Here is a 227,689-nt window from a genome sequence, read left to right on the forward strand (position 1 = left end):
CGAAGGGCGCCTCCATGTTGCGGCCGACGGTGTTGATGCCGACGCCGCCCGCCCGCAGGCGGCGGGCGACGCGGAAGGCGCGGGCCACGTCGGCGGACCAGACGTAGTCGATGAGGCCGTAGTCGCTGTCGTTGGCCAGGGCCACCCCCTCGTCCTCGTCGTCGAAGGGGATGACGACGACCACCGGGCCGAAGATCTCCTCCCGGGCCACGCGCATGTCGTTCGTGCAGTCGGCGAGGAGCGTCGGGGACACATAGAAGCCGCGGTCCATGGGCGGTCGTGCGCCACCGGTGACGACCGTCGCGCCTTCCTTGCGGCCGAGTTCGACGTACGACTCCACACGGTCCCGGTGTGCGGCGGAGATCAGCGGGCCGACGACCGTGTCCCGTTCACGCGGGTCTCCGACCTTCAACCGGCCCGCACAGTCCGCCAGGTGCTCCACCAGCCGGTCGTACACGCCCCGCTGCGCCAGCACCCGCGTCGGTGCCGTGCAGATCTGGCCGCTGTAGAAGGAGAACGTCGTGCCGATGCCGGCGACCGCCGAGCCGAGGTCGGCGTCGTCGAGGACGAGGGCCGCCCCCTTGCCGCCCAGCTCCATCAACTGGCGTTTCATGGCACGCCCGCACACCTCGGCGATGCGCTGCCCGACGGCCGTGGAGCCGGTGAAGCTGACCATGTCCACGTCGGGTGAGGCGACGGCGGCCTCTCCGGTCTCCGCCGATCGACCCGAGACCACGTTCACCACGCCCGGCGGAACTCCCGCCTCCTCCAGCGCCTCCGCCATCCGGTACACGGACAGCGGGTCCTGCGGGGCCGGTTTGACCACCACCGTGTTGCCCATCGCCAGGGCCGGGGCGACCTTGCCGACCGTGTTCGCCCAGGGGTTGTTGTACGAGGTGATGCAGGTGACGACCCCGACCGGCTGGCGCACGGCCAGTGCCCCCATCACGCCCGCCTTCCCGATCGGACCGGCCTCGTTGATCTGCGGCGCGATCGGCCACTCGGCGGGCTCGACGCGGGCGTACCGGCGAAAGCGCGCCGCCGCGACGCCGACCTGCATCCCGCGTGCCGTGCCGGTCGTCGCGCCCGTCTCGGCCCGGGCCAGTTCGGCGTACGGCACGAGGCGGGCCCGGATGATCTCCGCGGCCCGCCCCAGCACCGCCGCCCGCTCCTCCGCGGGCGTCGCCGACCACGCCCCGAAGGCCGCGCGCGCCGCCGCGCACGCCGCGTGCACCTGGTCCCGCGAGGCCTCCGGCGCCCACCCGACGGTCTGCTCGGTCGCCGGGTCGGTCACCTCGTAGTGGCCGCCGTCCGGCTCGACCCACTCGCCGCCGATGAACAGCCGCCGGTTCACCGGGTGCTCACCGTCCGCGTGTCCCGTCCCGACCGCAGCACCCGCCCGGGCACCGCGCCCGTCACCACGTCGTCCCGGATCGCCTCGACGCCGTTGACCCAGACCGCCCGCACGCCGATGGCCCGGGAGTCGAGCCGGGGGCTGTCTCCCGGCAGGTCGTGCACCAGGGTGGCCGTACCGGCGTCGATGCGTTCCGGATCGAAGAGGACGAGGTCCGCGTGGTAGCCCTCCCGGACCCGGCCCCGCTCCCGGAGCCCGAAGAGCCGGGCCGGATCGTCGGTGAGCATCTGCACCGCCTGCTCCAGCCCCACCAGCTTCCGGCCGCGCAGACAGTCCCCCAGGAAGCGGGTGGTGTACGGCGCCCCGCACATGCGGTCCAGGTGCGCGCCCGCGTCCGAGCCGCCGAGCAGGACGTCCTCGTGCTGCCAGGTCTCGGCGCGCAGCGCCCAGGACGCGGGGTCGTTGTCGGTGGGCATGGGCCACAGGACCGTCCGCAGATCGTCGTTCGCGCAGATGCCGACCAGACAGGCGAAGGGGTCCTGGCCGCGCTCCGCCGCTATCTCCCGTACGACCCTCCCCGTCAGCCCCGCGTTCTGCGCGCTGTACGTGTCGCCGATGACGTACCGCCCGAAGTCCGCCAGCCGCCGGAAGACGCCCGCCTCCTTGGACGCGGCCCGCCTGAGCATCTCGGCCCGTAGGTCCGCGTCGCGGAGCTTCCGGATCCGCTCCGGCACGGGCAGGCCCAGGATCTCGCCCCAGCCCGGGATGAGGTTGAGCGCGCAGAAGGTGCCCAGCGACATGTTCATCGGCGTGAGGATCGGCATGGTGAGCGCCACCACCCGGCCGCCCGCCTTCCGGGCCCGCTCACTGGCCAGCAGCTGCCTCGGCACGCGCTGCGGGACCGCCGCGTCGATGGTCAGGACGTTCCAGTTCAGCGGGCGCCCGGCCGCCGCGCTCATCTCCACCAGCAGCTCGATCTCGGCGTCGCTGAACTGATCCAGGCACCCCGCGACGATCGCCTCGATCTGCGTCCCCTCGTGCTCACCGACCGCCCGCGAGAGCGCCAGCAGCTCGGCGGGCTCGGCGTGCCGCGAGGCGACCGGCTGCCCGTCGCCGTCGGAGTGGGTGGACGACTGGGTGGTGGACAGCCCCCAGGCACCGGCGTCCATGGCGTCGTGCAGCAACCGCACCATGGCGGCGAGCTGCTCCTCCGTCGGCCGCCCGCCCACCGCGTCCGGCCCCATCGCATACCGCCGCAGCGCACAGTGCCCCACCATGAAACCGGCGTTGACCGCGATCCGCCCCTCCAGGGCGTCCAGGTACTCCCCGAAGCCGTGCCAGCTCCAGGGCGCCCCCTCCTCCAACGCGACCAGCGACATGCCCTCGACCTTGGACATCATCCGGCGGGTGTAGTCGGCGTCCTCCGGGCGGTCCGGGTTCAAGGGGGCCAGCGTGAAGCCGCAGTTGCCCGCCGCGACGGTCGTCACCCCGTGGTTGAGGGAAGGGGTCGCGTACGGGTCCCAGAAGAGCTGGGCGTCGTAGTGGGTGTGGGGGTCGACGAAGCCGGGGGCGAGGACCAGGCCGGAGGCGTCCTCGCTGGTGCGGGCCTTTTCAGTGACCGTACCGATGACGGCGATACGCCCGTCCCGGATCCCGACGTCGGCAGTGAAAGCAGCCGCACCGGTCCCATCGACGACGGCCGCACCTTTGATGACGTGATCGAGCATGGGGCTCACCTCCTGGAGCCGCGGTGATCGGTCCTACCTAGGGGCGCGGGGAACTGCGCGACCAGCCCCCACAAACCCGCAGCCGCCAACGACGCTCAAGCCCCCCGCCGGAACCGCGAGGTCCGATGCACAGGATCCGTATCGATCTTCGGAATCACGTGCTCCCCGATCAGCCGAATCGTCTGCAACGTCTCCTCCTTCGGCACCCCCACCGGCAGCCCGAAGCTCAACTGATCGGCCCCCGCCTGCTCCCACCGCTTGCACTGCCGCAGCACCTCGTCCGGATCGCCGCAGATCAGCAGCTCCTCCTCAATGAGCACCTCGACGAACTCCGCCGTGTACTCCGGCAACGTCTCCGGCCACACCGGAAACCCCTCGGGCCGCGGAAACGTGTCGTGGTACCGGAACACCAGCGACGGCAGGTAGTGCAGCCCGCCCCCCACAGCGATCCGTATCGCCTCCTCATGCGTCGGCGCACAGATCGCGGTCGTCGTCACCATCACGTTGTCGTTGACGAAGTCCCCCACCGGCTCCGCATCCACGACCGCCGTCTTGTACTGCTCCAGCACCCACTCCATGTCGGACACCTTCTGCACGCTGAAGCCCAGCACCCCGAGCCCCTTCTTCGCCGCCATGGCGTACGACGACGGCGACCCGGCCGCGTACCACATCGCGGGATGCGACGCCCCGTACGGCTTGGGCAGCACCTTCCTCGGCGGCAGCGACCAGTGCTTGCCCTGGAAGCCCGCGTACTCGTCCTGCAGCCACATCCTGGGGAACTCGGCGATCGTCTCCTCCCAGATCTCCTTCGTGTGGTTCATGTCGGTGATGCCGGGCAGGAACCCGAGGATCTCGTGCGAGCCCGCACCGCGCCCGCTGCCGAACTCGAAGCGGCCCTCAGTGAGGTGGTCCAGCATGGCGACCTTCTCGGCGACCTTCACCGGGTGGTTGACCGGGGCGAGCGGGTTGAAGATGCCGGAGCCGAGGTGGATGCGCTCGGTGGCGTGCGCGAGGTAGCCGAGGAACACGTCGTTGGCGGAGAGGTGCGAGTACTCCTCCAGGAAGTGGTGCTCGGACGCCCAGGCGTACTTGAAGCCGGACCGGTCCGCCTCGATGACGTACTCGGTCTCCTCCATCAGCGCCTTGTGCTCGGCGAGCGGGTCGGTCTCGGCGCGCTTGCCCACGTATCCCTGTACAAAGAGCCCGAATTCCACGGAGTTCACCGTCCCTCTGCGGTATCTGACGGATCGTCAGTTCGCTGACTGTGGCACCGGACGTGCGTACCGTCAATAGCTGACGGACAGTCAGATCAGGGCCACCCCGGCCAGCCAGCCACCGTCGATCACGAACGGCTGCCCGGTGATGTAGGAGGAGTCGTCGCAGGTCAGGAAGAGCGTGAGCCGGGCCACCTCCTCCGGGCGTCCGACCCGGCCGAGCGGCACCAGCCTGCGGTACAGCTCGTCGAGGGCCCCCCGCGTCTGCTCGGGGTCCGCGTCCGGAGCCAGGCGGGCCGGGTTGGACATCGCCGTGTCGACGGCGCCGGGGCAGACGGCGTTGACGCGGATCCCGCGGTGGGCCAGCTCCAGGGCGGCGACGCGGGTGAGGCCGAGGACGGCGTGCTTGGTCGCCGCGTAGGTGCCGACGGCGGCCATTCCGGTCATCCCCGTGTACGAGGCGGTGTTGACGATCGTGCCGCCGTCCGTCATCTCCGGGGCGACCGTCCGGATGCCGAGGAAGCAGCCGACCTGATTGACCCGCACCACCTCCATGAACTCGTCCAGGGGCGTGTCCACCAGCGCGTTGAAGCGCAGGATGCCCGCGTTGTTGACGAGCCCGTCGATCCGGCCGTACGCCTCCTTGGTGGCGGTGACGGCGGCGGACCACTGCTCCTCGCGGCTCACGTCGAGATGGACGTACCGCGCGCCGATCTCCTTGGCGAGGGCCTCGCCCTGGTCGTCGAGGACGTCGGTGACGACGACCTCGGCGCCCTCCTCCCGGAACAGCCGGGCCTCCTGCTCCCCCTGCCCGCGCGCCGCGCCGGTGATGATCACGACACGTCCGTCCAGCTTGCCCATGTCTCAGTCCTCCGAAAGCAGCGGGCCGATGTCGCTCCCGAACGCCTCGATCTGGTCGGTGAGTTCGGCGCGGTCGCGGCTGCGGAACCGCACCTGGATCTGGTGCACGCCCATCGCCCGGTAGACCCGCAGCGACTCGGCGAGGGCCTCGGGCGGGCCGCTGATCGTCCGCCGCCCGACGTCCCAGGAGGGCGTGCCGACGTACAGCGGCTCGGCGATCGCGCCGACGGTGAACGCCGCCCCACCGCATCCATGCGCGGCTGCGCCGCGGGCCGCCTCCGCGCGCAGCCGCCGCAACGTGGCGATCTGCCGCGGCAGCCGGTCCCGGGGGTCGCCCTGGGGCAGCCAGCCGTCCCCCTTGAGCGCGGCCCGGCGCACGGCCGCCGGGGACGATCCGCCGACCCAGAGGGGGATGCGCGACTGGGCGGGCCGGGGCCGCTGTCCGAGCCCCTCGAAGTCGTACCGCTTCCCGTGGTGCGCGGGGAACTCCTCCGGCCCGAGCGCGGCCCGCAGCGCGTCGATCGTCTCGTCGAGCACGGCCCCGCGCTGCCGGAAGTCCACGCCGAGCGCCTCGAACTCCTCCGGTACGTGCCCGGCCCCGACGCCGAGGATCAGGCGACCGCGCGACAGATGATCGAGGGTGGCGTACTGCTTGGCGGTGAGGAGCGGATGGCGCAGGCCGACAACGGCGACGTGGGAGAGCAGCCGGACGCGTTCGGTGACGGCCGCCAGGTGGGCGAGGGTGGCGACCGGGTCGTACCAGACCGTGCTCATCGCGGCGGCGAGACGGCGCGGGACGGCGACGTGGTCGCAGCAGGCGATGTAGTCGAAACCCGCCCGGTCGGCGGCGCGGGCGACCGCGACGAGGTCTTCCGGACCCGCGGCGGCCTCCCAGGGCTCGGCGTAGATGGTGCTCTGGGACTGGACGGGGAGCTGGATGCCGTAGCGAAGCACGCTCATGGTGCCCACAGGCCGTCCTGCGTCAGCCCCAGCAGCTCGATGGCGTTGCGGCGGACGATCCGTTCGACCGTGTCCGGGTCCAGGTGCCCCATCTGCGCCTCGCCGACCTCCCGCGACGTGGGCCAGGTGGAGTCGGAGTGCGGGTAGTCGGTCTCGTACAGGACGTTGCCGACGCCTATCGAGTCGAGGTTGCGCAGGCCGAAGGCGTCGTCGAAGAAGCAGCCGTGGACGTGCTCGGCGAACAGCTCGGACGGGGGCCGGTGGACCTTGTCGGCGACGCCGCCCCAGCCGCGGTTCTCCTCCCAGACGACGTCGGCGCGCTCCAGGATGTACGGGATCCAGCCGATCTGCCCTTCCGCGTACATGACCTTGAGATTCGGGAAGCGCTCGAACTTGCCGCTCATCAGCCAGTCGACCATCGAGAAGCAGCAGTTGGCGAAGGTGATGGTGGAGCCGACGGCGGGCGGGGCGTCGGCGGAGGTGGAGGGCATCCGGCTGCTGGAGCCGATGTGCATCGCGACGACCGTGCCGGTCTCGTCGCAGGCGGCGAGGAAGGGGTCCCAGTCGTCGGTGTGGACGGAGGGGAGGCCGAGGTGCGGGGGGATCTCCGAGAAGGCGACGGCGCGGACGCCGCGCGCGGCGTTGCGGCGGACCTCCGCCGCGGCCAGCTCGGCGTCCCAGAGGGGGACGATGATGAGCGGGATCAGCCGCCCCCGCGCCTGCGGGCCGCACCACTCCTCCACCATCCAGTCGTTGTAGGCGCGGATGCAGAGCAGGCCGAGTTCGTGGTCCTTGGCCTCGGTGAAGGTCTGGCCGCAGAAGCGGGGGAAGGTGGGGAAGCAGAGGGCGGACTGGACGTGGTTGACGTCCATGTCGGCGAGTCGGGCGGGGACGTCGTACGAGCCCTGGCGCATCTGCTCGTACGTGATGACCTCCAGTTTGATCTCGTCCCTGCTGTATCCCACGGCGGTGTCGAGGCGGGTGAGGGGCCGGTGCAGGTCCTCGTAGATCCACCAGTCGCCGATCGGCCCGTCGTCGCCGGGCCGGCCCATGACGGGCTTGAAGCGGCCACCGAGGAAGCTCATCTCCTTCAGCGGGGCGCGGACGATGCGGGGGCCGGTGTCGGCGTACTTCCTGGGGAGGCGGTCCTGCCAGACGTTCGGGGGTTCGACGGTGTGGTCGTCGACGGAGATGATCTCGGGGAATCCGGTGTCCATGGGGGCACGGTAGCGCTGATCTGACGAGCCGTCAGCTATCTGTTCCGGGGCCTGGTTGTATCTCGGACGGCCCCGCGTGCTCAGGTCAGTGCGGAAGTGTGCGAAGACGGTGTGTGGAGCTGGTGGGATCCCGTGCACCCGGCTGTGACTGCGGTCTCGGCGGCTGACGCATCTGCCATGAGCAAGGCAAACTGACAGGGTTGCTCAACTGACAGGGTTGCTCAGAGGGCCCTAGGGGGACGGCTATGGACGGGGTGCCGGCACAAAGGCGTCCGGGCGGTGCGGAGGAGCCCGGCGCGCTGCGCTTCGGTGTGCTCGGACCGGTGCGTGCCTGGCGTGGCGGCGAGCCGCTCGCCACGGGTTCCCCGCAGCAACGCGCCCTGCTGGCCGCGCTGCTGCTGCGCGAGGGCCGTACGGCGACCGCGGCCCAGCTGATCGACGCGCTGTGGGGCGAGGAGCCGCCGCCGCAGGCGCTGGCGGCGGTACGGACGTATGCCTCGCGGCTGCGGAAGGCACTGGACCCCGATGTGCTGGTGAGCGAGTCCGGCGGCTACGCGATCCGGTCGATCGGGGAGGGCGCCCTGGACCTGGCGGTGGCGCAGGACCTGGCGGCGGACGCGGAGAAGGCGCGGGGCGCCGGGGATCCGGGCCGGGCGCGGGAGCTGCTGGGGCGGGCACTGGACCTGTGGGACGGGGAAGCGCTGGCGGGCGTGCCGGGGCCGTACGCGGAGGCGCAGCGCGTACGGCTGGAGGAGTGGCGGCTGCGACTCCTCGAAACCCGCCTGGACCTGGACCTGGAGCAGGGCTGCCACGCGGAAGCGGTCTCCGAACTGACCGCCCTGACGGCGGCGCACCCCCTCCGGGAGCGGCTGCGGGAGCAGCTGATGCTGGCGCTGTACCGGTCGGGCCGGCAGGCGGAGGCGCTCGCCGTGTACGCCGACACACGGCGCCTGCTGGCGGACGAACTGGGCGTGGACCCACGGCCGGGGCTACGGGAGTTGCAGCAGCGCATCCTGAACGCGGACCCCGGGCTGGCGGAACCGTCCGCGCCGGTCCCCGAGCCGTCCGTGGCCCCGGTCCGTCCCGCGCAACTCCCCGCGACCGTCCCCGACTTCACCGGCCGTACGTCCTTCGTCACCGAGCTGAGCGAGGTGCTGGCGTCGGCGGAGGGCCGCGTGATGGCCGTCTCGGCGGTGGCCGGGATCGGCGGGGTCGGCAAGACGACCCTCGCGGTCCATGTGGCGCACCAGGCGCGGTCGGCGTTCCCGGACGGGCAGTTGTACGTCGATCTGCAGGGCGCCGGGCCACGGGCGGCCGAGCCGGAGACGGTGCTGGGCTCCTTCCTGCGGGCCTTCGGCACGCCCGACTCGGCGATCCCGGACTCGCTGCAGGAGCGCGCGGCGCTGTACCGCTCGGTCCTGGACGGCCGCCGGGTGCTGGTGCTGCTGGACAACGCCCGCGACGCCGCGCAGGTACGGCCCCTGCTGCCCGGCACGGAGGGGTGCGCGGCGCTGGTGACGTCCCGGGTGCGGATGGTGGACCTCGCCGGGGCGCATCTGGTCGACCTGGACGTGATGTCCCCCGACGAGGCGCTGTCCCTCTTCACGAAGATCGTGGGCGAGGAGAGGGTCGCCGCCGAGCGGGAGGCGGCGCTGGACGTGGTCGCGGCGTGCGGGTTCCTCCCGCTGGCGATCCGTATCGCCGCGTCCCGCCTGGCGGCCCGCCGCACCTGGACGGTCTCGGTCCTGGCGGCGAAGCTCGCGGACGAACGCCGCCGCCTGGACGAACTCCAGGCCGGCGACCTGGCGGTGAAGGCGACCTTCGAACTCGGCTACGGCCAACTGGAGCCCGCCCAGGCCCGCGCGTTCCGCCTCCTGGGCCTGGCCGACGGGCCGGACATCTCGCTGGCCGGGGCGGCGGCGGTGCTGGATCTGGCGGCGGAGGAGACGGAGGACCTGCTGGAGTCCCTCGTCGACACCTCGCTGCTGGAATCGGCAGCCCCCGGCCGCTACCGCTTCCATGATCTCGTACGGCTCTACGCGCGTGCCTGCGCGGAGCGCGACGAGCACCCACCGAGCGAGCGGGAGGTGGCGATGTCCCGGTTGCTGGACTTCTACCTGGACACAGCGGCAGGCGTGTACGCCATCGAGCGGCCCGGAGACCGGCTGGTGGACCACCTCGCGGCCACGGACCGCGCCGGCCTCACCTTCCCGGATCGCGCGTCCGCCCGGGACTGGCTCTACACCGAGGCCGACTGCCTGCTGGCGTTCGCCCGGCAGTGCGCCGGCCGGCCGGACAGCCTCCGCCGGGCCATCGACCTGCTGTGGGCCGCGCACGACCTCTCGGAGTCCGGGGCCAACTCCCGGGAATACGAGGCCACGGCGAAGGCCCTGCTGGACTTCGCCCACCAGGTCGGTGTGGCGCAGGAGGAGGCGCGGGCCCTCATGACGCTGGCCCACGCTCATCTGGACGGCGGGCGGTTCGACATGGCCGACCGGGAGGCCGAGCAGGTCATCCGCCGGGCCGGCGAGGCGGCGGACCTGCTGCCCGTGTGCTGGGCCCACAACGCCCGCGGCGTCATCGCGCTGTACCAGAACCGCAACTCGGAGGGCGAGGAACACCTCTCCCAGGCCATCGATTACTTCCGCACCCTCGGAGACCGGCCGGGCGAGGCCAGCGCACTGTGCAACCTCTCCCGGATCCACCTCGCTACCGGGCGTACGCAAAGCGCCGTCTCCCTGGCACAGGAGGGCATGGAGATCTACGACACCATGGGGAACTCCATGCGCGGCGCCAACGGCCGCTACGCCCTGGGCATGGCGCTCACGCAGAGCGGGCAGCTCGACGCGGCGGCCAACCGGCTGCTGGAGGCGCTGGAGGTCTTCCGCGACAGCCGTCAGCGGCTGTGGGAGGGCATGACGCTCTTCCGCCTGGCCGAGGTCGACATCGCCGGGCGTCGCTTCCCGCAGGCCGCCGCGAACGCGGAGATGGCGTTGACCGTACTGCGGGGCATCGGCGGAGAGTGGCGCAGGGCCAACGTCCTCACCGTCCTCGGCCGCGCGCTGTCCGGCATCGGTCACACGGGACGGGCGCAGGTCTGCTGGCACGAAGCCGTATGCATCTACGAGGAGTTGGGCTCGCCGGAGGCCGCTGAGGTCCGGGCCCTGCTGACGCCCCTGCGAGCGGCCTGACCACCGCCGGGCGGGGTGTTCATCATTCGTTTATCGCCCCGAGCCATCGTTCATGTGCGGGGCCGATCCGTCGCATCGGGGGGGGCAGACGGGTCGCCGCACCGGGTCGCCGGGCGACGAACTATGGTGAGCGGCCCAAACGCCCGTCTCGGTCACCCTCGGGGGAGTGACCGGGCGGGCCCCCAAGCCACGGCCCAATACTCCAAGTGGGGAGCGAACGATCATGAGCGACGAGACCGTCGTCAAACCGCAGGACATCCACGCCACCTCCGAGCCCGCAGCAGCCGACGCGGCGTCGGAGAACGAGGGCGCTGCGACGACCCAGGGCGACATCCACGCCACTGACGAACCCCTGGTGACGCAGGACATCCACGCGACGTCGGAGCCCCTCAAGCCGACGAAGTAAGCCGTCCTGCAGGGATTCGGCCGCGGCGGCGCGGAGGGGAGCCGCCGCGGTCGAGGTGTGTCAGGGGGCTTTGTAGCCAGCCAGACGGTCGTCGTCCTCATCGCAGTCGTCGGCTACGGCGCCCTGCTCATCACCTTCTCCCGCGCCGGGTACGTCGCCGGAGCCACCGGCCTCCTCGTCCTCGGCGGCGCCTACTGGCTCGCACCCCGCCTCGCCGACCGCGCCCAGCGCCGCATCACGGCCACCCTCGGACTCCTCGCCCTCGGGGGCGCGGCCGCCGCGATCTGGGCCGTGTCGCAGGCCGGGAACTCGCTCGGCGTGCGCGGGCAGGCCTGGAACGCGGCGCTCGACATCGCCGTGAACAACCCGCTCGGCGTCGGCCTCGGCCGCTCCGGCGCCGTCATATCCGCCAACGCGCCCGGCGAACGCGTCTTCGTGCACGCCCACAACATGTGGCTGAACTGGCTCGTCGAGACCGGCCCCCTCGGTCTCGTCGCCATCCTCTCCATCACCGTGATCACCTGGTCCACTGCCGCCCGCGGCAAGTCGGCCCTCGGCACGGTGGGGCTGGCCTCGCTGACCGGCTTCCTCCTGATCGGGATGATGGACCACCCGGCCAACCTGGACCGGATCGACATGCTCTGGTGGCTGATCCTGGCAGTGGTGATGGCCGAGGCCCCGGCCGGGTGGCGAAGCAAGGGCGATCTGTCGTCCGTGGCGAAGGCCCAGCCCCGCCACCCGAGGCACGGCCCGCAGCCGCACCGGGCCACCATCCCGGCCCAGCCCCAGGGCCCGGCCCCGTCACCGGCGCCGCCCTCCGCCCCCGTCGGATAGGGCCACCCCCCTAACCACCCACCCGCAACCTCCCCTTCACCACCTTCCCACTCGCGTTCCGCGGCAACTCCCCCACGAACTCCACCACCCGCGGCACCTTGTAGTTCGCCATCTCCCGCCGCGCCCACGCGATCAGGTCGTCCCCGGTCAGCACGGCCCCCGCCCGCCGCACCACGTACGCCTTCCCGACCTCCCCCAGCCGGGCGTCCGGTACGCCGATCACCGCCACGTCCGCCACGTCCGGGTGCAGGCCCAGGAGCTGCTCGATCTCCGCCGGGTACGCGTTGAAGCCGCCGACGACGAACATGTCCTTGATGCGGTCCGTGATGCGGAGATTGCCCGCGGCGTCCATGACTCCGACGTCCCCCGTGCGGAGCCAGCCGTCGGCCGTCAGGACGTCGTCCGTGGCCTCCCGGTCCTCGTAGTAGCCCCGCATGACGTTGAAGCCGCGGACCAGTACCTCACCGGGGGTGCCGGGCGGTGCGTCCACGCGTACCTCCGTGCCGGGTATCGCGCGGCCGGACGTCGAGGTGATCACCGACGGGTCGTCGCCCCGGCGGCACATCGTCACGATGCCGCTCGCCTCGGAGAGGCCGTACGCCGTCAGGACCGTCTCCACGCCCAGTTCCCCGCGCAGCCGTTCCACCAGCCGCAACGGCACGACCGCCGCCCCCGTCACCACCAGCCGCAGCGCGGAGAGGTCGTGCGCGTCCCGGGAGGGGTGGTCGAGGAGGGACTGGAGGAGGGTCGGCGGGCCCGGGAGGACCGAGACCCGTTCCGCCGCGATGTTCGCCAGCGCCGTACCGACGTCGAACACCGGCTGCGGGATCATCGTCGCGCCCCGCATCAGACAGGCCAGGACGCCCGCCTTGTAGCCGAAGGTGTGGAAGAAGGGGTTGACGATCAGGTAGCGGTCGCCCTGGCGCAGGCCCGCCAGGTCGCCCCAGATGTCGTACGCCCGCAGCGACTGCGCGTGCGTGATCACCGCACCCTTGGGGCGGCCCGTCGTCCCCGAGGTGAAGATGATGTCCGAGGGTGCCGAGCCGGAGATCGCCGATGCCCGCTCCCGGACCTCCGCCGGCCCCACCCCCTCCCCCTCCGCCAGGAAGTCCTTCCAGGTGCGGAAGTCCGGGGGCGCGTCCTCCGCCAGGACGACCACCCGCTCGGGGAGCTCCCCCGGCCCCGCCGCCCGCCGCAGCGACGCCACGTACGACGTCCCGAGGAACGTTCCCGTCACGAACAGCAGCCGCGTCCCGCTCCTGCGCAGCACGTCCAGTGCCTCCGCGCCCTTGAAGCGGGTGTTCAGCGGCACCAGGACGCCGCCCGCCGACACCGCGCCCAGCGCCGAGACGATCCAGTCGAGGGAGTTGGGGGCCCAGATGCCCACCCGGTCGCCGGGGCGCAGGCCGTGGGCGAGGCAGGCGGCCGCCGCCCGTTCGACCCGGGCGCCCAGTTCGGCGTACGAGATCCGGGTACGGCCCTCCACCACGGCCTCGACGTCCGCGTAGCGCTCGGCGGCCCACCGGACCAGGCCCGGAATGCTCCCCCACTCCCCGCCCCGCTCCACGTCTGCGCGCACAACAGCCTCCCGACAACGAGCTGACTGTCCGTCAGATTAGCGGTAGTCTGACGGCCTGTCAGCAGACCTGTGGACGCGTGGAGGTGCGCAGCACATGGCAGGCCTCAAGGACGCCACCGCGATCGTCGGCATCGGCCGGACCGCCTTCGCCAAGCACCTCCCGGAGGACGAACGGACCCTCGCCTGCCGAGCCGTCCTCGCCGCCCTCGACGACGCCGGGATCGCGCCGGGCGAGGTGGACGCGCTGGCCTCGTACACCATGGAGGAGACCGACGAGGTCGAGCTGGCGAAGGCCGTCGGGTTCGGCGACCTCACCTTCTTCGGCAAGGTGGGGTACGGGGGCGGCGGTTCGTGCGCGACCGTGGCGCATCTCGCCGCCGCGATAGCCGCCGGGCAGGCGACCGTGGGCGTGGCCTGGCGGTCACGGAAGCGGGGCAGTGGGCCCCGGCCGTGGACCAACACGGCAGTTCAGCTGCCCACTCCGGGGCAGTGGACGCGGCCCTTCGGGCTGCTGCGGCCCGTGGACGAGATCGCCATGCTCACACGGCGCTACCTGCACGAGTACGGGGCCACGCGCGATCACTTGTTCCATGTGGCCCTCGCCTGCCGGAACCGGGCCAATCAGAATCCCGCCGCGATCATGTACGACCGGCCCCTCACCCGCGAGATGTACATGACCTCCCGCTGGATCAGCGAGCCGCTCTGCCTCTTCGACAACTGCCTGGAGACCGACGGGGCGCTGGCCTGTGTCGTCGTCTCGCGGGAGCGGGCGCGGGACTGCCGTCAGCGGCCCGTGTACGTGCACTCCGCCGCGCAGGGGCTGCCCGCCCAGCACCACGGCATGGTCAACTACTGGAACGACGACCCGCTCACCGGGCCCGCCTGGACCGCCGCCCGGCATCTATGGAAGCACGCCGACCTCACTCCACAGGATGTGGATGTGGCACAGATCTACGACGCGTTCACACCGCTCGTCCTGCTGTCCCTGGAGGGTTACGGGTTCTGCGGGCGGGGGGAGGCCGGGGCGTTCACCGAGGGGGGCGCGCTGGAGATCGGCGGGCCGCTGCCGATCAACACCGCCGGTGGGGGGCTGAGCGAGGCCTACGTCCATGGGTTCAACCTCATCACCGAGGGCGTGCGGCAACTGCGCGGGACCAGTACCGCCCAGGTGCCGGGCGCCGCGACCTGCCTGGTCACCGCCGGTGAAGGGGTCCCCACGTCGGCGCTGCTGCTGAGGAGTTGAGGAGCGAGCATGCTGAGTCCCGTCATCGACCCCGAGGGCGCCCCCTTCTGGCGGTACGCCGCCCAGGGCGAGCTGCGTGTCCAGGCCTGCGCCGACTGCGGCGAACTGCGCTTCCCGCCCCGCCCGTGCTGCCCGCACTGCCAGTCCTTCGCGGCCGAGTGGCGCCGGATGTCCGGGCTCGGGCGGATCTGGTCGTACGTCGTCCCGCATCCGCCGCTGCTGCCCGACTACGCCGAGCAGGCGCCGTACAACGTGATCGTGGTGGAGCTGGCGGAGGCGCCGAGGATACGGCTGGTCGGCAACCTCGTCGCCCGTCCCGGCGCGCGCCTGGACTCCATTGCGCCGGAGCGCGTCCGGATCGGCGCGAAGGTGCGGGTCGTCTTCACCGGCGACGGGCTTCCGCAGTGGGTGTGCGCGTGAGCGGCCTCCGGGTCAGCGCGGACCAGGGCACCGGCGTCGCCGTCGTCACCCTCGACCGGCCCGCGCGGCTCAACGCCATCGACCTCGCGACGGCCGACGAACTCGCCGCGGCCTGGCGGGAGTTCCGGTACGACGACTCCGTGCGGGCCGTCGTCCTCACCGGGGCCGGGGAGCGTGCCTTCTGCACCGGCATCGACCGGGACGTCTCGGTGCCGCAGCCGGGATCGCCGTACATGCAGGACGATCCGCTGCTGAGGGCCGGGCCGAAGGCGAACGACCTGTGGAAGCCGGTCGTCGCGGCCGTGGGCGGGATGGCCTGCGGCGGGGCCTTCTATCTGCTGGGGGAGGCCGAGTTCGTGATCGCGGACGAGACGGCCACCTTCTTCGACCCGCACACCACGTACGGGATGGTCAGCGCGTACGAGTCGATGCTGATGGCGCGGCGGATGCCGTACGGGGAGGCCGCCCGGATGGCGCTCATGGGGACCGCGGAGCGGATCTCGGCGCGGCGGGCGTACGAGGTGGGGCTGGTCTCCGAAGTCACCCCGGCCGGTGCGGCGTTGGCGGCGGCGACCGCCTGTGCCACGGTGCTCGCCGGGTACCCTCCCGAGGCCGTCCAGGGGACCGTGCGGGCCCTGTGGGCGGGCCGGGAGGCGGCACTTGCGGCGGCGTTCGCGCAGGCGCCGGCGCTCATCGCGCTGGGCAACGCGCCGACGCAGCTGCAGACGGAGCTGTTCGGCGGGCGGCGCCGGGAGCACCGCACGCGGTGAGAGCTGCTCCGGCTGCTCGCGTGGCGGCTCTCGCTCACGCGGCGTAGCGTCATGGGTGAGCACGGTGAAGGCCGGGCTCGCCCGAGCGACGGCCGCCGTTCTGGAAATCCCTTCCGTGCGCCCGGTACGACGGCCGTCCCGTGGCGTCGGGAGAGCCTGTGTCACATCCCCGGCCGGATCAGCGCACGTCGTCTGGTGCGTGCGATCGCAAGGCGCCGAGACGCCCTCGTGGCGGAGCCACATGGGCGTTTCGGCAACGCGGCGAGCGTGCGTGCCAGGCGGCGGGCGCCCGGCCGGGGATGTGACACAGGCTCTCAGGCGGTGCGGGCCGTGCCCGTGCCCTTCTCCGCGTCGAGGGCGTACACACAGCGGTCCTTGCTGCACGCGTACACGATCCCGTCCTTGACGACCGGGGAGCCGGTGATCTCGCCGCCGGTGGCGAGTTTCCAGCGCAGCCGGCCGTCGTCGGCCTTGAGCGTGTACAGGAGGTGATCGGTGGCGCCGAAGTGGATGCGGCCCTCGGCGACCGAGGGGGCGCCCACGATGTCGCCGCCCGCCTGGAAGCGCCACTTGGGCGTGCCGGTGACCGCGTCCAGGGTGTAGAGGCCGGTGCCGCTGCCGACGTGGACGTGACCGGCGGCGACCAGGACCGGCTCGACGGACGACCGGGCCTCGGTGGCGATGCGCCAGCGGTCGCGGCCGTCGGTGGCGTCGAGGGCGTACACCGTGCCGAGGTAGTCGGCGAGGTAGATGCCGCCGCCGGTGACCGCGGGGCCGGGCGCGAAGGCGGGCGGGGAGAGGAAGACGGCCGGTGCCTCGAAGTGCCAGCGGACGTGACCGCCGCCCGCGTCGACGGCGAGGACGCGGGTGCCCGCGGTGACGTAGACACAGCCGTCGGGGGCGGGCGCGACGCGGACCGGGACGCCGCCGCAGGAGGCCGCGTCGCCGATCGGGTACGACCAGCGCTCGTCGCCGGTGCGGGCATCCAGGGCGCGCAGGCGGGCGTCCTGCCAGACGTAGACGGTGCCGTCGTGGAGGGCGGGGCCGGCCTCGGGGGACTCGAAGTCGCTCTGGCAGCCGGTGATCTCCCACAGCTTGCGGCCGCTCGCGGCCTCCCAGGCCTGGACGCCGCCGCCGCGGGTGCCGGTGACGACGGTGCCGCGCTCGGCCTTCAGGGAGTACACCCAGGCGTCCGTGGACAGCCGCCACAGGTCGGCGCCCGCGCGGGCGTCCAGGGCGAACAGGGTGGGGCCGTCGGAGGCGTGGATCCGGCCGTCCGCGACCGCCATCGACCAGGCCACGTCCCGGGTCTTGAAGCGGCGCCGCCCGGTGGCCACGTCGAGGGCGTGCACCTCGAAGGAGGTGACGTAGACGAGGTCGCCGTCGACGGCCGGAGTGCCCCAGACGTCGTTGGACATCCGGAACCGCCAGGGCCGCCAGCCCGCCGGGCTCTCCGCGGGCACCGGGGGCGGTGGTGCCGGTACGGCGGGTTCGGCGCCGTTGACGCCGGGGCGCGGCTTGGACCAGGAGGCGGCCAGGCCCGCCTCGGGCGGGGGTGCCTTGACGGCGGCGGCACGGGCGTCGGCGACGCGCGGGCCGGGGCCGATGGGCACGGCGGCGCCGGCCAGCCGGACCGGGCCGCCGTCGGGGGCGCCGACCGGCGCGGGCACCGGCGGGGCGGAGACGGGCGGCGACGGGACGACGGGGTCGTGCGAGGGCGGGGGCGGCACGGCGGGCGGGCGGGCGGAGCCGCGGCTCGCGCCGGACGCGGGCTTGGCGGCGGGGCGGCCGCCGCGGCGGGCCTCGATGAGGGCGACCGCCTTCTCGGGCAGCCACGCCGACGCCGTACCGCTGTCGTCGGAGCCGGAGCCGAACAGGTGCGGGGCGAGCTGGGCCTGCAGGTCGGCCGGGGTGGGGCGGGCCGAGGGGTCCATCTGCATGCAGGACTCGATCAGCGGGCGCAGCTCGTCGGGCAGGCCGTCGAGGTCGGGGCCCTCACGGAGCAGCATGAAGACCGTCTCGACCGGGTTGGCGCCGTGGAAGGGCGGGTGGCCGGTGGCGGCGAACACCAGGGTCGACCCCAGCGAGAAGACGTCACTGGCGCCGGTGACGGAGCGCGAGTCCTTCGCCTGCTCGGGCGACATGTAGGCGGGGGTGCCCACGGCCACGTTGGTCATGGTCAGACGGGTGTTCGAGACGCCGGAGGCGATACCGAAGTCGATCACCCGGGGGCCGTCCTCGACGACGAGGACGTTGGAGGGCTTGAGGTCACGGTGGACCAGCCCGGCGCCGTGGATCGACTGGAGCGCCTCCGCGACGCCCGCGGCCAGCCAGCGCACCGCCTGGGCCGGGAGCGGCCCGCAGTCGTTCACTATCTCTTCGAGGGAGGGCGCGGGGACGTACGCGGTCGCCAGCCACGGCACGGCGGCGCGCGGGTCGGCGTCGACCACGGCCGCCGTGTAGAAGCCGGAGACCGCGCGGGCCGCCTCGACCTCGCGGGTGAAGCGGACGCGGAACAGCTGGTCCTCGGCGAGCTCCGTCCGTACGGTCTTGATCGCCACGCGCCGGCCGGACGCCGAGCGCGCCAGATAGACCAGCCCCATGCCGCCGGCCCCCAGCCGTCCCAGCACCTCGAACGGCCCGATCCGCCGCGGATCGTGCTGCGTCAGCTGATCCACCACTTGCCTGCCACCTCCCCGTACGAGCCGCGTCACCCACATATGTACGCGACCCCGTGCAGCGTCTCACCACCGCACCGCCGTGGCGGCACGCACCCCGATTCTTCCTGTCCCGGCCACAGGTTGCGAACCCGGTGACATATCGGGTGTTTCACCCCATACCCGGGCAAGCGGTGACGCAGAACCCGTCAGGTCGGCCGTGGATCAGCGGCGGGTCAGCGCTGGAGCACCGCGAACGACGCCCCCTGGTCGTCGGTGACCACCCCCACCGTGCCGTACGAGGTGTCGAGAGGTCCCGCCTGGATCCGGCCGCCGAGCCGGTTCACCTCGGCGAGCGCGGCCTCGCAGTCCGCCACCCCGAAGTGGACGAGGAAGTGCGGCGGCATCTCGGCCGGGAAGACGTCGGTGAGCGGGGCGCGGCCGAAGTCGGGCTCGGCGTCCGGCCCGAACAGGGCGTCGTGGAAGAGATCGCCGTAGAAGGTGTTGGCGGCGGCGGTGTCGCGGGCGTACAGCTCGGCCCAGGCGAACGCGCCGGGCGCGTGCCGCAGGCCGAAGCCCGGGTGCGTCCCCGGCTGCCACAGGCCGAACACCGCGCCCTCGGGATCGGTGACCAGCGCGGCGACGCCCAGCTCGCCGACCGGCATCGGCGCGGTGACCACCTGACCGCCGGCCGCCCGGATCCGCGCGGTGAGCGCCTCGGCGTCCGGCGTCGCGAAGTACACCGTCCAGACGGTGGGCAGCCGGCCGTCCACCTTCTGCGCGAGCGCGGCGACGGGCTCGCCCTCGTGGTAGGCCCACACGGTTCCGCCGTACGACGGCTCGAAGGACCACCCGAAGAGCTCACTGTAGAACCGCTTGCCCGCCTCAAGATCGGCGAGCTGCGCGTCCACCCAGCACGGGACGCCCTCGGTGTACGCCGCTTCGCGAGGAGATGTGCTGTTTTCGGCCATGCCGCCAAAGTAACGGCGCCGTCCGCACCCCGCTCACCGGCCACACCGCGCCCCGATCCCCCGTGCACCCCATTTGCAGTCGGCCGAATCGCGCTCCCATCACCCCTCGGTAAGCTGACGACATGACAGGACAAGTGCGTACCGTCGACGGCCGCGTGGCCGGTCGGCGTGGGCAGGCGACGCGGCAGAAGCTGCTCGACTGCCTCAGTGAGATGCTCAGCTCCTCTCCGTACCGGGACGTCAAGGTCATCGATGTCGCCCGGAGGGCGGGCACTTCGCCCGCCACCTTCTACCAGTACTTCCCGGACGTCGAGGGCGCCGTCCTGGAGATCGCCGAGCAAATGGCCGCCGAGGGCGCCGGATTGACGGAACTGCTGGAGGGCCGCTCCTGGACGGGCAAGGCCGGCTGGCAGACCGCCCAGGAACTGGTCGAGGGTTTCCTGGAGTTCTGGCGCAAGAACGACGCCATCCTGCGCGTCGTCGATCTCGGTGCCGCCGAGGGGGACAAGCGGTTTTACAAGATCCGCATGAAGATCCTGAACTCCGTGAACAACTCCCTGGTGGACGCCGTCACCGAACTCCAGTCCAAGGGCCGCGTCGACAAGGACGTGAACCCGGCGGCGATCGCCGGTTCCCTGGTCGCGATGCTGGCGGCGGTGGCCTCGCACCAGAAGGGCTTCCAGAGCTGGGGCGTCAAGCAGGCCGAACTCAAGCCGAACCTGGCCCTGTTGGTGTATCTGGGCATCACCGGAAAGAAGCCGACCAGGTAGCCGCGACCACCCCTTTCTCCTTTCTCCCTTTGCCAAGTCCTGTCAGGCAGGCCGTGGTCCACCGGGGTGGGTCACCGCCTGTCCCACATCACGCCGGCAGCGGCCGGTCCTTGACCACGTGCTTCATCACCAGCGTGGAGGTGAGCCGCTGCACCCCCGGCAGCGTCGCCAGCCGCTCGTCGTACAGCCGCTGGAAGGCGGCGAGGTCCCGGGTGGCCACCCGCAGCAGATAGTCCGGCTCCCCGAACAGCCGCTGCGCGTCCAGGACGTGCTCCACCTCGCTGACCGCCCTCTCGAACTCGGCGACCGTGTCCCGGTCCTCCTGCCGCATGGACACGAAGACCAGCGCCTCGAAGGTCAGCCCGACGGACCCAGGATCGACCACGGCCCGATACCCGCTGATCGCTCCCGACCGCTCCAGCTCCCGCAGCCGCCGATGACACGGCGAGACACTCAGCCGCACCCGCGCGGCCAGCTCGGTCACGGTCAGCCGCCCGTCCTGCTGCAGCTCCGCAAGAATCTTCCGGTCCATGTCATCCATGGGGAAGATTCTCCCCCAGAAACCGCGATCATGGGGGAACTTCAGAAACACTTTCGGGCGCTTTCGACCTAATCTCGCCACCATGGACTCCGCGACCCTGATCTCCTTCCTCGCCCTCGACCTGCTGCTGGTGTGCGTACCGGGCGCGGACTGGGCGTATGTGATCTCGGCCGGTCTGCGCGACCGCTCGCCGGTCACGGCGGTGGCGGGCCTGGTCAGCGGCTATGCGCTGCACACGCTGCTCGCGGCGGCGGGCCTGGCGGTCCTGGTGGCGGGATCGCCCGCCCTGCTCACGGCACTGACGGTGGTGGGGGCGGCGTATCTGGTGTGGCTGGGGTGGGGGGTGCTGCGCCGCCCGGGCACGCCGGCGGCCGGGGACGACGCCCCGGTGGCCGGGCGCCGGGTCTTCCTGCGCGGCGCGATGATCAGCGGGCTCAACCCCAAGGGGCTGCTGCTCTACCTCTCGGTGCTCCCGCAGTTCCTCGTCCTGGGACACGGGCACCTGCCGGTCCCGGCCCAGACCGCCGTCCTCGGGCTGGCGCACATGGCGTGCTGTGCCGTGGTCTACCTCGGCGTCGGGCTCGCGGCGCGCGCGGTGCTGGGGGCGCGGCCGACGGCGGCCAGGGCGGTGGCGCGGACGTCGGGGGCGGCGATGCTGGGGATCGGGGCGTTTCTGCTGGTGCAGCGGCTGGCGACGCTGTAGGGAGCTACAGCGGGTCGTCTTCGTACGAGCGCGATCACTTTCGTACGAGCCGGAAGAGCCGGATCTCGCGCGTCACCCGCGCCTGATACGTCGCGTACGGCGGCCAGAACGCCACCACCGCCCGCCAGGCCGCCGCCCGCTCCTGTCCCGCCAGCAGCCGGGCGGTGACGGGGATGTCCCGGCCCTTGAAGTCGATCTCGGCGTCGGGGTGGGCGAGGAGGTTGTGGGTCCAGGCGGGGTGACCGGTCCGGCCGAAGTTGGAACCGACCAGGATCCAGCTCCGCCCGCCCTCCTCCGGCATACAGGCGAGCGGCGTACGGCGCCGCCGCCCGCTCCGCGCGCCGGTCGAGGTCAGGATCACGCCCGGCAGCAGCGTCGCGCTGAGCAGCACCTTTCCTCGGGTGAGGCGGTGGACGGCCCGGTCCAGGGCGGGCATGACGTAGGGGGCGGCCTTCGCGAAGCCCCTGGTCGAGGACACCTTCTGGACGATCCCGGCGACACCCATCAGACGGCCACCTCCGCCCGCTCGAACAGCCGCGCCGCCTCGGCGGCATGCGCGCGCAGCCGGTGCACCGGCCCGAACAGCAGCTCGTCGCCGGCCGCCCGCTTGAAGTACAGGTGGGCGTCGTGCTCCCAGGTGAAACCGAGACCGCCGTGCAGCTGAATCCCCTCGGCGGCCGCCGTCCGCAGCGCCTCCAGCGCCTGGGCGAGCGCCAGCCCGCCGACGCGCTCACCATGGATGGTGGCCCACGCCGCGTAGTACGCCGCCGAGCGCGCCGCCTGCACCTGCACGTACACGTCGGCCAGCCGGTGCTTGACCGCCTGGAAGGAGCCGATGGGCCGCCCGAACTGCTCGCGCTGCCCGACGTGTTCGACGGTCCGCTCCAGGATGCGGTCTGCGGCGCCGACGGCTTCGGCGGCGAGGACGGCGGCGGCGGTGTCGCCGAGCGCGGCCAGGGCGTGGAGGGTTCGGGTCGGGTCGTCGTCCAGCAACTCGGCGGAGACGTCCCGTAGTTGGACTCTCGCCCGCGGCCGGGTCGCGTCGAGGGCGGTCTGCCGTACCCGGGTCAGCCCGGCGGCATCCCCCGGCACGAGGAACAGCAGCGTCCGCGACCGGGCGAACCCCCCGGTGTGCGCGGCGACGACGAGCAGCGCCGCGCTGTGGCCGTCCAGCACCTGGTCGACCTCCCCGTACAGCCGCCAGCCACCGTCCGACCTGCGGGCCTGTACGCCCCCCGCCCGGCCGCCGCCCGCCCAGTCGCCCGTGTTGTCGCCGGTCAGGGCGAGGGCGGTGGCGAGGCGGGGGCCCGGGACGGCGAGGGCGGCGGTGAGGTGGCCGGAGGCGAGGCGCGGGAGCAGCTCGGCGCGCCGGGTTTCGGTACCGAGGGCGAGGAGGAGGGGGGCGGTGAGAACGGCGGTGGGGATCAACGGCGAGGGGGCCAGCGCCCGGCCGGTCTCCTCGGCGGCGAGGGCGAGTTCGGTCGCCGAGCAGCCGACGCCGCCGTACGTCTCGGGGAGGGCGAGCCCGGGCAGGCCGAGCTGCTCGGCGAGGGCGGACCAGAGGGCGGGGTCGTGTCCGGCCGGGGTGTCGAGGGCGGCGCGGAGCTGCTCGGGGGTGCAGCGGCGGCGGAGCAGTTCACGGAGGGTGCGGCGGATCCCGTCCTGCTCGGGGGTGAAGCTGGCGTCCATGAACGGCCTCCTCGATCTGACGGGCTGTCATATTAGGCCGACAGCAGGCAACCGCCCATACCCGGTTCTGATGTACCGTCAGAAACATGGCTGCTGCTACCCGGAAAGTCGCCGTGGTGGGCGTGTCCCTGTCCGACTGCGGCCGTGTCGATGAGGCGACCCCGTACACCCTGCACGCCCAGGCGGCCCGCCGGGCCCTCGCGGACGCCGGGCTGGACCGGACGGCCGTCGACGGCTTCGCGTCGGCCGGCACAGGCGTGCTGGCGCCGGTGGAGGTGGCCGAGTACCTGGGCCTGCGACCCACCTGGGTCGACTCCACGTCGGTCGGCGGCGCGACGTGGGAGGTCATGACGGCGCACGCGGCGGACGCCATCGCGGCGGGGCACGCGCGGGCGGTGCTGCTGGTGTACGGCTCGACGGCCCGCGCGGAGGTGAAGGCCGGGCGGCGCACCGGCAACCTCTCCTTCGGCGCGCGCGGGCCGCTGCAGTTCGAGGTGCCGTACGGCCACACCCTGATCGCCAAGTACGCGATGGCGGCCCGCCGTCACATGATCGAGCACGGGACGACGATCGAGCAGCTGGCGCAGGTGGCGGTGCAGGCGCGGGCGAACGCGGCGCTCAACCCGCAGGCCATGTTCCGCACCCCCATCACGGTCGACGACGTCCTGACCGGCCCGATGATCGCGGACCCCTTCACCAAGCTGCACTGCTGCATCCGCTCGGACGGCGGCGCGGCGGTCCTGCTGGCCGCGGAGGACGTCGTACGGGACTGCCGTACCGCTCCGGTGTGGATCCTCGGCACCGGGGAGCATGTCTCGCACGCCACGATGTCCGAGTGGCCGGACTTCACCCGGTCCCCGGCGGCGGTGAGCGGACGGCTGGCGTTCGAGCGGGCGGGCGTACGGCCGGACGAGATCGATTTCGCCGAGATCTACGACGCCTTCACGTACATGACCCTCGTGACCTTGGAAGACCTCGGCTTCTGCGGGAAGGGCGAGGGCGGGGCGTTCGTGGAGAAGGGGCGGCTCAGGGTCGAGGGCGGGGAGCTGCCGGTGAACACCGACGGGGGCGGTCTGTCCGCCCAGCACCCCGGGATGCGGGGGCTGTTCCTGCTGGTGGAGGCGGTACGGCAGATGCGCGGGGAGGCGGGCGCGCGGCAGGTGCGCAGGGCGGACGGGGGGCCGCCGCGGCTGGGGGTGGCGTCGGGGACGGGGGGCTGGTTCTGCTCCTCGGGGACGGTGGTGCTGGGTCGCTGACGGAACACCGGCCTCTCACATGGTGTTGTGGTGGGTCACAGGCTGTTCGACGACGACACCACTGGAGACCCGTATGCCCCTGACCCGTGAAGAACGCGAGCAGTTCCTGGCCGAGCCGCACATCGCCGCGCTGGCCGTGGCCGCGGAGGAGGGCCGGGCCCCGCTCAGTGTGCCGATCTGGTACCAGTACGAGCCCGGCGGTGACGTGTGGATCCTGACGGGACGGGACTCCCGCAAGCACCGGCTGATCAGCGCGGCCGGGCGCTTCACGCTGATGGTCGACCGGCTGGAGCCCACCGTCCGCTACGTCTCCGTCGAGGGGCCGGTCGTCGACACCGTCCCCTTCACCGTCGAGAACCTGCGCGAGATCTCGGCGCGGTACCTGCCGGCCGAGAAGGTCGAGGAGTACGTCGACTTCTCGCTGAAGAACCACGGGGAGATGGTGGTCATCCGGATGCGGCCGGAGCGGTGGGTGTCCTCGGACCTTGGGTCGGTGTAGACCCCGGTGCGTTTCTCAGTGTGGGTCGCGCTTGACCTGCGAAAACGGCGGTCAGCGGCCTGCTCAAGGCGCGGATTTCCGTTACGGATCCGTGACCTGCGCCGAAGGCCGCACCGAGGTGTGCCCCTTACCGGCGCGGACCGTCACGTGCGGGGCGTCCTCCCCAGTTTCCGGTCCGAGCGTCCATTCAGCCTCTCTGATGGTCGAACGCGTCACAGTTCCCCCCTGCTGCGCCGGTTTGCTTCGGCCACTTTGGCGCGCAGCCTTTCGGCGCTGCCGACGCAGTGCGGGCACGAACACGGCGGGTACTTCTGGCCTACTTCCGGCGCGTCCACAGGCTTGACCGTGTGCTTCCGGATCACCTCAGTACGGACGCCCGTGTTCGGGTTGATCCGGTAGACCTCAATCGTCATCGCCACGGGGCAGCCTCCCGGTGCGCTTCCTGGGCGCCTGCGCGGGCGTCCGCGGGCGCTGCGCCCAGCGCTGCCACGTACGGCCGGACAAGGGCGCCCGTGGGCTCCCAGGCTTCCTCTGCCTCCCAGTCACGGGGCGGGAACCACTCGGCGCGCCCCTGCGGCTGGGGCCCCCGCGGGGGCGCTGCGTGCCGCTCTTTGCGGTGCCTGCGCGCGGTGACGAGCCTTGGCCCCACACGTCCGGCGACAGCCGGTGAAAGGGCGCCTGGGGTGCTGCGTGGGGCGGTGCGGAGCGGATGTGCTTACCGGGGGTGCGCGGTCCGAACAGGACCGCTCTCATCCATTCGAGCGCACGTGATAGGCATTGCATTGTCGACGCTCCCTCTCGGGTTGAGCGTTGGCCATGCCCCGGGGCCGTTCGCGCGGTCGCCGGGGTCTCTTGTGCCCGCCACGCTGCCGCTCTGCCGATTCGCTGCCCAGCGGCCCCATGTAGGCCCGTTGTAGGCCAGACTTGAGGCATGCGCGGGGAGACAGCGGCCCACATGATCCGACGTCTACGACGGAACAAGGGGTGGAGTCAGGCACGGCTGGCGGCGGAGGCATGCCGCGCGGCTGGCTTACCGTCCGACTCTCTGACCCAGCAGGACATTTACCGGTATGAGAAGGGGAAGCGCACACCCCGGGAATGGCTGCCGTTCATTGCTGCCGCTCTCGGTGTGCCCCTGGTCGAATTGCAGCAAGCCGCCGGCGCTGGTGCCCAAGAAGGCGTTCCGGTAACGGTCGCCGACTTCCTTCCAGATAGTGATCCGTTGGCTCCGGTGAAGGCTGGACACGGACGCCGGATTGGCGCGGGTGACGTTACCGACCTGGCCGGACGCGTCCACGGATTGCGTCTCGCCGACGACGTCCTAGCGGGGGGTACCTAATCGGCCCTGCGCTGCGTGAGCTGAAATCAGCGGTGAAGCTGTACCGCGAGGGAAGCCACAGTGAGGAAGTCGGGCGCGCCTTGCTCTCTCAGATTGGCGAACTGGCCCAGATTGCTGGATGGATTGCCTCTGATGCTGGGCGTCATGAGGAAGCCGAACGCATTTATAAGCTGGGCATGAGTGCGGCCCAGCAGGCGGAGGACAGAACGCTGGTCGGCAATCTTGCCGGATCACTCGCCTACCAATACAGCAACACGGGGCAGGAACAGGAAGGGGTCGCGCTTGCTCGGGCGGCGCTCGATCAGACGGGCGAGGATGCGCCCGCGAAGGCGCGGGCGCTTTACCTCGATCGTGTGGCCTGGGCTCATACCAAAGCTAATGAGGCGCAGCCTGCAATGCGTGCCCTGGGCGAGGCGTCCGAGGCGTTGGCCGAAGATGGCGAGGGACGTGAATCACCCCAGTACCTCTATTGGGTTGATGCAGGCGAGTTGCAAGTCATGGAATCGCGCGTCTATACGGAACTGAAACGCCCGCTGCGCGCGGTGCCGTTGCTGCGGGAAGTCCTCGCCCGGTACGACGCCACGCACACGAGAGAGCTTGCTCTCTACCTGTCTTGGCTTGCCGTTGCATTGGCGGACGCCAACGAACCGGAGGAGGCGGCAGCGACGGCCCAACGGGTCATCACGCTTTCCGCGGACGTTGCGAGCGAGCGAACGGCAGAGCGCGCAAAGGTAGTCCTGCAGAGGCTGGAGGAACACCGCGACGTGCCGGAAGTGCGGGAAGTCTTGGACGAGGCAGCGTGAGAGGACGAGGGGAAGAGACTTAGCACGGGAAATGCTCCGGACCAGGCGCCCAGTGGGGGCATGCCGGACGTGCCTCAATTTCGCCCAGCCTCACAGTATCCGGCCAGCGATTCAGGCGCCTGTTTTTTGTGATCTGCAACGGACCACTTGCGCCCGGACTTGTCCTGTGACACACGCAGGCACTCACGGCCCGTGAGGATGTCCACGGTGACGGCTGCGGCGGTCATAGCTGCGGTGTTTGCGCTGTTGAAAGGCATGTCGGCAGGATTCCCGCTTACCGACAACTAGAAAAGTGGACGGCCCCGGCCCCGGGGCGCCCGCGATACTCGACGGCATGGAACCGGATCTTCACGAGTTGCTGAGGTCGCTGCGGGTGTGGGCCCCCGGGGTCACGACCCTGCCCGCCTTCGACCCGGCCGCCGCGCCCGCGGACCCGCTGCCGCTGTTCGCCTCCTGGTTCGCGGAGGCGGTGGCGGCGGGCCAGCCGGAGCCGCACACCATGTCGCTGGCCACGTCGGACGAGGAGGGCCTGCCCGACGTACGGACGGTGATGCTGCACGGCGCGGACACCGACGCCTGGACCTTCGCGACCCACGCGACCAGCCGGAAGGGCCGACAGCTCGCCGCGCGGCCGTATGCCGCCCTGGGCTTCTACTGGCACGTCCAGGGCCGCCAGATCCGCGTCCGCGGCCCGGTCACCACGGCCCCGCCCGCCGAGAGCCTGGCCGACCTGCACGCCCGCTCGACCGGCGCGCTGGCCGCCGCGCTGACCGGACGGCAGAGCGAGCCGCTGGAGTCCCTGGAGGCTCTCGCCCAGGCGTCGGAGACGGCGTGGGCCCGGGCGCAGGAGGATCCCGAGGCGCCGTCGCCGACCTGGACGCTGTACCGGCTGCGCGCGGACGAGGTCGAGTTCTTCCAGGGGGACGAGCGACGGCGGCATGTGCGGCTTCGGTACGTCAGGAGTGGTGGGGGGTGGGGCAAGGAGCTGCTCTGGCCGTGACGGCCTCGGCCTTCACGGGTGTTCCACCGGCGGGTCCGTCGCCAGGCGGGCGTGCAGGTGGACGTCCCGGAAGGCGTCCCGGCGGTCCGCCTCCCACATCGCGCCGCGCAGGGTCCCCTCGTACGGGAAGCCGCAGCGGTCGGCTATCCGGCAGGAGGCGTCGTGGCCCACGGCGTGCCCGAGTTCCAGCCGGTGCAGGCCCAGGTCGGTGAGGGCCCAGTGGGCGGCGAGGGTGAGGGCGTGGGTGGCGGCGCGGTGGCCGCGGGCCTCGGGGAGGACCCAGTAACCGACGCGGGCGACGCGGAAGACGTGGTCGATCTCGTTGACGCCGATGTGGCCGAGGGTCGTACCCGTCTCCGCGTCGGTGATGCGGAAGGACGCGCTCGTGCCGTTCGCCGCGTTGTCGGCCTTGGCGCGGAGGGAGGCGCGGGCGGCGGCGAGGTCGGTGACCGGGGCCAGGGGTGTGTTCCAGCGCCGGAACTCCGGGTCGGACAGGCCACGCAGCCAGGTCGCGACGTCCGCGTCGGAGGCCGGGTCCCAGCGGCGCAGGCGCAGGCCGTGGCCGTACAGCTCGGGGTGGGGGTGGGTGAGGGACCGCGCGTTCATGAGGGCCATCGCCCCATTCAATCCCGTCGGCCGCCGCGTTTCACCCGGAATCCCGGCCGCCGGGTTTCACCCCGGATTCGGCTGGATCCGGAAGACCGGGACGCCCTCCCGGAAGGCGACCTCCAGTTCCATCCCGGCCCGCAGCTCGCCGCCCCCCACCACCTCCGTCATCATCCGCGGCCCTTCGGCGAGGTCGACGACGGCCGCGATGTACGGGGTGCGCTCGCCGAAGGGCGGGAGGTCGTTGCGGTGGACCACGGACCAGGTGTAGAGGGTGGCGCGGCCGCTCGCCTCCTCCCAGGTCACGTCCTCGCTCCAGCAGTGCGGGCAGAACTCGCGGGGGTAGTGATGCGCCCGCCCGCACGCCCCGCACCGCCGCACCAGCAGCCGCCCGCGCGCGGCCGCGTCCCAGTACGTCCGCGTGAAGGCGTCCGTCTCCGGTACGTCGTACCGCGCACTCACTGGAACCACCCCAGCGCGCCGTCCAGGGACCACGTCTGCCAGGACATCCCGAACAGCGCGACCGCCGAGATCAGCGCCATCATCAGGTTCTGCCCCTGCTCGGCCCAGTCGTGGATCATGAGCACGAAGTAGACGGCGTTCAGCAGCAGCCCGCCGACCAGGGCGATCGGGGTCAGGAAACCGGTGATCAGGCCGAGCCCGAGGGCGAGTTCGGCGTAGGCGACGACGTACGCCATCACGCGCGGCCGGGGCGCGACCACGGTCTGGAAGCCCGAACGCACCGCCTTCCAGCGGTGCTTGGCGGCCACGTCGGCGGCCCAAGCGATGCCGGAGCCGCGTTCGAACCACGCCTTCTTGTCCTTGTGCCGCCAGCTCTCCAGCCACCACAGCCCGAGCCCGATCCGCAGCACGGCCAGCCATTCGGCACCGGTGAGCCAGATCGTGTCCATGGACCTGACGGTACGTCAGATGGTGTGGGTGAGGAAGACCCGTGCGCCACGTGAAGCACCGGACAGTGAAGCGCAGGACCGTCACCATGAGGGGCGGACGTAACACCTCAGAGGGAACTCCTTCTCGAACGCGGCTTCCGTCTCTCCGTCACGGCCGGAGGCCGCACCACCCGCTCCCACCTCCCCGTATCGCACACAACCGATCCCCCTGTGCCACAAGCCCCACCCACTCCTCCCCCACCCGTGATCAATCCGCAACCAATTCCGGTCTTGACCGAGACCCATCAAACCGGCATGTGGTTACGCTCCGGACCATGCCCGACTCCACAGCGCCCACCAACGATGAGGAACCGAAGGTCGCGAGCCCCCAGGCCGTCACAGTCCCGCGGCAGAAGGGCAGCCGTACCGATCGGCAGGCGCCCGCCGATCGGCCCGTCTACGTCATCGGCGCCGGTCCCGGTGGACTCGCCGCCGCCCATGCCCTGCGGTCCCGGGGGATTCGGGCGATCGTGCTGGAGAAGTCGGACCGCGTCGGCGCCTCCTGGCGGCGGCACTACGACCGGCTGCGCCTGCACACCACCCGGCGCCTGTCCGCCCTGCCCGGACTGCCGATGCCACGCCGGTTCGGCCGGTGGGTGTCGCGGGACGATGTCGTGCGGTACCTGGAGAAGTACGCCGAGCACCACGAACTGGAGATCGTCACCGGCGTCGAGGTGTCCCGCGTCGAGCGGGCACCCGACGGCTCCGGCTGGCTGCTGCACGCCACCGGCGGCCGCAGGCTGACCGGCGGCGCGGTCGTCGTCGCCACCGGCTACAACCACACCCCCCGCATCCCGGACTGGCCCGGCCGGGACACCTACACCGGGGAGTTCCTGCACGCCTGCGCGTACCGCAACCCCGCGCCCTACGCCGGCCGGGACGTCCTCGTCGTCGGCGTCGGCAACACCGGCGCCGAGATCGCCGTCGACCTCGTCGAGGGCGGGGCGTCGCGCGTACGGCTCTCGGTGCGCACCGCGCCGCACATCGTCCGCCGCTCCACCGCCGGCTGGGCCGCCCAGTACAGCGGCATCCTCGTCCGCCGCCTCCCGGTCGGCCTGGTGGACCGGCTCGCCCGGCCGCTGGCCAGGCTCAGCGTGCCCGACCTGACCGAGTACGGCCTGCCCCGCCCCGACACCGGCCTGTACAGCAGGGTCACCGAGGGCGCGGTCCCGGTCCAGGACGTCGGCCTCATCGACGCGGTCCGCCAGGGCAAGGTCGAGATCGTGGCCGCGGTGGACGGCTTCGACGGCGACCGGGTCGTCCTCGCCGACGGCGACCGCATCGGCCCGGACGCGGTGATCGCGGCCACCGGTTACGTCCGCGCGCTGGAACCGCTGGTCGGCCACCTCGACGTCCTCGACGACCGGGGCAGGCCGGTCGTGCACGGCGCCCGCGCCCCGAAGAACGCCCCCGACCTGTACTTCACCGGCTTCACCAACCCCATCAGCGGCATGCTCCGCGAACTCGCCATCGACGCGGAGAAGATCGCCGGAGTCATCGCCCGGAGAAGCGCCGACCGGGTGTCCCGCGTCCCCGGCTGACCGACGACCCCAAGGGGCCCGGCACACCCCGGGATTCCGCCCGCACGACCGGTTCCTGACTCAGTGTCGGTTCAGTAATCTGACACTGCGTCAGTTACCCACGCCGTCACACAGAAGCGGGCGGACCGATGCTTGGATCAACCCACGGCACCCTCACCACCGACGCCCGCCGGGCCCGGGTCATCGCCTGCGGCGACGGGCGGCCCGGCCCCGCCGTCCACGGCCGTGCGGCCGACGTGGACGACCTCGACGTCAGCGGCCGCGCGCTGTACGCCGACGTCCCCGACCTGGACCGCCTCTTCCGCCCCGAGTCCGTCGCGGTGATCGGCGCCTCGGACGCCGAGGGACGCCCGAACACCGGCATCACGCGACAGCTGATCAGCTGGGCCGAGCGGGTCGGCGCGCGGCTGCACCCGGTGCACCCCACCCGTCAGTCCGTCTTCGGCATACCCTGCGCGCCCTCCGTCGCCGACCTGCCCGAACAGGTCGACCTCGCCGTCCTGCTGGTCGCCGACCCGCTCCCCGTCGTCGATGAACTCGCGGAGGCCAAGGTCAGGTTCGCGGTGGCGTTCGCCTCCGGCTTCGCGGAGACCGGCGAGGAGGGCGCCGTCGCGCAGGCCCGGCTCGCCACCGCCGTCCGCCGCTGCGGAATGCGTCTCCTCGGCCCGAACACCAACCTCAACGCCTTCGAGGACTTCCGGCAGGACCTGGACGGACCGGCGATCGCGCTCATCACCCAGTCCGGCCACCAGGGCCGCCCGGTCTTCGCCCTCCAGGAACTCGGCATCCGCCTCTCCCACTGGGCCCCCACCGGCAACGAGGCCGACCTGGAGACCGCCGACTTCATCTCCTACTTCGCCGAGCGCCCCGAGGTCGGCGCCATCGCCGCCTACGTCGAGGGACTGAAGGACGGCCGCTCCTTCCTGCTCGCCGCCGACCGGGCCGCCCGGCGCAAGGTGCCGGTGGTCGCGGTCAAGGTGGGCCGCACGGAGACCGGCGCCCGCACGGCCGCCTCCCACACCGGCAAGCTGACCGGCGCGGACGCGGTGGTGGACGCGGCGATGCGGCAGTACGGCGTGATCCGGGTCGACGGCCTCGACGAACTCCAGGACACCGCGGCCCTGCTGGCCCGCGCCCGCCCGCCGCGCGCCGAGGGTGTGGCCGTCTACTCGATCTCGGGCGGCACGGGCGCGCACGTCGCCGACCTGGCGACCGCGGCGGGACTGCGCCTGCCGGTGCTGTCCGAGGCCCGGCAGGCCGAGCTGCACCAGTGGATCCCGCCGTATCTGAGCGTGGCCAACCCCATCGACAACGGCGGTCACCCGGTGGGCGACTGGCGCGGCCGGAAGATCATCGACGCGATCCTCGCCGACCCGGAGGTCGGGGTGCTGATCTGCCCGATCACCGGTCCCTTCCCGCCGCTCAGCGACCGGCTCGTGCGGGACCTGGTGGACGCGGCGGAGCAGACGGACAAGCTGGTGTGCGTGGTGTGGGGTTCGCCGGTCGGCACCGAACCGGCGTACCGGGAGGTGCTGCTCGGCTCCTCGCACGTGGCCACCTTCCGTACGGTCGGCAACTGCCTCACCGCCGTCCGCGCCCATCTCGCCCACCACCGCTTCGTCCGCGACTACCGCTCCCCCTTCGACGACGCCCCGCGCACCCCCTCGCCCTCCTTCCGCAAGGCGCGCGAGCTGATGCGGCCGGGACAGCAGCTGAGCGAGCACGCGGCAAAGCAGCTGCTGCGCGCGTACGGCATCCGGGTGCCGCGCGAGCAGCTGGTGACCAGCGCGGCGGCGGCCGTGCGGGCGGCGGGGCTGGTCGGCTACCCGGTGGTGATGAAGGCGTCCGGCGCCCAGCTCGCCCACAAGACCGAGCTGGGCCTGGTGAAGATCGGCCTGACCTCGGCCGCCCAGGTCCGCGACGCCTACCGCGAGCTGACCGACATCGCCCGCTACGAGGGGGTCGCGCTGGACGGCGTCCTGGTCTGCCAGATGGTCGAGCAGGGCGTCGAGATGGTCGTCGGCATCACCCACGACGACCTCTTCGGGCCGACGGTGACCGCAGGCCTCGGCGGCGTCCTCGTCGAGGTCCTGCGCGACGCGGCGGTACGCGTCCCACCCTTCGGCGAGCACGATGCCCACGACATGCTCACCGAACTCCGCGGCCACGCCCTCCTCAACGGCGTCCGCGGCCGCCCCCCGTCCGACGTGGACGCCCTCGTCGAGGTCATCCTGCGGGTGCAGCGCATGGCCATGGAACTGGGGGACCAGCTCGCGGAACTGGACATCAACCCACTGATGGTCTTGCCGCGCGGGCAGGGAGCCGTGGCGTTGGACGCGTTGGCGGTGTGCCGGTGAAGCCGTCGATACACCACCGGACCGAACAGCACGTCACCCACCTCACGCTCGATCGCCCCGAGGCCCTCAACGCCCTCACCCCGGACATGCGCGACCACCTGATCGCCCTGCTCACCGACGCCTCCGCCGCCCCGGACGTACGGGCCGTCGTCCTCACCGGCACCGGACGCGGGTTCTGCGCGGGCGCCGACCTGCGGGGCGGTGCGGTGGCCGGGGAACGGATCCCCGGCGATGTGTCCCGGACGCTCCGTCTCGGCGCCCAGCGGCTGATCGCCGCCGTCCTCGACTGCGAGAAGCCCGTCATCGCGGCCGTGAACGGCACGGCGGCGGGCCTCGGCGCTCATCTGGCGTTCGCCTGCGACCTCGTACTCGCCGCGGAATCGGCCAGGTTCATCGAGGTGTTCGTACGCCGGGCCCTCGTGCCGGACGGCGGCGGCGCGTACCTGCTCCCCCGCCTGATCGGACCGCAGCGCGCAAAGGAGCTGCTGTTCTTCGGCGACGCGCTCCCCGCCGCCGACGCCGAGCGCCTCGGTCTGGTCAACCGGGTCGTGAGGGACGGGGAGTTGGACAAGACGGCCGGGGAGTGGGCCACGCGCCTCGCCGCCGCCCCCACCCGCGCCCTCGCCCTCACCAAGCAGCTCGTCAACGCCTCCCTCGACACCGACCGCACCACCGCCTTCGCCGCGGAGGCCGCCGCGCAGGAGATCAACATGACGACGGAGGACGCCCGGGAGGGACTGGCGAGCTTCGTGGAGCGCCGGTGTCCTGAGTTCCGGGGGCGGTGAGTACGAGACTCAGTCCCGCTGGAGGATCCACAGGTCCGGTGCGTCCATGTCACCGAACGGCACGAACAGCTCCGGCTCGTCCTCCGTGCCGCCGATCACCCAGTACGTCTGCTGCCCACACCCGTCGTCGAGCCGTACGACCACACCGTCACGTCCCTCCCGGTCGAGGAGCCAGGTGCCGGGGCCATCGCACACAGCGAAGGGCGGCTCTGACCGTCCACGCCCCGCCAGACCCCGGCCAGCTGCCCGGCGGACAGCTTCGGCGGCTCGTACTCCTCGACGAGTCCGATGGCCGTGGCCAGGGCCGCGCCCCCGAAGGCCAGCACGAACAGCCCGAAGCAGCCGAAGCAGCCGCTCCCTCACACGCCCACCGCCCCCACTTGCGGCCGGTGACCCGGGCGCGCCGGCGGGCGAACGCGACCCCGAGCACGGGGAGCGCGCCCAGCGCCGCGAACGCCAGGGCCGTCGCCATGAACGGCCAGTCCCACAGCACCGCGGGCAACGCCGCCCAGCCGGCGCCGAACAGCGCGGCGTACAGCAGGTGCCACGCCCAGTCCGGCCCCCGGAACCGTACGGCCGAAGGATGCGCCAGCAGGGCCGCCGGGACGATCTGCACGACCACGTGCACCAGACCCAGCACCAGCAGCACGGACGGCGCGGCGACGAACAGGAACAGCAGGCCGAGGGACGAATAGCGGCGACCGTCCGATCGGCGTCCGTCCAGCTCAGCCGGGCACGGCGGACCGCCCGGCCGATGTTTCCCCACCCCATGAGGCGGAGCGTACGCCGGGGTCTCGCGGGGGTTCGCCGACACTCTTCCTATCTGACGATCCGTCAGCTTCAATGGTCGGTGTGATGGGACAAGCAGGGACGGCCGAAGCCGCCGTCCGCTACCTCAGGGCGACCGGGGTCCACCCCGCCGAACCCCTGCCTCGCCCGCGCCTGCGCTGCGTCGGCGACGACGAGCGCGCGCCCGTGGACCGGCAGGAGTTCCGCCGCGTCCTCGGACACTTCGCGACCGGCGTCACGGTCATCACCGCGCCCGCCGCCGACGGTCCCGCCGGTTTCGCCTGCCAGTCCTTCTCCTCCCTCTCCCTCGACCCACTCCTCGTCGCCTTCATGGTCGGCCGTACGTCGACGACCTGGCCGCGCATCGCCCGCGCCGGGGTGTTCTGCGTGAACGTCCTGAGCGCCGGACAGGGCGAGCTGTGCCGGGGCTTCGCGGTGAGCGGCGGAGACAAGTTCGCGGGGGTCGCCTACGACACCGCGCCCGTCTCCGGCTCACCCCGCCTCGCGGGCACCCTCGCGTGGGTCGACTGCACGATCCACGCGGTGCACACGGGCGGGGATCACCTCATCGTGGTGGGGCGGGTGGCGACGCTGGGCACGGGCGACAACGAGGACGGGGCGCCTCTGCTGTTCCACAAGGGGCGCTTCCTCTGAGGCCGCTCCGCCAGAACTAGGGGATGGCCAGCTCGGCCCAGATGGTCTTCCCGGACGAGGTGTAGCGCGTGCCCCAGCGCTGGGACACCTGGGCGACCAGGAACAGGCCGCGGCCTCCCTCGTCGTCCCGGCGCGCTCGCCGCAGGTGAGGTGCGGTGTGGGCATGGTCGGAGACCTCGCACAGCAGGGAGCGGTCCCTGATCAGCCTCAGCATGACCGGCCCGGTGGCGTACCGGATGCTGTTGGTGACCAGCTCGCTCACCACGAGGGCGGCGCTGAAGGACAGTTCGGGCAGGCCCCAGCTCTCCAACTGACGCTCGGTGACCGCGCGGGCGTGAGCCACCATGGCCGCGTCGGACGGCAGCTCCAGGTCCGCCACATGGTCGGCGTCGAGCCGCCGGGTGCGGACGAGCAGCAGCGTGGCGTCGTCCGCCTGTGGTCCGGGCGGCAGGGTCGACAGCGCCCGGTCGCACAGCTCCTCCAGGGGGCTTCGTTGCCAGGTGAGCACATGGGCAAGGCGATCGATGCCGGTGTCGATGTCGGTGTGCCGGTCCTCCACGACGCCATCGGTGAAGAACGCCACGATGCTGCCGTTGGACAAGCTCAGCTCCACGTTCTCGTAGGGCAGGGTGGCCAGCCCCAGGGGCGGTCCCGGCGCCAGCGCGGACAAGGCCACCGAGCCGCTCGCGTCGGCGACGAGCGGCGGGGGATGGCCCGCGCTCGCCCAGACGCAGCGGCCGCTGACCGGGTTGTAGATCGCGTACAGGCAGGTCACCCCGAGCCCCTCGTCGCTCAGCCCGTCATCGGCGTAGGGTTCCGCGTCCTGCGCGACCAGGCCGTCCAGCCGGGTGAGCAGCTCGGCCGGGTCCAGGTCCAGCAGGGCCAGGGTCCGTACGGTGGCGCGCAGTCGGCCCATGGTCGCGGCCGCGTGCACGCCGTGGCCCACCACGTCGCCGACCGTCAGGCCCACTCTGGCACCGGACAGCGGGATCAGGTCGAACCAGTCGCCGCCCACGCCCATGCGGCTGTCGGCAGGCAGGTAGCGGTAGGCCACGTCGACCGCGCTCTGCTCGGGCAGGTGCTGTGGCAGCAGGCTTCGCTGCAGTACCAGGGCTGCCGCATGCTGGCTGGTGTAACGGCGGGCGTTGTCGATGCCGACAGCGGCTCGCTCGGCCAGTTCCACGGCGAGCGTCTGCTCCTCGGGCCCGAAGGGGTCGGGGTTGCTGCTGCGCCGGAAGGTGGCGAGGCCCAGGACCGCGTCGCGGGTGAGCAGCGGGACGAAGAGGCAGGAGTGCGAGGCGGCCGGTCCCGTCTCACCCGGTGCCTCGGGCGGGGCGGCGTCGACGACGAGGTGGCTGGTGGCCAGACTCAGAGCCTGCGGTGACGACGGTGGGTAGGAGACGGGAGTGGTGCGGAAGTCTTCCGGGGTCCGGCCGTGCATCCGCAGGAGATTGTGCCCCGGCGCCGAGCCCGTCGGCGGCTGCCGTCCCTCGATGACCGCCGGCGGCAGGTCCACCAGCACCTCGTCGGCCAGCTGCGGTACCGCCACGTCGGCAAGCTCCGCGGCTGTGCGCCGCACGTCCAGCGAGGCGCCGATGCGCTTTCCCGCCCGCACCAGCAGCGACAGTCGTTCCTGGGCGCGGTAGCGGTCGGTGATGTCCAGGGACTCCTCGAACAGCCCCAGCGGTTCGCCCCGCGCGTCCACCAGCCGGTGGTAGGAGCAGGACCAGACGTGCTCGCGCACCGGGTCGGCGGGGGCACGCCCGCGATAGTGCATGCCCATGATCGGTTCCCCGGTCGCCATCACGTGCTCCATCACCTGGTCCTCGTCCGGGGGATGGTGGCGGGAGATGAACTGGCCTTCGGGAAAGAGATCCGCGGCCGGTCGGCCGATGTACTGGGCGATCCCGGCGAGCTCCTTGTCGGTGGAGACGTTCCCCCAGACGACGCGCTTGTCGGTGTCGAAGATCGTCAGGCCCACGGGCGACTCGGTCGCCAGTCCCTGCAGCATCGCCAGCTGCGCCTCCCAGCCGCGCAGCGCCTCCAGGTCGGCCGCGACCACGACGGTCGCAGCGGCGCCCTGGTCCACGAGCGGGCTGACGGTGACGGCCACGCGCAGTACGCGTCCGTCCCGACAGCAGAGGTCCAGGACGGTGCTGCGGGGCTTGTGCGCCTTGCAGAGGGCGGACAGTCGCTGCCCGGGGGTCGCCAGCAGCCGGGCGGCCGACCGGCCGAGCACGTCCTCGGGCGGGTGTCCGAGGAGGCGCTGGGCCGAGGATCCCCACCCGGAGATGCGACCGTCGGCGTCCAGTACGGCGGCGGCGGCCCTGCACAGGTCCAGAGGGCTGTGGAAATCGACGTTGGCCGCATTCGGAAAACGATCCATGGCACCGCTTCCCTTCGTGCACCCTCAGCATCCCGTGCCGCACGACGGACGACAACCGCACGGGCGATCACCACCTGCACGTGCATACACCTAGCTCACGGCGGTCGCTGTCGCCTTCGGCGTGCCGGTGCCCCGCCGGATCACCAGCGCCATCAGCGCCGCCGCCGCACACAACGCCCCCGCTGCGTACCACACCACGTCGTACGCCCCGAACACATCCCGCGCGACCCCGCCGAGGAAGGCCACCGCGGCCGCCCCGACCTGGTGCGACGCCAGCACCCAGCCGAACACGATCGCGCTGTCCTCCCCGAAGTGCTCCCGGCACAGCGCCATCGTGGGCGGCACCGTGGCGACCCAGTCGAGGCCGTAGAAGACGATGAAGAAGATCATCGGGGGGTGCACGCTGGGCGCCAGCAGCATCGGCAGGAACAGCAGCGAGATGCCCCGCAGCGCGTAGTACACCGCCAGCAGCCGCCGCGCGTCGTAACGGTCGGTGAACCAGCCGGAGGCCACCGTGCCGACGACGTCGAACACCCCGATGACCGCGAGCAGCGAGGCCGCCGTGGTGATCGGCATGTGGTGGTCGTGGGCGGCGGGCACGAAGTGGGTCTGGATCAGGCCGTTCGTGGAGGCGCCGCAGATCGCGAACGTCCCGGCCAGCAGCCAGAAGGGCCCCGTCCGGACGGCGGAGAGGAGCACGGTCACCGCCCGCCGCGCCGCGCCCGGCACGGGAGGCGGCTTCGGTACGAACTCCTGCGCGCCGTACGGCTTCAGGCCCACGTCCGCCGGATGGTCCCGCAGCAGCAGCCACACGAACGGCACCACCGCGAGGGCGGCGAGCGCCACCGTGACGGCGGCCGGACGCCAGTTGTGGTTCTCCACGATCCAGGACAGCACCGGCAGGAAGATCAGCTGCCCGGAGGCCGAGGCCGCGGTGAGGATGCCGGTGACCAGGCCGCGCCGCTCCGTGAACCAGCGGTTGGTGACGGTCGCCGCGAACGCCAGCGCCATCGAGCCGGTGCCGAGGCCGACCAGCAGGCCCCAGCACAGCAGCAGCTGCCAGGGCTCGGTCATCCACACCGTCACGCCCGAGCCGATCGCGATCACGGTCAGCGCGACCGCGACCACCCGCCGGATGCCGAAGCGGTCCATCAGCGCGGCGGCGAAGGGCGCGGTCAGGCCGTACAGGGCGAGGTTGACGGAGACCGCCGCGCCGATCGTGCCGCGCGACCAGCCGAAATCCTCGTTCAGCGGGTCGATCAGCAGCCCCGGCAGGGAACGGAAGGCGGCCGCGCCGATGATGGTCACGAAGGTGACGGCGGCGACGAACCACGCGCGGTGGATGCGCGGACGACGAGGCTCCGGTTTCTGGAGGGCTGCGGCGGCTTCTGTTGTCTGAGTCACGTCATAGACCTTCCGGCCCGTGATCGCCCGCATCCAGTGGCCCGAGGGACAGCGTTCGTTAGGATCGGGCCATGGATCGAGTCATGGATCGAGCCCGGGACACGGCCACCCGGCCCTTCCGCCCCCACCGTGTCGTCGTCCTCGCACTCGACGGACTGCTCCCCTTCGAGCTGGGCATCCCGCACCGGATCTTCGGCCGTCCCAAGGACGCCCTGGGGCGGCACCTGTACGAGGTCGTCACCTGCTCGGTCCGGCCGCCGGGCCCGGTCGAGACCGACGCCGACTTCTCCCTGCACGTCGGCAACGGCCCCGAGACCCTCGCCACCGCCGACACGGTGATCATCCCGGCGTCGTACGAACTCGGCCCGGTCCACGAGGAGGGCGTGCTGACCGACGAACTGGCCGCCGCCCTCGCCCACCTCCGCCCCGGCACCCGCCTGGCCTCCATCTGCACCGGCGTGTACGTCCTCGCCGCCGCCGGCTACCTGGACGGCCGCCCGGCGACCACGCACTGGGCCGACGCCGAGCGCCTCCAGCGGCTCTTCCCGCGCGTCAGGGTCGACCCGGACGTGCTGTTCATCGACGACGGCGACATCCTGACCTCGGCGGGCGTCGCGGCCGGCATCGACCTGTGCCTGCACATCGTGCGCCGCGACCACGGCACGGCGGTCGCCAACGACGTGGCCCGGCGTACCGTCGTACCCCCGCACCGCGACGGCGGGCAGGCGCAGTACATCCAGCGGCCCGTGCCCGATCCGCAGCAGGCCTCCACGACCACCGCGCGCGCGTGGGCGCTCGGCCGGCTGCACGAGCCGATCCAGTTGCGGGACATGGCCGCGCAGGTGGCCATGTCGGTACGCACCTTCACGCGCCGGTTCCGCGAGGAGGTCGGCGTCAGCCCCGGCCAGTGGCTCACCCAGCAGCGCGTCGAGCGCGCCCGCCACCTGCTGGAGTCCACCGACCTGTCCGTCGACCAGGTGGCCCACGACGCGGGCTTCGGCACGGCGCAGTCGATGCGGCAGCACCTCCAGGCGGCGCTCGGGGTGACGCCGACGGCGTACCGGCGCACGTTCCGGGCCGGGCACGGACGGGGTGACGCCCGTCAGAACGTGAGCACCGCCCGCGCCACCCGCCCCGCCTCCGCGTCCGCCCGCGCCTTGTCGAAGTCCTCCACCGGGTAGGTCCTGCTCACCAGTTCGTCGAGCAGCAGGCGGCCCTGCCGGTACAGCTCGGCGTACAGGGCGATGTCCCGCTGGGGGCGTGAGGAGCCGTAGCGGCAGCCGAGGACGGACTTGTCCAGGTACATCGACGACACCCGGAAGGACGCCTCGGCCGTGGCGGGCGGGACACCGAGGAGGACCGCCTGGCCGTGCCGGTCCAGCGCGTCGATGGCCTGCCGGATCAGCTCCACCCGCCCCACGCACTCGAAGGCGTGGTCCACGCCGGTCGGCAGCAGCTCCGGTACGCCGTCCATCGACGTGAGGAAGTCGGTCGCGCCGAACTGCCGGGCCGCCGTCTCCTTCGCCGGGTTGGTGTCCACGGCCACGATCCGCAGGGCGCCCGCGAGCCGCGCGCCCTGCAGGACGTTCAGCCCGATGCCGCCCGTGCCGATCACGAGGACGCTGTCACCGCGGTCCACCCGGGCCCGGTTCAGCACGGCACCCACCCCGGTCAGCACCCCGCACCCGATGAGCGCCGCCGACGGGAGCGGAATGTCGTTCGGAATCCGGACCGCCTGCACCGCCTGCACCACGGTCCGCTCGGCGAACGCCGAGTTGGCGGCGAACTGGTGCACCGGCAGGCCGTCCCGCGTGAAGGGCCGCCCCGGCCGCCCGATCGCCCGCCGGCACATCGTGGGCCGCCCCCGGTCGCAGTCGGAGCAGGTCCCGCAGTTGGCGAGCGTGGACAGCGCCACATGGTCGCCGGGCACCACATGCGTGACACCCTCCCCCACCGCCTCCACCACACCCGCGCCCTCATGCCCCAGCACCACAGGAACCGGGAAAGGTATGGTCCCGTCCACCACGGACAGATCGCTGTGACACAGCCCGGCCGCCGCGACCGCCACCCGCACCTCACCGGCCCGGGGACCCCGTACCTCCAGGTCGTCCACGACCCGGACCTGCTTCCCGTCGAAGACCACGCCCCTCATCACGACGCTCCCTCGGGTTCCCTCGGCAGACCGAGCACCCGCTCGGCGATGATCGTGCGCTGGATCTGGTCGGAGCCGCCGTAGATCGTGTCGGCCCGGGAGAACAGGAACACCTGCTGCATCGCGTCGAGTTCGTACGGCGCCGAAGGCGACCAGTCCACCGGCCCCACCCCCGCCACCGCGCCCCGCACCTGCATCGCCAGTTCCCCGAGCCGCTGATGCCAGCCACCCCACAGCAGCTTCGCCACACTCGGCGCCCCCGCCTGCGCCGCCGAACCGCCCAGTGTCCGCAGCGCGTTCCACCGCATCACCCGCAACTCGGCCCACTGCCGCACCAGCCGCTCCCGTACGAGGGGATCGCGCACCGCTCCCGAGTCGACCGCCGCCCGCACCACCCGCCCCAACTCGGCGGCGAAACCGATCTGCTGGGCCAGTGTCGACACCCCCCGCTCGAACCCGAGCAGACTCATGGCGACCCGCCAGCCGGACCCCTCTCCCCCCACCACGTGCTCCACGCGCGCGCGTGCCCCGTCGAAGAACACCTCGTTGAAGTCGCTGGCGCCGGTGAGCTGCCGGATGGGCCGCACCTCGATCCGCCCGGGCTGGTCCATGGGCACGAGGAGAAAGCTCAGCCCGTGGTGCCGCCGCGACCCCGCCTCGGTCCGGGCCAGCACGAAACACCAGTCCGCCTCGTGCGCCAGCGAGGTCCAGATCTTCTGCCCGGTGACCCGGTAGCAGGCCCCGCCCGGATCACGTACCGCCGAGGTGCGCACCCCCGCCAGGTCCGAGCCCGCGCCCGGCTCGCTGTACCCCTGGCACCACAGCTCGTCCCCCGCGGCGATCGGCGGCAGAAAACGGGCCTTCTGCTCCTCGGTGCCGTGCGCGATGAGGGTCGGCGCGAGCAGATTCTCACCGATGTGCCCGGACCGCGGCGGCGCGCCCGACCGGGCGTACTCCTCGGCCCAGACGACCTGCTGAGTCAACGACGCCGTCCGGTTGCCCCAGCCGCCCGAGGCCCACCCGAGCCCGATCCACCCGGCCTTGCCGAGGGTTCTTTCCCAGCTACGCCGGTCCGCCGCATCACCGGCGTGCGCGCCCAGCCACGCCCGGCACTCCGCACGGAACGCCTCGTCCTCCGCCGTGAACCCGAACTCCATCAGGGCCCTCCCAACAATTACCGGTGAAGACCAGCGCCGCTTAGGGGTCGCGGGGCTGTGTCGATATGCGGCTCCGCCGCGTGGGCGCGACCAGCCACGACGAAACCCGCACCCACCACGCCGGAGAAACCACCCGAACTCTCAGGCGTTGGGTCGAGCACCGTCCCTGGCCGCCCGCTCCATCCCCGCCACCCGTTCCAACAGCGGCATCGGATCCACCCCCACCGACCCCGGCAGAAACTCGGCAATCCGCCCCGGCGTCCAACCCCCCTCGGCATAAGCGGCCCGCACCTCCCTCGGCTGTGCCCACACCGCGATCTTCGGGCCCGCGATCGTGTACACCTGCCCGGTGATCCCTGCCTCCCGCGCCCGCTCGGACAGCAGATAGACCACCAGCGCGGCCACGTCCTCCGGCTCCCCGATCTCCGTCAGCTCCGTCGGCACGTTCGCCGACATCCGCGTACGAGCAACCGGCGCCACCGCGTTCGCGGTCACCCCGTACTTGTGCAGGCCCAGCGCGGCGCTCCGCACCAGCGAGATGACCCCGCCCTTCGCCGCGCTGTAGTTGGCCTGCGACACGGACCCCTGGTGATTGCCGCTGGTGAACCCGATCAGCGTCCCGCCCCGCTGCTGACGCATCACCGCCGACGCCGCCCGGAACACCGTGAACGTGCCCTTGAGGTGAGTGGCGACCACCGGGTCCCACTCCTCCTCGGTCATGTTGAACAGCATCCGCTCCCGCAGGATCCCCGCGACGCACACCACCCCGTCGAGCCGCCCGTACGACGACAGCGCCACGTCGACGACCCGCTGCCCGCCCGCCATCGTGGAGATGTCGTCGGCCACCGCGACCGCCTCGCCTCCCGCCGCCTCGATCTCCTTGGCCACGGCCTCGGCGACCTCACTGGTCGGTGCGGCACCGTCGACGGCCACCCCGTAGTCGTTGACGACGACCCGCGCCCCCTCGGCGGCCGCCGCGAGTGCCACCGCCCGGCCGATGCCCCGCCCCGCGCCCGTCACGACGACGACCTTGCCGGTCAAGAAGTTCCCCACGCCCGGCCCCTTCCCGCAGTTTCTGACGGTCCATTAGATTCTATGTCCCGTCGGATGCCCCGACACAAGCCCCGGGGAGGGCCCATGTCACTGCCGGCCGAGTTCCACGAGATCGCGGGGCGCGTGAACAACTGGGGGCGTTGGGGCGCGGACGACGAGATCGGGACTCTCAACCTGATCACCGACGAGGTGGTCCGCGGGGCCGCCGCCGAGGTCCGCACCGGACAGCGGATACCGCTCGCGCTGCCGCTGCGGCAGGACGGCGTACAGACCGGGATGATCCCCGGGCGGGTCAATCCGCTGCACGTGATGGTGCAGATCAACCAGGAGCTGTTCGGGCCGGGCACGGTCGCCTGCAGCGACGACGCGGTGACCATGGGACTGCAGGCGGCCACCCATTGGGACGCGCTGCCCCATGTCTCGCACTCGGGCCGGCTCTACAACGGCCGTCCGGCGGACACCGTCACCGCGCACGGCGGCGCCGAGTTCAGCGGGATCGACACCGCGCGGCACATCGTCTCGCGCGGGGTGCTGCTGGACGTGGCCCGCGCGCGGGGGACGGACCGGCTGGACGGCGGGCACGCGGTCACCCCCGAGGACCTGGACGCGGCCGAGGAACTCGCGGGCACGCGCGTGCGTGCCGGTGACATCGTGCTCGTACGGACGGGGCAGATCCAGGCGTATCTCGCCGGGGACCGGCACGGGTACGCGTTCCCCTCGCCGGGGCTGTCGATCCGTACGCCGGAGTGGTTCCACGCGCGCGATGTCGCGGCCGTCGCGAACGACACCCTCACATTTGAGATGTTTCCGCCGGAGACAGAGGGTTTGTGGCTGCCCGTGCATGCCCTGCATCTGGTGGAGATGGGAATGCCGCAGGGCCAGAACTGGAATCTCGAAGAGTTGTCCACAGCCTGTGGAGAAACGGGCCACTCCGCGTTTCTGCTGTCCGCGACGCCCGAGCCATTCGTCGGCGCGACGGGGTCACCGGTGGCGCCGGTCGCCATCCTGTGAGAACCCCGGTGAACCCCGCCCTTTGGTGAATCCGGATGGCGGCGCGTGCGCGTTCGCCCCGAGCGCGGCGCCACACGCCACCATCCGGCTCCGGCGCACCCGCCCCGGTTCCCCTGCCTTGATGGCCGGAACCAACGCCGAATCGCGACACGCACTCGACGAGGGCTCCCGTCACCGAAACCCTCGCCGTCCCCTCGCGGCGAATCGCTCCCCTTAGCGTGATCAGCCGCACACGACCCGTCAACAGTGGTTCGGAGATTCCCCGCTCAGGTCCTGCTCGGCATGGGCGCGCACGGAAGCACACACGGGCGCACATCCCCTCGTCGAACCTGGTGAGCGCGGCACCCCTGCAACCGTGCCCCGGTCACGACACCGGGCGCCTCAGACGGCCTCGTACGCCAGCCCCTCGTAGCCCTCGTATCCGTCGAGCCCTTCCAGGCCCTCACAGGCGGCCACCGCGCCGCCCCCGTACGCCACGGCCGCGGCGCGCGATTCGGCGCAGCGGTCGAGTTCGCACCAGATGCGCTTGCCGGCGCCCTCGGGGCTCCAGCCCCAGCGGTCGGCGAGGCCGTCGACGAGTGCCAGGCCGCGGCCGCCGGTCTCCTCGCAGTCCACCCACCGGGGCACCGGGGCGCGGGTGCTGCCGTCGGCCACCTCCACGCGGACGGTGGCCGGCTGGGGTACGGAGATACGCAGCACGGCGGGGCAGCCGGTGTGCACGACGGCGTTGGTGACGAGTTCGGAGACGAGCAGGATCAGCGCCTCGGCGAGCGGTTCGTCGGCCGCTATCCCGCACCCGGCGAGCCGCGATCGGGCCCACCGCCGGGCGCGCCCCACTTCCGCGGGGTCGGGCCGGATCTCCAGCTGCACTTGAAGCACCTGCACCGCTCACACCATCCGAACCGGTGGACACAGAGGCTCACGCCTCATGAGGGCCACGATCGTAGCCATTTTCTGCATGACCAGAACAACGGCCAGAGCAGGGATCACGGAACGTGAATCCCTTGCGCAACAGCATGGTTGACGTACAGTCACCCCAACAAGCGCTTCGGGCATATTCCAGCGCGAAGGAGTACCCGTGCGGCATACTGTGCGACGCTCGTCGCAGAGAGTCGAACAGGCGGCGGAACAAGGCCCGTCACCGGCACGGCTCGTGCTCGGAACCTCTCGCATCTCACACAAGGTACCGGAGTGAACCTTCGACTCCAGGACGCGACGAGTCACACCTAGGACACAAGCCGGCATCAACGCTCCGTGATTCCGGTATGCCACATTCCGCGACATCTTTTTGCCAGGGTTCGCCGACGCCGCAGGCCGGCGCCCCGTCAGGCCGTTCCGGCCACCAGATCGCACGCGAGCACTTCCTCACTCTCCGTGTCACCGCCCGCACGCTGGGTCCGCACCCAGGCCCGCTTCAGATGCAGATGCACCTCTGCCTCCCAGGTGAAGCCCATGCCGCCGTGCACCTGGAGGCAGTCGCGGGCGCCGCGCACGGCCGCCTCGTCGGCGAGCAGCCGGGCCGCGGCGATGTCCACGGGGTCCGCCGTGACGGCCGCCGCGTACACGGCGGCACGGGCCACCTCCACCCGTACGAGCGTCCGCGCGCAGAGCTGCTGTACGGCCTGGAAGGCGCCGATGGGCCGACCGAACTGCTCACGGGTCCGGGCGTGTTGCGCCGCCAGCTCGCACACACGCGCGGCCGTGCCGAGCTGCTCCGCCGCCGTGAGCAGCACGGCCACCGGATCGGCCGCTCCCCGGTCCCCCGGCACCCGGTGCAGCGGCGTCAGCGGGTCCACCGACCGCAGCGGTACTGCCCCGGAGGCGTCCCCGCGTACGACGTCGGCCTCCGCCAGCCACTCCACCACCCCGCCCCCGTCGACGGCCGCCACGGCGACCGACCCGTCGGCCGCGCCGGGCTCCTCGCCGGCCGCGAGATGCGTGGCCAGCAACGGACCCGGCAGCAGCGCCCGTCCGGCCTCCTCGAACGCCAACACGGCCTCCGGCAGGCCGAGTCCGACGCCGCCCTGCGCCTCCGGCAGGCGCAGGGCGAAGAACCCCGCCGCGCCCAGCTCCCGCCACAGGGCGCGGTCGAGCGCGGGCGCGTCCACAGCCGCCCGGAGCGCCTCAGGACCGAAGCGCCGGTCGAGCAGCTGCCGTATCGCCGCCCGCAACGCGCGCTGCTCGTCGGTGAGTCGAAAGCGCACGGCTACCGCCCCTTCGGGAGGCCGAGGACGCGTTCGGCCACGATGGTGTGCTGGATCTGTGAGGTGCCGGCCGCGATGGTGTACGACAGCGAGGACAGCCGGTCGAGGACCCACGGCCGGTCCAGGTCCAGCGACTCGGCGCCCAGGACGTCGGCGGCGGTGTCGTAGAGGTCCTGACGCGCGTGCGAGTACCTCAGTTTGAAAACCGAACCCCCCACTCCGGGGACCCCGCCCGAGGCCTCCGCCTCGCTGACGTTCCACTGGGTGAGCCGCCACAGCGCCCGGAACTCGGCGTTCAGCCGCCCCAGCCGCCGGCGCAGGACGGGATCGTCCCAGCGGCCGTTCCTGCGCGCCTCACGGGCCAGTTCGCCCAGCACCCGGCGGCAGGCCACCACCTCGCCCACGAACGCCGTACCGCGCTCGAACGACAGCGTCACCATGGTCACCCGCCAGCCGTCGTTCTCCTCCCCGACCCGGTTGGCGACCGGCACCCGCACCTCGTCGAGGAACACCTCGGCGAACTCGGCCGACCCGGCGAGGGTGCGCAGCGGCCGTACGGTGATGCCCGGCGCGTCCATGGGCACGGCCAGCCAGCTGATCCCCCGGTGCCGGGGCGCGGCGGGGTCCGTGCGCACCAACAGCTCGCACCAGTCGGCGACTTCGGCATGGGAGGTCCAGATCTTGGACCCACTCACCACATAGTCGTCGCCGTCCCGCCACGCGCGCGTGCGCAGGGCCGCGAGGTCGCTTCCGGCGTCCGGTTCACTGAATCCCTGGCACCAGACCTGCTCGCCGCGCAGGATGGGCGGCAGCCAGCGGGCGCGCTGTTCTTCAGTCCCCTCGGCGGCGATCGTGGGCCCCGCGTGCAGCAGCCCGACGAAGTTGGCGCCCACATAGGGGGCCCCCGCCTTTTCGGTCTCCTCCAGGAAGATCAGGCGAACGCTCGGTGATCCGCCCCAGTGAACGTCCCCGTACCCCGCGTCGTACAGCATCCGCTGCCACCCGAGGTCGTACGCGCGCCGCCCGGGCCAGTCGTCCGGGGGCGGCTTGGGCGGCAGGGACGGCAGCACGCCCCCCAGCCACTGACGCAGCCGGGCCCGGAAGTCCTCCTCCTCGGGCGTGTACGTCAGGTCCACTACCGGTCCAGGTCGAGGTCCAGCATGCGGATCGCGTTGCCCCGCATCAGCTTGTGGACGGTCTCGTCGTCGAGGCCCTTGACGTGGTCGAGGGCGACCTCCTTGGTGTGCGGGAAGGTGGAGTCGACGTGCGGGTAGTCGGTCTCGAAGGTGGCGTTGTCGCGCCCGACGACGTCCAGCGACGCCACCCCGTGCTTGTCGCGGAAGAAGCAGCAGAAGATCTGCCGGTAGTAGTACGTCGACGGCGGCTCCGGAACGAGGTCCCGGACGCCGCCCCACGCGCGGTGCTCCTCCCAGACGTCGTCGGCGCGCTCCAGGGCGTACGGGATCCAGCCCATCTGGCCCTCGGAGTAGGCGAGTTTGAGCCGGGGAAAGCGCACCAGGACCCCGCTGAAGAGGAAGTCCGTCATCGAGGCCATCGCGTTGTTGAACGACAGCGAGGCCTGCACGGCGGGGGGCGCGTCCGGGGAGGCGGCCGGCATCTGGGACGACGAGCCGATGTGCATGTTGATCACCGTCCCGGTCTCCTGGCAGATCGCGAAGAACGGGTCCCAGTAGCCGGAGTGGATGGACGGCAGCCCCAGGTGGGTGGGGATCTCGGAGAAGGTCACGGCCTTCACCCCGCGCGCGGCGTTGCGCCGGATCTCCGCCACGGCGAGGTCGATGTCCCACAGCGGGATGAGGCACAGCGGGATGAGCCGCCCGCCGCTGTCGCCGCACCACTCCTCGACCATCCAGTCGTTGTAGGCGCGCACGCAGGCCAGGGCGACCTCCTTGTCGTGCGCCTCGGCGAAGGTCTGCCCGCAAAAACGCGGGAAGGTCGGGAAGCACAGGGACGCCTCGACGTGGTTGAGGTCCATGTCCTCGAGCCGCGCCTTGGGGTCCCAGCAGCCGCGCCGCATCTCCTCGCGGGTGATGCCCTCCAGGGTCATCTCGTCGCGGTCGAAGCCGACGGCGGCGATGTTGCGCTTGTACGGGAACTTGAGGTCCTCGTAGATCCACCAGTCGGTGGGCTGGCCGCCCGGGTCCATGGTGATCTGGTACTTGCCGCCGACGTAGGCGAGTTCGCCGATGCCCGCGGTGAGCGGTTTGGGCCCGCGGTCGCGGTACTTGCTCGGCAGCCAGGTCTCGAAGAGGTGCGCGGGCTCGATCACATGGTCGTCGACGCTGATGATGCGGGGCAGTTCGGTCATGGGTCCCCCTCGCCGAACAGTATTTATCTGATGGTGCGTCAGATAGCATCTTACCTGACGACCCGTCAGCCAAGCAGGGGGCACACGTGAAAGAGACCCCGCACTCCCTGAGCTCCTCCCGCACGCTGTGGGAACTGCTCCACCGCCGCGCCGACCGCACCCCCGACCGCCCCGTCCTCCTCCAGGACGACCGCACCCTCACCTTCGGCGCCCTGCGCGAGCGCGCCGAACGGACCGCCTCCGGCCTCTACGGCATGGGCGTGCGCCCCGGCACGGTCGTCGCCTGGCAGCTGCCCACCCGTATCGAGACGGCGGTGCTGTCCTTCGCGCTGGCCCGCCTGGGCGCCGTACAGACCCCGCTCATCCCGTTCCTGCGGGACCGCGAGGTCGGCTTCGCGCTGCGCGAGTCGGGCGCCGAGTACTTCGCCGTACCGGGCACCTGGCGGGGCTTCGACCACACCGGCATGGCCCGCCGACTCGGCGCGAAGGGGGTCTTCGAGGCGTACGACGGCCTGCCCGACGGCGACCCCTCGGTGCTGCCCGCGCCGCCCGCGCGGGGCACCGACGTGCGCTGGATCTACTGGACCTCCGGCACGACCTCCGAGCCCAAGGGCGTCCTGCACACCGACCGTTCCCTGATCGCGGGCGGCTCCTGCCTGGCGCACGCCCTGCGCCCCACGGCCGACGACGTGGGGTCGATCGCCTTCCCGTACGCCCACATAGGCGGCCCCGACTACACGGTGATGCTGCTGCTGTACGGCTTCCCGGCGCTGCTGGTCGAGCAGTTCGCGCTGCCGGACGCGCTGGCGGCGTACCGAGCGCGGAGGGTGACGATCGCCGGCGGTTCGACGGCGTTCTACTCGATGTTCCTGGCCGAGCAGCGCAAACAGCCGGGAGTCCCCGTCGTACCGACCCTGCGGCTGCTCGCGGGCGGCGGGGCGGCCAAGCCGCCGGAGGTCTACCACGCCGTCGTCCGCGAGATGGGCGTCCAGCTCACCCACGGGTACGGCATGACCGAGGTGCCGATGATCACCATGGGGACGCCGGACGACACGCCCGAGAACCTGGCGACGACCGAGGGACGGCCGCCTGAGGGCATGGAGATACGGATCGTCGACGGAGAGGTGCGGCTGCGCGGGGAGGCCGTCTGCCGGGGTTATCTGGACCCGGCGCAGACGGCGGAGGCCTTCGACGAGAACGGCTTCCTGCGCACCGGCGACCTCGGGCAGCTCACCGAGAGCGGGCACCTGGTCCTCACCGGCCGCCTCAAGGACGTGATCATCCGCAAGGGGGAGAACATCTCCGCCAAGGAGATCGAGGACCTGCTGCACCGGCATCCGGCGGTCGCGGACGTCGCGGTGATCGGCCTGCCGGACGCCGATCGCGGGGAACGGGTCTGCGCGGTCGTCGAACAGCCCTCGGAGGCCGCCCCCCTGACACTGGAGGCGGTGACGGCGTACCTGCGCGCGGAAGGACTCTCGGTCCACAAGCTGCCGGAGCAGCTGGAGGTGGTCGACGCCCTTCCGCGCAACGACACCCTGCGCAAGGTGCTCAAGTACAAGCTCAGGGAGCGTTTCTCGGCTACTCGGGGACGGTGAAGTAGCGGGCGAACGCGGGGATGATCTCCGCCTCGCTCACCTTGCCGTCGCCGTCGGCGTCGAGCGTGGCGGCCGCGGCCCGCGCGATGTCCTCGGACACGCCGAGCACCTGCAGCACGCGCGCGAGGTCCTCGACCGTGGCCGCGCCGTCGCCGTCCGGGTCGGCGACGGCGAGGGCGGCGTGCAGGAAGGGGCGGGCGATCTCGGCGAACCGGTCGGGGTTGTCGCGCAGCCGCTTGACCGCGCCGGTGACGAACTCCTCCCGGGTGATGCGCTGGTCACCGTCCCGGTCCGCTATCCCGGCCATGCCCTGCCAGAAGGCCTCCGCGCCGCCGTACAGCGCCTGCCCCTTGTCGGAGCGGGACGCCGTGCCGAACTCCGCGAGCAGCGCCTTGGCCGCGCCGCTGAAGTCCTCGCGGTCGATGTAGCCGTTGCCGTCCTGGTCGAAGGTGGCGAACCGGGCCGCGATCCTGCGCTCGTACTCGCTGCTGACCATGTCTTTTCAGGCCGCCTCACGTCACGTCGGGGTGTATCTCGCCAGGGAGCGTACGACGCGGGGGGCGGTTCACGAGCGGGAAAACGACGGTTGTGCCAAGACCGGGGGAATTTTGGAACAACGGTGTGGCAGACCCCTTCACGCCGACAGGGGACTGGCGTCGTCGGAGGTCGCGGACGGCAGATCGGCGTGCACGTCGAACAACCGCCGTACGCCGAGCGCGCCGAGCACGCGGTTGACGTGCGAGCCGTCGGCCGCGCCCTGCGCCGGGAGTATCAGCCGCAGCCGCCCCTGACAGGAGCGCAGCAGCCGACGGGCCGCGATCAGCACACCCACACCGCTGGAGTCGCAGAACCAGACCTCGGAGAGGTCGAGGACGAGACTGTGGCGGCCCTCGGCCACCGCGTCGTGCACCCGCTGACGCAGCACCGGCGACGTCACCAGATCCAGCTCGCCCGACACCTGGAGCACGGCCCATGCGCCCTGCTCACCGCCGGTCACTTTGAACGCCACCACCATGCCCTTCGTCGCCGGAACGCGCGGGAAACAGCCGGAACCGCCCGGAAACGGAATCAGTTCCTACGCTTCCTTGCGGCGCGGCTGCCCAGCGGCCGTTCCCTGAAACACCCTGCCAGAAACGGAGCCCGAACAAAAAAGGCTTGATTCAGTCGCATTCGATCCGATTCGATCAGGCCTGGTCTTGCGCACGCTGGGTAGGCGCAGCCGGAAGGCCTTACCACCTGCGCTTCGTCGAGGGGCGCGCATTGCCACAAAGGGGCGTGCGTTGTCAGACGTGCCGACTACATTCGAGGCGGCGATGGACGCAGGCTGGACGCCGGGAGGGGGCAGCATGGCGAAGAAGGACGCACCGCCCCGCTGGGACCGCAAGATGCAGCAGCGACTCGCACGCGGTGAGGCGGCCGCCCTGGGCGAGCTCTACGACCGTTTCGCCTCCCTCGTCCACGGCCTGGCCCACCGCGTCCTCGGCGACGAGCGGGCCGCCGACGGCATCACCCACGAGGTCTTCGTCCACATCTGGGAACACCCCGACGCCTACGACCCCAAACAGGGCCCCCTCCGCTCCTGGGTCGCCGCCCTCACCCACCGCCTGGCCGTGCAACGCCTGCGCGCCACCGAGACCGCCGCCCTCACCGAATCCGGCCACGGCTCCTCCGAGGAACTGGAACGCAAGGTCCGCCACGCCTCGGTCGCCGCCCGCGCCGACTACATCGTCCAGTCCATGCCGGCCCCGTTGCGCGCCGCCCTGGAGCGGGCCTACTTCCAGCGCCGCGACTACCGCCAGACCGCCACCGACCTCGGCATCACCGAGGACGAGGCACGCCGCCGCCTCCGCCTGGGCCTGCAACTCCTCACCACGGCCCACGACGCCGGCACACCGCCCGGATACGGAGGTGCGGTGTGACCGACCCGGACCACCCCGACCCGCACGACGACCACGAGGAGCAGGAGCACACCCAGCCCCGCATCCCCACACCAAGGACCTCGGTCGAGGACACGGGCCTCCCCCTGCCCACCCTCCACCCGGCTCCCCCACCCCTCGAACACCGCGTGCTGAAGTCCCTGCTGGGCGCCTGGGCGCTGGCCGCCTGCTCCCCCGAGGAGACGACGGCGGTCGAGGACCACCTGGGCACGTGCGGAAGCTGCGCCGACGAGGCCCGCCGGCTCCGCGAGGCGGTCGGCCTGCTGCAGCGCCCCGACAGCCTCGACCTCGACCCCGGCCTGCGCACCCGCGTCCTGGAGTCCTGCCTCGACCGGCGCCCACCCCGCATCCCGGTCCCCGAGTGGGCCATGCCCTACGACGCCGAGAGCGCCCGCCTCGACGCCCTCCTGCAGGACTTCGGCGACGCCGAGTGGCACGCGCCCGTACGGCTGCGCTGGTTCGACGGCACCAAGCCGACCAGCCGCCGCACGACCGTCGCCGGCGTCATCGCCCACCTCCTCGCCGTCGACGGCCTGATCGCCCTCGCCCTCGGCCTGGACGACCCCCTCGGCGACACCGACGCCGACCCGCCGACGCCCACGGGCCGCACGGAGGCGTACTGGCAGGCCTCCCACTTCCCACCGACCCGCACCGTCCGGGCCCCCTGGCGCGAGCAGAGCCACGGCATCGTCCGCACGGTGTCCTTCACCGGCGGCAGCGCGGGCAAGCGGGGCGTACCGTACGGCGACTGCGAGCTGCCCCTGCACGACGCGATGATCGACCGGGCCTTCGAGTGCTGGGTGCACGCGGAGGACATCGCGGAAGCGGTGGACTACCCCTACGACCCCCCGTCGGCGCGCCACCTCAACCGCATGATCGACCTGGCGGCCCGCCTGCTCCCCACTACCCTCGCGGAACGCCGCCGCGCGGGCCTGGCGTCCCCCGCGCACACCCTCCGCCACCTGGTCCCCGCCGGCAAGCCCGGCCGCACCCTCCGCCTGGAAATCGAGGGCTCGGGCGGCGGCGAGTGGCTGATCCCCCTGGACTCCCCCGCGGCCATCGGCTCCGCCGACCACGAGGTGGCCCACGTGGCCCTGGACGGCGTCGAGTTCTGCCGCCTGGCCGCGGGCCACGTCTCCCCCGACGAAGCGGCCACAGGCCAACTGGGCGACCGAGAGGCCATCAGAGACGTCCTGTTCGCAACGGCGTCCCTGAGCCGCATGTAACCGTCCCCCGGCATCGCAACCGAGCCCGGGACGTGGCGCAGCCCGGCGCGACGGGCTGCCGCCCGCGCCCACCCGTGCCACCCCAGGCGACACGACGGCCCGCAGCCAGGTGCATCCGCACTCGCGCACGCACGGAAGGGGACGTGTCGGGGGGTGTCCGCCCGCAGCGGTTGGCGCGTCAACACGGGCGAGTCGGTCAGAGACCGATTCCGCGCCGTTCCGAGGACGGACACCCCGGCGCGGCCCCGACCCACCACCCGGCACCAGGCGCTACCGCAACCACGCACCCACAGCCACAGGCCACCGCAGGCATGACGCCCCACTTACGCGAAGACGACCGTCCGCCGCCCGTTCAACAGAATCCGCCGCTCAGCGTGCCACTTCACGGCCCGAGCCAACGCCTGGCACTCCACATCCCGCCCGATCCCGACCAGCTGATCCGGGGTGACACCGTGCCCCACCCGCTCGACCTCCTGCTCGATGATCGGCCCCTCATCCAGATCCGCCGTGACATAGTGCGCCGTCGCCCCGATCAGCTTCACACCCCGCGCATGCGCCTGGTGATACGGCTTCGCCCCCTTGAAGCTCGGCAGGAACGAGTGGTGGATATTGATGATCCGCCCGCTCAGCTGCTTGCACAGATCATCCGACAGCACCTGCATGTACCGAGCCAGCACCACCAGCTCCACCCCCTCCTCCCGCACGATCTCCAGCAGCCGAGCCTCAGCCTCCGGCTTGGTGTCCTTCGTCACAGGAATGTGGTGGAACGGGATCCCGTAAGACCCCACCAGCTCAGCGAAGTCGGTGTGGTTGGACACCACACCGACGATCTCCACCGGCAGCGCCCCGATCCGCGCCCGGAACAGCAGATCGTTCAGACAGTGCCCGAACTTGCTGACCATCAGCAGAATGCGCATCTTCTCGTCGGCCCGGTTGATCTGCCACTCCATCTGGAACGAGTCGCCGATCGCCGCAAAGCTGGCCCGCAGCTTCTCCACCGTCACCGGCGCCTCCGCCGAGAAGTGGACCCGCATGAAGAACAGTCCCGTGTCATGGTCACCGAACTGCTGACTGTCCTCGATGTTGCACCCGGTCATGAACAGATAGCTCGACACGGCATGCACGATGCCCTGCTTGTCCGGGCACGACAGAGTGAGAACGTACTGATCGGCCGGCACGGCCGCGGCTCGGCTGGTGGACTGCTCGTTCATGCAGCACAGGGTCCCACACGGACCTGAGCACCCAAAACGTCAGCCGACCACGCAGAACTAGGCCGACCGCGTCAATATCCGCAGCACCTCAAGCGTCCGGGGCGCCCCGTCCGGATCGTCCCCGTCGCTCACAGCCATCCGCACATGCGCGTCCCGAGCCGCCCGCACCGCCTCCGGCCACGCCGGATGCTCCACGTAGGAGGACACCGGCGCGTCCGGCCCCACCTGGTGCATGATCCGCAGCACCCGCAGCACCGCGGTGTCCACCAGTGCCGCCTCCTGCGAGTCCCGGAATATCGTCCCGACGTACTTCTCGGCGGACCAGTGATCCAGCCAGGTGTCCTCGACCAACCGGTACACGGCGTCGGTGACGTCCCCGTACCCCTCGACGCCCGCCAGCCAGACGTCCCGCTGGAACACCGGATCGGAGAGCATGTGCAGCGCGGAGCGCACATTGCTGCGCCAGCGCCACCACGGCATGTCGTTCAGTGGCATGGCACCCATCGTGGATGAGCGATGCCCGCGACGGGAAGAGTTCGCCGAACCTTGTACACCTTGCACACCTTGCACGGTCATCGATCGTACGTTCCTCGCCACGCGCCGTTCACCGGACCCCGCAATTCACCCGGACGTCACCGGCCGTTGACCAAGGATCACTCAAGGGTTAGCGATGTGACGGAATCGTGCGGGTCCATGACCGGCAGGCGACGCACCCGCAGCGCATTCCTCCCCGCCCTCACCAGGCCCGTCAGAGCCCTGCGCAAGGCAGGCGCCCTGGCGGCGTGCGCGTCGCTCACCGTCGGATGCGGGGTCGTCCCCGGCTTCACGGGGGGCGCCGGGGATGACCCGATCACCGTCATGACCTGGGCCCCGCAGGACACCAACGCCACGAACAAGCCCGGCATGCCGGCCCTGGCCCTCGCCTACGCCCGCCACGTCAACGCGGACGGTGGCATCAACGGCCGCCGGCTCAAGGTCATCATCTGCAACGACCGCAACGACGGCGTGAACGCCGCGAAGTGTGCCCGCCGCGCGGTCAAGGAGAAGGTCACCGCGGTCGTCGGCTCCTACAGTCAGTTCGCCGACACGTTCTTCCCGATCCTGGAGGGCGCGGGCATCCCGTACATAGGTGGCTACGGCATCACGAACGCCGAGTTCACCAGCCCGCTGTCCTACCCGGTCAATGGCGGCCAGCCCGCGCTGCTGGCCGGCCTCGGCAGGCAGCTCGCGCCCAACTGCGGCCCGGTCGCGCTGATCCGGCCGGACACCATCGCGGGTGACGAACTTCCCAACCTGCTCAATGCGGGCCTTGAGACGGGCGGTCACCGGGACGTGACCGATCTGCGCGCGGCGGAGGACGCCACCGAGTACTCCGCGCAGTCCGAGCAGGCCCTGAACCGGGCCACCGCCGATCCGGCGCAGACGGGCTGTGTGGTGCCGGCGCTCGGCGACCGCACCAACACCTTCATGGACTCCTTCCGGCGCGCCCGCGGGGACTACCCCGAGGTGCGCCTGGGCACCGTGCTCGGCAGCGTCGACCAGACGGTCATCGACTTCACCGGCGGCGCGTCCAGCCCGTACGAAGGGGCGTACATCACCGGCTGGTACCCGGTGGAGACCGACCAGCGCTGGGACCCTATGAAGAAGGTCATCCGCGAGCAGGCCTTCACCGACACCCGCATCGACCCGGCGGACGCGGGCGTGCAGACCACCTGGATCGCCTACACCGTCCTGGAGGCCGTGGTGAAGTCGCTCGGCGACGGCGAGGTGTCCTCCGACACGGTACGGCGCACCCTGGACGACGGTTTCAAGGTCACCACCGGCGGGCTCACCCCGACCCTGCGCTGGCAGTTCCAGGACGTGCTGGCCTCCGTCGGCTTCCCGCGCCTGGTCAACACCGACGTGACCCTGCAGGTGGTGAAGGACGGCCAGCTGGTGGCGGCACGCCAGGGCGCCATCGATGTGACGAAGACCCTGCAGGGCGCCGACCACGAAGAGTGATCGGCCCGGGCCTCACAGCTGGGTCGGCCGGCGCTCGGTCAGGCCGTACGTCCGGGCGATCGCGTTCCACAGCTTGGCGGCCTCGGCCTTCTGCGCGGTGGCGATGCCGCTCTCCCGGTTCCCGGCGGCGGTCTGGCCGGTGGCGCGGGCCTGTCCCTTCTTGCAGAGCTTGCCCTTCTGCCCGGCGACCTGGTCGGCCCAGGCGGCGTAGTGGTTGTCGGCGGCCGCGGAGGCCTTCCAGGCCTTGTTGAGCGCGGCGGTCAGCGCGGCGTGGTCGGGCAGCTTGTCGACGGTGAGCCCGGACAGCTGGGTGACCAGGTTTTTGCGCTGCTCGGCCGCGCCGCGCAGATCCTTGGCGGCCTGGGCGAGGTTGCCGCAGGACTTCACGTCTTCGACGGCGCTGATCACCGTGGCCCGGCTGTCGCCGCTGTCGGCGAGCAGCTTGTCCAGGGCGATGGCCTGCTGCTCGGCCGGGTCGGCGGACGGCGAGGCGGACGTCTCGGTGGTCGCGGGGGCCGTGGCGGAGACGGTCTTGGCGTTGTCGTCCTGCTCACCGCCGCCCTCACCGGCGAGCAGCGCGCCGGCGCCTATGCCGACGACGGCGATACCGATCCCGCAGGCCGCGATGAGCGGCACCTTCGAGCGGGTACGGCCCCCGCCGTCCCGGGAGGCCCGCCGCCCCTGAGCCGGGCCGGGCCCGTCGTACGAGGGCTGCGCGGCGGCGTGCCCGGCGCCCTGCGGCTCCTGGTAGCGGGGCATGTGCTGGGTGGCCCCGGCCTCGCCGCCCGCGCCGCCGGACCCGCCGCGGAAGAGGTTGTCGAACTCGGCGGGCGGCTGCCGGTCTCCGTACGCGCCCTGCCCCGACACGGGCGGGATGTACTGCGTGGCCTCGGCGTCGGCCCCGGAGGCAGCGGGCGACGGCCCGGCCGCCGCGCCGCCCTCCCGGGTCTGCCCGAGGTAGGTCGTCGTCTCGGCGGGCCGGTCCGCAGGCCCCCCGTACGGCATCTCGGGCGGCAGGGCCCCGGGCCCGACCGGCGGGATGTACTGAGTGGCCCCCTCGTCGGGGGAGGGGGAGGCGGCCACAGGCGGCAGGTACTGAGTGGCACCCTCGTCGCCGGGCCCACCCGCGACGGGCGGGATGTACTGGGTCGCGCCCTCGCTCCCGGACGCGCCCGGGCTGTGGTACGGAGCGCCCCCGACCGGCGGAAGGTACTGCGTGACCCCCTCGTCGCCGGACGCGGCCGCGACCGGCGGAATGTACTGGGTGGCCCCGTCGTCGGCCGACGGCAACGGCATACTCGCCGAACCGTGCCCGGCAGGCGGCAGCGACCCGCCCGACACCCCATGCCCGGCAGACGGCAGCGACGCACCCGGCCCCCCGTGCCCAGCAGACGGCAGCGGCGCCGAGGTCCCCGGCGCGGGCAGGGGCGCGCCCTGACCCGGCGTGCCGTACGCCCCGTACGACCCGTGTGCGCCACCCCCGTACGACTGCCCGGGCGCCCCCTCCGGCGGGAGCGGCCCCGGCTGGTCCTGCGCGCCCCAAGGAGCCGACTGCTGCTGCGAGCCCCACTGCTCGGCGTGCGGCGTCTGCCAGTCCTGATCCGGCGGCGGGGCCGGAGCCTGGTGCTGGTCGGGGCCCCACGGCCGGTCCCAGGCCTGGCCGCCGGGCGGGGCCGAGGCCGGGGCGGGGCCGCCGGGCCGGTCACCGTGGCCGACGGGAGGGTGGGCGGGTCCGCCCGTCATGCCCGGCAGCAGCGGTTCGCCACCGTCGGAGGGCAGCACGATGCCTTCGCGCGCGGGCCGCGCCGAGGGCTCCTCGCCCTGTCCACTCTGCGTCACCGGGACTCCTACGAATGGGGGACCATCGGAATCGTCGGCTCACGCTACCGGGTCCCCCGAGCCCGTTGCCACGCAGCACGGAAACCTGACCTTCTGCCCTGTGACCGCCGTAACAAAACCGGCCCGCGGCACGCTGTTTATGTCACCTCCTGCTCCCCCAGCCCTCGTTTCCCGCACGTTCACGCACGCGCGGGCCATATTTCACGCGGCCGCCTGGAGGTCCAGCCGTGCCCCGAACTCCCTTACCACGGACTCCCCCTGGAACGGCTCCAGCCGCTGCTGGAAGTCCTCCAGGTACTCGGCGCCCCGGTTGGAGCGGAGGGTCTCCAGGAGTTCCACCGCCTTCAGCCCCGTGTGACAGGCCTGTTCGATCTCGCGCTGCTGCACCTGTGCCGTGGCGAGCAGCACATAGCCGATGGCGCGCCTGCGCGCACGGGACTCGGGGTGGCCGTCGAGGGACTCCTGCGCGCAGCGCGCCGCCGCCTCCGCCTGGCCGAGGTCGCGGTGGCAGTGGGCCAGTTCATCGGCGAGGTAGGCCTCGTCGAAGTGGGCGATCCACGCCGGGTCGTCGCCGGAGGCGTCGTCCGCGTGCTCCATGGCGGTCACCGCGCGCCCGGCCGCCGCCTGGGCGGCGCGCGCGTCGCCCATCAGGGCGTGCCCGCGTGCCTCGGCCGCGTGGAACATGGCCTCCGCGCGCGGGGTCACACGCCCCTTCGCCCCTTCCTGCGCCGCCCGCGCCAACTGGGCGATCTCCCGGGGGTTTCCGAGCTGCGCGGCCAGGTGGCTCATGGACGCGGCGAGCACATAGCCGCCGTAGCCGCGGTCACCGGCGGCCTGTGCGAGGCGCAGCGCCTGGATGTAGTAGCGCTGGGCGAGGCCCGGCTGCCCGGTGTCGATGGCCATGTACCCGGCGAGCTCGGTCAACCGCGCCACGGACGCGAACAGTTCCCGCCCGACGGCCTCCCGGTACGACCCGGCCAGCAGCCCCGAGACGACGCTGTTGAGGTAGTGCACGACGACCGGGCGCACATGCCCGCTGCCGTACTGGTGGTCCAGGTCGACCAGCGCCTGGGTCATCGCCCGCACGGCCGCCACGTCCGACTGGCCCACGCGCGGGCCCGCCGAGCGCGCCACCTGCGCGTCGGGCGCGGAGATCAGCCAGTCGCGGCTCGGCTCGACCAGCGCGGAGGCCGCGACGGACGAACCGGACAGGAAGTCCCGGCGCCCCACGTCACTGCGCCACAGCTCGCAGACCTGCTCGATGGCTCCCAGTACCGTCGGCGAGAACTGGAGGCCGACCCCCGAGGCGAGGTTCTTGCCGTTGGCCATGCCGATCTCGTCGATCGTGACCGTACGGCCGAGTTTGCGGCCGAGCGCCTCGGCGATGATCGCCGGCGCGCGTCCGCGCGGCTGCTGTCCGCGCAGCCAGCGGGCCACGGACGTCTTGTCGTAACGCAGGTCGAGACCGTGCTCGGCGCCGCACATGTTGACCCGGCGGGCCAGCCCGGCGTTCGAACAACCCGCTTCCTGGATGAGCGCCTGCAGCCGTTCGTTCGGCTGCCGCGCGACGAGAGGCCTTGCGGCCATGGCGTACCCCCTGCTTTCTGGCGGTTCGCCTACGGGCGCTTGGTGCCGGTGTCGAGAGGACGATCGTGCTCAGCCCTTCGGGCTTGCGCGCGTTCGCCCTCTCGACACCGGCGCGCCCTTCGGCTCACCTACCTGAGGCTGCGGTGCCTGCCCACGCACCGAGTTGTTGTGTCTTCCACGACCGGGAGCCCCCGGCCCCCTGCGGGAGCGAGGAATTCCGGCCGTGAAGATCAATGCCCCGCGGACATACCGAAAATGCGAGGCTTGCGAGGCTTGCCGGGGTAAGGGCGGTTGCCCGACCCCACACCTGGCTACCCAGCTCCCGCCGCGGATCCTCCTGCGCGCCCCCACACATGCACCCATGCGCCCCGGGTGCCGAATCGATGCTCCTCCCCCGCGCGCGGTCCGGCCGTAACCCCCGGTTGGGCTGGGAGTTGAGTGGAACGTGGAAGAGACGATCCCGGCCACCCAAGCCGCACAGATTCCGAAGCAGCGCGGGGAATCGCTGCTGGATACCGCCGTTCGCTACGCCGAGGAACGCCACTGGGACGTGTTCCCCGGGACCTGGCTGGAAGCCGTCGACGGGGTGCAGCGCTGCTCCTGCGGCGACGCCGCGTGCGGTGCGCCGGGGGCGCATCCCGCGCGGCCGGACTGGGCGACGCAGGCGACCGGCAGCGCGACGGTCGCGCGGCGGATGTGGCAGAAGCAGCCGAACGCGTCGATCCTGCTGCCGACGGGGCGGACGTTCGACGCGATCTCCGTGCCGGAGACCGCCGGGTTTCTGGCGCTGGCCCGGATGGAGCGGATGGAGCTGACGCTGGGGCCGGTGACGTTGACCCCGGACCGGCGGATGCAGTTCTTCGTGCTGCCGGGCGCCTCGGTGAAGGTCCCCGACCTGGTGCGCAAGCTGGGCTGGTCGCTCGGATCGCTCGACCTGGTCGCGCTCGGTGAGGGCAGTTACGTCGCCGCGCCCCCCACCCGCTACGGCTCCCGCGGCGCCGTCCAGTGGGCCTGCCGCCCCACCCCCGCCAACCGCTGGCTGCCGGACGCCGAGGAGCTGATCTCACCCCTCGCGTACGCCTGCGGACGGGACCGCTGACCAGTCCACCGTGACCCGGCTCCCCTTAGGGTGCTCCCATGAACGAGGGAGCACGGGTGGGGACAGCAGCCGTACGCATACAGGGGCTCTGGAAACGGTTCGGGGAACACGTCGCCGTCGCCGGGATCGATCTGGAGCTGCCCGCAGGCCGGTTCATCGGGCTGGTCGGGCCCAACGGGGCCGGGAAGACCACCACGCTGTCGATGGTGACCGGGCTGCTGCGGCCCGATCAGGGGACCGTGGAGATCGTCGGGCACGACGTGTGGCGGGACCCCGTGGAGGTCAAGGCCCGGATCGGGGTGCTGCCGGAGGGCCTCAGGCTGTTCGAGCGGCTGTCGGGGCGGGAGTTGCTGGCGTACACGGGCCGACTGCGCGGCCTGCCCGGCGCCGAGGTCGACAAGCGGGCCACCCAGCTGCTGGACGTCCTCGATCTGGCCGGTGCGCAGCACAAGCTGGTCGTCGACTACTCGACCGGCATGCGCAAGAAGATCGGGCTCGCCGCCGCGCTGCTGCACAACCCCGAGGTGCTGTTCCTCGACGAGCCGTTCGAGGGAGTCGACCCGGTGTCCGCGCAGACCATCCGGCGCGTGCTGGAGCGGTACACCGCGTCCGGCGCCACCGTCGTCTTCTCCTCCCATGTGATGGAGCTGGTCGAGTCCCTGTGCGACTGGGTAGCCGTGATGGCCGCCGGCCGGATCCGCGCCCACGGCCCGCTCGCCGAGGTCCGCGGCGCCTCCCCCACGCTGCAGCGGGCCTTCCTCGAACTCGTCGGCGCACACGACCGTGACACCGGCTCCGACCTGGACTGGCTCGGCGGCGGCACCCGATGACGAGCGCGACCACAACCCTCGTACAGCTGAAGCTGTCGCTGTTGCGCAACGGCCTGCGGCAGTCCGCCGGGCGGCGCGCCGCCTACATCGCCTCCGCGGTCATCACCCTGCTCTTCGCCGCGCTGCAGCTGCTCGGCCTGATCCTGCTGCGCGGCAACGCGCACGCCGACGCCGTGATCGTGGTGCTGGTGGCCGTACTGGCGCTGGGCTGGGCGGTGATGCCGCTGTTCTTCCCCGGCGGCGACGAGACGCTCGACCCGACCCGCCTGGTGATGCTTCCCCTGCGGCCCCAACCACTCGTGCGGGCGCTGCTCGCGGCCTCGCTGGTGGGGACAGGGCCGCTGTTCACGGTGTGCATGCTGACCGGTTCGGTGATCGCGGTGGCACGCGGGGCGGCGGCGTACGTCGTCGGAGTCGTCGCCGTCGTCCTGGCGCTGCTGGTCTGCGTGGCCCTCGCGCGCGCCGTCGCCACCGCCAACATCCGGCTGCTGACCAGCCGCAAGGGGCGCGATCTGGCGGTGCTGAGCGGGCTCGTCATCGCGGTCGGCGCGCAGGTGGTCCACTTCGGGGCGCAGCGGCTCGGTTCGGCCGGGCTGGGGCAGCTGGAACCGGCGGCGGACGTGCTGCGCTGGGTGCCGCCCGCCTCGGCGCTCGGGGCGGTGGACGCGGCGAGCGAGGGGTCGTACGGCATCGCCGTCGCCCAACTCGCGCTCACCGCGCTGGCCCTGGCGGCACTGGTCGTGGTGTGGGCGCGGCATCTGAACCGGCTGATGACCTCGCCGGACGAGTCGACGCTCCCCACCATGTCCGAAACGGCCGTACGCGACCGGTCGTCGACCGGGATGGCCCGGCTGCTGCCCGGCGGGCGGACGGGGACGGCGATGGAGCGCAGCCTGCGGTATGTGTGGCGCGATCCGAAGACCAAGGCGGCCTGGGTGACCTCGCTGGCCATCGGGCTGATCGTGCCGGTGTTCAACGCGTTGCAGGGCACCGGATCGATCTACTTCGCCTGCTTCGCCGCGGGCATGCTCGGCATCCTGATGTACAACCAGTTCGGGCAGGACACGTCCGCGTTCTGGATGGTCGCGATGACCATCTCGTCCACCCGGGACGCGTACGTCGAACTCCGCGCGCGTGCGTTCGCCCTGCTGGTGATCACCCTGCCGTACGCCACGCTCGTCACCGTCCTGACCACGGCGATGCTCGGCGACTGGCCCAGGCTGCCGGAGGCGCTGGGGCTGTCGTTCGCGCTGCTGGGCGCGATGCTGGCGACCGGGGCCTGGACCTCGGCACGCTTCCCGTACTCCATCCCCCAGGAGGGCTACAAGAACGTGGCCCCCGGCCAGGTCGGGCTGGCCTGGATCGCGATCTTCGGCGGGATGGTGGCCGCGGCCCTGCTGTGCGCGCCCGTCATCGTCCTGACCATCCTCCTCAACACCAGCGCGGACGGGGACACGTGGAGCCGGCTGCTGCTGCCGGTGGGGGCGGCGTACGGCGCGGCCCTCACCTACCTGGGCCTACGACTGGCAGCACCACGCACCGCTCAACGACTGCCCGAGATCCTGACGGCGGTCAGCAAGGGCTGAGCGGGCACAGGCGCCCAACTCCTGTTGTCCGCCGGGTCTTTGCGCTTACGATCCGGAGACGGCAGTCGGCGTTGGGGGCGCGAGTGGCCAGATGGTTCGGCAGGTCCAGGGGAGAGCGGCCCGGTGACGACGATCCGCTGGGCACCGCCGACGAACTGCGGCTGGCCTACGGGCAGACCGGCGACCCGGGCCTGCTGCGCCGCGCGATCCAGGCGGCGGAACAGGCCAAGGACCGCTGTCCGCCCGACGATCCGCACCACGCCGCCGCTCTCTCCGCGCTGTGCATGCTGTACCGGCTGCGCTGGGAGCGGGAGCGGGACGCACGGCTGCTGGAGAGGTCGGTGGCGTACGGGCGCGAGGCCGTCGACGCCTCGCCGCCCGGCGACCCCGAGCTGGGGCGGCACATGTCCTCGCTGGCCACCTCACTGCAGGAGGCCTTCGCACGGGGCGGGCGGCCGCAGGACATCGACGAGGCCATCGCCCTCTACCGCGGCTGCCTCGACCTCCTCCCGCCCGACCACCCCGAGCACGCCGGACAGGAGTCCAACCTCGCCAACGCGCTGCTCCGCCGGGCGCAGAAGTTCCCCGACCCGGCCACGCTGGACGAGGCCGTACGCCATGCCCGTGCCGCGCTCGACCACACCCCGGCCCACGATCCGATGCACCCGGTGCGGCTGGTCAACCTCGGCGGGGCACTGCTCGGGCTCGTGCAGAGCGGGCAGGTCCGGCACGCCGCCGAGGCGCAGGCGATGTACGAGCGGGCCCTGCGCGCGTTGCCCCGCACACACCCCGCGTACGGCTCCGTCCAGGGGGCGGTGGAGCGGATCCGCCACCTGCGCAGGACGCTCGGCATCTGAGCGGCGAGGGGGCCTGAGGTGGCGGAACTGCGCCTTGAGGTGAGGGACTTCGCGGGCCTCGACCGGTGGCGCTGGGAGCTGATCGAGCCGGACGGCGGGCGCGTACTGGCCCGGCACGAGGTGCGCCTCGACCGCGGCTGCGCGCCGTACGAGGCCTTCCTCGACATCCCCGGGCATGTGCGGCGGCATGCCGCGCCCGACCAGCGGGTGGAACGGGAGCGGGAGATCGTGCGGGAGGTGGGGGCGTGGATCGGCGCGGAGATCCTCGGTCCCCTCGCCGATGTGCTGCGGGCGGCCGCCCCGGTGGTCGTACGGGTCGTGGTCCCGCCGGATGTGCCCGAGGCACGGCGACTGCTGTACGTACCGCTGGAACTCGCCCACGTCGACGGGCGGCCCCTCGCTCTGCGGGGCGTGTCCCTGGTGATGCAGGTGGGGGACGCGTACGACGCACCTGAACCGGTGGCCGTGGGGCGGCCGGTGCGGGTGCTGGCGCTGTTCAGCCAGCCGGAGGGGAGCCGGGCGCTGAACCTGCGCCGGGAGCGGCTGGCGCTGACCCGGCTGTTCGCCGGTGCCGGGCGGGATGTCGAGGTGCGGACGCTGCAGTACGGGGTGACGCGGGAGCGGCTGCGGGAGGTGCTGGCCGAAGGGTGGGACGTCCTCCACGTGTCCGGGCACGGGGCGCCCGGTGAGCTGCTGCTGGAGACCGGGGCCGGTGGGATGGACCGGATCCGGGCGGAGGAGCTGGGGGCGCTCCTGGCGGTGGCGCGCGGGGTGTCGCTGGTGACGGTGTCGGCGTGCTGGTCGGGGGCGCTGACGGTACGGGAGCAGCGGCGGGCGCTGGGGCTGCCGACGACCGGGGTTCCGGTGGACGAGGGGGCTCCCCCGGACGTGGTGGGCGCGCTGGCCGGTGAGCTGGTCGCGCGGCTGGGGTGTGCGGTGCTGGCGATGCGGTACCCCGTGGCGGACCGGTTCGCGATCGCGCTGGCGGAGGGACTGTACCGGCGGCTGATCATCGAGGGCCTGCCGCTGCCGCAGGCGCTCGGTGGGGTGCTGTCGGAGGGGGAGTCGGCGCTGGAGGCGGGGACACCGGCGTTGTTCGGGGCACGGGCGGCCGGGCTGAGGCAAGCGGCGCCGCCCCGGCGCGCACCGCACGTCGACGCCCCCCAACTCCCGCCCCTCCCCGACCACTTCGTGGGCCGTGTCCCTCTCATGGCGCGAGCGGGCGCCGCCCTCGGCCCGCGCAGTGGCCTGTGCGGCGTACTGCTGCAAGGCATGCCCGGCGTCGGCAAGACGGCCTGTGCGCGGGAGTTGGTGGCGACACATGCGCATGCCTTCGACGAGGTCGTCTGGTTCAAGGTGCCGGAGCGGGTGGAGACGGACGCGGGGGCGGTGCTCGCGGAGTTGGCGGTGGCGTCGGGGCTGGAGGTGGCGGACGGGCGGTTCGAGGAGTTCACGGCCGCCGTCACCCGGTGTCTGCAACGTCGCCGGCTGCTGCTCGTCGTGGATCACCTCGACGGCCTCCTCACCCCGTCCGGCACGTGGCGCGACGAGCGATGGGGGGCCCTGCTCGCCGCGCTGTCCGGGCATTCCGGGCCCGGGCGGCTGATCCTGACCGGCCGGGTGCGCCCGCCCGGCCCGGGCCCCCGGGTGCCGACGGAACCGGTCGACCTGCTGAACCCGGACGAGGCCCTGCTGCTTGTCCGCGAGCTTCCCCACCTCGCCCGCCTCGCCGACGGCCGCGCCCCCGGCATGACCCCGGGCGCCGCCCGCCGCCATCTCACCGGCCTGCTGGACGTCACCCAGGGCCACCCCAAGCTGCTCGAACTCGCCGACGGCCAGGCAGCCGACCCGGCGCGGCTCACCGCGCTGCTGGGGTCCGCCGGGCGCGCCTGGGCGGAGGCCGGCGGGGTGCCCGAGGGCTTCTTCACGGCCGACCGCACCACCGCGCGAGACGGTGACTACGCGCGCGTGCTGCGTGCCTGGGCGGACGGTATCGCCGACGCCCTGGCGCCCGCCCCGCGCGACCTCTTCCACGTCCTGTGCTGCCTGGAGGAGCCCGACCGCACCCGCCCGGCCCTCGACCACAACTGGCCCGGACTGCGCGCCGGTCTCGGCCACCCCGACGAGCCCCTCGACCCGCTCCTCGACACCCTCGTGACGTGCGGGCTGCTCACCCGGCGGTCCGCGTCGATGCCGAACGGGCCGCGGGAGTCGTACGACATTCAGGCCGCCGTCGCCGCCGAGGGGCGGGCGCGCGCCGGAGAGACGTTCCGGCAGCTGGTGGACACGCGGATGTCCGGGTACTGGGTGCGGGTCTTCGAGATGGCCTGGACACGGGAGGGCACCGACGCGGAGGGCGCCCATCTCGCCGGGCCGGTCCTCGCGCGCGCGGGGCTGTCGGCGGCGCCGTATCTGATCCGGCTGCGGATGTGGCAGGGGGCCGAGGCGCTGTTGCAGGCCGTGCTGCGCCGGGACGGCAGCCGGGCGACCCGGGCCCGGGTGCTGCCCGTGCTGCGGCGGCTCGCCGCCCTCGCCGCCTCCGGCACCGGCGCCCCACCGCCGCGCGGCGCGCTGGCCGAGGTGCTGTGGGCGACCGACCCGGCGGCGGCCGAACGGCAGGCGCGGACGGCCCTGGCCGAGGCGCTGGAGCGCGGTGACCACACGGCGGCCGCCCTGGCGGCCGGTTCGCTGGCGGGGCTGTGTCTGCGCACCGGGCGACTGGACGACGCGCTCGCGTTCGCCGACGCCGAGATCGCGCACGCGCGCGAGTCCGGGCTCGGGGTGTGGACGCGGCTGCTGGGCGAGGTGCACCGGCTGCATGTGCTGGTCGAACGGGGCGAGTCCGGCCGGGTGGTGGCCGAGGCCGCCGTCCTGCTGCGGCGGATGAGGGAGGTGCCCCGGGAGCGGGTCGGCGCGGAGGGCGTGCTGTGGTGGGAGGTCTGGGAGGAGCTGTGCGACACCGCGCAGCGGGCCGCGGTGGACGCCGAGGAATGGCGGCGGGCGCTGGAGTACCACGCCGAGCTGTGCGCGTCCTTGGCGGGCCGTGGCGCACCGGCCGCCGAACTCGCCCAGGCCCGCTTCCCGGCGTACATGCCCCTGCTGCGGCTCGGCCGTACCCAGGAGGCGTCGGCGCTGCTGGAGGAGTGCCGGGAGGTCTTCGAGGCGGCCGCCGACGACCTGCACCTGGGCGAGGTGTTCGGGGCGCTCGCCACCGTGGCGGACGCGCGCGGGCGCGGCGAAATGGCGCTCGCCCGGGGGCGGGACTGTCTGCGGTACGCCTATCGCGCGGGCGTCCCCGCGACGATCGCCATCAGTCACGCCAACTTCGGCACCTACCTGCACTCCCACGCGCGCGACGGCTCCGGCGCGGTCGCCCACCACCTGGCCGGGGCGCTGCTGGGCGTCCTCACCGGCGGCGGCCGGACCGCCCACGCCCTGGGCGCGGTCGCGGGCGATCTGCGGGAGTTCGGGGCGGATGCTCGGCTGCCCGATGATCCGGACGCGCTGTACGCGCGCGTGGGGCAGGTTCCCGGGGTGGACCTGGGGCGGCTGCTCGACCGGCTGGTGCCCGACAGCGGCCGGGTGCGGGAGGCGCTGGCGGAGCTGGTGCGCAAGGCGCGCGGGGAGGCGGAAGGCGGGGCACTGGCGGGGGCGGTGTGGGGCATGGCGTGGGAGCCCGCGATCGCCGCCCTCGTCTCCGGCGAGCGCGGCAACACGGCCGCGCGGGTGAAGCTGCGTCAGCACCTGGCCCGATACGGGGGCATGGCGCCGCGGTTCGCCGCGCTGACGGACGTACTGCGGCGGGTCCTCGACGGGGAGCGTGACCCGGGTGTGACGGCCGGACTGGGGCCGCTGGACGCCGCCGTGGCCCGCCGTGCTCTTGGGGCGCTGCGCGGCGAGGAGGACGTGGCGGCCGAGCTGTGGCCCGCGATGCATCTCGGGCTCGCCCTGGGCAACTTCGTCGCCACGGCCGCCGGTCACCGGGGAACCGACGACGCCAACCGCGCCGACCTCGACGGTTTCCACACCGACCCCGTCCTGCGGGCGCTGGCCCCGGTGCTGGAGGAGATCCTCGCCGGGATCCGGGGCTCGCGGGGCGGTTGCGGGAGCCGACGCAGCGGGCGGTGGTGGGGGCCGTGCTGCGGTGCCTCGACGGGATTGAGGGAAGGCTGGGTTGAGAGAAGCGTGGAGGGAGGGCCTGGAGTGGAGGAACCGCGACTCAACGACGTACGGCTCGGGCCGGACGGCTCGCTGGAGTTCTTCGACGGGGTGGATTGGGTGGCCTATCCGGACGTACCGGACGATGAGGGGGCGCCTCCGAACGCGGTGAGCAGGGGGGACGCCCCGGGCGGAGACGGCGGTACGTCGTGAGCGTGCCGCCGCCTCCCGACAGTGGCCCGGCGACCCCGTTCGACGCGCTGCCCTCACCTCTCGACGCCGTGCCCGAGCTGCGGGCGGCGGCGCGGTGGATGATCGCCGCGTTCGGGGCGGTCGGAGCGGCGTTGATCGGGGTGGGTCCGCTGGTCGCCGTCGGCAGGGTGCACGGGCTCGGGGACGCGCTGGTCGCCGGCGCCGCCCTGCTGCTCGCGCTGGCCGGGGTCTGCCTCGCCATCTGGCAGGTCAGCCGGGTGCTGGAGCCGCCGGTGACCACGACGGCCACGCTCGCCGACCCGGCCGTACGCGGCCTGCGCGAGCTGATCGACGCCGCGCCCGCCGACTTCTTCGGCTCCGCCGCGACCGGCGTGGACGACCTGCTGCGGCACCGCGCCGTCGCCGCGAACATCCAGCGGGCGATCGCCGCCGAGCCCGACCCGCGGCGAAGAGAACTGCTTCGGCATCACCTCGCCCGGGCCCGCGCCAACGTCGGCCGCACCGACCCGTATGTGCGCTGGCTGCTCGCCATGACCCACGTCTGGCAGGTCCGTGCGGCCCTGCGCACGGCCCGGCGCTGGTGTCTGCTCGCGGTGCTGCTGGTCACGGCCGGGGCGGTGGCGTTCCTGACGGCGACGGGGAAGTGAGACGCGAGTCGTCACTCGCCGAACGCCGCCTCCAGAAACGGCTCGATCGCCGCGCGCCACGCCTCCGGCTGGTCGTAGTGGACGAGATGACCGGCGTCGGCGACCTCCGCGTACTCACCGCGGGGCAGCACGCGGACCATCTCCTGGGCCTCGGCCCGGCCGAGTTCGCCGTCGAGGCCGCGGACGACCAGGGCGGGGCACCGGACCTGGGCCAGCTCGTCCCAGTGGGCGTCGTACACCCAGGTCTCGCGGGACTTCAGCATCTGCTCGATGTCGAAGACGGGCCGCCAGCCGTCGGGCGACTCGTGCATCACCTCGGCGTAGAACGTGCCACGGGCCGGATTCGGCCGCTCCACCCGGGGGTCGTCCTCGCCGAACCACTTGCGTACGTCGGCCAGGGTGGCGAAAGGGACGGGCCAGGAGTTGAACCAGTCGGCCCACTCGCGCTGCGAGGCGGCGCCGAGGGCGGAGGCCCGCATGTCACAGATGACCAGGCCGCGGACCAGGTCGGGGCGTTTGGCGGCGAGCTGCCAGGCGGTCAGCGCGCCCATGGCGTGGCCGATCAGCACGGCGGGGGCGAGGCCGAGCTGTTCCAGGGCGGCCTCGGCGTCGTCGACGTAGGCCTCACGGGTGTACGCGGCCTGCGGGGGCTTCTCGCTCTGGCCGTGGCCGCGCTGGTCGAGCGCCACGGCGCGGTGGCGCTCGGAGAGCCAGCGGGCGGTGGAGGCCCAGTGGGAGGCGCGGCCCATCAGGCCGTGCAGTAACAGCACGCCGGGTGACGGGTCGGGGGCGGGGTCGCGATCGGGGTCTGCCGTCGCCGGGTCGGGGTCGGCGTGGGCGGGGTCGGTCTGGTCGGGGTCGGTCTTGGGCGGGTCGCCGAACTCCCAGGCCGCGAGTCGTACGCCGCCCGCCCCGGTCACGTCGATGCGTCGCGCCATTCGTGCCGGCACCCCCCAAGCTTCGCTCGGACCCGCTCGTACCTGTGCTAGCCGTGCTCTCGCCCTACGGTCCTGCTTCCGGAACCGGTTCCGCCCTCGCAGACTATCGAATGGGCATTCGAGAATGGGCTTTCTGCGGGCAACACCCCTCGTTTGAGTGACGCCGCTCCAGGAATGATCCCGGTCCCCCAGGGGAGATCTTCAGCGGGAGGCGGACCGCTCGGGGAAAACGGTCCGAGGGGGATGACCCTGAGAGCTCGGGGCTCCGGGTCAGCACAGGGGAGGACAGGCCCCGGCGCCGCACGGCGCCGGGGCTCTCCACTCGACTACGGCACATCCCCACCCCGCCCCCTCAGGCCCGCTGCCTCGGGCCCGCTGCTCAGGCCCTCTGCCTCGCGCGACAGCCTGGCACGTCAGACGTCCGGGCGCTGCGATTCGGCCCACCGAGTCCAGGATTCGACGCGATCGACGAACGAGCCGCAGGCTCAGCGCTTGGCGACGAACACATGGGAGGCGACGTCCGCCTCCAACTCGGCCGCCTCGCCGCCGCTGCCCACCAGCACACCGCCGGCCGACTCCGTCACGCTCACCACCGAACCGGGCTGCACACCCGCCCGGCGCAGCGTGTACATCAGCTGCGCGTCCGTCTGGATCGGCTCGCCGATCCGGCGCACGACGACCGTCTTGCCCTCCACGCCCGGGTCGAGGTCGGCCAGCGAGACCATGCCCTCGTCCAGGAACGGGTCGGCGCCGTCCTTCTCGCCCAGCTCCTCCAGGCCCGGGATCGGGTTGCCGTACGGCGACTCGGTGGGGTGGCGCAGCAGCTCCAGGACCCGGCGCTCCACGGCCTCGCTCATCACGTGCTCCCAGCGGCAGGCCTCGGCGTGCACCTGCTCCCACTCCAGGCCGATCACGTCGACGAGCAGACACTCGGCGAGGCGGTGCTTGCGCATCACGCGGGTCGCCAGGCGGCGGCCCTCGTCGGTGAGCTCCAGGTGCCGGTCGCTGGCCACGGACACCAGGCCGTCGCGCTCCATCCGCGCCACCGTCTGGCTCACCGTCGGCCCGCTCTGGTCGAGCCGCTCGGCGATGCGGGCACGCATGGGGACCACACCTTCCTCTTCCAGTTCGAGGATGGTGCGGAGATACATCTCCGTGGTGTCGATCAGTCCGGACATACGTGCCCCTTGATTAGCTCTGCCGGAGGCTCGACCGCTCTCCGGCGCGTGCGCTGGCCCTGGCTTCAATTCTGCCGGATACCACCGACAACCGTGCCTCGCCGCCGAAACCGGGGCGGGGCCGCCTGCTGGACGTCCGTATTGACATCCCACTGGTCCAGACCGCACGGTGATCCGCGACACAGTGCGTCAAGCGGAGCGAAGGAGCTCAGATGGGCGACAGCACGCCGGCCGACCAGTACCTCGATGCCGCGATCGGTCTGCTGCAGCGCGTCCGTGAGGAGGAGGCCGAGGCCATCGCGGCCGCCGGTGCGCTCCTCGCCGACACCGTCGCCTGCGGGGGCCGGCTGTTCGCCTTCGGCGCCGGGCACTCCTCGCTCGCCGCGCAGGACGTCGTCTACCGCGCCGGCGGGCTCGCGCTGATGAACCTCCTCGCCGTGCCCGGGGTCGTCGGCGTCGATGTGATGCCCGCGACACTCGGCTCCGCCCTGGAGCGGGTCGACGGCCTCGCCGCCGCCGTCCTCGACTCCTCGCCGCTGCGCGCGGGCGACGCCCTGGTGATCATCTCCCTGTCCGGCCGCAACGCCCTCCCCGTGGAGATGGCGATCAGCGCCCGCGCCCTCGGCGTGCGGGTGATCGGCGTGACCTCGGTGGCGTACGCCACGGAGACGACGTCACGGCATGTCTCCGGGACGTATCTGAAGGACCACTGCGACATCGTCCTCGACTCGAAGATCGCGGTCGGCGACGCGGAACTCACCCACGACTCCGTCCCCGCCCCCTTCGCCCCCGCCTCCACGGTCGTGACTGCCGCCGCCCTCCAGGCGGTCATGGCCACGGCGGCCGTCACCCTGGCCGACCGCGGCATCGAGCCCCCGCTGCTGCGCTCGGGGAACGTGGACGGCGGGCACGACTGGAACCGGCGGGTGCTGGAGCAGTACGGGGACCGGATCTTTTACCGGCACTGAGGGCGGTGGCAGGGGCGGGAGCCGTCGGGCGGGGCGCGGGGGCCGTCGGGCTGGGCGGGGGCGGGAACCTGCCCTCACGGATCGGGATCTGCCGTCGCGGGAACGGGATCCGTCCGGCTGGCGCGGGCGCCGCCCCGGCAGGGCGGGCACAGGACCAGCCGAAACACACATCAACCCGACGAACGCGAGCGCCACCCCCACCGGACGGACACAAGACCAGCCGAAGCGACGCAGACCGGCCGAAGCACGCATCAGCCCGGCCGGGGCGGGAACCAGGTCGGCCGAGGCACACATCACCTCAGCCGACACGAGCACCAGACCGACCGCAGCACACATCACCCCAGCCGACACGAGCACCAGACCGACCGCAGCACACATCACCCCAGCCGACACGAGCACCAGACCGACCGCAGCAAGCCCATACCGCCAGGGCGGCGTCAGTCCGGGCGCCCCTCCAGCTGCCCCACCAGATCCAGCGCCGCCGCGATGCGTACGGCCACATCCTCGGCGTACACCGTGTCCGACCGTTCGAACGCGCCGCGCCCGCTCCCCCGCAGGAACGTCACGACACCGAGCGTCCGCCCCCGGCTGCGCAGCACCGCGCACAGCGCGTGCACCGCGTCGGGCGGCCACTGCCGGGCCAGCGCCCACGCGCGCGCCTGCTCCGGCGGGACACTGCCGACGCTCGCCCGGACGGTGCCGATCCGCTCCACGCACTGCAACGCCGGATGCCCCTCGCCGTACCGCACCGGCAGCCCGGCCTGCCCCGCGAGGAGGCTCGGCCCCGGCGCTCCCGAGGGCGTACCGGCCACGCGTACCAACCGGACCGGCCCCGCGGACTCGGCGTCGGACAGCGCGCCGCCCGCCACCCGGTCGATCAGCGCATGGTCGGCGAAACCGGCCAGCGCGAAGTCCAGATGGACGGTCGCCGCCTCCGCCGGGTCCTCGCACTCGGCGGCCGCGCGGGCGGCCCGGTGCAGCTGGTTGCCGCGGAACCGCAGCAGTGCCGCTTCCTGCTCCCCCTGCTTGGCCTCGGTCACGTCCTGGAACAGCCAGCCCACCCCGAGCGGAACCGGTTCCTCCGCCAGCGGCGAGGCCAGCCGCAGGAACCCGCTGCGCCAGCAGCGCCGCTTCTCCCCCTCGGGCGTACGCACGCTCACCCAGATCTCGGCGGGCGCGGGCGGCGCACCCTCCGCCAGCACATGCGTCAGCGCGCTCTCCAGCTCCTCCACACCCTGCGCCAGCAACTCCCCGAGCGGCCGCCCCAGCACCGACGTACGCCCGACGCCCAGCGCGCGGGCCGCGTGCGCGTTCACCACGGCGGGCCGCAGATCGACGTCCACGAGGACGACACCCCAGCTCGCGTCCTCGAACAGCGCCTCGCTCAGCGCGATCGACCGCTCCAGATCGATCTGCGCGTGCACCTCACTGAACGCGCAGTACACCCCCGCGGGCTTGCCGTCCGGCCCGCGCACGGCCGCCGACTGGGTCCGTACGAGCACCCGCCCGCCGTCCTTGGTCAGCAGCGCGAACTCGTGCACCTGGCGGCCCGGCGCACGCATGGCGGACATCAGCCGCCCCTCGACCTCCTCGGCATCCGCGCTGCGCACCGCCCACCCGGCGAAGCCGTGCCGCCCCACCGCCTCCTCCGCCGTCCAGCCGAGGATCCGCTCGGCCTCGCGGTTCCAGTGCGTCACGACCCCGTCGGCGTCGAAGGCGCACAACGCCGCGTCCATGCCGTCCAGCAGGGCGGCAAGCAGATCCGAACCACCCGAGCCCTCCGGGCCGTCCGGCCCGGGCTCGTCCGGTCCCAGTTCGTCCGTGGTCCCACTACGCCGGGAAGCACTCACCTGGACCCCCTGCAGGCTGCGTCAGCACGAACGGCGCGTCGGTTCGCTCACTTGCACTCATTCAACTCGAACGTGACGCAGCCCACATATGGTTCCCGCAAGATTGCAGGAATCGTTGTACGGAGGAGACAGCACGACAACCGCACGACAACCGCCCGCTAACTCTCGATGACCGAAAGCCGCAGGTCAACCCACTCGTCCCGGTTCCCGGGCAGCACATACCGGTCAACCTCGACGAACCCACGCGACTCGGCGAACCGCAACCCGTCCCCATTGGCCGCCAGCACGCACGTCTCCACCACGTCGGCCCCCAGCACGCGCGCGTGCGCGAGCCCGTTCTCGTACAGCACGCGCCCGATCCCCCGGCCCCGCCACTCGGGCAGCACCCGCGCGATCACGGTCACCGCGCCCCCGTCCCGCTCGGCGGGCCGCACGGTCGAGCACCCCACGAGCACCTCACCGACGTAGGCGTTCTTCAGCCGGTACCGCCCGCTCCGCTCCCGCACCTCCTCCAGGGAGAGCGCCCCGGGCGGCACGACGGTGTTGTGCACATGCCGCCACTGCTCCAGCATCGGCTCACCGTCGACGACCTCGATCCGCACGCCCTCCACCGGCCCGCGCCGCGCGTACGCCTCGACCTCGATCTTCATCCGCGCGTCCGCCAGCCCGCACACCATCATCGTCGCGGCCGGCCGCACCTCCCCGAACACCCGGCGCAACACCGGCCAGCACGGCTCGAAGTCCTCCCGCTCGGGCAGCAGATACCGCACCCGCACGACGTCCGCGAACGTGCACCCGGCCTCCGCGAGCGCCGCGCCCATGTTCCGCAGACACTGCTCGGCCTGCGCCACGACATCGTCCGAGATGGTCATGCTCGCGTAGTCGAACCCGGTCGTCCCCGACACATGCACCCAGTCCCCGTCGACAACGGCCCGCGCGTACCCGATCCGCTCCTCGAACACCGACCCACTGAGAACAGCCCGCCGCTTTGTCATGCCCGCAACTTAGACCGTCCGTACCGGCCATGTCACAGACGAATGTGCCGCGCGAACTCCTCGCCCCGACGGGGCGCCGGGTGTTCAGCGGGTCAGCTGGTGCGGCCGGACACCGGCGATGTCATGGCGTGGGACGAGTTCCCGGGCGCGCGCGGCGTCCGTGCCCCGCTTCGGGCGAGCAGCAGTGCGAACACCGCGATCAGGGAGCAGCCCGCCATGCCGGCGAAGAGCGGCACAGCGGTGTCGTCGCCGCCCAGTCCCACGAGCGGCGAAGCCACGCCGCACAGCACGCTCTGCAGAGCGCCGAGCACGGCGGAGCCGGTGCCCGCCGCGTGCGGGACCCGCTCGATGGCAAGCGCCGTGGCGGTGCCGAAGACCTGCCCGATGCCGAGAAAAGCGATCCCGGTGAGTCCCAGGGCGAGGGCGCGGTCGAGTCGGCCGGCGAGGGTGACCAGCAGCGCTGCCGTGGTGGCGACCAACATCGCGGCCAGGCCGATGGCCAGCAGCAGTCGCGGGTCGTAGCGGCCGACCAGCCTGGTGTTCGCCGCGCTCGACAGCGTCGCGGTCAGGGCACCGAGCGAGAAGGCGAGAGATGCCTGGGCCACGGTGAAGTCGAGGACGTTCTGGAGCAGGAAGGCCGACCCGGCGATGTAGCAGAACAGCGCGCCGCAGGCGAAGGAGAAGGTGAGGGTGTAGCCCACGTAGGCCCGGTCGGTGAGCACGACGCGGACGGCCTCAAGGGTGGCCGCCGCACCGCCCGGCCGACGCCGTTCCTCCGGGAGGATTTCGGGGACGAGGAACAGTGCTGCCAGGAACATCAGGAACGAGATGCCCGCCAGCAGCCAGAAGACGCCGCGCCAGCCGCCCGCGTCGCTGGCGACGGCACCACCGGCCAGGGGGCCACGATCGGGGCGATGCCGCCGAGGGCCATCAGGACGCCGAAGAGCTTGGCGGCGACAGGGCCGGTGGCGACGTCGGAGACGACGGCCCGCCCGACCACCAGGCCGGCCGCTCCGCTGAAACCCGTCACGAAACGCAGCACGATCAGCACCCCGAGGTCGGGAGCCACCGCACACAGGGCTGTCGCCGCGGCGCACACCGCGGCGCCCAGCAGGAGCTGCTCCGCCGGGAGCCGGACCCGCACGACCGCCGCGCGGTCCAGCTCTTCCCGACCATGGGAGCAGTGCAGGGCATGGCCATGATCGAACAGGCGTGGGCGGAGATCTTCGCGGACTCCCTGGCGATGCTCTCCCCGGACGAACGAGCCGCACTGACCGCCGCCGCACCGGCGCTGCGCTCCCTTGCCCACGCCCTCAGATCCCAGCGCGCCGCCGCCCGGGACCGAGGTGTCCCGCCACCCTGCCCTGCGAAGGCTTCAGCAGCAGCCATAGCAGCAAGGTCGGCCACGCGTTCGGGGAATGTGAGGGATCCGCACGAACAGGCGATTCCGTACGCATCCGGTCCCCCTTGTTTGCGCTGGTCAAAAGGTCGCCGAGTGACCAGCCCCAGTCATCGCGAGCCGAAAGATCAGGGAGGTGCCCCCGATGACTACGTTCCCTGCAGGCGAGCAGACCCACCAGGCTGTGCTTCCTCAGCAGCCTGCACTGGAATCGGTGGGAGCAGACAACGCTGCGGCGGCGCAGGCGGCAGAGAACGGGAGCGGTGACGCTCCCCCGCACAACAGCCAGCCGTACTCTACGGCTGCTACAGCGCGGCGACGGTTACGCGTACAACGTGCGGCCCGAAACAGGGCCGTCAAGTTCCCGGAAAATCGGTTGATCGGTGCCCGAACGGTTTCTAAGGTTGCGGGCATTCAGGGAAGGAGGTGGTTCGGCAGATGTATGCATACCGGACGGAAGAGGTGGCTGCGGGCTAGCGGCCCGCCACCACACGAAGTGCGGTGCCGGACCAGCGTGTGTGAGAAACACGCAGCCGGCCAATCCAACGCAGTCACCCGACCCGCGAGTCGCCGGTACGTCCGGCCGGCTCCTCCTTGGAGGAACCAGACTCGCGGGTCGTCTGCGTTCAGGGGACTCACGGGGTTACTGGGCGATGTCGGCGTAGCCCTCGATGGCGCGCGGGTCGCGGGGGCCCGGGCCGATGTAGCGGGCGGAGGGGCGGACCAGGCGGCCGGTGCGCTTCTGTTCGAGGATGTGGGCGGACCAGCCCGCCGTGCGGGCGCAGGTGAACATCGACGTGAACATGTGGGCCGGGACCTCGGCGAAGTCCAGCATGATCGCTGCCCAGAACTCCACGTTGGTGGCGAGGACCCGGTCCGGGCGGCGGTTGTGGAGTTCCTCCAGGGCTGCCTTTTCCAAGGCTTCCGCGACCTCGTAGCGCGGCGCGCCCAGTTCGCGGGCCGTGCGGCGCAGGACTCGGGCTCGGGGGTCCTCGGCGCGGTAGACGCGGTGGCCGAAGCCCATGAGGCGTTCGCCCTTGTCCAGTGTCTTCTTGACGTAGCCCTCGGCGTCGCCCGTGCGTTCGATCTCCTCGATCATGTGCAGGACGCGGGAGGGGGCGCCGCCGTGCAGGGGGCCGCTCATGGCTCCTACGGCGCCGGAGAGCGCCGCCGCCACGTCCGCGCCGGTCGACGCGATGACCCTGGCCGTGAAGGTGGAGGCGTTCATGCCGTGTTCGGCGGCGCTCGTCCAGTAGGCGTCGACGGCCGCCACGTGCTTCGGGTCGGGCTCGCCGCGCCAGCGGATCATGAAGCGTTCGACGACGGACTGGGCCTTGTCGATCTCGCGCTGCGGGACCATGGGGCGGCCCTGGCCGCGGGCGGACTGGGCGACGTAGGACAGGGCCATGACGGCGGCGCGGGCGAGGTCCTCGCGGGCCTGCTCGGCGTCGATGTCGAGGAGGGGTTTCAGGCCCCACACCGGCGCGAGCATGGCGAGGGCCGACTGGACGTCCACGCGGATGTCGCCGGAGTGCACGGGGATGGGGAAGGGTTCGGCGGGCGGCAGGCCGGGGTTGAAGGCGCCGTCGACGAGCAGCCCCCAGACGTTGCCGAACGAGACGTGACCGACCAGGTCCTCGATGTCGACGCCCCGGTACCTGAGGGCGCCGCCCTCCTTGTCCGGTTCGGCGATCTCCGTCTCGAACGCGACGACTCCCTCAAGTCCGGGTACGAAGTCGGACATCAGGCGGCTCCTCGGATGTGTACGAATGTGTACGGCTGTGTACGAGGGTGTGGCGACCGTGTTTCGGGTGTGGAAACGGGTGATCACCCGGCGGATCCACGGTCGGTGCGGACTCGCGGTCCCGGGCGGTCACTGGGGTGATGCCCCGAGGTGCGCGCGGTCACCCAACCGGAACGGCATCTGCACGATATCCCCGAGTGCCACCCTTGGGGAGGGGTGTCGGCACTCAGTGCCAGCCCGTGACGAACGCCACGTGCCGAGCGCCCGCCGCGTATACGGCAAGATGACCGCGTGACCGACGAAGACGCCGTCCCCGCAGCGCCCGATCCCGCCGCGATGCGCAAGCACTACCGGGCGGAGGGCCTCTCCGAGACCGAGCTGGCCGCGACCCCGGTCGAGCAGTTCGCGCGCTGGTTCAAGCAGGCCGCGACGGAGGGCCGGCTGTTCGAGCCGAACGCCATGGTCGTCTCCACGGCCGACGCGGAGGGGCGGCCCAGTTCCCGTACGGTGCTGCTGAAGCACTTCGACGACACCGGCTTCGTCTTCTACACCAACTACGACTCCCGCAAGGCCCGCGATCTCGCCGAGAACCCGTACGTCTCGTTGCTCTTCCCGTGGTACGGGATGGCCCGCCAGGTGATCGTCACGGGCGTCGCGCGGCGCACCGGCCGGGACGAGACCGCCGCGTACTTCCGCACCCGCCCGCACGGGTCCCAGCTCGGTGCCTGGGCGAGCGCCCAGTCCTCGGTGATCGCCACCCGCGCCGACCTGGACGCCGCCTACGCGGAGCTGGCGGCCCGCTATCCCGAGGGCGAGCAGGTGCCGGTGCCGCCGAACTGGGGCGGCTTCCGGGTGGCCCCGCAGGCGGTGGAGTTCTGGCAGGGGCGGGAGAACCGGCTGCACGACCGCCTGCGGTACGTGTCCCAGCCGGACGGCAGCTGGCGGGTGGAGCGGCTCAGTCCCTGAGGCGGCACTCAGTCCCTGCGGCGCACTCAGCCCCTGCGGCGCACTCAGCCCCTGCGGCGCACCGAGGCTGCCGGGCTCAGCCCAGTGCCTCGTCCAGCAGCGCCGCCCACTGCGCCACCACCCGCTCGCGTCGCTGGGCGTCGTCGGTGAGGAGGTTGGCGAGGCCCAGGCCGCGGGCCATGTCCAGCAGGCCCTGGACCGTTTCCCGTACGCCGGGTCGGGACTCGTCCGCGCCCAGGAGGTCGACGGCGATGCGGTGGGTCTCGCGGCCGACGCGGGCCTCCAGTTCGGTGACGCGGGGGCGGAGCTGGTCCTCGTTGGAGGCGGCGACCCAGAGGTGCAGGGCGGCGCGGAACAGCGGGCCCGTGTAGAGGTCGACCAGGGCGGCGACGACGGCTCTGCGGTCGCCTGTCGCGCCGTGCGGGAAGAGGGCCCGCAGGGCGGTCGAGCGTTCCTCCGCGACGTACTCCACCGCCGCCGTGAAGAGGTCCTCGCGGGTGGGGAAGTGGTGCTGGGCGGCGCCTCTGGAGACGCCTGCGCGTTCGGCGACGACGGTGACCGTGGAGCCCGCCCAGCCGTGTTCGGCGAGGCAGGCCACGGCGGCTTCGAGGAGCCGCTGCCGGGTGGCCCGGCTGCGGTCCTGCTTGGGCACGCGGTCGACCCGGTCCACGGCAGTCACCGTCGTGACCGTGTCGACCGTGTTGACCGAGTTCACAGCACCCATGGAGGATCCCGTCGTTCGAGGAAGGCCGTCATGCCCTCGCGGGCGTCTGCGGAGGCGAACATCCGGGCCGAGAGGGCGGTCAGCTCCGCCGCGTCCCGGTCGAATGTCTGCAGCACCTTAGCCGTGAGCAGTCGTTTCGTCTCGGCCAGGGCCTGTGGGGAGGAGCGCCGCAGGCCGTCCAGGATCGGTTCGAGTACGGCGTCGGCGTCGTCGCCGGTCGCGGTGAGCAGCCCGATGCGGGCCGCCTCGGCGGCGTCGAGGCGCTCGCCGGTGAGGTAGTAGCGGGCGAGGGCGCGCGGGTCGGTGCGGGGCAGCAGCGGGAGGGAGATGACCGCGGGGGCGACGCCGATCCGTACCTCCGTGAACGCGAAGGTCGCCGCGCTGGACGCCACCGCGATGTCGCAGGCGGCCAGCAGGCCGAGGCCGCCTGCCCGTACGTGTCCGGTGACGCGGGCGACCACCGGCCTGGGCAGCTCCACGAGCTGCCGGAGCAGGCCGACCAGGGCGTCCGGGTCGGGCGGGTCGCGCAGGTCGGCGCCGGCGCTGAAGGTGGTGCCGGTGTGGGTGAGGACGATCGCGCGGACGGCGCCGTCCTTGCCGCAGTCGGCGAGCGCGTCGGCGAGTTCGCCGACCAGCGCGGCCGACAGGGCGTTGCGGTTGGCCGGGGAGTCGAGCGTGAGCGTTTCGACTCCCCGCGCGCGTGTGCGGCCGATCAGGGTCACGCGCTCTCCCGGAGTCGGCGGCGCAGTATCTTGCCGGAGGCGGCGCGGGGCACGCCGTCGACGAAGGTGACCTGGCGGACGCGTTTGTAGGGGGCGACGCGTTCGGCGACGTACATCATGACCCCGTTCTCGGTGAGGTCGGGCGCGGCGGGGTGGCGGACGACGTACGCGCGCGGGACCTCGTTTCCGTCCTCGTTGCGGACGCCGATGACGGCGGCGTCGGCGATTCCCGGGTGGGCGGGGAGCAGGGCCTCCAGTTCCGCGGGGGCCACTTGGAAGCCCTTGTACTTGATCAGTTCCTTGACGCGGTCCACGACGAACAGCCAGCCGTCGGTGTCGATCAGCGCGGCGGTGTCGTCGGGGCGGCCCAGGTAGCCCTTCATGACCTGGGGGCCAGGGATGAGGATCTCGCCGGCCTCGCCGACGTCGAGGCCCTTGCCGGGGTCGATAACGTACTTCAGGGACGACAGGTCGTACTGGGCGACCGCCGGGTGTTTGGCGAGGGCGAGGACGATCGGCGGGGCGACGTACAGGCCGGTGATGCGGTGGTTGTGGAGGGCGGCGAGGAACTGCTGCAGGTCGAAGCGGGGCAGGACGATGACGGAAGTGCCGCGCCGAGGCGGGGCGTTCACTCGGGCGGTGAGGCCGTGGATTTGGCATCCTCCCCCTCCGCGGAGGGGGATTCCGACCCGCCTGGGTTGAGGTTCACGGACGTTCGAGCGGCTGGTGACCGCTGTCGTCCCCCCGGCACCGGCTGACCGCCGGGGGCGGGGGATACCCGCCCTACCCTGCCGCGACGTCGCAGTGCGACACTCCGAGACCCTGGTGCCACGTTCGCGGCGCACGCCACGCTTCCCGAAGCGTCCGCCCGAACGGGTGACTGTCCAGCCGCCGGCGATCCGCCGGTGGAACCGGTCCACCTGCTCGTACGACAGGGTGGTGCCGTCGGTGCCGTCGATGAGCGCGGGCGCATCACCGAACTCGGCGGCGCTGCCCAGTACGGCCTCGTGGATGGGGAGTTCGACGGGTGGGACGTCTGCGTACCGGCTGCGGAACATGCGGTTCCTCCTCGCACGCCGATCGGGTGTCGGCGGGTGTCGGCGGGTGTCAGTACGACTTGGGCAGGCCCAGGGTCTGGTGGGACACGTAGTTGAGAATCATCTCCCGGCTCACCGGAGCAATACGAGCCACGCGCGCGGCCGTAATCAACGAGGCAAGGCCGAACTCGCGCGTGAGGCCGTTGCCGCCGAGGGTGTGCACGGCCTGGTCGACGGCCTTCACACAGGCCTCGCCCGCCGCGTACTTGGCCATGTTGGCGGCTTCTCCCGCGCCGACGTCGTCCCCCGCGTCGTACAGGTGCGCCGCCTTCTGTGTCATCAGGCGGGCGAGTTCGAGGTCGATGTGCGCCTGGGCGAGGGGGTGGGCGATGGCCTGGTGGGCGCCGATGGGGGTGTTCCAGACGGTGCGGTCGCGGGCGTATTCGACAGCTCGGGAGAGCGCGTAGCGGCCCATGCCGATCGCGAAGGCGGCGGTCATGATCCGTTCGGGGTTGAGGCCCGCGAAGAGTTGCAGCAGGCCTGCGTCCTCGTCGCCGACGAGTGCGTCGGCGGGCAGGCGTACGTCGTCCAGGACCAGCTCGAACTGCTTCTCCGCGGCGTTGAGTTCCATGTCGATGGGGCGGCGGGTGAAGCCGGGGGTGTCGCGCGGGACGATGAACAGGCAGGGCTTGAGGCGGCCGGTGCGGGCGTCCTCGGTGCGGCCGACGACGAGGGTCGCGTCCGCGATGTCTACGCCGGAGATGAAGACTTTGCGGCCGGTGAGGAGCCAGTCGGGGCCGTCTTTGCGGGCCGTGGTGGTGATGCGGTGGCTGTTGGAGCCGGCGTCGGGTTCGGTGATGCCGAAGGCCATGGTGCGGGTGCCTTCGGCGATGCCGGGGAGCCATTGTCGTTTCTGTTTGTCGGTGCCGAAGCGGGCGATGACCGTGCCGCAGATCGCCGGGGAGACGACCAGCATGAGGAGGGGGCAGCCTGCGGCGCCGAGTTCTTCGAGGACGATGGAGAGTTCTGTGATGCCGCCGCCTCCGCCTCCGTATTCCTCGGGGAGGTTGACGCCCAGGTAGCCGAGTTTGCCTGCCTCGGACCAGAGGTCTTCCCGGTTGTAGTTGCGGCCGTGGCGCTGGCCCAGGGCGGCTACTGCGGATCGTAGGGCCTTGTGTTCTTCGGGTTCGGTCGTGGGGGTCATGTGCGTCCTCCGGGTGCGGGTTGTGGGTGGCTGGTCGCGCAGTTCCCCGCGCCCCTAAGTCGGCTGCACCACCGCCAGTAGCGTGCCGACCGTGACCTGTTGTCCAGGTGCGGCGTGGAGGGCTGTGAGTGTGCCTGTGGCCGGGGCCGAAATCTGGTGTTGCATCTTCATCGCTTCCAGCCATACGAGGGGCTCTCCGGCCCTGACAGGCGCTCCTACGGCCAGTCCCTCGGCCACTCGGACCACCGTTCCGGGCATGGGGGCGAAGAGCGAGCCCGGGGCGTGCTCGGGCGTCGGGTCGGGGAAGCGGGAGAGGGCGGTGAGACGGCTGCCGTTGACGTAGAAGTCGTCGCCGTATCTCGCCACCTCGAACTTCCTTGTCACCCCGTCCACTTCGAGTACGACCAGACCGGCGTCCGCGTGCACGACCCGGGCGCCCTCTGCTGTGAGGCCCTCCCGCGTCTGCCAGTAGTGGGCCTCGTGTTCCTCGCCCGCCATCGTGTAGCGCTTGGTCTGGGGCTGGGAGGGCACGTTGCGCCAGCCGCCGAAGCGGGAGCGGCCGTGTGCGTCGGCGAGGGCGGCGGCGAGCGGGACGTACGGGTCGGGGGCGGGCCCGGTCAGCTCACCCAGGTGCCGGTCGTAGAAGCCCGTGTCCATGCGGGCCGTCGTGAACTCCTTGTGGCGCAGGGAGCGGATCAGCAGGTCACGGTTGGTGGTGGGGCCGTGGAGAGTCGTGCGTTCCAGGGCTCCGGCCAGTTTGCGGACGGCCTCCGCGCGCGTGGGGGCGTGGGCGATGACCTTGGCGAGCAGGGGGTCGTAGTGGACGCCGATCTCGTCGCCGTCGGTGTAGCCCGTGTCCAGGCGGATGCCTTCGGGGGCGTCGAGGCGGTGAAGGGTGCCGGTCTGGGGGGCCCAGCCCTGGGACGGGTCCTCGGCGTAGAGGCGGGCCTCTATGGCGTGGCCACGCGCGCGTGGGGGGTCGGTTTCCAGGGGGTGGCCCTCGGCGATGCGGAGTTGGTGGGCCACCAGGTCGATGCCGAAGACGGCCTCCGTGACGGGGTGTTCCACCTGGAGGCGGGTGTTCATCTCCAGGAAGTGGGCCTTGTCGTCGGCGACCAGGAACTCGACCGTGCCCGCTCCGGTGTAGCCGACGGCGCGGGCGGCTCGTACGGCCGTCTCGTGGAGGGACTCGGTCAGTTCGAGTTTCAAACCCGGTGCAGGGGCCTCCTCGATGACCTTCTGGTGGCGGCGCTGGAGGGAGCAGTCCCGGGTGCCGAGCGCCCACACCGTGCCGTGGGGGTCGGCGAGGATCTGCACCTCGACGTGCCGGCCGTCCTCGATGTACGGCTCGACGAACACCTCGTCGTCGCCGAAGGCGGCGAGCGCCTCCGCGCGGGCGGCCGCGAACTCGGCGTCCAGGTCTGCCAGGCGCCGTACGATCCGCATGCCGCGGCCGCCGCCGCCCGCGGCCGCCTTCACCAGGACCGGGAGGTCGGCCTCGGTGACGTCCTGGAGGGGCGTGAGCCCCAGCAGCTCCTTGGCCCGCGTCTTGGACGCCATCGCCTCGATGGCCTCCGGGGGCGGGCCGATCCACAGCAGCCCCGCGTCGAGGACCGCGCGCGCGAAGTCGGCGTTCTCGGAGAGGAAGCCGTAGCCGGGGTGCACCGCGTCGGCGCCGGAGGCGAGCGCGGCCCTGACGATCAGGTCGCCGCGCAGATACGTCTCGGCGGGCGCCGCCCCCGGCAGCCGTACCGCGGCGTCGGCCACGCGCGCGTGGAGGGCGTTCGCGTCGGCGTCCGAGTGCACGGCGACCGTTCGGATTCCCAACTCACGGCAGGTGCGGAAGATCCGGCAGGCGATCTCGCCCCGGCCCGCGACAAGAACGGAAGTAATCACTGGGCCTCACATCCGGAAGACGCCGAAGCCGCCGCGCACGCCCTCGTAGGGGGCGGTGTGGAGGGCGGACAGGCACAGGCCGAGGACGGTTCGGGTGTCGCGCGGGTCGATGACGCCGTCGTCGTACAGGCGTCCGGACAGGAACATCGGCAGCGACTCGGACTCGATCTGCTGCTCGACCATCGCGCGCAGGGCGGCGTCCGCCTCCTCGTCGTACGGCTGTCCCTTCGCGGCGGCGGACTGGCGGGCGACGATGGACAGCACGCCCGCGAGCTGCTGCGGGCCCATCACGGCGGACTTGGCGCTGGGCCAGGCGAACAGGAAGCGGGGCTCGTAGGCGCGGCCGCACATGCCGTAGTGACCGGCGCCGTAGGAGGCGCCCATGAGGACGGAGAGATGCGGGACGCGCGAATTGGAGACCGCGTTGATCATCATCGAGCCGTGCTTGATGATGCCGCCCTGCTCGTACTCCCTGCCGACCATGTAGCCGGTGGTGTTGTGCAGGAACACCAGCGGGATGTCGCGCTGGTTGGCGAGCTGGATGAACTGGGCCGCCTTCTGCGACTCCGCGCTGAACAGCACTCCTTGGGCGTTGGCCAGGATGCCGACCGGGTAGCCGTGCAGGGACGCCCAGCCGGTCGTCAGGCTGGTCCCGTACAGCGGCTTGAACTCGTCGAAGTCGGAGGCGTCGACGATCCGGGCGATGACCTCGCGCGGGTCGAAGGGCACCTTCAGATCGCCGGGGACGATGCCCAGCAGCTCGTCCTGGTCGTACGTGGGGGGCTCGGCGGGTCCAGGGTCCGGATACGCCTTGCGGTGGTTGAGGCGGGCCACGACGCGCCGCGCCTGGCGCAGCGCGTCCCGCTCGTCGGCGGCGAAGTGGTCCGCGAGGCCCGACACGCGCGCGTGCATGTCGGCGCCGCCCAGGGACTCGTCGTCGCTCTCCTCGCCGGTGGCCATCTTCACCAGGGGCGGGCCGCCGAGGAACACCTTCGCGCGCTCCTTGACCATGATCACGTGGTCGGACATGCCGGGGATGTAGGCGCCGCCTGCCGTGGAGTTCCCGAAGACGACGGCGACGGTCGGGATACCGGCCGCCGACAACCGGGTCAGATCCCGGAAGACCGCTCCGCCGGGGATGAAGATCTCCTTCTGGGAGGGCAGGTCGGCGCCGCCGGACTCGACCAGGCTGACGCAGGGCAGTCGGTTGGCGAGGGCGATGTCGTTGGCGCGCAGGGCCTTCTTCAGGCTCCACGGGTTGCTCGCGCCGCCCCGGACGGTCGGGTCGTTGGCGGTGATCAGGCACTCGACGCCCTCGACGACGCCGATGCCGGTGACGAGGGAGGCGCCGACGGTGTGGGCGCTGCCCCAGGCGGCCAGCGGGGACAGCTCCAGGAAGGGCGTGTCGGGGTCGAGGAGCAGCTCGATGCGCTCGCGGGCGAGGAGCTTGCCGCGCCCGCGGTGCCGCTCGACGTACTTCTCGCCGCCGCCCGCGAGGGCCTTGGCGTGCTCGGCGTCCAGTGCGGCCAGCTTGGCGAGCATCGCGTCGCGGTTGGCCCGGTGGTCGGGGCTCGTGGGGTCCAGGGCGGAGGTCAGGACGGTCACAGGAGGGTCTCCGGGATGTCCAGGTGGCGGGAGCGCAGCCATTCGCCGAGGGCCTTGGCCTGGGGGTCGAAGCGGTGCTGGGCGGCGACGCCCTGGCCGAGGATGCCGTCGACGACGAAGTTGAGGGCGCGGAGGTTGGGCAGGACGTGGCGGGTGACCTTCGATTCGCGGCACTCGGGCAGGAGTTGCCGGAACCTGTCGGCCGTCAGCTCGTGCGCGAGCCACCGCCAGGCCTCGTCCGTACGGGCCCACACCCCGACGTTGGCGTTCCCGCCCTTGTCGCCGCTGCGGGCACCGGCGATGAAACCGAGCGGGGCGCGCCTTCCGGGTCCGTCCGGCAGCGGCTCGGGCAGGACAGGCTCCGGCACGTCGTCGAGTACGGCGGTGTCGTGGGCCGGGGCCACAGGGACACGACGGCCGTCGTGGAGGACCGCTATATGGGGGACGGCACCATGGGGGACGTACACATCCTCGAAGACTCCATACGGCGTGCCCTTTCCGGGTGGCGCGAGCACATGGAAGCCGGGGTAGCTGGCGAGCGCCAGTTCGACGGCGGCCGCGCTGAGGGTGCGGCCGACGGTCTCCTGGTCGGGGTCGCGTACGACGAGCCGGAGCAGGGCGCTGGCGGTCTCCTCGGTGTCGGCGTCGGGACGGTCGGTGCGGACGAGGTCCCAGCGGATGTCGGCGGGCGGTGACGTGGCGAGGGCGTCCGCCATCTGCCGCCGTACCAGCGCGGCCTTTGCCTCGATGTCGAGGCCGGTGAGGACGAAGGTGACCTCGCCCCGGAAGCCGCCGAGGCGGTTGAGGCCGACCTTGAGGGCCGGGGGCGGGGCCTCTCCTCGTACGCCCTCGATCCGGACGCGGTCGGGGGCCTCCTGGGTGAGGCGGACGGTGTCGAGGCGGGCGGTGACGTCGGGGCCCGGGTAGCGGGCGCCGGCGGTCTCGTAGAGGAGTTGGGCGGTGACCGTGCCGACGTCGACGAAACCGCCGGTGCCGGGGTGCTTGGTGATGACGCAGGTGCCGTCGGGGTGGATCTCGGCGAGGGGGAAGCCGGGGCGGCGGCAGTCGGCCTGCCGTTCGCGGAAGAAGGCGTAGTTGCCGCCGGTGGCCTGGGCGCCGCACTCCAGGACGTGACCGGCGACGACGGCGCCCGCGAGCCGGTCGTACTCCCCCGGCCACCAGCCGAAGTGCGCGGCGGCGGGACCGGTGACCAGGGCCGCGTCCGTCACCCGCCCGGTGACGACGATGTCGGCGCCCTCCCGCAGGCAGGCGGTGATGCCGAAGCCGCCGAGGTAGGCGTGGGCGGCGAGGCTGCCGGGGTGTGCGGCGGTGAGGTCGTCGCCCTCGACGTGCGCGACACGGACGGGGATGCCGAGGCGGTCGGCCAACTGCCGTACGGCGTCGGCGAGTCCGGCCGGGTTGAGGCCGCCGGCGTTGGTGACGAGCCGGACGCCTCGGTCGTGGGCGAGGCCGAGGCACTCCTCCAGCTGGCGCAGGAAGGTGCGGGCGTAACCGGCGGTGGGGTCCTTCAGGCGGTCGCGGGCCAGGATGAGCATGGTCAGCTCGGCGAGGTAGTCGCCGGTGAGGACGTCGAGTTCGCCGCCGGTGAGCATGTCGCGCAGGGCGTCGAAGCGGTCGCCGTAGAAGCCGGAGGCGTTGCCGATGCGCAGCGTCACCGGGCGTCCTCCTTCGGCGGGCGGCCGCTGCCGGGCGGTCCCGCGAAGGCCTGGGCGATGTCCAGCCAGCGGTCGGCGTCGGGGCCCTCGGCGCGTACGGCGAGGTCGGCGCGGTGGGCGCGTTGGGTGACCAGGAGGGCGAAGTCGACGGCGGGGCCGGTGACGCGCTGGGCGGCGCCTTCCGGACCGTAGGTCCACACCTCACCGGACGGGCTGGCCAGTTCGACCCGGAACTCCTCGTCCGGCACCGGCAGACCGTGCACACCGAAGGCGAAGTCGCGGGCGCGGACCCCGATGCGGACCACATGCTTCAGCCGGTCGGTGGGTGGGCGGACCACACCCAGGGCGTCGGCGATGTCCTGGCCGTGGGCCCAGGTCTCCATGATCCGGCCGGTGGCCATGGCGGCGGCGGACATGGGCGGGCCGTACCAGGGGAAACGCGCGCCGCGCGGGGCCGCGCGCAGGGCCGTGTCGAGGGCGGTACGTCCCTCCCGCCACGTCGACAGCAGGTCGGCGGGCGGAAGGTGGGCGCCCTCCTCGGCGCCCTCGTCGACGAAGGAGTCCGGCGCGGCGAGGGCCTTCTCGGCCGGCGTCCGGAACGCGTCGGCGTCGGTGACGGCGAGGAGGGCGGAGCGGTCGGTCCAGGCGAGGTGGGCGATCTGGTGGGCGATGGTCCAGCGGGGGGCGGGGGTGGGAAGCGTCCAGCGCTCGGGTTCCAAGTCGGCGACGAGCCGGTCGAGTTCGTCGCTTTCGGCACGCAGGTCGTCGAAGACGGGGGTCGGGTCGGCCATGGGGAGGAGCGTGACAGCGACCCTCGAACAAATCAAGCACGCTTGCATGATTTTGTTTCCGCCGACGTCGACGCCTGAGCGCGTCCGCGCGGACACGCTCGGTCGGATGAGGTGGTCGGCGTGCGGAGTCGCGAACTGGACCCGTCTGCCTCGCCGTTGGACTTCCACGGCTACGAGCTGGCACTGCCGACGGCGCACCGGCCGCGACGGTGACGGGGGCGAGGGGCCCGCGCTCCACCGCTTCCGCGAGGGCCTTGTCCCTGGCCTGCTCGTATGCGAGCAGGAGCTGCGGGGCCACGACGGCGCACGCCGCGCGCAGGGCGTCCGGAGTCCGCTCCGGGCGGGGGAACAGCTCGCCGGTCACGGATCCGACTCCAGCCCCCAAGCACCCCACGGCGCGGCGCCGATCGTCAGGAAGGCGCCCCGTTGACCGGCGTCTTCCGCCGCCCCACCTGGGTCCGTACCGCCCCCATACTGGCGGCGATGACCAGGGCGATGGCCGCGGCCTCCGTCGCGGTGAGGGTCTGGTTGAGGATCAGGAAGCCCGCAGTGGCGGCGATGGCCGGTTCGAGGCTCATGAGGACGGCGAACGTGGGGGCGGGGAGGCGGCGCAGGGCGAGGAGTTCGAGGGTGTAGGGGAGGACCGAGGAGAGGACTGCGACGGCCGCGCCCAGGGCCAGCGTCACCGGGTCCAGCAGCTTCGCGCCCGACTCCGCGATGCCCAGCGGCAGGAACAGCACCGCCGCCACCGCCATGGCCAGCGCCAGCCCGTCGGCCTGCGGGAAGCGGCGGCCCGTACGCGCGCTGAAGACGATGTACGCCGCCCACATCGCGCCCGCCGCCAGCGCGAAGGCCACGCCGACCAGGTCGAGGCTGTCGAAACCCCCGCCGCCGAGGAGGAAGACGCCTGCGAGGGCGAGTCCCGCCCAGAGGAGGTTGATCGCGCGGCGGGAGGCCAGGACGGAGAGGGCCAGCGGGCCGAGGACCTCCAGCGTGACCGCGGGGCCGAGGGGAATGCGGGCGAGGGCCTGGTAGAAGAGGCCGTTCATCGCGCCCATGGTGATGCCGAAGGCGATGACCGTGCCCCAGTCGGTGCGGGAGTGGCCGCGCAGCCGGGGCCGGCAGACCGCCAGCAGGACCACCGCGGCGACCAGCAGACGCAGCGTCACGATGCCCAGCGCACCCGCCCGCGGCATCAGGCTGACCGCGAGGGCGCCGCCGAACTGGACCGACAGCCCGCCCGCCAGCACCAGGCCGACCGGGCCGAGCGGGCCGATGGAACCCCTGAGTCGGCCGCCCCTGGGCTTGGCCCGGCCGGGCGTGCCCGCCGGGGAGGGCGCCGCGGGCGAGGACGACGCCGAGGACGACGGAGTGGCGCTGGGGGTGCTCACGGGGCCTTCCAGGGGCTTCGGCGGGAACAGGGGAACGTTCAGCTTGCTGTATCTGCCGGTCCAGAGTAGTGGACCCTGTCAGGTGTGTGAACTTCTTTTGCCACTGACTCGGTGGGCGTCGTGGTCGTAGGCCGGAAACGCCGTCTCATCCGCCGGACGACGTTTCGACCAGGTTTCCCCCACCGGCTAGTCTCCCTTCGTGGCTGAGATCCAGATTCCCTCTGACATCAAGCCCGCGGACGGTCGTTTCGGCGCGGGCCCCTCCAAGGTGCGGACGGAGGCGCTGGACGCCCTCGCCGCGACCGGCACGTCCCTCATGGGCACCTCCCACCGGCAGGCCCCGGTCAAGAACCTGGTCGGCAAGGTGCGCGAGGGCATCAGCGAGCTGTTCCAGCTCCCCGACGGCTACGAGGTGATCCTCGGCAACGGCGGCTCGACCGCGTTCTGGGACATCGCGACGCACGGCCTGATCGAGAACAAGTCGCAGCACCTCAGCTTCGGCGAGTTCAGCTCCAAGTTCGCCAAGGCCGCCAAGCTCGCCCCCTGGCTGGCCGAGCCGGACATCATCTCCGCCGACCCCGGCACGCACCCGGAGCCGGAGGCCGCGGCGGGCGTGGACGTCTACGCGTTCACCCACAACGAGACCTCCACCGGCGTCGCCATGCCCATCAAGCGGGTGACCGGTGCCGAGGAGGGCGCCCTCGTCCTCGTGGACGCCACCTCCGGCGCGGGCGGCCTCCCGGTCGACATCGCCGAGACCGACGTCTACTACTTCGCCCCGCAGAAGTCCTTCGCCTCCGACGGCGGCCTGTGGATCGGCGTCTTCTCCCCCGCCGCGATCGAGCGGGCCGAGCGCATCCACGCGTCCGGACGGCATGTGCCGGAGTTCTTCAGCCTGCCGACGGCGATCGACAACTCCCGCAAGAACCAGACGTACAACACCCCGGCCCTCGCCACGCTCTTCCTGCTCAACCAGCAGCTGGAGTGGATCAACGGCCAGGGTGGTCTGGACTGGGCGGTGCGGCGTACGGCGACCTCCGCGCGCACGCTGTACGGCTGGGCCGAGGACATCAAGTACGCCAGCCCGTTCGTCGCCGACCCGGCCAAGCGCTCGCAGGTCATCGGGACGATCGACTTCACCGACGAGGTGGACGCGGCGGCCGTCGCCAAGGTGCTGCGCGCCAACGGCATCGTCGACACCGAGCCGTACCGCAAGCTGGGCCGCAACCAGCTGCGCGTCGCGATGTTCCCGGCGATCGACCCGGCGGACATCGAGGCGCTGACGAAGTGCGTCGACTACGTGATCGAGAAGCTCTGACGACGCGTACGTGAGTGGGGGCGCCCGGCGAGCACCGGGCGCCCTCGCGCATCACGCCGCAGCCCACGTCAGGGACTACGACATCACCGGCTCAGCTTCTGGAACCGCTGCACCGCCAGCGGCAGGAAGATCACCGTCAGCACCACCGGCCACACCCCCGCCATCAGCAGCGCGTGCTGCTCCACCCAGGAGTCACCCCCGCCCACCGGCGTCCCGAACAGCTCACGCGTGGCCGCCGCCGTCGACGAGATGGGGTTCCACGCGGCCACCCACCCCAGCCAGTCCGGCATCAGCTGCGGGGCGACGAAGATGCTGGAGATCATCGTCAGCGGGAAGGCCACCGCGAACAGCCCGCCCGCCGCCTCGGGGTTGGGCACGATCAGGCCGAGCCACACGCCGATCCAGATCAGCGCGAACCGCAGCCACAGCAGCAGCCCGAACGCGGCGAGGAAGCCCCAGCCGCCGTCCGGCCGCCAGCCCATGGCGAGCGCGGTCAGCATCATGATCCCCAGCTCCGCGCAGGCGACGATCAGATCGGTCACGCCACGCCCCGCGACCACGGCCGACGACGCCATGGGCATCGAGCGGAACCGGTCGATGACGCCCTTGGTGGAGTCGTACACCACCACGGTCGCGGTGTTGATGAAGCCGAACGCCATCGTCATCACGAACATGCCCGGCATCAGGAAGTCCTTGTAGTCCCCGCCACCGGGCACCTTCATGGCGCTGCCGAAGACATAGCCGTAGAGGAGGACGGAGAGGATCGGGAAGCCCAGCTGCCAGGCGATGTTGACGGGCTGGCGCTGGTAGTGGGTCAGGCCGCGGCGGACGATGTTCCAGCAGTCGGCGAGCAGCCAGTACGTGCGACTGCGGGCCACGGGAGCCAGGGTGCTCATGCGGCGGTCTCCTTCTCCGTGCGGTGGCCGGTCAGGCGCAGGAACACGTCGTCGAGGCTGGGCCTGCGCAGCCCGATGTCCTCGACCCGTACGCCCTCGTCCTGGAGGGTGCGGGCGACGTCCGTCAGCGCGGTCACCCGGTCGGCCACCGCCGCGTGCACCCGCAACTCGCTCTCGTCCGCCTCCGGTTCACCGTCGGAGACCCGGGCGACCACCTTCACCGCCCGCGCGATGTCCGCCCGCTCGGCGACCACGACCTCGATCCGGTCGCCGCCGACCCGGTTCTTCAGCCCGTCCGGGGTGTCGTCGGCGATGGCCCGGCCCTGGTCGATGACGGTGATGCGGGAGGCGAGCTTGTCGGCCTCCTCCAGATACTGCGTGGTCAGCAGCACCGTCGTACCGCCCGCCACCAACTCCCGCACGGACTCCCAGACTTCGCCTCGGCTCCGCGGGTCCAGTCCCGTCGTCGGCTCGTCGAGGAAGAGCACCGCCGGGGCCAGGATCATCGACGCGGCGAGGTCGAGGCGGCGGCGCATGCCGCCGCTGTAGCCGCCGACGCCCTTGCCGGCGGCGTCGGTCAGGTCGAACTGCTCCAGCAGCTCGGCGGCGCGCAGCTTCGCCCGCTTCCCGCCCAGATGGAACAACCGGCCGAACATCTCCAGGTTCTGCCGCCCGGTGAGCACCTCGTCCACCGCCGCGTACTGCCCGGTGAGCCCGATCCGGGCCCGCACCTCGCGCGACTGCCGCGCCACGTCCAGTCCGGCCACCGTGGCCCGTCCGCCGTCCAGCCGCACCAGCGTGGACAGGATGCGCACGGCGGTGGTCTTCCCCGCCCCGTTCGGCCCGAGCAGGCCGTGCACGGTGCCCTCTCGTACGGTGAGGTCGAAGCCGTCGAGGGCGCGTTTCTCGCCGTAGCGCTTCTGCAGGCCCTCGGCCCGTACGGCGTATCCGTCGCTCATGGGTCCCCCCTTCTCTCCTTAACTGGGTACACCGTACCCGATTGCGCGTACGACGTACCCAGTTTTTTCGCGGACACCTAGACTGAGCCGCATGACGAGCGGCAAGGGCGGCACCGAGAGCAGCGGCAGCGGCGACATCCAGCGGACTCTCGAACTGCTGTGGGACACCGGCCGACGACCCAGTCGCGGCCCCAAGCCGGGCCTGACGCTCGACCGCATCGTGGAAGCCGCCGTCCGGGTCGCGGACGCCGAGGGCCTGGAGGCGGTGTCGATGCGGCGTGTCGCCTCCGAGCTGGGCACCGGCGCGATGTCGCTGTACCGCTACGTCCCCGGCAAGGCCGAGCTGCTCGACCTGATGCTGGACCGCGTCCAGCGCCCGTCCGCCGACCCCGCCGACCACGGCGACGGCGGCTGGCGGGCCGCCCTGGAGGCCCTGGGCCGCGCCACCCTCGACCTCTACCGCCGCCACCCCTGGCTGCTCCAGGTCAACCAGTCCCGCCCGATCCTCGGCCCCAGCGCCATCGAGGGCATGGAGAAGGTCCTCTCCCGCATCCGCCCGATGGGGCTGCCCGACCGCGAACTGGTCTCGGCGATCATCCTGGTCGACTCGTACGTCGTCGGCGCCGCGCGCACCCGGGTCCACCAGGAGGAGGCGGAGCGCAGGACGGGCCTGACGGACGCGGAGTTCTGGGCAGCCCAGGTCCCGGTCCTGGAGAAGGTCATGGCCAGCGGCCGCTACCCGATCATGGCTTCCCTGGACGAGAACACCTGGGGCCCCGACTTCGACCACTTCGAGTTCGGGCTGCAGCGCATCCTGGACGGCTTGGAGGCCCTGGTGGCCCAGCGCAAGGACCCCTAAGGGGTCCTAACCCCGGCGCCGCAGCCGCCGCAGGCCGAGGAGCAGGGCGCAGGCGACGACCACTGCGATGGCGCCGGTTCCGGCGGAGAAGCCGCCGTTCTCCTTCTCCTCGGAGGCCGGACTGCCGTCGGCGGACGGTGACGTGGAAGACGCGCTGGACGCACCGGGCGCGTCCAGCGGCTCCACCGAACTCTGGGCGCCCTCGTTGCCGAACATGACCTTCGTCCCGTCGGCGGTGTACGTCACCGACTCCCCCTGCCCCAGGGACGGCACGCCGAGCCGCCCGGTGCGCTTGATCCGGCCGCCGTTCCAGTCGTAGGCGAGCGAGCCGAAGTAGCTGCGGATGACGAGCTGTTCACCGTCCGGGGAGAACGCGGCGTCGGTGGCCTCCAGGTCGGCGACGGGGGCGACGGGCTTGAAGACGTTCGTGCCGGAGGCGGACAGCTCCGCCGGGCCCTCGTACAGGTGCCCGCCCTGCTCCTTCTTGTCGATGATGTAGACGCGCCCGGTCTTCGGATGCACGACGAGCGACTCGGCGTCGCGCGCCCCGTCGGAGTACTGGACGACGTACTGCGTGGCCCGGACGGTCTGGTCCCTCAGCTCCTCGGGTTCGGGCAGCTGGTAGATCCAGACGTGGTCCCAGGTGCCGCCGAGGTTGTCACCGATGTCGCCGACGTAGATCTGGTCGCCGGGCCCGATGGAGATGGCCTCGACGTCGCGGGGGCGGCCGACGCCGGTGAGGGTGAGGGTGGCGACGGTCTCGCCGGTCGCGCTGTCCACGGCGTACAGGTAGGCCCCGTCGTCGCTGTCGTTGTGCGTCCAGTAGACGCCCGGGTGCAGGCGGGAGGCGGCGAGGCCGCTGGACTCGGTGATCCGCGGGTCCCTGATCGTGAACCCCTCGTCCCCGTCGGCGGCGGAGGCGGTCGGCACGGCGAGCGCGCCCGCGAGGAGGGCCGCGGCGAGGAGGGCGAGGGATCGGCGCATGCCCTCAAGACTGCCATCCCGCCCGGCGTTTCACCGGGGTGGTGGGCCTCACACCCCACCCTCCCCGCTGATCGTTCATCATGAGCGGATGCTCAGGTTCATGCCCGTAGGCGACTCCATGACCATCGGCAGCGCGGGCGAACACACATGGCGTTACCGGATGTGGCGGCACCTGTGCGAGACGTACGGCGGGCCCTTCGCGCTCGTCGGCCCGCGCGAGACGCTGTACGACAAGACGGCCGAGGAGCCGGTGTCGTACGCCTACGCCGAACCGGACTTCCCGCGCGCCCACCTGGCCGGCTGGGGCGAGGGATGGCTGCACATGGCCCCGCTGATCGGCGGGGCGGTGCGCGACTGCCGCGCGGACGTGCTGCTGGTCTCGCTGGGCCTGATCGACCTCGGCTTCTACACGAACGCCGAGCAGACGGCGGAGAACGTCCGCGCCTTCGTCACCGGCGCGCGTCAGGCGAACGCCCGCATCCGCATGGTCGTACTCCCCGTGATCCCGAACGTGCGCTGCGCGTCGGACGCACCCTTCGGCGAGCAGGTCGCCGCTTTCAACGAACTCCTCGCCAAGACGGTCGCCGACCTGGACGAACCGCGCTCGCCGCTGCTGCTGGCGTCGCCGCCGGCGTCGTACGACATCCACACCGACACCTACGACGGCACCCACCCGAACGCGAGCGGCGAGCACAAGATCGCGGGGGCGTTCGCGGCGGCGCTGTACCAGGGGTGGGGGCTGGGCGGGGACTACGAGGGCTGATCGGCGAGGGCGCGGACGACGGCGTCGGCGCATATCCGTGGGACCCGCTGAGGGAGTCCGCGCGTCCGCCCCGGATACTCGGCCCGCGCCCAGGCCGTCGCCGGGCGGTGCTCGGGCGGAAGCCGTTCGAGGGCCCGGTCGTCGGCGGCCGCCGCCGACGACGTCGCGCATCTGCGCGGGCGCGGGGGTGAAGCCGCGCTCATACGCGTCCCGCAGCCATTCGCCGTACAGGACCTCGCAGTTCGGCGGCTACCGCGCAGGGGTCACCGTGCGGACGCAGGCGGCCCGCGTGTTCGCTTCTCTCCGTGTCGGGATCCCGTGCGTATCGTTGTACTGCGCGGCTGCCGCCGATACGAGGGGCGGCCGGGGAGGAGCGCCACCATGACCGTCGTAGAGACCGACAGGATCGAGATGGCCGACGACAACGCCCAGCGTCTCGACGAGTGGTTCGAGCTGCTGGAGCGGATGGTCCCCGAGGGAATCAAGGCCGAGGTCGTCGAGGGGGCCGTCCACATGGTGCCGCAGCGGGACACGCACTGGCAGATCATCCGCCGGATCATCCATGCGTTGGAGGACAAGTTCGGCAGGGACATCAACGTGACGACCGATGTGCGCATCGACTTCCCCGGCTTCGAGAACGGCTTCTGCCCCGATGTCATGAAGCTGCGAGACGACGCCGAACGCGACCCGGAGCGCGGCTGGCGCCACGAGGACGTCGAGTTCGTCGCCGAGGTCATCTCCCGCGGCACCGGGATGAACGACTACGGCCCCAAGAAGGCCGCGTACGCGGAGGCCGGGGTGCCCGTCTACCTCATCGCCGACCCCTACCAGGCCCGCTGCCACGTCTTCACCGACCCCAAGGACGGCGAGTACCGCACCGAGTCCAGGTTCGACTTCGGCGAGCAGATCGACCTGACCCACACCCTCCTCGATCTCACCCTCGACACGGCCAAGTTCCCCCGCGACTGACCCGCCCGCCGCACCCGCTTGCCTTGAGTCCACTTCAAGCCGTTGGCTTGTGGACCATGAAGTACACGCAGCTCGGACGCACCGGACTCAAGGTCAGCCGTCTCGTCCTCGGCACGATGAACTTCGGCCCGCAGACCGACGAGGCCGACAGTCACGCGATCATGGACGCGGCGCTGAACGCGGGCATCAACTTCTTCGACACCGCCAACGTGTACGGCTGGGGCGAGAACAAGGGCCGTACCGAACGCATCATCGGCAACTGGTTCGCCAAGGGCGGCGACCGGCGGGACAAGGTCGTCCTCGCCACCAAGGTGTACGGGTACATGGGCCTGGACGACAGCGAGCCGTGGCCCAACCACAACAAGCTCTCCGCCCTCAACATCCGCCGCGCCGTCGACGCCAGCCTCAAGCGGCTGCGGACCGACTACATCGACGTCTACCAGTTCCACCACATCGACCGGGCCACCCCGTTCGAGGAGATCTGGCAGGCGATCGACGTGCTGGTGCAGCAGGGCAAGATCCTGTACGTCGGGTCCAGCAACTTCCCCGGCTACAAGATCGCCCAGGCCAACGAGATCGCCGCCCGCCGGGGCGGCACCATCGGCCTGGTCAGCGAGCAGTGCCTCTACAACCTCTTCGAGCGCCGCGCCGAGATGGAGGTCATCCCGGCCGCCCAGGACTACGGCCTCGGCGTCATCCCCTGGTCGCCGCTGCACGGCGGACTGCTCGGCGGGGTCCTGAAGAAGGAGGTCGAGGGCAAGCGGCGGGCCTCCGGGCGAGCCGCCGACACCCTCGCCGACCCGGCCGCACGCGCGCGGATCCAGGCGTACGAGGACCTGCTCGACAAGCACGGCCTGGAACCCGGCGGGGCCGCCCTCGCCTGGCTGCTCACCCGCCCCGGCGTGACCGGCCCGATCGTCGGCCCGCGCACCGCCGAGCAGCTGGACTCCGCGCTGCGGGCCGTCGAGCTGGAGCTGCCGGACGAGCTGCTGGCCGGGCTGGACGAGATCTTCCCGGGCCCTGGGCCGTCTCCGGAGGCGTTCGCCTGGTAGCACGGCGACGGGGAGCGGCGGGCGGCGGCTACCCTCCGAACGCCGCCGCCACCGCCACCACCACGAACATCAGCACAAGCGCACCGGCCATGATCCGGTTCCGGGTTTTCGGGTTCACACATCGAGACTAACCGGCCCCGCCGAGCGGCCAGCGGGCGACCGCCTCGTAGCGGGGCTGCTCGCCCGGCACCCCGGACTTCGGCAGGTTGCTGCGCACCAGCGCCAGCTCCTCCACGGTCCAGGTGCGGCTGGTGAACCCGGCCAGCGCGTCGAGATACGGCCGTACGTCCCTCGCGTCCCGGCTGCGGGCCAGCGTCAGGTGGGCCTTGTACCGCCGGTGCTCCCCCATCTCCACGCCCGCCTTGCGCGCCGCCGCCTCCGCCCGCTCGGCCAGCAGCCGCAGCGTCGCGAGGTCCCCCTCCGCCCCGGCCCACAACGCCCGCCCCTGCCCGAACTGCCCCCCGCCTCGGAGGGCCAGCTCAAACGCCCGCGTCCGATGCGCGGCCCGCTCCAGCCGGACCGCCAGCTCCGGTACGACGTCGTCGTCGACCTCCCCGTAGAACGCCAGCGTGAAGTGCCAACCGGGCCGCCCCGTCCAGCGCAGCCCGTCGGCACCGGGCAGCTTCTTCAACTCGGCGATCCCAGTGGCGAGTTCGCGGGTGACTTCCTCGGGGGGCAGTACGGCGGCGAAGAGTCTCATGCGGCCAGTGTGCCTCCCGGCGGCTGGGGTCCGGGCGTGTCCCGGTCACCGTGCGTATCGTTGTACTGCGCGGCTGCACTCGTCCGGGGCAGCCGGGTAGGAGCGCCACGATGACCGTCCTTGACGACAGGATCGAGATGGCCGAGGAATGCGGCGAGCTGACTCTGGACGTCCTGTTCGAGTGGCTCGAGAAGATGCCCATCCCCGAGGGAACGAAGGTCGAGATCGTCGGGGGGAACATCTTCATGTCACCGCAGCGGCAGAACCACTGGGAGATCATCTTCGGCATCGCGAAGCAGTTGGACGCCAAGTACTCGCAGAAGCGCTTGGCATCGGACGTGCGGATCGACTTCCCCGGGCATCTGAACGGCTTCGCCTGCGACCTGGCGGCCATGGCCGAACGGTCAGTGAAGGACAGCAAGGGCCGCTGGCGCTATCAGGACGTCGAATTCGTGGCCGAGGTCATCTCCGAGGACACGGCGGCCAACGACTACGGCCCGAAGAAGGACGCCTACGCCGCGGCCGAAGTGCCGGTGTACCTGATCGTGGACCCGTACACCAACGAGTGGCATCTGCACACCCTGCCGAAGGACGGCAAGTATCACAGTGACGTCAGCTTCCCCTTCGGCGAGGACATCGACCTGACCGGTACCCCGGTCGGCCTGGTACTCAAGACGGACGAGTTCCCCCGCGACTGACCCGGCGCCCCGGCGACGCCGGCTCACGCCGCCGTCGCCAGCTCCTCCCGCCGCTCGCGCGGTACGAACCGCACCCTCGGATGCCCGTGGTGCCAGCCCACCGACAGCCGCAGGCCGCCGACGCGGGCCAGGATCAGGCCGATGGTGAGGGCGGCCAGGGCCGCCACCGCGCCGCCGGTCGCGAGGCCGACGCGGGCGCCGTAGGTGTCGGTGATCCAGCCGACGATCGGGGCGCCGACCGGGGAGCCGCCCAGGAAGACCATCATGTACAGGGCCATGACGCGGCCCCGCATCGCCGGATCCGTGGCCATCTGGAGGCCGGTGTTGGCGGTGACGTTGACCGTCATGCCGAACACGCCGAGCGGGATCATCAGCAGGGCGAAGGCCCACAGGGACGGGGTCACCGCGGCCAGGATCTCCACCGCGCCGAAGACCAGCGCCGCCGCGGCCAGCAGCCGCATCCGGGCCGTGCCCCGGCGGGCGGCGAGCAGCGCGCCCGCCACCGAGCCGACCGCCATCAGCGTGTTGAACAGGCTGTACGTGCCCGCGCCGACGTGGAACACCTCGTCCGCGAAGGCCGAGAGGTAGACCGGGAAGTTGAACGCGAACGTGCCGATGAAGCCGACCAGCACGATCGGCCAGACCAGCTCCGGGCGCCCGGCGACGTACGACAGGCCCTCACGCAGCTGCCCCTTGCCGCGCGGGGCGCGTTCCACGGCGTACAGCTCACGCGCGCGCATCAGCAGCAGGCCCGCGATCGGGGCGACGTAGGACAGGCCGTTGAAGAGGAACGCCCAGCCCGTGCCCACACCGGTGATCAGGACACCGGCGACGGCGGGGCCGATCATGCGGGCGGACTGGAAGTTGGCCGAGTTGAGGCTGACGGCGTTCTGCAGCTGGTCGGGGCCGACCATCTCGCTGACGAAGGACTGGCGGGCCGGGTTGTCGACGACCGTGGCGAGGCCGACCGCGAAGGCGGCGACGTACACATGCCAGACCTGGACGTGGCCGGTCAGGGTGAGGGCGGCGAGGCCCAGGCCGGTGATCGCCATCGACGTCTGGGTGACCAGCAGCGCGGGGCGCTTGGGGAGGCGGTCGACCAGCACTCCGCCGTAGAGACCGAAGAGCAGCATCGGCAGGAACTGCAGCGCCGTCGTGACACCGACGGCCGTGGCGGAGCCGGTGAGGCTGAGGACCAGCCAGTCCTGCGCGATGCGCTGCATCCAGGTGCCGGTGTTGGAGACGACCTGGCCGAGGAAGAACAGGCGGTAGTTGCGGACCTTCAGCGAGCTGAACATCGAGGACTTGCGCTCGATGGGGTCATCAGGGGTGTCGTGGGTGGTCGGTGCGGGGGCGGAGTCTGCTCCGGATCCCGTACTCAAAAGGGTTCGCCTCCTCAAGCGGTGCGGTCACAGATGCGCGAGCTTCTCCAGCACGGGGGCGGCGGCGCGCAGTTTCGCCCACTCGTCCTCGTCGAGGTCCGCGACCAGCGAGGCCAGGAACGCGTTCCGCTTGCGACGGCTCTCCTCGAGCATCGCCTCGGCCCGCTCCGTCTGCGTGACGACCTTCTGGCGCCGGTCCTCGGGGTGCGGCTCCAGCCGGACCAGCCCCTTGGCCTCCAGCAGCGCGACGATACGGGTCATCGACGGCGGCTGTACGTGTTCCTTGCGGGCGAGTTCGCCCGGGGTGGCGGTGCCGCAGCGGGCCAGGGTGCCCAGGACCGACATCTCGGTCGGGCTCAGTGACTCGTCGACCCGCTGGTGCTTGAGCCGACGGGACAGCCGCATCACGGCCGATCGCAGCGAGTTCACGGCGGCAGCGTCGTCGCCATGGGTAAGGTCCGGCATGTTCTTTAGCTTAACTCATTACTCTGGCTAAGGAAACCCGCGACACGCCCGACGCCCATGAGACGCGCCACGACAACCCACCTTCACCCATACGGGTGGTCCGGTTGCAAAACATGACCCGTCACCCGCGAGCGCCCCCGACCCTCGTGTCCATGGGAACCACCAGCGTGCTCAGCCTGCGTATAGACGGTGAGCTGCTCGAACGTCTGCGGCACCGGGCCGCGAAACGCGGCATGAGCGTCCAGGACTATGTCATCCGGACGCTCATGCGCGACGACTTCGACGAGCGGTTCCAGGCCGCCGTCGAGGAGACGGAGCGGTTCTACGGGGTCACCTGACCCTTCAGGCCAGACTCGGCGTGGCTCAGGTCAGGCCCAGCGCCGGCATCAGGTAGTAGAAGGCGAACACCGCCGACACGGCGTACATCGCCACCGGGACCTCCCGGCCCCGGCCCGCCGCCAGGCGCAGCACCACGAAGGTCATGAAGCCCATGCCGATGCCGTTGGTGATCGAGTAGGTGAACGGCATCATCAGCATCGCCACAAAGGCCGGGACGGCGATCGTGTAGTCCGCCCAGTCGATCTCCTTGACCGAACCGGCCATGATCAGGAAGCCGACCGCGACCAGCGCGGGCGTGGCCGCCTGGGACGGGACCATGGTGGCGACGGGCGTCAGGAAGAGCGCCACGGCGAACAGCGCGCCCGTGACGACGTTCGCGAAGCCGGTGCGGGCGCCCTCGCCGACGCCGGCCGTGGACTCCACGAAGCAGGTGGTGGCCGACGAGGAGCTGGCGCCGCCCGCGGCGACCGCGATGCCGTCGACGAACAGGACCTTGTTGATGCCCGGCATCTGCCCCTGCGCGTCGGTCAGCCTGGCCTCGTCGCTGACGCCCATGATCGTGCCCATCGCGTCGAAGAAGGCCGACAGCAGGACCGTGAAGACGAACAGGACGCCGGTCAGCACACCGACCTTGGCGAAGCCGCCGAACAGGCTGACCTCGCCGATCAGGCCGAAATCGGGGGTGGCGACGGGATTGCCGGGCCACTTCGGGGTGGTCAGGCCCCAGGACGGGACATGGGCGACGGCGTTGACGATCACCGCGAGCGCCGTCATCGCCACGATCGAGATCAGGATCGCGCCGGACACCCTCCGCACGATCAGCGCCAGCGTGAGCAGCGCGCCGAGGGCGAAGATCAGCACCGGCCAGCCGGTGAGGTGACCGGTGGCGCCGAGCTGGAGCGGAACGGTGGTCTGGGCGGCGTCGGGGACACGGGAGACGAAACCGGCGTCGACGAGACCGATCAGCATGATGAACAGGCCGATACCGATGGAGATGGCCTTGCGCAGGCCGTACGGCACGGCGTTCATCACGCGCTCGCGCAGACCGGTGGCGACCAGCACCATCACCACGAAACCGGCCAGCACCACCATGCCCATGGCGTCCGGCCAGGACATCCGCGGGGCGAGCTGGAGGGCGACGACCGAGTTGATCCCCAGACCGGCGGCCAGCGCGATCGGTACGTTGCCGATGACGCCCATCAGCAGGGTGGTGAACGCCGCGGTCAGCGCCGTGGCGGTGACCAGCTGCCCGTTGTCGAGCTGGTGGCCGTACATGTCCTTCGCGCTGCCGAGGATGATCGGGTTCAGCACGACGATGTAGGCCATCGCGAAGAAGGTGGCGAAACCGCCTCGGACCTCACGGGCGAGCGTGCTGCCGCGTTCCGAGATCTTGAAGTAGCGGTCGAGGGCGCCGTACGCGGGCGCGCCGCCCGGCTGCTCGGGCGCGGGAGCCTTGGGGGAGGCCGAGGTGGGCATTTGGTCTTTCCTACGAACAGAACCGGTCAAAGGCAAACCGTTTCAGTATGAACATATGAGGGAAGAAGTTCCATCTCCGCGCGTAGACCCGTGCGAAGGACCGGCCCCCAAGCCCGCCTCGTAAGCTGTGCCCATGGCGAAGTGGACCCCCAAGCACGAGGCGCCGGAGCCCCTGGAGGGCCCCGTGGTCGGCACCATCACCGGCGGCACGATCGTCTGGTTCGTCCTCTTCCTGGTCCAGCTGCCCTTCTACGCCTGGTTCGACGAGCACGGCCACACCTGGTGGCTGTGGACCTGCCTGGCCGGCGGCGGCCTGGGCCTGCTCGGCATCTGGTACGTCCGCAGGCGCGCCGCCGCCCTCAGGCGCGCGGCGGCGGAACGTGCGCGGACGACACCGGCCCCGTGACCCCGTGGGACCAGTCGCGTACGACCTACGGAACCCCCGTACAACCGAGGCACTACAGACGTCCTCCCGTAGTCGGATCTTCACCCCACTCGGGGGGTGAAGGCCCAAATCCGCCCGTACCGTCGAATGCATGACGCACATCGACGCGGGCGCCGGTCTCGATGCCGCGCGCCCCTTGCGCGCGCCCTCCCCCACCACCGGGCTCACCGCAGCCGAGGTCGCCGAGCGGGTCGCGCGGGGCGAGGTCAACGACGTGCCGGTGCGCAGCAGCCGGTCGATGGTCGACATCGTCCGCGCCAACGTCTTCACCCGGTTCAACGCGATCATCGGTGTGCTCTGGGCGATCATGCTGGTGGTCGCGCCGATCCAGGACAGCCTCTTCGGCTTCGTCATCCTCGCCAACACCGGCATCGGCATCCTCCAGGAGTGGCGGGCGAAGAAGACCCTGGACTCACTGGCCCTGATCGGCGAGGTCCGGCCGACCGTGCGGCGGGACGGGGTGGCCGCCGAGGTCGGCACGGCGGAGATCGTGCTGGACGACCTGATCGAGATCGGGCCGGGCGACAAGGTCGTCGTCGACGGCGTGTGCGTCGAGGCCGACGGGCTGGAGATCGACGAGTCCCTGCTCACCGGTGAGGCCGATCCGGTCGTCAAGCGGCCGGGGGACCAGGTCATGTCCGGCAGCTTCGTGGTCGCCGGGGTCGGGGCGTTCCAGGCCACCAAGGTGGGGCGCGCGGCGTACGCCGCCCAGCTCGCCGAGGAGGCGTCCCGGTTCACGCTGGTCCACTCCGAGCTGCGCTCGGGCATCTCCACGATCCTCAAGTACGTGACGTGGATGATGGTGCCGACCGCCATCGGCCTCGTCATCAGCCAGCTGGTGGTGAAGGAGGCCGAGTTCAAGGACTCCGTCGCCCGCACCGTCGGCGGCATCGTCCCCATGGTCCCCGAGGGCCTGGTGCTGCTCACCTCCGTCGCCTTCGCGATCGGCGTGATCCGGCTGGGCCGCAAGCAGTGCCTGGTCCAGGAGCTGCCCGCGATCGAGGGCCTCGCCCGCGTCGACACCGTCTGCCTCGACAAGACCGGCACCCTCACCGAGGGCGGCATGGACGTCACCGAGCTGCGCACGCTGAACGGCTACGACACGGCGTACGTCCAGCGGGTGCTCGGCGCCCTCGGCGAGTCGGACCCGCGCCCGAACTCCTCCCTCCAGGCGATCATCGACGCCTACCCCGACAACGACGAGTGGCGCTGCGTCGAGGCGCTGCCCTTTTCCTCCGCCCGCAAGTACAGCGGCGCGTCCTTCAGCGAGGGCAACGGCGAGTCCAGTACGTGGCTCCTGGGCGCCCCCGACGTACTGCTCCGCGAGGACGACCCGACCCTCGCCGACACCGACCGGCTGAACGAGCAGGGCCTGCGGGTGCTCCTGCTGGCCCGCGCCGCGGGCGACCTGGACTCCGCCGAGATCACCCGGGACGCCAAGCCCGCCGCCCTCGTCGTACTCGAACAGCGGCTGCGCCCCGACGCCGCGGACACGCTGCGCTACTTCGCCGACCAGAACGTCAGCGCCAAGGTCATCTCCGGCGACAACGCCGTGTCGGTCGGGGCGGTGGCGGGCAAGCTCGGCCTGGCCGGTACGACGGTGGACGCGCGGCGGCTGCCCGCCGACCGGGACGGGATGGCGAAGGCCCTCGACGAGGGCACGGTGTTCGGGCGGGTCACTCCGCAGCAGAAGCGGGACATGGTCGGGGCGTTGCAGTCCCGCGGGCACACGGTCGCGATGACCGGCGACGGCGTGAACGACGTCCTCGCCCTGAAGGACGCCGACATCGGGGTCGCGATGGGCTCGGGGTCCGAGGCGACGCGGGCGGTGGCGCAGATCGTGCTGCTGAACAACAGCTTCGCCACCCTGCCGTCGGTGGTGGCGGAGGGACGCCGGGTCATCGGCAACATCACGCGGGTGGCGACCCTGTTCCTGGTCAAGACGGTGTACTCGGTGCTCCTGGCGATCCTGGTGGTGTGCTCGCAGGTCGAGTATCCGTTCCTGCCGCGCCATCTGACGCTGCTGTCCACCCTGACGATCGGCGTACCGGCCTTCTTCCTCGCGCTGGCACCCAACAAGGAACGGGCGAAGCCCCACTTCGTGCGGCGGGTGATGCGGTACTCGATTCCGGGTGGGGTGCTGGCGGCGGTGGCGACGTTCGCCACGTATCTGATCGCCCGGCAGCACTACACGGGGCCGGGTGCGCTGGACGCGGAGACGAGCGCGGCGACGCTGACGCTGTTCCTGATCGCGATGTGGGTGCTGGCGATCATCGCCCGGCCCTACACGTGGTGGCGGCTGGCGTTGGTGGCGGCGATGGGGGCGCTGTTCGTGGTGGTGCTGGTGGTGCCCTGGTTGCAGGACTTCTTCGCGCTGAAGCTGGTGGGGATGACGGTGCCGTGGATCGCGGTGGGGATGGCGGTGGGGGCGGCGGTCGCCCTGGAGGTGCTGTGGAAGTGGGTCGACCGCCGGTTTCCCGCGTAGCGCTGCCGCGAGGAGAGGGGCGTTCTACCGGACGTCGACGAAGTCGCCGGTCGCGTTGACCGCCGGAACCGTCACCTTGCCCTTGAACGTGAAGCGGTGGTAGCCGTCCACCGACGCCTTGACCGTCGTCTTCAGGTCGCCCTTGGTGTTGGTCTTGACGCCCTTGACGTTGGTGTACGTCGTGACGTTCTTCTTGCGGAACTGGAGGGCCACCGACTGGTTCACATAGCCGACGTACTTGCCGGTCTCCCAGTTGGCGATGGTGAGCCTGCCGGTGATGGTGAGGGTCTTGCCCTTCTTCACCGGCTCCGGCGAGGCGTTGACCGTCAGTATGGAGGCACGCTGGACACGCGTGGTGCCGAGGCCCTCCTGGTCGGCATGGCCGACCTTGGTGATGTCGAAGTTCTCGCCGTCCGGCTCCTGGCCGTTGTACGCGATGGCGTAGGCGGTGCCCTTCCAGGTGCCGGCGTCGGAGTTGCGCAGGTCCTCGCGCGGGTAGAGGTCGATCCTGCCGGTGCAGGTGGCGGTGGTCGCGGAGTTGACCGTGCACGTAGCGGGCTTGACACCGGTGAGGACGACGCTGCTCGGGGCGGCGAGCGAGCCGCGGTAGAGCACGGGGGCGGTGACGAAGTCCTTGGCCTTGATGTCGATGTCCGAGGCGTGGGTCAGCTTGTAGGTGACCGTGGTGGAGTAGTGGGCCGCCGTACCGACCTTGATCGCCTTGGCGACCTTGAAGTTCGAGAACGAGACCTCCATGTCGTACGGCTTGCCCGGGGCGGCCGGAGCCCTGCCGCCGTCCTTGTGGGCCGCCCGGCTGATCTCCGCGAACGCCTCGCGGTGGTCGAAGCCGTCGTCCCCGGCGGCGTGCACGGCCGGTACGGCCAGGGTGGAGACGGCCAGGGCGCCGGTGACGGTGGCGACAGTGGCTCGTATGCGCATGCGTTCCCCAGATGATCGCAAGTGATCTCGGAGCCTGTTGGCTCACCTGATCAGACAGGTGCGCGAGGGGAACGGTTGCTCGGGTGGGGGCGGTTGGGGGAAACGTGCGGAAAGGGCCCGGCCCCGGGTGGCTTCCGGGGCCGGTGTGGACCGTCGCTCACTTCACACGACGTCGGCTCGCCCGGTCAGTCGAACCACCGGTCCCGAGCCAGCTCCTCCGTCCGCGACGGATCCTCCAGCAGCGCCGCCACCTCGAACCGCCGCGGCCACTGTCCCGCCGCCCAGGCCAGGCCCGCCGCGACGCCCTCCAGGGTCGCGGCGTGCAGCACGCCGTCGTTCGTCAGGCGCCAGTCGATCTCCACGCCGTCGACCACCAGTTCCTCGTGCTCGACGTACGAGTCCGGCGTCCGCGCCCCCAGCAGCACCCGCACCGACTCCGGTACGTCGTGCTCGGTGCCCTCGGAGCCGACCTCGCCGGTGACGGACTCGCTCAGCCGCCGCACCTGGAACAGCTCCGCCAGTTCCGCCGCCCGGGACGGCGGCACCGGCAGCAGGGGCACGCCCTCGGTGAAGGGCAGCAGGTCGGGCGAGTCGACGACCACCGCGTCGGCCGCGTCCACGACCTCGACCCGCCCGTCGACGACCGCCCGCAGCTCGTCCGGGAGGGTCACCTGCTCGGGGTCCAGCTCCGCCAACGCGCCGTAGAGGGCGTGCAGTTGGGCGCCGGTGACCGGCCGCTCGGGGTCGGCGAGCCGGTCCAGCAGCTCGGCGGCGCCGCCCGGCTCGTCGAGGAGGGCCGCCACCGAGGTGCGCACGCCGAGCGCCCAGAGCACCTGCTCGTCGTGGAAGCCGGTCGCGTCGGCCTCGTCGTACAGGCCGCGCAGCAGCGGGTCGCCGCCGGCGGCGAGGAGACCGGCGGGGCGGCGCCCGTCCAGCACCGGATGACCGCGCAGCCACCACGCCGTGTACGGCCGTACGACCTCATGGGTGCCGTCGGGCAGCAGGATCCGTACCGGCTGGGTGAGCGCGTCCCTCAGCGGCGGCCGGGCGAGCAGGGCGAGGGCCTGCGGCCACTTGTCGTCGTCCACGAGATCCAGGTCCCGTACGGCGACCAGCTCCGTGGCGACCGGCGGCACCGGCGAGTCGGGGAAGCGGTCGAGGATGTCCTCGCACCAGACGTCCACCGCGTCCAGCAGACCGGGGTCGTCCGGCTCGGCGTAGTCCCCTTCGCGGGGCTCCAGTTCGTCGGGGTCGAGAACGACGTCGGTGGCGCGTACGAGGGCGAAGTTGACCAGCACGCCACACGCGGCCAGCGGCTGCTCGCCGAAGCGCTCGGCCAACTCAGCGTCCACAGCGGCGAGTTCACCCTCACGCATGACCTGCGCGAAGGGACTGCCCGGGAAGACCAGCTCACCGGCGGGCGCCAGCTCCCCCTCCTCGTCGGGGAGGGCGAGGGCGCCGAGCCAGGGCTCGTCACCCGGTTCCAGACCGGCGTCGCGCACCAGGGAGAGGACGGTGTCCGCCAGCTCCTCGGCGTCCAGGGCGTCCTCCTCCCACGACGGCCCGCCCTCCTCGTCGAGGGAGCCCGCGACGGCGGCGCGCACCTGCGGGGTGGTGAGGACCGCGCGGGGCGTCGCGGGCAGCGCCCCGAGCTTCTCCAGGAGCGGGTGCGCGGCGTCCGGGTGGGCGACCTTCAGGCCGAGCCGGGCGAGGATCTCGGGGTCGATGCGGGACGCGTCGGGGATGGGCAGCAGCACCTGCCGGGGCCCGATGGTGGTCCGGCCGTCGGCGAGCGGCACGGGCAGGCCGGTGAGCCGGTCCGGGTCGACGCCCGCCAGGCTGTCGTACAGCCGCCGCCACCAGCCGGGCTCCTTCTCCAGCCCCGCCAGCCGGTCGATCGCGTCGGTCAGCCGGACCCGGGCGACACCCAGCGTCCGCAGCTCCACGCGCCGTTCCAACCCGGCGGGCAGCAGGGTGGGCAGCACCTCGGCGAGCACCCGCACGGTCTCGGCCCCGGCCCCCTCGACCACCTCGGCGTCGCGCGGCCGGAGCGACTCGGGCAGATCCTCGTCGGGCCCCGTACCGGCCGGGGGCAGGAACGACGTGCGCGGCAGCCGCTGCAGAACGGCCTGCCGCAGCGCCCCGTCCAGTTCCCCCTTGCCCAGCGGGCCGGGCACGAGGTCGATGATCCCCTCGGTCACCGGCCGCCAGTCGGCGAGCAGTTCGGCGTACGCGTCGGCGGCCTTGTCGACCAGGAAGTCGGTCAGCGGGCCGGGCGCGGCGTGCCGCCGGGTGGTGTCCAGCGGGAAGGAGGCGATGAGCAGAGCGGGCACGCCGAGGGGCTCGTCGCTGGGGGTGGGGGCGTGCACGACCGGGCTGGTGCGCGGGCGGGCGGGGGTGCCGTCGTCGTCCACGGGCACGGCCCAGGTGACCGACCAGTACGGGCGCAGCCGCTCCTCGACCGGCCGGTCGGCGAGCAGATCCGGGATGAGCGGGCCGTGCGCGACGGCGGTACGCCACCGGGTGGCGCCGTCCCGCGAGTCCTCCACGACGGTCAGGCCGCCCTCGCCCCGTCGCCGCAGCGTGCGCGGAGCCTCGGCCCCGATCTCGACAACGACCTCCTCCAATCCCGGCAGGGTGAGCAGCAGGGCGTCGTCGACGGCGTGCAGGAGCCGTTCGGCGAGGTCGGCGGCGGCCGCGTCGCGCAGGGGGAGGATGACGACGGTGTCGTACGGGTCGGGGGCGGTGCCCTCGGCGGCGAACGGGAGGCGGAGGAGCGGGACGTGCCCGTCACGACGGCGGATCTCGTCCCCCAGGCCGGGGCTGTGCCGGGCGGTGTCGGCGGCCAGGTCGCGGGCCTCGGCGAGGGACCAGCGGACACCGCCGTGCCGACCGACGACGGCGGGCTCGTCGGTGACGGCGAGGACGGCCGCGAAGCCGACGCCGAACCGGCCGATCGACGGGGTGTCCCGCTTGGCGGAGGCCCGCAGCGTGGCCAGCGACTCGACGCCGGCCGCGTCCAGCGGGGCGCCGGTGTTGGCGGCGACGAGGACGCCGTCGCGGAGGGTGAGCCGCAGCCGGCCCGGCACACCGGCGCGGGCGGCCGCGTCGGCGGCGTTCTGGGCCAGCTCGACGACGAGCCGGTCCCGGTAGCCGCCGAGGACGAGATCCTCCTCGGCGTTGGCGTCCTCCCGGAACCGGGCCGGACTGGTGGCCCAGGCATCGAGTACACCTCGCCTGAGACGGGCGGTCCCGAAGGGGTCCGCACCCTCGGCTGCGGGCCGCACGAACTTGCTCACGTTTACTCTCCTCATCGGCGTGAGGAGAAGGTACCGCTCACCAGGCGTCGGCGCGTCGCCTGCCCGGCGGGAGGGTGCCAATAGCGCGACCAGCGCGACGGCCGGGGCACTCGCACGAGCGGCCTGGTGGAGATGAACGGCCTGTTGTCAGTGGCAGGTGTGATGCTGACAGGCAGCAGAAGGAGCGTGTCAGCCTCGCCCGCGGCCTGGGCAAGCACCCGGCCGCAGAATTGTGGAGGAACCTGGTGGCCGTGGATCTCTCCTTCTACAAGTCATCCCTCTCACAGGAACTCCGGGCAGAGGGCCGGGCAGAGGGCCGGGCCGAGGGCCGGGCCGAGGGCGAAACGCGCCGCGCCGCCGAGGACATCCTGGACGTCTTCGATGCGCGCGGCATCGACGTCCCCGACGCAGTGCGCACACGCATCACCGACTGCACCGACCCCGAAACCCTGCGCCGCTGGCACCGGCGCGCCGTCACCGCACCCTCCGCCGACGCCATCTTCGCGGACGAGCAACCCTGACATCCGCCCGAGCCGACCGGAGGGTGCGCCCCCCGGTCGTCGGTCGTCGGTCGTCATCGCGTCTCGAAGGAACACACGCCGGGAAGCCCAAGAGCCCTACGAATGCCCCAGCTCCGCCGCTTCCTCGTCGGAGACCTCGGGCACGGACCCCGAATCCCGCCCCGGCCGCAGCGGAAACGGATCCACCCGCGTCTCGTCGATCACCGGCGGAGCCGGCTGCGGTGGCTTCGGCATGACCGCCGCCTCTGAGTGGCCCCCGCAGCCGTACGCCAGCGACACCACCCGGCCGTCGGCCGGTGAGAACTCGTTCGCGCAGACCCCGAAGGCCTGCCCCAGCGACCCCCCGATCGGCACCAGGAAGCCGCACGTCACGCACGCCGCGGGCGCCGCCTGCGCCATCGGCGTCTTCGGGCCGTATGCCTCCTCCCAGCGGTCGGCGGCCACATGCAGCCCGTACCGCGAGAGCACCCGGGCGCGCCGCATGCCCAGTTCCTCCGCGACCGCCGCGATGGAGCCGCGTGTGGGCGCGGTCGGCAGCGCGGCCGGGGGCCCGGCGGTGACCTCGGCGTCCTCGGCCTCGACCAGTTCCGCCATGTCCGCGGAGACCGCGGAGACCGCGGAGTTCGGCGGCGGCTCCTCCTCGCCGGACCAGCCCGGCTCCAGCCGCAGATCCTCCGCGTCCGTGGGGAGGAGGTCGCCCGGCCCCATGTCGCCGGGGCGCAGCCGCTCGCTCCACGGCACCCACTCCGGCGCCAGCAGCGCGTCGGGGCCGGGCAGCAGCACGACCTCGTCCAGCGTCACGATCTTCGCGCGCGACGCCCGCGCCACGGTCACGGCCCAGCGCCAGCCGCGGTACCCCAGCTCCTTGCACTCGAAGAGGTGCGTGACAACGCGGTCGCCCTCGGAGGCCACACCCACGTGCTCCCCGACGACGCCGGGCGCGGCGGCCTCCTCGGCCGCGGCACGGGCTAGGTCGACGGCCTCGGCGCACAGGCGGTCGGGGGTGCGGCTTCGCGTTGTCGCTGCGCTCACAGGTATCGCTTCTCTCCTACGCCGTCTCTCAGTGCGCCTGCCGGAAGGCGACGGGCCGGACGGAGCGGACCTGGGGACCGCGTCGACGTCCGCGCCCTGTCGCGCTCGGGCGCACCTGTGTCATCCATTCTGCGGGATGGCCGAGAGGCGCGCGGCCGAGAACGTTTCGCCACGGCGCGCTACGCACGCTACCCCTTCACCGCCGCTGGGCCTACACCGACGGCTCATGATCGCCACGAAGCGCGCGTCCAGACGCGCCGGAACCGCACTACCGACGCCCATCTCAGGGCACTATGAACGTCGTGGCAACCGCAAGGTCGCCCCAGGGCACCTCCGGAACGGATGGGGTCAAGGGGAACAACCGACGCGGCGGAGCGGGCCGGACGGGCGGCCCGCTCCGCTCGATCACCCGTGCCCTGCACTTCCCGGTGACCGGCACCGCCCGCGGCATCCGCAAGGCCACGCACGCGCACGGCGCCGGCGAGTCCGGCCTCGGCAAGCTCATCGAACTGCACGGGGTGAACGGCGCCGGCGACGTCATGATCACCATCGCCCTCGCCTCCACCGTCTTCTTCGCCGTCCCCACCGACGAGGCCCGCGGCCGCGTCGCCCTCTACCTCGCGATCACGATGGCGCCGTTCACCCTTCTCGCGCCCGTGATCGGCCCCCTCCTCGACCGCCTCCCGCACGGCCGCCGCGCGGCGATGGCGGGCGCGATGCTGGCCCGGGCGCTGCTCGCGCTGGTGCTGTCCGGCGCGGTGATCAACGGCAGCATCGAGATGTACCCGGCGGCGCTCGGCGTGCTGGTCGCGTCCAAGGCCTACGGGGTCGTCCGCAGCGCCGTCGTGCCCCGTCTCCTCCCGCCCCACTTCTCGCTGGTGAAGGCCAACTCCCGGGTCACCCTCGGCGGCCTGCTCGCCACCGGCGTGGCCGCGCCGATCGGTGCGGGGCTGCAGGCGCTCGGCCCGCGCTGGCCGCTGTACGGGGCTTTCGTGATCTTCATCGCCGGTACGTTTCTCTCCTTCTCCCTGCCGCACAAGGTCGACTCGGCCAAGGGGGAGGACACCGCGCTGCTCGCGGCGGACGAGGCGCATCTGCACGGCCCGCACCGCAAGCCGGTCAAGCGTCCGGGCCTGCGCACGGTCGGCATCGCGGTCACACACGCCCTGGCCGTGAACGCGGCGATCCGCTGCCTGGCCGGGTTCCTGATCTTCTTCCTGGCGTTCCTGCTGCGCGAGCATCCGCTGGCCGGGCAGAGCGCGGCGGTGTCGCTGGGCATGGTGGCGGTCGCGGCCGGGGTGGGCAACGCGCTCGGCACGGCGGTCGGGGCGTGGCTGAAGGCACGGGCGCCTGAGCTGATCATCGTGACGGTCGTCGCGGTGGAGCTGGCGGTCGCGGTGACGGCGGCGCTGTTCTTCAGCGCGTTCCTGGTGGCGTGCCTGGCGGCGGTCGCCGGGTTCGCGCAGGCGCTGGCGAAGCTGTCGCTGGACGCGCTGATCCAGCGGGACGTACCGGAGCTGGTGCGCACCTCGGCGTTCGCGCGCTCGGAGACGCTGCTGCAGATGTCCTGGGTGCTGGGCGGCGCGATCGGCATCGCCCTGCCGCTGAACGGCACCCTGGGCATGACGGTGGCCGCCGCCGTCCTGGCCGCCGGCTGGCTGACCACCGTCCGCGGCCTGCTCGGCTCCGCCCGTCAGGGCGGCCGCACTCGTCCGCGAGCGGCCTGACGGACGGCACGCCCCGTACCCCGCATGGGGAGGCCACTGGACGTGACCGATAGCCTTCAGCCATGACCATGCAATCCGCTGTGCGACGCCGCCGCGCCGTCGCCGCCGCCGGCGCCGTTTCCGCCGGACTGCTTGTCCTGTCGGCCTGCGACAAGCCGACGCCGATGGCCACGATCACCGTCGGTTCCAGCTCGGTCCACTCCGAGGCGACCTGCTACAGCGAGGACGCCGCCCTGAAGACCGCGGAGCTGACCGAGTGCCTGAAGGACTCGGACATCAAGTCCATCTCGGTCGATCCCGACGAAACCGTTCGCTTCGGCGTGGACCCGGAGATCGCGGACAAGGGCTGGACCATCCTGATGAACGGCCAGCCGCTCACCGACTCCAGCACCAAGACCTACCGCACCATCCCGGGCAGCGTGTTCTTCAACGCCCAGTACGGCGCCCAGGGCGACTCCACGCTGGTCTCCATCAGGGAGGGCGAGCAGGAGGTCACCGGCGTGTGGTCCTTCAAGCTGAAGAAGGAGTCCTGACACGTCCGCCGTACCCCGTGTCCTGGTAGCCACCGCGGTCCCCGCCGAGCGGGACGCGGTGGCCCGGACGTTCTCCGGGCAGGTCGTCGCGGTGGGCGTCGGCCCCGCAGGCGCCGCCGCCCGCACCGCGACCGCCCTGACCGAGGCCGCCCGCGACGGCCGCCCCTTCCGGCTGGTCGTCTCGGCCGGCATCGCCGGCGGCTTCGCCCCCGAGGCGCCCGTCGGCTCGCTGGTCGTCGCCGACGAGATCACCGCCGCCGATCTGGGCGCCGAGACCGCCGAGGGCTTCCTGCCGGTCACCGAGCTGGGCTTCGGCACCGTCACCCACCGTCCGCCACAAGCACTCGTACGGGACACCGCGACCGCCACCGGGGCCCGCCCCGGCACGGTCCTCACCGTCTCCACGGTGACCGGCACCGCCGCCCGCGCCGCCGCCCTGCGCGCCCACCACCCGCGGGCCCTCGCCGAGGCCATGGAGGGCTTCGGCGTCGCCGAGGCCGCCGCCGTGCACGGCGCGCCCGTGCTGGAGGTGCGCGCGATCTCCAACCCGGTCGGCCCGCGCGACCGCGCCGCCTGGCGGATCGGCGAGGCCCTTCAGGCGCTCACGGACGGCTTCGGGAAGCTCGCCCCCGTTCTGGAGAGTTGGAGACCGGCATGAGCCGTCTGCGCATCGCGTACTCCCCCTGCCCCAACGACACCTTCGTCTTCGACGCCCTCGCCCACGGCCGCGTCCCCGGCGCGCCCGCGCTCGACGTGACCTTCGCGGACATCGACGTCACCAACGGCATGGCCGAGCGCGGCGAGCTGGACGTGCTGAAGGTGTCGTACGCCGTGCTGCCGTACGTCCTCGGCACCTACACCCTGCTGCCGTGCGGCGGCGCGCTGGGGCGGGGCTGCGGCCCGCTGGTGCTCACCAGGGAGCCCGGTGTCGACCTCACCGGACGCACGGTCGCGGTGCCGAGCGAGAAGTCGACGGCGTATCTGCTGTTCCGCCTGTGGGCCGCCGACACACTGCCCGGGGCGGTGGGCGAGATCGTGGTCATGCCCTTCCACGAGATCATGCCCGCCGTGCGGGACGGGAAGGTCGACGCGGGACTCGTCATCCACGAGGCGCGCTTCACGTACCAGAACTACGGTCTGCACAGGCTCGCCGACATGGGCGAGCACTGGGAGCACACCACCGGGCTGCCGATCCCGCTGGGCGCGATCGTCGCGAAGCGGTCGCTGGGCGCTCAGACGCTGACGCGGCTCGCCGCGGCCATGCGCACCTCCGTGCACATGGCCTGGGACGACCCCGAGGCGTCCCGCCCGTACGTCATGGCGCACGCCCAGGAGATGGACCCGGTCGTCGCCGAGCAGCACATCGGGCTGTACGTCAACGAGTTCACCGCCGGCCTCGGCGAGGACGGCTACGCGGCCGTACGCGGTCTGCTCACCCGTGCGGCGGCCGAGGGGCTGGTGCCGCCCCTCGGCCCGGACGCGCTGGACTTCCCGTAGTGGCTACACGTCGAGCTGGTCGGCGACCGCCCGGAGCAGACCGGCGATCTTCTTGCCGGAGGCCTTGTCGGGGTAGCGGCCCTTTTCGAGCATCGGAGTGATGTTCTCCAGGAGCGTGGTCAGGTCCTGGACGATGGACGCCAGCTCGTCCGGCTTCCTGCGCTGCGCGGCCGCGACGGACGGGGTCGGGTCCAGAAGGGTGACCGACAGGGCCTGGTCGCCGCGCTGCCCGGCGACGACTCCGAACTCCACGCGCTGTCCCGGCTTGAGCGTCTCGACTCCGGCGGGGAGAACCGAGGAATGGACGAAGACGTCACCGCCGTCGTCACGGGAGAGAAAGCCGAAGCCCTTCTCGCTGTTGAACCACTTGACCTTGCCGGTAGGCACGTCTGTCCTCGTCCTCGTACTCGTCGGAAAACTGCTTCGGAAACGGCTCTTGATAGCACTGGGGCGGGTCCTCCGTGACCCGCCGGTACCAAGGCTAATGGTCTTCAGGCCGGTGACAAGACGTCGCCCGGTTGTTCCTTCGCGCTGGGAACTACCCTGGTCCGGTGCGTGACAAAACCCAACCGAATTCCGCCGGGCCCGGTGACCGACTGATCCGTGCCGGTGCCGTCGTCTTCCTCGTCGGGGCGGTGGCCACCCTGGTCACGGTGGCTCCGCTCTTCCTCGGTACGACGCCTTTTCCGACGTACATGTTCGGATTGAGCATGCTCATGGGGGTCGGCTTCCTCATCGCCGGAGCGGGGCTGCTCCGGTCGATCGCGGCGGGGCGGCGTCAGGCGCGCGGCGCGTCGAGATAGGCCGAAAGCCAGTCCGGGAACTCGCCCAGGCCGGTGAGTACGACGTCCGCGCCGGCCGCCGCGAGCTCCTCGGCGTCGCACGGGCCGGTCGCCACCGTCACCGACAGCGCCTCGGCCGCGCGGGCGCCGCGGACGTCGCCAGTGTGGTCGCCGACGTACACGCCCGCGCCGTACTCGCGCAGCGCCGCCGCCTTCGCCTCCGCCCACAGGTCGCCGACCACCGCGTCGGGCTCGATACCGAGGTGGGCGAGGTGCAGCTTGGCGTTGGGCTCGTACTTGGCGGTGACCACGACGGTCCGTCCACCGGCCGCGCGCACGGCCGCTATCGCCTCGTGCGCTCCGGCCATGGCGGGGGTCGCGGCGATGGCGATCGTCGGATACATCGCCCGGTAGACGTCGGCCGTCGCGGGGACCTCGTCCGCCGGGAACCAGTGCCGCAGCTCCTCCTCCAGCGGCGGCCCCAGCCGGGTGATCGCGAGATCGGCGTCGATGTACGTCCCCGTCCGCTCGGCCAGCGCCAGGTAGCAGGCGTGGATGCCGGGACGGGAGTCGATGAGCGTCATGTCGAGATCGAAGCCGACGGTGAGCGGGCGCGGGGTCATGCGGGCCATTGTGCCGAGTGGCCCCGAGGAGTGGTGTGCGGGGGCCGGGCCGGGTGCGGTTCGGCGGCGCCTCGAAGGGCGCGGCGAACCGCGATCAGCCACGACGGTCCGCAGACGCCCGACGGCCCCTCGCGGCACGTCCCGAGGAGCGCTCAGCCCTTCTTCTGGGACCGCCACACCAGGAACAGCGCCGACGCCACCGCCGCGCCCCGCACGACCCAGGGCCAGGTCTCGGCGAGGGCGTCGTTCATGTGGCCGTCGGCGATGGGGGTGCCCCAGCGGCCGTCGAGTCTGCCCCACAGCCAGCCGAAACCGGCGGCGACCGCGGTACCGGGCAGGATCATCACCGCCCACTTCATCTCCCACCTGGTCAGACGGCGCGAGGCGTACGCGATGAGCCAGCCGACGGCGAGCGGGAGCAGGTTGCCGAGCACGGCTCCGGTGACCAGGAGGGCGGCGGCGAGCAGCAGGAGGGGGTTGTTCCAGTTGCCGGGGGACGGGAGGAACCGGCGACGCGGGGCGGGCTGGTCGGCGTCGGCCTCCTGGGTCTTCTGCGTCTTCCGGGGCACCGGCTCCGGGACGGCGTCCTTGTCCTCCTCCGGCGGCCTGAGCAGCTCCGGGATCTCCACGCCGCCGACGAACCCGGGCACGCTGTCGCCGACGCCGAAGGGGCTGCTGTCCACCCGCCACCAGTCGGGCTGGGCGGCACTGTCCCCGAGCTCGTGCTCGCCCGCGCGGTGCGGCGGGGCGGGGGCCTCCGGCTCGGCGTGCCGGGGCCCCGGCACGACCCGGCGCAGCCCCTTGCCCTTCGACCGGGGCCCCTTCTCCCGCTTCTCCCGCTTGTCCTGCTTGTCCCGCTGTACGGGCACGGCGGCGGCCGGCGGCTCCACGGCACCGTCACCGTCACCCGCCGCGGCGACCACCTCGTCCGGGCTGCCGATGCGGGCCAGGATGCGGCGGACGGCGGCGGGGCTGTCGACGACGGCCTTGGCGCGGCGCCGGTCGATCTCGTCGCGCAGCTGGGAGACCAGGCGCATGCGGATGGCGGAGGGCAGCTGCCGCTGCTGAGCCACGTCACCGACGCGGCTCAGATACTCGTAGACGACCTTGTCGCTCTCGATCCCCACGCTGTCCCCTCCGGGGCGGGTGTGCCGGTTTCCCCGTGCCACGACGTTAGCGCAGGGTGATCCAGCCGTTCGCCGTGCTGACGCGGCTTGTCCCAGCCCCGCCCGGCATGCGGATGCTCCGCGCGTCCCGGCGCCGACCCGCTACCGTTGGCCGGATGAGCACCGAGGAGAAGCCGGCGGCCCCGCGGTCCCTCGCGGAGGCGCTTCGCGCGCGGGACGACGCCTCGCTGGCCGCGCTCCTGCGCAGCCGGCCCGATCTCATCACGCCCGTCCCCACCGACCTCACCCAGCTCGCCACCCGCGCCGGCACCCGCGCCTCGGTGGTCCGCGCCCTGGAGCGGCTGGACCGCTTCGCACTGCAGACGGCCGAAGCGCTGGCCGTGGCGGCGGACCCGGCGACGTACGAGGAACTGCTCGGGCTCATGGCCGGTGACGAGGGCGACCCCCTCGTCACCGCCGCCCTGCCGCGCGCCCTCGGCGCCCTGCGTGAGCAGGCCCTCGCGTGGGGCGCCGACGACCGGCTGCGCCTGGTGCGCACCGCCCGCGAGCTGCTCGCCCCGACCCCTCAGCATCCGTCCCCGACCGGCCTGGGCCCGACCGTCCAGGAGGCGACGGCGGGCATGTCGCCGGGCCGGATCCAGGAGCTCGTCACGGCCGTCGGGCTGCCCTCCACGCACGACTCCGTCTCCGCGGCGGCCGCGCTCACCGCGCTGTTCACCGACCGCGAGCGGATGTCCGCGCTGCTCGACGAGGCCCCGGCCGAGTCGGTGGAGGTGCTGGAACGGCTGGTGTGGGGGCCGCCGTACGGCCAGGTCACCGCCGACCCGGCGCCCCGGCTGCGCTGGCTGCTGGACCGCGGGCTGCTGCTGCCGACGGCGCCCGGCACGGTCGTCCTCCCCCGCGAGGTGGCCCTTCACCTGCGCGGCGGCCGGGCGCACCGCACGCCGGAGCCGCTGCCGCCGCCCGTGGAGGCGGCGGCCACGCACCGTCCGCAGGTCGTGGACGCCACGGCGGCCGGGCAGGCGTACACGGCGCTCGCGACCGTGGAGGAGCTGCTGAGGGACTGGGACGAGGGCGGCCCGGCGGTGCTGCGGGCCGGTGGGCTGAGCGTCCGCGACCTGAAGCGGACCGCCGTCGCGCTCGACGTGTCCGAGCCGGTCGCCGCCTTCTGGGTCGAGCTGGCCCACGCGGCGGGCCTGGTCGCCTCCGACGGCGAGGCGGACGAGCGGTACGCGGCGACCCCGGCCTACGACGAGTGGCTGGAGCAGCCCGCCGCCCAGCGCTGGGTCCGGCTGGCTCAGGCGTGGCTGGCGGCGACCCGGACGGCCGGGCTGGTGGGCGGCCGGGACGCCAAGGACCGCTCGCTGGCCGCGCTGGGCCCGGGACTCGACCGGTCGGCCGCTCCGGAGGTACGGCACCGGGTGCTGAGCCTGCTCGCGGAGCTGCCGGAGGGGACGGCCGCGGCGGGCGAGTCGGTGCTGGCGCGGCTGCGGTGGGAGCGGCCACTGCGGCGGGAGGCGCAACGGGACACCGGCCCAGAGGCGGATCTGCGGGCTCGGCTCGCCCAGTGGGCGCTGTCCGAGGCCGAGTTGCTCGGGGTGACCGGGCGGGGGGCGCTCTCGGCGCACGGGCGGGCCCTGCTGGGGGCGCACGCCCCGGCGCACGCGCCGGAGGAGGATCCCGAGGGCCCCGGCGACAAGCTCCCCGTCCACCACCGTCCCACCCCACCCCTGGAACCCCTCGCCCCCGCCGAGCAGTCCGTCGCCTCCGCCACGGCCGCCCGGCTGCTCGCCCCGCTGCTGCCCGAGCCGCTGGACCACGTCCTGCTCCAGGCCGATCTGACGGCGGTGGCGCCGGGCCCGTTGCAGCGGCACCTCGCGGACATGCTGGGCGTGCTCGCCGACGTGGAGTCCAAGGGCGGGGCGACCGTCTACCGCTTCACGCCCGCCTCCGTACGCCGCGCCCTGGACGCCGGCCGCAGCGCCTCCGACCTGCACGCCTTCCTCGCCGAGCACTCCCGTACGCCGGTCCCGCAGCCGCTGGCGTACCTGATCGACGACGTGGCCCGCCGGCACGGCCACCTCCGTGTGGGCGCCGCCTCGGCGTACGTGCGCTGTGACGACGACGCGCTGCTCAACGAGATCCTCGCCGACAAGCGGTCCGCCGGACTGCGGCTGCGCCGTCTCGCGCCGACCGTGCTGGCCGCGCAGGCCGACCCGGCGTCCCTGCTGGAGGGGCTGCGCGCGATGGGCTTCGCGCCCGCCGCCGAGTCCGCCGAGGGCGACGTACTGATCACGCGCGCGCACGCCCACCGCACCCCGCCGCGCACTCCGCCCGAGCCGGTGCCGGACGGCCCGCCCGCGCCCGACGCCACGCTCCTCGCGGCCGCGATCCGCGCGATCCGGGCGGGCGACCTGGCCTCGACGGCGCCACGGAAGTCCCCCGCGCCCACCGCCACCGGCGGCGGCCTGCCGCGCACCAGCTCCGCCGAGACCCTCGCCACCGTGCAGGCCGCCGTCCTGACCGGCCAGGCCCTGTGGATCGGGTACGTCAACGCCGAGGGCGCCGCCAGTCAGCGGGTGATCGCGCCGGTGCGGGTGGAGGGCGGCTTCGTGACGGCGTACGACCACACCGCGGACGAGGTCCGCACGTATCCGCTGCACCGGATCACGGGGGTGGCGGAGCTGGCCGACGAATAGCCCCGACGGGACTCACCCGTTCGGGCGTACCACGGGATTCATGCACGCCGCGCCGGACACGTCCCACCCATGAGGGAGCTTGCGGCATGTCCCGCATCGCCGTGCGGGGGGCCGGGCAGCCACCGGATGTCCCGATCAAGCCCGAGCCGAATCCCCAGGGTTTCGGGCGAGCACATCCGGAAGGAAGACCCCGTGCGAGCTGCCCGTCGTGTCGCCGCCGTGCTGACCGCCACCGCCGTGCTGCTCGGCGCCCTCACCACCCAGGCCGCCGCCCTTGAGATCGCCGGGACCATCATCGAGTTCCCGGCCGTCTGACGCCCCCGCACACCCGTCGGGCCGGTCCCCGCGTCCCGGGTCCGGCCCGCCCGACCAACCGTCTGAAAGGCCCTCACGTCCCCATGCGTTCCAAGCTCCCCCTCCGCGCCCACCGCGCCATCGCCGTCTCGGCCGCCGCGGTGGTGACCGCGGCCGCCCTCGTCGCCGCGCTCGCGTCCGAGGCCTCGGCGGCGCCGGCCGGGTCGCTGCCGCTCCCGATCGCGGGGGCCGGAGACAAGCCCCTCGTCAACATCGACGGGCACGTCTTCGCCCAGCCGCTGGTCAACAACCTCACCCTGCCCACTCCGCAGTAGCCCGGCGGGTCCGGTAGCTGTCCCCTTCGAGGCGGACGATCTCGGCGTGGTGGGCCAGCCGGTCCACCATCGCCGGGGCGGCGGGACCGCCGAACACCTCGTCCCACCGCTCCAGCGGGCGGTCGCCGGTCACGATCAGCGAGCCGCGCTCGTAGCGGTGGGCGACCAGCCGGAAGAAGAGCTGCGAGGTGTCGGCGTCGAAGGGCAGATAGCCGACCTCGTCGACGATCAGCAGCGGACAGGTGTCGAGGCGGCGCAGCTCCTCGTCGAGGCGGCCGTCGGCCTGCGCCTTCGCCAGCCGCGCCGCCCATTCGCCGGCGGTCGCGAACAGCACCCGGTGACCGGCCTGGCAGGCCCGCACGCCGAGGCCGGTGGCGAGGTGCGTCTTTCCGGTGCCGGTCGGCCCCACGAACACGACGTTGCGCCGGGCCACGACGAAGTCCAGCTTGCCGAGCCGGGCCACCGCCTCCCGGTCGAAGGACCGCAGGTGCCCGGCGTCGAAGTCCTCCAGCAGCTTGCGGGCGGGGAACCCGGCGGCCCGCAGCCGGGCCTCGGCGCTCGGCGCCTCCTCCCGCTGGGCGGGGATCCTGACTCTCTCGGGGGGACTGTCCTCCTCAGGGGGACTGTCCTCGTCGGCGTGCTGCTGGGACCGGTGGGAGGGCTGGTGCGCACGCTCCGCCTGCGCCGCCATCGGCCCCGACATGTACGCGAGGATCGCGGCCGAGACGATGAACGCCATGTGGATCACCGTGCCCCACAGCAGGGAGTGCCGGGAGGTGTGGTGCACATCCACGAACATCTGCAGCAGATGGACGGACGAGATACCGACGATGGCGGTGGCCAGCTTCACCTTCAGCACGTTGGAGTTCACGTGCGAGAGCCATTCCGGCTGGTCACGGTGGCCCTGGAGGCCGATGCGGGAGACGAACGTCTCGTAGCCGCCGACGATCACCATGATCAGCAGGTTGGCGATCATGACGACGTCGACGAGTTTGAGCACGGCGAGCATGACGTAGGTCTCGGTCGCCTGCCCGGTGATGCATCGGACGATTAACGACCAGAGCTCGTTGAAGAACTTGTAGACGTACACCCCCTGGGCGGCCACGAGACCGAAGTAGAGCGGCGCCTGCAGCCAGCGCGTGGCGAACAGCGCGTAACCGAGGGTGGTGGTCGGCGGGGACGGGGCACGAGTGATGGCCTGCACGGTCGGCATTCTTCGCAGCCACCGCCGTCCAGGTGAAACCACGCCACTCACACGAATGAAAAGACATCCTGTAGGACTCCGGGAACGATCAGGCACACTGGACGTTTGGCCCCACCGAGCATCCGGAAAGGCAGTCACGCGTGAACGGACCACTGATCAGACTTCGTGGACGCCGAGCCAATACGGACTGATCGCCCCTCGGCAGAGGAACTTGAAGGCGAATCGGACCGGCGCCTGGACGCCCAGTTCCTCAGTGAGTTCGCGGGCTGCCGCCTCCTCGTAGGACTCGCCGATCTCTGCGGCTCCACCGATCAACCAGTTGTACTGCCCTGGGAATCGGGATACGTCCTCCTGTCTCCGATGCACGAGGATGCGGCCCTCCGTATCTCGACAGACGGTCGTCGCCACGCGGTGCAGCCAACGGTTCTTGATCGCCTCGCCTCGGTCCACCAGTTCACCCATGGCTCTCACCATCCCAGAGGGGTACGACAGTCTTCTCGGGTGACGCGGGCGTGGTCGGTGAACTCTCGGCGGAACAGCTCGGCTGTGACGCCTCCCTCCGGGGCGTGCCGGATCGTGTGGTTGACGTAGCGCAGAACAGCTCTCACCCCGCCCACCTCCTGGACGCGTTCACCTTGCGCACCTTGGCTCGTAGTTCGTCCGAAGTCGTGCTGACCTCGCCGAGCCGGTCGTTCCTGGTGTCCACGGCCAACGTGCCGACCTCCGGGACACCGCAGGAAGTCATGCGCAGCGCCGGCGGATCACCTCGGCGAGCTTCGAGGCGGTGTCAGAGTTCACCCGGCCCAGGTCCACCAGGGGCAGGCAGGACATGAGTGCCGCGAGGTCTGTGCTCAGCGACGGAAGGGTGATGCCGGCCATGGCGCATGCCTCCCTCAACCCCCGTGCTCCGGCGTCAGCTTCGCGCCACGCAGCGGACGTGCAGTCCTGTTTGGTCGACTGTTGTTCCGTGCTCACCGCAGCCCCCTTCCTCTCGGTCACACCATCGATCGTCCACTTGTCGCTCGGGACGGTGGAACCTCGCACGTTTCCCACTTCGGGACGTCCCGCGGCGGTAGAACGTCCCTCGTTACGTCCCCGACCGAGGGACGGCATGGCATGCCGAACGAGAGACTGCGTACAGCCATGGATGCGGGAGGCTGGACCTGCGCAACGCTGGCCGAGAAGGCGAACGCCGATCCCAAGTCCGTTGAGCGGTGGGTGAATCTGGGGCGTACTCCACGCAGGGCCACGGCGCTACGGGCCGCCAAGTCGCTTGGGGAGGACGTGCACGGGCGGACGTGCCCGTATCGACGTACGCAGAGCTGTTCGCCTCGGCTCGTGAGCGCATCGACATCCTGGTGTACGCCGCCGTGTTCCTGCACGAGGCGTATCCCAGGCTGAACGACTTGTTCCGAGAGCGCGCCGCCGACGGATGCGCGGTCCGCATTGCCATAGGGGACGCTGACAGCGCGAACGTCCAGCGGCGCGGAAAGGAAGAGAAGTTCGGGCACGGCATCGAGTCGCGCTGCCGTTTCGCGCTCCCGTCTGCTGGTGCGTGCAGTGCGCTTTGACCCGCTGGCCGCGCCGACCCGGTACCGTCCCGGCCTGACGACCCCCGCCACGCTGCGCGTGTGGCCGATGGGAGAGGACGAGTACGCCAAGCCCGTGGCGGCGGCCTTGTCCAACGTGCCCGCCAAGCTGTCGTACTGTCGCCCCTCCATCAAGGTGGTCGGTCCTTGGCGTGACAGCGACCAATACATAGCCTGACCCGGCCGTATTCAAGGGCGCCCGACCTCACCCGGTGGGGGCGCCCTCTCACGTGTCCGGCGGCGTCAGCTTGCGTCTTCCTTGGGCGCCTCGTCCTGCCCGCTCTTCTTCTCCGCTGCTGCCCGCCGCATGTGCCCTTCCTCACCGAAGTGCACGGACAACCGCGACGTGTCCAGCTTCTTCCCACCGCGCCGCGCGGGTGCCACCTCCACGTAGCAGCCCGCGTTCAGCAACAGGTCCCGCTTACCGGCCACGTCCGAGCGCTTCCATTGCTCAGCGTGCGTCTCACCGGTCGGCTCCGCCTTCACACCGCCGGGCTTCGCCGTGCGCTGCTTCTCCTGCAGAGACGCCAAGCGGTCCTCCAGCTTGGCGTACTGCTCCGCGTACCGCCTCGCACCGTCGTCGCCCTTGAACAGGCCCCGGTCGTAGCGGTCCTTCTGCAAGTCGGCCAAGGCTTCCTCGGCCTGCCGGATCTGGGGGCGGAAGTCCTCGCCCGCCTCCTGGACCAGCCGCACCACGGGAAGGTGCCCGTACTTCTCAAGGAACTGCTCTGTGACGTATTCCTCGGTGGTCACCCCCGCGACGGTCGGCCCGTAGCACTTCACGCCAGGCTTCTCCTCCCCCTTGGCCGCCCGCTGGCGGTACTTCAAGGGGCCGATGCACCGGTACCGGAGCTGGCCATTGCGCCCGCTGAACGTGTACATACGCTCACCGCACACCCCGCAGTGCATGACGCTGCGCAGCAGCGACGTCCCCTCTCGGCGCTTCTCACCGGGATTGGCTCGGCGCTCCAGCTCGCCCTGGAGCGCCTGCCAGGTGTCCGTGTCGAGGATCGGCGGGCGGTTGACCAGGGGCAGCCCGTCCGTCCGCAGGATCGGCTTTCCGTCCTCGATGACCTGGCCGAGCAACTGGGGATTGCCCAGCAGACTGCGCAGAGTCGTCGTATACCACTGCTTGGAGTCGCTGCGCTTGCCCGCCGTCTGGCGTGAGGCGTGGCCGGGCGACGGGACACCCTCCTTGTTGAGGTCGTTGATGATCTGCATGAGCGAATCCTTGGCCAGGACCCGCTCCACGATCCGCTTGATCGTCTTGGCCTCGTCCTCGTTGACCGCGAGGACCTTGCCCGCCCCGTTGGGGTTGGGGACGACCATGTAGCCGTACGGCACCCTGCCGCCGGTGTAGCGGCCCTCCCGTCGCAGGTGCTCGTGCGCGCTGGACACCCGCATGCCGATGGTGTCGGACTCCAGCTCGGCGAAGACCGCGATCACCTTGGCCATGGCCCGGCCCATGGAGGACGTGAGGTCAAGAGGTTCTGTCGCCGACGCGAGCGCGACGCTCTGGTGCTCGGCGAGGCGCATGATCTCCGCGAAGTCGACCGTCGAGCGTGCGAGCCGGTCGATCTTGAAGAACACGATCACGTCCAGCTCGGCGAGCCTGGTCAGGACGCGCTGCAGTCCTGGCCGGTCAAGGCCCCGGGAGAAGCCCGAGACGTCGATGTCCTCCTCCATGGCTATGACGTCCCAGCCACGTGCCTTACACAGCGCCTCGCACGCCGCTCTCTGGCGCTCGGGAGAAGTCGTCTCGTCCGTTTCACGCGATAGGCGAACATAGATAGCGGCGCGCGTCCCCGGCGCGCCGGCCGGAACGCCCTTTCGGCGCCGGGCACGGGGCATGGCCCGAGCCGTGGCAGGTGCAGTGTCTGTCACGCTGACGATCCTATCCGCGGAGGTATGCGTGTCCTGCCTAATCGTCCAGTCGGACAAGACCCTGCTCCTCGAAGTCGATCACGAGCAGGCCGACGAGTGCCGTCGGGCGATCGCGGCGTTCGCCGAGCTGGAGCGGGCGCCCGAGCACATCCACACCTACCGGGTGACGCCGCTCGGCCTGTGGAACGCGCGCGCGGCCGGGCACGACGCCGAGCAGGTCGTGGACGCGCTGGTGACGTACAGCCGCTATCCCGTGCCGCACGCGCTGCTCGTCGACATCGCCGACACGATGGACCGGTACGGCCGGCTGACCCTGAGCAAGCACCCGGCGCACGGCCTCGTCCTCACCACCACCGACCGCCCGGTCCTGGAGGAGGTGCTCCGCTCCAAGCGGATCGCGCCCCTGGTCGGCGCCCGCATCGACCCGGACACCGTCGCCGTGCATCCGTCCGAGCGCGGGCAGATCAAGCAGGTGCTGCTCAAGCTGGGCTGGCCCGCCGAGGATCTCGCCGGGTACGTCGACGGCGAGGCGCACCCCATCGAGCTGCGCGAGGACGGGTGGGCGCTGCGGCCGTACCAGAAGCAGGCCGTGGAGAACTTCTGGCACGGCGGGTCCGGTGTGGTCGTACTGCCCTGTGGGGCCGGTAAGACGCTGGTCGGCGCCGGGTCCATGGCCCAGGCGCAGTCGACGACCCTGATCCTCGTCACCAACACGGTCTCGGCGCGGCAGTGGAAGCACGAGCTGGTGAGGCGGACCTCACTGACCGAGGAAGAGATCGGTGAGTACAGCGGTACGAAGAAGGAGATCCGGCCGGTCACCATCGCGACGTACCAGGTGCTGACGACGAAGCGGAAGGGTGTCTACCCGCACCTGGAGCTGTTCGACTCCCGGGACTGGGGGCTCATCGTCTACGACGAGGTGCATCTGCTGCCCGCTCCGGTCTTCAAGTTCACCGCGGATCTCCAGGCGCGGCGGCGGCTGGGGCTGACGGCGACGCTGGTGCGGGAGGACGGCCGTGAGTCGGACGTCTTCTCGCTCATCGGGCCCAAGCGGTTCGACGCGCCGTGGAAGGAGATCGAGGCGCAGGGGTACATCGCGCCCGCCGACTGCGTGGAGGTCCGGGTGAACCTGACGGACTCCGAGCGGCTCGCGTATGCGACGGCGGAGCAGGAGGAGAAGTACCGCTTCTGCTCGACGACCGAGACCAAGCGGAAGGTGACGGAGGCGATCGTCCGGCGGTTCGCCGGGCAGCAGATCCTCGTCATCGGGCAGTACATCGACCAGCTCGACGAGCTGGGGGAGCATCTCGGGGCGCCGGTGATCAAGGGCGAGACGTCCAACGCCCAGCGCGAGAAGCTCTTCGACGCCTTCCGGCAGGGCGAGATCAGCGTCCTGGTCGTCTCCAAGGTCGCCAACTTCTCCATCGACCTGCCGGAGGCGACGGTCGCCGTCCAGGTGTCGGGGACGTTCGGGTCGCGGCAGGAGGAGGCGCAGCGGCTGGGGCGTGTGCTGCGCCCGAAGGCCGACGGCCACCAGGCCCACTTCTACTCGGTCGTCGCCCGCGACACGCTCGACCAGGACTTCGCGGCCCACCGCCAGCGGTTCCTGGCCGAGCAGGGGTACGCGTACCGGATCATGGACGCGGACGAGCTGCTGGCGGGGAGCTGACGCCGTAACACCGTACGCAGGGCCCTTGACGCCAGCACCGCCAGCCCAAGGAGGGGGTAGGGCGCGGCCAGGGGCTGTTGCCACCACGGGAGGTGGAGGTCCAGGTCGCCCTGGTGGGGTACGAGCCACAGGGTGCGGGCGGTGAAGAGGAACGTCACGGCGAGCGCCAGACGGGTGCGGCCGTCCGTCAGGAGTACGGCGATCAGGGGGACGCACCAGACCCAGTGGTGGGACCAGCTGATCGGCGAGATCAGCAGCGCGGTGACGGCCGTCAGGAGGAGGGCGTGGCGGTCGTCCGGCGTGCGGTGGATCAGCCACAGGGCGGTGGCCGCGATCAGCACGGCGGGCGCCATCCAGGCCGGGCCCGGCGCCGGGTCGCCCAGGGTGCGGGCGATCAGGCCCTGGAGCGACTGGTTGTCGACGATCCAGGGCTTGCCCACCCGGTCGGTCTCGTAGAGGCGGCGCAGCCAGAAGTCCGCGCTCGCGGACGGGAGTACGAGCGCGCCGAGGGCGACGGTCGCCGCGCAGGTGGTCGTGGCGGTGGCGGCCTCCCGGTGGCGGCCGCGCAGCAGCAGGTACGCGATGAAGACGGCCGGCGTGAGCTTGATGCCGGCCGCGACACCCACGGCGACACCCTTGCCCGGGGCGCCGGGCGGGCGGGTGAGGTCCCAGAGGACCAGGCAGGCGAGGGCGAGGTTGATCTGGCCGTAGAGGAGCGTCTGGAAGACCGGTTCCAGCCAGAGGGCGAGGGCGGTGGCCGCGCACAGGGCCGACAGGCGCAGGGGGCGGCCGGCGAGTCGGGCCGAGAGGTGCACCAGGCAGGCGGTGAGCAGGGTGTTGGCCGCGAGGAAGACGGCCTTCAGGGCCGCTACGGGGATCCAGGCGGCGGGCGTGAAGACCAGCGCGGCGAAGGGGGGATAGGTGGCGGGGAGCCGCCACTCGGTGACGGTGAAGCCGTAGAGGTCATGGCCGTGCAGGACGGCCGCGCCCTCGGCCCGGTACACCAGGGCGTCGGCCATGGGTGGGTGTTGCACGACGCACAGGGCGGCGAAGGCCGCGACGGAGACGGCGAGGAGTGTTGCGGAAACCGCCGAGCGTGATCGTCTCGTCACACCGTGACACTAGACGCTCACTTGCGGCGGACGCCCGCCTCCTCGCCGTACTCACCGAGGATGATCACATCGAACGCGGCGCCCGCGAACACCCGCACGGCACGCAAGGCTTCGCCGAGGCGGTGACGGTGGCCGGTGAGGGCGGGGGCGCCGGGGGGACGGGCCGGTGCGGGGGCTGGGGTGAAGGTCGCTGCACTCATGCCTCCATGGTGGATTTCGCACCGTAAAGGGGGCATCGGCCTGCGGGCCGAACCTGCCTGGTCCGTGGGTAGCCCTTCAGAGGGAGCCGTGGCCCTGAGGGAGGAGGGCTCGCCCCCTAGGGGTTGTGACGGAGACGGGCCGGGGGAAGGCAGGTGAGGTCGGTGAGGATCCCGGGTGGAGAAAATTCGTTGGTCCGCCCTCGGCCGCTCACCTAGAATCTCCGCTCTTGCCCGCCTCCCTCGGGGAGTGCCGCCGCCCGGACGGAAACCGGGGGCATCCCTCACCGCACCCGTAGCCCTTCGGAGGCACCGCCTTGTCCACGCCCGCCGACGATCCGCTCGCCCGTGAGCGTTCCCACCTCGCCGCGTCCCGTGCCGCTCTGCGGGCGATGCGGGAGGACGTCGAGTCGCTCGACATCAGCGACGTCACCGCGAACTGGGTCAACGCCCAGATCCTGGAACGCCAGATCGGCGAGCGCATCAAGGCCCTCGCCGACCTCAGCGACACCCCGCTGTTCTTCGGCCGCCTCGACTACCTGCACGCGCCGGGCGTCGAGCAGGCGGAGGGGGCGGAGGGCGAGCGCCCGCGGCCGGAGGACGCTTATCAAACACTGCACATTGGGCGGCGGCATGTGCACGACGCGGACGGCGACCCGATGGTCATCGACTGGCGTGCGCCGGTCTCACAGCCGTTCTACCGGGCCTCCAAGAAGGACCCGATGGGCATCGCGCTGCGCCGCCGTTTCGGTTACACCGGCGGGGAGTTGACGGCGTACGAGGACGAGCACCTCTCCGACCCTGCCGAGGCGGCGCGGGCCAGCAAGCTGCTCCAGCAGGAGATCGAGCGCCCGCGGGTCGGCCCGATGCGGGACATCGTCGCCACGATCCAGCCCGAGCAGGACGAGATCGTACGCAGCGGGCTGGGCGGCACGGTGTGCGTGCAGGGCGGTCCCGGCACCGGAAAGACCGCGGTCGGCCTGCACCGCGTGGCCTACCTCCTCTACGCCCACCGCGAGCGGCTGGCCCGCACGGGCACCCTCGTGATCGGCCCGAACCGCTCCTTCCTGCACTACATCGAGCAGGTGCTTCCGGCGCTGGGTGAGTTGACGGTCCGGCAGGCGACGGTCGGCGACCTGGTGGCGCATGTGGAGGTGCGGGGCACGGACGACGCGGCGGCCGCGCTCGTCAAGGGAGACGCGAGGATGGCGGAGGTCCTCCGCCGGGCGCTGTACGCGCACGTGACCATGCCCACGGAGCCGGTCGTCGTGGTGCGCGGGTCGCGGCGGTGGCGGGTGCCCGCGTACGAAGTCGAGGAGATCGTGCGGGAGTTGCTGAACCGCGGAATCCGGTACGGCGCCGCTCGCGAGGCCCTGCCGCAGCGGATCGCGCATGCCGTGCTGGTGCAGATGGAACGGTCGGGTGAGGCGCCGGACGACCGGGTGCAGGACGCGGTGGCCCGGGGCAGTGCCGTGAAGGCGGCGGTCAAGGCGGTCTGGCCGGTCGTGGACCCGGCGAAGCTGGTGCTGCGGCTGCTGACGGACGCGGAGTTCCTCGCCGTACACGCGGAGGGCGTACTGAGCGAGGACGAGCAGAAGACGATCCTCTGGGCGGGACCGGCGCGGTCGGTGAAGTCGGCGAAGTGGTCGGCGGCGGACGCGGTGCTGGTCGACGAGGCGCGGGACCTGATCGGCCGCACGCCGTCGCTCGCCATGTCGTCCTCGACGAGGCGCAGGACCTGTCGCCCATGCAGTACCGGGCGGTCGGCCGCCGCTGCACCACCGGCTCCGCGACGGTCCTCGGCGATCTGGCGCAGGGGACCACGCCGTGGGCGACGCGCAGTTGGCAGGAGGCGCTCACCCATCTGGGCAAGGACGACGCGGTGATCGAGGAACTGACGGCGGGTTTCCGCGTCCCGACGGACGTCATCACGTACGCCTCCCGGCTGCTGCCGCACATCGCGCCCGGCCTGACGCCGGTGGCGTCGGTGCGGGAGAACCCCGGTTCGTTCGAGGTACGGCAGGTCACGGGCGACGCGGACGTGGTGGCGGCCTGCGCCGCGTCGCTCACCCACGAGGGCTCGATCGGCCTGATCGCGGCGGACGCCCGGATCCCGGCGCTCGCGGAGGCGCTCACGTCAGCCGGGATCGGCTACCTGGCCCCCGGCGAGGAGACGTCGTACGGCACCCGCCTGACCCTGGTCCCGGCCTCGCTGGCCAAGGGCCTGGAGTACGACTACGTGGTGCTGGACGAACCCCAGGCCATCGTCGACGCCGAACCGGACGAACGGACCGGCCTGCGGCGGCTGTACGTGACCCTGACGCGAGCGGTGTCGGGCCTGACGGTGACGCACAAGGCACCGCTGCCGGAGCAACTGAGCTGAGCGTCCATCCACGGGCCTTCGTGCCGCCCGAGGCGGCACGGGAGGGCGCGGGCGGGCGGGCGCGGGGCTGCATCAATGTGCGGCTCCGCCGCGATGGGGGCCCCCGCTCGAGCGCATTCCAGAGTGGGGGAGCAACCAGCCACGACGGTGCCGCAGACGATCGACGGCATATCGCGGCACTTCCAGCGGAGCGCTTGCGCACCGCTGCCGGAGCAACGGAGCTGAGCGTCCATCCACGGGCCTTCGTGCCGCCCGGGGCGGTGTGGGTGGACGCAGGTGAGCGAGGGCAGGCACGGGCGGCGCCCGTCGCGCCCGGCGCGCTCCCGAGCCCACCCGGAGCCGCTCCGCCCAGCACGCGTCAGACGCCGTCCAGCGCGCTCCGCCACTCCGCGACCGACTGCACCGACACCGGCCGAGCCCAGCCACCCGGCCGCGCCGCCCCGCCGATGTGGAACGCGTCGATTCCGGCGGCCCGCAGCGTCGGCACGTGGTCCAGCCGTAGTCCCCCGCCCGCCAGGATGCGCTGCTCGTACCCCGGCTCCCCGCCCCGCGCCGCCTCGGCGAGCAGCACCGGCAGCCCCTCGTCGACCCCATCGGCCGCCCCGGCCGTCAGGTAGGTGTCCAGCCCGGGCAGACCGTCCAGCGCCTTCCGCAGCGCGTCCCGATCCGCCGCCCGGTCGATCGCCCGGTGAAACGTCCACCGGCACCCGTCCAGCACGCCGACCACCCGCTCCACGGCATCCAGGTCCACCCCACCGTGGGCATCGAGGAACCCCAGCACGAACTCCTCGGCCCCGGCCTCCCGCATCCGCCCCGCGACCTCGACGAGCCGCCCCACGTCCCCCGCCGCGAACCCGTCCGCCAGCCGCAGCATCACGCGCAGCGGAATGCCGACGGCGGCCCGGATCGCGACGAAGGTCTCGACGGACGGCGTCAGCCCGTCCGCCGCCATGTCGGTGACCAGTTCGAGGCGATCCGCGCCTCCGGCCTGGGCGGCGACCGCGTCCTCGGCGTCGAGGGCGATCACCTCCAGGACTGCACGCGTGCTCATGGCATCCCTTTCTTTGGGCATTCCCCGAAGCGGGCTACAGGTCTAGTCCAATATCAGGGTACGCCCGCGGGGATCGAGCCCGCGAGACAGCACCGTCGGCCGAAGCCGACGCTCGTCCCCGGTCACCCGAAGATGTTCACCCGAAGAATGTTCACCCGAAGATGTTCAGCTCCCCCACACCCACCCCCGCCAGCTCGAACCCCGCCGCGTCCACCGACCGCCCCGCGTACAGCCGTACGAGCGTCGACGCGTCCCCGATGTACCGCCCCGGCGTCCGCTCCCCGCTCGCGTCCCCGAACCGCAGCGGCTGGTCCACGTCGTCGAGGTCGGCATGCAGCGGCACATGCCCCCGCTCCCGCGTGATCCGCACCAGCAGATCGAGCGCGTACGGCAGCCCCACCCCGGCGTACGCCCCCGGCTCCCCGAGCGCCTCGCGCACATCCCCCGCGTGCACCCACTCCCCGAGCGCGAGCCCGTCCAACGCGCCGCCCGCCTTGGCGATCACCGGCCCCGCCTCCGTCATCCCCCGTTCCAGCTCGTCGACGACCTGCGCGTTCGTCCAGTCGGCGCGCTCGGCGATGTCCCGGTCGTTCGCCTCGGGCGAGAACACACCCTCCTCGAACCGCCCCTCCACGGCCCGCATGAGCGCCGACGAACAGTGCGCCAGCACATCCCGCACCGTCCACCCCGGACACGCGTCCGTCGGCGTCGCGAAGTCCCCGTCCGTCCGCCCCCGCAACCAGGGGATCAGCTGATCCCGCTCCACCACCAGCAGCCGCCCCGGCAGCTCCGGGTCCCGTACCTCGCCGTGCATGTCAGCAGAAGTCATGCCCCCACGCTAGGGCCTGTCCTCTGGATCGCGCCGACGTCGCGGCCCGTGGCACGCGATCCCTCCAAGCTCGGCCGAAAGGCGCAGTCACCCTCAGCCGAGCTGATCCGAACGACAGGGCCCGGCGCAGAATTGACGACATGCCCGACCCCAACGCCCTCCGCGCCCGCTTCGTCCGGACGCTGGAGGCCGCCCGAGCCCCCGAGGGCGGCCCCGATCCGGCCCCGTACGCCGACAACCTCCTCGCCCGCTGGCAGGAGCCGCAGCGTCACTACCACACGCTCGCCCACCTCACCGCGGTCCTCGACCGCATCGACGTACTGGAGCGGTACGCCGACGACGCCGGCCTCGTCCGCCTCGCCGCCTGGTTCCACGACGCCGTCTACCTCCCGGACCGCTCCGAGAACGAGGAACGCTCGGCCCGGCTCGCCGAGCGCGCCCTCCCCGAGGCCGGCGTGTCCCCCGCGAAGACCGCGGAGGTCGCCCGCCTGGTGCGGCTCACCGCGGGCCACGCCCCGGCCGACGACGACCGCAACGGCCAGGTCCTGTGCGACGCCGACCTGGCGATCCTCGCCTCGCCGCCGTCGCGGTACGCCGCCTACACGGCCGCCGTCCGTGAGGAGTACGGCTTCGTCCCGTCCGACGCCTTCCGCGCGGGCCGTTCCGCCGTCCTGCGCGACCTCCTCGCCCTGCCCCGCCTGTTCCGCACCCCGTACGGCGCCGAGCACTGGGAGGCCACGGCCCGCTACAACATCACCTCCGAGCTGGAAATCCTGTCGTCCTGAGGGCACCCCGTCGCCTAGCCTGCGCGCCATGGCGGACATGGGTGGGGAACAGGTACAGCAGGCCGTCGCGAGCGCCGTCGCGGTGCTGCGGACGGCGACGGACCGTGACTGGCGAGCGGTCAACGCCGGTCGCCTCACCTGGAGTTGCCGCGAGACGGCCGAGCACATCGCGAGCGACCTGCTGGCGTACGCGGGACAGCTCGCCGGACGCGCGCAGGACGCGTACGTCCCCTTCGAGATCACACTCGACGGCGACGGCGGCCTCGACCCGGCCGACAACGACGGCGTGCTCCACGTCATCGAGACGACAGGCGCGTTGCTCACGGCGGCGATCCGCACCACGCCCCGCGAGGTGCGCGCCTTCCATCCGTATCCGTTCCGCAGCGCGAACCGTGACGGCTTCGCCGCGATGGGCGTCGCCGAAGTGCTGCTGCACACGCACGACATCGCCGAGGGCCTCGGCCTCGCCCACGACCCACCCGCCGAGCTCTGTACGTTCGTCCTCGGCACGATCTTCCCGCACGTCCGGCCCGCCACCGACCCCTGGCGCACCCTCCTGTGGGCCACCGGCCGCGGCGATCTCCCCGGCCGCGCCCCGGTCACCGACTGGCGCTGGAGCAACACGCTCGTCATCCCCGCCGACCGCCTCACCCTGGAAGGCGTCACCCCCCGCGCGGCCGCCGACCTCGCCGCGGGCGGCGACGGCGGGTTCGAGTGGGTCGAGGGCGGCCCGTTCGAGGGCACCCGCGAGGCCGCGGGGATGACGGTGAAGGCGTACGAGTCGGGCGTGCACCGCCCGGAGTTCGGCCTCTTCGTCCTGGTACGCCACGAGGACGGGCGCGCGATCGGCGGCATGGGCTTCCACGGCGTCCCCGACGAGGACGGCCGCGCGGAGATCGGCTACGACCTCACCGAACCGGCCCGCGGCCACGGCTATGCCACGGAGGCCCTGCGCGCGCTGGCGGACTGGGCCCTGGCCCGGGAGGACGTACGGTCCCTGTTCGCGACGGTGGAGCGGGACAACGTACCGTCCCAAGGGGTGATGGAACGGACCGGTTTCGTACAGGTGAGCGAGGGCGACGACGAAGAGGTCGCCTACGAGCTGCGTGGCTGAGCACACCGATCGGCTCGGCCCGACCGCCGCTGCACCGGATCCACCGTCGGAACCCGCGCAACGCCGATCCCAAAAGCCCCTGCGGGAATTAAAGTTGGCTCTCCAACCACATCGTCGTCGTGCACGTCGGGGCGGCGCAGGGCCGAGGGGGCAGGGGGACGGATGAGCGAGCACGCCGTGGACCGGTTCGGGGAAGCCGAGCAGGCAGCAGAGGGTACGGCGGTCCAGGCAGCAGTGGACGGGCTTACCGTGCCCATCTGGGTGACAGCGACCGAGGACGACATCGCGGCGGCGCAACAGGGCAGCGACACCATGGGCCTGTTCAGCAGCGACGGCAATGCCGTCCTGCGCTCGGTGCCGCTCGGCCCGCTCCGCAAGAACCTCGCCGAGACGGTGGACGCCCTGCAACGCGTCTTCCAAGAGGTCGCCGACCGCGGAGGCGCCCTCCCGCTCGCCGAGGCACAGCTCTCCTTCCAGATCACCGCCGGCGGAGGCATCCAGCTCGTCGGCACCGGTCAGATGCAGGGCACCCGGGGACTGACGCTCACGTTCAAGCGTCCCGCCTGACCCGGCACCGCCCATGCCACAGCACAAGGCGCTGCTCATCGGGGCCAGTGAGTACGGCGACCCGAGCATCGGGGACCTGCCCTTCGTCCGCGACGACCTGCAACGGCTGCGCGAGGTCCTGATCGGGCGCGGCTTCCGGCAGGCCGACATCCTGGAGAGCCGATACGGCACCACGCAGAACACCGTGCGGGGTGCCGTCCACCGGTTCCTGCACGACGCCGGCCGCGGCGACACCCTGCTCATCCTGCTGAGCGGGCACGGGGTCCATTTCGACGGCAAGGACTACCTGGTCCCGGAGGACGCCACCTCCGACACCCGGCCGTTCACCGACAGCTGCATCGAGATCGGCTGGCACAAAGAGGTCGAGGCGTCCCCCGCGGAACGCGTCGTCTTCCTGATCGACGCCTGCCGCGAGGGCATGGAGCTGGACACCAAGGCCGTACCGGGGACCCGGCGGTGGCAGAGACCCAAGATCATCAGCACGCTGCGCCGGAAGGTCGCGTACGTGCACGCGTGCGCAAAACCCCAAGTCGCCCTTTTCGTACGGGAGTCAGACGTACTGCAGCCCGGCTGCGACGTCGGGACACAGGAGGGCGAGTCGTTCAGCATCTTCTCGCGCGCCGTGTCCGACGTGATCATCGGCGACCCGCACGCCCTGCGTCTGCGCGAGTTCGCCCAGCAGGTGCAGGAGCGGGTCAACACCTTCCACCGCGCCTACGGCAAGCCCCAGGCCCCGCAGCAGGTCATGGTCACCTACGAAACGGACGCCACCGGCGGCGACTTCCCGCTGCTGCCGGGCACCGACCGGCGGCCCGAGCTGCACCCCTGGGTGCGTGCGGTGGACAAACACCCGGTGTGGCACCACACGCCCGAGGGCCCGGCACGGGAGACACTCCGGCAGATCTGCGGCGCGCTGGCCGGCCGGCTGGCGGCGGCGTACGAGAAGGCGGCGTCGGCGCTGGGTGACGACCCGTGGCACGACCCGGAACTGGCCGCGCGGACGCACGAGCGGCTGGGTTTCCTCGTCGGCCGGGCGGACGCGGTACGGCTGTCGCCGACCGAGGCGGCCCTCGCCTTCCTCTTCCCACTCGTCACCCAGACCTTCTGGGCCCAGGAGGCCGCCCAGCGCCTCGGCGTCCTCACCCCGGACCCGGCGGCCCCGGTGCCCGACCAGGCCCGCTTCCACAAGTTCGCCCAGGGCTTTCCCCGGCTGAAACGCCGTCTGCTCGCGCTGGAGCACAAGAGAACCGCGGGGGGCGCGAGGACATCGGCCGGCTCGATGGCCTCGGACGAGTCGACGAAGGACATCCAGTGGTGGCTCTTCCACCGCTGGCTGATCCAGCAGCCGGACCTGTACACGGCCGAACGCCTCAAGGCACTCCTCGGTGACGTGACCTCCGACGGGGAGCACCCCTGGATCAGCGAAGCCCTCTCCGGCGAACGCCTGATGCGACTGCTGCGGGAACACCGGACCGCCCCGTTCACCATGCGTCGGGCCACGACCGATCCGGTGCTCCACGGACCCCGGCCGCACCAGGATGACCGCGAGATCATCGACGCCAGCGGCCTCTACGAACAGGAGGTGCGGGCCCCCCTGGTCATCGCCCTGACCAAGGCGGCCTACGCCATGGCCGTGGACCCGGTCGACCTGCCCGAGATCGTCGTCGAGCACCTCGGCGTCCGCGACAGCGTCGACATGGAGGCGCTGCGGATCACGGTTCAGCGCTCCGACTGGCAGGTCTCCGGCCTGGGACGTTCCCTCAACGCCGTGTGCTCCCACCCGGCTGTCCAGGTCGCGCTGCGCGAACACGCGGCCCGGGTCGACCTGCTGCTGCGCGACATCAACCGCGGCGACAACCCGCTCCTGGCCCCGCTGAGCACCCTCCCGCCGTACGCCGACGGCAGCCGCGTACGGCTCGACGGCAACACTCCCGACCAGCTCTCCGACGGCATCCGCTTCCAGCTCGCCGAGGACCGCGTCCAGGAGCTGCTGATGGGCGAGGAACTGTACGGCGACAGCGAACTGGCCGTCCGAGAGCTGTACCAGAACGCACTGGACGCCGTTCGCTACCGGGACCGCCGCACCGAGTACCTGCGGCGCGTGAACCGCCCGGTCGGTTGGGAAGGCGGCCGCATCGAGTTCGTCCAGGGCGTCCATCCCGACGGCCGCCCCTATCTGAAATGCCGGGACAACGGCATCGGCATGGGCATCACGGAGCTGAGCACCGTCTTCTCCCAGGGCGGCGCGCGCTTCGTCGACCTCCCCGAGTACATCGAGGAGCAGGCGGCCTGGGCCGAACTGCCCGGTCCGAAGCTGGAGCTCCACCCCAACTCGCGCTTCGGCATCGGCGTGCTGAGCTACTTCATGCTCGCCGACGAGATCGTCGTACGCACCTGCCGACTGGACCGGGAGGGGCAGCCGGGACGCCTGCTGCAAGTGACGATCGCCGGCCCGGGCAATTTCTTCCGGGTGGACGACCTGGGTCCTGGGCAGGACGCCGGAACCGAGGTCGAGCTCCTGCTCAGCCAGGAGCGGAGGTCGGTGTCGTGTGTGGAGGCCCTGCAGAAGGTGCTGTGGGTGGCGCCGTACCGGACGGTGGCCAAGCATGGGGCGCGTGAGCATGAATGGGAGCCGGGGGTGCTGGATCCGGCCACTCTGGAGCGGTCCAGCAGGTACCGGCGTTACACCGAGAGGTTCCGCACGGTCTGCATCCCGTCAGGAGACGCCGACCTGTGGTGGATCGAGGGCGAAGGGGTCGTCCTCGCGGACGGCTTGTTCACCCAGAGCCGGCAGGTGGCACACGAGGATCCCCTGTACGGCGTCGTCGTCAACCTGCACGGTGATCACTCGCCCGAGCTGACGGTGGACCGCAAGAGCGTGCGCTCCTACGACCAGGACCACGTGACCGCGCGGACGACCGCCGCAGTGGCCAGTCTTACGCGTCCCGGCCTCGAATTGCCCAACGGGTACTGGCTGGAGGGCGCGAGCCGTTGGTCCATGGCCTTCGCCGACTGCGTGGCCGAGCACGCGCGTCGCGCCGAGCTTTCCTGGCGGCTCGACGACAACATCTCGGCGCCCTTCAGCCAGGTGGGCTTCTTTCCGCCCGACGTGGACCTGCTGCCCCTGGTCACCGGCACGTACACGGACGCCGAACAGACGGGACTGGCCTCGTTCTTCGCGACCATGCCTCTGCCCGTTCTGCGCTGGCGGCTGCGCGCGCTGTACCGGACCGGACTCGGTGGCCCCGTTTCACTGCCCGACACCGACACCACTGACGAGCAATGCGCCCGTCCTTCGGACTTCATGCTGCTGATCAACGGCTTGTCGAGGTTTCCGAACTGGGAACTGGCACGCGACCGTTGGCTGAGGGGCCCCCAAGCGCCCGCGTTCCTCAGCATGTCCCCGCCTTCCGAACCGCTCACCAAGACTGGTCTGATGAGCTTGGGCATGCTGCTCCCTTGGCGTGACCCGGCCCAGCCACTGCGCACGGCGGATCTCTTCGAGTTGAGCTCCAAGGTGGAGCGACCGCCGTCCGAGGTCGCGGAGCGTTTGAACGAGTTGGGCTACCGCACCGAGTCACTGTCGGACTGTGCCGCCGTCGAGTGTTCCGACCTGCCGCTGCTCCGGCCGTTGGGCGACCTGTCGAAGTGGCTGGCACCCGGGACGGCGCTGTCAGCCGCCCAGATCTGCGTCAGCGCGTCACAAGCCGGCTGCTCCACCGTCCGGGCCGCCGAGCGACTGGCGGAGCTGGGGTTCACGGTCCCGGCCGCGTACCCGGAGCGGACGCACTGGAGCGAGGATGAGCTCAACGTCGTCAAACAGCTGTGGTCGTCGTACGACACACCGCCCTCCCCCGATGCGGCGGTGCGGGTCTGCGCGGCCCAGCTGACAGCGGTGGCCCATGCGACGAGTCTCACCCTGCGCTTCGTCGCGGAGTTGTTGGGAGAACTCGGTTTCCTCCTGCCTCAGGGCGCGTCGGGGCTGCCCGAGCTCAGCGACGACGACCGGGCTCTCCTCACCCATGAACCCCAGATCCTGGTGGATCAGGAGGTGCCGCTCCGCTATGTGGCCGCCGCCTCCCGCCGCCTGAACCGCCCCGCCCGCGCCCTGGCGGAACGACTGCGCGAGCTCGGATACACGGTCTCCGAGGTACCCGACGACGAACAGCTGCCCTCCCGGGAGGACATCGCCTTCCTCGACGCGGCCCCCGGGCTGTCCGACCTGCACCGGCCCGTGTCCCTGATTCAAGTGGCGCACATCGCACAGGAGACCGAGATCTCCCCCGGGGAAGCGGTCACCCGTCTCGCCTCTCTGGGATGCCGCTTCGCTTTCGTCCCGGACGTGGTCTCCCGGTTCCGCAAACAGGACACCGAGGCCCTGTATTTCGGTGACTACCCGGATCCCGAGGACTTCGGCCCCGTCTCCCCGGCGATCCTGCACGCCGTCGCCCTCCACACCCACCAGCCCGACGGCACCGACGACATCGCCGCCTCCCTCACCGACCTGGGCTTCACCGTCGTACCGCCCACGGAGGAGTGGACCGAGGAACGCCGTCTGGAAAAGGAACTGCTCGCGGCTCTTCTCTCCCCGGCCGACGCCCCGCCGCCCGCCCTTCCCCGCGACCCACGGATCTCGCTGGTCACCCTGGCGACCGTGGCCCTGGAAGCCGGCATGTCCCTGCGGGACGTAGCCCTCAAGGCCTCGGCGATGGGCATGCGTCATGAAGCCGAGACCTGGTTCACTCCCGCCCCGCCGACGGAGCCCACCGCCCCTTCGGCCGCCGCAACCCCGCCCCCTGCAACAGCCGCACCACGTCCCGGCTGCTGACCTCCACCGCGCCCGCGGCGACCGCGTCGGCGTAGCGGTGGGACGGGATGTCGTAGTGGTCCCGTTCGAAGGCGCGGCGGGGGACGCCCAGCTCCTCGGCGAACGTGTGGAGTTCGTCGTAGGAGACATCGCTGACGAGGTGGGACCACATGCGTCCGTGGCCGGGCCAGGTCGGCGGGTCGATGTAGATGGTCACGAGGAGGGCGGCCCGGCCGAGCAGGAGCCCAGCGAGCCGACCGCCGCGACCTTCACGCCGGCCTTGTGGCACACCCAGTGCGGGTCGGGGCCGAGTTCCGGCTCGACGTCCAGGGCGTGCGGGTCGCCGGAGCCGCAGACCGGGCACAGGGGCCAGCGGCCGTAGCGCTCCAGCAGGGCGTCCTGCACGTCCTGGGCGACCAGCCCGGCGACATACCCCGCGCCGTCCGGCCACTGTTCCACCCACCAGCGCCGCTGTACGACGGACTCCTCGACCAGCGAGACGACGTCCGCCTCGGCGACCCGGCCCGCGACGAGGTCGGCGAGCACGAGGGCGCGGGCCGCGTGCAACGCCTGCTCCAGGGGGCTGATGGGGTCCATGCCCCTATTGTGCGCACTCTTGACCACAACGCCGAGCCGAAAATATCTTTCAACTGTGACCCGTGACGTGAAGGAAACTTTCGACAGTGCTTCGGGCAGGGCTTCGGGCAGTGCCTCGGGCGGCACTTCGGGCAGGGCTTCGGGCAGCGCCGATGGGCCCCGGAGCACCCCGCCCGCGCCCGCCGCCCTCGCCGCCAAGGTGCGCACGCTCGTCCCCTCCATGACCCGCTCCATGCAGCGCGTCGCCGAGGCCGTGGCGAACGACCCGGCCGGCTGCGCGGCCCTCACGGTCACCGGCCTCGCCGAGCTCACCGGCACCAGCGAGGCGACCGTCGTCCGTACCGCCCGCCTCCTCGGCTACCCCGGCTACCGCGACCTGCGCCTCGCCCTCGCGGGCCTCGCCGCCCAGCAGCAGTCCGGGCGGGCCCCCGCCATAACGACCGACATCGCGGTCGACGACCCGATCGCCGACGTCGTCGCCAAGCTCGCCCACGACGAACAGCAGACCCTCGCCGACACGGCGGCCGGACTCGACACCGCGCAGCTCGGCGCGGCGGTCACCGCGCTCGCCGCCGCCCGGCGCACCGACGTGTACGGCATCGGCGCGTCCGGGCTGGTCGCGCAGGACCTCACCCAGAAGCTGCTGCGCATAGGGCTCATAGCCCACGCGCACAGCGATCCGCACCTTGCCGTCACCAACGCCGTGCAGCTGCGGGCCGGAGACGTCGCCGTCGCGATCACGCACTCCGGGTCGACGGTCGACGTCATCGAGCCGCTGCGGGTGGCCTTCGAGCACGGAGCCACCACCGTGGCGATCACCGGCCGCCCGGACGGGCCCGTCGCGCAGTACGCGGACCATGTGCTGACGACGTCCACGGCTCGGGAGAGCGAGCTGCGGCCCGCCGCGATGTCGTCGCGGACCAGTCAGTTGCTGGTGGTGGACTGTCTGTTCGTGGGGGTGGCGCAGCGGACGTACGAGACGGCGGCGGGGGCGCTGGCCGCTTCGTACGAGGCGTTGGCTCATCGGCATCGGAGTGGGCCGCGGTAGCGCGCAGCGCGGTAGGCCGTAGGGCTTGATGCCGTGTGTTGTCTGCGGGCCGGCGACGGCTGATCGCGCCCACGCGGCGGAGCCGCACATTGACACAGCCCCGCGCGCCTGGCCGGCATGACCTGAACCCATATTGGAAAGAGCCGCCTTCTCATGACCTCCAAGTCCGACCCCCGTGATCTGCAAGCACAGTTGGAGTCCCTGACCACCGAGGCGTTCCGGCCCGAGCTCGCCGAGATCGACCGGCTGCCCACCGTGGAGATCGCGCGGCTGATGAACGGCGAGGACGCCCTCGTCCCCGCCGCCGTCGGCCGGTGCCTCCCCAAGATCGCCGCGGCGATCGACGACATCGCCGCCCGGATGGCCCGCGGCGGTCGGCTCGTCTACGCCGGTGCCGGTACCGCGGGCCGCCTGGGCGTGCTGGACGCCTCCGAGTGCCCGCCCACCTTCAACACCGACCCCACCCGGGTCGTGGGCCTGATCGCGGGCGGACCGGAAGCCATGGTCAGCTCGGTCGAGGGCGCCGAGGACTCCGGCGACCTGGCCCGGCACGACCTGGACGCCCTGCGGCTGACCCCCGACGACACCGTGGTCGGCATCTCCGCCTCCGGCCGCACCCCGTACGCCGTCACCGCCGTCGAGTACGCCCGCGCGCGCGGCGCCCTGACCGTCGGGCTGGCCTGCAACGCCCACAGCGCCCTCGCGGCCGCCGCCGACCACGGCATCGAGATCGTCGTCGGCCCCGAACTGCTCACCGGCTCCACCCGCCTGAAGGCCGGTACGGCACAGAAGCTGGTGCTGAACATGCTGTCGACGATCACGATGATCCGGCTGGGCAAGACGTACGGGAACCTCATGGTCGACGTACGCGCCTCGAACCAGAAGCTGCGCGCCCGGTCCCGTCGTATCGTCGCCCTGGCCACGGGCGCGTCGGACGAGGAGATCGAACGGGCCCTCGTCGCCACCGACGGCGAGGTGAAAGCGGCCATCCTGACGATCGTCGGCGGGGTGGACGGCGGCACGGCCGCCCGCCTTCTGGAGGAGTCCGACGGCCATCTGCGCGCGGCGCTCGGAGCGGCGGCCCGCTGACCCGCACGCTCGGGTCATGCGCACTGACCCTGCCGAAGTCGCCGCCGCGATCCTGTCGTCGGTCGGCGGCCCCACGAACGTCACCTCCGTCGCCCACTGCATGACCCGCCTCCGCCTGGGCCTGACCGACCCGGCCCGGGTGGCGGACGAGGCGCTGCGAGCGGTGCCGGGTGTGCTGGGGGTGGTCGTGGACGGCGACTCGTACCAGGTGGTGCTCGGGCCGGGGGTGGTGGCGCGGGTGACGGCGGAATTCGAGGGGCTGCTGAGCGTCGGGTCGGCGGAGCAGCTGGGCCGCCGGGGGGAGCCGCTGCCGAACGGGACGGCGGCAGAGCAACAGGCCCACCGAGGGGAGCCGCTGCCGAACGGGACGGCAGCGGACCAACAGGCCCGCCGAGGGGAAGTTGAGCCGAACGGGACGGCAGCGGACCAACAGACCCGCCGAGGGGAAGCGCTGCCGAAAGGGACGGCGGCAGAGCAACAGGCCCAACCAGGGAAGCCGCCACCGAACGGAACAGCAGCCGAGCAACAGACCGCCCAAGGAGAAGCACCCCCCAACGGGACGGCGGCCGAGCAACTGGCCCGCCAAGGGCAAGCGCTGCGGGAGGAACGGCGGCGGCGCAACGCGACCCCGGTGAAGCTGGCGCTGCGCCGCGTGGCGAACATCTTCGTCCCGCTGATCCCCGCCCTGATCGGCTGCGGAATCCTCGCGGGCGTCAACGGCCTGCTGGTCAACGCGCGTTGGCTGCCCGCCGTGACCCCCGCCCTCAGCACCATCGCGTCCGCCTTCATGGCCCTGATCGCGGTGTTCGTCGGCCACAACACGGCGAAGGAGTTCGGCGGCACACCGGTCCTCGGCGGCGCGGTCGCGGCGATCGTGGTCTATCCGGGGGTGGGGGAGGTGACGGCGTTCGGTCTGTCCCTCTCCCCCGGCCAGGGCGGCGTGCTGGGCGCACTGGCGGCGGCGCTGCTGGGGACGTACATCGAGAAGTGGTGCCGCGGCCGCATCCCGCAGACCCTGGACGTCCTCCTCACCCCCACCGTGACGATCCTGCTCGCGGGCCTGGCGACCCTGTACGGCCTCATGTACGCGGCCGGCGCCCTCTCGGCGGCGATCGGCACCGCCGCGAACTGGCTCCTCACCACGACCGGAGCCCTCGCCGGGCTGGTCCTGGGCGGCCTGTTCCTCCCCCTGGTCATGCTGGGCCTCCACCAGGCCCTGATCCCCATCCACGCCACCCTCATCGAACAGCAGGGCCACACCGTCCTCCTCCCCATCCTCGCCATGGCGGGCGCGGGCCAGGTGGGTGCGGCGGTCGCGGTGTACGTCCGGCTGCGCCACGACACCTCCATCCGCACGACCATCAGATCCGCGCTTCCGGCCGGGCTGCTGGGGGTGGGAGAGCCGTTGATCTACGGCGTCTCCCTCCCCCTCGGCCGCCCGTTCCTCACCGCCTGCGTGGGCGGCGCGGCGGGCGGCGCCTTCATCGGCGTGTTCGCGATGCTCGGCGACACGGTGGGCGCGACGGCGATCGGGCCGTCGGGGTGGGCGCTGTTTCCGCTGCTGGCGGGGAGTGGGGGGTTGGGGGTGACGGCGGCGGTCTACGGGGGCGGATTGCTGACGGGGTATGTGGCGGGCTTCCTGACGACGTACGCGGTGGGGCTGACGCCTGCCGCCGAGGCCGCGTCCGACAACCGGACACCCGAGCGATCCGCTTGACCGAACTCGCCCGCTCTCAACGGACGTGCCGTACGGCAGGATTGAGCGCGTGCGCACCCATTCGGACGAGATAGAGCTGAGCGAACACGAACTCCGTGCGATCACGGGCTACGCCGCTGACTGCGCGCGCAGGGTGCTGTCGCTCTTCGAGCAGAGTCATCCCGCCGACACCCGCCCTCGCGAGGCGATCGATGCCGCGGACGCTTTCGCGGGTGGCGGCCGGCGCACGGCCGCGCTGCGGCAGAGCGCGTGGGCGGCGTACAAGGCGGCACAGGGAGCCGCTTCGCCCGTTGCGGCCGACGCGGCACGGGCGGCGAGTCATGCGGCCGCCGCCGCGTACCTTCATCCCAAGGCAAGCAGTCACCAGGTGAAGCACATTCTCGGCGCGGCCGCGCAGGCGGCCCGAGCGGAGGAGCTGGCCTCCGGCGAAGACCAGCCGGTCACGGCGGGGACCCTCGTATGGGCGCGTCATCACGCACCGGCGGCGGTCACCGAGGTGCTCGGCCGTCTGCCCGCCGCACCTGGCGGGGGCGGGCGCGTGGGAGAACTCATGCGCGACCTCGACGCGGCTCTGCGCGCCTGAGGGCCATCGCCCCCGCACGTTGTCGGTGAGCCGGCGTTACCGGGTGCGGATAGCCTGCCGGTTGGGGGCCCAGCACGACTTCACCTGCCGACGCCACGCCCGCCTGCGGCCGTATCAGTAGGCGATGACAAGCCGCACGGAGGGCCGGTCGATCACGGCTCCGTCGGCGAGGTCGCTGTCCGGCGTGTCCGCGGGGTAGGCGGTGACCACCGGCTCGGCGGTCCGGGCCGGGCTCCAGGCGCGGATCTGCGCGCAGATCCGCTCGGCGAGACCGGCGCCGGCCGGGCCGTAGCCGACGGCTCCCAGCCGGAACCGGGGCTCTGCCCCAGGGTCTTCGGCGGTCCGCTCCAGAGTGAGGTACGCGATGGAGTCGCCCTCGACGAGGGCGGGGCTCAGGGCTGGTGAGGCGGGGCGGTGGAGACCGGCCTCCATCGCTGCGGGCTTTGCGGTGATGCGGCAGGTCACTCGCTCGGTGGCGCTCAGCCGCAGCCAGACGCCGTCGAACGACTCGGCGGGGCCAACCGTAGCGTCGGTCCGGACGACCGACTTCGGTCGGGTGAGGGAGTCGCGCAGAAGTTCCGGGGCGATGGGCTGGTCCTCGTCCCAGTAGAGCCTGACGAGCCGGTCGTCGTCGATGTAGTCGTTCCGCTCTCCGTCCTGGCCGATGACCGGGAGGAAGCCGCACATCTTGACGGAGTCGGACCGCATCCGGTCCTTCTCGCGCCGGAAGGCCACGGCCCTGGAGAGCCCGCGCCATCGCAGCGGGACCACGAGGCGTCCGCCGACGGCGAGCTGGTCCCACCAGGCTCCGGGGAGGTCCCACATGCCGACCGTGGCGATCATCCGGTCGTAGGGGCCGCGCTCCGGGGCGCCGAGGGCGCCGTCCCTGGTGACCACGCGAACGTCGGCGTATCCGTTCGCGTCCAGCATCCGGCGGGCGTGGGCGGTCACGTCGGGGTCGATGTCGCACGTGGTGACCTGTCCCGACGGTCCGGTGAGGTGCTTGAGCAGGGCGGCGTTGTAGCCGGTGCCGGCGCCGATCTCGAAGACGTTGTCGCCTTCGCGGACGGCGAGCCGCCCAGCGGCAAGGGGGGGTGGCACGGCGGACACCGTCATCGAGGCTCGGGAGGCGGGGCTGCCGGTTGACGTGGTGTGGCCGGAGGGTGCGTCTCGGGAGGGGTGAGCGCGGACTCCGGCGCGGTTGAGGTGCGTGGTCGACCCGTCATCTTCCGAGTGGCCGTTGGGGCCGCCCGCTTCCTTGGCAGTGTCGTGCTTCCACGGCCCGCATCAAGGGCGCTTCGCTGTCGCTGCGCGTCGCCTGGCGGCGATCGGCCTGCGGCCGACCCTTGACCCGGACCGCGGAAGCACGGGGAAGAAGCGAGCGGGCGGCCCGGAAAGGCGGGTGGCCGCGGTGAGGGGCGTGTGGGTGGGCTGGGTGGTCGGCCGGGGTTGGGGGTGCGCGTCAGCGTGTCGCGTGCACGCCGGGTGAGATGAGCGGCTTGCGGTGTGTGGGTGGGGGCGCTGTTCCGGGTGAGGCAGGCCGGGTCGGCGAGCGTCGCCTGAGTCGCCGTGCGGTGGCCTGGGCCGTGCGGTGTGGGGCATCAGGCCGTTGCCGACCTCCGCCCTCAGTCCGTCGGCACCCGCTGCGTCACCCGCCACAGCCTGCGCGGCAGCTCGCCCTCCTCGAAAGCGTGCACCTCCACCAGTTCCCAGCCCTCCGCCAACGCGTTCACCAGTTCGCGCGAGAAGAAGTGGACCGCGAAGCCGCCGTGCTCCCAGATGTCGTCTCCGTGGGGTGTTCCGGTGCCGTAGTGGGCGTCTCCGGTGTGTCGGACGGTGTAGACGAGGGCGCCGCCCGGGCGCAGGACCCGGCGGGTCTCCGCGAGCAGGGTGTGGAGTTCCTGCGTGGTCAGCGCCATGCAGAGCAGCATGTGGGCGAAGACCGCGTCCACCGAGGCGTCCGGGAGAGCCAACGGTTGTCTCACGTCCTGGACTTCGCAGGTCACCCGGTCCTGTACGCCCTGCTCGCGCGCGGCCTTCCGGAGCTGGTCCAGGGCCGTCGCGCTGAAGTCCGTCGCGTGGACCGTGAAGCCCTCGCGGGCGAAGTACAGGGCGTCCCGGCCGTGGCCCGCGCCCAGTTCGAGGACCGTCCGGCATCCCGCCGTGCGGAAGACTGTCGCCGCGTGGAGTGCCGCCGTGGACGGCTGCTCGCCGTACATCCCGGGGTGGGCGGCGTACACCTCCTGCCAGTGCGCACGCTGTGCGTTCCCAAGCTCGGGTTCGTCCACCATTGCTCCGTACGATCGTAGGTTCTTGTCACTCGGGAAGGAACATAGGCGACCGACCATGAATCACGCCCAGCTCACCGCCCTGGGCCGCGCCCTCCGGCTGCTCGGCGAGCATGGTGAGGCCCTCACCGCCGACACCCCGGACGCCCGGCTGCACGAGGTCAAGGCCGATCTGCGGCGGGCGCTCGACCTGCTGGAGGAGAGTGTCACCACCGCCGCGCCCAGCACCCGCTGCGCCGAGCATCCGACGGGGCCCGTCGACGAGAGCGCGCCCGACCTGTGTCTGCTGTGCGAGACCCGGCGTCGCGCCGCCCGGCGTGCCGAGTTCAACGGGCCGGCCGCGCCCGCACAGCCCACCGAGTCGGCGCCTTCCCGGTACGGCGTGCGCGGTGACCGGCCACAGCCCCAGCAGCGGTGGCTGCCGGAGCTGTGGAACGGGCAGGAGTGGCAGTTGTGCGGCACCCCGCGCCGGGACCGGCGGGAGGCCGAGCTGTATCTGGCGGCCCAGCGGCGCGGTTCGCGGCCCGCGATGGCGTATCGGCTCGTGCACGAGTTCACCGACTACGAGGTGCTGCGGGTGTGGGGGACGCCGGTGAGGATCGACATCGAGCCGATGGGGAATCTGTGATCGCCGGCTACGTCTCCGCCGACTACGCCTTCGCGGACTACGCCCTCGCCGACTACGCCCTCGCGGATTCGGACAGCGGCCTGTGCGCCGCCGAAGTGGCCGCCTCGGGCGCCTGATCGCCCGCGTTCCGGCGCGGCAGCAACGCCGCGACCGCGAAGGTGAGCAGCGCCGCTCCCGCGCCGACCGCGGTCAAGGCCACGCAAAGAGGGCGGCACCGGTGGCGTCCGGATACCGCCCCCGTCACCCGGGGCTCAGCTCAGCGCCCCCAGCGACGCCACGTCGTACGGCGCCAGCTCGTCGAACCGGCCCGCGAGCACCTTCGCCGCCCACTGGGGGTCCTGCAGCAGCGCCCGCCCCACGGCCACCAGGTCGAACTCGTCGCGCTCCAGCCGGTCGAGCAGGTTGTCGAGGCTGCCGACCCCGGCGCCCTCGCCCTGGAACGCCTTGATGAAGTCCCCGTCCAGCCCGACGGACCCGACCGTGATGGCGGCCTTGCCGGTGAGCTTCTTGGTCCAGCCCGCGAGGTTCAGGTCCGAGCCCTCGAACTCCGGCAGCCAGTAGCGGCGCGTGGAGGCGTGGAAGGCGTCGACACCGGCCGCCGCGAGCGGGGTGAGGATCGCCTCCAGCTCCTCCGGGGTCTCGGCGAGCCTCGCGTCGTAGGCGTCCGGCTTCCACTGCGAGTAGCGGAAGAGGACGGGGAAGTCCGGGGAGACCGCCGCGCGTACGGCGGCCACGATCTCCGCCGCGAACCTGGTACGGGCGACCGGGTCACCGCCGTAGGCGTCCGTACGGCGGTTGGTTCCGGCCCACAGGAACTGGTCGATGAGGTAGCCGTGGGCGCCGTGCAGCTCCACCCCGTCGAATCCGATCCGCTCGGCCGCGGCGGCCGCCTCGGCGAAGGCGGCGACGACGTCGTCCAGGTCCTGCCGGGTCATCGCCTTGCCGGTGCCCTCGGTGCCGTCCAGCCGCAGCCCGGACGGGCCGAGCGCCGGGGCATCGGGGAAGGGCGGGGCGCCCTGCCGGCGCACCATGCCGATGTGCCACAGCTGCGGCACGATCTTCCCGCCCGCCGCGTGCACCTCCTCGGCGACCTTCGCCCATCCGGCCAGCTGCTCCGACCCGTGGAAGCGCGGGATGTCGTCACTCTCCCCCGCGGACTGGTGGCCGACGTACGTGCCCTCGGTGACGATCAGACCGACGCCCGCTCCGGCACGACGGGAGTAGTACGACGCCACGTCCGCGCCCGGGATGCCGCCCGGGGAGAACTTGCGGGTCATCGGCGCCATCACGATGCGGTTCGGGACGGTCAGACCGCCGACGGTGAAGGGGCGGGCGAGGACCTGGGTCGCTCGGGAGACGGAGGACGCGGTGACGGTCACGTGGGGGCTCCTCGGAGTAGCCGACGATGGGGCGGTAGATGCGCATGCATACTTGCACAGCATGAACTGCCTCGCCGGGCACCGCATTCCGCCCCTTCCCGGCCTGCGATGTGATCCCGGACACGCCCGAGGGCGGCACCCCCTGTCTCCAGGGAGTGCCGCCCTCGGTATGTACGGACGGGTCCGATCCTCGGGAGGATCAGAAGTCCATGTCACCGCCCGGCATGCCGCCACCGGCAGGCGCGGCGGCCTTCTCCGGCTTGTCGGCGATGACGGCCTCGGTGGTGAGGAAGAGCGCGGCGATGGAGGCGGCGTTCTGCAGGGCGGAACGGGTCACCTTCGCCGGGTCGATGATGCCTTCCTTGACCAGGTCGACGTACTCGCCGGTCGCGGCGTTCAGGCCGTGGCCCGGGGTCAGGTTGCGCACCTTCTCGACCACGACGCCGCCCTCCAGGCCGGCGTTGATCGCGATCTGCTTCAGCGGGGCTTCCAGGGCGAGCTTCACGGCCTGGGCGCCGGTCGCCTCGTCGCCCTCCAGCTCCAGCTTCTCGAACACCTGGGAGGCCTGGAGCAGGGCCACGCCACCACCGGCGACGATGCCCTCCTCGACGGCCGCCTTCGCGTTGCGAACGGCGTCCTCGATGCGGTGCTTGCGCTCCTTGAGCTCGACCTCGGTGGCGGCACCGGCCTTGATGACGGCCACGCCGCCGGCCAGCTTCGCCAGGCGCTCCTGGAGCTTCTCGCGGTCGTAGTCCGAGTCGCTGTTCTCGATCTCGGCGCGGATCTGGTTCACGCGGCCCGCGACCTGCTCCGCGGAGCCGGCGCCGTCGACGATGGTGGTCTCGTCCTTGGTGATGACGACCTTGCGGGCGCGGCCCAGGAGGTCCAGGGTCGCGTTCTCCAGCTTGAGGCCGACCTCCTCGGAGATGACCTCGCCACCCGTGAGGATGGCGATGTCGCCGAGCATGGCCTTGCGGCGGTCACCGAAGCCCGGGGCCTTGACGGCGACGGACTTGAAGGTGCCGCGGATCTTGTTGACGACCAGGGTCGACAGGGCCTCGCCCTCGACGTCCTCGGCGATGATCAGCAGCGGCTTGCCCGACTGCATGACCTTCTCCAGGAGCGGGAGCAGGTCCTTGACGTTGGAGATCTTGGAGTTGGCGATGAGGATGTACGGGTCCTCAAGCACCGCCTCCATGCGCTCCATGTCGGTGGCGAAGTACGCCGAGATGTAGCCCTTGTCGAAGCGCATACCCTCGGTGAGCTCCAGCTCCAGACCGAAGGTCTGGGACTCCTCGACGGTGATGACGCCTTCCTTGCCGACCTTGTCCATGGCCTCGGCGATCAGCTCACCGATCTGGGTGTCGGCGGCGGAGATGGAGGCCGTGGAGGCGATCTGCTCCTTGGTCTCGACCTCCTTGGCCTGGTCGAGCAGCGCACCGGAGACGGCCTCGACGGCCTTCTCGATACCGCGCTTCAGGGCCATCGGGTTGGCGCCGGCGGCTACGTTGCGCAGACCCTCCCTGACCAGGGCCTGGGCCAGCACGGTCGCCGTGGTCGTACCGTCACCGGCGACGTCGTCCGTCTTCTTGGCGACTTCCTTGACCAGCTCGGCGCCGATCTTCTCGTACGGGTCCTCCAGCTCGATCTCCTTGGCGATGGAGACACCGTCGTTGGTGATCGTGGGGGCGCCCCACTTCTTCTCAAGGACGACGTTGCGGCCCTTGGGGCCGAGGGTCACCTTGACGGCGTCCGCGAGCTGGTTCATGCCGCGCTCGAGGCCCCGCCGCGCCTCCTCGTCGAACGCGATGATCTTGGCCATGTGAAGTGGTCCCTCCAGGACTGGGGGTGATTACTTCGGACCGCGCCCGCGCCCGCGACGGACGGCTCGCCTGCCTTGTGGTTCCTTGCCCCACCCGGCCTGCGGCCTCACCGACCCGGTCCTTCTTTGTCACTCTCACCTTCAGAGTGCTAACGCCAATGATTAGCACTCGCCCCTGCCGAGTGCAAGCGGCTCCCGGGATCCGGCCGGGTCTGCGCCGCCGCGAACACGGCAGACGGCGGGCATGCCGAAGGGCCCGCACCCCCGGGAGGCACGGGCCCTTCGAACAGAAACGTCACATGCGGTGGTCGCGCGCTTAGGCGGTGACGCGAACCATGTCGGCCTGCGGGCCCTTCTGGCCCTGCGAGATCTCGAACTCGACCCGCTGGCCCTCTTCGAGGGTCCGATAGCCGTCCATCTGGATCGCGCTGTAGTGGACGAAGACGTCCGCACCACCGTCGACCGCGATGAAGCCGTACCCCTTCTCCGCGTTGAACCACTTGACGGTGCCCTGAGCCATGCCTAACTCCCCTATTACTGGCCCTTGCACAGATCCACACTTCGCGGATCCGGGTCAGACCTCACCCCCCATTGATTGGGGGCGTGCGCCGGAACGCGTCGACCGCGGCTGAATGTATCTGTCCAACTGCCGTCTGCAACAGGTCAATCGGACGAGAAATCTGGGCGCGGACGGTCGGTAATTTACGGAGGATTCGCCCGGATTCAGGGCAAGTCGGGCCTCACAAAAGGAATGAAAGGCGCAAAAGAGCCACACACTTTGGCTACTTCTCATCGCAGCGGAACCGGAACTCATATGCGTCCGGCATGCCGAGCGGCGACGCGTTCCCCAACTCTACCGCGCTCAACCACACTGAATTGCCCCCTCCGCTTCTCTCACGGAGGGGGCAATTCGATGAACATGCAGTAACCGAAATTACTCACGGTAACGCACGGGCGGTTCAGCCGCCGGCCACCGCCGGAATGATCGACACGCCGGCACCGTCCGGGGTGGCCGTCTCCAGCCCCTGTTCGAAACGGACGTCGTCGTCGTTGACGTACACATTGACGAACCGCCGCAGCTTGCCCTGGTCGTCCAGGACCCGGGCGGCGATCCCGGTGTGGTTCTTCTCCAGATCGGCGATCACCTCACCGAGGGTCGCCCCCTCGGCGGAGACCTCGGCCTGGCCGCCGGTGTAGGTACGCAGGATGGTGGGGATGCGAACGGTAACGCTCACGTTGAAACCTCCGGTCAGGTGACGCCCCCAGGGGCGCGGGGCTGTATTCGATGTGCGGCTCCGCCGCGCGGGCGCGACCAGCCCCAACCGGCCCGCAGACGATGTACAAAGCTTTGTTACGCCAGCCCAGCATCACGGAAGGACGCGAGGCTCGGACGAATGGTGGCCGTCAGACCCGTCCCCGCCACCGCATCCAGCGTCTTCAGCCCATCCCCGGTGTTCAGCACGACGGTCGTCAGCGTCGGATCCAGCACACCGTTCTCGATCAGCTTGCGCGTGACCCCGACGGTCACCCCGCCCGCCGTCTCCGCGAAGATCCCCTCGGTCCGCGCCAGCACCTTGATCGCGTCCACGACCTGCTCGTCCGTCACGTCCTCCACGAAGCCGCCCGTGCGGCGCGCGATGTCGAGGACGTACGGCCCGTCCGCCGGGTTGCCGATGGCCAGCGACTTGGCGATGGTGTTCGGCTTCTGCGGCCGCACCACGTCGTGCCCCGCCTTGAACGCGGTCGACACCGGCGAGCACCCCTCGGCCTGCGCCCCGAAGATCTTGTACGGCCTGTCCTCGACGAGCCCGAGCCCGATCAGCTCCTGCAGCCCCTTGTCGATCTTCGTCAGCTGGGAGCCGGACGCGATCGGCACCACGATCTGGTCGGGCAGCCGCCAGCCGAGCTGCTCGCAGATCTCGTACGCCAGGGTCTTGGACCCCTCCGCGTAGTACGGCCGCAGGTTGACGTTGACGAAGCCCCAGCCCTCGCCCGCCGGATCACCGATCAGCTCGGAGCAGAAGCGGTTCACGTCGTCGTAGTTGCCCTCGATGCCGACGAGTTCACCGCCGTAGACCGCGGCCATGACGACCTTGCCCTGCTCCAGGTCGTGCGGGATGAACACGCAGGAACGGAACCCCGCGCGCGCGGCGGCGGCACCGACGGCCCCGGCGAGGTTGCCGGTGGAGGAGCAGGAGAGGGTGGTGAAGCCGAAGGCCCGCGCGGCCTCCAGGGCCTGGGCGACCACACGGTCCTTGAAGGAGTGGGTCGGGTTGCCGGAGTCGTCCTTGACGAACAGCCTGCCGGGCTCGACGCCGAGTTCACGGGCGAGGTGGTCGGCCTTGACCAGCTTGGTCCAGCCGGGGTTCAGGTTCGGCTTGTCGGCCACGTCGGCGGGGACGGGCAGCAGGGGCGCGTAACGCCAGATGTTCGACGGGCCCGCCTCGATGCGCTGACGGAGCTCCTCGGCGTCGTACGCGGAGAAGTCGTACGCGATCTCCAGCGGGCCGAAACACTCCTCGCACGCGAAGACCGGGCCGAGCGGGACGCGGTGGCCGCACTCGCGGCAGGACAGCGCCGCGGCGGGACCGAGGTCGACGGTGGGGTTGCTGGTGCTGCTTTCGACAGTCTGCACAGCCATGTGAGGCGAGGCCCTTTCTCCTCATCTTCCTCACGACGCATCTCGCCGCGAGACGGAATTGGCACCTTCCCTGACCGGGAGCCTCGCGTGAACGAGTCCGGAATCAGGGGGGTTGCCGGGGCTTCACCGGGCCGTGTCCCTCTGCCCCTCTGGATGAGCTGTATGCGGTTGTTGTGCGGTGGTGAGCGCGAACGACCCCCGACATGCGATGGTCATCAGCGTTGTTCAAGACTGTAACCGAAGGCCAGGACAGTTGAGACAGCCGTCCGAACCGCGAGATGGATCACAGACCTCGTCCACTCGCCGAGAGAACGCGAAGGAGCAGCAGACTGTGCTGGAAGAAGTCGAGCGCTGGCTCAGCACCCGCTCCTGGTCGCTGACCGACCGCCCGCTCCACAAGATCCTGGCCGCGAAGCGCCACACGGGCCAGTCGGTCAGTGTCGTGCTGCCCGCGCTCAACGAGGAGGAGACCGTCGGCGACATCGTCGCCGTGATCCGGCACGATCTCGTCGAGCAGGTCCCGCTGGTCGACGAGATCGTCGTGGTCGACTCCGGGTCCACCGACCGCACCTCCGAGGTGGCCGCCGCGGCGGGCGCCCGGGTGGTGCACCGCGACGGGATACTCCCGCGCATCTCGGCCGTCCCCGGCAAGGGCGAGGTGCTGTGGCGCTCGCTGCTCGTCACCCGCGGCGACATCGTCTGCTTCATCGACGCGGACCTGAAGGAGTTCTCCCCGGACTTCGTCACCGGCATCGTCGGCCCGCTGCTCACCGACCCGGAGGTCGACCTCGTCAAGGGGATGTACGACCGTCCCCTGGGCGGCGCGGCCGGGCAGGGCGGCCGGGTGACCGAGCTGATGGCCCGCCCGCTGCTGAACATGCACTGGCCGCAGCTGGCCGGATTCGTCCAGCCGCTCGGCGGGGAGTACGCGGCCCGGCGCTCGCTGCTGGAGCAGCTGCCGTTCCCGGTCGGATACGGCGTGGAGCTGGGCATGCTGGTGGACTCCCTGCATCTGGTCGGCCTCGACGCCCTCGCGCAGGTGGACATCGGGGTGCGCAAGCACCGGCACCAGGACGGGCAGGCGCTGGGCCGGATGGCGGCGGCGATCTACCGCACGGCCCAGCTGCGGCTGGCCCGGGGCCATATGATCCGGCCGTCTCTCACCCAGTTCGAGCGGGTGGAGGACGGGTTCGAGCCACGGACGTACTCCGTGGACACGGAGGAGCGGCCGCCGATGGTGGAGATCGCGGAGTACGCGGCCCGGAAGGTGGCCTGACCCTTGCATACGGTCGTATACGGTCCCGCTCCGGGCTCGAACCGTACGTTTGAGCGGTTCCGGAGAAGGCTAGGTTGAGGCGTATGGCTTCGACGTACGGTCCTGCGCAGGTACTGGTGGCCTCCAACCGTGGCCCGGTGTCGTACGAGGTGCGCGACGACGGCTCGCTGCACGCCAAACGCGGCGGTGGCGGGCTCGTCTCGGGTCTCTCGGCGATCGGTCCGGACGCCGGTGCGCTGTGGGTGTGCTCCGCGCTCGGCGACGGCGACCGTGAGGCGGTGCGGCGCGGGGTCGGGGAGTCCGGGGTGCGGATGCTGGACATTCCGGCCGACGTGCACGCGGACGCGTACAACGGGATCGCCAACTCGGTGCTGTGGTTCGTGCACCACATGCTGTACCAGACGCCGCTGGAGCCGGTCTTCGACGCGGAGTTCCGGCGGCAGTGGACGTCGTACGAGGCGTACAACCGGGCGTTCGCCGAGGCGCTCGCCCAGGAGGCGGCCGAGGGGGCGGCGGTGCTGGTGCAGGACTACCACCTGACGCTGGTGCCGGGGATGCTGCGCGCGCTGCGGCCGGACGTGCGGATCGGCCACTTCTCGCACACGCCGTGGGCGCCGCCGGAGTACTTCCGGATGCTGCCGGACGATGTCGCCGGGCAGGTGCTGCGGGGCATGCTGGGCGCGGACCGGCTGGGGTTCCTCACCCATCGGTGGGCGGATGCCTTCACGGCGTGCTGCGAGGCGTTCGCCGGAGGGCTCGGGGACACCCGGGTCGGCGTGCACGGGCTCGGTGCCGACGCCGACTTCCTGCGGCGGCGCTCGCACGAGGCGGACGTCGAGGAGCGGATGGCGGCGCTGCGGGCGGAGATCGGCGAGGGGCGGAAGGCGATCGTCCGCGTCGACCGGACGGAGCTGTCCAAGAACATCGTGCGCGGATTGCTGGCGTACCGGCAGCTCCTCGACGACCACCCCGACTGGCGGGAGCGGGTCGTGCACGTCGCCTTCGCCTACCCCTCGCGGCAGGACCTCGCCGTGTACCGCGACTACACGGCCGAGGTGCAACGGGTCGCCGGGGAGATCAACGAGCGGTACGGCACGCCGGGCTGGACACCGGTCGTCCTGCACGTGAAGGACGACTTCGCCCGCTCCCTGGCCGCGTACCGGCTCGCGGACGTGGCGCTGGTGAACCCGATCCGGGACGGCATGAACCTGGTCGCCAAGGAGGTGCCGATCGTGTCCGACGAGGGCTGCGCGCTGGTGCTGTCCCGGGAGGCGGGCGCGTACGAGGAGCTGCGCGAGGACGCGATCGGGGTGAACCCGTACGACATCAAGGGCACGGCCGACGCGCTGTACGAGGCGCTGACGATGCGGACCGGGGAGCGCACCGAGCGGTCGAAGCGACTGGCGGCGTCCGCCACCGCGCTTCCCCCGGCCCAGTGGTTCCTCGACCAGCTGAACGCCCTGCGCGACCAGCCCGCCGACTGATCGCGCCGCGGAAACGGCCCACCAGCTCCACCGCGAGCCCCAGAGCACCCCAGCAACTGACCGCCCTGCGCCACCAGCCCGCCGACTGATCGCGCCGCGGAAGCGGCCCACCAGCTCCACCGCGAGCCCACGAGCAACTGACCGCCTCGCGCGACCAGCCCCCACTGCACCGCCCAGCCCCGCGATCAGCCCACCAGCTGACCACAGCGCGTGATCAAGCCACCAGCTGCGCCCCGAGCCACACAAGCACCCGAGCAGCTGACCGCACCGCGCGATCACCCCCCACCCGAGCCGCGAGCCCCACGAGCACCCCAGCAACTGACCGCCTCGCACGTTCAGCCCGGCTGCACCGCCCAGCCCCACGATCAGCCCACCAGCTGCACTCCGAGCCCCGCGATCAGCCCGTCAGCTGATCACACCGCCCGCGATCAACCCCCCAGCCGAGCCCCGAGCCCCGTGAGCAGTCCGACGACCCCCTCCGGGCCGTCGACCACCACGTCCGCCCGCTGGCGCAGTTCGGTCACCTCGTCGCTGCCGCTGCACACCAGCAGGCCCGGCGTGCCGTCGGAGCGGAGGGTGTCGACCGCCGCGTACGCGGGGAGGTCGCCGAGGTCGTCGCCGGCGTAGAGGACGGACTCGGCGCCGAGTTCCCGGACGTATTCGAGGAGGGCGACGCCCTTGTCCATGCCGGGCGGGCGCAGTTCCAAAACCATGCGGCCGGGCTCGACGATCAGGCCGTGGCGGGTGGCGAGGTCGGAGAGGGGTTCGCGCAGGGCCTCGAACGCGGCCTGCGGGTCGGTGGCGCGGCGGGTGTGGACGGCGATCGCGTGGCCCTTGTCCTCGGTCCACGTGCCGGGCCCGGCGCCGACGCGGTCGAGCAGGCCGGGCAGTTCCTCACGCACGGCCGCGACGCCGGGGTGCGGGGCGGGGGCGCTGACCTCGCCGCTGACGGCGTCCCAGCGTTCGGCACCGTAGTGGCCGAGGACGACGAGGTGCTCCAGGCCGTCAACGCCCGTGAAGCCGCCGTGGCGCACGGCGACATCGGCCGGGCGGCCGGTGATCACCGCGACGGCGGCCACCTTCGAGGCGAGGGCGGCGAGCGCCGGCACGGCGTCCGGGTGGGCGCGGGCCTGCTCGGGGTCGGGCACGATCGGGGCGAGGGTCCCGTCGAAGTCGAGCGCGATCACCGCCTTGCCGGGCCGCGCGAGGATCGCGTCGAGCCCGGCCCGCCCGGCGGAGGTGGCGGGCGTCGGGAGAGTCTTGCCGGTCTCGGTCTCGTGGCTGCCCATACGGCGACCTTATCGACGTACCGCTCCGCCCGTCATCGACCTACCGCGCCACCCGTCCTGGACCAGTCCTCGACCTACCGCTCCGCCCGTCGCCGCTCCCGTGTCCGCCGCAGTCGATGCACCGTCACCGGATCGTGCGCCAGCGCGCGCGGGTCGTCGAGCAGGGCGTTGAGCAGCTGGTAGTAGCGGACCGGGGCCAGTCCCAGCTCCTCGCGTATCGCACGCTCCTTGGCGCCGGGGCCCGGAAAGCCGCGGCGTTCCAGGGCGAGGATGTCCTGTTCCCTTCGGGCGAGCTGCTCCTGGTCCATGCCTGCACGGTAGCCGCCACCACCGACAACAGCCCTACCCGGCCGCCGAGCTCTCCGCCGTCGTGGCCGTCGACTGCAGCTGGCTCAGGATCGCCGCCGGGCTGCCGCCCGGTTCCACGGCGGAGCCGATCCGCTTCTTGACCTCCGCGCTGACCGCCGCCCAGGACGTCTTGCCGACCGGGTAGAGCTCGGAGAGCGCGAGTTCGTCCAGGAAGGGCTTGAGGTCCCGGTCCTCCGCTGCCGCGCTCATCACATCGGAGGCGGGGTTGGTGACCGGCAGCAGGTCGTACTCGCGGGAGAAGTCGAGGACGTTCTCCTCGCTGTAGACGAAGTCGAGGAAGTCGCCGACCTGCTCCTTGTGGCCGTTCTGCTTGAAGGCGAGCATCCAGTCGGCGACACCCATGGTGGCCTTGGACTCGCCGTCCACGCCGGGCATCGGCACCATGCCGAACTCCACGCCCTGCTTCTGGGCCATCTTCATCAGGGACGGATGCCCGTTCAGCATGCCCACCTCGCCCTTGGCGAACGCGGCGAAGGCGTCGGCCCGGTCGAGCTTGCCGGGGGCGACCGGCCCGGTGAGCTTCTTGCCGACCAGTTTGTCGCGCAGCCAGGTGAGGGTCTCGACGTTCTCGGCGGAGTCGATGGTGTACGTGCCGACGGTGTCGGTGTAGCCGCCGCCCCCGCTGAGCAGCCACTGCATGGTCTCGGCCTGCGCCTCCTCCGAGCCGAGCGGCAGCGCGTAGGGGTACTTCACGCCCTCCGCCTGCAACGCCTCGGCGGCGTCGGCCAGCTCCGCCCAGGTGGTCGGCGGGGTCAGCCCGGCCTCCTCGAAGAGCTTCTTGTTGTAGAAGAGCAGTCGGGTGGAGGCGGCGAACGGCATGCCGTACTGCGCGCCGTTGACCTGCCCCGCCCCCGCGAGGGCGGAGGAGAAACTGGCCTGGACGGGTATGGAGAGCAGGTCGTCGGCGGTGTAGAGCAGATCGTCGGCCGCGTAGTCGGCGTACGCCCCGATCTGCGCCATGTCGGGCGCCTTCCCGGCGTCGACCATCTCCTTGACCTCGCGGTCGACGTCGTTCCAGGAGTAGACGGTCACCTCGACCTGGACGCCGGGGTGGTCGGCCTCGTACTTGTCGACCAGCTTCGCCCAGTACTTCTTGGAGCTGTTCGCCGCGCTGTCGCCGTAGTCCGCGGCGACCAGTCTGAGCGTCACGTCGTCGGAGCCTCCGGCGAGGCCGCAGCCGCCGAGAACCGCCGTCATGCCCAGTGCGGACGTCACCGCGATCATTCCTGTCCTGCGCCGCCGCTGCACGCTGCCCACCCTGTCCATACGTTGTTCATGCCAATCCGGATTCCGGATTAAGGTCTACACCACGCAAGTGGACTAGACCTCTTCCGGGTCCACGGGCCACACTGTCCCCCGTGAGACACGTCATCGCCCTCGATGTGGGCGGCACCGCGATGAAGGCCGCCCTGGTCGGGGCGGACGGCGCCCTGTTGCACCAGGCCCGCCGCGCGACCGGCCGCGAGCGCGGGCCGCAGGCGGTGGTCGACGGCATCCTCGACTTCGCCGCCGACTTGCGCGCCTACGGCGACCAGCACCTGGGCGCATCCGCGAGCGCCGCCGGAGTCGCCGTCCCCGGCATCGTCGACGAGCAGCACGGCGTCGCCGCGTACGCGGCCAACCTCGGCTGGCGGGACGTACCCCTGCGCGCGCTGCTCGGCGAGCGGCTCGGCGGCATCCCGGTCGCCCTCGGTCACGACGTGCGCACCGGCGGCCTCGCCGAGGGCCGGATCGGCGCGGGCCGGGGAGCCGACCGCTTCCTGTTCGTGGCGCTGGGCACCGGCATAGCGGGCGCGATCGGCATCGACGGCCGGGTGGAGCCGGGCGCGCACGGCTTCGCGGGCGAGATCGGCCATGTCGTCGTACGCCCCGGAGGGACCCCCTGCCCCTGCGGCCGGCGCGGCTGCCTGGAGCGGTACGCGTCGGCGTCGGCGGTCAGCGAGGCGTGGGCCGCCGCGTCCGGGGACGTACGGGCCGACGCGGCGGACTGCGCGAAGGCGGTCGAGTCCGGCGACCCGCGGGCCGTACGGATCTGGCAGCAGGCCGTCGGCACCCTCGCCGACGGCCTGGTCACCGCCCTCACCCTGCTGGACCCGCGCTCGCTCGTCATCGGTGGCGGGCTGGCGGAGGCGGGGGAAACCTTGTTCACACCGCTCCGGGACGCGGTCGACCGACGCGTCACCTTCCAGAAGCTGCCGACGATCGTCCCCGCGGCCCTCGGGGACACGGCGGGATGCCTCGGCGCCGGGCTACTGGCCTGGGATCTCCTGAACTCGACCGACCGTACGGAGGTAACTCCCTGATGGCAGCCCACCCAGGGGCGCGGGACAGCGTCGATATGCGGCTCCGCCGCGGGGCGCGACCGGCCACACACCACCCGCAGCCCGCGACGGCCGGAACCCCCACGGTGCTCGCCGGTGGCAACGTGGTCATGCCCACGGGAACCGTCAAAGACGGCCGAGTGATCGTCGACGGCACCCGCATCGCCGCCACCGCCCCGGAGAACGCCCCGGTCCTCGACCTCACCGGCCACTACGTGGTCCCCGGCTTCGTGGACATCCACAACCACGGCGGCGGCGGAGCCTCCTTCACCTCCGGCACCGTCGAAGACGTCCTCAGGGGCATCCACACCCACCGCCTCCACGGCACCACCACCCTGGTCGCCTCCACGGTCACCGGCGACCTGGACCTCCTCGCTCACCGCGCCGGCCTGCTCTCCGAGCTCGCCGAGCAGGGGGAGATCGCCGGCATCCACTTCGAGGGCCCGTTCATCTCCCCGTGCCGCAAGGGCGCGCACTCCGAGGAACTCCTGCGCGACCCGGAACCGGCTCAGGTGCGCAAGTTGATCGACGCGGCGCGCGGCCGGGCCAGGATGCTGACGCTCGCCACCGAACTGCCGGGCGGCATCGACTCCGTACGCCTGCTGGTGGAGCACGGCGTGATCGCGGCCGTGGGCCACACGGACGCGACGTACGAGCAGACCGTCGAGGCGATCGACGCGGGCGCGACGGTCGCCACGCATCTCTTCAACGCGATGCCCGCGCTCGGCCACCGCTCCCCCGGCCCGATCGCGGCCCTCCTGGAGGACGAGCGCGTCACGGTCGAGCTGATCAACGACGGTACGCATCTGCATCCGGCCGCCCTGGAGCTGGCGTTCCGTCACGCGGGCCCGGCGCGGGTCGCGTTCATCACGGACGCGATGGACGCGGCCGGTTTCGGGGACGGCCGGTACATGCTGGGCCCGCTGGAGGTCGAGGTCAGCGAGGGTGTGGCCCGGCTGGTGGAGGGCGGCTCGATCGCCGGCTCCACGCTCACCCTGGACCGTGCCTTCAAGCGGGCGGTGACCATCGACCGGCTCCCGGTCGAGGACGTCGTCAAGGCCCTGTCCGCCAACCCGGCACGCCTGCTCGGCATGGACGACCGGATCGGCTCCCTGGAGCCCGGCAAGGACGCCGACCTGGTGGTCCTCGACGCGCACTTCGACCTCAAGGGCGTGATGCGCCGAGGTGAATGGGTGGTCGATCCCCGACTGGACTGAAATATCCGCCAGTACAGCGCCCGTCGAGAGACGGTGGCCGACCCGAGGACCTAGGGGCTGCCGGCGGATCCTGCGGAGACGCGGGGCACTCCCCGGCCTGATCCGCCGGGCAGCCCCTAGGCCGACCGCCGTCTCTTTGGCATGATCGACCCTCCGGAATTCGAGAAACGCACCCTCGGGGGAGGTCGGGCCAGGTGATCCTCACGGTCACGCTGAACACCGCTCTCGACATCACGTACCGCGTACGGTCCCTGCAGCCCCACGCCACCCACCGGGTGTCCGAGGTGACCGAACGCCCCGGCGGCAAGGGCGTCAACGTGGCCCGTGTGCTGGCCGCGCTCGGCCACGAGGTGACGGTCACCGGGTTCGCCGGCGGCGGTACCGGGCGGATCGTGCAGGACCGGCTCACGGCCACACCCGGCGTGGTCGACGCGCTGGTCCCGATCGGCGGCGCGACCCGGCGCACGATAGCCGTGGTCGACGAGCGCACCGGCGACACGACCCAGCTCAACGAACCCGGCCCGGCGATCACGCCGCCCGAGTGGTCCGCCTTCCAGGAGGCCTACGCGGATCTGCTCGCGCCGGCCTCGGCGGTCGCCCTGTGCGGCAGCCTGCCGCCGGGGGTGCCGGTGGGCGCGTACGCGGGCCTGATACGCACCGCCCGCGCGGCGGGCGTACCCGTGCTGCTGGACACCAGCGGTGAGCCGCTGCGCCGCGGGGTCGCCGCCCGCCCCGACATCGTCACGCCCAACACCGACGAGCTGGCCGAACTCACCGGCTCCCACGAGCCGTTGCGCGCCACCCACGCCGCCCGCCGCCGGGGCGCGCACGCGGTCGTCGCCTCACTGGGCCCTCAGGGCCTGCTGGCGGCCACCCCGGAGGGCGTCTGGCGCGCCACCCCGCCCGGCCGTGTGCACGGCAACCCGACCGGCGCCGGCGACTCCGCGACGGCGGGCCTGCTGGCCGCACTGGCGGAGCACCGGCCGTGGCCGGAGCGCCTGACCCGCGCGGTCGCACTGGCGACGGCCACGGTGCACGCCCCGGTCGCGGGCGAGTTCGACCGGAGGACGTACGAGGAACTGCTGGGGCGGGTCGCGGTGACCGGCGAGGTCAGCGCGGCCTGAACGCCGGCCGCTCTACTCGACCCAGCCCTTGACGAGCCACATCTGGTCGAGGTTGGCGTCGCACTGGTTGCCCTGCTCGCAGGAGACCTTGATGGTGTTCGTGCCCTTGTTGAGCTGGACGTAGTTGTACGTGCGCGTCCAGCCCTTGGCGTAGTCGCCCTCGGCCGCCCCCGCGTAGTTCTTCATGTTGACCGGCGTGGTCGAGGCGGTGCCGTTGACCGTGAGGGTGGCGTTGGCGTCCTTGCCGGGCACGCCGTAGCCGACGTACAGGGTGTACTTGCCGGACTCGGGGATGCCGTTGACGGTCCAGGTGACCGAGGCGCCGACGGCGTTGAAGCCGGTCACATAGACGCCGCCGTCCGCCTGGGCGCCCTCGATGTCGGACGCGGTGGTGGCGCCGCCGCCGAGCTGGAGGGCCTTGGCGTCGATCTTCGGCAGCTCGGCCTCGCTGTCCGCGCTGCTCTCCCCCGACGGGGTCGGCTCCGCGCTCTGCGAGACGGACGGGGCGGGGGAGGCCTGTCCGCCGGCCGCGTCCTTGTCGCCGCCGCCCAGCATGGCCACGCTGATACCGATGACGACCGCGGCGACCACCGCGATCGCGCCGATCAGCAGGCCCTTGGTGTTGGGCCCGCGGCCCCGGCCGCCGCCCCCGCCGGACCCGTACCCGGGCATCGGCTGCTGGGTGGTCGGCGCGCTGCCCGGGAACGTCTCGGGGGCGGCGTAGGAGGCGTTCGGCCTGCCGTACGCGCCCTGCTGCTGCGGCACGCCCGGCTGGCCGTACGCCTGCTGACCGTACGGCCGCTCGCCGACCGTACGCACCCTGCTGACCGAGTTCGGGTAGCCGTAGCCGCCGGACGGCGGCTGGGCGCCATTGGCCTGACCATCGGCGTACAGGTAGCCGAACGGGTCGTCGTCCTCGGGCGTGCTCGCGCCGTTGTTGCCGGGCGTCATCCCTAGGTACTCCTCAACAGGTGCGGAACGGATGCGGTACGGGTGGTGAGGATGGCGAGCCTACCCGCTTCCAGTGGCCCAAACGGGTGACCCGGGTCGCATCACCCCACCGACCTGCGGATCATCCCGCGCGTCGGTGTTGTTTGGGACGAGACCGTTTCTCCACGTACATCCGTTCGTCGGCGGATTTCAGCACCTCGTCCGCGGTCATGCCGCAGTGCGCCCAGCCGATGCCGAAACTGGCCCCGACCCGGACGGCCCGGCCCTCGGCGCGGATCGGCTGGATGATCTCGTTGCGCAGCCGCACGGCGAGGTCCTGGGCGTCGGCCCGGCCGAGCCCGTCGGCGAGGATCACGAACTCGTCGCCGCCGAGCCGGGCGACCGTGTCGCCGTCCCGGACGCCGTTGCTGAGCCGCCGGGCGACCTCGATGAGCACGGCGTCGCCGGCGTTGTGCCCGAACCGGTCGTTGATCGACTTGAAGCCGTCGAGGTCGCAGAAGAGCACCGCGAGTCCCTTGGTGCCGTCGTCGTGATCGCCCTCGGGGGCGATGGTGTGCACATGGTGGTCGTAGACGTCGTACGTGTCCGCGCCGCCCTGCACGAAGTCGAAGCCGTGCCCGCCGACGTCGTGGACGGGGCGGCCGTAGGCAGCGTCCTGGGAGTCGAAGGCGCCGGGGTAGCCGGTCTGCGGGCGCTGGCAGAGCCGGGCGGAGAGGCGGGAGCGCAGCTCGGCGGAGTTCGGCAGGCCGGTGAGGGAGTCGTGGGAGGCGCGGTGGGCGAGCTGGAGCTCGCGGCGCTTGCGTTCCTCGATGTCCTCGACGTGGGTGAGCAGGAAGCGGGGTCCGTCGGCGGCGTCGGCGACGACGGAGTTGCGCAGGCTGACCCAGACGTAGCTGCCGTCCCGGCGCCCGAGGCGCAGCTCGGCCCGGCCGCCCTCGGCGGAGGTGCGCAGGAGCGTGCCTATGTCCTCGGGGTGGACGAGGTCGGAGAAGGAGTAGCGGCGCATCGCGGAGGCGGGGCGGCCGAGCAGGCGGCACAGGGCGTCGTTGGTGCGGAGTATGCGGCCGTGCTGGTCGCCGCCCATCTCGGCGATGGCCATGCCGGAGGGGGCGTACTCGAAGGCCTGCCGGAAGCTTTCCTCACTGGCGCGCAGGGCCTGCTGCTCGCGCTCCAGGCGGACCAGTGCCCGCTGCATATTCGCGCGTAGACGCGCGTTGCTGATGGCGATGGCCGCCTGGAAGGCGTACATCTGGAGCGCCTCGCGGCCCCACGCGCCCGGCCGCCGCCCGTTGCGAGGCCGGTCCACGGAGAGCACGCCGATCAGCTCGCCGGAGGCGGGACCGCCCTGCGCTCCGGGGGCGTACATCGGCGCGAAGAGCCGGTCGGAGGGGTGCCACTCGTCCTCGAAGCGCGGCGCGGGCCCCTCGGTGTACCACTGCGGGACGTCGTCGTCGTCGAGGATCCAGCCCTCGGTGTGCGGTATGAAGACGAGGTCGCCCCACTGCTCGCCCATGGCGAGGCGCCGCTCCCAGGACTCGCGGGAGCCGACGCGGCCGGTGATCAGGGCCTCGGCGGCGGGGTTGCCGGAGAACGCGGCGACGACGAGGTCGCCGTCCGGGCGTACGAGGTTGACGCACGCCAGCTCGTAGCCGAGGGCGGTGACGACCCCGTCCGCGACCGTCTGCAGTGTGTCCGCCAGGCTGCGGGCCGTGTTCATCTCGGCCATGACCTGGTGCAGTTGTCGCAGGGACGCAAGGCGGACGTACGGCTCCGACTCGGTCTCCATGCTCGCCCTCCCCCCGAGACCTCGCAGCGAATCAAGTGCCCTTACGTGGTGCCTTACATCTCCCGCCACTGAATCACAGCCCGCTGCCCACTCGGTACACAGGGTCAACAATTAGTGCCCCTTGTGACTCAAGTCACAGATAAACGTGAACAATTGAGTGGGGATTCTGCGGTTTTCCCGTGCGTTCACCGAACGCAGAGTTTGTGCGGGTCCGCCGCAGGTCCTAGGACCACCTTCGGGCCGAGGTCCGATGCGGCACGCACGCACGGAGATTAGCGTTCCGTATGTGCCGAACACACACGCATCCGCACCGCCCGTCACCGTGCCCGCCCAGCACTCCCCGGCATCGCCCTTTGGGCATGCTGTGGGGGTGACCGACGACGAGTTCCGTGCCGCGATGTCCCGGCTGGCCGCAGGAGTGGTCCTGGTGACCGCGCGTGAGCCGGCACTCGACCCGGACGACCCGCAGGCGCCGGCCGGCGAGGACGTCGGCATGACGGCGACGGCCTTCATGTCCGTCTCCCTCGACCCGCCCCTCGTCCTGGTCAGCCTGCGCGAGGGCGCCCGCATGGACGACCTGCTCGCCGAACAGCCCCTGTGGGCGGTCTCCGTCCTCTCCGAGAGCCAGCGGCACATCGCCGGCCGGTTCGCCATGAAGGGCCGCATCAGCGACCGCCTGCTCTTCGAGGACATCCCCTACGTCCGCGGCGAGGCGTCCGGCGCGCCGCTCGTGGGCGGCGCGCTGGCGACCCTGGAGTGCCGGACCGAGCAGCGGGTGACGGCCGGGGACCACACGCTGGTGGTCGGGCGGGTGCTGACGGCTCGGGTGCCGAGTGCGGACGGGGGGCCGTTGCTGTACTTCAAGGGGAGGTACCGGCACCTGAGGTGAGGCCGCCCCCTAAGGGGTCCTTGCACTATGAGCAGCGTGAGTGTGAACCGCTGCACCCACACCAGCCGCTGCCCGTCGTCGCCAGAACATGCCCGGCCCCGGCACCCCGTCGACCAGGGCCGGGCGCGAGGCGCGGGCGAGGTGGGCGGCGCGCGTGGCGCCGGAGGCGACGTGGGCAGCGCGCGCGGCGCGCCGGAGGCGACCGCGGTCGCACCGGTGGTCACAGTGGCCTCCGTCCCGGGCCACGACATCCGGGGCGAGCACCTGGAGGAGCCCGTCGAAGTCGCCTGGCCCGCGCGGCGGCCAGGAAGGCGTCGACGACCTCCCGCCGCCGCGCCAGATCCGCGTCCGGCGCCGGCGCGCCCTGCACTCGCCGCCGCGCCGCCGTCGGCGCACGAGGAGGGCGCCGTGCTCGGGGTCGGGGCGGTGGTGGCGGCCGGGACGGGTGCGCCCGCGTCCAGGGACTGGTCGCCGGAACCAGGCCTCCTGCACGGCGTCGTCGGCCTCGGCGCGGGAGCCGAGCATGCGGGGGGCGACGGCACGCAGGTGCCTGCGGTGCGCCTCGAAGCGCTCGGCAGGGAAGTCCTGGTCGCTCATGTGTCCCGTCACCAGCCCTCGTCGTGGATGCCGTCAGGACTGTGACGGATGGGGGACGGGCGATGTGACAGGAGCCGCTGGACTCGCGTGGGCCGCTACCGCCAGTCGCGACCGGACCGCCCCCGCTTGGTCTCGGACCGCTGCTTCTTCTCCCGCAACCGGCGCTCGTTGATGCCGCGTGGGATGCGGGTCGGCCTGCGGGGCTTGGGCGGGGGTGCGGTGGCCTCGGCGAGGAGCGCGGCGAGGCGTACGGCGGCGGCCTCGCGGTTGCGCCACTGGGACCGGTGTTCGGAGGAACGGACGGTGACGACGCCGTCGACGAGGCGGCCCGCCAGCCGCTCCAGGGCGCGTCGCTTCCACACCTCGGGCAGGGCCTCGGTGGCGGCGAGGTCGAACCGCAGCTCCACGCTGGTGTCGCTGGTGTTGACGTGCTGGCCGCCCGGCCCGGAGGAGCGGGAGAAACGCCACTGGAGCTCGGCCTCGGGGAGTGAGACGGAGCCGCGGATGACGTGAGGACGACCGGACATGACTGACATGTTCCCGCCTGGGCGGAGTGGGAGTCACCCGAATATCGCCGGACCAGGCTGCCGGGTAAAGAAAGTAAAGCGCGGGGAACCCGTGGCACCACCCTCGACGTTCATAGGGGTAGCTGTAGCTTCAGTACCGCACACGCATAGCGCACGCATCGAGGGAAGGAACTCCCGACCATGGCTGTAAGCCTGTCCAAGGGTGGCAACGTCTCGCTCACCAAGGAGGCTCCGGGCCTGACCGCCGTCACCGTAGGCCTCGGCTGGGACGTCCGCACCACCACCGGCACCGACTTCGACCTCGACGCGTCGGCGATCGCGGTCAACACGCAGGGCAAGGTCTACTCGGACGCCCACTTCGTCTTCTTCAACAACAAGCAGACGCCGGACAGCACGATCGTCCACACCGGTGACAACCGCACGGGTGAGGGCGAGGGCGACGACGAGCAGATCAACGTCAACCTGGCCGGGCTCCCCGCCGACATCGACAAGATCGTCTTCCCGGTCTCGATCTACGACGCGGAGAACCGCTCGCAGAACTTCGGCCAGGTCCGCAACGCCTACATCCGCATCATCAACCAGGCCGGCGGCACCGAGATCGCCCGCTACGACCTGTCGGAGGACGCCGCCACCGAGACCGCCATGGTCTTCGGCGAGCTCTACCGCAACGGCGCCGAGTGGAAGTTCCGCGCCGTCGGCCAGGGCTACGCCTCGGGCCTGGTCGGCATCGCCCAGGACTTCGGCGTGAACGTCTGAGCGACGGGCGACTCCAGTGGCTTGAACACCGGGCCCCTCAACACCGCGTTGGGGGGCCCGCCGCATGGGTGGCAGGCGTCACCGCCTCCCCGGCCTCCCCTCCCCGTACAGCCACTCCTCCCAGACGCCGTCGAAGTCCTTCTCCGGCGCTCGCTGTTCGACGTACGCCGTGAAGTCCTCGGTGCTCGCGTTGGCGTGGCGGTGGGTGGTGGCCCAGCCGCGCAGGAGGTCGCGGAAGGCGGTGTCGTCGGCGAGGGTCTGGCGGATCTTGTGGAGGACCATCGCGCCGCGGTCGTAGACGGGGCGGCCGGAGATGTGGGCGGCGTCGGGCGGATGCGCGGGTGGGAAGGACCAGACGGCCTTGTTGTCCTCGGGGACGGCGTAGTGGGTGCCGTCGTAGAGCGCGTCGAAGGTGTGCTGGGCGGTGTCGCCGCCGTGGTCCTCCTGCCACAGCCACTCCGCGTACGTCGCGAAGCCCTCGTTGAGCCACATGTCCCGCCAGGACCTGGGGGTGACGGAGTTGCCGTACCACTGGTGGGCGAGTTCGTGGACGAGGAGCCGGATGTCGGGGGCGCCGGGGAAGACGGGGCGGGTCTGGGTCTCCAGGGCGTAGGCGGCGTCGCCGGTGCGGTCGACGATCGCGCCGGTGGCGGTGAAGGGGTACGGCCCGAAGAGGTCCTCCGCCCAGGCGAGGACCTCGGGGATACGGGCCAGGACCTCGCGACTTGCGGCGGCCTCGGTCGGGTCGACGGCGGTGTACACGGGCAGGCGGTCCGGGGTCACCGTGCGGCTGATGTCGTAGCGGCCGATGGCGAGGGTGGTGAGGTAGCTCGCCATCGGCTGGCCGGTGTGCCAGGTGGTGGTCGTGCGGCCGTCGGTGGTGCTCTCGTTCCTCAACTCCCCGTTCGACACGGCCCGCAGGCCCTCCGGCACGGTGACCCTGATGTCGTACGTCGCCTTGTCGGAGGGGTGGTGGTTGCCGGGGTACCAGGCCATGGAGCCGACCGGCTGGCCCAGGGCGAGCGCGCCGTCGTCGGTGGGCAGCCAGCCCTCCCGCGAGCCGTCCGGGTCCGTGAGGGTGGCCGGGGTGCCGGAGTAGCGGACCGTCACGCGGAAGGTCCGGCCCTCGGCGAGGTCGTCGCGGGGGCGGACGGTCAGCTCCTGGCCGGCGCGGTTCCAGCGGGCGGCGGTGCCGTCGACGGTGACCGTCCCGACGTTCAGACCCTGGAGGTCGAGGTTGAAGGCGGAGAGGTCCTGACCGGCGCGGGCGGTGATCGTCGTGCGGGCGGTGAGGTGCCGGGTGTCGGGGGTGTAGGACAGGGCCAGGTCGTAGTGGGTGACGTCGTAGCCGCCGTTGCCCGCCTTCGGGAAGTACGGGTCGCGTACGCCGGAGCCGCCCGGGGTGCCCTCGACGCCGGTGCCCGAACACGCGGTGAGAGCGAGGGCGAGCAGAGCGGCGACAGGGACGACCGGTGCGAAACGGGACACGTCCGAGATCCTACGAGCGCATGACACCATCACGTACGTGCTCGACATCGGCTACGCCCTCTCCAACCGCTTCCCGGACCCGCCCCAGACCGACTACCGCCGCGCGGACGTGCACGCCCTGCGGCACGACCTGTTCTGCGGTGACGTCTACCTCGCCGACACCGAGACGGACCGGGAGCTGTCCACAGCCTGGGGATGGGTGCCGGTGCTCGACTTCGCGTGGGCGCTGTGCGACATCGTCGAGCAGCTGGACCGCGACCCGGCGGGCTCCCGCGCCGCCCGTCCCCAGCACGCGGAGCTGGACTTCACCGAGTCCACCGACCGTCTGCTCTTCGAGCGCCGCTTCGGCTGGGTCGACATCGAGTCCGACTGGCAACCGGCCGAGGACCCCCCGCTCACCTTCTCCCACACCGAACTCCGCCGCGAGGCCCGCGACTTCCTGCACGACCTGATCGCGGACCTGTGCGATCTGCACGACGACCTGGCGGAGAACCCGGCGATCTGGTCACTGCAGGCACGGTTTCCGCGGGTGCCGTGACGCGGGGGGACTGACACGCGGGACTGACACGCGGGACTGACACTGGGGCACTGTCCCCCCACACACAGGCGGTCACCGTCATCCCCCTTCCACCCTGATCCCCAACGCCCCCGCCAACACCGGCGCCAGCTCCACCAACTGCCCCGCGCTGATCACCGCCCCCGACAGCCGGTCGACCCCCCGCATGATCTCCAGCGGGGCCGCCCCCCGCAGGTCCACGTCCGCCAGCGTCGCCCCGCTGAAGTCCGCCCCCTTCAGCGCGCAGTCCTTGAACGCGACGCGCTCCAGCGACGCGCCCCCGAAGTCCGGCTCCACCAGGACGCATCCCTCGAAGACCACGTCCTTCAGCCGGGCCCCTCGCAGGTTCGGGCAGTCGAGCTTGCCGCCCCGGATCAGGACGCGTTCCAGTGCGGCACCGTGCAGTTGCGTGCCGCCCAGGCGGGCGTCGCGCAGTTCGACGTCGCGCAGGGTGGCCTCGGCGAGGTTCGTGCCGACGCCGCGCGGGGCAGTGAGGACCGAGTCCAGGATGCGCGCCCGGTGCAGTCGCGTCTCGTCCAGCGCGCACCCCGTCAACGCGCAGTCCATGAAGCGGGCGCCCCCGCCGTCCTGCCCACCCAGCTCGGCGTCCCCGAACTCCAGCCCGTCGTAGTCCCCGTCCGGCTCCAGTCCACCCCCTCCGTACTCAGCCAGCTCCGGCAGCCGCACCTCCGGTCGCCGTGCCGCCTTCACGCCGCCCGCCGCACCCGCTGCCCCGCCCGCGCCCAACGCGCCCATCACACCACCACACCCGTCTCACCCATCACACCCACCGCTCGCCCAGCCGTGCCCCTATCCTGCACCCCACCACTGACACTGCCGGTGACCTGCAAAAACACCCACATCCACCCCCCGATGTCACATTCCGCGCGCCCAGCCAGTCGTACTCCCAGAAGGCGAACCCGAGCCAATTCCCAGAAGGCGAGCCCGAGCCAAAGGAGTCCGAACCCCATGCCCCACCTCACCGTCATCGGCGGCGGCTTCGCCGGCCTCACCGCCGCCGTCGCCGCCGCCGAAGCGGGCGCCAAGGTCACCCTCCACGAAGCCCACCACACCCTCGGCGGGCGGGCGCGCACCGCCGAGGGCCCATACCGGACGAACGAGGGCCCGCACGCCCTCTACAACGGCGGCCCGCACTGGACCTGGCTCAAGCAGCGCGACCTGATCGGCCCCCTCGCCCCCATCCCGCCCCTGGAAGCCGCCCGGCTCCGGCTGCGCCACCAGGGCGCCCTGCGCCGCATCCCGCCCTTCGCCATGCTCAGGCTGCTGCGCCGCACCGCCCGGCAGGCCCCCGTCGACGTCGACTTCCTGACCTGGGCGACCGGGCAGGTGGGCGAGGCGGGCGCACGGGCCGCCGCGCACTACTCCGCCGTCGCCCTCTTCCACCACGCCCCCGGCGCCCTGTCCGCCGCGTTCGTGCAGGAACGGCTGCGCCGGGCCACCAAGGTGCCGCCCGAGGCGCACTATCCGCGCGGCGGCTGGGCGAGCGTCGTCGACCGGATGGCCGCCCGCGCCTGGAATCTGGGCGTCCGCATCGAGACGCTGTCCCGCGTCGACACCCTCCCCACCGGCACGCCCGTCATCGTCGCCACCTCCCTCGACGCCGCCCGCCGACTCCTCGGCGACGACTCGCTGACCTGGCCGAGCGGTCGTACGGCCCTGATCGACCTGGCCGTACGCACCCGGCGCGGCGACCCCTTCGTCGTCTCCGACCTGGACGCGCCCGGCTGGCTCGAACGCTTCACGGCGCAGGACCGCACCCTCGCCCCGGTCGGCGAGCAGCTCATCCAGGGCCAGATCCCGATCGCCCCGCACGAGTCCCGGGGCGACGGCGTCGCCCGCGCCGAGCAGCTGCTCGATCTCGCGTTCGACGGCTGGCGGGAGCGCGTCACCTGGCGGCGCGCGGCGGTCGCGGGCGGCCGTACCGGCGCCGTGGACCTGCCCGGCACGACCTGGCGCGACCGGCCCGCCGTGGACCGCGGCGACGGCGTGTACCTGGCCGGGGACCAGGTCGCCGCGCCAGGTGTGCTGTCGGAGGTGTCCTTCAACAGCGCGCTGACCGCCGTATCGCTGGCGCTCGGGCGGCCCGGCTCGCGCGCGCTTGACCTCAAGCATGCTTGAGGTTGAAGGGTGGGGCCGTACCGCAGCCGAGGCGGCCGTACGACGGCCGCCACCCACAGCAACGGCCGCAGAGCCCACAGCCACGGGGAGACCCCAATGCGCGCCATCCGCCTCCACACCTTCGGCCCCGCCGAGAACCTCGCCCCCGAGGAGGTCGACGACCCCGTACCCGCCCCCGGCCAGGTCCGTATCGCCGTCGCAGCCGCCGGAGTACACCTGCTCGACACGGCCATCCGCGCCGGTCACCCGGGCCCCGGCCCCGCGCCCGCGCTGCCCACCGTCCCCGGCCGCGAGGTCGCCGGAGTCGTCGAGTCGCTCGGCGAGGGAACCGACGAGGCGTGGCTCGGCAAGCGCGCCGTCGCGCACCTCGGCTTCGTCCCCGGCGGTTACGCCGAACTCGCCGTCACCGACGCCGAACGTCTGCACGAGATCCCTGCGGGCCTGGACTTCGCCGAGGCCGTCGCCATGATCGGCACGGGGCGCACAGCGATGGGGATCGTGCAGTTCGCCGAGCCGGGCCCGGGTGACGTGGTCCTGATCCCGGCAGCGGCCGGCGGTATCGGCACCCTCCTCGTGCAGTACGCCAAGAACGCGGGCGCCACCGTCATCGGCCTGGCCGGCGGCCCGGAGAAGACGCAGCGGGTCGCCGCGAACGGCGCCGACCTCGCCGTCGACTACCGCGACCCCGCCTGGCCGGAGCAGGTCCGGGCCTACGACGGCAAGGTCACGATCGTGTACGACGGTGTCGGCGGCGACCCCGCCCGTACGGCCGTCGGCCTGCTCGCCCCCGGCGGCAGGCACGTCGTGTTCGGCTGGTCCGCCGAGGGCATCCAGGGCGGCGAGCCGCTGGTCGTCGAGGGCGTCACCGTGCAGGTCCTGGGCCCGGTGATGCTGGAGAAGGCGGGCGGCCCGAACCCCCTGCGCGCCCTGGAACTCCGCGCCCTCGCCGAGGCCGCCGCGGGTCGGCTGACCCCCGCCGTCCACCGCTTTCCGCTCACCGAGGCCGCGGCCGCCCACCACGCTCTGGAGAACCGCGGCACGACCGGCAAGGTCGTCCTGGAGCCCTGACCGGGGGAATGCGACCGCAAAGACCTGACCAGGTGGGGCGTGGCATCACCGGCAGTACGCCCTGATTCGTGTTCTTCTGTCCCGATGAACGCGCCCAGGACTGGTGACCCCGTGGCTCCCGTGAACACCGACCCCCACCGCTGGTGGGGGCTGGTGGTGATCGCCCTCGCCCAGCTGATGGTCGTCCTCGACTCGACGATCGTGAACGTCGCACTCCCGTCCGCCCAGGACGAGCTGGGGATGACCGACGGCGACCGAACATGGGTGATCACCGCCTACACCCTCGCCTTCGGCGGTCTGCTGCTGCTCGGCGGCCGGATCGCCGACCTGGTCGGCCGCAAACGCACCTTCGTCATCGGGCTGATCGGCTTCGCCGCCGCCTCCGCGCTGGGCGGCGCCGCCGTCAGCCCGGGCATGCTGTTCGGCGCCCGCGCGCTCCAGGGCGCCTTCGCGGCCGTGCTCGCCCCGACCGCGCTGAGCCTGCTCGCCACCACGTTCACCGACCCCAGGGAGCGCGGCAAGGCCTTCGGCGTCTTCGGCGCCCTCGCCGGCAGCGGCTCCGTCATGGGCTTCATCGTCGGCGGGCTGCTCACCGAGTACCTCAACTGGCGCTGGTGCCTGTACGTCAACACCCCCATCGCGGTCCTCGCGCTGCTCGGCGCCTTCGCGGTCCTGCGCGACCGCCCCGCCCGGGCGGGCGCCCGCCTCGACGTGCCCGGCGTGCTGCTCGGCTGCGGCGGCCTGGTCGCGATCGTCTACGGCTTCAACGAGGCCGAGTCCCACGGCTGGTCCGACGCGTTCGTCCTCGGACTGCTCACGGGAGGTGCCGTCCTGCTGGCGGCCTTCGTGTGGTGGCAGGCCAGGGCACCCCTGCCGCTGCTCCCGCTGCACATCGTCAAGGACCGCGACCGCGCGGGCTGCTTCCTGACGATGATGCTGGCCATCATGGGCATGTTCGGCCTGTTCCTCTTCATGACCTACTACTTCCAGGTCGTCCTGGGCTACTCGCCGGCGCGGACCGGACTGGCCTTCGTCCCGATCACCCTCGCGACCGTCACCGTTTCCACCCAGTTCGCGGCCCGTCTGCTGCACCACGTCCCACCGCGCGCCCTGATGGCCCCCGGCATGCTCCTGGGCGCGTGCGGAATGGCGCTCCTCACCCGGCTCACCGTCGACTCCTCGTACGCCGCCGACATCCTGCCCGGCCTGCTCCTGGTGGGCGTCGGCATGGGCCTGACCTACATGCCGGTGTTCGCCACGGTGACGGCCGGCGTCGCCCCGCGGGACTCGGGCGTCACCTCGGCGACCCTCAACACCTCCCAGCAGGTGGGCGGTTCCATCGGTACGGCCCTGCTGAACACCCTCGCCACCACCAGCACCGCGGGCTACCTCGCCCACTCCGCCCGGCCCGCGGTGGTGACCCGCGAGGCCGTCGTCCACGGCTACACGGTCGCCCTCTGGTGCGCCACCGCCCTCATGCTCCTGGCCGGCCTGGCCACGGCCCTGCTGGTCACGGCCCGGGCCCCGAAACACGCGGCGCCAGCGAAGGAGCCGGTGACGGAGCCGGTCGCCTAACGGCGCCTGGAGGCCGCGTGCAGCCACCCCTCGGCCCCGCAGCAGCGCCTTGCCATGACCGCCCCGCCCGCGCGCGTGGGCGGTACGTACAGGTGTGGCGGTACGGATCACCAGGGCAGGCCGGCCCGCAACCGCCGCGCCATCTCCACCTGCTCGTCGTCCAGCGGTCGGCCGTCCTCGATGTCCCACAGGGCGTTCTGCAGCAGTCGCCCGAGGGTCCACGCCCGTGCCCGTTCCCGGTCCAGACCCATGACGTCGATCATCGCGTCGAAGCGCCACCGGACCTCCTCGGCGTCGAAGCGGTTGGCGAGGGCGGGCCACAGCTCGAATCCGGGGTCACCGGCGAGCGGCTTGGGGTCGATGGCGAGCCAGGGGGCGCGGTCGGCGGCGAGGACGTTGTCGAAGTGCAGGTCCCAGTGCAGGAGCCGGTCCCCCGGCTCGTCCACGACCTCCCGTACGGCGGCGGCGCAGTCGGCGAGCAGACGGCGGGCCTCGGGGTCCGCCACCCGCTCCAGCGCCCACGGCGTCCGCTGAAGCATCGCCCGCGCGATGTCACCGAGCCGGCGCATGCCCGCAGGGGCCGGTACGGAGGTCAGATGGGCCAGCAGACGGGCGATGACCAGCACGGCCTCGCGGGAGTCGGGCACGTGGGACAGCATCCGGGCGGGGTCGAGGCGTTCGAGGAGCATCGTGCCGGTGTCCAGGTCGTGGTCCAGCAGCCGTACCGCCCCGTCGCCGTCCCACACGCGCAGGGCGACCGGCTCGCCCTCGCTCTCGTCGTCGAGCGGCTGCAGCTTCAGCGCCGCGCGCGTGCCGTCCGCCCGGACGACCGGCAGGACCAGCGCGCACACGCCGTACATCGACGGCCCGTCGATCCGCAGCTCCCAGCGGTCCAGGAACCCGTCCACCAGCCGCGGCAGCCCGGCGATGAAGGCGCGCCCCTCCTCGCCGTTGTACAGCGCCTGGGACGCCGCGAGTCCCTCCGGAATCTCGATCACATACGGGACCCTATGGGCGTATGCGCGCCCACTCGACCCAATGGCCACGCGGGCGCGCTTCCGGTCGCCTCCCCCCGCCAGAACGACGAAATCCGAAGGAGACAGCCCCCGCGGCCACGGGTAACGTCCCGGCCATGAGCAGCTCGGCAAGCGGCGTCGTGAACGGCGGCGTCTCCTTCTGGTACGCCCAGGAAGGCTTCCCCGCCCCAAGGGAGCCCCTCTCCGGTGACGCGTCCGCGGACGTCGTGATCGTCGGCGGCGGCTACACGGGACTGTGGACGGCGTACTACCTGAAGAAGGCCGCCCCCTTCCTCCGCATCACCGTCCTGGAGCAGAAGTTCTGCGGCTACGGCGCCTCCGGCCGCAACGGCGGCTGGCTGTACAACGGCATCGCGGGCCGCGACCGGTACGCGCGCGTGCACGGCCACGAGGCCGCCGTACGCCTCCAGCGGGCCATGAACGACACCGTCGACGAGGTCATCGGGGCCGCCCGGGAGGAGGGCATCGAGGCCGACATCCACAAGGGCGGCGTCCTCGAAGTCGCCTGCACACCGGCCCAGCTGGCCCGTTTGAAGGCCTTCCACGAGCACGAGCTGTCCTACGGCGAGAAGGACCGGCAGCTGTACGGCGCCCGCGAGACCGCCGAGCGGATCAGGGTGGCCCACGCGGTCGGCTCCTCCTGGACCCCGCACGGAGCCCGCATCCACCCGGTGAAGCTGGTGACGGGCCTCGCGCGGGCCGTGGAGGCCCTCGGCGTGACCGTCCACGAGTCGACGCCGGTGACGGAGATCCGCCCGAAGCACGCGGTCACCCCGTACGGCACGGTCCGCGCGCCCTACGTCCTGCGCTGCACCGAGGGCTTCACGGCGTCCCTGAAGGGCCACAGGCGCACCTGGCTGCCCCTGAACTCCTCGGTGATCGCGACCGAACCGCTCACCGAGCAGCAGTGGGAGTCGGTGGGCTGGGAAGGCCGCGAGACGCTCGGCGACATGGCCCACGCCTACATGTACGCCCAGCGCACCGCCGACGGCCGCATCGCGCTCGGCGGGCGCGGAGTGCCGTACCGCTTCGGCTCCCGCACCGACAACGACGGCCGCACCCAGGAGACGACGATGGAGGCGCTGCGGGAGATCCTGGAGCGTTTCTTCCCGTCCCTGACCGGCGTCCGCATCGCACACGCCTGGTCGGGCGTGCTCGGCGTGCCCCGCGACTGGTGCGCCACGGTCACCCTGGACCGCGCCACGGGCCTCGGCTGGGCGGGCGGCTACGTCGGCTCCGGCGTCGCCACCGCCAACCTCGCCGCCCGCACCCTGCGCGACCTCGTCCAGCTGGACTCCGGCCAGGGCACCCGCACGGAGCTGACGGACCTGCCCTGGGTCGGCCACAAGGTCCGCAAGTGGGAGCCGGAGCCGCTGCGCTGGCTGGGCGTCCACGGCATGTACGCCACGTACCGCACCGCCGACCGCCGCGAAGTCACCACACACAGCGCCGGGTCCTCCCGGCTGGCGCGACTGGCGGACCGGGTGGCCGGGAGGCACTGATCGTTGAGAGCCCCCTGTCGGATTCGAACCGACGACCTTCGCTTTACAAGAGCGGCGCTCTGACCAGCTGAGCTAAGGAGGCCTGCACGCGCGCGTGAGTGCGTGCGTGCCCGTGCAGTGTACCCAGGTCCCGGCCCCACCCTGTCGAAAATTTCCGCGAAGTTCACAGCGGGCGGAGTACTGACAGAACAGGTGAACGCGGGGTACCGTCCTGACCCAGTTCACACGTGTGGACTAAACCAACCACCTTCCTACAACGGATCGTCCGGCACGTTCCTGCCGGTAGAAGGGGGCCCATTCACCATGGCCACTGTCTCGTTCGACAAGGCGACCCGGATCTACCCGGGTTCCGACAAGCCCGCCGTCGACGCACTCGACATCGAGATCGAGGACGGGGAGTTCCTCGTTCTGGTCGGCCCGTCCGGCTGCGGCAAGTCCACCTCCCTGCGGATGCTGGCCGGCCTGGAGGACGTGAACTCCGGCGCCATCCGCATCGGCGACCGCGATGTGACACACCTGCCGCCGAAGGACCGGGACATCGCCATGGTGTTCCAGAACTACGCCCTCTACCCGCACATGACCGTCGCCGACAACATGGGCTTCGCGCTCAAGATCGCCGGCGTCAACAAGGCGGAGATCCGGCAGAAGGTCGAGGAGGCCGCGAAGATCCTCGACCTCACCGACTACCTGGACCGCAAGCCGAAGGCGCTCTCCGGTGGTCAGCGCCAGCGTGTCGCCATGGGCCGCGCGATCGTGCGTGAGCCGCAGGTCTTCCTCATGGACGAGCCGCTGTCCAACCTGGACGCCAAGCTCCGCGTCTCCACCCGTACGCAGATCGCCTCGCTGCAGCGCCGCCTCGGCATCACCACGGTCTACGTCACCCACGACCAGGTCGAGGCCATGACCATGGGCGACCGGGTGGCCGTGCTGAAGGACGGCCTGCTCCAGCAGATCGACTCCCCGCGCAACATGTACGACCGCCCGGCGAACCTCTTCGTCGCCGGATTCATCGGCTCCCCCGCGATGAACCTCGTCGAGGTGCCGATCACCGACGGCGGTGTGAAGTTCGGCAACAGCGTCGTGCCGGTCGACCGGGACGCGCTCTCCGCCACCACCGACAAGACGGTCACCGTCGGCGTCCGCCCCGAGCACTTCGACGTGGCCGGCGCGGGCTCCGACCTGGGCCTCGCGGTCACCGTGAACGTCGTCGAGGAGCTCGGCGCCGACGCGTACGTCTACGGCACCGCCAAGCTCGGCGACAACTCCAAGGACCTGGTGGTCCGGGTCAGCGGCCGTGACGTCCCGGAGAAGGGCAGCACGCTGCACGTCGTCCCGCGCCCCGGCGAGTCCCACGTCTTCTCGACGTCGACCGGCGAGCGGCTCTCCGACTGAGGGTCGACTGACGAAACACCCAACCCGGGTAATTCACCCAGGTTGACGAAAAGGGCCCCGCAGCCTGGCCGCGGGGCCCTTTTTCCTGTCGACAAATACCCCGGCGCACTGGGCCATTTCGAGCAACGTGCGTCAACCCCGTACCCAGAAAAGCCCGCCACTTCATCACCCGAACCGGTGACCAAATGTCGCCAAATCATTACCGGGCGCTACCCTCACTCGCGTGAAGCACTCCACCACCTCACAGACGCGACGCGGCCAGGGCCCCGCCCGCCGGATCGGCCGCTCCCTCGCCCTCGTTCTGCCCGTCGTCCTGGTGCTCTCCGGGACTCTCGCGGTCACGCGGGTCAACTGGTCGGGAAACCCCGAGAGCTCGGTGCTCACCGCAGCGGACGTCTCGTCATCCGGCACCAGCGCCCGCACCGCGCACCGCGCACCGCACGAGGTGCTGCTCGACCAGCTCCTGACCGAGCTCCAGAAAAACGACCCGGGCACCGCCCTGACCCACCTCCAGCAGGCCGTGGACGAGCGCCCCACCCTGCTGGCCCGCCACTGCACCTCCATCGCCCGCGCCCTGGGCCGCGCGGCGGTCCGCATCTACGGCCCGACCCGCGCCCAATCCTACGCCCGCCCCGTCTGCGACACCTCGTTCGCCTCGGGCGTCCTGGCAGCCCACGGCTGACCCCCGGGGACAGAAACCACGCGTGAGCCCCGCCCCGGCCCCTGGGGCGTGTTCGATCCCGACAACGCAGCAAGGCGCCGTGCGACGGGACTCTCAACACGCCCCAGCGGCCCCAGGCGGGGCTTCACGCGTCGCCACGACACCGTCGGCACCTCACCCGCGCCGGGCTGCGCGACCCGCCTCTCAGCCACAAAGCCGGGCACTCACCGGCCCCCGGTACCACCGGGCCCGGCGCCGCGTACAGTGCCGCCATGACCGATCCGAACGCCGCCTCACGCCCCGTCCAGGCCGTCATCCTGGCCGGAGGCCAGGGCTCCCGGCTGCGCCCCTACACCGACGACCGTCCCAAGCCGATGGTCGAGATCCCCGGCACGGGCACGCCGATCATCGGCCACCAGCTCTCCTGGCTCGCCGAGGAGGGCGTCACCGACGTCGTGATCAGCTGCGGCCACCTCGCCGAGGTCCTGCAGGAGTGGCTGGACTCCGCCGACCTGCCGACGCGCGTCACCACCGTCGTCGAGAAGGAACCCCTCGGCCGAGGCGGCGGCCTGAAGTACGCCGCCGCCCACCTCCCCCACCCCGACCGCGCCTGGTACGCCACCAACGGCGACATCTGGACCCGCTTCTCGCTGCGGGACATGGCCGACTTCCACACCGAGCGCGACGCCATAGCCACCCTCGCCCTCGCCCGCCCCCGCATCCCGTGGGGCGCCGTCCAGACCGACGGCTTCGGCCACATCACGGACTTCATCGAGGCCCCGCCGTCCACCTTCGAGATCAACGCGGGCGTCTACGTCTTCTCCCCCGGGTTCGCCGCGATGCTCCCCGAACGCGGCGACCACGAACGCACCACGTTCCCGCACCTGGCCCGCGAACACCGCCTGGCCGGCTTTCCGATCCCCCAGGGCGCGTACTGGCGCGCCATCGACACCGCGAAGGACCTCACGGAGGCCGCGAAGGAACTGGCCGCGCTGGGCCGTTGAGCGCCCCCGGCACACGCCGGTACGACGACGGGGCCCCGCATCTCACCCGGGCGGGACCCCGTCGTCGTACCGGAAACGGCGCTCCTAGCCCAGCAGACCCCCGACCAGCCCGGGCTGCGAATCCCCGTCGCCGGATCCCGTGCCGCCCGTGGAGCCCGTACCGCCGCCCGTCGAGCTGCCTCCGCCGCCCCCGGACGTGGGACCGGCGCTGGTGCTCGGGGCCTGTTCCACCGGCGACGACTGCTGCGGTGGCGCCTGCCCCGTCCCCTGCGTCTGGCTCGGCGAGCCGCCGGTGGCCGTGCCGGTGTCCTGGGTCGCACCCGGCGTGGTCGCGGCTCCCGCGGTGGGCGCGGCCGAGGTCTCGCCCTGCGTCGGCGAGGTCACCGTGGCCGACGGCGTGCTGCTCTCCCCGCGGTCCTCGCCGGGCTTCGACGGCAGCGGAGAGCCCGGGAGTTCGTTGCGCGGTGCCTCGCCGGGACCCGGGACGACCACCCGGTCGGAGTCCCGTACGGCACCGCCGAGCAGCGAGCCCACCAGCAGGGTGACCCCGGTGACGATCGCGGTGACGAGGGCGCCCCGGCGCAGTACGTACCGCCGCAGCTCCCAGATGTCGGAGCGCGGACCGAGGCGCCGCCAGGCGAGCCCGGCCAGCCGCCCGTCGATGGAGTAGACGGGCGCCCCGGCGATGATCAGCGGCGACCAGGCGGCGAGGTAGATGATGTCGGGGGCGTCGTACGCGGGGACGCTCTTCCAGCTGACAGTGACGAGCAGCGCGGCGGAGAGCAGCGCACCGCCCACCGCGGCGACCCGCTGCCAGCAGCCCAGGACCGTGAGCACGCCCACGATGACCTGCGCGAAGGCGATCACGAGCCCGGAGCCGACGGGGTGCTGGAGCGCGAACTGGCGCAGTGGCTCGGCGACTTCCCAGGGATGCAGGGTGTTGAGCCACTTGACCATGGAGCCGCGTTCGCCGCCGTCGAAGTAGACGGGGTCGCAGAGCTTGCCCATGCCGGCGTAGATGGAGATGGCGCCGAGGAAGACGCGCAGCGGGAGCAGGACGACGCCGAGGTTCATCCGGCGCCCGGGGTAGTAGGCGTGCCGCGCGGGATCGTCGCTCTGCCGCCGGGAGCGTGGCCCGGTGCCCTCGTCCTCCGGGTCGGCGAGCTCCGCGTCGTCGGCGTAACCGTCGAACCGCTCCCCGGCGTAGGCGGGTCGGTCGTACGCGCCCTCGACGGTCCGCATCGACGGCAGCAGCCGGGTACCGGCGCCCTCGGGGGTGCGCTGGGCGCCGACGACGGGGGTCTCGACGGTCCGGTCGAGGTCGTCGTAGTCGCCGTAGCCGTCGTAGCGGCCGTAATCGGCGTCGACGTCGACGCGCGGGATGACCTGGGTGGCTCCGACGTCGGCGGGCGGTTCCTCCGGGTGGCGGACGCCCGCACCGCGCACGGCCTGGAGCAGGCGGTGGGCGCCGGTGTCGTCGGGGGCGGACCGGCCGCTCCACACCACCGGGCGGCGGCGGGCCTCGCCGGACTGGGCGGCTGCGCCCGCCGTACCGACGACCGGCACGCGGGCGGTGTCCTCGGTGGCGCTCAAGTGCCGTGCGACCCGCGGCGACTGGGCGCGGCGCGAGGAGGCGCCCAACTGCACGCGGAAGCTGGCGTGATTGACGATGATCTGCGCCGGGTCGCTCGGCACCTTCACCATGCTCAGCGCGGGAGCGTCGTCGAATCCCGACGAGCGGTCCCCCGTGGGTGTGCGGGGTGTTCTGGTGTCCACACTCATCTAACAGAGTGACGTGTGGTTAGGACACTGCTTTGACCCCGCCGGATCTGTCCGGACCGCGTCAAGCTTGCCCGGACGGCCCGGAATACCGCGAGTGGGTGACCGTGTCGAACGACCGTTCAGGCCCGCCGTCGTGCCGCCTCGTACAGCACGATCCCCGCCGCCACACCGGCGTTGAGCGACTCCGCCCCGCCCGGCATCGGAATGCGCACCCGGACGTCACAGGTCTCCCCGACCAGCCGCGAAAGACCCTTGCCCTCGCTGCCGACCACGACGACGACCGGCCCCTCCAGGGCCTGCAGCTCCCCGAGTTCGACCTCGCCGTCGGCTGCGAGCCCGACCACGATGATCCCGGCCTTCTTGTACGCCTCCAGCGCGCGCGTGAGGTTGGTGGCACGCGCGACCGGCGTGCGGGCGGCCGTACCGGCGGACGTCTTCCACGCACCGGCGGTCATCCCGGCCGCGCGCCGCTCGGGTACGACGACACCGTGACCGCCGAACGCGGACACGGACCGCACGACCGCGCCGAGGTTGCGCGGGTCGGTCACCCCGTCCAGAGCGACGATCAGCGGGTCCTCGCCCTCCTCGGCGGCGGCGTCGGCGAGGTCCTCGGGGTGCGCGTACTCGTACGGCGGCACCTGGAGCACGAGCCCCTGGTGGTTCAGCCCGTTGGTCATCCGGTCGAGCTCGGGGCGCGGCGCCTCCATGAGGTTGATGCCGCCACGCTCGGCGGCGAGCTGGAGCGCCTCGCGGACCCGCTCGTCGTTGTCGATGAACTGCTGGACGTACAGCGTGGACGCGGGCACGCCCTCGCGCAGCGCCTCGACGACCGGGTTGCGCCCGACGACCAGCTCGGACGTCCCCTTGCCGCCCCGGCGCTGGGGGGCACGGCCCTGGGCACGCCGCGTCTTGGCGGCGGCGGCACGCTGCTTGGCGTGGCCCTTGCGCATCTCGGCGGGGGGCGTCGGCCCCTTGCCCTCAAGGGACCGGCGCCGCTTGCCGCCGCTGCCGACCTGCGCGCCCTTCTTGCCGGACATGCGGCGGTTGTTCGCGGCCATGACCTACCTGTCTGTGGGAGTACGTACGTCTATGAAGTGTGCCGCCCGGATCTGCGGGCGGCACATCGGTGTGCTGTCGCCTCAGCCGCTCAGCGCGGGCCGAGGCTCCAGCGCGGACCGTGCGGGCTGTCCTCGATGACGAGCCCGGACTGCTTGAGCTGGTCGCGGATGGCGTCCGCGGTGGCCCAGTCCTTCCGCGCGCGGGCCGCCTCACGCTGGTCCAGGACGAGGCGTACGAGGCTGTCGACCACGCCGTGCAGATCGTCGCTGCGGTCGCCGTCACCGGCCCAGTGCGCGTCCAGCGGGTCCAGGCCGAGGACGCCGAGCATGGCCCGCACCTCGGCGAGGCGGGCGACCGCGCTCTCCTTGTCGTCGGCGGCCAGGGCGCTGTTGCCCTGCCGGACGGTGTTGTGCACGACCGCCAGGGCCTGCGGCACGCCCAGGTCGTCGTCCATCGCCTCGGCGAACGCGGGCGGCACCTCGGCGGCGGGCTCGACCGGACCGCCGGCCAGCTCCACCACGCGCTGCACGAACCCCTCGATCCGCGCGAACGCGGACTCGGCCTCGCGCAGGGCGTCCTCGCTGTACTCGATGGTCGAGCGGTAGTGCGGCGTACCGAGGTAGTAGCGCAGCACGATCGGGCGCCACTGCTTGACCATCTCGGACACCAGCACCGAGTTGCCCAGCGACTTGGACATCTTCTCGCCGCTCATGGTGACCCAGGCGTTGTGCAGCCAGTACTGGGCGAAGTCGTCGCCGTAGGCCTTGGCCTGGGCGATCTCGTTCTCGTGGTGCGGGAAGACCAGGTCCAGGCCGCCGCCGTGGATGTCGAAGGCGCTGCCCAGGTACTTGTGCGCCATGGCCGAGCACTCCAGGTGCCAGCCGGGGCGCCCGCGGCCCCACGGGGTCTCCCAGTCGGGCTCGCCGGGCTTGGAGGCCTTCCACATGGCGAAGTCGCGCGGGTCGCGCTTGCCGGTGATGCCCTCCTCGGCGGGCTGGCGCATCTCTTCCAGCTCCTGCCGGGACAGCTCCAGGTAGGCGGGCCAGGACCGTACGTCGAAGTAGACGCTGCCGTCGGCCTCGTAGGCGTGCCCGCGCTCGATCAGGCCGCGCATCATCTCGACCATCTCGGTGATGTGGCCGGTGGCGCGCGGCTCGTACGTCGGGGGCAGGCAGCCGAGCGCGCGGTAACCGTCGTCGAAGGCGCGCTCGTTGTCGTACCCGATGGACCACCAGGGGCGGTTCTGCTCGGCCGCCTTCTGGATGATCTTGTCGTCGATGTCGGTGACGTTCCGGACGAACGTCACCTCGTAGCCGCGGTACTCGAACCAGCGGCGCAGGATGTCGAAGTTGAGCCCGGAGCGGATGTGCCCGATGTGCGGGGCCGCCTGCACGGTGGCACCACACAGGTAGATCGAGACACAACCCGGCTGGAGCGGGGTGAAGTCACGGATCTGCCGGGCGCTGGTGTCGTACAGGCGAATGGTCACCACTCCAGGGTAGTGGGCCGCGGGCGATGCCTCGTGCCCCTTGTGGACAAGCTGCGCCTGTTGCGTGTCGTCACCTTCGCGCCGCCGTCAGCCGGCGCGCACCACCAGCGCCGTCGCCACCGCCATCAGGCCTTCCTCGCGGCCCGGGAAGCCGAGCCCGTCCGTGGTGGCGCCGGAGACGGAGACCGGGGCCCCGGCCGCCTCGGACAGGATCTTCTGGGCCTCGTCCCGGCGCTTGCCGATCTTCGGGCGGGGTCCGACGACCTGCACCGCGATGTTGCCGATCCGGAAGCCCGCCTCGCGCACGATGCGCGCGGCCTCGGTGAGCAGCGCCACGCCCGACGCGCCGGACCACTCCGGCCGCCCGGTGCCGAAGTGCTGTCCCAGGTCACCCAGCCCGGCGGCGGAGAACAGCGCGTTGCACGCGGCGTGCGCCACGACGTCCGCGTCGGAGTGCCCGGCCAGGCCCGGTCCCTCGCCCTCCCACTTCAGGCCGGCGCACCACAGCTCGCGGCCCTCGGCGAAGGCGTGGATGTCGGTGCCGATGCCGACCTGCGGAAGCGGTGTCTCAGAAGCCATCGTTCAGCCTCCTGCGGGCGAGGACGGCCTCGGCGAGCACCAGGTCCAGCGGCCGGGTGACCTTGAAGGCCTCCTCGTGCCCGGGCACGACGACCACCGTGAGACCGAGCTGCTCGACCATGCCGGCGTCGTCGGTGACGTTGCCGGTGACGGTCTCGTGCGCGCGTACGAGGGTCGCGCGGTCGAAACCCTGCGGGGTCTGCACGGCGCGCAGCCGCGCCCGCTCCGGCGTGGCCAGCACGGGCTCCGGCTCGCCCGGCGTGCGCGCGGGCTCGACCTCCTTGACGGTGTCCGCCAGCGGCAGCGCCGGCACCACGGCGGGCGCGCCCTCGCGGACCGCGCCGATCACCGCGTCCACGGTGTCGACGGGGACGAGCGGCCGGGCGGCGTCGTGCACCAGCACGATGTCGTAGCCGGGGGGGAGCGCGTCGAGGCCGAGCTTGACCGACTCCTGCCTCGACCTGCCGCCGGGGACGACCAGGAAGTCGGTGCGCTCGGGCAGGGCGTGTGTGTCGAGCAGGGACTTGACCTCGGCGGTTCCGTCGGGCGGGGCGACGACGACCACGAGGGAGACGGCACGGGATGCGGCCAGCGCGCGTACGGCGTGGATCAGCATGGGCGTGCCGTTCAGCGCGCGGAGCGCCTTGGGGGCGCCCGGTCCGAGGCGTACGCCCCGGCCGGCGGCCGGGATGACCGCGGCGGTACGGACTCCTGCGGGCGAAGGGCGCGAAACGTCAGACATCGGTTCCTGTCAGGTTTGTGTGCTCGGCCTACGTGGGTATGGCCTCAGCGTGCAAGCGTGCGGGCGCGCACCGCTTTCGACCGGACCCTTCCGTGACCCTGGTCGAGCCGGCCGCCCGGGCACGGCACGCACAGTACCGGGGGGATTTCCTCGGCGTACGACGGACGTATGGGCGGCCATCCGATGGGACGCGGATGGCTGACATACGACCATGCACGTTCGGGTACGAACATGCCGCAGCGCCCGGCGACTGGTATCTGTCATCGGGCACCACGGCATTTCGATGTGCTGAGCGGAGCGGGCCTGCCTCGCGTCAGGAGGCGAGCACCTCGTCGAGCAGAGCCTCGGCCTTGTCCTCGTTCGTGTTCTCCGCGAGGGCGAGTTCGCTCACCAGGATCTGGCGGGCCTTGGCGAGCATGCGCTTCTCACCGGCGGAGAGTCCACGCTCACGCTCGCGACGCCACAGGTCACGCACGACTTCCGCGACCTTGATGACATCGCCGGAGGCGAGCTTCTCCAGGTTTGCCTTGTAACGACGCGACCAGTTCGTGGGCTCCTCGGCGTACGGCGCGCGCAGCACCTCGAAGACCCGGTCCAGCCCGTCCTGACCGACCACATCACGCACGCCGACGAACTCCGCATTGTCCGCTGGCACACGTACCGTCAGGTCACCCTGGGCGACCTTCAGCACCAAGTAGGTCTTGTCCACGCCTTTGATCTGGCGAGTTTCGATGGCCTCGATCAGCGCGGCCCCGTGATGGGGATAGACCACGGTGTCGCCAACCTTGAACGTCATGTGACAGGTACCCCTTCCGTGGCTATCCAGGGTAACACGGAAACGGCGGGTTCTGAATGGCGTTTTCGCAGGTCAGGGCATATCTCGGGGCTTGACAACAGCAACAGGAACGTGCTTCGCCCAACCCTCGGAACAAGGTATTCGCAGGTCGGAGCGGCTCTTCGGGCCGAGTGAAACGTGCACGTTACGCACATCCGGCGACCCCGCCAGACGGCCGAACGTCCCTAAATGTCCGGTTCCAAACGCTCGACTTCCGCTACTCCGTTCGGCGCCTGGCGGCCGGTACGAGACGTTTCCGGAATTGATCACGTCACCCCGGGGCCGACACACCGTGATCAATTTCCGGGTCGCCCGCGCATTCCTTCACCTAAATTTCGCGAAGGCTTATGTGAATGCCGTACGAGCGCCGGACGCGCCGAACAGGGAGGCCCTGTGTACCCCCCGCTGAGGGAAGCCGGGCGGGCGCGGGGGAGGGTCGGGTGCGGCCGTCCGGGAACGGCTCGGTAACCTAAGGCCCGCTGACAGCCACTTAGGGCGGCTTTACCAGGACAGCCGCCCCTGCGTTCCAAGGAGTTGCCGCCGCCGTGAGCAGCAGCCTTCGACGCGGCGCCCTCGCCGCCACCGCCATCGCTTTCTCGATCGCCTCGCTCGCCGCCTGCGGCGCCGGCAACAACGCGCAGACGCTGCAGATCAGGCCGGACAACGCGGCCACCAGCGTCGGCGACATCAAGATCCAGAACGCGGTGGTCATCACCCAGGCCGACCCGCAGGCGACCGGCCCGGCCGTCGTCTCCGCCACCGTCTTCAACTCCAGTGACCGTCCCCAGACGCTTGAGTCGATCAAGCTCGACGGCGCCCAGCAGGTCCAGCTCTCCCCCGCGTCGGGCAAGGGCGAGCTGACCGTCCCGGCCGGCGGCTCGGTCGTCATCGGCGGTGAGGGGAACGCGTCGGCGGTCCTGCAGAACGCCGAGTCCCTCACCGACGGCGACGCCCACAAGGTCACCTTCTCCTTCAGCGAGACCGGCGACGTGAGCCTGCGGGCGTTCATCGTCCCGGCCGAGGGCTACTACGCCGCGTGGGGCCCGAGCGGCAGCCCGGCGGCGAGCCCTTCGCCGACCGGTGAGGCCGGCGAGACCGGTGAGGCGGGCGGCGAGCACGGCGAGGGCGGCGCGACGGGCGACGAGGCCGGGGCCGCCTCCGGCACGCCGACCGACCCGGCGTCCGCGTCGGCCACGGAGTCGGCGGCGGGCGACACTGCCGGGCACTGAGCGTCGTACGAAAGTCCGCGGACAAGGCCGTAACAAAGAAGGGCGGGACCTCGCCAGGAGGTCCCGCCCTTCAGTGCTTGCTCGGGGTCGCGGTTTACGGCTCGAACTTGTAGCCCAGACCCCGCACCGTCACCAGATACCGCGGCGCGCCCGGGTCCGGCTCGATCTTGGCGCGCAGGCGCTTGACGTGGACGTCGAGGGTCTTGGTGTCACCGACGTAGTCGGCGCCCCAGACGCGGTCGATGAGCTGCATGCGGGTCAGGACGCGGCCGGCGTTGCGCAGCAGCATCTCCAGCAGGTCGAACTCCTTCAGGGGGAGGTCGACCTTGGAACCGCCGACGGTGACCACGTGGCGGTCGACGTCCATCCGGACCGGGCCGGCCTCCAGGGCCGCCGGGGCCACCTCCTCCGGCTCGCCGCGGCGGCGCAGGACGGCCCGGATACGGGCGACCAGCTCGCGCGAGGAGAACGGCTTGGTGACGTAGTCGTCGGCTCCTATTTCCAGCCCGACGACCTTGTCGATCTCGCTGTCCTTGGCGGTCACCATGATGACGGGGACGTTGGAGCGGCCGCGCAGCTGGCGGCAGACCTCGGTGCCCGGCAGCCCGGGCAGCATCAGGTCGAGGAGGACGAGGTCGGCGCCGTTGCGCTCGAACTCGTCGAGTCCGTCGGGCCCGGTGGTCGCGACGGCGACCTCGAAGCCCTCCTTGCGGAGCATGTACGACAGGGCGTCGGAGAAGGACTCCTCGTCCTCGACGACGAGCACACGGGTCACGGAAGGACCTCCGGGGCGGGAAGCGATTCGTACGGGGGTGTTGCGGGGGACGAGTCGGCGGACTGCCCGGCCTCGTCGTCGAGGGCGGGGTGCTGGTGCGCCCGGTCGCGGGCCGGACCCGCCTCCGGCAGCCGCAGCGTGAACGTGGAGCCCTGTCCCTCGGAGCTCCACACCGTGACCTCCCCGCCGTGCGAGGCGGCCACGTGCTTGACGATGGCGAGCCCGAGGCCCGTACCACCGGTGGCACGGGAGCGGGCGGGGTCGACGCGGTAGAAGCGCTCGAAGATGCGCTCCTTGTCCTTGTCGGAGATGCCGATGCCCTGGTCGGTCACGGCGATCTCGATGATGTCCCCGCCGGAGCCGCTGACCCGGCGGGCGGCGATGCCGACGCGGGTGCGGGCGGGGGAGTAGTTGACGGCGTTCTCCACCAGGTTGCCCAGGGCCGCGGCCAGCTGGCTGCGGTTGCCCCAGACGTGCAGGTCGGCGGTGCCGTCCGCCCGTCGCCCACCACCCTGATCGAGCCCTTCGGGCGCCCCTACGTTCGAGGCCATGGTGATCTGCTTGGTGCCCGCCTGGTGGCGGCAGCGGTCCATGGCCTCGGCGACCAGTTCGTCCACCCGGACCGGTTCGGCGTCCTCCAGCGGGTCGTCGTTCTGCACCCGGGAGAGGTCGATGAGTTCCTGCACCAGGTTCGTCAGCCGGGTCGCCTCGATCTGCATCCGTCCGGCGAAACGCTCCACGGCCTCCGGATCGTCGGAGGCGTCCATGACGGCCTCGGACAGGAGGGAGAGCGCGCCGACGGGAGTCTTCAGCTCGTGGCTGACGTTGGCGACGAAGTCGCGTCGTACCGCCTCTATCCGGCGGGCCTCGGTGAGGTCCTCGACCAGCAGCAGCACCAGCCGGGAGCCCAGCGGGGCGACCCGGGCGGAGACCGCGAGGGCCTCGCCGCGGCCGGAGCCGCGCCGGGGCAGATCCAGCTCCACCTGGCGTATCTCGCCGTCGCGCCGGGTGTCGCGGGCCATCTGGAGCATGGGGTCGACGGCGAGCTTGCCGCCGCGCACCAGCCCGAGGGCGTAGGCGGCGGAGCTGGCCTTGACGACGGCGTCGGCCTCGTCGAGGACGACGGCCGAGGAGCGCAGTACGGACAGCACGGTGTCCACGCCCGGTGGCAGCACCGGGTCGGTGTGCAGGGAGGTGCGGGTGGGCCGCTTCAGGTCGCGTTCGCTCCAGCGGAACGCCAGCATGGCGATGACGCCGGTGAGCACACCGGCGATCGCTGCCGCTGCGGCGACCGCCGCGTTCACGTCCATGCACCCAGGTTAGGCATGCACTACCCCTTGCCCACAGCCGTCCGAGTACCGGCTCGAACACTCGTCGCCCAGAGTTCACCTTGGAGCCAGTGTTGATTCATTTGGGGTGGCCGAAACGGACGCGTAGGGCCCGGAACGTGGGAGCGTGGGGTTCGTAACACCGGTTCACGACGGGGTCCCGGCGGACACGCGCGGCGCTCCTGCAGGCCCCATGAACCCCCTGAATCCCCGAAGAAGATCGCACGAGAGGGAGCCCTGATGCGGGACGCGTACCACGAGGAACTTGACTCGATCGGCGACGGCCTGGTCGAGATGGCCCGGCTGGTCGGGTCGGCGATCGGACGCGCCACGACGGCCATGCTCGACGCCGACCTGAAGCTGGCCGAGAGCGTCATCGAGGCCGACAAGAAGGTCGACGACCTCCAGCACGACCTGGAGGCCCGGGCGATAGCCCTGCTGGCCCGCCAGCAGCCGGTGGCGACGGACCTGCGGATCGTGGTCACGTCGCTGCGGATGAGCGCCGACCTGGAACGGTCCGGCGACCTCGCCCAGCACGTCGCCAAGCTCGCCCGGCTGCGCTTCCCCCAGCGCGCCGTCCCGCACGACCTGCACGCGACGATCCTGGAGATGGGCCAGCTCGCGCAGCGCCTGATGGCGAAGACGGCCGAGGTCATCGTGACCAAGGACATCGACCTGGCGATGCAGCTCGAACATGACGACGACGAGATGGACCTGCTGCACCGCACCCTCTTCCAGCACCTGATGGACGACCGCTGGAAGCACGGCATCGAGACGGCCGTGGACGTGACGCTGCTCGGCCGCTACTACGAGCGGTTCGCGGACCACGCGGTGGCGGTGGCCAAGCGCGTGGTGTTCCTGGTGACCGGTGAGCACGCGGACGAGCTGCAGGCGGACATGGTGCCGGGGGTGGACGGGGCCTGAGCGGGCACCCCCGGGTACCGGTAGGGGCGCGTTTCCGCCTCCGTGCGCCGTTGATGCGCCCGGCGAAGCGGGCATGAAATGGGCACAGGCACAGTGCCTTGAGGAGGGACCCATGGCCGAATCCCCCAGCACGCCCCGTACGACGACGCCCGAGCCCACGCAGGAACGCCCCACCGAGCAGCCCGCCGACATCAGGAGCCTGACGCTGATCGGCGCGTGCGGCTGCGGCTCGGGGTGCACGTGTGGGTGCCAGCAGGGGAATCCCTGTCAGTGCGGCTGACCGGATTTCTTACGTCCTTGCGACGGTGAAGGGCCCCCAGCGCGATGGCCGGGGGCCCTTCGCGTCGCCGCGGGGGGCGTCGGGGCGCAGCATGGAGATGGAGGAGGAAGCGACCGACCGGGCAGCACGGGAAGGAGGTGCGGGCCATGACCCAGTTCATGGACGTCCACCGCGGCATGCGGGGCATCACGGCGGACCAGCTCCACGAGGCCCACCAGGCCGACCTCGCCATAGAGAAGGAAGAGGGCGTGCACTTCAAGCAGGCCTGGGCGGACCCGGACTCCGGAATCGTCTACTGCCTCTCCGAGGCGCCCTCGGCGGAGGCGGTGCAGCGCATCCACGAGCGCGCGGGGCACAAGGCGGACGAGATCCATCCGGTGCCGTTGACGATCTGACACGCCGTCCGAGCTGCGGCCCCCTGCCGCGAACACGGCGTCGACAGGGGGTCGCTCCTGGCTTGATCAGTTGGGCTTACTTCTTCTTGCCCTGGTTCTTGACCGCCTCAATAGCCGCCGCAGCCGCCTCCGGATCCAGGTACGTGCCGCCCGGCACGACCGGCTTGAAGTCGGCGTCCAGTTCGTAGGACAGCGGGATGCCCGTCGGGATGTTCAGGCCCGCGATGTCGGCGTCGGAGATGCCGTCGAGGTGCTTGACCAGGGCGCGCAGGGAGTTGCCGTGGGCGGCGATCAGGACCGTGCGGCCGGTCAGGAGGTCGGGGACGATGGCGTCGAACCAGTACGGGAGCATGCGGACGACGACGTCCTTCAGGCACTCCGTCTGCGGGCGCAGCTCCGGCGGGAGGGTCGCGTAGCGCGGGTCGGAGAACTGGGAGTACTCGGCGTCGCGGTCCAGCGGCGGCGGCGGGGTGTCGTAGGACCGGCGCCACAGCATGAACTGCTCCTCGCCGAACTCGGCGAGGGTCTGCGCCTTGTCCTTGCCCTGCAGGGCGCCGTAGTGGCGTTCGTTCAGGCGCCACGAGCGGTGGACCGGGATCCAGAGGCGGTCGGCGGCCTCCAGGGCGAGCTGCGCGGTGCGGATCGCGCGCTTCTGCAGTGAGGTGTGGACCACATCGGGCAGCAGGCCGGCGTCCTTCAGCAGCTCGCCGCCGCGCGTCGCCTCCTTCTCGCCCTTCGCCGTGAGGTTGACGTCCACCCAGCCGGTGAACAGGTTCTTCTCGTTCCACTCGCTCTCGCCGTGGCGGAGGAGGATCAGCTTGTACGGTGCGTCGGCCATGGCTTCGAGCCTACCTAAGCCCCGAGCGGCCCGAGCGGGCTGCCGGGGCATGCCCATGCCACGGTTCCCCCGCTTGTTTAATTTCAAGTAGATTCCCCCCCAACCTTCGACGACGTTGGTGCGTCTGGCTGTCCCAGGCCTGTGTAGGTGTCCAGGAAAAAGAGGAGCTCAGAACGTGACGGTGCGTTCCTTTGCACGGCGGATGCGACCGCGAGTCGAGCGGAAGGCCGCTGAGCGGGTCTGGCAGCTGCGGACGATGCGGCGCCGCCGCAGAGCAGCGGTCGGCGACCCGGTCCTGCGCCCGGTGACGGTGCGCGGCCAGCAGCTCTACGGCCGCGTCGTGACCCGGTTCACCGCTGCCGAGGCCGCCGCCGCCAACCTCGATCTGGTGGTCGCCGCGCTGGAGCAGGAAGGCATCTCCTACTTCCTCGTGCCGGCCTCCCGCACCCGTCACACCGTGGGGGTGAACGCCGTCGACCGGCAGCGGTTCCTCGCCGCTCTTCAGGCGCGGAACGCCGGGAAGGCCGTGTTCATCGGGCGGCCGCTGCCCGGTGGACAGCTGGAGAACCCCGCGATGTTCATGGACGGTGTGCTGCCGAACGCGCTGCGCACAGCCCCGGTGCTGCGGATAGGCGAGAACCACCTCGGCCCCGCCGGCCAGCTGCTCGCGGGGCCCGAGCTGGCCTGCGACGTGGAGTTCTGGGAGGACGGGGCCGCGGTGCTCGCCTCCGAGCAGGGGGAGCAGCGGCTGGGGAAGGTGCAGCCGCAGGCGTCCGAGGACGTCTTCCGCGAGTCCCTCGTCGCACCCCGCAACAACGGCGTCACCGACGTCCTGCCCGTCGCCGAGCAGAAGCCCGCCACCGTGCGGGTCGGCGACCGGGAGCTGCCGAGCTTCGCGCCGCTCACCCTGCCGACCGTGAATCGCGTCACCTTCCCCGTGGACATCGTCTACACCTGGGTCGACGGCGAGGAGCCCCAGATGCGGGCCAAGCGGGCCCGCTACCAGGAGCGCGGCACGGCCGAGATCCTGGACAAGGAGATCAACGCCTCCCGCTACACCAGCCATGACGAGCTGAAGTACTCGCTGCGCTCGCTTGCGATGTACGCCGACTTCGTCCGGCACATCTACCTCGTCACCGACGGCCAGAAGCCGCACTGGCTCGACGACACGGCCGAGGGGATCACGGTCGTCGACCATCGCGACATCTTCCCCGAGGGCGTCCTGCCCGTCTTCAACTCGCACGCGATCGAGACCCGGCTGCACCACATCCCCGGCCTGTCCGAGCACTACCTGTACTTCAACGACGACGTGTTCGTCGGCCGCCGGATCACCCCCGAGCACTTCTTCCACGGCAGCGGCCTGATGAGGATCCCGGTCTCCCCGCTGAAGATCGGCGTCGGCAAGCCGCACGCCGAGGAGACGGCGACCAACTCCGCCAGCAAGAACGTCCGCCGGCTGCTGCTGGAGAAGTTCGGCCGGATGACGACGAACAACTTCATGCACACCCCGCTGCCGCAGCAGCGCGAGACGCTGCTGGCGCTGGAGGAGCTGTTCCCGGAGGAGATCGCCCGCACCACGGCGTCCCGCTTCCGCTCACCGACGGACATCGCCATGACGGCCCCGCTGCTGTACCAGTACGCGCTGATGACCGGCCGGGGCGTGCCGGGCAGGTTCAGCTTCCGGTACGTGAACATCAGCCGCCCGGACGCCGACGACCGCCTGGCCGACCTGCGCGACAACCGCCGCTTCGACTTCTTCTGCCTCAACGACGTCGACGTGCCGCCGGAGGACCGGGAGCAGGTCAGCGTCCGGATGCACGGGTTCCTGGAGAACTACTTCCCGTTCCCAAGCCCGTACGAGAAGCAGCAGCCCGAGAAGCCGACCGGGAAGCAGCCCGGGAAGCCGACCGAGAAGTCCGTCCTTCCCTCCGAGCAGCAGAGCTGACAGGGCCGCGGCCATGGACATCCGTCACCGCCTCACGACGGCCCCGGGCCTACGCGCCGCCCGGGACCTCCTGGTGCGCCTGGGGCTCTGGCTGTGGGCCCGGCTCTGGGCGCTGCGCGCCACCCCGGCCCGCCGCCGTCTGCGGGCCGTCGTCCCCGGGCTGCGCCGGGTCGCCTGCGGGCCGACGCGACTGTACGGGCGTACCGTCACCGGCTACACCACCGCGGACGCCGCCGCCGCCGACCTGGAGCAGGTGTGCGCCCTGCTGGACGCGGCCGGTGCCCCGTACTTCCTGGTCCCCTCCGACGGTCCCCGGCAGGTGATCGGCGTTTCGGAGACGTACCGCGGCACGGTCCTGGCGCAGGCGGCGCGGCACTTCGCCCGCACCCCCGCGTATGTCGGTGCCGTCGGTTCGGACGGCGGCGTGACCAGGGCGGTGCTGTGGGCCGACGGGCGGCTGCCGCGGGCGCTGCGGCGGGCGGCGGTGCTGCGCACCGGCGAGGTGCGCCTCGGCCCGGCGGGTCAGGTGCTCGGCGGTCTGGAGACGGGGTGCGACATCGAGTTCTGGCGGCACGGCCGGGGCCTGGGCGCCGACCCCTCCCATCTCACCGTGCCCGGCGTCCAGCTGCCGGACGTCTTCGAGTCGGCGCTCGTCGCGCCGCGCCGCAACCCGGTGTCCGAGGTGCTTCCGGCGTCGGCGCAGCGACCGGCCATGGTGGACGGCCCCCGCCGCAGGGTCCCGACGTTCGCGCCGTTCGCCGAGCCGGGCATCGACGAGGTGAGCTTCCCCGTCGACGCGGTGTACACCTGGGTCGACGGGGACGACCCGGCGCTGGCCGCGAAGCGCCGCGCCCACCAGGCGGCCTCCGGCAACGACATCGCCCCGCGCGAGACCGGCGCCTCCCGCTACACCAGCCATGACGAACTGAAGTACGCGCTCCGCTCGCTGGAGATGTACGCCGGGTTCGTCCGGCATGTCTACCTCGTCACCGACGCGCAGATCCCCGCCTGGCTGGATCCGGACGCGAAGGGCCTGACGGTGGTCGACCACCGGGACATCCTCCCGGCCGACGCGCTCCCCGTCTTCAACTCGCACGCCATCGAGAGCCGGCTGCACCACATCCCGGGCCTGTCGGAGCACTACCTCTACTTCAACGACGACGTCTTCATCAACCGCCCGGTGCGGGCGGAGCACTTCTTCCACGGCAACGGCGTCGCCCGCATCCCGCTGTCCCCGCTGAAGCTCGGGATCGGCGACCCGCACCCGATGGAGCCGGCCCCGAACTCCGCCGGGAAGAACACCCGCGAGGTGATCCGGCGGTTCCACGGCCGGCAGATCACGCACAAGTCGCTGCACACCCCGCATCCGCAACTGCTGTCGGTGATGCGGGAGATGGAGAGCCGGGGCATCGAGGAGCTGGAGCGGACCTCGTACTCGCGCTTCCGCGCCACCACCGACCTGGCCCCGGCGTCCACGCTGCACCACCACTGGGCGATCGCGACCGGGCGGGCCGTCCCGGCCGACTACCGCTTCCGGTATGTGCAGCTGGGCAGCCCGGACATGCGGCGGCGGCTGGCCCGCCTGGAGGCCGGCGAGGACATCGACTTCTTCTGCCTCAACGACGTGGACACCGCCCCGGCGGACCGGGCGGCGGCCCAGGCGGCCATCCACGCCTTCCTGGAGCGGAAGTATCCGTTCCCCAGCCGCTTCGAACGGATGCCACGGGTCATCCCCAAACAGCCGACACGATTGACGCTCCCTGTTAATTGAGTGGCGGATCCACGGATCCCGTTCGTAAGTTGTGAGCGCCGCTAGGGCCACTTACAGCTGTGGGGGATCCGCGATGTCACCAGCCACCCTGAGACGTGCCGTCCGGGAGAGTGTCTCCGGGCTCCCCCGCGAGTTCTGGTGGCTGTGGACCAGCACGCTCATCAACCGGCTCGGCGGGTTCGTGGCCACCTTCATGGCCATGTACCTGACCATGGACCGCGGCCACTCCGCCACGTACGCCGGTCTGGTCGCGGCGCTGTACGGCCTCGGCGGCGTCGTCCTCTCCCTCGGCGGCGGCGTGCTGGCCGACCGGCTCGGGCGGCGGCCGACGCTGCTCGTCGCCCAGGCGTCCACCGCGGTGTCCGTCGCGCTGCTCGGGTTCGTGCAGCACCCGGTGGCCATCGCCGCCGTCGCCTTCCTGGTGGGCGCCGCCTCCAACGCCTCCCGGCCCGCCGTGCAGGCGATGATGGCCGACATCATCCGGCCCGAGGACCGCGTCCGCGCCTTCTCCCTGAACTACTGGGCGATCAACCTCGGCTTCGCGATCTCCTCCACCGCCGCCGGTTTCATCGCCGAGGTCAGCTACCGCGTCGGTTTCCTGATCGAGGCCGGTATGACCATGGCCTGCGCGATCGTCGTGTTCGTGAAACTGCCGGAGTCGAGGCCCGTCCGGGCGGCCACGGCGAAGCAGGCCGAGCCGGTCTCCCTGGGCACCGTCCTGCGGGACGGGCGCTTCATGGGCGTCGTCGGGCTGTCCTTCCTGTGCGCGCTGATCTTCCAGCAGGGCTCCGTCGGGCTGCCGATCGCGATGGGCGAGGCCGGGTTCACGCCCGCCGACTACGGCATGGCCATCGCCGTCAACGGCGTACTGATCGTCGCGCTCCAGATCCCGGTCACCCGCTTCATCGAACACCGCGATCCCCGGCGGCTGCTGATCATCTCGTCGCTGCTCGCCGGGTACGGCTTCGGCCTCACCGCCTTCGCCGGGTCGGTCGGCCTCTTCGCCCTCACCGTCTGCGTGTGGACCCTCGCCGAGATCGTTCAGGCGCCCACCCAGACCGGCCTCGTCGTCGCCCTCTCCCCGGAGCACGGCCGCGGCCGCTACCAGGGCATGCACACCATGTCCTGGTCCGTCGCCGGTCTGGTCGCACCCCTGATGTCCGGCTTCGTCATCGACCGGTTCGGGGCGGAGTGGCTGTGGGGGCTGTGCGCGGTGGTCGGCACGGGAGCGGCGATCGGGTACGGCGTCCTGATGCGCCGCCTGCCGCGGCAGGAGCCGCTGGCCGCCGCGCCGCCGGCCCCGGCGAAGCCCGAGGTCAGCACCACCTGACGGAAAGCCCTAGGGGTGCATCCGCGCACCCTTGAGGGCCTTGTCCACGGCATTGCGCGGGCCGTGGACGGCGAGCCCCACCAGGTCCAGCTCCGCCGTCCGCACGGCCCGCACGGCCGCCCGGTTGTCGCGGTCGTTGCCCGTCGCGAACAGGTCCGAGGTGAACACCGCGCGCGGGAGGGCACGGGAGAGCACGCGCGCGTGGGACGCGGTCAGCGTCTCCTTCGTGCCCTCGAAGACCAGCACCGGCTGACGGAACATCGGCAGATAGGGCACGCCGTCGGCGTCCTCGTACGGCTCGCCGATCACCTCGGGGACCTCCCTGCCGAGGCCGCTGACCAGGAAGGCGGTGACGTTCAGGCGCTGCCAGGTCTCCAGGTCCTCACGGAGCAGAACGGCGATCTTGGTGTCGAAGCGGTCGGCGCGGACAGGTGCGGAATCGTTCATGGGACCAGCGTGCCGACCGTCGTACGGCCCGGTCTTGTACGTTCTTTGCATGGCCCAGCAGCGGGAGGTCTCCGCCTGGCGGCCGCCCGTCCCGGGCGTCGTCGAGGTCTTTCACGCCCACTTCACCGAGTACGCCTACCCGATGCACGTCCACGAGGCGTGGACGCTGCTGATCGTGGACGACGGCGCCGTACGGTACGACCTCGACCGGCACGAGCACGGCACCCCGCACGACACGGTGACCCTGCTGCCGCCGCACGTCCCCCACAACGGCTTCGCCGCCACCCCGCACGGCTTCCGCAAGCGGGTGCTGTACCTGGACGGTTCGCTGCTCACCGACGACCTGATCGGGCCCGCCGTCGACGCGCCCGACGTGCGCGATCCGGTGTTGCGGCGGCGCGTGGGGCAGTTGCACGGCGCGCTCGCCGCCCCCGGTGACGAGTTGGAGGCCGAGAGCCGGTTGACGCTCGTCGGGGACCGGCTGCGCGCCCATCTGCGGCCACGGCTCGCCACCACCGGCCCGCGCACCGACCCCGCCCTGGCCCGCCAACTCCGTGAACTCCTCGACGAACGGGTTGTCCACGGCCTGTCGCTGGGCGAGGCGGGCTCGCTCCTCCAGGCTCATCCGGCCCATCTCGTACGGGCGTTCAGCGGGGCGTACGGCATCGCGCCGCACCAGTACCTGAACTCCCGGCGCGTCGAACGCGCCCGGCGGCTGCTGCTGGCCGGTGTCCGCCCCGCCGAGGCGGCGGCCGCGACCGGGTTCTACGACCAGGCCCATCTCACCCGGCACTTCCGGCGGCTGGTGGGGGTGACCCCGGGGCGCTACCGGGACGGCTCGCCGCCCTCGGGTCCGTCGCGCTGAATGTCCGGCCCGTCGCGCTGAATCTCCGGTCCGTCGCGCTGGATCAGGTGCGCGAACGCCTCCAGGTTGCGGGTCGACTCGCCGCGCGAGACGCGCCACGCGTACTCCTTGCGGATCGCGGAGGCGAAACCCATCTCCAGAAGGGTGTTGAAGGCGCCGTCGGCGGCCTGGAGGATCTGCCCGAGCAGCCGGTCCAGCTCGTCCGCGGTGACGGCGGCGAGCGGCAGCTTGCCGGTGACATAGATGTCGCCGAGCGGGTCGACGGCGTAACTCACGCCGTACAGCTTGAGGTTGTGCTCCAGCAGCCAGCGGTGGACGCCGGGTTCGTTCTCGTCGGGGTGGCGGATCACGAAGGCGTTCAGCGACAGGGAGTGGCGGCCCACGATCAGGGAGACCGTCGTCGACAGCTTGCGGGTGCCGGGGAGCTTGACGACGTAGTGGCCGGGTGTGGGGCTCTCCCACTCCAGCTCCGCGTCCTTGAACACGTCCTCGATGACCTGCGCCGCCCGCTGCTCTGCATCGCCCATGGCGGCAGCGTACGTCAGCCGTGGGGGGCCCGGGAGCGGCGGCGGTGGGACTGCAGGGCCGCCGTGTAGACCTCCGCCGTGGCGGCGGCCGAGGCGTCCCAGCCGAAGGAGCGGGCGTGGTGGGCGGCGGCCGTGCCCAGCCGGGCGGACAGCTGCTGGTCGTCGGCGAAATCGCGCAGCACGCGCGCGTACGCCGCCGGATCGTGCCCCTGGACGAGGAAGCCGGTCCGTCCGTCCCGTACGGCGACCGGCAGACCGCCGACCGCGGCGGCCAGCACCGGCGTACCGGACGCCTGCGCCTCTATGGCGACCAGCCCGAACGACTCGCTGTACGACGGCATGACCAGCACGGACGCGGCCCGGAACCAGTCCGCGAGCTGGTCCTGGCCGACAGGCGGGCGGAACCGTACGACATCGGCGATGCCCAGCCGCGCGGCCAGCTTCTGCAGGCCCTCCGGCTTGGCGAGGCCGCTGCCGCTGGGGCCGCCGACGACCGGGACGACCAGGCGGGAGCGCAGGTCGGGCCGCTCGTCGAGCAGGACGGCGACCGCGCGCAGCAGCACGTCGGGGGCCTTCAGGGGCTGGATGCGGCCCGCGAAGAGGGGGATCAGCGCGTCCTGCGGCAGGCCGAGGCGGGCGCGGGCGGCGGCGCGGCCGTCGGCCGGGTGGAAGCGGTCGAGGTTGACGCCGGGGTGGACCACGGCGACCTTGGCGCGGGGGGCGGCGTAGTGCTGTACCAGCTCGTCGGCCTCCTCGGCGGTGTTGGCGATCAGCCGGTCCGCCGCGGCCACGATCTGCGTCTCGCCGATGACCCGGGCGGCGGGCTCGGGGGTGTCGCCGTCGGCGAGGTTGGCGTTCTTGACCTTGGCCATGGTGTGCATGGCGTGCACCAGGGGGACGCCCCAGCGCTGGGCGGCGAGCCAGCCGACGTGGCCGGAGAGCCAGTAGTGCGAGTGCACGAGGTCGTAGTGGCCGGGGCGGTGACCGGCCCAGGCCTGCATCACGCCGTGCGTGAACGCGCACAGCTGGGCCGGGAGGTCCTCCTTGGCGAGGCCCTCGTAGGGGCCCGCGTCGACGTGCCGGACGAGCACGCCGGGGGCGAGTTCCACGGCGGGCGGGAGGGCGGCGGTGGTGGAGCGCGTGAAGATCTCGACCTCGATGTTGATCGCGGCGAGGCGCTGCGCGAGCTCCACGATGTAGACGTTCATGCCGCCGGCGTCGCCGGTGCCGGGCTGGTGGAGCGGGGAGGTGTGCACAGAGAGCATGGCGACGCGGCGCGGGCGGCGGTGGCCCAGGCGCAGCCGTGAGGGGGCCGCCGGGGAGCGGCGACCGAGCCTGCTGACGTAGTGGCTCACGTGCCGTTCCTCCCTGCCGCGGGCATACCTGCCGGAGGACGCCGGGCCCTCCACCGGGGTGCAACACCGGAGGGAGACGCTCCATTTCCGGCGGATGGTTTTTTGCCGAATCATTACTGCAGGCCGCTCAACCGTTCGAGGATGCGGGGTGCGGCCGTTCGAGGATGCGGGTGTGCGGCGGCGGTCAGGAGCATGCCCTGGGCGCCCATACCCTCGTACGTGTGACAGCCCGCGCAGGAACCCGCCCCGTGGGAACGGTGACGCGCGGGACGACGCATCCGAACCGGCTGCGGCGCATGGACCGCTGGATCGCCGCCGTGCACGGCCGCGAACTGCGCCGCGCCGCCGAGCCGGTCGCGGTCGACCTCGGCTACGGCGCCGCCCCCTGGACCGCCGTCGAACTCCTCACCCGCCTGCGCGCGACCGCGCCGCACGCGCGCGTGGTCGGCGTCGAGATCGAACCCGCGCGCGTGGCCGCCGCGCAGCCGTACGCGCGCGAGGGGCTCGCCTTCCGGCACGGCGGCTTCGAGATCCCGCTCCCCCAGCGGCCGCATCTCATCCGCGCGGCCAACGTCCTGCGGCAGTACGACGAAGCGGAGGTCGCCGGAGTGTGGGAACGGCTGTGCGCGCGGCTCACGCCGGCCGATCCGGCGCGCGGCTCGCGGGGCGGGCTGCTGGTCGAGGGGACCTGCGACGAGATCGGGCGGCGGCACGTGTGGGTCGCGCTCGGCCCGGAGGGCCCGCGCACGGTGACCTTCGCGACCCGGCTGGGCTCCCTGGAGCGCCCCTCGGACCTGGCGGAACGCCTGCCCAAGGCGCTGATCCACCGCAACGTCCCCGGTGAGCCGGTGCACGCCTTCCTGCGCGACTTCGACCGCGCCTGGGCCGCCGCCGCGCCCTACGCGGCGTACGGCGCCCGTCAGCGCTGGATCCGGGCCGTACGGGACCTGACGGCCGACTGGCCGGTGACGGACGGTCCGGCGCGGTGGCGGCAGGGGGAAGTGACCGTGGGCTGGGGGGCGTTGGCGCCGCGCGCGTGAACATCGCCCCCAACGGCGTTGGCGTGCCGGACGTTCGGCCTTCGCCCCTCGTTCTCCCGGGCTCGGAGCGCGGGGAACGATCTCCGTGAGTCGTTCGTCACAAAGGCGGGGGGATCGCCGTACGCGGCCGGAATGGGGGAGGGAGTCACTGCCTCTGTCGTTTTGCGCCTCGGCATGGCACGATCACCCGGGCAGTTCGATGTTACTGACGGGCAATCAGTTTGGGGGGTAAGGGTATGACCAGGGGCAAGCGCGGCCTGATCGCGGCGGCCGTGACCGTGGTCTGCGCGGTCACCGTGCTGGCGGCACCCGGCACGGCGTTCGCGGCACCCGCACCGACCCCCGCCCCGTCCGCGACCCCCGGTTCGGCTCCCGGTTCGGCTCCCGGCTCGGCTCCCGCCACGAACGAGGAACTCGAAGCCGTCCGCAAGCAGCTCGACACCCTCTACCGCGAGGCCGCCGCCGCCACCGACGCCTACAACGCGGCGGAGGAGAAGGCCGAGCGGCAGTCCGCCGAGATCGTCGCGCTGGCCAAGCGGATCGTCGAAGGCAAGGAGAGGCTCGCCGAGTTGAAGCAGCGCGCCGGAGCCGCGGCCGCCGCCCAGTACCGCACCGGCGGCCTCCCGCCCGAGGCCCATCTGATGCTCAGCGACGACCCGGGCGAGTTCCTCGACGGCACCGGCCGCATCCTCCAGGGCCAGCGCGCCACCAAGCATCTGCTTCAGGAAATGACCCGCACCCAGCAGGACTTGGAGCAGTACGCCAAGGACGCCTCCGCCCAGTGGGAGAAGCTGGAGGCGATCCGCAAGGCGAAGGCCGCCGCCCAGAAGAAGATCGAGCAGCGGATCGAGGCGGCCAAGAAGCTGGAGTCCCAGCTGGAGAAGGAGGAGAAGGAGCGCCTGGCCCAGCTGGAGGAGGAGGCCGCCTACCAGGCGCAGACCGCCTGGCTGGACTCCGGCGTCCTCGACGAGATCGACGGCACGGCCACCGAGCGGGGCAAGAAGGCCGTGAAGTTCGCGACCGAGCAGATCGGCAAGCCGTACGAGTGGGGCGCCGAGGGCCCGAAGACGTACGACTGCTCCGGTCTGACCTCCCAGGCCTGGGCGGCGGCCGGCAGCGTCATCCCGCGCACCTCGCAGGAGCAGTGGAAGCAGCTGGAGCGCGTCGACATCAAGGACATGCGCCCCGGCGACCTGATCATCTACTTCGACGACGCCAGCCACGTCGGGATGTACGTGGGCGACGGCGCGATGGTGCACGCCCCGCGGCCGGGGCGGACGATCACGATCGCGGGTGCGGGTTCGATGCCGATCCTGGGGGTCGTACGCCCGGAGGCGGGCTGAAGTGCCCCTGCCGCACGGCATGAGGACTCGGGGGATACGACCCTGAGGAGTCCGGGGATACGGCCCTGAGGAGTCCGGGGACACGACCTTGAGGAGTCCGGGGACACGGCCCCGAGGACTCCGGTGACCTGGGCCACGTGACCCACCCCACGCTCCCTGGCCGCCAAACCCCCCGCCGACGTGACCTTCGTCATCCCGAACCGCGCGGCGTCCTGTCCAACTGCGGTACGGAACGCGGCATATGACAGTGGCCGACCGCCGAGCGGCGTGCCTCACACCATTCCGTTGCGGCGCCGACACCCGCTATGGTCCCCGTCGGTGGGTCGAGGTCCCTCGCACCCGCCATGCCCTCGGGGGGAGGGAAGGAACCCAGGACAATGCCCGTACCCGTACCGCGGCAGAGAGCGATCCCGGCCGTGGAGAGTGGTCAGGCGCAGGCCGCGCCCGCAGTCCGCGGCCTCTCCGGTGCATCCGGTGCTCCCGGTACTGAGGCTCCGCGCAAGGAAGCGCACAAGGAAGAGAAGGCCGAGAAGACCACCACCAGCACCACCACTGACACCAACCTCACACTGCTGCTGATAGAGGACGACCCCGGCGGCTCCCCGATCGTGCCCGAACTGCTCGACCAGGCCGGCAAGCCGATCCGGATCCGCACCGCCCGCAACCTCACCGAGGCCGAGCGGCTGCTGACCGACGACGTCCACTGCATCCTGCTGGACCTCGCACTGCCCGCCCCCGGCCGGGCCGACGACAGCGACGACGAGCTGTCCGTCCTGCGGCACGTACTGGAGCTCGCGCCCCGGCACGCCGTCCTCGCCCTCACCGCGTCCGGCGACGCCGAGCGCGGCGCCGATGCTGTCCGCGTGGGCGCCCAGGACTACCTGTTCCGCGACGAGCTGGACGGCCGGCTGCTGAGCCGTGCGATCCGCTACGCCGTGGAGCGGAAACGTTCCGACACAGCGGAGCGGCGGCTCGCCGAGGGCCGCCTGCGTGCCCAGGAGAACCGCCGGCTGGAGCGCGGACTGCTGCCCACGCCGCTCCTGCACGGCTCCCCGCTGCGCTTCGCCGCCCGCTACCGCCCCGGCCGCTCGCGCGCGCTGCTCGGCGGCGACTTCTACGACGTGGTCCGCACCCCGGACGGCACCGTGCACGCCATGATCGGCGACGTCTGCGGGCACGGTCCCGACGAGGCGGCGCTCGGCGTGGAGCTGCGCATCGCGTGGCGTGCGCTGACGCTGGCGGGCCTGTGCGGCGACCAGCTGCTGAACACGCTGCAGCAGGTGCTGGAGCACGAACGCTCGGACGACGAGATCTTCGCGACCCTGTGCACGGTCGACATCGCGCCGGACGGCCGCCGTGCGGGCCTGTGCCTGGCCGGTCACCCGGCCCCGCTGATCGCCCGCCCCGGCCGGGCGCCACGCCTGCTGCCGTACGACAACAACGGCCCCGCCCTCGGCCTGCTGCCGGGCGCCCGTTGGCCGCGGATGCAGGTGGAGCTGGGCCGGGAGTGGAGCCTGATGCTCTACACCGACGGCCTGATCGAGGGCCACATCGGCGCGGGCCGCGAGCGGCTCGGCCAGGACGGCATGGTCGAGATGATCAGCCGCCAGCTGGCCCAGGGCCTGCGCGGCGAGCAGTTGCTGCGGGCGGCGGTCAACGAGGTCCGTGAGCTCAACGGGGGCGAACTGACCGACGATGTGGCGGTGCTGCTGCTGGACCGGGTGCCGTAGCGGGGCGGGGCCGTCGCGGCGCGGGTCCGGTCGCGGGGCGAGTGCCATCCGCGGTGCGGGTGCCGTCGCGGGGCGAGTGCCATCGCCGGGGGGAGTGCCGTCGTCGCGCGGGTGCCATCCGCGGCACGAGTGCCGTCGCGGCGCCTGAGGTTACGCGGCGGCTGAGGCGTACGCGGCGGCGGCTCACCGACCGCCGTTGTACGGCCCGTACGGGCCGTCGCTGCTCGAACCCCGGTGGGCGCGGCCGCCGCCAGGGAGGCCGCGCAGGGCCGGGCGTACGTCGACCATGTACACGATCGTCGCGATGAGGCCGATGATCGGCAGGAGCGACAGGATGTCGAAGATCAGGTTCACCACGAAGGCGAGCCCGAGGATGATCAGCCAGAAGGGCTTGGTCTGCTTGCCGGCCGCGCGGTAGGCATCCTCGCGTCGGGTGGCGGCGTCGATCAGTGCGAAGCCACTGAAAAGGATCAGGGCCATGCTCAGCAGCCACATGAACCCGACGAACCCCTGCATCAGCACAACGTCCACCACCCGTATCGGCTAGTCCCTACGCGGTCACCGTACCCGCAACCGCCTGCCCGTCACCCGATGAAACGGGACGGGCACTCCAGGAGTGCCCGTCCCGTTACCGATCACCCGTTCGTGTTACTCAGCGTGACCGCGGACGGGTCCACGGACGGTGTCCGCGGTCGGTGTCACTTGCTCGAAGGCGTCGTCTTCTTCGCCGTGGTCGCCTTGCGAGCGGCCGGGGCCTTCTTCGCCGCGGGCTTCTTCGCCGGGGCGGCCTCGGTCGAAGCAGTGGCGGGCTTGTCCTCCTCGGCCTCGGCCGGCTTGGTGTCCGGCTCGACGGCGATGGCCAGCTCCTCGATCTCCTCGGCCGCCTCGCCCCGCCAGCTGCGCACGGTCTGCTCGCCGTGCTCGGCGACCTTCTCGTAGGTCTCCCGGGCCTTCACGGCGTACTCGGCGGCCATGCCGACACCGCGCAGGGCGAGGTCCTGGGCGGTCTCACCCAACTTCTTCAGGTCGGAGTCGAGAGAACCGAGGAACTCGTTGACCTTGCTCTGGACGGTCTCCTGCGTCTCCTTGACGCGGGCGGTGGCCTTCTCCTGGACGGCCTTGGGGTCGGTGTTGCGGACGGCGTCGATGCGGGCCGGCGCCTCGGCGCGCAGCTGCTCGACCATGCTCGGCACCTTCTTGGCCTGCTGGAAAGCCAGGTCGGCGGTGCCGGCGGCGAAGTAGAGCGGCCGCGGGTCGGTGAGGGTCTTGCGCAGGTCGTCGGTGATGGCCATGGTGCTGGTCCTCCCGGTGGCTTTCTGTGAGGGTTTTGGGTCCCGCCGCGTCCGCCCGGCTCAACCAGCGGATCGCTGCTGGGGGTCGGCGTCGCCGCCGTCGGCGGCGCGGGGGTCGCGTACGACGCTGTCGCCCCCACCGCTGCTGCCGTCGCCGTCTCTTACGCCGCTGAGATCGCTGATGTCACTACTGTCGCTGCTGTCGCTGCGGTCACCGTCCTGCGCCGCGCTCGCCTTGTCGGCCTCGAAGCCGTTCTCCTTGCGGAACGACTCGTAGACCTGGAGCAGCACCTGCTTCTGCCGCTCGTTCAGCGTGGGATCGGCGAGGATGACGGCGCGCGTCTCGACCTCGTCCCGGTCCCGCTCGGCATCGAGGATCCCGGCCCGCACGTACAGCGTTTCCGCGGAGATCCGCAGCGCCTTGGCGACCTGCTGCAACACCTCCGCGCTCGGCTTGCGCAGCCCGCGCTCGATCTGGCTCAGATACGGATTGGACACCCCGGCGGCGTCGGCGAGCTGCCTGAGCGACAGCTGCGCGTTGCGCCGCTGTTCGCGCAGGTACTCACCGAGATTGCCGACGTTGAGCGATGCCATACGTCCACCATGCCGCGCTCCGCTAACTATTGCAAGCACCTGCTTGCAATAGTGCGCCACGCCACCCGTACGGCAGGGTGTGCCTCGCGGCGGTTGTTGTCCGGTCCCGGTGGAAGTGTTGACCTGTCTCGCTGAAGGCGGGCCAATCTCGGTCTGTGCGAGCCATCTGGCTGCGTGCCTCGGTCAACCTTGGCCATCTGCTGTTCTGTCTCGCTCGTTCTGAGCCGCTGCCGCGCCTGGCTGTCTACGGTCGTACATGGTCAGCGCCGGGTGGGGGTGGCTGGTGGAGGCTGAGGACTTCTGGCTGGAGTACGTCGACGCTCGCGGTGACCTGCATGAGGGGCCGCTTGAGGTGATGTGGTCGGCGCGTTTCGAGGCGGCCGGGCAGGCGCGGACGTTCCCGTCGTACCGGGGTCAGCGCAATTTCGCCGGCTGGTACTGGGCTGCTGCAGGTGCCGAGTTGGTGGGTTATGAGTCGTGGGTGGAGCTCGGTCAGCTGATGCGGCTGGACTGCGATCCGGGCGTGGTGGCGATGGCGTCGCAGCCGTTCCGGCTCTCGTGGCGGTCCGGTGGCCGGGCTCGGCGGAGCAGCCATACGCCGGACTACTTCGTGCGCCGTCGGGACGGCACCGGTGAAGTGCTGGACGTGCGTCCCGACGATCGGATCGATCCCGAGGAGCGGTGAAGTTCCAGGCCACGGCAGCGGCCTGCGCACGGGTGGACTGGGGCTCTGAGCGGGTTGGTGTGCTCGATCCGGTGCTGGCGGCGAATCTGCGCTGGTTGTCGGGCTACCGGCATCCGCGGGTGCGACGAGATTCGGTGGCGGTGGAGTTACGGGCGGCATTCGCCCGGCCTCGGGGTTTGTTGGCGGGGGTCCGTGCGGTGGGTGACCCGATCGCCGTGCTGCCGGTGCTCTTCCATCTGATCCGGCGCCGGGAACTGGCGGTGGATCTGGAGGCCGGTCTGCTGTCGGCGGCCACGCAGGTTCGCCCGGTGCCCGTGGTCGCGAAGGAGGTGGGAGGGGATGCCGACGCGTCCGCGGCTGTTGTCGCTGGGTGACAGGGTCCGCTACGACGGGCGGGAGCACACGGTTGCCGCCCTGCACGGCACGTCGGTGCGGCTGGCCGATGACGCCCAGGCCGCCAGCGTCGTGCTGCTGGGACACATGCTGGCGTCGGAGGGTTTCACCGTGCTCAGCACCTCACTGACCATCTCCACCATCACCGACAGTCATAGTGATACGCGGGTCCCCGGTGGCCGTGACCCGGTCACTGACTGACGTCTTGCTGGACTGTCCTTGGCATGGCCCGATGGCAAAGCCGCCCACTCGACGCCGTCTACCCGGTGTTCAAGCTGAGCCATTCCGGTCATAACACTAGTCCAACCCGTGTGCCGCCACCGAAGCATGCGCCGCCCGTTGGGATGGTGTCGGTGTGAGCACGGACATGGGGCAGTGCGTGCCCGGCCGTCACGGCCGGGGCGATCGCCGCCCTCGCTGCGATGGACCGCGGCTGGGACAGCCAAGGCGACGCCACCCGTGCGGAATCGAGAAATGTCAACGGGCGTGGACGTGCAGGAACTGCAGCCAGGGCGAATGGGCGGTCGACCTCTTGTCCTGGAGGACAGCAGGCTTTCCAAGCCCGCGGCCTCTTCTTGAAGGATCACTGTGCGCACCTACCTTGCAATCGCAGCTCTGGCACTTCACGACCAAATTCCTCAGCACGTCCTGGATGCCGCCCATAGCGCCGCGTTCGAGGCGATTCCTGCGCCTAAAAGGGAGATCTGCAGTACACAATGGATCTCTGGCGATCGTGGCGTGGCACTGCTGGCTTGGTCCAACGAACCTGAGCACGAGCTCCTCCCGAAACCTTTGATCGGATCTGGCACGCTAGCACTCGGCTACTGCGGCTACCTTGGGAAGCCGGCCGTTGATGAGCGGAGGCTGGTCACCACGGACAACCTGGGGACGGTGACTGAGTCACTGGGTGGCTGCTTTTCGGTTTTCCGTGCACGGGAGAGTGGGATCGAGGCGGCTACATCGATTTCCAGAGTGTGCCCGGTCTATTGTGCGGACGCCGGTGAGACCTACCTCATGGGGAGCCGAGCCCTGCTGGTGCACCTTGTCGCACGGGCGGCGGCCACCGGGATGATGCGACCGACGGTTGACTTGGACATCTTGGCTCTACAGCCTATGGTCCGGCATGGTTTCTTCGCCAATGACGAGACGCCGTTTCGTGGTGTGCGGGCACTGCCGGCTGCTGCGGTGCTGACCGTCAGGCGGTCCGAAGGCGTGCATCTCAGGAAGAGTCCCATGCCGACTGCCGAGCCCGCGCCGACCAACGCCAAGCGGGCTCGCGAACGGGTCGAGGGCTTGGCCGAGGCCCTGATCAGGGCTGCGGCCCCGATCGCTCGGCATGGTGAACCGGTCCGGCTGGCGCTCTCCGGTGGACGCGACAGCCGGCTCATGGCTGCGGTCCTCAAAGCTGCGAAAGTTCCGATGGTGGCGACAACTCATGGATTCGCTGATGACCCGGATGTCGTGCTTGCCACCCGGATTGCGAAGCGGCTGGGCATCGAGCACCGAGTGTCTTTGGCCGTAACCGGGGAAAAGAAGGAGGCAATCGTCGTCACGCATCCCTTCCTGAGGACATACGATATCATCCGCATGTGTGAAGGAATGACATCGGCGTACGAGGAAGTCAACCGCTGGGCTCCTTATGAAATGACCCCCAGAACATCCGGGTCGGGCGGAGAAACACTGCGTGGCGGATTCCTCTACAACCAGGATGATACGAGCCCAGCGGGAATCCAAAAAAGGGTAAGGAAAATCTTCATGGCAGCCGAAGCTTTCCTTACCCGACGGGCCAATGAACGGGCGCTTGAGGACTACAGGACATGGTCGGAGCGAGCGCAGACGGATGGGTTCAACGTTCTGGACCAGCTTTACCTCTTCTATCGGTCTGGCCGCTGGTTGGTAGGTGCGCATACTGCCACGCTGATGAACTCCCCTTACTATCACCCCTTCCTCGACAACCAGGTGGTCCGGGAAGCGCTGGCGCTGCCCGCGGACTGGCGATGGAGTGAAGAGGTCGTCTACCGCCTGATCCAGACCCTCGCGCCTGAAATCGCGGGCATCCCGCCAGAGGGCAAGCGATGGAGGTTCGAGAGCGATCGACCGCGTCACCTGATCGAGTGGCCCGCCTGGCTGCGGCGTGCAGCCTTCGTCCCCAACGGCCGGACCTCGGGATTTAATTGGCGCAAATCCTTCGATGAGGCGTTCCTCGCCCTTCTTCGCGACGAGGTCATGAACACGCCGAATGAACTGTTCGACATCGTCGACAAAGCCAAGATCAAAGAACACTTCGACACAGTGCCGAAGGCTTGGTCGAACCAGGTCTGGCACGTCTACACACTTGCCGTCCTGTTGACAGGCGCCTGGCGCGAAGCGCGACCCGACCTACCTCCGGTACGAATCCCCATCCCATGAGACTCGCCGTGAAGAGCCCTCGGGCAGCGCGCAAACCACCACGACTACCAAAGATCAGCGCAGGGCACGACGGACCAGACGACGCACGCCGTCGGGCAGCACACGCTTCAATGCTCAGCTTCCTCTCAGGTTCCCGAAGAGGAGCGCAACCGTGGTCCAGCACTGGCCCGGGAAGCACTTGCAGAGTTCACAGGTCCCGTCGAGGGAGATCGCCCCCGCCATGAACTGGTTGTCACGCACAACTTCCTCATCGGCTGGCTGATCCGGGCTGTCCTCGACGCGCCCGAGTGGCGCTGGATGGGTCTCGACCACGGCAACGCAGCTCTGACGGCCATCCGATACGCACCCGGCAGCCCGTGCGGTTCCCGCTCGATCTGATCGGCGAAGTGAACGGGTCCCGGTGGTTCTGATCGATAGGAACCAGTCGGCGCCTCAGCCGGTCGGTGCGCCGGCGTAGGTGTGGGTGCGGGTGTACGCGGTGAAGCCCAATGACTCGTAGAGCCGCTCGGGGACGGGATAGGCGGCGTCGCCGCGCGAGTAGACGGTGGCGCGGTGGCCGCCGGCGTCGGCGAAGGCGTGCAGCACCGCGGTGCAGACGGCTCGGGCGAGGCCAAGGCGGCGGTGATCGGGGTGGGTGCCGACGGGTTCGAACTCGCCGATTCCGTTGGCCGGGTCGTACCAGCCTTGGCAGTAGGCGACGACTTCACCCGTTGGCGAGGTCACGATGAGGTCGTGTTCGGGCCGGTAGGGCCAGGTGTCCCTCATGCGGGCGTGTCGTTCGGTGGTGATCCGGGTCGATCCGAAGGCGGCGCGGTGTGCTGCCGCCCGGCCTGCCACGTCGGCATGGTCGCGCTGGGGGTGGATCGAGTAGCCGTCCGGCAGGTGCGGGATGTCCGGCAGGTCGGTGAGGGGGCGGCCCAGGCACGTCATGAACGGTCCCTCGGTGTTCCGTGTGTATCCGCGCTCTTCCAGTGCCTTGACCAGGTGTGGTTCGGTCTCGGTGACACCGATGCTCAGCGGGCCTGATGCCGTGTGTTCGGCCCAGGCGAGGACTTCGTGAGCCAGTTCCGGGTGCTCCGGGTCGACCTGGAGCATCAAGGTGTCGGGCAGTTCCAACCAGCCCCAGGCCAGCGTCTGTTCGTCCTGGGTCCAGACGGCTGTCGGGCACTGGTCGGCGCGGTCGAGGGCGAGGCACCAGTTCCAGGTGAGGTCGCCGATGTGGTGGTGACCGGTCCTCGGAAAGGTGCGGGTGGCCAGGCTCTGCATGGCGCGCAGTGCTGCGGGTCCGAGATGCTCATGGCGTTGCATGGCGCCATGCTGTCGAACCGGTTTTCCAACAAGCAACGGAGTATCAGGTGCTCTGGCCCGTGGAGGCGCCAGTCACTCACATGAGGGGTTTGTGTCCCGTTCCTCCTGCTCAGTCCCGTCAGAACTGGACGGTGGCATACATGGGGCTGCCTGACCCGGTAGGGCCGGACCAGCACGCTTCCCTCCCTGCGAGCAGCACCAGCCCACCGGAACCGTGGAACCCGGCGCATACCCGACGCGACAGCCGGGCGCTCAACCTGGAGGTGTCGGCGATCGTCTCGCAGCCGTTCCGGCTGTCGTGGTGGTACGGCGGCCGGGGCTGCAGGGTGAGGCACACGCCGGAATGCTTCGTGCGACGCCGGGACGGCACGGCCGTGGTGATGGACGTGCGCCCGGATGAGCTCATCGAGCCTGACGACGCAGGGCCTGGTGGCGGCGATGGAGGCCACACTCCGCCTGCACCACCACGTTCCCGGAACACTGCCGGGCCTGCGTCGCGCGGGACTGGCTGCGTGCGGTTGATGGCCCGTAGGGTGCCGACCATGGCGTGTCGTATCTCCGAACTGATAATCCCTTGCCGGGATCCGCAACGGCTGGCGGCGTTCTGGTGCGAGGTGCTGGACTTCATCGTGCTCGACCCCGATGACGACGGCGCGGTGGAGATCGGACCGCAGGAAGGGTTCGGCGGATTGCAGCCGACCCTGATCTTCGTCCCCGCCACCGAGCCCAAGTCCGGCAAGCTGCGGATGCACTTCGATGTCAACCCCACCGACCGCGACCAGGACGCCGAACTCGAACGCCTCCTGAAGCTCGGGGCGCGCCCGGCCGACATCGGCCAGAGCGGCGAGGAGCAATGGCATGTCCTGGCCGACCCCGAAGGCAACGAGTTCTGCCTCCTGCGAGCCCGCCTGAGCTGAGCATCGGCCCGCACCGGCAGACGCCGAAACCACACCCTCAGAGCGCGTTCGACGGGGTGTCGTACACCAGCCCAGGGGCATCTCGCTCAACCTGAGGCCTCCAGGTCAGAGCGCTACCCTGCCGCGTCTTCAGCGAGACGGGACAACCGCGCAGCAACCTGCCCTCCGCCAGGCAGCCATCTCCCCGCCACATTCGGTCGCGGCCAGCGGTTTTCCCTGTCTGCACCATCGCGGCGTTGGAAATTTCTGCCCCAGCGAACCCATTGCCCGGGGCCGCGATGAGTTCCGGTCGGGTCGCGAGTCTGTTCTGGTGACCGTCGTAGGACGCCGTACCCGCTGCCCGGTACGAGGCACCAGGAGGACACCATGACGACCCCACCGGACGACCCGACCACCGCGCTGCCCGGCCGCCCGCCCGTCGTGGACCTGGCCACCTGGCAGACCGCCCGTGACGAGCTGCTGGTCCGCGAGAAGGCCCACACCCGGGAGGGCGACGCCATCGCCGCGGCCCGCCGCCGACTGCCGATGGTGGAGTTCGACGGGACGGTCGAGGTCGTCGGACCCGACGGCCCGGTCCCGTTCCTGAACCTGTTCCAGGGCCGCGACGAGCTCGTGGTCTACCAGCACATGTGGTACGACGGCGCGCCGCACCAGGGACAGTGCGAGGGCTGCACCACCACGGCATGGCACATGAAGGACGCCGTCTACCTCAACGCCCGGGGCGTTTCGTTCGCCATCCTGACCTCGGGCCCGTGGGACGAGGTGGCGCCGTACGTCGAGTTCATGGGGTACACCCAGCCCTGGTACTCGGTGCGGGGCGTGGAGGAGCCGGTCGGCGGAGGAATGGGCCACATCGCCTGCTTCCTGCGCGACGGCGACCGCGTGTTCCTCACCTACTCCACGACGGGCCGTGGCAACGAGCCGGTCAACGGGTCCTTGGGCCTGCTCGACATGACGCCCTACGGCCGCGGCGAGGCGTGGGAGGACAACCCCGAGGGCCGGCCCGTGACCGGCGATGTCCGCGAGGGGTCCCCGTCCGAGCGCCGCCAGGCCTGCTGGTACTGGCGCTCGGACGCGGACGGGAACGCCACCTGGGGCCCGACCAGCCGTCCCGTGCCGCAGTGGACCCGCCCCGGCGCGACCCCCGTGGAGACCCTCGGCCGGCACGGCCACCACCACTGAGGCGCCTTCGTCGACGGCGTGGCAGAGGTGTGAGGTGCCGGGCGATACCTCCGGATGCTGCGAGGGTCCGCCCGCGCGCTCGGTCGGTGGGCGTTGGCCCGCACGGCGAAGGGTCGGCAGGGCCGCCAGGCGATCCCACCGCGGACCAGGGAGAAGATCACGTCCAGGACCAGGCGCCGGTCCCACTTCTCGGGCCGGACCGGCTTCCCGCCACACCGGACCGGCCACGCCTTGTTCCGCCCACGAAGCCACGATCTGGACCCCCGCCACCTGGCAGCCCAGAAACCGCCACACCCGCTGACCCAGTTCACAGACGCTCGCCGAGGCCCGCCATCTGACTCCTCGCCCTGGCGGAAAACCGTTGGGCACTTCTCCAGCACGGGGAATCATGAAGCATGCGATCGGACGGTTGGTACCTCACCGAAGACGTCGACGACTTCCTCCTCCAAGCCGGAGACTTCCTGCGCTCGCGGCCCGGCCTGCACGTCATGCCGCTGACGTGGGCCGCGAGAGTGCGAGCACGTGGGGCGGACGCGTTCGGCACCGAAGCCCCCGTCTTCGGCGTGCTGGAGCGAGCGGGCGAAGTCCACGCCACCTTCTACCGCCTCCCACCCCGCGCGCTGTGCCTCACCCCGCTCACGCCGGAGCAGGCCGACACCCTCGCCGCCCATCTGGCCGCCCTCGGGCACCTCCTTCCCTCCGTCAGCGCGGACCACGCCACCGCCACCGCCTTCGCCGAGGCCTGGCAACGGCACACCGGCGCGACGCCGAGACTCCGCGACACCCGGCTGCGTCTGTACCGCCTCGGCACGCTCACCCCACCGGAGCCGCCGCCGGCGGGCCGGGGCCGCGTCCTGGGCGAGCAGGACCTTGAGCACGTCATGTTCTGGTGCGGCGAGTTCGCCAAGGCCGTCGGGGAGGTCGTCTCCCTTGACGCCGGCTCCTGGGCCAGCACACGCTTCGCCGACAAGCGCTACACGCTCTGGGAGACCCCGGACGGCACTCCCGTCTCCATCGCGGGCATGAACCCGTTGATCGGTGGACAGATCCAGGTGGACATCGTCTACACCCCGCCCCACCTGCGCGGCCGTGGCTACGCGGGCGCCGTGACGGCGGAGGTGAGCCGGGCCGCGCTGGCCGCGGGCGCGAGGGAGGTCGTACTGTTCGCGGACCTGTCCAACCCCACCAGCAACGCCCTGTACCAGCGCCTCGGCTATCGCACGCTCACCGACTGGGCTGCGTACGACTTCGCGTGCGCCGAACCGGCGGTGACCTCCACACTGACCCCATGACAGCAACGGACGCCAAAGACGCCAAAGCCGATCTCCACTTCTACCTGCAGTCCGCCCGCGATGCCCTGCTGTGGAAGCTGGAAGGGCTCTCGGAGTACGACATCCGCCGCCCCCTGACGCCCACGGGCACCAACCTCCTGGGGCTGGTGAAACACGTGGCCAGTGTGGAGTTGGGGTATCTCGGCGACACCTTCGGGCGGCCGTCCGGTGAGCCGCTGCCCTGGCTCGACGAGGGTGCCGAGACCAATGCGGACATGTGGGCCACCGCCGACGAGTCCCGCGCGTTCGTCGTGGAGCTCTACCGCCGGGCGTGGGCGCACGCGGACGCGACGATCGACGCGCTGCCGCTGGACACCGTGGGCAGGGTGCCGTGGTGGTCCGAGGGCAAGGACGAGGTGACGTTGCATCACGCCGTGGTGCGCGTGATCGCCGACACACAGCGGCACGCCGGGCACGCCGACATCGTCCGGGAACTCATCGACGGTGCCGTGGGGATGCGGGAGGACAACACCGCGATGCCGTCGGGCGACTCGGCGTGGTGGGAGGACCATCGCGAACGGCTGGAACGTGCGGCTCGGGAGGCCGGCCGAGGCGCGTGACACCGGAAGGCGGCACGCGCGCGTGCGGGAGCCTCCGGCTTCCTCCTCAAGGACACCTCGGCACGGGACAGGCGGCGTCGCCACGGGCGTACAGGCGCACGGCGCGCAGCGCAGCGCAGCGGGTACGGCGTACCGATGGCGTAGGGCCCCCGTGCTGTACGACCGCCGCCACCCCCGCATACCCACTTTTTTGTGGGTACTTGGCACCACGCACCCCCGGCGAGAGGCTGATCGCAGGTGGTCAGGCGGCCGACGACGTCACGGTGAGCGGCTCCAGACGGCGGCGGCCCCAGTGGGAGAGGGGGGTCAGTGCCTCGGAGAGTTCGCGGCCGAAGTCGGTCAGGGGTTGAAGTTCTCCCCTCCCTTCGCAAGCTCAGGAAGGGGATTCCCGTCTACCTCTCGGCGACAGGCTTGACGGTCTTAGCCCGGTTCTAGCCGCCCTACGACCGCGCCTGCGCCATGACCTCGTTCGCCTCGTCCCGCCAGGTGGTGGCCCACACCAACTCGCAGCCCAGCGCCAGCAGTCGGGGGCCCAGGGCCGGATCGACCCTGGTCAGCAACGGGTGCGTGGCGCCCCGCTCGAAGGGCGTCTCGTACGCCGGATACGGATCCACCGACCCGAACGGGAGCAGTGTCCCGTCGATATCCAGGAACAGGAGCATCCCGCCTAGGCTACTGTGGCCCGCATGACTGCCGGGTTAGCGGCCAAGTGCCGCCAGCGAGTTGGGTGCCCGGCCTCTGAATGAGGCTGTGGCGGGCCCGGGGCCCGCCGATCTCTCTCCGCGCGTTTGCGCGTTCGTTCACGACCACCAGTGACGATCACCGCCCGAGCGGCCAGAGCCGTCAGAGCGGCCAGAGAGAGAAGAGAACCACGAGCATGCCCAACGACGTCATCAGCACCTTCAACCAACAGATCATCGAGGAGTTCCGCGCCAACCGAGGCCGCGTCGGCGGCCCCTTCGAGGGCGCCCGGCTCATCCTCCTCACCACCACCGGCGCCCGCTCGGGCGCCGAGCACACCACCCCCGTCGCCTACCTCCCCGACGGCGCCGAGCGCATCCTGGTCATCGCCTCCGCGGGCGGCGCCCCCAGGCACCCGGCCTGGTACCACAACCTCCTCGCGCATCCCGAGGTCACCGTGGAGAGCGGCGCGTTCACCTACCGGGCGCGGGCCGTGGTGCTGGAGGGCGAGGAGCGCGACCAGGCCTTCGCACGGGCCGTCGAGACGGACGCGGGCTGGGCGGCGTACCAGGAGAAGGCGGGGCGGGTGATACCGGTCGTGGCGCTGTACAGCATCGCGGGCGACGGCCCCGGGGACATCAACGCGGGTTCCATGGGCGAAGCGATCAAGGTTGTTCATGATGCTTTCCGGCGTGAACTCGCGCTCATCCGGCAGGAGATGGACAAAGCGACGCAAGGCGGCGGCTCCCTCGCCGCTCAGCTGCGCGTCAACTGCCTCACCTTCTGCCACGGCCTGCACAACCACCACACCGGCGAGGGCCTCGGCCTGTTCCCCTTCCTCGCCGACCGCCACCCCACGGCCGCCCCCGCCCTCGAACGCCTCCGCGAGGAGCACGACCGCATCGCCGCCCTGGTCGAGGACCTGCGCGCGGCGATCGCGACGGAGGACCCGGCCACCGCCCGCACCGAGGTCGAGCGCCTCACCGCGGAGCTGGAGGCGCATCTGACGTACGAGGAGGAGCAGTTGATCCCGCTGCTCGACGCCGCTACCTGACATCACCCCCTGGGGCACGCGCGCGTGCGCCCGTCAGAACGGCAGCACACGCGCGTGCACCACCTCCAGCCGCGACACCGCCCGCGTCACCACCACATACAGCCGGTGCAGCCCCCGCCCCTCCGCCCGCTCCCCCGCCACGATCGCCGCGGGCTCGACGGCGACGACATGGTCGTACTCCAGCCCCTTGACGACACTCGCCGGCACCACCGTCACCCGCGCGCCGATCTCCTCCGGCCCGGCCGCCCCGATCCCGGCCACCGTGAGCACCTCCCGCACCCACCCGGCGTCCGCGTCCGCCGCGACGACCCCCACCGACCCCTCCCGCCCCAGCGCGTCCCGCACGGCCGCCACGACCGCCCCGCGCAGGTCACCCGCGGCCTCCCGTATCCGCAGCTCCCCGTCCGCGCGCAGCGAGCGTGTCTCCGGTACGTCCACGTCCAGCCGCCGCAGCAGCCGGTTCGCGAGCCCGGCCACCACCGCCGGTACCCGGAACCCGGTCGTCAGCGGCACCACCACCGCGTCCGGCTTCCCCAGATGCCGCAGTGGTACGTCCCACCCGCGCGCCGCCCACGGCGTGGTGCCCTGCGCGAGGTCGCCGAGGACGGTCAGCGAGCCGAAGGACGAGCGGCGGGCGATGGCGCGGCACTCCATCGGGGAGAGGTCCTGTGCCTCGTCGACGACGACATGGCCGTACCCCTCGGGGTGTGCGAGGAGCCCGGCCACCTCGTCGAGGAGGACGAGGTCGGCGGCCGACCAGCGCGCCGACTTCCACGACCGCGGCGGCCTCGCCCACAGCAGCGCCTTCTGCTCGTCGCCGTCGAGCACCCCGTCGGCGGCCCGGGCCAACGCCTCCGGGTCGGTGAGCAGTTCGGCGACGACCTCCTCCGGCCGCACGCGCGGCCACACGGCGTCGAGGTACGCCCCGATCGTTCGTGATCGTTCGATCTTCCGCACCCAGGCGTTCGTACGGGGACCGCCGCGTCGCTCGGCCCGCGCCCGCACACACGCCACCACGCGCGCCCGAAGCCGCTCCCTGCCGACCTCGTACGGCGGCTCCTCGCCCCGCACGCCACCCACGATCGCCCGCAGTTCGTCGGCGGCGACCCGCCACCGGTACGAGCCGTCCGGTACGGCAAGACCGTCGTCGCCGTCGACCCGCACGCGCGCGTACAGCGCGCGTCGCAGCACCTCGGCCATGCGCACGTCGTGTTTCACGACGGCCGTGCTCAGGTCGTCGGCGCCGGTGACCGGGTGCCGCGCGATCTCCTCGGCGAGGGTCGACTGCCGTACGCCGGTCTCCCCCAGGGCCGGGAGGACCTCCGAGACGTACGACAGGAAGGTGCGGTTGGGGCCGAGGATCAGCAGGCCGCCGCGCCGGATGCGCTGGGGGTGGGTGTAGAGCAGGTAGGCGGCGCGGTGCAGGCCGACGGCGGTCTTGCCGGTGCCGGGAGCGCCCTGCACGCACACGGAGAGGCCCAGGTCACCTCGTACGAGATCGTCCTGCTCGGGCTGGATGGTCGCGGCGATGTCCCGCATGGGGCCGACGCGGGGCCGTTCGATCTCCCGGGCGACGATGGCACTGGCCGGGGCCTCGCCGCGGCCGAGGTGCTCGTCCTCCAGGGAGGTGAGGTCGGCGGAGTCGCCCCGGCTGCCGGGCGCCCAGCCGAAGCGGCGGCGGACGGCGACGCCCTGGGGGTCGCGGGCGCTCGCCTGGTAGAAGGCGCGGGAGACGGGGGCGCGCCAGTCGACGACCAGGGGTGGGGCGGCGGGGTGCTCGGTGATGCGCAGCCGACCGATGTGCAGCGGCTGCCGATCGGGCTCCGGGCGCCGGTCGTCGCCGCGTCCGTCGAAGTCCAGCCGGCCGAAGAACAACGGCCCCTCGGGCAGTTCCCGCAGTTCCTTTGCCCGGCTGCGCAGCCGGTGACCGAGGACTTCGGCGTCGGCGCCGGACGCGGAGACGTCCTCGCCGGTGACGACGTGGCCGTGGGCGCCGTCGATCATGGCGGCGAGGGTGGCGCGGCAGGTGTCGTGGTGGGCGCGTTCCTGGTGGAGGGCGTGGTCGAGTGCCGTCATTCCGGCGAGCGTACCGGAATGACGTAACCGAGTTAAATCTTTTATCGAGTTGCGAAACTCTTCAGTCGCCAGACTCTTCAGTCGCGCGACCCTTCAGCCACGCGCCCCTTCGGGCGTCGCAAGCCACGGCAACCCGGCCGCCAGCAGCCCGAACGCCCGCTCCGCCGCCGCGACGGCATCCCCCCGCACCGCCACGGCCCGCTCCCCCGCCGCCATCCGCCGCCAGTTCTCCCGCGCGAGCACCCGCTGCACGGCGACGATCTGCCCGGCGGCGAGCCGGGCGTCGAGATGGCCGCCGAGGGCCTCGGCCAGGGCGTCCTCCGAGCGCTCCAGGTACGGGTACAGGCGCGCGACCAGGGCCGGCGTCCCGTACAGCAGCGAGTGGAAGGCGAGCACGTCCGGCTCGTCGTTCAGCCCGGTGATCGGGTCGAACCGCTCCAGCCCGTCCAGAAAGTGCTGCCGCAGCGCGACGAGCGGCGCCCCGGCCGCCGCGGCGACCACCCGCGCCGCCTCCCCCTCGTGCTCGGCGATGCGGTGCAGGACGAGGTCCTCCTTGGCCGGGAAGTACCGGAACAGGGTCGGCTTGGAGATCTCGGCCGCCGCGGCGATCTCGGCGACGGACACCGCGTCGAACCCCTTCTCCAGGAACAGCCCGATCGCGAGGTCCGACACCACCTGGTACATCCGCTGCTTCTTGCGTTCCCGCAGCCCGAGCTCCGCCATGGGTCGAGCCTACGGGCCGGTCCCCGGGCGTCGGCGTCGTCCGGGGCCCGCCAGGGCACTCACGAGAAGGGGGTTGGCTTTCGGCAGCCCGAGCGAACCCGTTGCCGCCTCCAGGGTCATCGCGTACGAGTCCACCGCACGGCGGACGTTCGGGGCGTCCAGGCTCGCGCCGGTCACCAGGCGGTCCAGATCCACGTACGCCGACCGCACGATCTCGATCCACCGGTAGACCCGCCAGTCCTTGCGCCAGTCACGGGTGTACTGCGAGGGCAGGCGGCGCTCCCAGCGGCGGAACATGCGGTCCCGGATCTCCGGACGGGTGCGGGTGAGATGCATGTGCCGGACCAGGTCGTACAGCGGGTCGCCGACCAGCGCCATCTCCCAGTCGATGATCGTCAGCGCCAGCCCGTCGGGCCGGCGTACGAGATTCCACGGGTTCAGGTCCCCGTGCAGCAGCGCGGGCTCCCGGGGCGTCACTTGGTTGCGGGCGAGGATCTCGCGGAGGCGGGAGGCCTCGGGCAGGCCCAGCTCCCTGGCGAGCCGGCGCAACTCCTTCGGCAGGTCGCGCACCAGCGCGACGAGCGACTCGCACAGCCAGGAGTGGAACGCTCCCTCACCGGCCAGCGGGTCGACCCGCTTGTAGTCCACCCGGGTCAGCTCGCAGAGCTGGTCGACGAGCCCGTCCGCCTCGTGCGGCAGCAGGCCGTGCTCCGGGTGCCGGGGCGGCTCGTCGATGCCGTGCGAACCGACGTAGGTGTGGATGGTGAAGCGTTCTCCTTGGTGGTCCCGGCCGAGCGCGAGGGCCCTCGGGGCCGCCACCTGGACCCGCGACTCCTCGATGGCCCGCAGCACGGCGTGCTCGCTGAGGTAGCGGGGCTCCCGCGGGCACACGTTCGCCACCTTGCGGCGCACCACGACGGGGAAGTCGACGCCGTCCACCAGGACCACGGAGTTGAGGTGCGCGGTGCCCTTGAACACCCGCCCGGCCGGCGCCGCGCCCTCCTCGCGCAGGGCCTCCGCCACCGCCTCGCGAGGGAAGTCGGCTCGCTCCGGCACCCGCTCGTCCGGCTCCCAGCGGAAGGCCTTCGGCACCCGTCCCCGGCCGCGGCGGGAGGCGCGCCACCGGTAGAGGACGGACTCGATCTCACCGACGCCCGGCAGGTTGGTGAGCCGCAGCGGTTCGGCAGCCGCCGTCAGGGCCCGGTGCACCGCCGCGGTCGCATCGTCCAGGCTCTTCTGGTCGAACGAGTCTTCGAGCCCGTTCACGGCACGCATCACGTCCGGGTAGACGGACTGCGCGCGTTCGAAGTCGACGTAGTGGCGCAGGTCCTTGGCCAGGCCGTTGACGGCCGCCGGGCGGACCGCCCCCATGGCCGCGGCCCACGCGTCGATCACCTCGTCCCACTGGAAGGCCGGGTACCGCATGCGCACGAGATGGGTCGCGAGGTCGTGCAGGGGGTCGCCGTAGCTGGCCAGCTCCCAGTCGACGCAGATGAGCGGCGGGTCCCCGTCGTACGACACGATCAGGTTGTCACGGTGGAGGTCCGCGTGGAGCAGGCTGTAGGGCCGCCGCGCCATGGCCGGCACCCGCTCGCCCAGCCGGATCAGGGCGTCCTCCGGGATGCCGAGGGCCTTGAACAGCCCACCGAAGGCAGTCCAATTGGGCTGCCTGATCTGCCGGTCCGCGAGGTGGACGAGGGTCTGCAGGAAGGCCTGGCTGTCCGTGTCGTTGCCGGGCCAGTGCCCCGGCAACGGCGGCAGCGCGCCGCGCCGCACCTGAGCGGTCTGCGCGACCAGCCGCGCCAGCTCTCTTATGAGCAGCGCGTCGACAGGCTTGTCGTTTCCGCAGACGCTGGAGAGCGGCACGCCCTCCACAAAGCTGTGGATCGCGAAGCCCTCCCCCCGGGCCAGGCACTCCGGCACATGCGGCAGAACCCCTCGGATGGCGCCGAGAATCTGCGCCTCGTCCTGCCAGGTCCTGATCACCACCGGCAGCGCGTCGCGGCGCCGGACGCGTACCGTCACGGGCGTGCCGGCCTCGCGGTCCAGCAGCGCCGCCAGCTTCTCCGGCAACGGCACCAGGTAGTTGCGGTTGTGGTGCCCGCTGATCATCTGCCCGTGCGCCTCGGCGTACGCCAGGAGCTCCGTGACGGCGGCGTCGGGTGAGCGCTCCCCCTGCGCGGTACGAGGATGAGGAGGTGCGCCCACTGGCCGCTCCGGGGATCGTTCACAGGATGGACGGGTACGGCAAACGCTAGAGGTCGGCTGACATCCGTACGACCTGGGCCACGGGTCGAGTGGTCACAACGGGTGGTGTGCCGCTCGTCTGCGGGAGGCCGTTCCGGCGGGCGGGTTCGCCCTGCCCTACGGATGCACGGGAGCGATTGCTCATACGGTGCGGGCATGCTAGCGCACCGCTCAGCTCTCCTCGGTGAGGAGGTCCCACACCGAGTCGAACCACGCCTGCATGCTGCCCACGAACACTGATCCCGGCGAGTCCGGAGCCGCGTCCTTCACGTGGTGGGTCAGCGTGGCGCCGAGGCCGAGGACGTCCAGGGCGGTGACCTTCTGACCGTCCCCCAGGTCCAGCTGACGCTCTTTCACCTCGTACGGGCCGTGCAGTGCCTCGGAGCCGTTGAAGAGATACAGCTTGAACGCCGGCGTCAGGGGTACGTGGCGGATCTGCACGTCGACGGACGGCACCAGCCCCTCCGTACTCAGCTCCGCCAGCACGCCCTGCAGTGACGCGGTGTGCTGCTCCGTGATGGAGTTCAGGCGTGCCCGCATGCGTGGGTCGTCCTTGTCGCCCTTGACCCGCGGATAGGGCAGCGGCAGCGTCCTGGAGGGCAGGAGCATACGCAGGGCGATGCGCTGGGGGGCGATGAAGCCGCCGCGGATCCGCTCCGCCTGCAGCCGGATGTGCGCGTCCAGGGTCTCGGACGTCAAGGTGTAGACGTCCATCGACACCTGCGGCTGTTCGAAGGCCTCGCTGATGAGCGGGCCGAGTGTGACGCCCCGGCGCGACCTGGTCGCCCTGGCCGTCGAGGACTGTATGCGCTGGGTCTTCACGACCCGCGACCCGCTGCCCTGCTTGGACTCGATCCAGCCCTCGTCGGCGAGATCCCGCAGGGCCCGCTGGACGGTGTCCCGCGAGACCCCGAACTCGTCCGCGAGGTTGCGCTGCGAGGGCAGGAAGGAGCGCAGGGGGTACGTCCCGTCGGTCATCCGGGCCCGCAGTTCGTCGGAGACCCGCTGGAACTCCCTGCCACCGCCGTCGCCCGCTCGGGGCTGCCGAACGCTCACGACCCGACCGTACCGCCTGCCGCATTCCGTCCACCAGCCCACCAATTTCGGTCAACTGGTCGGGTGGAGCGGGGGGTTGGTTAAGCGATCAGGCGGGGCGGGGAGACCCTCACCAAGCAACCAGTCCAATTGGACTGCCAGTTGATCGATTCACTGGAAGCGGATGGGAGGTGGATGGGGTGTGGATGCTTCTGTTCCAGACACTGCGGGGACTCCTGGAAGTCGGCGTCGGTCTGCTGGCACAGGCACGGCTCGGCGTGGTGGGTGTGGCGCTCCTGTTCGTGATCGGCGTGGGCATACGCGCGCGCCACAGCGGACTGGCCGTGGGGGCCGTCGTGGTGCTGGCACTGCTGATGACTCAGGCCTGACCCCGGACCGCCTCCAGCACCGTCTGCAACGAGCCGACGACTTCTGTGGCACCGGCGTCGCGCAGCAGCTTCTCCTTGGCCTTGTTACGCGCGTAGCCGAGAAACGGGACGCCGGCCTTCCGCGCGGCCTGAAGGTCGGAGGGTGTGTCGCCGATCATCAGCGCGGCCGAGGGAGCCGCGCCGAGGGCGTGCAGCGCGCGGTTGAGGCAGTGCGGGTGGGGCTTGAGGTGGTGGAGGTCCTGGGTGCGGCCGTAGACGTGCGGCGCGAAGCAGGCGAGGAGGCCGCGGCTCGTCAGGTACGCGCGGACCACGCGGGGGGAGTTGTTGGTGGTGATCGCCAGCCGGGAGCCCACCGCCGTCCAGGTGCGTATCAGCGGGTCGGCGTAGGCGGTGGGCATCGCCAGGGGCGCGGCCTTCAGTTCCTCTTTGGTGAGACGTTCCTCCAGCTCGGCCACCAGGTCACTGCCGCGCTGTCGCCGGTCGACGGCGCGCAGCACGGCGTGCGGGTCCAGGGACTGCCGCTCCCGCTCCGTCAGCAGCCCCCGCAACCCCCTCCCCTCCAGCCACTCCACGAGGTCGCTCGCCACGCCCTCCGCCGAGTGGCCGGCGAAGAGCCGGCAGATCGGGCCGTCGAAGTCCCACAGGACTACGCGCGCGTGTGCGATGAGGGCCCGCAGTCCTTCGGTGTCGTCGCGGGTCCGTGAGGTCGCCGATGTCACCTGATCAGTCTGGGTCGTATCAGAAGTCACTAGGAGAGTGTCAGGTCCGTCGTGATGGTTTCCCAGAGGGCGTCGAACCACAGCTGCGACTGCTCCACGAACGCCGCGTCCCGCCGGCCCGCCTGCCGCTCGAAGGAGAACAGCAGGGACTCGGTGCCCAGGACGTCGTACATGTCCAGGGTGCCGCTCGGGTCGTCCTCCGCGCGGCGCGTGACCATGTAGTACGCCATCAGCGCCTCCGTGCCGTTGAGCAGGTACAGCTTCACCGGCGGCGTGAACGGCAGCGCGCGGAAGGTCACGCGTACGTCGATGCCGTGCGAGGTGCGCAGGGCGCGGAGGTTGTGCTGGAGGACATGGCCCTGGGCGTTGCGCTGGGCGAGCCAGCGCCTGTGGACGGGGTCCTCGTCGTCGCCGCCGCCCTCGACCGAGATGGGGAAGGCGAGGTTGATCTCCCGGGACGGCAGCAGGATGCGTACGTCGATCGACTGCGGGTGGACGCGGCCCTCGTGGATCGCGCGGACCGGCTCGCTCAGCGCCAGCATCAGGGTCTCGGCGGTCAGGCAGGCGGCGTCGACGCGGACGTGGGGGGCGGCGAAGGCCGCCGTCAGCCGGGGCGCGAGGCCGACCATCGTGGGCTGGGGCTCGCCGCTGCTCGCCACGGCGGGTTCCGCGATGCGCGGCGGGCTGCCCTTGCTGACGTTGCTGAGCAGGCCGTCCTCCTGGAGGGCGCGCAGGGCCTGGCGGACGGTGCCGCGTTCCACGCCGAACTCCTCGGCCAGCTCGGCCTGGGTGGGCAGGCGGTCGCCCGCCTTCAGGTCGCCGCTGCGGATACGGTCCCGCAGGGTGTCGGCGATCTCCCGGGGGGAGAGCCTTCTGCCGCCGTTCACTGCCACGTTCTCCTGGGTCACGACCAAACGCTACAACTCAAAACCATCTGATGGCAGTTGCCTGAGAGTTGTTTATGGACATCTGCCAAGTGGGGACAACTTAATCAAAGTTGGTTGCCAACTTCCCGGCAACTCGCCCGAGTTGGCGGAAGCTT

Annotated in this window: 200 protein-coding genes, 1 tRNA gene, 9 pseudogenes and 1 riboswitch (1 of these 211 cut by a window edge); of the genes and pseudogenes, 97 read left to right on the top strand and 113 right to left on the bottom strand. The window is 71.7% G+C overall.

What is annotated here, in order from left to right; genetic code table 11:
* The 6 genes from KWI83_RS13490 to KWI83_RS13515 form a co-directional block, all read right to left on the bottom strand.
* A protein-coding gene (locus KWI83_RS13490) for an aldehyde dehydrogenase family protein (protein ID WP_218514593.1) crosses the window boundary here: on the bottom strand, positions 1-1,354 show its 5' portion. The gene continues 92 nt to the left of window position 1, outside the view; only the first 1,354 of its 1,446 coding nucleotides appear in the window; the start codon lies at positions 1,352-1,354; its stop codon lies off the left edge, out of view.
* Complete coding sequence (locus KWI83_RS13495; protein ID WP_218514594.1) at positions 1,351-3,081, bottom strand: amidohydrolase family protein; 1,731 nt, start codon at positions 3,079-3,081, stop codon at positions 1,351-1,353. The genes KWI83_RS13490 and KWI83_RS13495 overlap by 4 nt, the downstream gene beginning before the upstream one ends.
* Positions 3,082-3,176: 95 nt before the next feature.
* On the bottom strand, positions 3,177-4,295 hold the full coding sequence (locus tag KWI83_RS13500) for an LLM class flavin-dependent oxidoreductase (protein WP_218514595.1): 1,119 nt from the start codon (positions 4,293-4,295) through the stop codon (positions 3,177-3,179).
* A gap of 90 nt (positions 4,296-4,385) precedes the next feature.
* Entirely contained in the window at positions 4,386-5,156 is a 771-nt protein-coding gene (locus tag KWI83_RS13505; protein WP_218514596.1) for an SDR family NAD(P)-dependent oxidoreductase, read from the bottom strand.
* A gap of 3 nt (positions 5,157-5,159) precedes the next feature.
* On the bottom strand, positions 5,160-6,116 hold the full coding sequence (locus KWI83_RS13510; protein ID WP_218514597.1) for a TIGR03619 family F420-dependent LLM class oxidoreductase: 957 nt from the start codon (positions 6,114-6,116) through the stop codon (positions 5,160-5,162).
* Positions 6,113-7,333: an amidohydrolase family protein gene (locus KWI83_RS13515; RefSeq protein ID WP_218514598.1), complete on the bottom strand. Its 1,221-nt coding sequence runs from the start codon at positions 7,331-7,333 to the stop codon at positions 6,113-6,115. The genes KWI83_RS13510 and KWI83_RS13515 overlap by 4 nt, the downstream gene beginning before the upstream one ends.
* A gap of 245 nt (positions 7,334-7,578) precedes the next feature.
* On the opposite strand from KWI83_RS13515, the gene KWI83_RS13520 reads away from it, so the two are divergent.
* From KWI83_RS13520 to KWI83_RS13530, 3 genes are all read left to right on the top strand, one after another.
* Positions 7,579-10,524 (top strand): BTAD domain-containing putative transcriptional regulator, encoded by a 2,946-nt coding sequence (locus KWI83_RS13520; RefSeq protein ID WP_218514599.1) that lies wholly within the window; start codon positions 7,579-7,581, stop codon positions 10,522-10,524.
* Positions 10,525-10,747: 223 nt separating this feature from the next.
* Positions 10,748-10,930 carry a hypothetical protein gene (locus KWI83_RS13525; protein WP_218514600.1) on the top strand — a complete coding sequence of 61 codons (183 nt, stop codon included), beginning with the start codon at positions 10,748-10,750 and terminating at the stop codon, positions 10,928-10,930.
* A 57-nt stretch (positions 10,931-10,987) separates the two neighbouring features.
* Positions 10,988-11,764: an O-antigen ligase family protein gene (locus tag KWI83_RS13530; protein ID WP_308122048.1), complete on the top strand. Its 777-nt coding sequence runs from the start codon at positions 10,988-10,990 to the stop codon at positions 11,762-11,764.
* 10 nt (positions 11,765-11,774) lie between these two features.
* On the opposite strand, the gene KWI83_RS13535 is transcribed toward KWI83_RS13530, so the two are convergent.
* Positions 11,775-13,343 carry a FadD3 family acyl-CoA ligase gene (locus tag KWI83_RS13535; RefSeq protein WP_308122049.1) on the bottom strand — a complete coding sequence of 523 codons (1,569 nt, stop codon included), beginning with the start codon at positions 13,341-13,343 and terminating at the stop codon, positions 11,775-11,777.
* Between the two features lie 94 nt (positions 13,344-13,437).
* On the opposite strand from KWI83_RS13535, the gene KWI83_RS13540 reads away from it, so the two are divergent.
* Genes KWI83_RS13540 through KWI83_RS13550 form a run of 3 tightly spaced genes read left to right on the top strand, consistent with a single transcriptional unit; the run spans position 13,438 to position 15,776 of the window.
* Positions 13,438-14,586, top strand: a complete 1,149-nt coding sequence (locus KWI83_RS13540; protein WP_218514601.1) for a lipid-transfer protein — start codon at positions 13,438-13,440, stop codon at positions 14,584-14,586.
* A 9-nt stretch (positions 14,587-14,595) separates the two neighbouring features.
* A complete protein-coding gene (locus KWI83_RS13545) occupies positions 14,596-15,006 on the top strand; it encodes a Zn-ribbon domain-containing OB-fold protein (RefSeq protein WP_218514602.1) in 411 nt (136 codons plus the stop codon).
* On the top strand, positions 15,003-15,776 hold the full coding sequence (locus KWI83_RS13550; RefSeq protein WP_308122050.1) for an enoyl-CoA hydratase/isomerase family protein: 774 nt from the start codon (positions 15,003-15,005) through the stop codon (positions 15,774-15,776). Before KWI83_RS13545 ends, KWI83_RS13550 begins: the two co-directional genes overlap by 4 nt.
* 314 nt (positions 15,777-16,090) lie before the next feature.
* Here the strand turns inward: KWI83_RS13550 and KWI83_RS13555 are convergent, their stop codons facing one another.
* Together KWI83_RS13555 and KWI83_RS13560 are read right to left on the bottom strand one after the other, a co-directional pair.
* Positions 16,091-18,457 (bottom strand): PQQ-binding-like beta-propeller repeat protein, encoded by a 2,367-nt coding sequence (locus KWI83_RS13555; protein WP_218514604.1) that lies wholly within the window; start codon positions 18,455-18,457, stop codon positions 16,091-16,093.
* A 212-nt stretch (positions 18,458-18,669) separates the two neighbouring features.
* Complete coding sequence (locus KWI83_RS13560) at positions 18,670-19,404, bottom strand: VOC family protein (protein WP_218514605.1); 735 nt, start codon at positions 19,402-19,404, stop codon at positions 18,670-18,672.
* 134 nt (positions 19,405-19,538) lie between these two features.
* Between KWI83_RS13560 and KWI83_RS13565 the strand changes: the two genes are divergently transcribed.
* The gene (locus KWI83_RS13565) at positions 19,539-20,174 is read left to right on the top strand and encodes a TetR family transcriptional regulator (protein WP_218514831.1); all 636 of its coding nucleotides are present in this window, start codon (positions 19,539-19,541) and stop codon (positions 20,172-20,174) included.
* Positions 20,175-20,262: 88 nt separating this feature from the next.
* Here KWI83_RS13565 and KWI83_RS13570 read toward each other — a convergent pair whose 3' ends face one another.
* Entirely contained in the window at positions 20,263-20,715 is a 453-nt protein-coding gene (locus tag KWI83_RS13570) for an Lrp/AsnC family transcriptional regulator (RefSeq protein ID WP_218514606.1), read from the bottom strand.
* An 82-nt stretch (positions 20,716-20,797) separates the two neighbouring features.
* Between KWI83_RS13570 and KWI83_RS13575 the strand changes: the two genes are divergently transcribed.
* Positions 20,798-21,418 (top strand): LysE family translocator, encoded by a 621-nt coding sequence (locus KWI83_RS13575; RefSeq protein ID WP_218514607.1) that lies wholly within the window; start codon positions 20,798-20,800, stop codon positions 21,416-21,418.
* A gap of 34 nt (positions 21,419-21,452) precedes the next feature.
* Here KWI83_RS13575 and KWI83_RS13580 read toward each other — a convergent pair whose 3' ends face one another.
* Positions 21,453-21,923, bottom strand: coding sequence for a nitroreductase family deazaflavin-dependent oxidoreductase (locus KWI83_RS13580; RefSeq protein ID WP_218514608.1), 471 nt, complete (start codon positions 21,921-21,923; stop codon positions 21,453-21,455).
* Positions 21,923-23,107 carry an acyl-CoA dehydrogenase family protein gene (locus tag KWI83_RS13585; protein WP_218514609.1) on the bottom strand — a complete coding sequence of 395 codons (1,185 nt, stop codon included), beginning with the start codon at positions 23,105-23,107 and terminating at the stop codon, positions 21,923-21,925. The genes KWI83_RS13580 and KWI83_RS13585 overlap by 1 nt, the downstream gene beginning before the upstream one ends.
* 86 nt (positions 23,108-23,193) lie before the next feature.
* On the opposite strand from KWI83_RS13585, the gene KWI83_RS13590 reads away from it, so the two are divergent.
* Positions 23,194-24,363 carry an acetyl-CoA acetyltransferase gene (locus tag KWI83_RS13590; protein ID WP_218514610.1) on the top strand — a complete coding sequence of 390 codons (1,170 nt, stop codon included), beginning with the start codon at positions 23,194-23,196 and terminating at the stop codon, positions 24,361-24,363.
* Between the two features lie 73 nt (positions 24,364-24,436).
* Positions 24,437-24,862, top strand: coding sequence for a pyridoxamine 5'-phosphate oxidase family protein (locus KWI83_RS13595; protein WP_218514611.1), 426 nt, complete (start codon positions 24,437-24,439; stop codon positions 24,860-24,862).
* A gap of 212 nt (positions 24,863-25,074) precedes the next feature.
* Here the strand turns inward: KWI83_RS13595 and KWI83_RS13600 are convergent, their stop codons facing one another.
* Positions 25,075-25,281, bottom strand: a complete 207-nt coding sequence (locus KWI83_RS13600; protein WP_218514612.1) for a hypothetical protein — start codon at positions 25,279-25,281, stop codon at positions 25,075-25,077.
* Between the two features lie 536 nt (positions 25,282-25,817).
* On the opposite strand from KWI83_RS13600, the gene KWI83_RS38485 reads away from it, so the two are divergent.
* The 3 genes from KWI83_RS38485 to KWI83_RS13610 all read left to right on the top strand — a co-directional run bounded on the left by KWI83_RS38485 (position 25,818) and on the right by KWI83_RS13610 (position 28,004).
* Positions 25,818-26,201, top strand: a complete 384-nt coding sequence (locus tag KWI83_RS38485) for a helix-turn-helix transcriptional regulator (RefSeq protein WP_256362249.1) — start codon at positions 25,818-25,820, stop codon at positions 26,199-26,201.
* Between the two features lie 32 nt (positions 26,202-26,233).
* Positions 26,234-27,004: a hypothetical protein gene (locus KWI83_RS38490; RefSeq protein WP_308122051.1), complete on the top strand. Its 771-nt coding sequence runs from the start codon at positions 26,234-26,236 to the stop codon at positions 27,002-27,004.
* Between the two features lie 334 nt (positions 27,005-27,338).
* Positions 27,339-28,004 carry a pyridoxal 5'-phosphate synthase gene (locus tag KWI83_RS13610; RefSeq protein WP_218514613.1) on the top strand — a complete coding sequence of 222 codons (666 nt, stop codon included), beginning with the start codon at positions 27,339-27,341 and terminating at the stop codon, positions 28,002-28,004.
* 12 nt (positions 28,005-28,016) lie between these two features.
* Here the strand turns inward: KWI83_RS13610 and KWI83_RS13615 are convergent, their stop codons facing one another.
* Genes KWI83_RS13615 through KWI83_RS13625 form a run of 3 tightly spaced genes read right to left on the bottom strand, consistent with a single transcriptional unit; the run spans position 28,017 to position 29,521 of the window.
* Entirely contained in the window at positions 28,017-28,619 is a 603-nt protein-coding gene (locus tag KWI83_RS13615; protein WP_218514614.1) for a GNAT family N-acetyltransferase, read from the bottom strand.
* Between the two features lie 57 nt (positions 28,620-28,676).
* Positions 28,677-29,072, bottom strand: a complete 396-nt coding sequence (locus KWI83_RS13620) for a Zn-ribbon domain-containing OB-fold protein (protein WP_218514615.1) — start codon at positions 29,070-29,072, stop codon at positions 28,677-28,679.
* Entirely contained in the window at positions 29,069-29,521 is a 453-nt protein-coding gene (locus tag KWI83_RS13625; RefSeq protein ID WP_218514616.1) for a DoxX family membrane protein, read from the bottom strand. The genes KWI83_RS13620 and KWI83_RS13625 overlap by 4 nt, the downstream gene beginning before the upstream one ends.
* Before the next feature lie 314 nt (positions 29,522-29,835).
* On the opposite strand from KWI83_RS13625, the gene KWI83_RS13630 reads away from it, so the two are divergent.
* The 3 genes from KWI83_RS13630 (at position 29,836) to KWI83_RS13640 (ending at position 34,243) form a co-directional block, all read left to right on the top strand.
* Positions 29,836-31,101 carry an NAD(P)/FAD-dependent oxidoreductase gene (locus KWI83_RS13630; protein WP_218514617.1) on the top strand — a complete coding sequence of 422 codons (1,266 nt, stop codon included), beginning with the start codon at positions 29,836-29,838 and terminating at the stop codon, positions 31,099-31,101.
* A gap of 128 nt (positions 31,102-31,229) precedes the next feature.
* Entirely contained in the window at positions 31,230-33,458 is a 2,229-nt protein-coding gene (locus tag KWI83_RS13635; RefSeq protein ID WP_218514618.1) for an acetate--CoA ligase family protein, read from the top strand.
* Entirely contained in the window at positions 33,455-34,243 is a 789-nt protein-coding gene (locus KWI83_RS13640) for an enoyl-CoA hydratase/isomerase family protein (protein WP_218514619.1), read from the top strand. Before KWI83_RS13635 ends, KWI83_RS13640 begins: the two co-directional genes overlap by 4 nt.
* Before the next feature lie 9 nt (positions 34,244-34,252).
* Here the strand turns inward: KWI83_RS13640 and KWI83_RS38495 are convergent, their stop codons facing one another.
* Positions 34,253-34,438: a hypothetical protein gene (locus KWI83_RS38495; RefSeq protein WP_256362220.1), complete on the bottom strand. Its 186-nt coding sequence runs from the start codon at positions 34,436-34,438 to the stop codon at positions 34,253-34,255.
* A 660-nt stretch (positions 34,439-35,098) separates the two neighbouring features.
* On the opposite strand from KWI83_RS38495, the gene KWI83_RS13650 reads away from it, so the two are divergent.
* Positions 35,099-35,686 (top strand): flavin reductase family protein, encoded by a 588-nt coding sequence (locus KWI83_RS13650; RefSeq protein ID WP_218514620.1) that lies wholly within the window; start codon positions 35,099-35,101, stop codon positions 35,684-35,686.
* A gap of 16 nt (positions 35,687-35,702) precedes the next feature.
* Here the strand turns inward: KWI83_RS13650 and KWI83_RS13655 are convergent, their stop codons facing one another.
* Both KWI83_RS13655 and KWI83_RS13660 read right to left on the bottom strand, forming a co-directional pair.
* Positions 35,703-38,072: a SpoIIE family protein phosphatase gene (locus tag KWI83_RS13655; protein WP_218514621.1), complete on the bottom strand. Its 2,370-nt coding sequence runs from the start codon at positions 38,070-38,072 to the stop codon at positions 35,703-35,705.
* Positions 38,073-38,162: 90 nt separating this feature from the next.
* Entirely contained in the window at positions 38,163-39,476 is a 1,314-nt protein-coding gene (locus tag KWI83_RS13660; protein WP_218514622.1) for an MFS transporter, read from the bottom strand.
* Between the two features lie 83 nt (positions 39,477-39,559).
* Between KWI83_RS13660 and KWI83_RS13665 the strand changes: the two genes are divergently transcribed.
* Positions 39,560-40,657 carry a GlxA family transcriptional regulator gene (locus tag KWI83_RS13665; protein ID WP_218514623.1) on the top strand — a complete coding sequence of 366 codons (1,098 nt, stop codon included), beginning with the start codon at positions 39,560-39,562 and terminating at the stop codon, positions 40,655-40,657.
* Here the strand turns inward: KWI83_RS13665 and KWI83_RS13670 are convergent.
* The 3 genes from KWI83_RS13670 to KWI83_RS13680 all read right to left on the bottom strand — a co-directional run bounded on the left by KWI83_RS13670 (position 40,579) and on the right by KWI83_RS13680 (position 43,838).
* The gene (locus KWI83_RS13670; protein WP_218514624.1) at positions 40,579-41,628 is read right to left on the bottom strand and encodes a Zn-dependent alcohol dehydrogenase; all 1,050 of its coding nucleotides are present in this window, start codon (positions 41,626-41,628) and stop codon (positions 40,579-40,581) included. The two genes, KWI83_RS13665 and KWI83_RS13670, sit on opposite strands and share 79 nt — an antisense overlap.
* Positions 41,628-42,785, bottom strand: coding sequence for an acyl-CoA dehydrogenase family protein (locus tag KWI83_RS13675; protein ID WP_218514625.1), 1,158 nt, complete (start codon positions 42,783-42,785; stop codon positions 41,628-41,630). Before KWI83_RS13675 ends, KWI83_RS13670 begins: the two co-directional genes overlap by 1 nt.
* 141 nt (positions 42,786-42,926) lie before the next feature.
* Positions 42,927-43,838 carry an SDR family NAD(P)-dependent oxidoreductase gene (locus tag KWI83_RS13680; RefSeq protein ID WP_218514626.1) on the bottom strand — a complete coding sequence of 304 codons (912 nt, stop codon included), beginning with the start codon at positions 43,836-43,838 and terminating at the stop codon, positions 42,927-42,929.
* A gap of 84 nt (positions 43,839-43,922) precedes the next feature.
* On the opposite strand from KWI83_RS13680, the gene KWI83_RS13685 reads away from it, so the two are divergent.
* Positions 43,923-44,849 carry a cyclase family protein gene (locus KWI83_RS13685; protein WP_218514627.1) on the top strand — a complete coding sequence of 309 codons (927 nt, stop codon included), beginning with the start codon at positions 43,923-43,925 and terminating at the stop codon, positions 44,847-44,849.
* A gap of 381 nt (positions 44,850-45,230) precedes the next feature.
* Here KWI83_RS13685 and KWI83_RS13690 read toward each other — a convergent pair whose 3' ends face one another.
* The 4 genes from KWI83_RS13690 to KWI83_RS13705 form a co-directional block, all read right to left on the bottom strand.
* Positions 45,231-45,719, bottom strand: coding sequence for an ATP-binding protein (locus KWI83_RS13690; RefSeq protein WP_218514832.1), 489 nt, complete (start codon positions 45,717-45,719; stop codon positions 45,231-45,233).
* Positions 45,720-46,174: 455 nt separating this feature from the next.
* On the bottom strand, positions 46,175-47,053 hold the full coding sequence (locus KWI83_RS13695) for an acyl-CoA dehydrogenase family protein (RefSeq protein WP_218514628.1): 879 nt from the start codon (positions 47,051-47,053) through the stop codon (positions 46,175-46,177).
* A gap of 2 nt (positions 47,054-47,055) precedes the next feature.
* Positions 47,056-48,189, bottom strand: a complete 1,134-nt coding sequence (locus KWI83_RS13700; RefSeq protein ID WP_218514629.1) for an acyl-CoA dehydrogenase family protein — start codon at positions 48,187-48,189, stop codon at positions 47,056-47,058.
* Positions 48,189-49,382, bottom strand: a complete 1,194-nt coding sequence (locus tag KWI83_RS13705; RefSeq protein WP_218514630.1) for an amidohydrolase family protein — start codon at positions 49,380-49,382, stop codon at positions 48,189-48,191. Before KWI83_RS13705 ends, KWI83_RS13700 begins: the two co-directional genes overlap by 1 nt.
* A gap of 86 nt (positions 49,383-49,468) precedes the next feature.
* Between KWI83_RS13705 and KWI83_RS13710 the strand changes: the two genes are divergently transcribed.
* A complete protein-coding gene (locus tag KWI83_RS13710) occupies positions 49,469-50,980 on the top strand; it encodes a class I adenylate-forming enzyme family protein (RefSeq protein ID WP_218514631.1) in 1,512 nt (503 codons plus the stop codon).
* On the opposite strand, the gene KWI83_RS13715 is transcribed toward KWI83_RS13710, so the two are convergent.
* Together KWI83_RS13715 and KWI83_RS13720 are read right to left on the bottom strand one after the other, a co-directional pair.
* Positions 50,964-51,476: an EF-hand domain-containing protein gene (locus KWI83_RS13715; RefSeq protein WP_180685794.1), complete on the bottom strand. Its 513-nt coding sequence runs from the start codon at positions 51,474-51,476 to the stop codon at positions 50,964-50,966. The genes KWI83_RS13710 and KWI83_RS13715 overlap by 17 nt on opposite strands.
* A 138-nt stretch (positions 51,477-51,614) precedes the next feature.
* Positions 51,615-51,995, bottom strand: a complete 381-nt coding sequence (locus KWI83_RS13720) for an STAS domain-containing protein (RefSeq protein WP_218514632.1) — start codon at positions 51,993-51,995, stop codon at positions 51,615-51,617.
* Positions 51,996-52,326: 331 nt separating this feature from the next.
* Between KWI83_RS13720 and KWI83_RS13725 the strand changes: the two genes are divergently transcribed.
* Together KWI83_RS13725 and KWI83_RS13730 are read left to right on the top strand one after the other, a co-directional pair.
* Positions 52,327-52,899 carry a sigma-70 family RNA polymerase sigma factor gene (locus KWI83_RS13725; protein WP_218514633.1) on the top strand — a complete coding sequence of 191 codons (573 nt, stop codon included), beginning with the start codon at positions 52,327-52,329 and terminating at the stop codon, positions 52,897-52,899.
* Complete coding sequence (locus tag KWI83_RS13730; protein ID WP_308122052.1) at positions 52,896-54,143, top strand: zf-HC2 domain-containing protein; 1,248 nt, start codon at positions 52,896-52,898, stop codon at positions 54,141-54,143. The genes KWI83_RS13725 and KWI83_RS13730 overlap by 4 nt, the downstream gene beginning before the upstream one ends.
* Positions 54,144-54,466: 323 nt before the next feature.
* Here the strand turns inward: KWI83_RS13730 and purU are convergent, their stop codons facing one another.
* Complete coding sequence (gene purU, locus KWI83_RS13735; RefSeq protein ID WP_218514634.1) at positions 54,467-55,354, bottom strand: formyltetrahydrofolate deformylase; 888 nt, start codon at positions 55,352-55,354, stop codon at positions 54,467-54,469.
* Between the two features lie 57 nt (positions 55,355-55,411).
* Entirely contained in the window at positions 55,412-55,930 is a 519-nt protein-coding gene (locus tag KWI83_RS13740) for a hypothetical protein (protein WP_218514635.1), read from the bottom strand.
* Positions 55,931-56,047: 117 nt separating this feature from the next.
* On the opposite strand from KWI83_RS13740, the gene KWI83_RS13745 reads away from it, so the two are divergent.
* Positions 56,048-57,355, top strand: coding sequence for an ABC transporter substrate-binding protein (locus tag KWI83_RS13745; RefSeq protein WP_218514636.1), 1,308 nt, complete (start codon positions 56,048-56,050; stop codon positions 57,353-57,355).
* Between the two features lie 12 nt (positions 57,356-57,367).
* On the opposite strand, the gene KWI83_RS13750 is transcribed toward KWI83_RS13745, so the two are convergent.
* Both KWI83_RS13750 and KWI83_RS13755 read right to left on the bottom strand, forming a co-directional pair.
* Positions 57,368-59,194, bottom strand: a complete 1,827-nt coding sequence (locus tag KWI83_RS13750) for a hypothetical protein (RefSeq protein WP_218514637.1) — start codon at positions 59,192-59,194, stop codon at positions 57,368-57,370.
* Positions 59,195-59,395: 201 nt separating this feature from the next.
* Positions 59,396-60,781: a transcriptional regulator gene (locus KWI83_RS13755; protein ID WP_218514638.1), complete on the bottom strand. Its 1,386-nt coding sequence runs from the start codon at positions 60,779-60,781 to the stop codon at positions 59,396-59,398.
* Between the two features lie 445 nt (positions 60,782-61,226).
* Here KWI83_RS13755 and KWI83_RS13760 point away from each other — a divergent pair, with 445 nt between their 5' ends.
* The 6 genes from KWI83_RS13760 (at position 61,227) to KWI83_RS13785 (ending at position 70,171) form a co-directional block, all read left to right on the top strand.
* A complete protein-coding gene (locus KWI83_RS13760) occupies positions 61,227-61,880 on the top strand; it encodes a bifunctional DNA primase/polymerase (protein ID WP_218514639.1) in 654 nt (217 codons plus the stop codon).
* Between the two features lie 38 nt (positions 61,881-61,918).
* Positions 61,919-62,710: an ABC transporter ATP-binding protein gene (locus KWI83_RS13765; protein WP_218514640.1), complete on the top strand. Its 792-nt coding sequence runs from the start codon at positions 61,919-61,921 to the stop codon at positions 62,708-62,710.
* A complete protein-coding gene (locus tag KWI83_RS13770; protein WP_218514641.1) occupies positions 62,707-64,296 on the top strand; it encodes a transporter in 1,590 nt (529 codons plus the stop codon). Before KWI83_RS13765 ends, KWI83_RS13770 begins: the two co-directional genes overlap by 4 nt.
* 83 nt (positions 64,297-64,379) lie before the next feature.
* Positions 64,380-65,153: a hypothetical protein gene (locus tag KWI83_RS13775; RefSeq protein ID WP_218514642.1), complete on the top strand. Its 774-nt coding sequence runs from the start codon at positions 64,380-64,382 to the stop codon at positions 65,151-65,153.
* An 18-nt stretch (positions 65,154-65,171) separates the two neighbouring features.
* A complete protein-coding gene (locus KWI83_RS13780; RefSeq protein WP_218514643.1) occupies positions 65,172-69,524 on the top strand; it encodes a CHAT domain-containing protein in 4,353 nt (1,450 codons plus the stop codon).
* A gap of 2 nt (positions 69,525-69,526) precedes the next feature.
* Positions 69,527-70,171 carry a hypothetical protein gene (locus KWI83_RS13785; protein ID WP_308122053.1) on the top strand — a complete coding sequence of 215 codons (645 nt, stop codon included), beginning with the start codon at positions 69,527-69,529 and terminating at the stop codon, positions 70,169-70,171.
* Between the two features lie 11 nt (positions 70,172-70,182).
* On the opposite strand, the gene KWI83_RS13790 is transcribed toward KWI83_RS13785, so the two are convergent.
* Together KWI83_RS13790 and KWI83_RS13795 are read right to left on the bottom strand one after the other, a co-directional pair.
* Complete coding sequence (locus tag KWI83_RS13790) at positions 70,183-71,109, bottom strand: alpha/beta fold hydrolase (protein ID WP_218514644.1); 927 nt, start codon at positions 71,107-71,109, stop codon at positions 70,183-70,185.
* Positions 71,110-71,594: 485 nt separating this feature from the next.
* Positions 71,595-72,287, bottom strand: coding sequence for a metal-dependent transcriptional regulator (locus KWI83_RS13795; protein WP_004000347.1), 693 nt, complete (start codon positions 72,285-72,287; stop codon positions 71,595-71,597).
* Between the two features lie 212 nt (positions 72,288-72,499).
* Here KWI83_RS13795 and KWI83_RS13800 point away from each other — a divergent pair, with 212 nt between their 5' ends.
* Positions 72,500-73,255, top strand: coding sequence for an SIS domain-containing protein (locus KWI83_RS13800; RefSeq protein WP_218514645.1), 756 nt, complete (start codon positions 72,500-72,502; stop codon positions 73,253-73,255).
* A 437-nt stretch (positions 73,256-73,692) separates the two neighbouring features.
* Here the strand turns inward: KWI83_RS13800 and KWI83_RS13805 are convergent, their stop codons facing one another.
* The 5 genes from KWI83_RS13805 to KWI83_RS13820 all read right to left on the bottom strand — a co-directional run bounded on the left by KWI83_RS13805 (position 73,693) and on the right by KWI83_RS13820 (position 79,243).
* Positions 73,693-75,105 carry a PAS domain-containing protein gene (locus KWI83_RS13805; protein WP_218514646.1) on the bottom strand — a complete coding sequence of 471 codons (1,413 nt, stop codon included), beginning with the start codon at positions 75,103-75,105 and terminating at the stop codon, positions 73,693-73,695.
* 158 nt (positions 75,106-75,263) lie between these two features.
* The gene (locus KWI83_RS13810; RefSeq protein WP_218514647.1) at positions 75,264-76,100 is read right to left on the bottom strand and encodes a GNAT family N-acetyltransferase; all 837 of its coding nucleotides are present in this window, start codon (positions 76,098-76,100) and stop codon (positions 75,264-75,266) included.
* Positions 76,101-76,192: 92 nt separating this feature from the next.
* Positions 76,193-76,996 carry an MFS transporter gene (locus tag KWI83_RS38500; RefSeq protein WP_308122058.1) on the bottom strand — a complete coding sequence of 268 codons (804 nt, stop codon included), beginning with the start codon at positions 76,994-76,996 and terminating at the stop codon, positions 76,193-76,195.
* Positions 76,918-77,244, bottom strand: a complete 327-nt coding sequence (locus KWI83_RS38505) for a hypothetical protein (RefSeq protein WP_256362297.1) — start codon at positions 77,242-77,244, stop codon at positions 76,918-76,920. The genes KWI83_RS38500 and KWI83_RS38505 overlap by 79 nt, the downstream gene beginning before the upstream one ends.
* A gap of 898 nt (positions 77,245-78,142) precedes the next feature.
* Positions 78,143-79,243, bottom strand: a complete 1,101-nt coding sequence (locus KWI83_RS13820) for a citrate synthase 2 (RefSeq protein WP_218514648.1) — start codon at positions 79,241-79,243, stop codon at positions 78,143-78,145.
* A 291-nt stretch (positions 79,244-79,534) separates the two neighbouring features.
* On the opposite strand from KWI83_RS13820, the gene pdxH reads away from it, so the two are divergent.
* Positions 79,535-80,209: a pyridoxamine 5'-phosphate oxidase gene (gene pdxH, locus KWI83_RS13825; RefSeq protein ID WP_218514649.1), complete on the top strand. Its 675-nt coding sequence runs from the start codon at positions 79,535-79,537 to the stop codon at positions 80,207-80,209.
* A gap of 76 nt (positions 80,210-80,285) precedes the next feature.
* Here the strand turns inward: pdxH and KWI83_RS13830 are convergent, their stop codons facing one another.
* From KWI83_RS13830 to KWI83_RS13870, 9 genes and pseudogenes are all read right to left on the bottom strand, one after another.
* Positions 80,286-80,933, bottom strand: a complete 648-nt coding sequence (locus KWI83_RS13830) for a TetR/AcrR family transcriptional regulator (RefSeq protein ID WP_218514650.1) — start codon at positions 80,931-80,933, stop codon at positions 80,286-80,288.
* Positions 80,921-81,655 carry an enoyl-CoA hydratase family protein gene (locus KWI83_RS13835; RefSeq protein ID WP_218514651.1) on the bottom strand — a complete coding sequence of 245 codons (735 nt, stop codon included), beginning with the start codon at positions 81,653-81,655 and terminating at the stop codon, positions 80,921-80,923. Before KWI83_RS13835 ends, KWI83_RS13830 begins: the two co-directional genes overlap by 13 nt.
* Positions 81,652-82,308: pseudogene (locus KWI83_RS13840) on the bottom strand (4-coumarate--CoA ligase family protein); the annotation flags it as partial. The gene KWI83_RS13835 and the pseudogene KWI83_RS13840, both read right to left, overlap by 4 nt.
* Positions 82,309-82,762: 454 nt before the next feature.
* Positions 82,763-83,896, bottom strand: coding sequence for an acyl-CoA dehydrogenase family protein (locus KWI83_RS13845; RefSeq protein ID WP_218514652.1), 1,134 nt, complete (start codon positions 83,894-83,896; stop codon positions 82,763-82,765).
* 54 nt (positions 83,897-83,950) lie between these two features.
* On the bottom strand, positions 83,951-85,792 hold the full coding sequence (locus tag KWI83_RS13850) for a biotin carboxylase N-terminal domain-containing protein (RefSeq protein ID WP_218514653.1): 1,842 nt from the start codon (positions 85,790-85,792) through the stop codon (positions 83,951-83,953).
* 6 nt (positions 85,793-85,798) lie between these two features.
* Positions 85,799-87,397, bottom strand: coding sequence for an acyl-CoA carboxylase subunit beta (locus KWI83_RS13855; RefSeq protein WP_218514654.1), 1,599 nt, complete (start codon positions 87,395-87,397; stop codon positions 85,799-85,801).
* A complete protein-coding gene (locus tag KWI83_RS13860) occupies positions 87,394-89,073 on the bottom strand; it encodes an acyclic terpene utilization AtuA family protein (RefSeq protein ID WP_218514655.1) in 1,680 nt (559 codons plus the stop codon). The genes KWI83_RS13855 and KWI83_RS13860 overlap by 4 nt, the downstream gene beginning before the upstream one ends.
* Positions 89,070-89,864, bottom strand: coding sequence for a TIGR03084 family metal-binding protein (locus KWI83_RS13865; RefSeq protein WP_218514656.1), 795 nt, complete (start codon positions 89,862-89,864; stop codon positions 89,070-89,072). Before KWI83_RS13865 ends, KWI83_RS13860 begins: the two co-directional genes overlap by 4 nt.
* A gap of 410 nt (positions 89,865-90,274) precedes the next feature.
* Positions 90,275-91,255: a DMT family transporter gene (locus KWI83_RS13870; protein ID WP_218514657.1), complete on the bottom strand. Its 981-nt coding sequence runs from the start codon at positions 91,253-91,255 to the stop codon at positions 90,275-90,277.
* A 199-nt stretch (positions 91,256-91,454) separates the two neighbouring features.
* Between KWI83_RS13870 and serC the strand changes: the two genes are divergently transcribed.
* Positions 91,455-92,573 (top strand): phosphoserine transaminase, encoded by a 1,119-nt coding sequence (serC, locus tag KWI83_RS13875; RefSeq protein ID WP_218514658.1) that lies wholly within the window; start codon positions 91,455-91,457, stop codon positions 92,571-92,573.
* 83 nt (positions 92,574-92,656) lie between these two features.
* On the opposite strand, the gene KWI83_RS13880 is transcribed toward serC, so the two are convergent.
* Both KWI83_RS13880 and KWI83_RS13885 read right to left on the bottom strand, forming a co-directional pair.
* A complete protein-coding gene (locus tag KWI83_RS13880) occupies positions 92,657-93,469 on the bottom strand; it encodes an ABC transporter permease (RefSeq protein WP_218514659.1) in 813 nt (270 codons plus the stop codon).
* Entirely contained in the window at positions 93,466-94,428 is a 963-nt protein-coding gene (locus KWI83_RS13885; RefSeq protein ID WP_218514660.1) for an ATP-binding cassette domain-containing protein, read from the bottom strand. The genes KWI83_RS13880 and KWI83_RS13885 overlap by 4 nt, the downstream gene beginning before the upstream one ends.
* Before the next feature lie 91 nt (positions 94,429-94,519).
* Here KWI83_RS13885 and KWI83_RS13890 point away from each other — a divergent pair, with 91 nt between their 5' ends.
* The gene (locus KWI83_RS13890; RefSeq protein WP_218514661.1) at positions 94,520-95,287 is read left to right on the top strand and encodes a TetR/AcrR family transcriptional regulator; all 768 of its coding nucleotides are present in this window, start codon (positions 94,520-94,522) and stop codon (positions 95,285-95,287) included.
* Between the two features lie 6 nt (positions 95,288-95,293).
* Here the strand turns inward: KWI83_RS13890 and KWI83_RS13895 are convergent, their stop codons facing one another.
* On the bottom strand, positions 95,294-96,271 hold the full coding sequence (locus KWI83_RS13895) for a WD40 repeat domain-containing protein (protein ID WP_218514662.1): 978 nt from the start codon (positions 96,269-96,271) through the stop codon (positions 95,294-95,296).
* A gap of 88 nt (positions 96,272-96,359) precedes the next feature.
* Between KWI83_RS13895 and KWI83_RS13900 the strand changes: the two genes are divergently transcribed.
* The gene (locus KWI83_RS13900) at positions 96,360-97,034 is read left to right on the top strand and encodes an SGNH/GDSL hydrolase family protein (protein ID WP_218514663.1); all 675 of its coding nucleotides are present in this window, start codon (positions 96,360-96,362) and stop codon (positions 97,032-97,034) included.
* Here KWI83_RS13900 and KWI83_RS13905 read toward each other — a convergent pair.
* The gene (locus KWI83_RS13905; protein WP_218514664.1) at positions 97,022-97,237 is read right to left on the bottom strand and encodes a hypothetical protein; all 216 of its coding nucleotides are present in this window, start codon (positions 97,235-97,237) and stop codon (positions 97,022-97,024) included. The two genes, KWI83_RS13900 and KWI83_RS13905, sit on opposite strands and share 13 nt — an antisense overlap.
* Positions 97,238-97,415: 178 nt before the next feature.
* Here KWI83_RS13905 and KWI83_RS13910 point away from each other — a divergent pair, with 178 nt between their 5' ends.
* On the top strand, positions 97,416-98,003 hold the full coding sequence (locus tag KWI83_RS13910) for a Uma2 family endonuclease (RefSeq protein WP_218514665.1): 588 nt from the start codon (positions 97,416-97,418) through the stop codon (positions 98,001-98,003).
* Positions 98,004-98,059: 56 nt separating this feature from the next.
* A complete protein-coding gene (locus KWI83_RS13915) occupies positions 98,060-99,055 on the top strand; it encodes an aldo/keto reductase (protein ID WP_218514666.1) in 996 nt (331 codons plus the stop codon).
* Positions 99,056-99,182: 127 nt separating this feature from the next.
* Here KWI83_RS13915 and thpR read toward each other — a convergent pair whose 3' ends face one another.
* Positions 99,183-99,755 (bottom strand): RNA 2',3'-cyclic phosphodiesterase, encoded by a 573-nt coding sequence (gene thpR / locus KWI83_RS13920; RefSeq protein WP_218514667.1) that lies wholly within the window; start codon positions 99,753-99,755, stop codon positions 99,183-99,185.
* A 110-nt stretch (positions 99,756-99,865) separates the two neighbouring features.
* On the opposite strand from thpR, the gene KWI83_RS13925 reads away from it, so the two are divergent.
* Positions 99,866-100,453 carry a Uma2 family endonuclease gene (locus tag KWI83_RS13925; RefSeq protein ID WP_218514668.1) on the top strand — a complete coding sequence of 196 codons (588 nt, stop codon included), beginning with the start codon at positions 99,866-99,868 and terminating at the stop codon, positions 100,451-100,453.
* 23 nt (positions 100,454-100,476) lie between these two features.
* Here KWI83_RS13925 and KWI83_RS13930 read toward each other — a convergent pair whose 3' ends face one another.
* Both KWI83_RS13930 and KWI83_RS13935 read right to left on the bottom strand, forming a co-directional pair.
* Positions 100,477-101,835, bottom strand: a complete 1,359-nt coding sequence (locus KWI83_RS13930) for an MFS transporter (RefSeq protein ID WP_218514669.1) — start codon at positions 101,833-101,835, stop codon at positions 100,477-100,479.
* A gap of 27 nt (positions 101,836-101,862) precedes the next feature.
* On the bottom strand, positions 101,863-102,300 hold the full coding sequence (locus tag KWI83_RS13935; protein WP_218514670.1) for a MarR family winged helix-turn-helix transcriptional regulator: 438 nt from the start codon (positions 102,298-102,300) through the stop codon (positions 101,863-101,865).
* A gap of 152 nt (positions 102,301-102,452) precedes the next feature.
* On the opposite strand from KWI83_RS13935, the gene KWI83_RS13940 reads away from it, so the two are divergent.
* A complete protein-coding gene (locus tag KWI83_RS13940) occupies positions 102,453-102,638 on the top strand; it encodes a BrnA antitoxin family protein (protein ID WP_218514671.1) in 186 nt (61 codons plus the stop codon).
* A gap of 25 nt (positions 102,639-102,663) precedes the next feature.
* Here KWI83_RS13940 and KWI83_RS13945 read toward each other — a convergent pair whose 3' ends face one another.
* Positions 102,664-104,115, bottom strand: coding sequence for an NCS2 family permease (locus KWI83_RS13945; RefSeq protein ID WP_218514672.1), 1,452 nt, complete (start codon positions 104,113-104,115; stop codon positions 102,664-102,666).
* A 133-nt stretch (positions 104,116-104,248) separates the two neighbouring features.
* Here KWI83_RS13945 and KWI83_RS13950 point away from each other — a divergent pair, with 133 nt between their 5' ends.
* Together KWI83_RS13950 and KWI83_RS13955 are read left to right on the top strand one after the other, a co-directional pair.
* Positions 104,249-104,521, top strand: coding sequence for a DUF2530 domain-containing protein (locus KWI83_RS13950; protein ID WP_218514673.1), 273 nt, complete (start codon positions 104,249-104,251; stop codon positions 104,519-104,521).
* Between the two features lie 130 nt (positions 104,522-104,651).
* On the top strand, positions 104,652-107,045 hold the full coding sequence (locus KWI83_RS13955; RefSeq protein WP_218514674.1) for a cation-translocating P-type ATPase: 2,394 nt from the start codon (positions 104,652-104,654) through the stop codon (positions 107,043-107,045).
* Between the two features lie 24 nt (positions 107,046-107,069).
* Here the strand turns inward: KWI83_RS13955 and KWI83_RS13960 are convergent, their stop codons facing one another.
* On the bottom strand, positions 107,070-107,984 hold the full coding sequence (locus KWI83_RS13960) for a hypothetical protein (RefSeq protein WP_218514675.1): 915 nt from the start codon (positions 107,982-107,984) through the stop codon (positions 107,070-107,072).
* A gap of 185 nt (positions 107,985-108,169) precedes the next feature.
* A complete protein-coding gene (locus KWI83_RS13965) occupies positions 108,170-111,283 on the bottom strand; it encodes a sacsin N-terminal ATP-binding-like domain-containing protein (RefSeq protein WP_218514676.1) in 3,114 nt (1,037 codons plus the stop codon).
* Positions 111,284-111,480: 197 nt separating this feature from the next.
* On the opposite strand from KWI83_RS13965, the pseudogene KWI83_RS13970 reads away from it, so the two are divergent.
* A pseudogene (locus KWI83_RS13970) lies at positions 111,481-111,804 on the top strand (hypothetical protein); the annotation flags it as partial.
* A 96-nt stretch (positions 111,805-111,900) separates the two neighbouring features.
* Here the strand turns inward: KWI83_RS13970 and KWI83_RS13975 are convergent.
* Entirely contained in the window at positions 111,901-112,836 is a 936-nt protein-coding gene (locus KWI83_RS13975; protein WP_218514677.1) for a DUF3027 domain-containing protein, read from the bottom strand.
* A gap of 302 nt (positions 112,837-113,138) precedes the next feature.
* On the opposite strand from KWI83_RS13975, the gene KWI83_RS13980 reads away from it, so the two are divergent.
* The 4 genes from KWI83_RS13980 (at position 113,139) to KWI83_RS13995 (ending at position 116,593) form a co-directional block, all read left to right on the top strand.
* The gene (locus tag KWI83_RS13980) at positions 113,139-114,563 is read left to right on the top strand and encodes an MFS transporter (protein WP_218514678.1); all 1,425 of its coding nucleotides are present in this window, start codon (positions 113,139-113,141) and stop codon (positions 114,561-114,563) included.
* Positions 114,564-114,625: 62 nt separating this feature from the next.
* Positions 114,626-115,096, top strand: a complete 471-nt coding sequence (locus tag KWI83_RS13985) for a DUF2771 domain-containing protein (protein WP_218514679.1) — start codon at positions 114,626-114,628, stop codon at positions 115,094-115,096.
* Between the two features lie 58 nt (positions 115,097-115,154).
* Positions 115,155-115,754, top strand: a complete 600-nt coding sequence (locus KWI83_RS13990) for a futalosine hydrolase (RefSeq protein WP_308122054.1) — start codon at positions 115,155-115,157, stop codon at positions 115,752-115,754.
* Positions 115,751-116,593: a 1,4-dihydroxy-6-naphthoate synthase gene (locus KWI83_RS13995; protein ID WP_218514680.1), complete on the top strand. Its 843-nt coding sequence runs from the start codon at positions 115,751-115,753 to the stop codon at positions 116,591-116,593. The genes KWI83_RS13990 and KWI83_RS13995 overlap by 4 nt, the downstream gene beginning before the upstream one ends.
* Positions 116,594-116,596: 3 nt before the next feature.
* Here the strand turns inward: KWI83_RS13995 and KWI83_RS39750 are convergent, their stop codons facing one another.
* Positions 116,597-116,980 carry a cold-shock protein gene (locus KWI83_RS39750; protein ID WP_218514681.1) on the bottom strand — a complete coding sequence of 128 codons (384 nt, stop codon included), beginning with the start codon at positions 116,978-116,980 and terminating at the stop codon, positions 116,597-116,599.
* A 164-nt stretch (positions 116,981-117,144) separates the two neighbouring features.
* On the opposite strand from KWI83_RS39750, the gene KWI83_RS14005 reads away from it, so the two are divergent.
* Positions 117,145-117,396, top strand: coding sequence for a hypothetical protein (locus KWI83_RS14005; protein WP_218514682.1), 252 nt, complete (start codon positions 117,145-117,147; stop codon positions 117,394-117,396).
* On the opposite strand, the gene KWI83_RS14010 is transcribed toward KWI83_RS14005, so the two are convergent.
* Complete coding sequence (locus KWI83_RS14010; RefSeq protein ID WP_218514683.1) at positions 117,372-118,007, bottom strand: HAD family hydrolase; 636 nt, start codon at positions 118,005-118,007, stop codon at positions 117,372-117,374. The genes KWI83_RS14005 and KWI83_RS14010 overlap by 25 nt on opposite strands.
* 143 nt (positions 118,008-118,150) lie before the next feature.
* Complete coding sequence (locus KWI83_RS14015) at positions 118,151-119,125, bottom strand: hypothetical protein (RefSeq protein WP_218514684.1); 975 nt, start codon at positions 119,123-119,125, stop codon at positions 118,151-118,153.
* A gap of 155 nt (positions 119,126-119,280) precedes the next feature.
* On the opposite strand from KWI83_RS14015, the gene KWI83_RS14020 reads away from it, so the two are divergent.
* The 3 genes from KWI83_RS14020 to KWI83_RS14025 all read left to right on the top strand — a co-directional run bounded on the left by KWI83_RS14020 (position 119,281) and on the right by KWI83_RS14025 (position 122,453).
* On the top strand, positions 119,281-121,824 hold the full coding sequence (locus KWI83_RS14020) for a helicase C-terminal domain-containing protein (protein WP_218514685.1): 2,544 nt from the start codon (positions 119,281-119,283) through the stop codon (positions 121,822-121,824).
* Between the two features lie 192 nt (positions 121,825-122,016).
* On the top strand, positions 122,017-122,139 hold the full coding sequence (locus KWI83_RS38520; protein WP_256362298.1) for a hypothetical protein: 123 nt from the start codon (positions 122,017-122,019) through the stop codon (positions 122,137-122,139).
* Positions 122,140-122,222: 83 nt separating this feature from the next.
* Entirely contained in the window at positions 122,223-122,453 is a 231-nt protein-coding gene (locus KWI83_RS14025) for a hypothetical protein (RefSeq protein ID WP_218514686.1), read from the top strand.
* Here KWI83_RS14025 and istB read toward each other — a convergent pair.
* The 3 genes and pseudogenes from istB to KWI83_RS14040 all read right to left on the bottom strand — a co-directional run bounded on the left by istB (position 122,431) and on the right by KWI83_RS14040 (position 124,536).
* The gene (istB, locus tag KWI83_RS14030; protein WP_218514687.1) at positions 122,431-123,666 is read right to left on the bottom strand and encodes an IS21-like element helper ATPase IstB; all 1,236 of its coding nucleotides are present in this window, start codon (positions 123,664-123,666) and stop codon (positions 122,431-122,433) included. The genes KWI83_RS14025 and istB overlap by 23 nt on opposite strands.
* 153 nt (positions 123,667-123,819) lie before the next feature.
* Positions 123,820-124,131, bottom strand: a pseudogene (locus KWI83_RS14035) (NUDIX domain-containing protein); the annotation flags it as partial.
* 267 nt (positions 124,132-124,398) lie between these two features.
* Complete coding sequence (locus tag KWI83_RS14040; RefSeq protein WP_218514843.1) at positions 124,399-124,536, bottom strand: hypothetical protein; 138 nt, start codon at positions 124,534-124,536, stop codon at positions 124,399-124,401.
* Between the two features lie 237 nt (positions 124,537-124,773).
* On the opposite strand from KWI83_RS14040, the pseudogene KWI83_RS14045 reads away from it, so the two are divergent.
* Together KWI83_RS14045 and KWI83_RS14050 are read left to right on the top strand one after the other, a co-directional pair.
* Positions 124,774-125,198 (top strand): annotated as a pseudogene (locus KWI83_RS14045) (XRE family transcriptional regulator); the annotation flags it as partial.
* A gap of 19 nt (positions 125,199-125,217) precedes the next feature.
* A complete protein-coding gene (locus tag KWI83_RS14050; RefSeq protein WP_218514689.1) occupies positions 125,218-125,424 on the top strand; it encodes a hypothetical protein in 207 nt (68 codons plus the stop codon).
* Between the two features lie 65 nt (positions 125,425-125,489).
* Here KWI83_RS14050 and KWI83_RS14055 read toward each other — a convergent pair whose 3' ends face one another.
* Positions 125,490-127,097 carry a recombinase family protein gene (locus tag KWI83_RS14055; RefSeq protein ID WP_256362269.1) on the bottom strand — a complete coding sequence of 536 codons (1,608 nt, stop codon included), beginning with the start codon at positions 127,095-127,097 and terminating at the stop codon, positions 125,490-125,492.
* 61 nt (positions 127,098-127,158) lie between these two features.
* Here KWI83_RS14055 and KWI83_RS14060 point away from each other — a divergent pair, with 61 nt between their 5' ends.
* On the top strand, positions 127,159-128,799 hold the full coding sequence (locus KWI83_RS14060; protein WP_218514691.1) for a DNA repair helicase XPB: 1,641 nt from the start codon (positions 127,159-127,161) through the stop codon (positions 128,797-128,799).
* Between the two features lie 20 nt (positions 128,800-128,819).
* Here KWI83_RS14060 and KWI83_RS14065 read toward each other — a convergent pair.
* Both KWI83_RS14065 and KWI83_RS14070 read right to left on the bottom strand, forming a co-directional pair.
* Positions 128,820-129,911: pseudogene (locus tag KWI83_RS14065) on the bottom strand (glycosyltransferase 87 family protein); the annotation flags it as partial.
* A 17-nt stretch (positions 129,912-129,928) separates the two neighbouring features.
* Entirely contained in the window at positions 129,929-130,111 is a 183-nt protein-coding gene (locus tag KWI83_RS14070; protein WP_218514692.1) for a hypothetical protein, read from the bottom strand.
* Positions 130,112-130,425: 314 nt separating this feature from the next.
* On the opposite strand from KWI83_RS14070, the pseudogene KWI83_RS14075 reads away from it, so the two are divergent.
* Positions 130,426-132,491 (top strand): annotated as a pseudogene (locus tag KWI83_RS14075) (UvrD-helicase domain-containing protein).
* A 358-nt stretch (positions 132,492-132,849) separates the two neighbouring features.
* Here KWI83_RS14075 and KWI83_RS14080 read toward each other — a convergent pair.
* Together KWI83_RS14080 and KWI83_RS14085 are read right to left on the bottom strand one after the other, a co-directional pair.
* Positions 132,850-133,542, bottom strand: coding sequence for a copper homeostasis protein CutC (locus KWI83_RS14080; protein WP_218514693.1), 693 nt, complete (start codon positions 133,540-133,542; stop codon positions 132,850-132,852).
* A 151-nt stretch (positions 133,543-133,693) separates the two neighbouring features.
* Positions 133,694-134,371 (bottom strand): maleylpyruvate isomerase family mycothiol-dependent enzyme, encoded by a 678-nt coding sequence (locus KWI83_RS14085; protein ID WP_256362225.1) that lies wholly within the window; start codon positions 134,369-134,371, stop codon positions 133,694-133,696.
* 140 nt (positions 134,372-134,511) lie between these two features.
* Here KWI83_RS14085 and KWI83_RS14090 point away from each other — a divergent pair, with 140 nt between their 5' ends.
* The 4 genes from KWI83_RS14090 (at position 134,512) to KWI83_RS14105 (ending at position 141,665) form a co-directional block, all read left to right on the top strand.
* Positions 134,512-135,156: a hypothetical protein gene (locus tag KWI83_RS14090; protein WP_218514694.1), complete on the top strand. Its 645-nt coding sequence runs from the start codon at positions 134,512-134,514 to the stop codon at positions 135,154-135,156.
* 28 nt (positions 135,157-135,184) lie between these two features.
* Positions 135,185-136,270 carry a GNAT family N-acetyltransferase gene (locus KWI83_RS14095; protein ID WP_218514695.1) on the top strand — a complete coding sequence of 362 codons (1,086 nt, stop codon included), beginning with the start codon at positions 135,185-135,187 and terminating at the stop codon, positions 136,268-136,270.
* A gap of 162 nt (positions 136,271-136,432) precedes the next feature.
* Positions 136,433-136,837, top strand: a complete 405-nt coding sequence (locus tag KWI83_RS14100; protein WP_218514696.1) for a hypothetical protein — start codon at positions 136,433-136,435, stop codon at positions 136,835-136,837.
* A gap of 13 nt (positions 136,838-136,850) precedes the next feature.
* Complete coding sequence (locus KWI83_RS14105) at positions 136,851-141,665, top strand: caspase family protein (protein ID WP_218514697.1); 4,815 nt, start codon at positions 136,851-136,853, stop codon at positions 141,663-141,665.
* Here the strand turns inward: KWI83_RS14105 and KWI83_RS14110 are convergent.
* Both KWI83_RS14110 and KWI83_RS14115 read right to left on the bottom strand, forming a co-directional pair.
* Positions 141,577-141,861, bottom strand: a complete 285-nt coding sequence (locus tag KWI83_RS14110; RefSeq protein WP_218514698.1) for a DUF4031 domain-containing protein — start codon at positions 141,859-141,861, stop codon at positions 141,577-141,579. The genes KWI83_RS14105 and KWI83_RS14110 overlap by 89 nt on opposite strands.
* Entirely contained in the window at positions 141,858-142,241 is a 384-nt protein-coding gene (locus KWI83_RS14115; protein ID WP_218514699.1) for a hypothetical protein, read from the bottom strand. The genes KWI83_RS14110 and KWI83_RS14115 overlap by 4 nt, the downstream gene beginning before the upstream one ends.
* A 55-nt stretch (positions 142,242-142,296) precedes the next feature.
* Between KWI83_RS14115 and KWI83_RS14120 the strand changes: the two genes are divergently transcribed.
* From KWI83_RS14120 to KWI83_RS14140, 4 genes are all read left to right on the top strand, one after another.
* Complete coding sequence (locus KWI83_RS14120; RefSeq protein WP_218514700.1) at positions 142,297-143,289, top strand: MurR/RpiR family transcriptional regulator; 993 nt, start codon at positions 142,297-142,299, stop codon at positions 143,287-143,289.
* Positions 143,290-143,442: 153 nt separating this feature from the next.
* Complete coding sequence (murQ, locus tag KWI83_RS14125; RefSeq protein WP_218514701.1) at positions 143,443-144,378, top strand: N-acetylmuramic acid 6-phosphate etherase; 936 nt, start codon at positions 143,443-143,445, stop codon at positions 144,376-144,378.
* Between the two features lie 16 nt (positions 144,379-144,394).
* Positions 144,395-146,095, top strand: a complete 1,701-nt coding sequence (locus tag KWI83_RS14135) for a PTS transporter subunit EIIC (protein ID WP_256362226.1) — start codon at positions 144,395-144,397, stop codon at positions 146,093-146,095.
* A 49-nt stretch (positions 146,096-146,144) separates the two neighbouring features.
* Positions 146,145-146,678: a putative immunity protein gene (locus KWI83_RS14140; protein ID WP_218514702.1), complete on the top strand. Its 534-nt coding sequence runs from the start codon at positions 146,145-146,147 to the stop codon at positions 146,676-146,678.
* A gap of 114 nt (positions 146,679-146,792) precedes the next feature.
* Here the strand turns inward: KWI83_RS14140 and KWI83_RS14145 are convergent, their stop codons facing one another.
* Positions 146,793-147,719, bottom strand: a complete 927-nt coding sequence (locus KWI83_RS14145) for a methyltransferase, FxLD system (RefSeq protein ID WP_308122059.1) — start codon at positions 147,717-147,719, stop codon at positions 146,793-146,795.
* A gap of 584 nt (positions 147,720-148,303) precedes the next feature.
* Positions 148,304-148,969 (bottom strand): class I SAM-dependent methyltransferase, encoded by a 666-nt coding sequence (locus tag KWI83_RS14150; RefSeq protein WP_218514703.1) that lies wholly within the window; start codon positions 148,967-148,969, stop codon positions 148,304-148,306.
* A 55-nt stretch (positions 148,970-149,024) separates the two neighbouring features.
* Here KWI83_RS14150 and KWI83_RS14155 point away from each other — a divergent pair, with 55 nt between their 5' ends.
* On the top strand, positions 149,025-149,594 hold the full coding sequence (locus KWI83_RS14155) for a hypothetical protein (protein WP_218514704.1): 570 nt from the start codon (positions 149,025-149,027) through the stop codon (positions 149,592-149,594).
* A 251-nt stretch (positions 149,595-149,845) separates the two neighbouring features.
* Here KWI83_RS14155 and KWI83_RS14160 read toward each other — a convergent pair whose 3' ends face one another.
* From KWI83_RS14160 to thrC, 5 genes are all read right to left on the bottom strand, one after another.
* Positions 149,846-150,973, bottom strand: a complete 1,128-nt coding sequence (locus KWI83_RS14160; RefSeq protein WP_218514705.1) for an NADH:flavin oxidoreductase — start codon at positions 150,971-150,973, stop codon at positions 149,846-149,848.
* A 199-nt stretch (positions 150,974-151,172) separates the two neighbouring features.
* Positions 151,173-152,795 (bottom strand): chaperonin GroEL, encoded by a 1,623-nt coding sequence (groL, locus tag KWI83_RS14165; protein ID WP_218514706.1) that lies wholly within the window; start codon positions 152,793-152,795, stop codon positions 151,173-151,175.
* A gap of 316 nt (positions 152,796-153,111) precedes the next feature.
* Positions 153,112-153,315 carry a cold-shock protein gene (locus tag KWI83_RS14170; RefSeq protein ID WP_004986573.1) on the bottom strand — a complete coding sequence of 68 codons (204 nt, stop codon included), beginning with the start codon at positions 153,313-153,315 and terminating at the stop codon, positions 153,112-153,114.
* Between the two features lie 439 nt (positions 153,316-153,754).
* Positions 153,755-154,030 (bottom strand): ubiquitin-like small modifier protein 1, encoded by a 276-nt coding sequence (locus tag KWI83_RS14175; RefSeq protein WP_141312348.1) that lies wholly within the window; start codon positions 154,028-154,030, stop codon positions 153,755-153,757.
* A gap of 116 nt (positions 154,031-154,146) precedes the next feature.
* The gene (thrC, locus tag KWI83_RS14180) at positions 154,147-155,436 is read right to left on the bottom strand and encodes a threonine synthase (protein WP_218514707.1); all 1,290 of its coding nucleotides are present in this window, start codon (positions 155,434-155,436) and stop codon (positions 154,147-154,149) included.
* Between the two features lie 18 nt (positions 155,437-155,454).
* Positions 155,455-155,596: riboswitch (SAM riboswitch) on the bottom strand.
* 171 nt (positions 155,597-155,767) lie between these two features.
* On the opposite strand from thrC, the gene KWI83_RS14185 reads away from it, so the two are divergent.
* Both KWI83_RS14185 and KWI83_RS14190 read left to right on the top strand, forming a co-directional pair.
* On the top strand, positions 155,768-156,712 hold the full coding sequence (locus KWI83_RS14185) for a glucosyl-3-phosphoglycerate synthase (protein ID WP_218514708.1): 945 nt from the start codon (positions 155,768-155,770) through the stop codon (positions 156,710-156,712).
* Between the two features lie 83 nt (positions 156,713-156,795).
* The gene (locus KWI83_RS14190) at positions 156,796-158,196 is read left to right on the top strand and encodes a trehalose-6-phosphate synthase (protein WP_218514709.1); all 1,401 of its coding nucleotides are present in this window, start codon (positions 156,796-156,798) and stop codon (positions 158,194-158,196) included.
* Between the two features lie 428 nt (positions 158,197-158,624).
* Here KWI83_RS14190 and otsB read toward each other — a convergent pair whose 3' ends face one another.
* The 3 genes from otsB to KWI83_RS14205 all read right to left on the bottom strand — a co-directional run bounded on the left by otsB (position 158,625) and on the right by KWI83_RS14205 (position 161,078).
* Complete coding sequence (gene otsB / locus KWI83_RS14195) at positions 158,625-159,485, bottom strand: trehalose-phosphatase (protein ID WP_218514710.1); 861 nt, start codon at positions 159,483-159,485, stop codon at positions 158,625-158,627.
* A 74-nt stretch (positions 159,486-159,559) separates the two neighbouring features.
* Complete coding sequence (locus tag KWI83_RS14200) at positions 159,560-159,793, bottom strand: DUF3263 domain-containing protein (RefSeq protein ID WP_218514711.1); 234 nt, start codon at positions 159,791-159,793, stop codon at positions 159,560-159,562.
* A 34-nt stretch (positions 159,794-159,827) separates the two neighbouring features.
* On the bottom strand, positions 159,828-161,078 hold the full coding sequence (locus KWI83_RS14205) for an ABC transporter substrate-binding protein (protein WP_256362228.1): 1,251 nt from the start codon (positions 161,076-161,078) through the stop codon (positions 159,828-159,830).
* Between the two features lie 134 nt (positions 161,079-161,212).
* Here KWI83_RS14205 and KWI83_RS14210 point away from each other — a divergent pair, with 134 nt between their 5' ends.
* The 3 genes from KWI83_RS14210 to KWI83_RS14220 all read left to right on the top strand — a co-directional run bounded on the left by KWI83_RS14210 (position 161,213) and on the right by KWI83_RS14220 (position 164,516).
* The gene (locus KWI83_RS14210; protein ID WP_218514713.1) at positions 161,213-162,157 is read left to right on the top strand and encodes an ROK family protein; all 945 of its coding nucleotides are present in this window, start codon (positions 161,213-161,215) and stop codon (positions 162,155-162,157) included.
* Positions 162,158-162,285: 128 nt separating this feature from the next.
* Positions 162,286-163,392: an N-acetylglucosamine-6-phosphate deacetylase gene (gene nagA / locus KWI83_RS14215; protein WP_256362277.1), complete on the top strand. Its 1,107-nt coding sequence runs from the start codon at positions 162,286-162,288 to the stop codon at positions 163,390-163,392.
* A 194-nt stretch (positions 163,393-163,586) separates the two neighbouring features.
* A complete protein-coding gene (locus KWI83_RS14220; RefSeq protein WP_218514714.1) occupies positions 163,587-164,516 on the top strand; it encodes a 1-phosphofructokinase family hexose kinase in 930 nt (309 codons plus the stop codon).
* Between the two features lie 12 nt (positions 164,517-164,528).
* Here the strand turns inward: KWI83_RS14220 and KWI83_RS14225 are convergent, their stop codons facing one another.
* Positions 164,529-165,467, bottom strand: coding sequence for a carbohydrate-binding protein (locus tag KWI83_RS14225; protein ID WP_218514715.1), 939 nt, complete (start codon positions 165,465-165,467; stop codon positions 164,529-164,531).
* Positions 165,468-165,588: 121 nt separating this feature from the next.
* A complete protein-coding gene (gene cdgB / locus KWI83_RS14230) occupies positions 165,589-167,253 on the bottom strand; it encodes a diguanylate cyclase CdgB (RefSeq protein WP_218514716.1) in 1,665 nt (554 codons plus the stop codon).
* 286 nt (positions 167,254-167,539) lie between these two features.
* Here cdgB and KWI83_RS14235 point away from each other — a divergent pair, with 286 nt between their 5' ends.
* The gene (locus KWI83_RS14235) at positions 167,540-168,142 is read left to right on the top strand and encodes a flavin reductase family protein (protein WP_218514717.1); all 603 of its coding nucleotides are present in this window, start codon (positions 167,540-167,542) and stop codon (positions 168,140-168,142) included.
* A gap of 9 nt (positions 168,143-168,151) precedes the next feature.
* Here KWI83_RS14235 and KWI83_RS14240 read toward each other — a convergent pair whose 3' ends face one another.
* Both KWI83_RS14240 and arfB read right to left on the bottom strand, forming a co-directional pair.
* A complete protein-coding gene (locus KWI83_RS14240) occupies positions 168,152-168,739 on the bottom strand; it encodes a sigma factor (protein ID WP_308122055.1) in 588 nt (195 codons plus the stop codon).
* Between the two features lie 95 nt (positions 168,740-168,834).
* A complete protein-coding gene (gene arfB, locus KWI83_RS14245; RefSeq protein WP_218514718.1) occupies positions 168,835-169,275 on the bottom strand; it encodes an alternative ribosome rescue aminoacyl-tRNA hydrolase ArfB in 441 nt (146 codons plus the stop codon).
* A 171-nt stretch (positions 169,276-169,446) separates the two neighbouring features.
* On the opposite strand from arfB, the gene KWI83_RS14250 reads away from it, so the two are divergent.
* Positions 169,447-170,022 carry a TerD family protein gene (locus KWI83_RS14250; RefSeq protein WP_218514719.1) on the top strand — a complete coding sequence of 192 codons (576 nt, stop codon included), beginning with the start codon at positions 169,447-169,449 and terminating at the stop codon, positions 170,020-170,022.
* A 78-nt stretch (positions 170,023-170,100) separates the two neighbouring features.
* Here KWI83_RS14250 and KWI83_RS14255 read toward each other — a convergent pair whose 3' ends face one another.
* Complete coding sequence (locus KWI83_RS14255; protein WP_256362279.1) at positions 170,101-171,540, bottom strand: M1 family metallopeptidase; 1,440 nt, start codon at positions 171,538-171,540, stop codon at positions 170,101-170,103.
* 7 nt (positions 171,541-171,547) lie between these two features.
* On the opposite strand from KWI83_RS14255, the gene KWI83_RS14260 reads away from it, so the two are divergent.
* Positions 171,548-172,048 carry a hypothetical protein gene (locus tag KWI83_RS14260; RefSeq protein ID WP_218514721.1) on the top strand — a complete coding sequence of 167 codons (501 nt, stop codon included), beginning with the start codon at positions 171,548-171,550 and terminating at the stop codon, positions 172,046-172,048.
* Between the two features lie 78 nt (positions 172,049-172,126).
* Here the strand turns inward: KWI83_RS14260 and KWI83_RS14265 are convergent, their stop codons facing one another.
* Entirely contained in the window at positions 172,127-172,822 is a 696-nt protein-coding gene (locus KWI83_RS14265) for a pentapeptide repeat-containing protein (protein WP_218514722.1), read from the bottom strand.
* Positions 172,823-173,035: 213 nt separating this feature from the next.
* Here KWI83_RS14265 and KWI83_RS14270 point away from each other — a divergent pair, with 213 nt between their 5' ends.
* The 3 genes from KWI83_RS14270 to KWI83_RS14280 all read left to right on the top strand — a co-directional run bounded on the left by KWI83_RS14270 (position 173,036) and on the right by KWI83_RS14280 (position 176,848).
* Positions 173,036-174,205: an FAD-dependent oxidoreductase gene (locus KWI83_RS14270; protein ID WP_218514723.1), complete on the top strand. Its 1,170-nt coding sequence runs from the start codon at positions 173,036-173,038 to the stop codon at positions 174,203-174,205.
* A gap of 96 nt (positions 174,206-174,301) precedes the next feature.
* Positions 174,302-175,273 carry a zinc-binding dehydrogenase gene (locus tag KWI83_RS14275; protein ID WP_218514724.1) on the top strand — a complete coding sequence of 324 codons (972 nt, stop codon included), beginning with the start codon at positions 174,302-174,304 and terminating at the stop codon, positions 175,271-175,273.
* 84 nt (positions 175,274-175,357) lie between these two features.
* A complete protein-coding gene (locus KWI83_RS14280; protein WP_218514725.1) occupies positions 175,358-176,848 on the top strand; it encodes an MFS transporter in 1,491 nt (496 codons plus the stop codon).
* A gap of 107 nt (positions 176,849-176,955) precedes the next feature.
* Here the strand turns inward: KWI83_RS14280 and KWI83_RS14285 are convergent, their stop codons facing one another.
* Positions 176,956-177,846, bottom strand: coding sequence for an aminoglycoside phosphotransferase family protein (locus tag KWI83_RS14285; protein ID WP_218514726.1), 891 nt, complete (start codon positions 177,844-177,846; stop codon positions 176,956-176,958).
* A 134-nt stretch (positions 177,847-177,980) separates the two neighbouring features.
* On the opposite strand from KWI83_RS14285, the gene KWI83_RS14290 reads away from it, so the two are divergent.
* Entirely contained in the window at positions 177,981-179,387 is a 1,407-nt protein-coding gene (locus tag KWI83_RS14290) for an FAD-binding oxidoreductase (RefSeq protein WP_218514727.1), read from the top strand.
* Positions 179,388-179,395: 8 nt separating this feature from the next.
* On the opposite strand, the gene KWI83_RS14295 is transcribed toward KWI83_RS14290, so the two are convergent.
* A tRNA-Thr gene (locus tag KWI83_RS14295) sits at positions 179,396-179,469 on the bottom strand.
* Positions 179,470-179,690: 221 nt separating this feature from the next.
* Between KWI83_RS14295 and KWI83_RS14300 the strand changes: the two genes are divergently transcribed.
* The 3 genes from KWI83_RS14300 to KWI83_RS14310 all read left to right on the top strand — a co-directional run bounded on the left by KWI83_RS14300 (position 179,691) and on the right by KWI83_RS14310 (position 182,444).
* Positions 179,691-180,779 carry an ABC transporter ATP-binding protein gene (locus KWI83_RS14300; protein ID WP_218514728.1) on the top strand — a complete coding sequence of 363 codons (1,089 nt, stop codon included), beginning with the start codon at positions 179,691-179,693 and terminating at the stop codon, positions 180,777-180,779.
* A 223-nt stretch (positions 180,780-181,002) separates the two neighbouring features.
* On the top strand, positions 181,003-181,461 hold the full coding sequence (locus KWI83_RS14305) for a hypothetical protein (protein ID WP_218514729.1): 459 nt from the start codon (positions 181,003-181,005) through the stop codon (positions 181,459-181,461).
* A gap of 251 nt (positions 181,462-181,712) precedes the next feature.
* Positions 181,713-182,444: a nucleotidyltransferase family protein gene (locus KWI83_RS14310; RefSeq protein ID WP_218514730.1), complete on the top strand. Its 732-nt coding sequence runs from the start codon at positions 181,713-181,715 to the stop codon at positions 182,442-182,444.
* Positions 182,445-182,528: 84 nt separating this feature from the next.
* Here KWI83_RS14310 and KWI83_RS14315 read toward each other — a convergent pair whose 3' ends face one another.
* The 6 genes from KWI83_RS14315 to KWI83_RS14340 all read right to left on the bottom strand — a co-directional run bounded on the left by KWI83_RS14315 (position 182,529) and on the right by KWI83_RS14340 (position 188,891).
* Positions 182,529-184,226 (bottom strand): DoxX family protein, encoded by a 1,698-nt coding sequence (locus KWI83_RS14315; RefSeq protein WP_218514731.1) that lies wholly within the window; start codon positions 184,224-184,226, stop codon positions 182,529-182,531.
* A gap of 119 nt (positions 184,227-184,345) precedes the next feature.
* Positions 184,346-185,284, bottom strand: coding sequence for a 23S rRNA (guanosine(2251)-2'-O)-methyltransferase RlmB (rlmB, locus tag KWI83_RS14320; protein WP_218514732.1), 939 nt, complete (start codon positions 185,282-185,284; stop codon positions 184,346-184,348).
* An 89-nt stretch (positions 185,285-185,373) separates the two neighbouring features.
* Positions 185,374-186,774 (bottom strand): cysteine--tRNA ligase, encoded by a 1,401-nt coding sequence (gene cysS, locus KWI83_RS14325; RefSeq protein WP_218514733.1) that lies wholly within the window; start codon positions 186,772-186,774, stop codon positions 185,374-185,376.
* Between the two features lie 87 nt (positions 186,775-186,861).
* Positions 186,862-187,353 (bottom strand): 2-C-methyl-D-erythritol 2,4-cyclodiphosphate synthase, encoded by a 492-nt coding sequence (ispF, locus tag KWI83_RS14330; protein ID WP_218514734.1) that lies wholly within the window; start codon positions 187,351-187,353, stop codon positions 186,862-186,864.
* Positions 187,343-188,095 carry a 2-C-methyl-D-erythritol 4-phosphate cytidylyltransferase gene (gene ispD / locus KWI83_RS14335; RefSeq protein WP_218514735.1) on the bottom strand — a complete coding sequence of 251 codons (753 nt, stop codon included), beginning with the start codon at positions 188,093-188,095 and terminating at the stop codon, positions 187,343-187,345. The genes ispF and ispD overlap by 11 nt, the downstream gene beginning before the upstream one ends.
* Positions 188,096-188,408: 313 nt before the next feature.
* Positions 188,409-188,891: a CarD family transcriptional regulator gene (locus KWI83_RS14340; protein ID WP_003953493.1), complete on the bottom strand. Its 483-nt coding sequence runs from the start codon at positions 188,889-188,891 to the stop codon at positions 188,409-188,411.
* Positions 188,892-189,475: 584 nt separating this feature from the next.
* Between KWI83_RS14340 and KWI83_RS14345 the strand changes: the two genes are divergently transcribed.
* Entirely contained in the window at positions 189,476-190,159 is a 684-nt protein-coding gene (locus KWI83_RS14345; RefSeq protein ID WP_218514736.1) for a copper chaperone PCu(A)C, read from the top strand.
* Between the two features lie 94 nt (positions 190,160-190,253).
* On the opposite strand, the gene KWI83_RS14350 is transcribed toward KWI83_RS14345, so the two are convergent.
* Together KWI83_RS14350 and KWI83_RS14355 are read right to left on the bottom strand one after the other, a co-directional pair.
* On the bottom strand, positions 190,254-190,934 hold the full coding sequence (locus KWI83_RS14350) for a response regulator transcription factor (RefSeq protein ID WP_043502011.1): 681 nt from the start codon (positions 190,932-190,934) through the stop codon (positions 190,254-190,256).
* Positions 190,931-192,244: a cell wall metabolism sensor histidine kinase WalK gene (locus KWI83_RS14355; protein WP_218514737.1), complete on the bottom strand. Its 1,314-nt coding sequence runs from the start codon at positions 192,242-192,244 to the stop codon at positions 190,931-190,933. Before KWI83_RS14355 ends, KWI83_RS14350 begins: the two co-directional genes overlap by 4 nt.
* 258 nt (positions 192,245-192,502) lie before the next feature.
* On the opposite strand from KWI83_RS14355, the gene phoU reads away from it, so the two are divergent.
* Both phoU and KWI83_RS14365 read left to right on the top strand, forming a co-directional pair.
* Positions 192,503-193,186: a phosphate signaling complex protein PhoU gene (phoU, locus tag KWI83_RS14360; RefSeq protein ID WP_218514738.1), complete on the top strand. Its 684-nt coding sequence runs from the start codon at positions 192,503-192,505 to the stop codon at positions 193,184-193,186.
* Between the two features lie 426 nt (positions 193,187-193,612).
* Positions 193,613-193,861 carry an SCO4226 family nickel-binding protein gene (locus KWI83_RS14365; protein WP_218514739.1) on the top strand — a complete coding sequence of 83 codons (249 nt, stop codon included), beginning with the start codon at positions 193,613-193,615 and terminating at the stop codon, positions 193,859-193,861.
* A 76-nt stretch (positions 193,862-193,937) separates the two neighbouring features.
* Here the strand turns inward: KWI83_RS14365 and KWI83_RS14370 are convergent, their stop codons facing one another.
* Positions 193,938-194,699, bottom strand: coding sequence for a phosphoglyceromutase (locus tag KWI83_RS14370; protein WP_218514740.1), 762 nt, complete (start codon positions 194,697-194,699; stop codon positions 193,938-193,940).
* Positions 194,700-194,901: 202 nt separating this feature from the next.
* On the opposite strand from KWI83_RS14370, the gene KWI83_RS14375 reads away from it, so the two are divergent.
* The 3 genes from KWI83_RS14375 to KWI83_RS14385 all read left to right on the top strand — a co-directional run bounded on the left by KWI83_RS14375 (position 194,902) and on the right by KWI83_RS14385 (position 199,745).
* Positions 194,902-196,644: a stealth family protein gene (locus tag KWI83_RS14375; protein WP_256362230.1), complete on the top strand. Its 1,743-nt coding sequence runs from the start codon at positions 194,902-194,904 to the stop codon at positions 196,642-196,644.
* 13 nt (positions 196,645-196,657) lie between these two features.
* Positions 196,658-198,415 carry a stealth family protein gene (locus KWI83_RS14380; protein ID WP_218514742.1) on the top strand — a complete coding sequence of 586 codons (1,758 nt, stop codon included), beginning with the start codon at positions 196,658-196,660 and terminating at the stop codon, positions 198,413-198,415.
* A gap of 73 nt (positions 198,416-198,488) precedes the next feature.
* Entirely contained in the window at positions 198,489-199,745 is a 1,257-nt protein-coding gene (locus KWI83_RS14385; RefSeq protein WP_218514743.1) for an MFS transporter, read from the top strand.
* Between the two features lie 9 nt (positions 199,746-199,754).
* Here the strand turns inward: KWI83_RS14385 and KWI83_RS14390 are convergent, their stop codons facing one another.
* Positions 199,755-200,192, bottom strand: coding sequence for a DUF2000 domain-containing protein (locus KWI83_RS14390; RefSeq protein ID WP_256362231.1), 438 nt, complete (start codon positions 200,190-200,192; stop codon positions 199,755-199,757).
* A gap of 49 nt (positions 200,193-200,241) precedes the next feature.
* Between KWI83_RS14390 and KWI83_RS14395 the strand changes: the two genes are divergently transcribed.
* The gene (locus KWI83_RS14395; RefSeq protein ID WP_218514745.1) at positions 200,242-201,057 is read left to right on the top strand and encodes an AraC family transcriptional regulator; all 816 of its coding nucleotides are present in this window, start codon (positions 200,242-200,244) and stop codon (positions 201,055-201,057) included.
* On the opposite strand, the gene KWI83_RS14400 is transcribed toward KWI83_RS14395, so the two are convergent.
* Both KWI83_RS14400 and mshA read right to left on the bottom strand, forming a co-directional pair.
* Positions 201,018-201,584 (bottom strand): YbjN domain-containing protein, encoded by a 567-nt coding sequence (locus tag KWI83_RS14400; RefSeq protein ID WP_218514746.1) that lies wholly within the window; start codon positions 201,582-201,584, stop codon positions 201,018-201,020. The two genes, KWI83_RS14395 and KWI83_RS14400, sit on opposite strands and share 40 nt — an antisense overlap.
* Before the next feature lie 14 nt (positions 201,585-201,598).
* Complete coding sequence (gene mshA, locus KWI83_RS14405) at positions 201,599-202,939, bottom strand: D-inositol-3-phosphate glycosyltransferase (protein ID WP_218514747.1); 1,341 nt, start codon at positions 202,937-202,939, stop codon at positions 201,599-201,601.
* A 248-nt stretch (positions 202,940-203,187) separates the two neighbouring features.
* Between mshA and KWI83_RS14410 the strand changes: the two genes are divergently transcribed.
* The 3 genes from KWI83_RS14410 to KWI83_RS14420 all read left to right on the top strand — a co-directional run bounded on the left by KWI83_RS14410 (position 203,188) and on the right by KWI83_RS14420 (position 207,052).
* Entirely contained in the window at positions 203,188-203,979 is a 792-nt protein-coding gene (locus tag KWI83_RS14410; RefSeq protein WP_218514838.1) for a class I SAM-dependent methyltransferase, read from the top strand.
* 236 nt (positions 203,980-204,215) lie between these two features.
* On the top strand, positions 204,216-205,322 hold the full coding sequence (locus KWI83_RS14415) for an NlpC/P60 family protein (RefSeq protein WP_218514748.1): 1,107 nt from the start codon (positions 204,216-204,218) through the stop codon (positions 205,320-205,322).
* Between the two features lie 377 nt (positions 205,323-205,699).
* The gene (locus tag KWI83_RS14420; RefSeq protein WP_218514749.1) at positions 205,700-207,052 is read left to right on the top strand and encodes a PP2C family protein-serine/threonine phosphatase; all 1,353 of its coding nucleotides are present in this window, start codon (positions 205,700-205,702) and stop codon (positions 207,050-207,052) included.
* Positions 207,053-207,235: 183 nt separating this feature from the next.
* On the opposite strand, the gene KWI83_RS14425 is transcribed toward KWI83_RS14420, so the two are convergent.
* From KWI83_RS14425 to KWI83_RS14435, 3 genes are all read right to left on the bottom strand, one after another.
* On the bottom strand, positions 207,236-207,568 hold the full coding sequence (locus KWI83_RS14425) for a DUF2516 family protein (protein ID WP_218514839.1): 333 nt from the start codon (positions 207,566-207,568) through the stop codon (positions 207,236-207,238).
* A gap of 182 nt (positions 207,569-207,750) precedes the next feature.
* Positions 207,751-208,344 (bottom strand): hypothetical protein, encoded by a 594-nt coding sequence (locus KWI83_RS14430; protein ID WP_218514750.1) that lies wholly within the window; start codon positions 208,342-208,344, stop codon positions 207,751-207,753.
* A 60-nt stretch (positions 208,345-208,404) separates the two neighbouring features.
* Positions 208,405-208,938, bottom strand: a complete 534-nt coding sequence (locus KWI83_RS14435; RefSeq protein WP_218514751.1) for a helix-turn-helix domain-containing protein — start codon at positions 208,936-208,938, stop codon at positions 208,405-208,407.
* Positions 208,939-209,293: 355 nt separating this feature from the next.
* On the opposite strand from KWI83_RS14435, the pseudogene KWI83_RS14440 reads away from it, so the two are divergent.
* The 4 genes and pseudogenes from KWI83_RS14440 to KWI83_RS14455 all read left to right on the top strand — a co-directional run.
* Positions 209,294-209,997: pseudogene (locus tag KWI83_RS14440) on the top strand (TnsA-like heteromeric transposase endonuclease subunit).
* Positions 209,963-210,217 (top strand): hypothetical protein, encoded by a 255-nt coding sequence (locus tag KWI83_RS14445; RefSeq protein WP_256362232.1) that lies wholly within the window; start codon positions 209,963-209,965, stop codon positions 210,215-210,217. The pseudogene KWI83_RS14440 and the gene KWI83_RS14445 overlap by 35 nt, the downstream one beginning before the upstream one ends.
* Positions 210,218-210,604: 387 nt before the next feature.
* Positions 210,605-212,425, top strand: a complete 1,821-nt coding sequence (locus KWI83_RS39975) for an asparagine synthase C-terminal domain-containing protein (RefSeq protein ID WP_218514752.1) — start codon at positions 210,605-210,607, stop codon at positions 212,423-212,425.
* Between the two features lie 132 nt (positions 212,426-212,557).
* Positions 212,558-212,782, top strand: a pseudogene (locus KWI83_RS14455) (histidine phosphatase family protein); the annotation flags it as partial.
* A gap of 75 nt (positions 212,783-212,857) precedes the next feature.
* Here KWI83_RS14455 and KWI83_RS14460 read toward each other — a convergent pair.
* Positions 212,858-213,733 carry a GNAT family N-acetyltransferase gene (locus KWI83_RS14460; protein WP_218514753.1) on the bottom strand — a complete coding sequence of 292 codons (876 nt, stop codon included), beginning with the start codon at positions 213,731-213,733 and terminating at the stop codon, positions 212,858-212,860.
* A gap of 542 nt (positions 213,734-214,275) precedes the next feature.
* On the opposite strand from KWI83_RS14460, the gene KWI83_RS14465 reads away from it, so the two are divergent.
* From KWI83_RS14465 to KWI83_RS14480, 4 genes are all read left to right on the top strand, one after another.
* Positions 214,276-214,650, top strand: coding sequence for a VOC family protein (locus KWI83_RS14465; RefSeq protein WP_218514754.1), 375 nt, complete (start codon positions 214,276-214,278; stop codon positions 214,648-214,650).
* A 366-nt stretch (positions 214,651-215,016) separates the two neighbouring features.
* Positions 215,017-215,832 (top strand): DUF899 domain-containing protein, encoded by an 816-nt coding sequence (locus tag KWI83_RS14470; protein WP_218514755.1) that lies wholly within the window; start codon positions 215,017-215,019, stop codon positions 215,830-215,832.
* Positions 215,833-216,227: 395 nt separating this feature from the next.
* Positions 216,228-217,124, top strand: coding sequence for a GNAT family N-acetyltransferase (locus tag KWI83_RS14475; protein WP_218514756.1), 897 nt, complete (start codon positions 216,228-216,230; stop codon positions 217,122-217,124).
* Positions 217,121-217,723, top strand: coding sequence for a DinB family protein (locus KWI83_RS14480; protein WP_218514757.1), 603 nt, complete (start codon positions 217,121-217,123; stop codon positions 217,721-217,723). The genes KWI83_RS14475 and KWI83_RS14480 overlap by 4 nt, the downstream gene beginning before the upstream one ends.
* Before the next feature lie 455 nt (positions 217,724-218,178).
* Here KWI83_RS14480 and KWI83_RS14485 read toward each other — a convergent pair.
* Positions 218,179-218,385: pseudogene (locus KWI83_RS14485) on the bottom strand (hypothetical protein); the annotation flags it as partial.
* Positions 218,386-218,600: 215 nt separating this feature from the next.
* On the opposite strand from KWI83_RS14485, the gene KWI83_RS14490 reads away from it, so the two are divergent.
* Positions 218,601-219,458, top strand: coding sequence for a nitroreductase/quinone reductase family protein (locus KWI83_RS14490; RefSeq protein WP_218514758.1), 858 nt, complete (start codon positions 218,601-218,603; stop codon positions 219,456-219,458).
* Between the two features lie 33 nt (positions 219,459-219,491).
* On the opposite strand, the gene KWI83_RS14495 is transcribed toward KWI83_RS14490, so the two are convergent.
* The 4 genes from KWI83_RS14495 to KWI83_RS14510 all read right to left on the bottom strand — a co-directional run bounded on the left by KWI83_RS14495 (position 219,492) and on the right by KWI83_RS14510 (position 225,560).
* Entirely contained in the window at positions 219,492-221,534 is a 2,043-nt protein-coding gene (locus KWI83_RS14495; RefSeq protein ID WP_218514759.1) for an AAA family ATPase, read from the bottom strand.
* A gap of 93 nt (positions 221,535-221,627) precedes the next feature.
* A complete protein-coding gene (locus KWI83_RS14500) occupies positions 221,628-222,257 on the bottom strand; it encodes a TetR family transcriptional regulator (protein WP_218514760.1) in 630 nt (209 codons plus the stop codon).
* Positions 222,258-222,266: 9 nt separating this feature from the next.
* Entirely contained in the window at positions 222,267-224,465 is a 2,199-nt protein-coding gene (locus KWI83_RS14505; protein ID WP_374106298.1) for a phosphotransferase family protein, read from the bottom strand.
* A gap of 210 nt (positions 224,466-224,675) precedes the next feature.
* On the bottom strand, positions 224,676-225,560 hold the full coding sequence (locus tag KWI83_RS14510) for a winged helix-turn-helix domain-containing protein (RefSeq protein ID WP_308122056.1): 885 nt from the start codon (positions 225,558-225,560) through the stop codon (positions 224,676-224,678).
* A gap of 185 nt (positions 225,561-225,745) precedes the next feature.
* On the opposite strand from KWI83_RS14510, the gene KWI83_RS14515 reads away from it, so the two are divergent.
* Entirely contained in the window at positions 225,746-225,928 is a 183-nt protein-coding gene (locus tag KWI83_RS14515; RefSeq protein WP_218514762.1) for a hypothetical protein, read from the top strand.
* Here the strand turns inward: KWI83_RS14515 and KWI83_RS14520 are convergent.
* Positions 225,919-226,647: an HAD family hydrolase gene (locus KWI83_RS14520; protein WP_374106299.1), complete on the bottom strand. Its 729-nt coding sequence runs from the start codon at positions 226,645-226,647 to the stop codon at positions 225,919-225,921. The genes KWI83_RS14515 and KWI83_RS14520 overlap by 10 nt on opposite strands.
* A 29-nt stretch (positions 226,648-226,676) precedes the next feature.
* The gene (locus tag KWI83_RS39755; RefSeq protein ID WP_218514764.1) at positions 226,677-227,561 is read right to left on the bottom strand and encodes a winged helix-turn-helix domain-containing protein; all 885 of its coding nucleotides are present in this window, start codon (positions 227,559-227,561) and stop codon (positions 226,677-226,679) included.
* Between the last annotated feature and the right edge of the window lie 128 nt (positions 227,562-227,689).

This window comes from Streptomyces sp. TRM70350, assembly GCF_019219825.1.
Taxonomy (GTDB): domain Bacteria; phylum Actinomycetota; class Actinomycetes; order Streptomycetales; family Streptomycetaceae; genus Streptomyces.

Excerpts from the sequence above, each read along its gene's own strand:
- KWI83_RS13495 (WP_218514594.1), bottom strand. The coding sequence starts at position 3,081 with ATGCTCGATCACGTCATCAAAGGTGCGGCCGTCGTCGATGGGACCGGT.
- KWI83_RS13505 (WP_218514596.1), bottom strand. The coding sequence starts at position 5,156 with ATGGGCAAGCTGGACGGACGTGTCGTGATCATCACCGGCGCGGCGCGC.
- KWI83_RS13510 (WP_218514597.1), bottom strand. The coding sequence starts at position 6,116 with ATGAGCGTGCTTCGCTACGGCATCCAGCTCCCCGTCCAGTCCCAGAGC.
- KWI83_RS13515 (WP_218514598.1), bottom strand. The coding sequence starts at position 7,333 with ATGGACACCGGATTCCCCGAGATCATCTCCGTCGACGACCACACCGTC.
- KWI83_RS13520 (WP_218514599.1), top strand. The coding sequence starts at position 7,579 with ATGGACGGGGTGCCGGCACAAAGGCGTCCGGGCGGTGCGGAGGAGCCC.
- KWI83_RS13525 (WP_218514600.1), top strand. The coding sequence starts at position 10,748 with ATGAGCGACGAGACCGTCGTCAAACCGCAGGACATCCACGCCACCTCC.
- KWI83_RS13540 (WP_218514601.1), top strand. The coding sequence starts at position 13,438 with ATGGCAGGCCTCAAGGACGCCACCGCGATCGTCGGCATCGGCCGGACC.
- KWI83_RS13545 (WP_218514602.1), top strand. The coding sequence starts at position 14,596 with ATGCTGAGTCCCGTCATCGACCCCGAGGGCGCCCCCTTCTGGCGGTAC.
- KWI83_RS13560 (WP_218514605.1), bottom strand. The coding sequence starts at position 19,404 with ATGGCCGAAAACAGCACATCTCCTCGCGAAGCGGCGTACACCGAGGGC.
- KWI83_RS13570 (WP_218514606.1), bottom strand. The coding sequence starts at position 20,715 with ATGGATGACATGGACCGGAAGATTCTTGCGGAGCTGCAGCAGGACGGG.
- KWI83_RS13575 (WP_218514607.1), top strand. The coding sequence starts at position 20,798 with ATGGACTCCGCGACCCTGATCTCCTTCCTCGCCCTCGACCTGCTGCTG.
- KWI83_RS13580 (WP_218514608.1), bottom strand. The coding sequence starts at position 21,923 with ATGGGTGTCGCCGGGATCGTCCAGAAGGTGTCCTCGACCAGGGGCTTC.
- KWI83_RS13585 (WP_218514609.1), bottom strand. The coding sequence starts at position 23,107 with ATGGACGCCAGCTTCACCCCCGAGCAGGACGGGATCCGCCGCACCCTC.
- KWI83_RS13590 (WP_218514610.1), top strand. The coding sequence starts at position 23,194 with ATGGCTGCTGCTACCCGGAAAGTCGCCGTGGTGGGCGTGTCCCTGTCC.
- KWI83_RS13595 (WP_218514611.1), top strand. The coding sequence starts at position 24,437 with ATGCCCCTGACCCGTGAAGAACGCGAGCAGTTCCTGGCCGAGCCGCAC.
- KWI83_RS38485 (WP_256362249.1), top strand. The coding sequence starts at position 25,818 with ATGATCCGACGTCTACGACGGAACAAGGGGTGGAGTCAGGCACGGCTG.
- KWI83_RS13610 (WP_218514613.1), top strand. The coding sequence starts at position 27,339 with ATGGAACCGGATCTTCACGAGTTGCTGAGGTCGCTGCGGGTGTGGGCC.
- KWI83_RS13615 (WP_218514614.1), bottom strand. The coding sequence starts at position 28,619 with ATGGCCCTCATGAACGCGCGGTCCCTCACCCACCCCCACCCCGAGCTG.
- KWI83_RS13625 (WP_218514616.1), bottom strand. The coding sequence starts at position 29,521 with ATGGACACGATCTGGCTCACCGGTGCCGAATGGCTGGCCGTGCTGCGG.
- KWI83_RS13630 (WP_218514617.1), top strand. The coding sequence starts at position 29,836 with ATGCCCGACTCCACAGCGCCCACCAACGATGAGGAACCGAAGGTCGCG.
- KWI83_RS13635 (WP_218514618.1), top strand. The coding sequence starts at position 31,230 with ATGCTTGGATCAACCCACGGCACCCTCACCACCGACGCCCGCCGGGCC.
- KWI83_RS13650 (WP_218514620.1), top strand. The coding sequence starts at position 35,099 with ATGGGACAAGCAGGGACGGCCGAAGCCGCCGTCCGCTACCTCAGGGCG.
- KWI83_RS13655 (WP_218514621.1), bottom strand. The coding sequence starts at position 38,072 with ATGGATCGTTTTCCGAATGCGGCCAACGTCGATTTCCACAGCCCTCTG.
- KWI83_RS13665 (WP_218514623.1), top strand. The coding sequence starts at position 39,560 with ATGGATCGAGCCCGGGACACGGCCACCCGGCCCTTCCGCCCCCACCGT.
- KWI83_RS13670 (WP_218514624.1), bottom strand. The coding sequence starts at position 41,628 with ATGAGGGGCGTGGTCTTCGACGGGAAGCAGGTCCGGGTCGTGGACGAC.
- KWI83_RS13675 (WP_218514625.1), bottom strand. The coding sequence starts at position 42,785 with ATGGAGTTCGGGTTCACGGCGGAGGACGAGGCGTTCCGTGCGGAGTGC.
- KWI83_RS13685 (WP_218514627.1), top strand. The coding sequence starts at position 43,923 with ATGTCACTGCCGGCCGAGTTCCACGAGATCGCGGGGCGCGTGAACAAC.
- KWI83_RS13705 (WP_218514630.1), bottom strand. The coding sequence starts at position 49,382 with ATGACCGAACTGCCCCGCATCATCAGCGTCGACGACCATGTGATCGAG.
- KWI83_RS13715 (WP_180685794.1), bottom strand. The coding sequence starts at position 51,476 with ATGGTCAGCAGCGAGTACGAGCGCAGGATCGCGGCCCGGTTCGCCACC.
- KWI83_RS13720 (WP_218514632.1), bottom strand. The coding sequence starts at position 51,995 with ATGGTGGTGGCGTTCAAAGTGACCGGCGGTGAGCAGGGCGCATGGGCC.
- KWI83_RS13725 (WP_218514633.1), top strand. The coding sequence starts at position 52,327 with ATGGCGAAGAAGGACGCACCGCCCCGCTGGGACCGCAAGATGCAGCAG.
- purU (WP_218514634.1), bottom strand. The coding sequence starts at position 55,354 with ATGAACGAGCAGTCCACCAGCCGAGCCGCGGCCGTGCCGGCCGATCAG.
- KWI83_RS13740 (WP_218514635.1), bottom strand. The coding sequence starts at position 55,930 with ATGACCGTGCAAGGTGTGCAAGGTGTACAAGGTTCGGCGAACTCTTCC.
- KWI83_RS13745 (WP_218514636.1), top strand. The coding sequence starts at position 56,048 with ATGACCGGCAGGCGACGCACCCGCAGCGCATTCCTCCCCGCCCTCACC.
- KWI83_RS13755 (WP_218514638.1), bottom strand. The coding sequence starts at position 60,781 with ATGGCCGCAAGGCCTCTCGTCGCGCGGCAGCCGAACGAACGGCTGCAG.
- KWI83_RS13765 (WP_218514640.1), top strand. The coding sequence starts at position 61,919 with ATGAACGAGGGAGCACGGGTGGGGACAGCAGCCGTACGCATACAGGGG.
- KWI83_RS13770 (WP_218514641.1), top strand. The coding sequence starts at position 62,707 with ATGACGAGCGCGACCACAACCCTCGTACAGCTGAAGCTGTCGCTGTTG.
- KWI83_RS13790 (WP_218514644.1), bottom strand. The coding sequence starts at position 71,109 with ATGGCGCGACGCATCGACGTGACCGGGGCGGGCGGCGTACGACTCGCG.
- KWI83_RS13795 (WP_004000347.1), bottom strand. The coding sequence starts at position 72,287 with ATGTCCGGACTGATCGACACCACGGAGATGTATCTCCGCACCATCCTC.
- KWI83_RS13800 (WP_218514645.1), top strand. The coding sequence starts at position 72,500 with ATGGGCGACAGCACGCCGGCCGACCAGTACCTCGATGCCGCGATCGGT.
- KWI83_RS13810 (WP_218514647.1), bottom strand. The coding sequence starts at position 76,100 with ATGACAAAGCGGCGGGCTGTTCTCAGTGGGTCGGTGTTCGAGGAGCGG.
- KWI83_RS13820 (WP_218514648.1), bottom strand. The coding sequence starts at position 79,243 with ATGTCCGACTTCGTACCCGGACTTGAGGGAGTCGTCGCGTTCGAGACG.
- KWI83_RS13830 (WP_218514650.1), bottom strand. The coding sequence starts at position 80,933 with ATGGGTGCTGTGAACTCGGTCAACACGGTCGACACGGTCACGACGGTG.
- KWI83_RS13845 (WP_218514652.1), bottom strand. The coding sequence starts at position 83,896 with ATGACCCCCACGACCGAACCCGAAGAACACAAGGCCCTACGATCCGCA.
- KWI83_RS13865 (WP_218514656.1), bottom strand. The coding sequence starts at position 89,864 with ATGGCCGACCCGACCCCCGTCTTCGACGACCTGCGTGCCGAAAGCGAC.
- KWI83_RS13880 (WP_218514659.1), bottom strand. The coding sequence starts at position 93,469 with ATGAGCACCCTGGCTCCCGTGGCCCGCAGTCGCACGTACTGGCTGCTC.
- KWI83_RS13885 (WP_218514660.1), bottom strand. The coding sequence starts at position 94,428 with ATGAGCGACGGATACGCCGTACGGGCCGAGGGCCTGCAGAAGCGCTAC.
- KWI83_RS13890 (WP_218514661.1), top strand. The coding sequence starts at position 94,520 with ATGACGAGCGGCAAGGGCGGCACCGAGAGCAGCGGCAGCGGCGACATC.
- KWI83_RS13895 (WP_218514662.1), bottom strand. The coding sequence starts at position 96,271 with ATGCGCCGATCCCTCGCCCTCCTCGCCGCGGCCCTCCTCGCGGGCGCG.
- KWI83_RS13900 (WP_218514663.1), top strand. The coding sequence starts at position 96,360 with ATGCTCAGGTTCATGCCCGTAGGCGACTCCATGACCATCGGCAGCGCG.
- KWI83_RS13905 (WP_218514664.1), bottom strand. The coding sequence starts at position 97,237 with ATGAGCGCGGCTTCACCCCCGCGCCCGCGCAGATGCGCGACGTCGTCG.
- KWI83_RS13910 (WP_218514665.1), top strand. The coding sequence starts at position 97,416 with ATGACCGTCGTAGAGACCGACAGGATCGAGATGGCCGACGACAACGCC.
- KWI83_RS13915 (WP_218514666.1), top strand. The coding sequence starts at position 98,060 with ATGAAGTACACGCAGCTCGGACGCACCGGACTCAAGGTCAGCCGTCTC.
- thpR (WP_218514667.1), bottom strand. The coding sequence starts at position 99,755 with ATGAGACTCTTCGCCGCCGTACTGCCCCCCGAGGAAGTCACCCGCGAA.
- KWI83_RS13925 (WP_218514668.1), top strand. The coding sequence starts at position 99,866 with ATGACCGTCCTTGACGACAGGATCGAGATGGCCGAGGAATGCGGCGAG.
- KWI83_RS13935 (WP_218514670.1), bottom strand. The coding sequence starts at position 102,300 with ATGCCGGACCTTACCCATGGCGACGACGCTGCCGCCGTGAACTCGCTG.
- KWI83_RS13940 (WP_218514671.1), top strand. The coding sequence starts at position 102,453 with ATGGGAACCACCAGCGTGCTCAGCCTGCGTATAGACGGTGAGCTGCTC.
- KWI83_RS13945 (WP_218514672.1), bottom strand. The coding sequence starts at position 104,115 with ATGCCCACCTCGGCCTCCCCCAAGGCTCCCGCGCCCGAGCAGCCGGGC.
- KWI83_RS13950 (WP_218514673.1), top strand. The coding sequence starts at position 104,249 with ATGGCGAAGTGGACCCCCAAGCACGAGGCGCCGGAGCCCCTGGAGGGC.
- KWI83_RS13955 (WP_218514674.1), top strand. The coding sequence starts at position 104,652 with ATGACGCACATCGACGCGGGCGCCGGTCTCGATGCCGCGCGCCCCTTG.
- KWI83_RS13960 (WP_218514675.1), bottom strand. The coding sequence starts at position 107,984 with ATGCGCATACGAGCCACTGTCGCCACCGTCACCGGCGCCCTGGCCGTC.
- KWI83_RS13985 (WP_218514679.1), top strand. The coding sequence starts at position 114,626 with ATGACCATGCAATCCGCTGTGCGACGCCGCCGCGCCGTCGCCGCCGCC.
- KWI83_RS13995 (WP_218514680.1), top strand. The coding sequence starts at position 115,751 with ATGAGCCGTCTGCGCATCGCGTACTCCCCCTGCCCCAACGACACCTTC.
- KWI83_RS14010 (WP_218514683.1), bottom strand. The coding sequence starts at position 118,007 with ATGGCCCGCATGACCCCGCGCCCGCTCACCGTCGGCTTCGATCTCGAC.
- KWI83_RS14020 (WP_218514685.1), top strand. The coding sequence starts at position 119,281 with ATGAGCACCGAGGAGAAGCCGGCGGCCCCGCGGTCCCTCGCGGAGGCG.
- KWI83_RS14025 (WP_218514686.1), top strand. The coding sequence starts at position 122,223 with ATGCGTTCCAAGCTCCCCCTCCGCGCCCACCGCGCCATCGCCGTCTCG.
- istB (WP_218514687.1), bottom strand. The coding sequence starts at position 123,666 with ATGCCGACCGTGCAGGCCATCACTCGTGCCCCGTCCCCGCCGACCACC.
- KWI83_RS14040 (WP_218514843.1), bottom strand. The coding sequence starts at position 124,536 with ATGGCCGGCATCACCCTTCCGTCGCTGAGCACAGACCTCGCGGCACTC.
- KWI83_RS14055 (WP_256362269.1), bottom strand. The coding sequence starts at position 127,097 with ATGCCCCGTGCCCGGCGCCGAAAGGGCGTTCCGGCCGGCGCGCCGGGG.
- KWI83_RS14070 (WP_218514692.1), bottom strand. The coding sequence starts at position 130,111 with ATGAGTGCAGCGACCTTCACCCCAGCCCCCGCACCGGCCCGTCCCCCC.
- KWI83_RS14080 (WP_218514693.1), bottom strand. The coding sequence starts at position 133,542 with ATGAGCACGCGTGCAGTCCTGGAGGTGATCGCCCTCGACGCCGAGGAC.
- KWI83_RS14085 (WP_256362225.1), bottom strand. The coding sequence starts at position 134,371 with ATGACTTCTGCTGACATGCACGGCGAGGTACGGGACCCGGAGCTGCCG.
- KWI83_RS14090 (WP_218514694.1), top strand. The coding sequence starts at position 134,512 with ATGCCCGACCCCAACGCCCTCCGCGCCCGCTTCGTCCGGACGCTGGAG.
- KWI83_RS14095 (WP_218514695.1), top strand. The coding sequence starts at position 135,185 with ATGGCGGACATGGGTGGGGAACAGGTACAGCAGGCCGTCGCGAGCGCC.
- KWI83_RS14100 (WP_218514696.1), top strand. The coding sequence starts at position 136,433 with ATGAGCGAGCACGCCGTGGACCGGTTCGGGGAAGCCGAGCAGGCAGCA.
- KWI83_RS14105 (WP_218514697.1), top strand. The coding sequence starts at position 136,851 with ATGCCACAGCACAAGGCGCTGCTCATCGGGGCCAGTGAGTACGGCGAC.
- KWI83_RS14115 (WP_218514699.1), bottom strand. The coding sequence starts at position 142,241 with ATGGACCCCATCAGCCCCCTGGAGCAGGCGTTGCACGCGGCCCGCGCC.
- murQ (WP_218514701.1), top strand. The coding sequence starts at position 143,443 with ATGACCTCCAAGTCCGACCCCCGTGATCTGCAAGCACAGTTGGAGTCC.
- KWI83_RS14135 (WP_256362226.1), top strand. The coding sequence starts at position 144,395 with ATGCGCACTGACCCTGCCGAAGTCGCCGCCGCGATCCTGTCGTCGGTC.
- KWI83_RS14150 (WP_218514703.1), bottom strand. The coding sequence starts at position 148,969 with ATGGTGGACGAACCCGAGCTTGGGAACGCACAGCGTGCGCACTGGCAG.
- KWI83_RS14155 (WP_218514704.1), top strand. The coding sequence starts at position 149,025 with ATGAATCACGCCCAGCTCACCGCCCTGGGCCGCGCCCTCCGGCTGCTC.
- groL (WP_218514706.1), bottom strand. The coding sequence starts at position 152,795 with ATGGCCAAGATCATCGCGTTCGACGAGGAGGCGCGGCGGGGCCTCGAG.
- KWI83_RS14170 (WP_004986573.1), bottom strand. The coding sequence starts at position 153,315 with ATGGCTCAGGGCACCGTCAAGTGGTTCAACGCGGAGAAGGGGTACGGC.
- thrC (WP_218514707.1), bottom strand. The coding sequence starts at position 155,436 with ATGGCTGTGCAGACTGTCGAAAGCAGCACCAGCAACCCCACCGTCGAC.
- KWI83_RS14190 (WP_218514709.1), top strand. The coding sequence starts at position 156,796 with ATGGCTTCGACGTACGGTCCTGCGCAGGTACTGGTGGCCTCCAACCGT.
- otsB (WP_218514710.1), bottom strand. The coding sequence starts at position 159,485 with ATGGGCAGCCACGAGACCGAGACCGGCAAGACTCTCCCGACGCCCGCC.
- KWI83_RS14200 (WP_218514711.1), bottom strand. The coding sequence starts at position 159,793 with ATGGACCAGGAGCAGCTCGCCCGAAGGGAACAGGACATCCTCGCCCTG.
- KWI83_RS14205 (WP_256362228.1), bottom strand. The coding sequence starts at position 161,078 with ATGATCGCGGTGACGTCCGCACTGGGCATGACGGCGGTTCTCGGCGGC.
- nagA (WP_256362277.1), top strand. The coding sequence starts at position 162,286 with ATGCCCACGGGAACCGTCAAAGACGGCCGAGTGATCGTCGACGGCACC.
- KWI83_RS14225 (WP_218514715.1), bottom strand. The coding sequence starts at position 165,467 with ATGACGCCCGGCAACAACGGCGCGAGCACGCCCGAGGACGACGACCCG.
- cdgB (WP_218514716.1), bottom strand. The coding sequence starts at position 167,253 with ATGGAGACCGAGTCGGAGCCGTACGTCCGCCTTGCGTCCCTGCGACAA.
- KWI83_RS14240 (WP_308122055.1), bottom strand. The coding sequence starts at position 168,739 with ATGAGCGACCAGGACTTCCCTGCCGAGCGCTTCGAGGCGCACCGCAGG.
- arfB (WP_218514718.1), bottom strand. The coding sequence starts at position 169,275 with ATGTCAGTCATGTCCGGTCGTCCTCACGTCATCCGCGGCTCCGTCTCA.
- KWI83_RS14250 (WP_218514719.1), top strand. The coding sequence starts at position 169,447 with ATGGCTGTAAGCCTGTCCAAGGGTGGCAACGTCTCGCTCACCAAGGAG.
- KWI83_RS14255 (WP_256362279.1), bottom strand. The coding sequence starts at position 171,540 with ATGGTGTCATGCGCTCGTAGGATCTCGGACGTGTCCCGTTTCGCACCG.
- KWI83_RS14265 (WP_218514722.1), bottom strand. The coding sequence starts at position 172,822 with ATGGGCGCGTTGGGCGCGGGCGGGGCAGCGGGTGCGGCGGGCGGCGTG.
- KWI83_RS14270 (WP_218514723.1), top strand. The coding sequence starts at position 173,036 with ATGCCCCACCTCACCGTCATCGGCGGCGGCTTCGCCGGCCTCACCGCC.
- KWI83_RS14275 (WP_218514724.1), top strand. The coding sequence starts at position 174,302 with ATGCGCGCCATCCGCCTCCACACCTTCGGCCCCGCCGAGAACCTCGCC.
- KWI83_RS14280 (WP_218514725.1), top strand. The coding sequence starts at position 175,358 with ATGAACGCGCCCAGGACTGGTGACCCCGTGGCTCCCGTGAACACCGAC.
- KWI83_RS14290 (WP_218514727.1), top strand. The coding sequence starts at position 177,981 with ATGAGCAGCTCGGCAAGCGGCGTCGTGAACGGCGGCGTCTCCTTCTGG.
- KWI83_RS14300 (WP_218514728.1), top strand. The coding sequence starts at position 179,691 with ATGGCCACTGTCTCGTTCGACAAGGCGACCCGGATCTACCCGGGTTCC.
- KWI83_RS14310 (WP_218514730.1), top strand. The coding sequence starts at position 181,713 with ATGACCGATCCGAACGCCGCCTCACGCCCCGTCCAGGCCGTCATCCTG.
- KWI83_RS14315 (WP_218514731.1), bottom strand. The coding sequence starts at position 184,226 with ATGAGTGTGGACACCAGAACACCCCGCACACCCACGGGGGACCGCTCG.
- rlmB (WP_218514732.1), bottom strand. The coding sequence starts at position 185,284 with ATGGCCGCGAACAACCGCCGCATGTCCGGCAAGAAGGGCGCGCAGGTC.
- ispF (WP_218514734.1), bottom strand. The coding sequence starts at position 187,353 with ATGGCTTCTGAGACACCGCTTCCGCAGGTCGGCATCGGCACCGACATC.
- ispD (WP_218514735.1), bottom strand. The coding sequence starts at position 188,095 with ATGTCTGACGTTTCGCGCCCTTCGCCCGCAGGAGTCCGTACCGCCGCG.
- KWI83_RS14340 (WP_003953493.1), bottom strand. The coding sequence starts at position 188,891 with ATGACGTTCAAGGTTGGCGACACCGTGGTCTATCCCCATCACGGGGCC.
- KWI83_RS14355 (WP_218514737.1), bottom strand. The coding sequence starts at position 192,244 with ATGGACGTGAACGCGGCGGTCGCCGCAGCGGCAGCGATCGCCGGTGTG.
- phoU (WP_218514738.1), top strand. The coding sequence starts at position 192,503 with ATGCGGGACGCGTACCACGAGGAACTTGACTCGATCGGCGACGGCCTG.
- KWI83_RS14365 (WP_218514739.1), top strand. The coding sequence starts at position 193,613 with ATGACCCAGTTCATGGACGTCCACCGCGGCATGCGGGGCATCACGGCG.
- KWI83_RS14370 (WP_218514740.1), bottom strand. The coding sequence starts at position 194,699 with ATGGCCGACGCACCGTACAAGCTGATCCTCCTCCGCCACGGCGAGAGC.
- KWI83_RS14375 (WP_256362230.1), top strand. The coding sequence starts at position 194,902 with ATGCGACCGCGAGTCGAGCGGAAGGCCGCTGAGCGGGTCTGGCAGCTG.
- KWI83_RS14380 (WP_218514742.1), top strand. The coding sequence starts at position 196,658 with ATGGACATCCGTCACCGCCTCACGACGGCCCCGGGCCTACGCGCCGCC.
- KWI83_RS14385 (WP_218514743.1), top strand. The coding sequence starts at position 198,489 with ATGTCACCAGCCACCCTGAGACGTGCCGTCCGGGAGAGTGTCTCCGGG.
- KWI83_RS14390 (WP_256362231.1), bottom strand. The coding sequence starts at position 200,192 with ATGAACGATTCCGCACCTGTCCGCGCCGACCGCTTCGACACCAAGATC.
- KWI83_RS14395 (WP_218514745.1), top strand. The coding sequence starts at position 200,242 with ATGGCCCAGCAGCGGGAGGTCTCCGCCTGGCGGCCGCCCGTCCCGGGC.
- KWI83_RS14400 (WP_218514746.1), bottom strand. The coding sequence starts at position 201,584 with ATGGGCGATGCAGAGCAGCGGGCGGCGCAGGTCATCGAGGACGTGTTC.
- KWI83_RS14415 (WP_218514748.1), top strand. The coding sequence starts at position 204,216 with ATGACCAGGGGCAAGCGCGGCCTGATCGCGGCGGCCGTGACCGTGGTC.
- KWI83_RS14420 (WP_218514749.1), top strand. The coding sequence starts at position 205,700 with ATGCCCGTACCCGTACCGCGGCAGAGAGCGATCCCGGCCGTGGAGAGT.
- KWI83_RS14425 (WP_218514839.1), bottom strand. The coding sequence starts at position 207,568 with ATGCAGGGGTTCGTCGGGTTCATGTGGCTGCTGAGCATGGCCCTGATC.
- KWI83_RS14430 (WP_218514750.1), bottom strand. The coding sequence starts at position 208,344 with ATGGCCATCACCGACGACCTGCGCAAGACCCTCACCGACCCGCGGCCG.
- KWI83_RS14435 (WP_218514751.1), bottom strand. The coding sequence starts at position 208,938 with ATGGCATCGCTCAACGTCGGCAATCTCGGTGAGTACCTGCGCGAACAG.
- KWI83_RS14445 (WP_256362232.1), top strand. The coding sequence starts at position 209,963 with ATGCCGACGCGTCCGCGGCTGTTGTCGCTGGGTGACAGGGTCCGCTAC.
- KWI83_RS14460 (WP_218514753.1), bottom strand. The coding sequence starts at position 213,733 with ATGCAACGCCATGAGCATCTCGGACCCGCAGCACTGCGCGCCATGCAG.
- KWI83_RS14465 (WP_218514754.1), top strand. The coding sequence starts at position 214,276 with ATGGCGTGTCGTATCTCCGAACTGATAATCCCTTGCCGGGATCCGCAA.
- KWI83_RS14470 (WP_218514755.1), top strand. The coding sequence starts at position 215,017 with ATGACGACCCCACCGGACGACCCGACCACCGCGCTGCCCGGCCGCCCG.
- KWI83_RS14475 (WP_218514756.1), top strand. The coding sequence starts at position 216,228 with ATGCGATCGGACGGTTGGTACCTCACCGAAGACGTCGACGACTTCCTC.
- KWI83_RS14480 (WP_218514757.1), top strand. The coding sequence starts at position 217,121 with ATGACAGCAACGGACGCCAAAGACGCCAAAGCCGATCTCCACTTCTAC.
- KWI83_RS14490 (WP_218514758.1), top strand. The coding sequence starts at position 218,601 with ATGCCCAACGACGTCATCAGCACCTTCAACCAACAGATCATCGAGGAG.
- KWI83_RS14495 (WP_218514759.1), bottom strand. The coding sequence starts at position 221,534 with ATGACGGCACTCGACCACGCCCTCCACCAGGAACGCGCCCACCACGAC.
- KWI83_RS14500 (WP_218514760.1), bottom strand. The coding sequence starts at position 222,257 with ATGGCGGAGCTCGGGCTGCGGGAACGCAAGAAGCAGCGGATGTACCAG.
- KWI83_RS14515 (WP_218514762.1), top strand. The coding sequence starts at position 225,746 with ATGCTTCTGTTCCAGACACTGCGGGGACTCCTGGAAGTCGGCGTCGGT.